This is a genomic window from Ruminococcus flavefaciens, from assembly GCF_900119075.1.
Lineage (GTDB): Bacteria > Bacillota > Clostridia > Oscillospirales > Ruminococcaceae > Ruminococcus > Ruminococcus flavefaciens_Q.
The window spans coordinates 57,672-288,357 of sequence record NZ_FPIP01000002.1 but is presented as its reverse complement, the minus strand read 5'-3'; the positions used below and the strand labels follow the sequence as shown (position 1 = coordinate 288,357).

The 230,686-nt window shown below is 43.0% G+C and carries 203 protein-coding genes and 1 tRNA gene (2 of these 204 only partly in view); 78 read left to right on the top strand and 126 right to left on the bottom strand.

The window, feature by feature from the left end; translation table 11 throughout:
• The 4 genes in view from BT105_RS04130 to BT105_RS04115 are tightly spaced (at most 30 nt apart) and all read right to left on the bottom strand, a layout consistent with a single transcriptional unit that may run on beyond the window.
• Positions 1-513 carry the 5' portion of a YqiA/YcfP family alpha/beta fold hydrolase gene (locus BT105_RS04130; RefSeq protein ID WP_072299560.1) on the bottom strand. It extends 27 nt beyond the left edge of the window, so only the first 513 of its 540 coding nucleotides appear in the window; it begins with the start codon at positions 511-513; its stop codon lies off the left edge, out of view.
• A 22-nt stretch (positions 514-535) separates the two neighbouring features.
• Positions 536-1,000, bottom strand: a complete 465-nt coding sequence (locus BT105_RS04125) for a hypothetical protein (protein ID WP_072299559.1) — start codon at positions 998-1,000, stop codon at positions 536-538.
• Positions 1,001-1,002: 2 nt separating this feature from the next.
• The gene (locus BT105_RS04120) at positions 1,003-1,338 is read right to left on the bottom strand and encodes a hypothetical protein (RefSeq protein WP_072299558.1); all 336 of its coding nucleotides are present in this window, start codon (positions 1,336-1,338) and stop codon (positions 1,003-1,005) included.
• Between the two features lie 30 nt (positions 1,339-1,368).
• Positions 1,369-3,399, bottom strand: coding sequence for an AAA family ATPase (locus BT105_RS04115; protein WP_177243923.1), 2,031 nt, complete (start codon positions 3,397-3,399; stop codon positions 1,369-1,371).
• A gap of 154 nt (positions 3,400-3,553) precedes the next feature.
• Between BT105_RS04115 and BT105_RS04110 the strand changes: the two genes are divergently transcribed.
• The 7 genes from BT105_RS04110 (at position 3,554) to BT105_RS04080 (ending at position 10,220) form a co-directional block, all read left to right on the top strand.
• Complete coding sequence (locus BT105_RS04110) at positions 3,554-5,188, top strand: N-6 DNA methylase (RefSeq protein ID WP_072299556.1); 1,635 nt, start codon at positions 3,554-3,556, stop codon at positions 5,186-5,188.
• Positions 5,189-5,299: 111 nt separating this feature from the next.
• Positions 5,300-5,836: a hypothetical protein gene (locus BT105_RS04105; RefSeq protein ID WP_072299555.1), complete on the top strand. Its 537-nt coding sequence runs from the start codon at positions 5,300-5,302 to the stop codon at positions 5,834-5,836.
• 237 nt (positions 5,837-6,073) lie between these two features.
• Positions 6,074-7,114 (top strand): helix-turn-helix transcriptional regulator, encoded by a 1,041-nt coding sequence (locus BT105_RS04100; RefSeq protein ID WP_072299554.1) that lies wholly within the window; start codon positions 6,074-6,076, stop codon positions 7,112-7,114.
• Positions 7,115-7,496: 382 nt separating this feature from the next.
• Positions 7,497-8,006: a hypothetical protein gene (locus BT105_RS04095; RefSeq protein ID WP_072299553.1), complete on the top strand. Its 510-nt coding sequence runs from the start codon at positions 7,497-7,499 to the stop codon at positions 8,004-8,006.
• A gap of 257 nt (positions 8,007-8,263) precedes the next feature.
• On the top strand, positions 8,264-9,055 hold the full coding sequence (locus tag BT105_RS04090) for a hypothetical protein (protein ID WP_072299552.1): 792 nt from the start codon (positions 8,264-8,266) through the stop codon (positions 9,053-9,055).
• Between the two features lie 86 nt (positions 9,056-9,141).
• A complete protein-coding gene (locus tag BT105_RS04085; protein WP_072299551.1) occupies positions 9,142-9,666 on the top strand; it encodes a DnaA ATPase domain-containing protein in 525 nt (174 codons plus the stop codon).
• A gap of 74 nt (positions 9,667-9,740) precedes the next feature.
• On the top strand, positions 9,741-10,220 hold the full coding sequence (locus BT105_RS04080; RefSeq protein WP_072299550.1) for a hypothetical protein: 480 nt from the start codon (positions 9,741-9,743) through the stop codon (positions 10,218-10,220).
• A gap of 34 nt (positions 10,221-10,254) precedes the next feature.
• On the opposite strand, the gene BT105_RS04075 is transcribed toward BT105_RS04080, so the two are convergent.
• From BT105_RS04075 to BT105_RS04055, 5 genes are all read right to left on the bottom strand, one after another.
• Positions 10,255-13,518: a UvrD-helicase domain-containing protein gene (locus BT105_RS04075; protein WP_072299549.1), complete on the bottom strand. Its 3,264-nt coding sequence runs from the start codon at positions 13,516-13,518 to the stop codon at positions 10,255-10,257.
• A complete protein-coding gene (locus BT105_RS04070) occupies positions 13,518-16,025 on the bottom strand; it encodes a PD-(D/E)XK nuclease family protein (RefSeq protein WP_072299548.1) in 2,508 nt (835 codons plus the stop codon). Before BT105_RS04070 ends, BT105_RS04075 begins: the two co-directional genes overlap by 1 nt.
• A gap of 214 nt (positions 16,026-16,239) precedes the next feature.
• Positions 16,240-17,979, bottom strand: coding sequence for a DUF262 domain-containing protein (locus tag BT105_RS04065; RefSeq protein WP_072299547.1), 1,740 nt, complete (start codon positions 17,977-17,979; stop codon positions 16,240-16,242).
• 88 nt (positions 17,980-18,067) lie between these two features.
• Entirely contained in the window at positions 18,068-19,747 is a 1,680-nt protein-coding gene (locus tag BT105_RS04060; protein ID WP_072299546.1) for a restriction endonuclease, read from the bottom strand.
• Between the two features lie 310 nt (positions 19,748-20,057).
• Positions 20,058-21,368, bottom strand: a complete 1,311-nt coding sequence (locus BT105_RS04055) for an MATE family Na+-driven efflux transporter (RefSeq protein ID WP_072299545.1) — start codon at positions 21,366-21,368, stop codon at positions 20,058-20,060.
• Between the two features lie 347 nt (positions 21,369-21,715).
• Between BT105_RS04055 and BT105_RS04050 the strand changes: the two genes are divergently transcribed.
• On the top strand, positions 21,716-22,714 hold the full coding sequence (locus BT105_RS04050; RefSeq protein WP_072299544.1) for a serine hydrolase domain-containing protein: 999 nt from the start codon (positions 21,716-21,718) through the stop codon (positions 22,712-22,714).
• A gap of 51 nt (positions 22,715-22,765) precedes the next feature.
• Here the strand turns inward: BT105_RS04050 and BT105_RS04045 are convergent, their stop codons facing one another.
• The 4 genes from BT105_RS04045 to BT105_RS04030 all read right to left on the bottom strand — a co-directional run bounded on the left by BT105_RS04045 (position 22,766) and on the right by BT105_RS04030 (position 26,524).
• Positions 22,766-23,974, bottom strand: a complete 1,209-nt coding sequence (locus tag BT105_RS04045; RefSeq protein ID WP_072299543.1) for a Fic family protein — start codon at positions 23,972-23,974, stop codon at positions 22,766-22,768.
• Positions 23,975-24,414: 440 nt separating this feature from the next.
• Positions 24,415-25,008, bottom strand: coding sequence for a relaxase/mobilization nuclease domain-containing protein (locus BT105_RS04040; RefSeq protein ID WP_081367783.1), 594 nt, complete (start codon positions 25,006-25,008; stop codon positions 24,415-24,417).
• Positions 24,978-25,262, bottom strand: a complete 285-nt coding sequence (locus BT105_RS14775; protein WP_072299541.1) for a hypothetical protein — start codon at positions 25,260-25,262, stop codon at positions 24,978-24,980. The genes BT105_RS04040 and BT105_RS14775 overlap by 31 nt, the downstream gene beginning before the upstream one ends.
• Positions 25,263-25,597: 335 nt before the next feature.
• Positions 25,598-26,524 (bottom strand): DUF1848 domain-containing protein, encoded by a 927-nt coding sequence (locus BT105_RS04030; RefSeq protein ID WP_072299540.1) that lies wholly within the window; start codon positions 26,522-26,524, stop codon positions 25,598-25,600.
• Positions 26,525-26,792: 268 nt separating this feature from the next.
• Here BT105_RS04030 and BT105_RS04025 point away from each other — a divergent pair, with 268 nt between their 5' ends.
• The 5 genes from BT105_RS04025 to BT105_RS04010 all read left to right on the top strand — a co-directional run bounded on the left by BT105_RS04025 (position 26,793) and on the right by BT105_RS04010 (position 30,609).
• A complete protein-coding gene (locus tag BT105_RS04025; RefSeq protein WP_347496831.1) occupies positions 26,793-27,143 on the top strand; it encodes a DUF960 domain-containing protein in 351 nt (116 codons plus the stop codon).
• 55 nt (positions 27,144-27,198) lie between these two features.
• Complete coding sequence (locus BT105_RS04020; RefSeq protein WP_072299538.1) at positions 27,199-28,308, top strand: amidoligase family protein; 1,110 nt, start codon at positions 27,199-27,201, stop codon at positions 28,306-28,308.
• The gene (locus BT105_RS14940; protein ID WP_177243922.1) at positions 28,308-28,451 is read left to right on the top strand and encodes a hypothetical protein; all 144 of its coding nucleotides are present in this window, start codon (positions 28,308-28,310) and stop codon (positions 28,449-28,451) included. Before BT105_RS04020 ends, BT105_RS14940 begins: the two co-directional genes overlap by 1 nt.
• 2 nt (positions 28,452-28,453) lie before the next feature.
• Positions 28,454-29,434, top strand: coding sequence for a class II glutamine amidotransferase (locus BT105_RS04015; protein ID WP_072299537.1), 981 nt, complete (start codon positions 28,454-28,456; stop codon positions 29,432-29,434).
• Between the two features lie 152 nt (positions 29,435-29,586).
• Positions 29,587-30,609, top strand: coding sequence for a site-specific integrase (locus BT105_RS04010; RefSeq protein WP_242940081.1), 1,023 nt, complete (start codon positions 29,587-29,589; stop codon positions 30,607-30,609).
• A gap of 171 nt (positions 30,610-30,780) precedes the next feature.
• On the opposite strand, the gene BT105_RS04005 is transcribed toward BT105_RS04010, so the two are convergent.
• Together BT105_RS04005 and BT105_RS04000 are read right to left on the bottom strand one after the other, a co-directional pair.
• Positions 30,781-31,332 carry a hypothetical protein gene (locus BT105_RS04005; protein WP_072299535.1) on the bottom strand — a complete coding sequence of 184 codons (552 nt, stop codon included), beginning with the start codon at positions 31,330-31,332 and terminating at the stop codon, positions 30,781-30,783.
• Positions 31,333-31,651: 319 nt separating this feature from the next.
• Positions 31,652-33,142 carry a hypothetical protein gene (locus tag BT105_RS04000; RefSeq protein ID WP_072299534.1) on the bottom strand — a complete coding sequence of 497 codons (1,491 nt, stop codon included), beginning with the start codon at positions 33,140-33,142 and terminating at the stop codon, positions 31,652-31,654.
• A gap of 253 nt (positions 33,143-33,395) precedes the next feature.
• Here BT105_RS04000 and BT105_RS03995 point away from each other — a divergent pair, with 253 nt between their 5' ends.
• The 5 genes from BT105_RS03995 (at position 33,396) to BT105_RS03975 (ending at position 37,877) form a co-directional block, all read left to right on the top strand.
• Positions 33,396-33,611, top strand: coding sequence for a helix-turn-helix domain-containing protein (locus BT105_RS03995; RefSeq protein ID WP_072299533.1), 216 nt, complete (start codon positions 33,396-33,398; stop codon positions 33,609-33,611).
• The gene (locus tag BT105_RS03990) at positions 33,604-34,803 is read left to right on the top strand and encodes a tyrosine-type recombinase/integrase (protein WP_072299532.1); all 1,200 of its coding nucleotides are present in this window, start codon (positions 33,604-33,606) and stop codon (positions 34,801-34,803) included. The genes BT105_RS03995 and BT105_RS03990 overlap by 8 nt, the downstream gene beginning before the upstream one ends.
• Before the next feature lie 46 nt (positions 34,804-34,849).
• Positions 34,850-36,223 carry a DNA primase family protein gene (locus BT105_RS03985; protein ID WP_072299531.1) on the top strand — a complete coding sequence of 458 codons (1,374 nt, stop codon included), beginning with the start codon at positions 34,850-34,852 and terminating at the stop codon, positions 36,221-36,223.
• A 161-nt stretch (positions 36,224-36,384) separates the two neighbouring features.
• Positions 36,385-36,705: a hypothetical protein gene (locus tag BT105_RS03980; protein ID WP_143186545.1), complete on the top strand. Its 321-nt coding sequence runs from the start codon at positions 36,385-36,387 to the stop codon at positions 36,703-36,705.
• Entirely contained in the window at positions 36,705-37,877 is a 1,173-nt protein-coding gene (locus tag BT105_RS03975; protein WP_072299529.1) for a relaxase/mobilization nuclease domain-containing protein, read from the top strand. Before BT105_RS03980 ends, BT105_RS03975 begins: the two co-directional genes overlap by 1 nt.
• A gap of 188 nt (positions 37,878-38,065) precedes the next feature.
• Here the strand turns inward: BT105_RS03975 and BT105_RS03970 are convergent, their stop codons facing one another.
• From BT105_RS03970 to BT105_RS03870, 18 genes are all read right to left on the bottom strand, one after another.
• On the bottom strand, positions 38,066-38,509 hold the full coding sequence (locus BT105_RS03970; protein WP_072299528.1) for a C-GCAxxG-C-C family protein: 444 nt from the start codon (positions 38,507-38,509) through the stop codon (positions 38,066-38,068).
• A 238-nt stretch (positions 38,510-38,747) separates the two neighbouring features.
• Positions 38,748-39,161, bottom strand: a complete 414-nt coding sequence (locus tag BT105_RS03965) for an EamA family transporter (protein WP_028515241.1) — start codon at positions 39,159-39,161, stop codon at positions 38,748-38,750.
• A gap of 190 nt (positions 39,162-39,351) precedes the next feature.
• Positions 39,352-39,774 carry a hypothetical protein gene (locus BT105_RS03960; protein WP_072299527.1) on the bottom strand — a complete coding sequence of 141 codons (423 nt, stop codon included), beginning with the start codon at positions 39,772-39,774 and terminating at the stop codon, positions 39,352-39,354.
• A 628-nt stretch (positions 39,775-40,402) separates the two neighbouring features.
• Positions 40,403-44,485 (bottom strand): dockerin type I domain-containing protein, encoded by a 4,083-nt coding sequence (locus BT105_RS14770; RefSeq protein ID WP_177243921.1) that lies wholly within the window; start codon positions 44,483-44,485, stop codon positions 40,403-40,405.
• 389 nt (positions 44,486-44,874) lie between these two features.
• Positions 44,875-48,006: a type I restriction endonuclease subunit R gene (locus tag BT105_RS03935; RefSeq protein WP_072299526.1), complete on the bottom strand. Its 3,132-nt coding sequence runs from the start codon at positions 48,004-48,006 to the stop codon at positions 44,875-44,877.
• A gap of 15 nt (positions 48,007-48,021) precedes the next feature.
• Positions 48,022-48,993, bottom strand: coding sequence for a hypothetical protein (locus BT105_RS03930; RefSeq protein WP_072299525.1), 972 nt, complete (start codon positions 48,991-48,993; stop codon positions 48,022-48,024).
• Positions 48,994-49,008: 15 nt separating this feature from the next.
• Positions 49,009-49,830 carry a hypothetical protein gene (locus BT105_RS03925; RefSeq protein WP_072299524.1) on the bottom strand — a complete coding sequence of 274 codons (822 nt, stop codon included), beginning with the start codon at positions 49,828-49,830 and terminating at the stop codon, positions 49,009-49,011.
• Between the two features lie 38 nt (positions 49,831-49,868).
• Positions 49,869-50,186: a hypothetical protein gene (locus BT105_RS03920; RefSeq protein ID WP_072299523.1), complete on the bottom strand. Its 318-nt coding sequence runs from the start codon at positions 50,184-50,186 to the stop codon at positions 49,869-49,871.
• A gap of 44 nt (positions 50,187-50,230) precedes the next feature.
• The gene (locus tag BT105_RS03915; protein WP_072299522.1) at positions 50,231-50,848 is read right to left on the bottom strand and encodes a LapA family protein; all 618 of its coding nucleotides are present in this window, start codon (positions 50,846-50,848) and stop codon (positions 50,231-50,233) included.
• A 1-nt stretch (position 50,849) separates the two neighbouring features.
• On the bottom strand, positions 50,850-52,076 hold the full coding sequence (locus BT105_RS03910; RefSeq protein ID WP_072299521.1) for a restriction endonuclease subunit S: 1,227 nt from the start codon (positions 52,074-52,076) through the stop codon (positions 50,850-50,852).
• A complete protein-coding gene (locus BT105_RS03905; RefSeq protein WP_072299520.1) occupies positions 52,073-54,007 on the bottom strand; it encodes a type I restriction-modification system subunit M in 1,935 nt (644 codons plus the stop codon). Before BT105_RS03905 ends, BT105_RS03910 begins: the two co-directional genes overlap by 4 nt.
• Before the next feature lie 454 nt (positions 54,008-54,461).
• Entirely contained in the window at positions 54,462-55,223 is a 762-nt protein-coding gene (locus BT105_RS03900) for a hypothetical protein (RefSeq protein ID WP_072299519.1), read from the bottom strand.
• A 548-nt stretch (positions 55,224-55,771) separates the two neighbouring features.
• Positions 55,772-55,969, bottom strand: a complete 198-nt coding sequence (locus BT105_RS03895; protein WP_009987393.1) for a helix-turn-helix domain-containing protein — start codon at positions 55,967-55,969, stop codon at positions 55,772-55,774.
• An 80-nt stretch (positions 55,970-56,049) separates the two neighbouring features.
• Positions 56,050-56,262: a helix-turn-helix domain-containing protein gene (locus tag BT105_RS03890; RefSeq protein WP_072299518.1), complete on the bottom strand. Its 213-nt coding sequence runs from the start codon at positions 56,260-56,262 to the stop codon at positions 56,050-56,052.
• A gap of 153 nt (positions 56,263-56,415) precedes the next feature.
• Positions 56,416-57,327, bottom strand: a complete 912-nt coding sequence (locus BT105_RS03885; RefSeq protein ID WP_072299517.1) for a tyrosine-type recombinase/integrase — start codon at positions 57,325-57,327, stop codon at positions 56,416-56,418.
• Complete coding sequence (locus BT105_RS03880) at positions 57,320-57,535, bottom strand: helix-turn-helix domain-containing protein (protein WP_072299516.1); 216 nt, start codon at positions 57,533-57,535, stop codon at positions 57,320-57,322. Before BT105_RS03880 ends, BT105_RS03885 begins: the two co-directional genes overlap by 8 nt.
• Before the next feature lie 392 nt (positions 57,536-57,927).
• Positions 57,928-60,537 (bottom strand): DEAD/DEAH box helicase family protein, encoded by a 2,610-nt coding sequence (locus tag BT105_RS03875; protein ID WP_072299515.1) that lies wholly within the window; start codon positions 60,535-60,537, stop codon positions 57,928-57,930.
• 280 nt (positions 60,538-60,817) lie between these two features.
• The gene (locus BT105_RS03870) at positions 60,818-61,009 is read right to left on the bottom strand and encodes a helix-turn-helix domain-containing protein (RefSeq protein ID WP_072299514.1); all 192 of its coding nucleotides are present in this window, start codon (positions 61,007-61,009) and stop codon (positions 60,818-60,820) included.
• A 203-nt stretch (positions 61,010-61,212) separates the two neighbouring features.
• Between BT105_RS03870 and BT105_RS03865 the strand changes: the two genes are divergently transcribed.
• The 3 genes from BT105_RS03865 (at position 61,213) to BT105_RS03855 (ending at position 63,619) form a co-directional block, all read left to right on the top strand.
• Complete coding sequence (locus tag BT105_RS03865; RefSeq protein ID WP_072299513.1) at positions 61,213-61,497, top strand: DUF960 domain-containing protein; 285 nt, start codon at positions 61,213-61,215, stop codon at positions 61,495-61,497.
• A 63-nt stretch (positions 61,498-61,560) separates the two neighbouring features.
• A complete protein-coding gene (locus BT105_RS03860; RefSeq protein ID WP_072299512.1) occupies positions 61,561-62,661 on the top strand; it encodes an amidoligase family protein in 1,101 nt (366 codons plus the stop codon).
• 1 nt (position 62,662) lies between these two features.
• Positions 62,663-63,619 (top strand): class II glutamine amidotransferase, encoded by a 957-nt coding sequence (locus BT105_RS03855; RefSeq protein WP_072299511.1) that lies wholly within the window; start codon positions 62,663-62,665, stop codon positions 63,617-63,619.
• 43 nt (positions 63,620-63,662) lie between these two features.
• On the opposite strand, the gene BT105_RS03850 is transcribed toward BT105_RS03855, so the two are convergent.
• Positions 63,663-64,682, bottom strand: a complete 1,020-nt coding sequence (locus BT105_RS03850) for a hypothetical protein (protein WP_072299510.1) — start codon at positions 64,680-64,682, stop codon at positions 63,663-63,665.
• 193 nt (positions 64,683-64,875) lie between these two features.
• On the opposite strand from BT105_RS03850, the gene BT105_RS03845 reads away from it, so the two are divergent.
• The 5 genes from BT105_RS03845 to BT105_RS03825 are packed head-to-tail and all read left to right on the top strand — an operon-like array spanning position 64,876 to position 69,838.
• Entirely contained in the window at positions 64,876-66,291 is a 1,416-nt protein-coding gene (locus BT105_RS03845) for a DNA primase family protein (RefSeq protein ID WP_072299509.1), read from the top strand.
• Positions 66,288-66,641, top strand: coding sequence for a plasmid mobilization protein (locus tag BT105_RS03840; RefSeq protein ID WP_072299508.1), 354 nt, complete (start codon positions 66,288-66,290; stop codon positions 66,639-66,641). Before BT105_RS03845 ends, BT105_RS03840 begins: the two co-directional genes overlap by 4 nt.
• On the top strand, positions 66,638-68,041 hold the full coding sequence (locus BT105_RS03835) for a relaxase/mobilization nuclease domain-containing protein (RefSeq protein WP_072299507.1): 1,404 nt from the start codon (positions 66,638-66,640) through the stop codon (positions 68,039-68,041). The genes BT105_RS03840 and BT105_RS03835 overlap by 4 nt, the downstream gene beginning before the upstream one ends.
• A gap of 51 nt (positions 68,042-68,092) precedes the next feature.
• The gene (locus BT105_RS03830; RefSeq protein WP_072299506.1) at positions 68,093-68,317 is read left to right on the top strand and encodes an excisionase family DNA-binding protein; all 225 of its coding nucleotides are present in this window, start codon (positions 68,093-68,095) and stop codon (positions 68,315-68,317) included.
• Between the two features lie 57 nt (positions 68,318-68,374).
• A complete protein-coding gene (locus tag BT105_RS03825) occupies positions 68,375-69,838 on the top strand; it encodes a tyrosine-type recombinase/integrase (protein ID WP_072299505.1) in 1,464 nt (487 codons plus the stop codon).
• Positions 69,839-70,663: 825 nt separating this feature from the next.
• On the opposite strand, the gene galE is transcribed toward BT105_RS03825, so the two are convergent.
• The 21 genes from galE to BT105_RS03720 form a co-directional block, all read right to left on the bottom strand.
• The gene (gene galE / locus BT105_RS03820) at positions 70,664-71,686 is read right to left on the bottom strand and encodes a UDP-glucose 4-epimerase GalE (RefSeq protein ID WP_072299504.1); all 1,023 of its coding nucleotides are present in this window, start codon (positions 71,684-71,686) and stop codon (positions 70,664-70,666) included.
• Between the two features lie 13 nt (positions 71,687-71,699).
• Positions 71,700-72,914, bottom strand: a complete 1,215-nt coding sequence (locus BT105_RS03815; protein ID WP_072299503.1) for a UTP--glucose-1-phosphate uridylyltransferase — start codon at positions 72,912-72,914, stop codon at positions 71,700-71,702.
• Between the two features lie 191 nt (positions 72,915-73,105).
• Positions 73,106-74,227 carry a phosphonopyruvate decarboxylase gene (aepY, locus tag BT105_RS03810; protein ID WP_072299502.1) on the bottom strand — a complete coding sequence of 374 codons (1,122 nt, stop codon included), beginning with the start codon at positions 74,225-74,227 and terminating at the stop codon, positions 73,106-73,108.
• 10 nt (positions 74,228-74,237) lie between these two features.
• Positions 74,238-74,948, bottom strand: coding sequence for a phosphocholine cytidylyltransferase family protein (locus BT105_RS03805; protein ID WP_072299501.1), 711 nt, complete (start codon positions 74,946-74,948; stop codon positions 74,238-74,240).
• A 10-nt stretch (positions 74,949-74,958) separates the two neighbouring features.
• Positions 74,959-76,254: a phosphoenolpyruvate mutase gene (gene aepX / locus BT105_RS03800; RefSeq protein ID WP_072299500.1), complete on the bottom strand. Its 1,296-nt coding sequence runs from the start codon at positions 76,252-76,254 to the stop codon at positions 74,959-74,961.
• A gap of 12 nt (positions 76,255-76,266) precedes the next feature.
• Positions 76,267-77,400 (bottom strand): 2-aminoethylphosphonate aminotransferase, encoded by a 1,134-nt coding sequence (locus tag BT105_RS03795; protein WP_072299499.1) that lies wholly within the window; start codon positions 77,398-77,400, stop codon positions 76,267-76,269.
• Between the two features lie 105 nt (positions 77,401-77,505).
• Complete coding sequence (locus tag BT105_RS03790) at positions 77,506-78,960, bottom strand: oligosaccharide flippase family protein (protein WP_072299498.1); 1,455 nt, start codon at positions 78,958-78,960, stop codon at positions 77,506-77,508.
• Positions 78,960-80,186 carry a CDP-glycerol glycerophosphotransferase family protein gene (locus tag BT105_RS03785; protein WP_072299497.1) on the bottom strand — a complete coding sequence of 409 codons (1,227 nt, stop codon included), beginning with the start codon at positions 80,184-80,186 and terminating at the stop codon, positions 78,960-78,962. Before BT105_RS03785 ends, BT105_RS03790 begins: the two co-directional genes overlap by 1 nt.
• 29 nt (positions 80,187-80,215) lie before the next feature.
• Positions 80,216-81,331: an EpsG family protein gene (locus tag BT105_RS03780; RefSeq protein WP_072299496.1), complete on the bottom strand. Its 1,116-nt coding sequence runs from the start codon at positions 81,329-81,331 to the stop codon at positions 80,216-80,218.
• 83 nt (positions 81,332-81,414) lie between these two features.
• Positions 81,415-82,407, bottom strand: coding sequence for a glycosyltransferase family 2 protein (locus tag BT105_RS03775; RefSeq protein WP_072299495.1), 993 nt, complete (start codon positions 82,405-82,407; stop codon positions 81,415-81,417).
• Between the two features lie 47 nt (positions 82,408-82,454).
• Complete coding sequence (locus BT105_RS03770; protein WP_072299494.1) at positions 82,455-82,976, bottom strand: serine acetyltransferase; 522 nt, start codon at positions 82,974-82,976, stop codon at positions 82,455-82,457.
• Positions 82,977-83,036: 60 nt separating this feature from the next.
• Positions 83,037-83,735, bottom strand: coding sequence for an L-ribulose-5-phosphate 4-epimerase (locus BT105_RS03765; RefSeq protein WP_072299493.1), 699 nt, complete (start codon positions 83,733-83,735; stop codon positions 83,037-83,039).
• A 17-nt stretch (positions 83,736-83,752) separates the two neighbouring features.
• Positions 83,753-84,802, bottom strand: a complete 1,050-nt coding sequence (locus tag BT105_RS03760; RefSeq protein WP_072299492.1) for an NAD-dependent epimerase/dehydratase family protein — start codon at positions 84,800-84,802, stop codon at positions 83,753-83,755.
• Between the two features lie 5 nt (positions 84,803-84,807).
• A complete protein-coding gene (locus BT105_RS03755; RefSeq protein ID WP_072299491.1) occupies positions 84,808-85,524 on the bottom strand; it encodes an IspD/TarI family cytidylyltransferase in 717 nt (238 codons plus the stop codon).
• 15 nt (positions 85,525-85,539) lie between these two features.
• Positions 85,540-86,319, bottom strand: coding sequence for a LicD family protein (locus BT105_RS03750; protein ID WP_072299490.1), 780 nt, complete (start codon positions 86,317-86,319; stop codon positions 85,540-85,542).
• Positions 86,320-86,343: 24 nt separating this feature from the next.
• Positions 86,344-87,117: an SDR family NAD(P)-dependent oxidoreductase gene (locus tag BT105_RS03745; protein ID WP_072299489.1), complete on the bottom strand. Its 774-nt coding sequence runs from the start codon at positions 87,115-87,117 to the stop codon at positions 86,344-86,346.
• On the bottom strand, positions 87,117-88,415 hold the full coding sequence (locus BT105_RS03740) for an ATP-grasp domain-containing protein (RefSeq protein ID WP_072299488.1): 1,299 nt from the start codon (positions 88,413-88,415) through the stop codon (positions 87,117-87,119). Before BT105_RS03740 ends, BT105_RS03745 begins: the two co-directional genes overlap by 1 nt.
• Positions 88,416-88,435: 20 nt before the next feature.
• Positions 88,436-89,206: an MBL fold metallo-hydrolase gene (locus BT105_RS03735; RefSeq protein ID WP_072299487.1), complete on the bottom strand. Its 771-nt coding sequence runs from the start codon at positions 89,204-89,206 to the stop codon at positions 88,436-88,438.
• Positions 89,207-89,215: 9 nt separating this feature from the next.
• Entirely contained in the window at positions 89,216-90,433 is a 1,218-nt protein-coding gene (locus BT105_RS03730) for a glycosyltransferase family 2 protein (RefSeq protein ID WP_072299486.1), read from the bottom strand.
• A gap of 3 nt (positions 90,434-90,436) precedes the next feature.
• Entirely contained in the window at positions 90,437-91,048 is a 612-nt protein-coding gene (locus tag BT105_RS03725) for a sugar transferase (RefSeq protein ID WP_278289526.1), read from the bottom strand.
• Between the two features lie 23 nt (positions 91,049-91,071).
• On the bottom strand, positions 91,072-92,358 hold the full coding sequence (locus BT105_RS03720) for a DegT/DnrJ/EryC1/StrS family aminotransferase (protein WP_072299484.1): 1,287 nt from the start codon (positions 92,356-92,358) through the stop codon (positions 91,072-91,074).
• 787 nt (positions 92,359-93,145) lie between these two features.
• Here BT105_RS03720 and rfbA point away from each other — a divergent pair.
• Both rfbA and rfbB read left to right on the top strand, forming a co-directional pair.
• Positions 93,146-94,033: a glucose-1-phosphate thymidylyltransferase RfbA gene (gene rfbA / locus BT105_RS03715; protein WP_072299483.1), complete on the top strand. Its 888-nt coding sequence runs from the start codon at positions 93,146-93,148 to the stop codon at positions 94,031-94,033.
• 12 nt (positions 94,034-94,045) lie between these two features.
• Positions 94,046-95,074, top strand: a complete 1,029-nt coding sequence (gene rfbB / locus BT105_RS03710) for a dTDP-glucose 4,6-dehydratase (RefSeq protein ID WP_072299482.1) — start codon at positions 94,046-94,048, stop codon at positions 95,072-95,074.
• Positions 95,075-95,170: 96 nt separating this feature from the next.
• Here rfbB and BT105_RS03705 read toward each other — a convergent pair whose 3' ends face one another.
• The 7 genes from BT105_RS03705 to BT105_RS03675 form a co-directional block, all read right to left on the bottom strand.
• Positions 95,171-101,224: a S8 family serine peptidase gene (locus BT105_RS03705; RefSeq protein WP_072299481.1), complete on the bottom strand. Its 6,054-nt coding sequence runs from the start codon at positions 101,222-101,224 to the stop codon at positions 95,171-95,173.
• Positions 101,225-101,453: 229 nt separating this feature from the next.
• Positions 101,454-102,629 (bottom strand): tyrosine-type recombinase/integrase, encoded by a 1,176-nt coding sequence (locus BT105_RS03700; RefSeq protein WP_072299480.1) that lies wholly within the window; start codon positions 102,627-102,629, stop codon positions 101,454-101,456.
• Positions 102,629-103,618 carry a class II glutamine amidotransferase gene (locus BT105_RS03695; protein ID WP_072299479.1) on the bottom strand — a complete coding sequence of 330 codons (990 nt, stop codon included), beginning with the start codon at positions 103,616-103,618 and terminating at the stop codon, positions 102,629-102,631. The genes BT105_RS03700 and BT105_RS03695 overlap by 1 nt, the downstream gene beginning before the upstream one ends.
• Positions 103,619-103,634: 16 nt before the next feature.
• Positions 103,635-103,826: a hypothetical protein gene (locus BT105_RS03690; RefSeq protein WP_072299478.1), complete on the bottom strand. Its 192-nt coding sequence runs from the start codon at positions 103,824-103,826 to the stop codon at positions 103,635-103,637.
• Entirely contained in the window at positions 103,827-104,939 is a 1,113-nt protein-coding gene (locus tag BT105_RS03685; protein ID WP_072299477.1) for an amidoligase family protein, read from the bottom strand. It abuts the gene before it with no gap.
• Positions 104,940-104,987: 48 nt separating this feature from the next.
• Positions 104,988-105,272: a DUF960 domain-containing protein gene (locus tag BT105_RS03680; RefSeq protein WP_072299476.1), complete on the bottom strand. Its 285-nt coding sequence runs from the start codon at positions 105,270-105,272 to the stop codon at positions 104,988-104,990.
• Between the two features lie 378 nt (positions 105,273-105,650).
• Complete coding sequence (locus tag BT105_RS03675) at positions 105,651-107,264, bottom strand: AAA family ATPase (RefSeq protein WP_072299475.1); 1,614 nt, start codon at positions 107,262-107,264, stop codon at positions 105,651-105,653.
• A gap of 320 nt (positions 107,265-107,584) precedes the next feature.
• Between BT105_RS03675 and BT105_RS03670 the strand changes: the two genes are divergently transcribed.
• From BT105_RS03670 to BT105_RS03645, 6 genes are all read left to right on the top strand, one after another.
• On the top strand, positions 107,585-108,097 hold the full coding sequence (locus tag BT105_RS03670) for a hypothetical protein (protein WP_072299474.1): 513 nt from the start codon (positions 107,585-107,587) through the stop codon (positions 108,095-108,097).
• Between the two features lie 224 nt (positions 108,098-108,321).
• Positions 108,322-108,609, top strand: coding sequence for a DEAD/DEAH box helicase family protein (locus BT105_RS03665; RefSeq protein ID WP_072299473.1), 288 nt, complete (start codon positions 108,322-108,324; stop codon positions 108,607-108,609).
• Complete coding sequence (locus BT105_RS03660; RefSeq protein ID WP_072299472.1) at positions 108,591-109,139, top strand: relaxase/mobilization nuclease domain-containing protein; 549 nt, start codon at positions 108,591-108,593, stop codon at positions 109,137-109,139. Before BT105_RS03665 ends, BT105_RS03660 begins: the two co-directional genes overlap by 19 nt.
• A gap of 123 nt (positions 109,140-109,262) precedes the next feature.
• Complete coding sequence (locus tag BT105_RS03655; protein ID WP_072299471.1) at positions 109,263-109,484, top strand: helix-turn-helix domain-containing protein; 222 nt, start codon at positions 109,263-109,265, stop codon at positions 109,482-109,484.
• Positions 109,477-110,697: a tyrosine-type recombinase/integrase gene (locus BT105_RS03650; RefSeq protein ID WP_072299470.1), complete on the top strand. Its 1,221-nt coding sequence runs from the start codon at positions 109,477-109,479 to the stop codon at positions 110,695-110,697. The genes BT105_RS03655 and BT105_RS03650 overlap by 8 nt, the downstream gene beginning before the upstream one ends.
• 185 nt (positions 110,698-110,882) lie before the next feature.
• Positions 110,883-114,125, top strand: a complete 3,243-nt coding sequence (locus BT105_RS03645; RefSeq protein WP_072299469.1) for an ATP-binding protein — start codon at positions 110,883-110,885, stop codon at positions 114,123-114,125.
• Between the two features lie 181 nt (positions 114,126-114,306).
• Here the strand turns inward: BT105_RS03645 and BT105_RS03640 are convergent, their stop codons facing one another.
• From BT105_RS03640 to BT105_RS03630, 3 genes are read right to left on the bottom strand one after another with little or no spacing between them, the layout of a single operon-like run.
• Positions 114,307-114,771, bottom strand: a complete 465-nt coding sequence (locus BT105_RS03640) for a hypothetical protein (RefSeq protein ID WP_072299468.1) — start codon at positions 114,769-114,771, stop codon at positions 114,307-114,309.
• A gap of 44 nt (positions 114,772-114,815) precedes the next feature.
• Positions 114,816-116,036, bottom strand: a complete 1,221-nt coding sequence (locus BT105_RS03635) for a YqiA/YcfP family alpha/beta fold hydrolase (RefSeq protein ID WP_072299467.1) — start codon at positions 116,034-116,036, stop codon at positions 114,816-114,818.
• Positions 116,037-116,048: 12 nt separating this feature from the next.
• A complete protein-coding gene (locus BT105_RS03630; protein WP_072299466.1) occupies positions 116,049-116,813 on the bottom strand; it encodes an AlkZ-related protein in 765 nt (254 codons plus the stop codon).
• A 104-nt stretch (positions 116,814-116,917) separates the two neighbouring features.
• Here BT105_RS03630 and BT105_RS03625 point away from each other — a divergent pair, with 104 nt between their 5' ends.
• The 4 genes from BT105_RS03625 (at position 116,918) to BT105_RS03610 (ending at position 119,744) form a co-directional block, all read left to right on the top strand.
• A complete protein-coding gene (locus tag BT105_RS03625; protein ID WP_072299465.1) occupies positions 116,918-118,057 on the top strand; it encodes a glycerate kinase family protein in 1,140 nt (379 codons plus the stop codon).
• Positions 118,058-118,067: 10 nt separating this feature from the next.
• Complete coding sequence (locus BT105_RS03620) at positions 118,068-118,637, top strand: carbonic anhydrase (protein WP_072299464.1); 570 nt, start codon at positions 118,068-118,070, stop codon at positions 118,635-118,637.
• Positions 118,638-118,755: 118 nt separating this feature from the next.
• On the top strand, positions 118,756-119,529 hold the full coding sequence (locus BT105_RS03615; protein WP_072299463.1) for a class I SAM-dependent methyltransferase: 774 nt from the start codon (positions 118,756-118,758) through the stop codon (positions 119,527-119,529).
• Between the two features lie 20 nt (positions 119,530-119,549).
• Positions 119,550-119,744, top strand: coding sequence for a hypothetical protein (locus BT105_RS03610; protein ID WP_072299462.1), 195 nt, complete (start codon positions 119,550-119,552; stop codon positions 119,742-119,744).
• Positions 119,745-119,850: 106 nt separating this feature from the next.
• Here BT105_RS03610 and BT105_RS03605 read toward each other — a convergent pair whose 3' ends face one another.
• The 6 genes from BT105_RS03605 to BT105_RS03580 form a co-directional block, all read right to left on the bottom strand.
• Positions 119,851-120,543, bottom strand: coding sequence for a dockerin type I repeat-containing protein (locus BT105_RS03605; protein ID WP_072299461.1), 693 nt, complete (start codon positions 120,541-120,543; stop codon positions 119,851-119,853).
• Positions 120,544-120,564: 21 nt separating this feature from the next.
• A complete protein-coding gene (locus tag BT105_RS03600) occupies positions 120,565-122,904 on the bottom strand; it encodes an ABC transporter permease (protein WP_072299460.1) in 2,340 nt (779 codons plus the stop codon).
• Complete coding sequence (locus tag BT105_RS03595; RefSeq protein ID WP_072299459.1) at positions 122,898-123,662, bottom strand: ABC transporter ATP-binding protein; 765 nt, start codon at positions 123,660-123,662, stop codon at positions 122,898-122,900. The genes BT105_RS03600 and BT105_RS03595 overlap by 7 nt, the downstream gene beginning before the upstream one ends.
• 99 nt (positions 123,663-123,761) lie before the next feature.
• Positions 123,762-124,943, bottom strand: coding sequence for a HAMP domain-containing sensor histidine kinase (locus tag BT105_RS03590; RefSeq protein WP_242940079.1), 1,182 nt, complete (start codon positions 124,941-124,943; stop codon positions 123,762-123,764).
• Between the two features lie 92 nt (positions 124,944-125,035).
• On the bottom strand, positions 125,036-125,737 hold the full coding sequence (locus BT105_RS03585) for a response regulator transcription factor (RefSeq protein WP_028515447.1): 702 nt from the start codon (positions 125,735-125,737) through the stop codon (positions 125,036-125,038).
• Between the two features lie 277 nt (positions 125,738-126,014).
• The gene (locus tag BT105_RS03580) at positions 126,015-126,233 is read right to left on the bottom strand and encodes a hypothetical protein (protein WP_072299457.1); all 219 of its coding nucleotides are present in this window, start codon (positions 126,231-126,233) and stop codon (positions 126,015-126,017) included.
• A 307-nt stretch (positions 126,234-126,540) separates the two neighbouring features.
• On the opposite strand from BT105_RS03580, the gene BT105_RS03575 reads away from it, so the two are divergent.
• From BT105_RS03575 to BT105_RS03550, 6 genes are all read left to right on the top strand, one after another.
• Positions 126,541-127,269, top strand: coding sequence for a histidine phosphatase family protein (locus tag BT105_RS03575; protein WP_072299456.1), 729 nt, complete (start codon positions 126,541-126,543; stop codon positions 127,267-127,269).
• A 270-nt stretch (positions 127,270-127,539) separates the two neighbouring features.
• Positions 127,540-128,085 carry an RNA polymerase sigma factor gene (locus BT105_RS03570; protein ID WP_177243920.1) on the top strand — a complete coding sequence of 182 codons (546 nt, stop codon included), beginning with the start codon at positions 127,540-127,542 and terminating at the stop codon, positions 128,083-128,085.
• A 2-nt stretch (positions 128,086-128,087) separates the two neighbouring features.
• On the top strand, positions 128,088-129,209 hold the full coding sequence (locus tag BT105_RS03565; protein ID WP_072299454.1) for a hypothetical protein: 1,122 nt from the start codon (positions 128,088-128,090) through the stop codon (positions 129,207-129,209).
• A gap of 250 nt (positions 129,210-129,459) precedes the next feature.
• Positions 129,460-129,855, top strand: coding sequence for an IS66 family insertion sequence element accessory protein TnpA (tnpA, locus tag BT105_RS03560; RefSeq protein ID WP_072299453.1), 396 nt, complete (start codon positions 129,460-129,462; stop codon positions 129,853-129,855).
• Complete coding sequence (gene tnpB, locus BT105_RS03555) at positions 129,849-129,947, top strand: IS66 family insertion sequence element accessory protein TnpB (protein WP_072299452.1); 99 nt, start codon at positions 129,849-129,851, stop codon at positions 129,945-129,947. The genes tnpA and tnpB overlap by 7 nt, the downstream gene beginning before the upstream one ends.
• A complete protein-coding gene (locus BT105_RS03550) occupies positions 129,947-130,126 on the top strand; it encodes a transposase domain-containing protein (RefSeq protein ID WP_177243919.1) in 180 nt (59 codons plus the stop codon). Before tnpB ends, BT105_RS03550 begins: the two co-directional genes overlap by 1 nt.
• A 127-nt stretch (positions 130,127-130,253) precedes the next feature.
• On the opposite strand, the gene BT105_RS03545 is transcribed toward BT105_RS03550, so the two are convergent.
• Complete coding sequence (locus BT105_RS03545; RefSeq protein ID WP_072299451.1) at positions 130,254-131,513, bottom strand: ABC transporter substrate-binding protein; 1,260 nt, start codon at positions 131,511-131,513, stop codon at positions 130,254-130,256.
• Positions 131,514-131,531: 18 nt separating this feature from the next.
• Positions 131,532-133,004 carry a cache domain-containing protein gene (locus tag BT105_RS03540; protein WP_072299450.1) on the bottom strand — a complete coding sequence of 491 codons (1,473 nt, stop codon included), beginning with the start codon at positions 133,002-133,004 and terminating at the stop codon, positions 131,532-131,534.
• 415 nt (positions 133,005-133,419) lie between these two features.
• On the opposite strand from BT105_RS03540, the gene BT105_RS03535 reads away from it, so the two are divergent.
• Positions 133,420-133,761, top strand: coding sequence for a hypothetical protein (locus BT105_RS03535; protein WP_072299449.1), 342 nt, complete (start codon positions 133,420-133,422; stop codon positions 133,759-133,761).
• 62 nt (positions 133,762-133,823) lie between these two features.
• Entirely contained in the window at positions 133,824-134,084 is a 261-nt protein-coding gene (locus tag BT105_RS14760; RefSeq protein WP_143186539.1) for a hypothetical protein, read from the top strand.
• A 461-nt stretch (positions 134,085-134,545) separates the two neighbouring features.
• Here BT105_RS14760 and BT105_RS03530 read toward each other — a convergent pair whose 3' ends face one another.
• From BT105_RS03530 to BT105_RS03490, 9 genes are all read right to left on the bottom strand, one after another.
• Complete coding sequence (locus BT105_RS03530; RefSeq protein ID WP_072299448.1) at positions 134,546-134,965, bottom strand: hypothetical protein; 420 nt, start codon at positions 134,963-134,965, stop codon at positions 134,546-134,548.
• A 124-nt stretch (positions 134,966-135,089) separates the two neighbouring features.
• A complete protein-coding gene (locus BT105_RS03525; protein ID WP_072299447.1) occupies positions 135,090-135,317 on the bottom strand; it encodes a hypothetical protein in 228 nt (75 codons plus the stop codon).
• A 252-nt stretch (positions 135,318-135,569) separates the two neighbouring features.
• Positions 135,570-136,922: an MATE family efflux transporter gene (locus BT105_RS03520; protein ID WP_072299446.1), complete on the bottom strand. Its 1,353-nt coding sequence runs from the start codon at positions 136,920-136,922 to the stop codon at positions 135,570-135,572.
• A 38-nt stretch (positions 136,923-136,960) separates the two neighbouring features.
• Entirely contained in the window at positions 136,961-137,770 is an 810-nt protein-coding gene (locus BT105_RS03515) for an ADP-ribosylglycohydrolase family protein (RefSeq protein WP_072299445.1), read from the bottom strand.
• A gap of 59 nt (positions 137,771-137,829) precedes the next feature.
• On the bottom strand, positions 137,830-138,417 hold the full coding sequence (locus BT105_RS03510; protein ID WP_072299444.1) for a hypothetical protein: 588 nt from the start codon (positions 138,415-138,417) through the stop codon (positions 137,830-137,832).
• A 26-nt stretch (positions 138,418-138,443) separates the two neighbouring features.
• Complete coding sequence (locus BT105_RS03505) at positions 138,444-139,343, bottom strand: hypothetical protein (RefSeq protein WP_072299443.1); 900 nt, start codon at positions 139,341-139,343, stop codon at positions 138,444-138,446.
• A complete protein-coding gene (locus BT105_RS03500) occupies positions 139,336-139,644 on the bottom strand; it encodes a hypothetical protein (RefSeq protein ID WP_072299442.1) in 309 nt (102 codons plus the stop codon). Before BT105_RS03500 ends, BT105_RS03505 begins: the two co-directional genes overlap by 8 nt.
• Positions 139,645-139,669: 25 nt before the next feature.
• On the bottom strand, positions 139,670-140,224 hold the full coding sequence (locus BT105_RS03495; protein ID WP_072299441.1) for an RNA 2'-phosphotransferase: 555 nt from the start codon (positions 140,222-140,224) through the stop codon (positions 139,670-139,672).
• A gap of 99 nt (positions 140,225-140,323) precedes the next feature.
• Positions 140,324-141,094: a DUF4253 domain-containing protein gene (locus tag BT105_RS03490; RefSeq protein ID WP_072299440.1), complete on the bottom strand. Its 771-nt coding sequence runs from the start codon at positions 141,092-141,094 to the stop codon at positions 140,324-140,326.
• 153 nt (positions 141,095-141,247) lie between these two features.
• Between BT105_RS03490 and BT105_RS03485 the strand changes: the two genes are divergently transcribed.
• A complete protein-coding gene (locus tag BT105_RS03485; RefSeq protein WP_072299439.1) occupies positions 141,248-142,417 on the top strand; it encodes a glycosyl hydrolase family 18 protein in 1,170 nt (389 codons plus the stop codon).
• 200 nt (positions 142,418-142,617) lie between these two features.
• Positions 142,618-145,200 carry a dockerin type I repeat-containing protein gene (locus BT105_RS03480; RefSeq protein WP_143186538.1) on the top strand — a complete coding sequence of 861 codons (2,583 nt, stop codon included), beginning with the start codon at positions 142,618-142,620 and terminating at the stop codon, positions 145,198-145,200.
• Between the two features lie 394 nt (positions 145,201-145,594).
• On the opposite strand, the gene BT105_RS14935 is transcribed toward BT105_RS03480, so the two are convergent.
• The 20 genes from BT105_RS14935 to BT105_RS03385 form a co-directional block, all read right to left on the bottom strand.
• Entirely contained in the window at positions 145,595-145,735 is a 141-nt protein-coding gene (locus tag BT105_RS14935) for a hypothetical protein (protein ID WP_177243918.1), read from the bottom strand.
• Positions 145,736-145,780: 45 nt separating this feature from the next.
• Positions 145,781-146,539, bottom strand: coding sequence for a hypothetical protein (locus BT105_RS03475; protein ID WP_072299437.1), 759 nt, complete (start codon positions 146,537-146,539; stop codon positions 145,781-145,783).
• A gap of 57 nt (positions 146,540-146,596) precedes the next feature.
• Positions 146,597-146,806: a hypothetical protein gene (locus tag BT105_RS15165; protein ID WP_072299436.1), complete on the bottom strand. Its 210-nt coding sequence runs from the start codon at positions 146,804-146,806 to the stop codon at positions 146,597-146,599.
• A 69-nt stretch (positions 146,807-146,875) separates the two neighbouring features.
• Positions 146,876-147,229: a hypothetical protein gene (locus BT105_RS03465; RefSeq protein ID WP_072299435.1), complete on the bottom strand. Its 354-nt coding sequence runs from the start codon at positions 147,227-147,229 to the stop codon at positions 146,876-146,878.
• A 129-nt stretch (positions 147,230-147,358) separates the two neighbouring features.
• Positions 147,359-147,958 (bottom strand): hypothetical protein, encoded by a 600-nt coding sequence (locus BT105_RS03460; RefSeq protein ID WP_143186537.1) that lies wholly within the window; start codon positions 147,956-147,958, stop codon positions 147,359-147,361.
• Entirely contained in the window at positions 147,930-149,258 is a 1,329-nt protein-coding gene (locus tag BT105_RS03455; RefSeq protein ID WP_072299433.1) for an AAA family ATPase, read from the bottom strand. Before BT105_RS03455 ends, BT105_RS03460 begins: the two co-directional genes overlap by 29 nt.
• A 350-nt stretch (positions 149,259-149,608) precedes the next feature.
• A tRNA-Met gene (locus tag BT105_RS03450) sits at positions 149,609-149,685 on the bottom strand.
• A gap of 97 nt (positions 149,686-149,782) precedes the next feature.
• Entirely contained in the window at positions 149,783-150,283 is a 501-nt protein-coding gene (locus BT105_RS03445; protein WP_072299432.1) for a GNAT family N-acetyltransferase, read from the bottom strand.
• Between the two features lie 9 nt (positions 150,284-150,292).
• Entirely contained in the window at positions 150,293-150,727 is a 435-nt protein-coding gene (locus tag BT105_RS03440) for a GNAT family N-acetyltransferase (RefSeq protein ID WP_072299431.1), read from the bottom strand.
• 12 nt (positions 150,728-150,739) lie between these two features.
• Positions 150,740-151,186, bottom strand: a complete 447-nt coding sequence (locus tag BT105_RS03435; RefSeq protein WP_072299430.1) for a GNAT family N-acetyltransferase — start codon at positions 151,184-151,186, stop codon at positions 150,740-150,742.
• Positions 151,186-151,521 carry a cupin domain-containing protein gene (locus tag BT105_RS03430; RefSeq protein ID WP_028516254.1) on the bottom strand — a complete coding sequence of 112 codons (336 nt, stop codon included), beginning with the start codon at positions 151,519-151,521 and terminating at the stop codon, positions 151,186-151,188. Before BT105_RS03430 ends, BT105_RS03435 begins: the two co-directional genes overlap by 1 nt.
• Before the next feature lie 41 nt (positions 151,522-151,562).
• Positions 151,563-152,657 (bottom strand): radical SAM family heme chaperone HemW, encoded by a 1,095-nt coding sequence (gene hemW, locus BT105_RS03425; RefSeq protein WP_072299429.1) that lies wholly within the window; start codon positions 152,655-152,657, stop codon positions 151,563-151,565.
• Positions 152,654-152,992, bottom strand: coding sequence for a hypothetical protein (locus BT105_RS03420; protein WP_072299428.1), 339 nt, complete (start codon positions 152,990-152,992; stop codon positions 152,654-152,656). Before BT105_RS03420 ends, hemW begins: the two co-directional genes overlap by 4 nt.
• A 1-nt stretch (position 152,993) precedes the next feature.
• Entirely contained in the window at positions 152,994-153,416 is a 423-nt protein-coding gene (locus tag BT105_RS03415; RefSeq protein WP_072299427.1) for a hypothetical protein, read from the bottom strand.
• A 16-nt stretch (positions 153,417-153,432) separates the two neighbouring features.
• Positions 153,433-155,235 (bottom strand): translation elongation factor 4, encoded by a 1,803-nt coding sequence (gene lepA / locus BT105_RS03410; RefSeq protein WP_072299426.1) that lies wholly within the window; start codon positions 155,233-155,235, stop codon positions 153,433-153,435.
• A gap of 212 nt (positions 155,236-155,447) precedes the next feature.
• Complete coding sequence (locus BT105_RS03405; RefSeq protein ID WP_072299425.1) at positions 155,448-157,370, bottom strand: cellulase family glycosylhydrolase; 1,923 nt, start codon at positions 157,368-157,370, stop codon at positions 155,448-155,450.
• A gap of 155 nt (positions 157,371-157,525) precedes the next feature.
• Positions 157,526-158,008 (bottom strand): SecY-interacting protein Syd, encoded by a 483-nt coding sequence (locus BT105_RS03400; RefSeq protein WP_143186536.1) that lies wholly within the window; start codon positions 158,006-158,008, stop codon positions 157,526-157,528.
• Positions 158,009-158,142: 134 nt separating this feature from the next.
• A complete protein-coding gene (locus BT105_RS03395; protein ID WP_072299423.1) occupies positions 158,143-158,802 on the bottom strand; it encodes a sigma-70 family RNA polymerase sigma factor in 660 nt (219 codons plus the stop codon).
• Complete coding sequence (spoIIAB, locus tag BT105_RS03390; RefSeq protein WP_072299422.1) at positions 158,792-159,229, bottom strand: anti-sigma F factor; 438 nt, start codon at positions 159,227-159,229, stop codon at positions 158,792-158,794. The genes BT105_RS03395 and spoIIAB overlap by 11 nt, the downstream gene beginning before the upstream one ends.
• 12 nt (positions 159,230-159,241) lie before the next feature.
• A complete protein-coding gene (locus BT105_RS03385) occupies positions 159,242-159,547 on the bottom strand; it encodes an STAS domain-containing protein (RefSeq protein WP_072299421.1) in 306 nt (101 codons plus the stop codon).
• A gap of 248 nt (positions 159,548-159,795) precedes the next feature.
• Between BT105_RS03385 and hpt the strand changes: the two genes are divergently transcribed.
• The 4 genes from hpt to BT105_RS03365 all read left to right on the top strand — a co-directional run bounded on the left by hpt (position 159,796) and on the right by BT105_RS03365 (position 163,484).
• Complete coding sequence (hpt, locus tag BT105_RS03380; RefSeq protein ID WP_028516243.1) at positions 159,796-160,344, top strand: hypoxanthine phosphoribosyltransferase; 549 nt, start codon at positions 159,796-159,798, stop codon at positions 160,342-160,344.
• Positions 160,345-160,354: 10 nt separating this feature from the next.
• A complete protein-coding gene (locus BT105_RS03375) occupies positions 160,355-161,716 on the top strand; it encodes an NCS2 family permease (protein WP_072299420.1) in 1,362 nt (453 codons plus the stop codon).
• A gap of 46 nt (positions 161,717-161,762) precedes the next feature.
• On the top strand, positions 161,763-162,536 hold the full coding sequence (locus tag BT105_RS03370) for an EFR1 family ferrodoxin (RefSeq protein ID WP_072299419.1): 774 nt from the start codon (positions 161,763-161,765) through the stop codon (positions 162,534-162,536).
• A gap of 366 nt (positions 162,537-162,902) precedes the next feature.
• Positions 162,903-163,484 (top strand): flavin reductase family protein, encoded by a 582-nt coding sequence (locus BT105_RS03365; protein WP_072299418.1) that lies wholly within the window; start codon positions 162,903-162,905, stop codon positions 163,482-163,484.
• Positions 163,485-163,791: 307 nt separating this feature from the next.
• Here the strand turns inward: BT105_RS03365 and BT105_RS03360 are convergent, their stop codons facing one another.
• Entirely contained in the window at positions 163,792-164,133 is a 342-nt protein-coding gene (locus BT105_RS03360; protein WP_072299417.1) for a hypothetical protein, read from the bottom strand.
• A gap of 187 nt (positions 164,134-164,320) precedes the next feature.
• Between BT105_RS03360 and BT105_RS03355 the strand changes: the two genes are divergently transcribed.
• The 3 genes from BT105_RS03355 (at position 164,321) to BT105_RS03345 (ending at position 168,946) form a co-directional block, all read left to right on the top strand.
• A complete protein-coding gene (locus BT105_RS03355) occupies positions 164,321-166,891 on the top strand; it encodes a transglycosylase domain-containing protein (protein ID WP_072299416.1) in 2,571 nt (856 codons plus the stop codon).
• A gap of 14 nt (positions 166,892-166,905) precedes the next feature.
• Positions 166,906-168,021 carry a THUMP domain-containing class I SAM-dependent RNA methyltransferase gene (locus BT105_RS03350; protein WP_242940078.1) on the top strand — a complete coding sequence of 372 codons (1,116 nt, stop codon included), beginning with the start codon at positions 166,906-166,908 and terminating at the stop codon, positions 168,019-168,021.
• Between the two features lie 253 nt (positions 168,022-168,274).
• Entirely contained in the window at positions 168,275-168,946 is a 672-nt protein-coding gene (locus tag BT105_RS03345) for a ComF family protein (protein WP_072299415.1), read from the top strand.
• Between the two features lie 442 nt (positions 168,947-169,388).
• On the opposite strand, the gene BT105_RS03340 is transcribed toward BT105_RS03345, so the two are convergent.
• From BT105_RS03340 to BT105_RS03320, 5 genes are all read right to left on the bottom strand, one after another.
• A complete protein-coding gene (locus tag BT105_RS03340) occupies positions 169,389-170,909 on the bottom strand; it encodes a carbohydrate-binding domain-containing protein (RefSeq protein WP_072299414.1) in 1,521 nt (506 codons plus the stop codon).
• Between the two features lie 231 nt (positions 170,910-171,140).
• Positions 171,141-172,958 carry an asparagine synthase (glutamine-hydrolyzing) gene (gene asnB, locus BT105_RS03335; RefSeq protein ID WP_072299413.1) on the bottom strand — a complete coding sequence of 606 codons (1,818 nt, stop codon included), beginning with the start codon at positions 172,956-172,958 and terminating at the stop codon, positions 171,141-171,143.
• 203 nt (positions 172,959-173,161) lie between these two features.
• A complete protein-coding gene (pflA, locus tag BT105_RS03330; RefSeq protein WP_072299412.1) occupies positions 173,162-173,905 on the bottom strand; it encodes a pyruvate formate-lyase-activating protein in 744 nt (247 codons plus the stop codon).
• Positions 173,902-175,227, bottom strand: coding sequence for a CCA tRNA nucleotidyltransferase (locus BT105_RS03325; protein ID WP_072299411.1), 1,326 nt, complete (start codon positions 175,225-175,227; stop codon positions 173,902-173,904). The genes pflA and BT105_RS03325 overlap by 4 nt, the downstream gene beginning before the upstream one ends.
• A gap of 360 nt (positions 175,228-175,587) precedes the next feature.
• Positions 175,588-176,874 carry a galactokinase gene (locus tag BT105_RS03320; protein ID WP_072299410.1) on the bottom strand — a complete coding sequence of 429 codons (1,287 nt, stop codon included), beginning with the start codon at positions 176,872-176,874 and terminating at the stop codon, positions 175,588-175,590.
• A 228-nt stretch (positions 176,875-177,102) separates the two neighbouring features.
• On the opposite strand from BT105_RS03320, the gene BT105_RS03315 reads away from it, so the two are divergent.
• Positions 177,103-178,122, top strand: a complete 1,020-nt coding sequence (locus tag BT105_RS03315; RefSeq protein WP_072299409.1) for a glycoside hydrolase family 130 protein — start codon at positions 177,103-177,105, stop codon at positions 178,120-178,122.
• Between the two features lie 48 nt (positions 178,123-178,170).
• Here BT105_RS03315 and BT105_RS03310 read toward each other — a convergent pair whose 3' ends face one another.
• Positions 178,171-179,160: a hypothetical protein gene (locus tag BT105_RS03310; RefSeq protein WP_072299408.1), complete on the bottom strand. Its 990-nt coding sequence runs from the start codon at positions 179,158-179,160 to the stop codon at positions 178,171-178,173.
• A gap of 365 nt (positions 179,161-179,525) precedes the next feature.
• Here BT105_RS03310 and BT105_RS03305 point away from each other — a divergent pair, with 365 nt between their 5' ends.
• From BT105_RS03305 to BT105_RS03250, 12 genes are all read left to right on the top strand, one after another.
• Entirely contained in the window at positions 179,526-180,599 is a 1,074-nt protein-coding gene (locus BT105_RS03305) for a D-alanine--D-alanine ligase family protein (RefSeq protein ID WP_072299407.1), read from the top strand.
• Positions 180,600-180,631: 32 nt separating this feature from the next.
• Complete coding sequence (locus BT105_RS03300; protein ID WP_028516228.1) at positions 180,632-181,054, top strand: YwiB family protein; 423 nt, start codon at positions 180,632-180,634, stop codon at positions 181,052-181,054.
• A 23-nt stretch (positions 181,055-181,077) separates the two neighbouring features.
• On the top strand, positions 181,078-182,847 hold the full coding sequence (gene argS / locus BT105_RS03295; protein WP_072299406.1) for an arginine--tRNA ligase: 1,770 nt from the start codon (positions 181,078-181,080) through the stop codon (positions 182,845-182,847).
• A 228-nt stretch (positions 182,848-183,075) separates the two neighbouring features.
• Positions 183,076-184,161 carry a helix-turn-helix domain-containing protein gene (locus BT105_RS03290; RefSeq protein ID WP_019680782.1) on the top strand — a complete coding sequence of 362 codons (1,086 nt, stop codon included), beginning with the start codon at positions 183,076-183,078 and terminating at the stop codon, positions 184,159-184,161.
• A gap of 68 nt (positions 184,162-184,229) precedes the next feature.
• The gene (ftsE, locus tag BT105_RS03285; RefSeq protein WP_072299405.1) at positions 184,230-185,228 is read left to right on the top strand and encodes a cell division ATP-binding protein FtsE; all 999 of its coding nucleotides are present in this window, start codon (positions 184,230-184,232) and stop codon (positions 185,226-185,228) included.
• On the top strand, positions 185,225-186,136 hold the full coding sequence (gene ftsX / locus BT105_RS03280; RefSeq protein ID WP_072299404.1) for a permease-like cell division protein FtsX: 912 nt from the start codon (positions 185,225-185,227) through the stop codon (positions 186,134-186,136). The genes ftsE and ftsX overlap by 4 nt, the downstream gene beginning before the upstream one ends.
• Positions 186,137-186,226: 90 nt before the next feature.
• Complete coding sequence (locus tag BT105_RS03275; RefSeq protein WP_177243917.1) at positions 186,227-187,618, top strand: murein hydrolase activator EnvC family protein; 1,392 nt, start codon at positions 186,227-186,229, stop codon at positions 187,616-187,618.
• Positions 187,619-187,686: 68 nt separating this feature from the next.
• A complete protein-coding gene (locus BT105_RS03270; RefSeq protein WP_072299402.1) occupies positions 187,687-188,859 on the top strand; it encodes a S41 family peptidase in 1,173 nt (390 codons plus the stop codon).
• 214 nt (positions 188,860-189,073) lie between these two features.
• A complete protein-coding gene (gene greA, locus BT105_RS03265; protein WP_072299401.1) occupies positions 189,074-189,544 on the top strand; it encodes a transcription elongation factor GreA in 471 nt (156 codons plus the stop codon).
• Positions 189,545-189,561: 17 nt separating this feature from the next.
• The gene (gene lysS / locus BT105_RS03260; RefSeq protein WP_028516221.1) at positions 189,562-191,142 is read left to right on the top strand and encodes a lysine--tRNA ligase; all 1,581 of its coding nucleotides are present in this window, start codon (positions 189,562-189,564) and stop codon (positions 191,140-191,142) included.
• A gap of 11 nt (positions 191,143-191,153) precedes the next feature.
• Positions 191,154-191,411: a zinc ribbon-containing protein gene (locus BT105_RS03255; protein WP_072299400.1), complete on the top strand. Its 258-nt coding sequence runs from the start codon at positions 191,154-191,156 to the stop codon at positions 191,409-191,411.
• A 45-nt stretch (positions 191,412-191,456) separates the two neighbouring features.
• Positions 191,457-192,380: a hypothetical protein gene (locus BT105_RS03250; RefSeq protein ID WP_072299399.1), complete on the top strand. Its 924-nt coding sequence runs from the start codon at positions 191,457-191,459 to the stop codon at positions 192,378-192,380.
• 183 nt (positions 192,381-192,563) lie between these two features.
• On the opposite strand, the gene rplA is transcribed toward BT105_RS03250, so the two are convergent.
• From rplA to rpmG, 5 genes are all read right to left on the bottom strand, one after another.
• On the bottom strand, positions 192,564-193,259 hold the full coding sequence (gene rplA, locus BT105_RS03245; protein WP_072299398.1) for a 50S ribosomal protein L1: 696 nt from the start codon (positions 193,257-193,259) through the stop codon (positions 192,564-192,566).
• Between the two features lie 123 nt (positions 193,260-193,382).
• Entirely contained in the window at positions 193,383-193,808 is a 426-nt protein-coding gene (gene rplK / locus BT105_RS03240) for a 50S ribosomal protein L11 (RefSeq protein WP_028516219.1), read from the bottom strand.
• A 93-nt stretch (positions 193,809-193,901) separates the two neighbouring features.
• The gene (nusG, locus tag BT105_RS03235) at positions 193,902-194,429 is read right to left on the bottom strand and encodes a transcription termination/antitermination protein NusG (protein WP_024861793.1); all 528 of its coding nucleotides are present in this window, start codon (positions 194,427-194,429) and stop codon (positions 193,902-193,904) included.
• 26 nt (positions 194,430-194,455) lie between these two features.
• Positions 194,456-194,704 carry a preprotein translocase subunit SecE gene (secE, locus tag BT105_RS03230; RefSeq protein WP_072299397.1) on the bottom strand — a complete coding sequence of 83 codons (249 nt, stop codon included), beginning with the start codon at positions 194,702-194,704 and terminating at the stop codon, positions 194,456-194,458.
• Positions 194,705-194,721: 17 nt separating this feature from the next.
• Positions 194,722-194,871 carry a 50S ribosomal protein L33 gene (gene rpmG, locus BT105_RS03225; protein ID WP_009984160.1) on the bottom strand — a complete coding sequence of 50 codons (150 nt, stop codon included), beginning with the start codon at positions 194,869-194,871 and terminating at the stop codon, positions 194,722-194,724.
• 314 nt (positions 194,872-195,185) lie between these two features.
• Between rpmG and BT105_RS03220 the strand changes: the two genes are divergently transcribed.
• Entirely contained in the window at positions 195,186-195,929 is a 744-nt protein-coding gene (locus tag BT105_RS03220) for a glycosyltransferase family 2 protein (RefSeq protein WP_072299396.1), read from the top strand.
• Here the strand turns inward: BT105_RS03220 and BT105_RS03215 are convergent, their stop codons facing one another.
• The 7 genes from BT105_RS03215 to BT105_RS03185 all read right to left on the bottom strand — a co-directional run bounded on the left by BT105_RS03215 (position 195,930) and on the right by BT105_RS03185 (position 204,606).
• Positions 195,930-197,582, bottom strand: a complete 1,653-nt coding sequence (locus BT105_RS03215) for a peptide ABC transporter substrate-binding protein (protein WP_242940077.1) — start codon at positions 197,580-197,582, stop codon at positions 195,930-195,932.
• Positions 197,583-197,874: 292 nt separating this feature from the next.
• A complete protein-coding gene (locus BT105_RS03210; RefSeq protein WP_072299394.1) occupies positions 197,875-198,933 on the bottom strand; it encodes a M15 family metallopeptidase in 1,059 nt (352 codons plus the stop codon).
• Positions 198,934-199,169: 236 nt separating this feature from the next.
• Positions 199,170-199,958 carry a helix-turn-helix domain-containing protein gene (locus tag BT105_RS03205; protein WP_072299393.1) on the bottom strand — a complete coding sequence of 263 codons (789 nt, stop codon included), beginning with the start codon at positions 199,956-199,958 and terminating at the stop codon, positions 199,170-199,172.
• A gap of 72 nt (positions 199,959-200,030) precedes the next feature.
• Positions 200,031-201,398, bottom strand: a complete 1,368-nt coding sequence (gene scfB / locus BT105_RS03200) for a thioether cross-link-forming SCIFF peptide maturase (RefSeq protein ID WP_072299392.1) — start codon at positions 201,396-201,398, stop codon at positions 200,031-200,033.
• Between the two features lie 70 nt (positions 201,399-201,468).
• A complete protein-coding gene (gene scfA, locus BT105_RS03195) occupies positions 201,469-201,606 on the bottom strand; it encodes a six-cysteine ranthipeptide SCIFF (RefSeq protein WP_009985845.1) in 138 nt (45 codons plus the stop codon).
• Between the two features lie 115 nt (positions 201,607-201,721).
• Positions 201,722-202,666 (bottom strand): dockerin type I domain-containing protein, encoded by a 945-nt coding sequence (locus tag BT105_RS03190; RefSeq protein ID WP_072299391.1) that lies wholly within the window; start codon positions 202,664-202,666, stop codon positions 201,722-201,724.
• A gap of 14 nt (positions 202,667-202,680) precedes the next feature.
• Positions 202,681-204,606: an ABC-F family ATP-binding cassette domain-containing protein gene (locus BT105_RS03185; protein WP_072299390.1), complete on the bottom strand. Its 1,926-nt coding sequence runs from the start codon at positions 204,604-204,606 to the stop codon at positions 202,681-202,683.
• Between the two features lie 804 nt (positions 204,607-205,410).
• On the opposite strand from BT105_RS03185, the gene BT105_RS03180 reads away from it, so the two are divergent.
• From BT105_RS03180 to BT105_RS03165, 3 genes are all read left to right on the top strand, one after another.
• Positions 205,411-207,648 (top strand): substrate-binding domain-containing protein, encoded by a 2,238-nt coding sequence (locus tag BT105_RS03180; protein ID WP_072299389.1) that lies wholly within the window; start codon positions 205,411-205,413, stop codon positions 207,646-207,648.
• Positions 207,638-207,997, top strand: coding sequence for a TerY-C metal binding domain-containing protein (locus tag BT105_RS03175; protein WP_037325233.1), 360 nt, complete (start codon positions 207,638-207,640; stop codon positions 207,995-207,997). Before BT105_RS03180 ends, BT105_RS03175 begins: the two co-directional genes overlap by 11 nt.
• 250 nt (positions 207,998-208,247) lie before the next feature.
• Positions 208,248-209,354, top strand: a complete 1,107-nt coding sequence (locus BT105_RS03165; protein WP_072299387.1) for a cation diffusion facilitator family transporter — start codon at positions 208,248-208,250, stop codon at positions 209,352-209,354.
• Between the two features lie 166 nt (positions 209,355-209,520).
• Here the strand turns inward: BT105_RS03165 and BT105_RS03160 are convergent, their stop codons facing one another.
• The 4 genes from BT105_RS03160 to BT105_RS03145 all read right to left on the bottom strand — a co-directional run bounded on the left by BT105_RS03160 (position 209,521) and on the right by BT105_RS03145 (position 219,403).
• Complete coding sequence (locus BT105_RS03160; RefSeq protein WP_072299386.1) at positions 209,521-211,911, bottom strand: endonuclease MutS2; 2,391 nt, start codon at positions 211,909-211,911, stop codon at positions 209,521-209,523.
• Between the two features lie 10 nt (positions 211,912-211,921).
• Entirely contained in the window at positions 211,922-212,773 is an 852-nt protein-coding gene (locus BT105_RS03155) for an Mbeg1-like protein (protein ID WP_278289560.1), read from the bottom strand.
• A gap of 657 nt (positions 212,774-213,430) precedes the next feature.
• Positions 213,431-216,538 (bottom strand): glycoside hydrolase family 9 protein, encoded by a 3,108-nt coding sequence (locus BT105_RS03150; RefSeq protein WP_072299384.1) that lies wholly within the window; start codon positions 216,536-216,538, stop codon positions 213,431-213,433.
• Between the two features lie 324 nt (positions 216,539-216,862).
• Complete coding sequence (locus BT105_RS03145) at positions 216,863-219,403, bottom strand: glycoside hydrolase family 9 protein (RefSeq protein ID WP_072299383.1); 2,541 nt, start codon at positions 219,401-219,403, stop codon at positions 216,863-216,865.
• A gap of 446 nt (positions 219,404-219,849) precedes the next feature.
• On the opposite strand from BT105_RS03145, the gene BT105_RS03140 reads away from it, so the two are divergent.
• The 6 genes from BT105_RS03140 (at position 219,850) to BT105_RS03115 (ending at position 227,672) form a co-directional block, all read left to right on the top strand.
• Positions 219,850-220,560 carry a ClpP family protease gene (locus BT105_RS03140; protein ID WP_072299382.1) on the top strand — a complete coding sequence of 237 codons (711 nt, stop codon included), beginning with the start codon at positions 219,850-219,852 and terminating at the stop codon, positions 220,558-220,560.
• A gap of 90 nt (positions 220,561-220,650) precedes the next feature.
• Positions 220,651-223,263: an FtsK/SpoIIIE family DNA translocase gene (locus BT105_RS03135; protein WP_072299381.1), complete on the top strand. Its 2,613-nt coding sequence runs from the start codon at positions 220,651-220,653 to the stop codon at positions 223,261-223,263.
• Positions 223,264-223,304: 41 nt separating this feature from the next.
• Complete coding sequence (locus BT105_RS03130) at positions 223,305-224,357, top strand: dockerin type I domain-containing protein (RefSeq protein WP_072299380.1); 1,053 nt, start codon at positions 223,305-223,307, stop codon at positions 224,355-224,357.
• 34 nt (positions 224,358-224,391) lie between these two features.
• Positions 224,392-225,054, top strand: coding sequence for a (d)CMP kinase (gene cmk, locus BT105_RS03125; protein ID WP_072299379.1), 663 nt, complete (start codon positions 224,392-224,394; stop codon positions 225,052-225,054).
• 10 nt (positions 225,055-225,064) lie between these two features.
• A complete protein-coding gene (locus BT105_RS03120) occupies positions 225,065-225,703 on the top strand; it encodes a lysophospholipid acyltransferase family protein (protein ID WP_072299378.1) in 639 nt (212 codons plus the stop codon).
• On the top strand, positions 225,696-227,672 hold the full coding sequence (locus BT105_RS03115) for a bifunctional 4-hydroxy-3-methylbut-2-enyl diphosphate reductase/30S ribosomal protein S1 (RefSeq protein WP_072299377.1): 1,977 nt from the start codon (positions 225,696-225,698) through the stop codon (positions 227,670-227,672). The genes BT105_RS03120 and BT105_RS03115 overlap by 8 nt, the downstream gene beginning before the upstream one ends.
• Before the next feature lie 294 nt (positions 227,673-227,966).
• Here the strand turns inward: BT105_RS03115 and BT105_RS03110 are convergent, their stop codons facing one another.
• Positions 227,967-230,686, bottom strand: partial view of a pectinesterase family protein gene (locus tag BT105_RS03110; RefSeq protein ID WP_072299376.1) — the 3' portion only. Its footprint extends 715 nt past the window's final position; only the last 2,720 of its 3,435 coding nucleotides appear in the window; its start codon lies beyond the right edge, outside the window — the gene reads right to left on this strand; it ends in the stop codon at positions 227,967-227,969.

Genomic DNA, 230,686 nt, shown 5'->3' with positions numbered 1-230,686 from the left:
CAGAAGTTTCAGTATCTCAGACAGTTCCTCTTTCAGATTTTTGATATTGCTGTGCGTTCCTTCTACCTGTCTGATATTCGGAGTTATAGCTTTGCACTTTTCAAAGTTTCCAGGGATAATAGTATCATTATCACTTATCAGGATATACGCCTTACTGTAAAAGCTGATATCTGAATTCTTCCTGTATTCTTCAAGAATGTCCATGCTCAGTTCGGAATCGACAATAACTCCCGTTTTAGCTGGAAAGAAACAGGGATTTGTAAGAATACACGGAATACAAAAGCTGATCGCAAGAGGAAGTGCATAAAATCCGCCAAGGCTCTGACCGATAACAATATCAATATTCTCATTTCTAATTATTACTGCAAGCTTATTAAACAACTTCTCCGGATGTTCATTCATAAAGTCCAAGCTTGGTGACACTATGTCTTCTTCTGGCATCAGCTCACAAAGTGCAGCATAAGTCCTATTATCAGCTTTCCCAATAAATCCGTGTAGATTAAGTATTTTCATTATTATCCTCCAAGCTTTTATCTTAAGAATTTCTATTCAATTCTTTCCATACTTTTTTAAGTATGGCATATACATACTCGTTATAGTCATCCTCGTCTGTCGTAGGGATATCAAGTACCTCACGTGCAAAAACTCCGACTGCTCTGGAACGTGAAACTCCTGCAAAGCAGTGTATAAGAAGTGTGTCTACGTCCTCAGCATGAGCTTTTATAAACTTAACAATTGCGATTGCCTGAGGAAAAGAGATCAGGCGCAGACCATGTTCAGGTTCTTCGATATCATCGAAGTAAAGGGTCAGTACATCCTTACAGTATTTATTTTTCTTTAGTTCAAAACCGAAACCGCCGCCATAAGTATCCTGTATAGAGATAACTGCATAAGTATCAGTCTTTTCAGGATATTCGGTTACGCCCGGTTCACAGAAATGCCTCATTACATAACGAAGAGCGTTTTTTGCAGAAGTGACCAATATTCTTGGCTTTTTCATGTTTATCCCTCCTTGTCTAAATAACAATGATAATGCTCGCTGTGATCGTATTTTATAATCGGCGTATTATCAATCTCAAATGCTTTACATATCTCGGGAACATATTCGCCGCCAATATGTGGGCTCATGTATATAACAGCTTTTCCTTTTGCAGTTATCTCCACACGACCTCTCGGATAGTAGTCAAATCCAACTTTACTTCCGCAGAGGCGTAAGTGTTCCCATAGCTTCTTATGATTATAGGTATTACCAGATTTAGAGATACCTTCGGTAATGCTGCCGTCGAACGAATAGCAGCTCAGTTTACCGTCTATCAGCCAGAATACTCCTCTTTTCATCTTTTCCTCTCTTATATAAGCTTTCTCTTTTTAAAAGCCAATTCTATTAGTATTTTTCAGCTCACCAAGTTCAGGCATTACAAAATCATCAGCTATAAGAGTAGTCAGTTCATAATCGCTTATCATATTAGATGATTTAAGCGACAAACGTTCTGCAAGGCTCATAATAGCTTGCTCCACAAGATTTCTTACAAATCTTCCATTACCAAAATCCTCACATTTAATTGCTTTAGCGAGTATGTTTTTCACCTTTTCCTCAGCCTCTTCAGATAATCTCATGCTTTTCTCCTCTACCATCAGACAAAGTATCTTATAGAGTTCATCTTCATTGTAATCCGGAAAATCGACATGAAATGCTATTCGGCTTCTCAATCCCGGATTCTTCTTCATGAATTCTTCCATCTTATCAGGATATCCGGCAAAAACAACTATTGTTTCTTCTCTTCGGTTCTCCATTTCCTGAACAATGGTATTTATAGCTTCATCACCGTAGAGACCATCCCTGTCATCAACAAGAGAATATGCCTCATCAATAAACAGGATAGAACCTTTTGCTCTGCGAAAAGCTTCTTTTACCTTAGGCGCCGTCTGACCTACATACATTGCTACAAGATCAGCTCGCCCTACTTCAACGATTTTTCCGTTCTCAATAAGGCCGTTATCCTTAAAAATCTTTGCTGCCAGACGTGCAACAGTTGTTTTGGCAGTACCTGGATTTCCTGTAAATATCATGCTCCTTGCAGGCATATTCATGTACAAACCTCTTTCTTTATACATATCGAGGAGCTTAAAGAAAGCTACCGTTTTATATATTACTTTCTTCACACCTTCAAGACCGATCATTTTATTGAGGTCTTCGGAGGCACGTCCTTCAACGCTTGGCTCTCTTTTTTCTGTTTTACTGATATTGAAGTACGCAGGATAAACTTTGGATCTAAGATATTCCGAATAGTAGTCATTGAAGATCTGATCGATATCACTGGCGTAATACTTATCCGATCCTGAATTCAATCGATTAAGAAGCTCGCTTTTATCGGGTATTTCACGTTCATCCGCAAGTTTACAAACGTACTCACGGCTCTTTTCTCTGGACATCAGGGATTCTTCGAAGGTAATAAGGGAGAGCTTATCGTTAAGCGCCGCTGCTACTTTATTAGCTGCAGTAGTGTCATGTCTGCCTATACGGAATATTGTCAGAACTTTATTCTTATATTTTATAGCGTTTTGAAAAACGAATTCAGTCAGTTCATCATTAGAATTAGCAAAAGAAGAGTTGTTTTTTATCTGACCAACAGAAAATATCATAGTTCCCCCGTACATATTTTCATACATATACTCAACTTCTCCTATATGATACCTATTCACTATATTAATTGTCATCACTCGTTGAGACTCCAGTCTTCTGGAATTAAACAAGCAGCCAATCAAAACATCAGCTACATTTTCAAATGACTGATCATTAGAATCCTGAATTATATAATGTACAGGATGGCCGATAAATTTCTCTGTATGGCATTGCTCTATGCGATCCGCCTCTTTGATTAATTCTGATATATTTCTTCTCTCTGCTACCCCTCTTAATTCAGCGATTGAAATAGGTGCTACAATACGCTCTTCGCAACAACTTAAAGAAAAAGACTCAAGCTGCATATATTCTCCGATATCATCATGATTATATACTTCAGTCCTGGATCTTGAATAAACGATCTTCTTAACTTTATCAGCGGATATCTCGTTATGTTCTGACATTTCACCATCAATTTCAAGAGATTTCCAGAAGCGCTCCCCTTCTGAAATTATCTCATCATCGTAACCGTTACCGCTCAAAACGAATTTACATGTATCTTTATTCAAAGAATTGATATACACACTGAATCCGTTTTGTTCATTGCAATAATCAATGCACTTGGCAGAAACGTCATCACACACCTTTTTGCCTTCTTTAGAACATACATCAATTATACTTTTCAACTTGATACTGAATTCAAAATATCTCATATGATCCCCTCTTTTCTCTCTTTTTGAATGTTTGGTTATACTTATCCTTGTTTTCGTTTCCATCTTGATTATATCAGCACAATATGCTTTTGTCAAGCTATATTTCATATATTTTCTCTATTTAACTATCAAATTTGATATTGACAAGCCAGAAATAACCTGATATAATATATGTAAGGATATATCTTATCAAGAATACGACAGGAGGATCTAACTCATGCCTGCAGAAGAAACAAAAACGCCAGATATCACTAACCCGAATAGAACGAAGTATAATATCTTATCTGCTATCGGTGATGCTCCCTGGATATTAATATATCCAATTGCATACATTATAGCCAAAACAGGCGGACAGACAACCGATGACTTTAATTCCTTTATTGAGGAATATAACATAGAGATGCAGCTTTACCATATTCTCTCCCAGGTCAGAGATAAATGGGATATCGTAAATGAGCTTTCAAAGACCTGCTCCGCTGAAGCGTGCAAGTTCTTGTTGTTATATGATGATTCTCTATCCCAGACAGAACGTTTTGAAGAGACACCATCAGGTGTCAATCTTCTTGCTGCTAAGCTCATGAATATATCATCCGGTAAAAAAGTCGCTGATCTCTGTACAGGTACGCTTTCATTTATACGGCAATGTATTTCTTTGGGGCTAAACTGTAATTATCTTGGAAGCGAAATAGATTCCAAAGCCCTCAGCATTGCTATGCTGCGAGCTGATATACTTGGCAATGTAACCATTACTTCGGAAGACTCATTAAAAATCAGCGGGAAATATGACTATGTATTCTGTCACAGCCCTTTTGGTTTAAAATGGAGGTATTATTACCCTGATTGCAGACATTCAGCATCAGCAGACTGGCTTTTTGCTAAGAAGTGCGTTGAGCTTCTGGATAACGGCGGCAAGGCAGTTTGTATAATGACCAATGGCAGTACAAGGAATAACTGTGATAAACAAATGCGTGAGCGATTCATAAAACTAGGATATATTGAAACTATTATCGCTCTACCTGAAAAGATATACAGTAACACCGCTATTTCAAGCACTCTCATGGTATTCAGCAAAGAGAATAAATCGGTTAATTTCATAGATGCTTCTGATAATTTCTTACGTACTCGCCGCACAAATATACTATCAGACGAGAATATTCTACAGATTCTGAGTGTTGTCGGAAAGAATACTCCTATAAGCTATGTTGCTCGGAATGAAGAAATTGCAGACAACGATTATGAACTATATCCAAAGAATTATACAGAAAAACAGCCTGATATACCAAATGCTGTTTTATTCTCAGATCTTATAACCCGTATCACAAGAGGGGCCCAGATAAAAGCAAACGAACTTGATACTCTCGTTTGCGAAAGTGAAACCGACACAAGACTTCTTATGCTTTCTGATATGAGCAAAGGTATCATTTCTGATAAGCTCCCATATCTCAGCAAAATTGAAAAACGATATGAAAAATACTGTGCTAATGACGGCGATATCATTCTTTCCAAAAATGGCTATCCTGTCAAAACAGCAGTTACTAATATCTCAGGCAATGAAAAGATACTTGTCAACGGAAATCTATATATAATAGAGATAGATAAATCAAGAATCGAACCATATTACCTGAAAGCTTACTTCGACAGCGAAAAGGGACAAGCTCAGCTAAAAAGTATTTGCGTAGGCGTTACTTTACCTAACATTCCTATTGAAGCGCTGAAAAAACTGCAAATACCGATGTGTCCTTTATCAGAGCAAAAGATAATAGCAGACAAATACCTTAAAAAGCAACAGGAAGTTATTGATCTTCAAAAGAAGCTTGACACAATAGAACAGGAACTAAAAGAATTCTTCTGATATTTATTATTCATCAATAGCACTATGTACTCGGAATCTTCGATATTAAGATCTGATTCTGCTTATTATAAAAGCAATAACGTAGATAAGTCTAAAGGACGGAGTTGTAGAATGGATTCTGAAATTGATTATATCGACATAAGACTTGTTACAGGCGAAAGGGTCCTGAAGCCCAGGAACTACGTAGTTGGCTTCTGTCATTTTCCGGGGCATAAAGGAGGCATCACCAGAAAGATCCTCCAGGAACATGATTGCCTGAACAAGAACTGTTCTTTTCTCGAGAAATATACGGATAATCAATACTGGGATGAACTAAAAAGAATCCAATTGAAAAAAAGCAGACGCAAAAATAAAATTCAAACAATTAAGGCAGAAAAAGCAGCAATAAAAAGGCAATTTGATGCAATAACTTCGATTTATTACGAAATTGCATTATGTATCATTGAAGAATTAGGATACGACATAAAAATACTGGATATAAAGAAAGTGCCCCAAATGAGAAAATATGCTCTGATCTATATCTCCAGTAACCCATATAACGACTGGTATAGATATATGGAGCTTGTACATGCATTTGTCAGCAAAACAGGACTATATTTAGAATTGAAACATGCAAAAAACATAGACGGCTCATATGCAACGTTTTAACAATAAATATCATTTTTTAGAGGAGGCTTTGCCTCCTCTTTTTATTAACAATTTTGCATAGAATTCTATAGCTTTATATGATATAATCTATATAAGAATTATTATATATGCTTCTCTATAATAAATGATAGCACATATTATGTTCAAAAAAACGAACATGATTAATGATATATTATAATTGAAGCAAAAACAAAATACAGCCAATTGACAACTCAACTACTCTTTCGAGGTGCAAATATGTATGAACTACAGCCGAAAAAGCTTATGATAATCAATATACTTGATATACTGAAAAAGTATACAGATGAAAATCACAGGCTGTCACAAAAGGATATTATTGATATACTAAAAAAGGAATACCATATGTCCGCAGACAGAAAATCAGTTAGAAGCAACCTTATGAATCTTGTTGACTTCGGTTACCATATCAATTACAGCGATAGCATAAGAAAAGCAAAAGACGGCGAGGACAAAATTGTTCTCACCGACTGGTACTTAACTCACGACTTCACTGACTCAGAGCTCAGGCTCCTCATCGACGGACTGTTATTTTCTGACCATATTCCTTATAGCCAGCGCATGGAGCTTATAAAGAAGCTTGAAGGACTCTCTTCAGTATATTTCAAAAGCAAGGTAAAACATATCTGTTGTGCTCCTAATAGCTGTATATCCAACGCTCAACTTTTCTATACAATTGACATTCTTGATGAAGCGATTGAGAAAAAAAGGAAGGTTGAATTTGAATATTGTAACTATGACATTGATAAAGAACTCCACCCTCGAAAAAATAATGACGGAACTGTCCGTAAATACATAGTAAATCCATATCAGATGGTAACAATGAGTGGAAGATATTATCTAATATGCAATTATGACAAGTATGACGATATCTCTAATTATCGTGTCGATCGCATAAAGAATATTCGTATACTCAATACATCAATAAAACCGGTTGAAAAAACCAACGGCAAGAAATTTGGTCTAAATCTTCCAGAACACATGTCAGAGCATGTTTATATGTTCAGCGGAGATATAATTCAGGTAAAGTTCAGAGCAAACAGCTATATTCTTAATGATATTATAGATTACTTCGGCACATCTGCCGATTTTTCAGATGTAACTGAAAAAGATTTCATAGTGCGAGTGCGTATCAGCGAAGAAGATATGTTCAGATGGGCTGTACAATTTTCAGATCATGCTGTTGTTCTCGAGCCAGTAACATTAAAGGAACGAATTATTGATGCACTGAAAAGCGCACTAAATAATTATAGTAAATAATTTTTCAAATCTGTAAACACTATGAGGAAAAATTTCCACATCACTCATAGCATAATATAATCATAAAAGGAAACCACGTATTCATTGATCTGTTTTTAGTCAGACAGGAGGTAAGAATATGTATCAGTACACTTGCGATGCGAAATACTGTGCGACTTGTGCCTGCTGGTCAGGAAGAAGAAATGTCTGTGACCGTTGGGGTTCAAGGTTAGAGGTCACAAGCCCTATGGATACAGGGAAATGTCAGAATCAGAATTCAGGATATCGTGGACAGATAAAACAGGCGAACGGAGGATGCTCTGCATTTGTAAAATGTGGAGCGCTGAAATAACCGCCTTCAGTTAATAAGATAAATAATGCTTTTTTCAAGGAGGAAATGCTTATGTTAATTACATCTGCAAAAGCAGCGAAGATGCTGCGTCAGCTTAACGACGAACTGCGTACATTACAGGTTCGCGAGGGGAAAACAAAGACCTTTGTGGCAGCGCTTCAGGAGGACATCGAATCTGTTCGTCCAAAGTATAACTTCAAGGAAATGCGTGACGCTCAGGCTGAGGTTGAGAGAAAGATACGCAAACTCAAGCACGCATTAAATTTGTTCAACACAACAACTATTGTTCCGGATTTTGATATGACCATCGACGAGATGCTCGTATTTCTTCCGCAGCTCAACAAACAGTGTTCTTTACTTAGCGGAATGAGGGACGCTATGCCCAAAGTCCGCGTAAGTTCAGGCTATTCCGGTAACAGTGCAATCCTCGATTACGAATATACCAATTACGATATAGAGGAAGCAAATAAGCTTTATATCGAACTGTCCGATATGCTTGCCAAGGCTCAGACAGCCCTCGATCTCATTAACAGTACCGTGGAATTCGAGATAGACATCTAAAGCGTTTTCCGTTTATAGTTCTCACACTTGCCTTTTGAATATGAACTGTTAATGTTCATGTTCAGCGTTATGGTTTATAGTTATTATTATCAGTTATTGGTTTAGGTCAGTGTTCAATGTTTCTGACTTTAATTGATGAATGATAACAGGTGCGGGAACTGTAATAAAAACTTTTCTGTCAGCGGAAGTTCGGTTTCAGGCTGGCAGATTATTTAAACATTATAAAAATAAATAAAATTAATTTAGGAGGTATTATTATGGATAAGAAATTACGAGACGAATTACTTGAAATGTTTCCATGGGTTGACCATACAAGAGACATTAACAGTTTTGATGATATTTATCAAACCGTGAAAGCATCTCCAGGACCTTATGGAGATATGGCACCACGAAATCTTGCAGGGAGTGGGCTCCCAGAGGTTGCTGGCAAGAAAGAAGAAATGTTTCAAAGAATAACAAACAGTCTAATGGAGTGTCTGAACAAGTATTGCACAGATCAGAATACATTTGATGCCTGGCACAAAGAAACCTGTCTATGGTTGACAGATGCGCTTGAATGTTTGTGTAAAAAAGGTATTATCGTCAAGCCAGGAAAGGCACAGAAATTGATTAATATGTCTTTAAAGCATATTTTCTGTTTTGATAGTGCAGAAGAAGCCGCACTTAACGGCACATTTCAATTTTGTCATGTTCCGGTAGACAAGTATCTGCTTTCATGGTATTATAGAGAGGTCAAAGGAATGGGAACATTGCCTGATGACAAACTTAAATGGGGCCACTTTGAATACGAAGAGTATTATCGTATACAGTTAGAAATACGAAACTATCTTGCGGACAAGAAGCGTAATTTAGATTACATAGATGGCAAAGGAAATCCGCTTACTCCTTTTGAGAGTGAATTCTATGTCTGGAATGAGGAAAAGCTGATACGAACTGCGGATGCTTTTATTAATGAATTGAATTGGAATAATTCAACCAAATGGATGAAATGCGGTACATTAAGAAATCAATTTAAAACAATTTTTGCGAAAATCGAAAAGAAGCAATAATACCGCTTTTATAATTTTGAACTCGTAAGTGTATGGAATCGTTGCTGTGTTGGTCACAGCGTATAGATTATTAAGGAGGGCGAATAATGCTAGATAATAAGAAGGGTAGCAGATTCACGTTCGACAATTTTGGGATTACCAAATATAATAGCAGCGCCTTTGAGAAAGCAAAGCAGTTTGCGAAAAATGCCGATTCAAAGCCATTGTCATTATTCGGCGGAACTTCAACAGGCAAAACGCATCTGCTCTATGCTGTTAAAAATTCGATTGAGCAGAATTCCCCTCAGTTTCATGTTATCTACACAACAACAGCTGACATTGTATCGTCTCTTACAAATACTATCATCAGCGGCGGTACATCAGAACAGTTCCGTGAGAAGTATTTGCAAGCTGATGTTCTTCTTGTGGACGATATACATGGACTTGCAGGAAAAGAGAAAACACAGGACGAGCTTATACTTCTTTTCAATGCGTTCTACGAATCAGGCAAACGTTTCATGATGACTTCCTCTCAGAAGGAAATACATGATGGGCTTAACGATCGTTTGATAAGTCGTGCTTTCTGGGGAGATTTTGCAGAAATAACAACTGCGTATATCAATGTCGGGTAACGCAACAACCTGATTTGAATTAAAATAGAGATAACCAATCGAGGCCTTTGTAAAGGAAAATATGGAGGGATTCAATGAACGTAACTGTATATTCAAGAGAGGCAATCGAGCGTATAATAGCAGAAGGTTCATTCCCTGATAATACAGCAGTTATAAGCTTTTGTGATCCGGTACTTAAGCATATTGACAAAAGCTATTCACGTGTCGATTACAGCAGCGCTTGCAATGATATATTCTATTGCGAGGTCGATGATCTTGACCTTGATTATCTGCCGGAAAAGGGATATACATATGATAGCTTCTTTCCCGAAGCAGTAGAGCTTGCAAAGTATATCAACAAAGCATATTGTGACGGCAAGGATATAATTTGTCAGTGCGAATACGGACAGAGCCGCAGTGCAGGCTGTGCGGCGGCTATACTGGAGCATTTTTATCACACGGGCATATCCGTATTTGCCAACTACGATTACTATCCCAATCAGGTTGTGTACCACAAAATTTATGACGCTCTTGAAGAATTAAAGCAACTTCGCAAACAAACTCTTATAAGATAAAGTGAAACCCTCGGCAATGCCGAGGGTTTTTTCGTTATATGTCAATATGATAGATAAAAGCATCGGCGCTCTCTCCTGTCATAGCAAAGAAAGCTTCTTTGTAAGCGTTGAGCTGATCTGAATACTTGTAGTCAAGCCCTTCAGCTTCGGCGTTGGTCTTGTAGTCCACTATGCGCCATATGCCGTTCTTTTTGTAAAGGAGGTCGATAACACCGTTCCATACAGTGTATGTTCCGTCCTTTTCTTCGACTTTATAGCAAAAAGGTACTTCGCAGTATACTTCATCGGCTGTTCTAAGCTCAGACAGTATATCAGTACACATACCGTTATTCTGCTCATAGCCGCCTTCAGTGATGTGAGCATATACGTTTTTCAGCATATCCCTGTACTCGTCAACAGCACTGTATCGTCCGATTATCTCAGCTGAAAGTTTATCAGCGTCAGGCAGCTTCCTTGCCGAAACCAAGCACTCCATAAGCTTATGGACCATGGTACCAAGCAAAGCAGCATTGGTTCTGATCTCTTTTTTGCGTATGTCCGTATCGGAGTTGTCCTCATAGTCGTCCTCAGACTCAATGACAGATCTGAGCTTTATCTGGCTCGGGCGCATGATAGAATAAGTCGGCTTCGGTGAATTGGATTGCACGAATACAGAACTTTCTTCCGCTTCCTTATATAGTCCGTCTGCGTTTTTGACAGGCTTCGGTGCTGGCTCATCCGTCTCTTTAGCAGGCAGATTAGCAAAGAAATCGCCGTCCGCCATATGAATAAAAGGCTCCCACGGATTGTTTTTGGCATGATCTCCGCTGCCTGTATATGCGTCTGCAATGATAAGAGCATTTCTCGCTCTTGTTGCTGCAACATACAGAAGTCTCAGCTTCTCTGCCTCATACGAAAGGACTTCATCCTCAAATGCCACCTGCTGTTTAGTGGTTACAGCCTTCTTCTGCCTGTTCACGGACAGAGAGAATATATAGCACTTCGTACCGTCAGCAGTATGCTCTGTCCTCATTTCGGGAGCATGAGCCGTTACTCTCGGATCAGCCAGTATTACGATAGGTGCTTCAAGTCCCTTGACCTTATGCAGATTAGCGATATGAACTCTGTTATCATTTCTTTGCAGGCTTATGCAGCGCTCCTGAGTAGATTCGTCAAGAAGCTTTCTGAGAAATACCGCTCCGTCAAGAACACTTATGACCTCGCCCTGTTCTTCCGCTGATCTGAGAAGCTCCAGTGCATAATAAAGGTACTCAAGATATGCCGTTCCTGTTTTTTCAAGAACTTTCAGCTCATCAAATACAGTTGTAAACACGGTTACCGCAGACATTGTTCTCGCTTTTACAGCAAGTCTGTTAAGTTTTTCAAGTGCATATTTTACATCAGGAAATTCGCTTACTGCCTCGTTATAAACAGCATTTATCTCAGGATATACGCCTCTGTTCCTCAAAGTTATAAGTTCGCTGTCTGTTACGCCGAATACCTTGCTTGTGAGAGCACCGTAGACCGCTGTTCTGTCATATGGTGATGACACGGCTTCGATTATCGGAATAAGAGCGCACAGCGCAGGACAGTCTCCGAAGTTTATCTTTCCCTCGACCATGACAGGGATATCATAGCTTTCAAACTCTCTTAAAAATTTGAGGATATGCTCCTTGCTGTTGACTATGACCATGAAATCATTGTAACGGACTCTGCGGGGCTCGGTGTCGTTCTTGCTTTTCATCAGTATGTTCGGATCATTGACAAGTCGGCGTATTATCTGGGTGACTTTTTTCTGATCGTCTGCTATGGAATTGCGTTCTATCGTAACTCTGTATGTCCAGATACCGCCGAACACTGACTTATCATCACTGCCTTCAATAGGTATCAGGCTGAATCTGCTCTGATGAGGAGTATCCTCAGGAAGAAGCTTTGTAAATGCAGTGTTGAACCATTCTTTCAGCTGTACAGTTGAACGGAAGTTCCTTGTAAGCTGCACCACTTCTCCTACGCCGTTCTCAAACAGTCTGCGCACTTCCTTAAATGCCGCCACATCTGCTGAACGGAAACGGTATATTGACTGCTTGGGATCGCCCACTATAAAGAGCGAACCCTTACGCGGTACACACTCGCGCCAGTTCGGAACAGGATTCTCAGCTGTGAGATAGAAGAATATCTCAGCCTGCATAGGATCGGTGTCCTGGAATTCGTCAATAAGGAAATAGCTGTGGCGGTCATATATATGACGTATCAGCTTTCCATCGCCTTCTGCATCACTTTTAAGCATATCACGCAGATACAGCTTGTAATCAAAGAAATTCAGTTCTCCATTTCTGCGAAGCCTCTCGGCTATAGCCCTTGCCGCAGAAACAAGGAAATCAACAGTGACCGAATACTGAAATTCACCAAGCTCCCTATATAGATCAGAAGCTTTGATCTCAAATGTATAATACGCTATCTTTCCGCGTGACGTATACGGTGCAAAGAGTGATGTATCCAGTATACCTATGCTTTCAGGCTCAGCATACAGACGGAACTGGTCAAGCTTGCCCAGAGTATAGTAAATACCGCCGACATTTCCGTTCCATGTTCTTTTCAGTGCGCTGTATTCCTGTTCCAGAAGTTCGTTTTTCTCAAGACATTCCTTAGTCTGTCCCCACAGATCCTTGCGCTGCATAAGGCTGTCAATTACCTGCATGAGCCTTTGCTTTTCTTCGCTTAAATACTCATCGATATCGGCAATATCATCATGTTCGTAAATGAAATATGCATCTCTTGCGTTTATTATCCTTGAGATGAATTCCGTAAACACAAGTTTCGGATGATCCTGCACAGCGCTGAACTGTTCATACTTCTCAAAAAGCTCTTCGCCGTATTCATGGTGCAGAATAGCAGTATACTCTCTCTTGAATATCTCTGCCATCTCTGCATCGTCCCTTACCTCGGAATCAGACGGTATCCTGCCCTCGGAAGGGTGCTCATGGAGTATCAGATGAGAGAATGAATCGATAGTACCCATAAAGCACAGGTCGATGTTGCGAAGTGCTTCATCGCAGCGTTTTCTCTCTGTATTATCAAGCTCCTCGTTGTTGCTCTCAATTATGAGCTGATTCTGAAAGCGCTCATAGAACTCTCTTGCAGCTGCTTTAGTAAAGGTAATAGCGGATATTTTGCTGACATCAATACCAGCCTTGACCATTTCTGTCATTCTCTGCACAAGCTGAGTGGTCTTTCCTGATCCTGCTCCGGCTTCAACAAAGAAGTTTTCATATATATCCGTTGATATACGTTCTCTTGCCAGCTTATCATTATCTGTCATTATTCTCCGTCCCCCTTTCTGCAAATATTACTGTATCCGCAAAATCTACAATTGTCACTTATATGAGGCGGGAACTCCGCATTGGAAACGCCTTTGGCAAAATTCTCTGTAATACCTACAAGCGCTTCCTTAATGAACTCCGTATATGCACATGGAATGCTCTTGTTATACCGCAGATAACGGTATTCTCCGCCGCTCACCTTTATATCCTCACTCTCCTCAAGCATAGCTGCATAGAGAAGTATCTGCAGACATGATGCTATGTCATCCTGTCTGTGGTTTACTCTCCTGCCCGTCTTGTAATCAACAATAACTATATTTTCGTCGGGAGTTTTTTCAAGTCTGTCAAGACGTCCCTTGAGCTTTATACTGCCTATTTTCACAGGCTTTATGGTGTGTTCGGAATAGATGACTTCATTTCCTGCGCTGCTTTCAAATCCGTTCTCCACCATGCGCATGAAATCCTCACGGACACGTTTCACATCGGGAGGGTTTATGGGCGGACGGGCTGTAAGCAAAGCATTGAATCGACGGACAGCTTCTGCTTTAACCTTTTCCTTTGACATGGAATATCTGAAAGCGTCATCCATAAGTCCGTGGACCAGATTACCCATATCCAGTGGCTTTATCACTACAAAAACATCATCGGTATCGGGTTCTTCCATGTTGAGGATATAGCTGAAATAATACTTTCTCGGACAGCTGAGATATGTCTCTATAGCGCTGGGTGAGAAAGCATTTTCAGTGGGAATGCTTACAGAAGCTTCTTCCTTCGGTTCATATGACGCTTTTATCATACTGCCACTGTTATATGCTCTGCCCACAAGCCGTGAAGCTGAATAGCTGTTCTCGAAAAAGCCTGTATGAGCGATACTGTTTTTGAGGTCGTCCAGCGTGGAGTCTTCGCCGTTTTTCTCTCTGAATATCTCAAAAAGCTGAGACGATGCATTCGCTTCCTTAAGCTCCGCAGTATCGTATCCAGAATAGGATAAGTGTACTCTGTTTCCAAGTGAAGAAGCAGTTCTCAAAAGGTCAGAGAGCGCCTGCTTCTTGTCGGCTATACACTTCTCTGATGTGGGAGCATTCTCATCAAACATCAGGTAGTCACCATCGGGAACAAGGTAATTCTCGCGTGGCATACCCGGAAAATTATCAGCCGAAAGTCCTGTAACAAAAAGCTCCTCTCGCAAACTGCACATAGCCTGCTTAATGCCTGTTATATGCAGCGCTCCCTCACGGCTGTTCTCACAGCACACGTTTATTGTCAGAAGCTGGTCAATTATCTCAATAACGTTGCCGCCTGAAAGTGCAGTATATGCATCCATCTCCTCGCATACGGCATTAACAGCGGAACGGTCAAGTCTTCCTGCAAAATCGTCACGTATAACAGCATAATTCTTCACTATATATGAGCAGCCGTGCTCAAACTCCGCAAACATGAGCCTTATCATTTCGACATAGTCAGTATTCTCCGGATATTCATTGGCATAATCGGTTAGCTTATCCTCATTTTTCTCACGGTCGCAGGATAGCCTCATAGTGCCTGCAATATCCACTATATCACGAAGTGTTTTCTCGTTTTCAACAGAGAGCTCTCCGATAAGCTTCTGACGGTCAAAGCTTTCGCTGAATATTATGCCGTACAGCGAATCCTTGCCGTTGTAGCCGGTGGTCTCCCACGTCAGGAAATTACGCATAAGCTCAGCAGATGTGGAATTGCTGACAGGAAGTCCACAGCCGAATGTCACAGGGATATTGTACTGACTTGCTATATCGTAGAAAAGCTGAGAATACTTCATAGTATCGGCAGCTGCAACGATGCAGTTATCCAGCGGCAGATTTTCGGAATATATAGTCTCGATTATATGCTCCGCTTCATTTGAATCACCGTACGCCTCGGTAATATCACTGTAATCAACAGGCTGTTTCTCAACACCGCTGAGCTCACACAGCGTTATTTCCTTATAGCTTCCGCCTGAAAGCTTACCAATAAGAACTGCTTCAAGAGGAGCAAGCTGGTATTCCCGCAATATGCAGAATTCTGCATCTAAGGTATCAGAAAGCTCAACTGCTTTTCTTATGAGCTGTATACTGTCAATGAATCCTTTGCTCTCAAGCTCAGTGATATATCTGTCATAGACTTGTCCCAACGCAGCGCTGTTAATGGCAAATTCGCCCTGTGAAAGCTTCTCATGCAGTATGCTGCTTTCATCTGACATTATAAGCTTTCTCAGAGAATCAAGCGCAGCGGCGATATTCTGCGCATCTGCAAATGTAGCAGCAGAAAAGAACTCTATTTCATTTAGGAAACTGAATATGAGAGCTGGCTCGTCAACAGTTCTTATATACTGTCGGGTTACCGTCTCACCGCTTCGCATAAGAGCAGTTTCAGCAAGCTCCGCACTGCTCATTATCTTCAGGCACAACGTGTTTATACCGTGTAGTGCAAGACTTCTAAGAAGCTCAGTACCGTTCGCCGTTGGTGCAAGTATTATCTTTTCGCGCATTTTATCGCCTCATTTCGTTAATCTTTATTTGAATTATATCATATATATACGTCAATTTCTATGTTAAAATGTAAATTATAACAGGCTTCTAAAAATAGTAATGTTCATATTTATTGCCATACCATAAAAATGGAGCGGAATCCCGCTCCATTCTCTTTATTCTAGTAACTTTATATAATTCAAATTGTGCCTCAGCTTTCCTCATAATTATAAGCTAAATCAAATTTTGTATTTCCTGAATTAATATTTCCATTCTATCCTCAATAAATTTTTTGAAATCAACTATATTAAGGCTAGTTTCAGGTTTTAAGTATAGTTCTTGATTTGATATAGCCTGTTCCTTTGCCCATTGAGCAAGTGGCTTATCTTGCTTTGATGTATTTGAAAACTGATTAAGATTTTGAAGATTAAGAACACTATTCCAGTTTTGAGGATCAGAAGCAAAATCAAAATCCTCTTTAGGTATTATTGAACGTAATTCTTCAGTATTTTCGAAAATCGACTTTGGATGCATATGATCCTGGTGTATTTCACTACTATAATCCAAATGCGGGTATAAAAGACGTAATAGGTAAAATGCATCATTTGAACCTTTTTGTGAACGAAGCATTCCTTTAATATATTCGGTATCAATAGAGTAATTTCTAACAGGATCATCTTTAAACTCATTCATTATTTCCTGAGCTGGAAATGGCTTTTTAAGGTTTGCTTTTATGACTTTTCGCATTGTAACTAAGACTGTGTCTGGCTGACCTCCAAACATGGACTTCATAAACGAAAGTATCAGCCATTTCGCAATTGCCTTTTGATCTTCACTATTGTATGTTGGTTTATAGACTGATTCTTCTAACGAATTATAGTAGACGTAGTAAATAACAGGAATAGCTGCACGAGTTGCACGAAAACTTCGATTATCAAAACCAAGTCTTTTAAATAGTTTGAATGAGGATATTATACATTTTTTTATTCGTTCCCAGTTTTCTTCAAACAACTTTACATTTTCTTGAGTAAAGTTCTTCACTTGAAATTTGATATTGTCAACAAAAAGTACAAGGCATGTTTTAAGAACAAAATCTTTATCAATGTTAATATTACTTGCATCACTAACTTGATCTATTACTTCTTTAATTTCCTTCCTTGCATCATACTTATTCCAATTTGCCGTAGCAATTGACATAAGTAGATCTGAGAACGAAAGAGGTGTTCCACCACTATTAGTTCGAATAAAAATATCAAGTACTATATCACTATCTTGCTCTTCTTGCAAATAATAATTTATGAGTTTTTCTTGATAAATTTTGCCCCAAAAGGTTATTAGTGTATTATAAGCGAAACTATTATTCTGCAAATTGTTTTCAGAAATATACGTTGTAACTTTAGGAAGTGTATCCAGTTCCATTATTTTATGAACTTCAAACCAGAAATCATGATTTTCAGACTCTTTTATTTTATCAACTTCTGTTTGAGTCATAAAATGAAAATCAAATTGCTTTTGGTTATCATATTTCTGACTAACAGGTTTAGAAAGATTTAAATAAAGCTTCCTTGTTGGTAAACACTCTTCATCATTTTTCCACCATAATCGCGGTTGCTTATAAGCATATGTTCCACGAAGTCCAATATATAAACTGGTAAGTCTTTGCTGTCCATCAATTACTGCCTCAAAATCTGGTACTCCTGTCGTATCTATATCTGGATTATCTTCCGCATATTTTTGTCTATATGCAAGTAGAAATTGATAAAACTTATAACCACTTTTTATTTTTGCATCTGAGATTCTCCAGAACATAAATGAATTAATCGGATATCCACGCATTATACTGTCAAATAGAACTTCAATTTGTTCGCTTGACCAAGTAAACTTCCTTTGAATTGCTGGTAATAAATAACGCCTTGAATGGATATTATCTACAGCCTCTTTTATAGAAATAGGTTGTTTAAATTCACTAGCCATATTAACGTTCCTCCTTATAGACAACACAATTATACAATATCATTTCTTCACAATTTGTGCACTTCATATTCAGTATCAGGGCTTAATATTATCTGACATCCTGATTCTCTTTAAGAACTTTTTTAGCTTCGTTAATATCAATTCTGACGTTATACCCGTGTTTTTCCATAAGGTATAATAAATTTGCACCGTTCATAAGAGTCAATGGCTTATCTTTTGCAAATTCATAAGCATCATTACCGTAATGAGCAGTTGTGACTAATATTCCTTTGATAGCACCTTCATTTACAACAGTACCATATAAATCTCTTACAGCAGCTACTCCAACAACATTTGTATATCTCTTGGCTTGAATAACGATCTTTCCGCCTCTTATCGGATCAGGATCAAATGCAACTGCATCGACACCGCCATCTCGGCTTGCCTGAGTTATTTTGACTTCTCCGCCCGTAGCATTGAACTCCTTTTCAAACAATTCACGGATCAGATTTTCAAAATCCTGCCATGGCATCGTCGCAATATTATCGCCTTCATCAAGATGATCAGCCACTTCATAGGAATCAATAAAGCGTTTATCTTCCTTATTCATTTCCACAATTGGAGCAACCGGAGTAAGATTAACAAGTGTTGCTGCAGAGACACCTTTCGAGCTCTTGAACCATGCTTTTGGATCTATTGTTTCAAGATTCAGCTTACAAAAATCTTCTTTCTTAGATGAAACCGAAAGTATGCATGGTTCGATTGCGTTTCCGGTTGATTTATCAATTGTCCTAACTCGACCATTTAACACAACTGATTCAATACTAAGGTCACAAATTGAAAGATTGAAGCAGTAATTCAAGGTTTGCATAACGATCTGGTACACAACACTGTCATATTTCTTTTTCATATAAGCTTCAGGATAAAAAGATTCCTTGATTTCCTGCTTTGACTTTACATACGTAACCGCTTTTTTATTGGGAATATCCTCCTGAACAGGTAGGAACATTTCAACTATCAACTGATGTTCATCCGGGAAATACTGAACATCTACATCCTTATCATAATCAAACGGATACTTTATATCATTTAGGATCAACGAAAACAAGCCTTCAATAGCTTGATTATCGCCGTTTTTAACCGTTTCCTCGAATTCGTCAATTGATCTGTTATTCTCATCCTGATTATCATAGAAAGCCTTTTTGTCACTTTCCCATTTGTTAACCGCGCTTTCGTAATTACCTCTAAGATTATTATTTGATATATCTATATGTCTGACTTCTTCCTCCCACTTCATATGATCCTTAATAAATACATTATTATTCTCCTGATTGAACGCATCAAGCTTGCTCTTGGCTAGTTTTGCAAGCAACGGCGGTTTAGGATTATATATCAAATCAGAACGAAGAGGTTCTCTGGGATACTGCCCATATATAGGCTGCTTAGGCTTGGAAGCAGTAAACTTTGAATGATCCTTTAGTGAATCAAAATCAAAATAAACATTGTTTAATGAATCAACAAGTATCCTATCCAACTTTGTTTGAATATCATTTGCTTCATTAGTCATTTCTTCAGCGTATTTTATCCCATATTCGTCAACTTGGATTTTTTGCTGACGTATCTCTTGCTTTTTAATTTGTTCTTGTTTTCTTTTCCATTGGTCATCCCACTGTGCTCTTAATGCATTCGCCTTCTGCTCTACTTCCCATCGAGTATTTCCTTTAACTACTCTATATTTGTTTAATCCACTATGAGAGACTTCTATTTGGTATAAACTATTATATGCCATAATTAACCTCCAATTTCAGAATATAATTGATAACTATAATTGTCTTCTTAATTCCTTGCACCTAAATACAAGCTTTGTGAACGAACAGTTTGTACGGCGTATTCTATAAAATAATTATACCATCTGCTCTGTTTTATGTCAATAATCACAAAGCAAAACAGTGCCATCTCAAAAAAATTTATATTTTGTTAACAATATCTTGCCTGTTTATTCATTTATTAAAGCATCTCTTGATAAGAAGATGTTTATATCAAGTCAATATATGTAAAAAAGTGCCGCCTCAATATGAGGCGGCACAGTTAATTTCAGATCATGTTTTGATAATCTCTTTTTTAAGAAAATGGCGATACGCAAGATAAGATACCACCGTATCAAAGGCATTTCCGAAGCCGAACATCAGGGCAATGCCAATGAGCGTAGGCTTCCAAACTCCGCATAGATAAAGAATAAAGAAAGCTCCATAGTAAACGCTGTTGGTCACTACAGACTCAAAAAGCATATAGTTGGTCTTTCCCCTGCCATAGAATGTTGCGTCGAATACATTCTGAAAAGCGTACAAAACATAGAATACAAACAACACCATTACAAGCTTAAATAGCTTATCAACATCGCTGTATCCGAGAATATGCTGCATAAACGGCTTATACAGGGGAATTGTTATCACCCATATCAGACAGGTTATAGTGGTTATCGTAAAATAACCGAGGGTATTATTCTTTACAGCATTTTTGTCCTTGGCAGTTTCCTGCTTTATAAGCTCTCCAAGCTGAGTTATAGGCAGCAGCATCCATCCCCAGATAAAGTTATTTGCTACCCAGTATGTACCTTGTTCTCCTACCATATTTACCATACGCGAGACCATGAGCATATACGCGATATTCCTGACAAATGATTCAAGTCCTGAGATACCGCCTATTCTGAAGAAATCCTTCATCCACGCAAATGACAGCTTTTCCTTTTCAAATATATGATATCCGCATCTGCTAATGAGTACAGCAGCTATGATGAATAATATGAGGTTTGAGATTATGTTTGAAATACCTATGCCGTTAACGCCGCAATTCAGCGATACAGGCAGTGTTGAGACAAGTAATGTATCAAGGAGCAGGCTGAGTATCAGCTTTGCCACAGTTATTGCATATACGAGCTTATCCTTGCCTATGGTGAGAAGAGCTACGCTGATGAAGCTATACAGTATGCCAAAGATATTTGCAACACACTCTATCCTGATATAGCTTGCGGACTCCGATAATATATCAGGTGATACTGCCATGAATCTCAGCAACGGATGAACAAATATCATCACAAGCACGGAGCAAACCGTATATATTCCAAGCGATACAAGCAGTCCGCTTCGTATCCTGTTGGAGTACTCCTTTTTATCCGAAACAGCCTGTCCCATGAAAAAGTACAGCGGCAGAACTATAGCTTCATTTATGACCTCATACAGCAGGTTTACCCATGAAAGCTGTCCTGCTATTGAGTAAGACCAGTCTCCCGGTAACTGTCCGAGGAAAAAGGTTCGCAGCGTTGTGTACAATGTTGGGCAAAGTCCCATGACTAATAGCGCCAGAAACAATCTTCCGTTTATATTCTTAAGTGATCTCTTTATTCTGTCCATTATTCAGTCCCCTTATGCAAAACTTTTTCTTCATTATATCATGAGAATATGTATTTTTCAATCACTTATTTGCTCACAGTTGTTCAGATTAGAATTACTTCTCATGTCAATTACTGCATTGATTTAGAATCTATTCGCGTAATAATCCGTGAATATTATAAAGATATCAGCAGATATCTACATGAATAATTCTCGTACAAGAATTTATCCTCCATATGATGATTCATGTATTAGGTTCATACTTCTTTAGAAAAAAGTATTGACAATTAAAAATGATATTGCTACAATAAAGATACTGTATGAAACTTCGATTGAATATACAGACTCTATCAATACGGAGGTATATTATGACCAAAGACGAACTTCATAGATATATTGAGGAAAGCAAGGGCAATGAGAGCAACATCTGCCAGATTTGCGCTTACAAAGACGGGCAGATGGTATACAGTGACACATGGCATGATTACAAGAAAGATGACTGTGTACACATAATGTCCGCAACAAAAAGCGTTATGTCGCTGCTTATAGGTATTACCATAGATAAGGGACAGATAGGCAGTGTTGACGATAAAGTTCTTGACTATTTTCCTGATTATAAAGTCAAACGCGGCGAAAAGACCATATACGATGTAACTATCAAGCACCTGCTGACAATGAGAGCACCATATAAAGGCAAGGGTGATCCCTGGTCAAAGGTGTGTTCAAGCGATAACTGGACATACACTTCTCTTGATTTTCTTGGCGGAAAGAAAGGAATCACCGACGAATTCAACTATAAAACCGTGTGCCTGCATATCCTCTCGGGAATACTGTACAAGGCAACAAATACGAAAACTGTGGATTATGCAAACAAATATCTTTTCGAGCCGCTTGGTATCAAGCCGTACTCTGTCTACATTGCAAAAACAGCAGAGGAACACAAGCAGTTTACTATAGAGAAAACTCCTAAAGGAAACGTCTGGTTCTGCGATCCCGAGGACTTGGGGACTCCCGGATACGGACTTTGTATGTCGGCTGATGATATGGCTAAGATAGGGCAGCTTTGTCTAAACATGGGCGTTTACAACGGAAAGCGTATCATTTCTTCAAGTTGGATAGAAGAAATGACTCGTCCAAGGGTCATTGAAAATCAGAACTGGCAGGGTATGGAATACGGCTATCTGTGGTGGATATTGGATCGTAAGAAGAATATTTACGCAGCTCTCGGAAATAGCGGCAACGTCATCTTCATTGACCCTGAAAAGAATATCGTTATAGCTGTAGCATCCTATTTCAAGCCCACTGTAATGGACAGAGCTGATTTCATAAGGAAATACATCGAACCGTTTGTGTGTGAGTTAATTTAAGACCAAAACTGTACAAACGAAATGCCGCCATTAATGGCGGCAAATTCATTATTATACATCAAAAAGTTTATCTGTTTCATCAAGGTCAAGAAGATAATACTTCCTGCCTTTCTGACGATTTTCGATGAGTAGGTTATCAGGTATCATCCTAAGCCTGCTCCGTAAGGTATTCTCCGACAGTTTCAGCTGAGAAAGGAGTTCTTCACGGGAGATACCAATATTTGAGAATAATGCTGCTTGTATCAGGAGTTCGTACAAATGAGCAATATCATTCTTTTCAGTATTTGGTAAGCTACCGATACGCTGACAGTAGTATTCCCATTTATGCTTCTTCTCTTCCAAAGTTTCCAACAGCTGTTGCAGCGATATTTCCACTATATTCAGAAACATTTCCACAAACGGCGTAAGTTCAGCTTTGTTATGAACATCGTTACACACATCAAAAGCCTTATAGTATTTGGAGATGTTTTCTTTTACAGTATAAGAAAGTCGGTATCCTATCAGGGGATTGAGCTGACACGATAACAGGTAACTGCTGATGAATCGGCTCGTTCTGCCGTTACCGTCGTAGAATGGGTGAATATATCCGAACAGATAGTGGAATACAGCTATCCTGATGAAGATGTCGATATCATCATTATTCAACACAGCGAGGCTCTGGTTCATGGTGTCGATTATCTTACTCTCTGGCGATAATCCTTTGTGGATAACCTTCTGAGTTGCCGACTGTACTTCAACGCCCGATTTACGGAATATTTCACCATCAGGCAGATTTTCGGGATCAGTTGCCTTTATTTCTTCATAGAAGATATCATCATAAACCTTGCGTATATCCTGACAAGTCTTAAATGACATAGTCTGGTTATCTTCCAGTGCAGCATACTTAGCGACCAGTCCAACGAATCTATTGCGTTTATCTCGCGTTGACAGATCCTGTAATATCTCTCCGATCTCTTTTCTGGTACTGTGCACACCTTCGATGTTGTTGGTAAGTAAGATCTCATCTATCAGGCATTTGGAAGTGAACTGAGATATTGCAAGCTGAGGAAGTGTATTAGTCACAGCATCAACAGCCTTGTCCATACGCTCAATCGATATTATCTGTTTGTATATCTCAGGAGTCTGACAAATAAACGCAGAATCATTCCCGATAGTTACATTCAGGTGTATTGTCGTATCCGAGTTAAATCTGCTATTGTACTCCTCTTGGTATCCTTTAGCTCCCATGTGGAATAGAGCTTTGAGTGTTTTCCTTGACATATATCTCATCTCCTTATGACATTTGCACTTGTTATTATCTGAAGCTCAAAATCAAATATGCATTGAGTAAGTACATGTTAGTGTTTTGAGTGAAAACGCAAATATTGATGATTTTGCGTTTCTTAAATTGATTATACCACGCTCAAACGCAAATGTCAACTGGAAATGAATTATACATGAGTAAAAACTGATATCACCAGTCGTTTAGTGAATCATGAGTTAGTAACTTACGAGTATGTTATTACTATAGCCGTTTATCTTATTAGAATCCTTCTACACCATAGCAGCAAGTTTGAATTATCATACAGTACAAAATCTGGTTGAAATATATCAGAACAGCTCTCCCGGCACAAAGGCCGGAAGTTAAGTATTCAATTCAAGCTGTTCTGTTTATTGGTTGAAAATTGTGTGCGTTCAAATTGGATTAAGCAATCCTAAGTTCAGTCGTTTGTGTTTTTATGCGGATAGAAGATTCTTGTAAAATCTTTCTTTTCCTCAGTATTGTTGCCACCGCCCTGAATAGTGTTCAGTTCGGGAGATTTATTCTTCCTTTCGATGACGAGTTTAACTGGCTTCTGCGTGATATCAGCCATTCTCTGAGCCAAAGGGTAAGTGACTTTGTTTGTTGGATGAAGCATCTTTCCTGTTTCCAGGTTTGTTGTACCCACAAAGTCGTGTACGTGATAATCTGACTTCATATGTTCCTTTTTGTGAACTCCCATAAGCATCATGTATTCGTCTTTGAGAGGATCTATTACCTGATCAGCTATTTCCATAGCAGTTTCAGCATTAGGTGCTGTTTCTTTCAAGAATGACATCATGAATTGAATAAATTCATTCTTGCCTTGATTTCCATTAAATTTTGCTACATCATCAAACTGCGTCTTTGCTGTAGCGGGATCGGTAACATCAACTCCGTATCCCATCAACCCTACACAGTCTTCGTTTGATGGGTATTTTGTCGCATTCTTAGAATACTCGTCACCGCCATCTGCGTGCCAGATTACTTTGAGGATGTCATAATCTTTGCCCATAATTTTCTTTCCTCCTCCTGAGCTTTTTGAAACAGATCCTCTCTTCCAGCTCTATAGCCTTCGTAGCTGAGGTTGATGATAGTTTGTGCCTTTGCGAGAAATAACGGATAATTTGTGTCAACACTACCTTTGTTCTTTAATCTGCGAATTGCTTCTTTGGAAAATGTAGTATTCTTCTCCTTAGCAACTTTCTCGATATCCGAGATCGTATCATTCGGAATTCTCAGAGTCTTAGGGCTTGTACCTGTTTCCATGAGTTATAACCTCCTGTTAATTTGAATTTAGAATGTTGACACCTGTATCGTATGTTCCGGATTATTCGAATCAAACAACTCAACAGAACATTTACACTATCACCTGTATCATGAATATGATTATTGGAATGATGTTGTATCTGTCATGATATTTGATCTATATACGCGCGTGTGTCTTTCAAGTATTACTTGTTTATTACTAGATATTAATATACTAGATAATACTAGTATAATACTAATACAGGTATAAAGTACATTTGTCATACATTCTTACTACATAGTACAAATTCAGACAAAAAATATCCTCCCGAACAATCGAGAGGATAGAATCATATTCAGAACAATGACAACTGTCCGTTTATCCAACTGACCTGCTCCGCCTGGTGAATAACTTCTCCTTCACGAAGTGTTCCAACCAGAAACGAAGATGAAGGATCATGCAGTTGAATATTGCGTCTTACGTTTTCTCTGTTATAGTTGGCATAACAGTACTTGCATAGATGACCGCAGGTATCATAAGCTCCAATATCTGTACCAAGAACGCAGCTGCACTCCGCACGCTGCGACTTCTTTTTTGGAATATCAAGGTAACTTCCTATAGCTGCCTCAAATGTTTCTTTGGTCATGCAGCCGTTACAGTCTACACCATACTGCTCGAGGTCATTTCCCTCAGCACAGGCTTTTATCGTTATTCCGTAAAGCTGTCCGATCTCAGCAAACGCTTTTCCGATAGCGATACGCTCCTGTGGAGTCACCGTTCTTGCCTGTGGAAAGTTCCGTTTTACCTTTTCATACAGATCAATAAAGCTGATAACACAAACTTGTGTGCATCCTGAAAGCGTATTACACATTTTCTTGAAGTCTGATATATGTCGTTCCATAGTGTAGGTACTGTCAACGAATATAGGATCATACCTCCAGCCAATACAGTTGACGCCGACAGAACTAGAAAGCGTTATAAAGTCCTGCATTACCTGCTCCTTAGACGGAACGTTAGGTTCAATGTCCTTTCCGTAGGGAGTTATCGTCACGAACCAGTACTGATGGAAGCGTTTAAGCTCATTCAAGTGCTTCAGCATCGGAGCAGGATTCTTGGTGCAGAACGCAAGGCAGTCAACTACCTCTGGATCAAGTTCATATCGCGTTATCCAATCTGGACGGTATGGGTTACGCACAAGAACGTAGCCTTCGCGTATCCTGTTCATGAACCATTCTGAGTAAAATGCGGGGATATCTGTCCGCATACCTGTGTTTATTATCATTTTTCTTCCTTTTCCCTCACAGTAGTGATATTCAAACATCACTGCTGCTATGTATATATGCTGCTTAGCCGCCCGTAATGGGCGGTATAGGCAGGTTAGATATGCTCTTTTCAGTCTTTCTTTTATTATAATGAGAAACAGAAAGCAAAGTCAAGAGAAAATACCGATTATTTTGATTTTTCATATGTATATCATTATTATGTAATAATAATTGTTATTACATTTTTTGCCTATTCAAAGCCAAATTCCTATTATTTCTCTTTTCTATATGTATATTGTTAAAGTGACAGAAGCTTTTGTCACCAACAAAAATGCGAAAGGAGGAACTGATACCGTGTTTGATAACAACCGATACCTGACCTGTGGCGTTGATAGCACGATTCCGTTGGAGTTACAGCTGTTTCTTTGGGGCTGTGTTGACCGTATGCCTGCTCCGAAGGACTATTTACAAGTCTTTGAGCTTAGTCCGTCAGGTTCAATGCAATCTATAACACACAGCTCAGAGGAGCCTGAATATCGTAAGGTGTATATTATACCGTCAGATGCACCTATTACTGAAAAGCTGTATATCATTGATGACGGTGATCACAGTACCATGCTGCTTGCAAGTGAATATTAAAGACTAATGCCAGCCCCTTAGGGGGCTGGTTATTCTATTTACGGAGGTTTTATCAATGGAAGAAAACAAAGAAAATGTGCTATATTGCTCCCACTGTGGAGCAATCATAAGTGAAGACGAAGACTATGAAACTGTCGACGGCGATATAGTATGTATAGACTGTGTTGAACAGCATACCACGACATGTGATCGCTGCGGTGCTATAATTTGGACCAGCGAAAGCTATGGCGATGATTATACCACTCTCTGCAGCCACTGCTATCACAATCACTATACCCGCTGTTCATGCTGTGACACTCTGCTCCACGAGGACGATTCATACCACCTCGACGGTTACGATTATTGCAGTGACTGCTACCACGATGAAGTTGACAAAAGCCGCTCTATCCATGACTATGGCTACAAACCTGAACCCATATTTTACGGTGACAGCCAGCGCTACTTCGGCGTAGAACTGGAGATCGACGGAGCAGGTAAAGACAGTGATAACGCGGACGAGATACTTGCTATAGCTAATAAGGATGAAGAACATATCTACATTAAGGGGGATGGTTCTCTTGATGACGGCATGGAGATCGTTACGCATCCAATGAGTCTTGAATATCATAAGAACTACTGCTGGGATGATATCATGAAAAAGGCTATATACCTAGGATACAGAAGTCATCAGACAAGCACCTGCGGTTTACACATTCATGTCAATAGAAACTGTTTTGGTGAAGACAGAGATACTCAGGACGATGTTATTGGCAGGATCCTCTACTTTGTGGAGCATCATTGGAACGAGATGCTGAAATTCTCTCGTCGTTCAGAGTATGCAATGAACCGGTGGGCAGCTCGTTATGGCTTTGAGAAGACCGGACGTGAGATACTGGACAAGGCTAAGAAAGGTAACAACGGCAGATATGCAGCAGTCAATCTGATGAACTGGGCAACGATAGAGTTCCGCCTGTTCAGAGGAACGCTCAAGTATAACACTTTTATCGCAGCGTTGGAGCTGGTTGATGCTATATGTGATCTTGCTATTAGTCTCACTGACGAGGGGATGTCGAAGATGTCATGGTCTGAGTTCGTAGATACAATAACTGAACCTGAGCTGATTCAGTACCTGAAGGAACGTAGATTGTATATCAACGAGAATATCAACACTGAGGAGGACTTATAATGGGACTTTTAGCAGATATATTTGGTATTGAACCTGACACGGAGCAGGACATAAAAGATGTTCTTAAGACGGTTGGAACGATTGCAACAATCCTGCTTGCAGGTGGGGTTATTGGATTCGACGAGGATAAGGAGGATGAATAATTATGTGTGCATTGTTCGGTTGGTTAGATTATAAAGGTATAGTGCCATATAAGGTGTTGAAGAAATTAACACAGGCACTGGCTAATGCTGCAGAAGAACGAGGTACAGATGCAGCAGGTATCAGCTATGTTCATGATGGGAAAGTCACTATATTCAAAAGGCCCAAGCCTGCTCATAAGATCCATTTCAACGCGCCTAATGACACAAATGCAATCATGGGACATACAAGGTTAGCTACCCAGGGTGATAAGAAGCAGAACTACAATAATCATCCTTTTGCTGGTCACGCTGATATAGAGTTCGCCTTCGCACATAACGGCGTACTCTGGAACGACAGAGATCTCCGCAAAGATGGATTAATACCGAATACATATATAGACACGGACAGCTATATCGGCGTACAGTTGATAGAAAAGCAAGGAAAGCTCGACTTCGACAGTCTGAAGTATATGTCAGAAACTGTTGAGGGTAATTTCACATTTACGGTGCTTGATCAGTATAATAGTCTATATATCGTCAAGGGAAGCAATCCAATGTACCTGCTCCATTTCGAGACAATAGGTCTTTACGTATACGCTTCAACGGAAACTATTATGAGGAAAGCTTTGAAACAATTGGGTTTGCACAAGTTCGAGAGCAAGCGTATTGACACAGAAGAGGGAGATATTCTACGCATTGATAAGAACGGAAAAATCACACGTTCTCACTTCGAACCAAGAATATACCGTTCCAAGTACATGAGCTGGTACGATCTCGATGATTCTCCTTATTACAATATGCATGAGGAAATTCTTCTCGCATATTGTGGCTGTTATGGTGTTGATTCAGCTGATGTAGAACTGCTTCTGGAGTACGGCTATACCTGCGATGAAATCGAGGATATGCTCACAGACCAAAGCCTGCTCCGCGAAGCACTTCGAGATGTAAAGTATATGTGCGGCGAAGGTATATATGAAGACTGTTACGGGAGCGTATGCCTATGAATAAAAAAGCAAACAATGAAGGGAGTATTTATAAAGATAAAAATGGGCTTTGGCGTGGAGCTGTTACACTTTATTGCGAAAATGGTGTTCCGAAACGTAAATACGTATCCGGCAAAACAAAACATGAGGTCACTGAAAAAGTCAATAAATTGTTGAACGAAGTAAAGTACGGAAACTACACTGAGCCCTCCAAAATCACGCTTTATGAATGGATGAATATCTGGCTTGATATGTATTGCCGCGGCGTATTAAAACAGACAACTGTGATCAACTACGAAACATACATAGAAAAACATATAAAGCCTACAATAGGCAACATTAAACTATGCGATCTGAATCCTATGATAGTACAGCGTTTTTATCAGGAAAAGTTCAGGAACGGTAAGCTTATAGGCAAAGGCGGTCTCAGTCCGAAAACGATGCATAATCTTCATACGATGATCCACACGTCTCTTGACAAGGCGTACAAAATGCAATATATTAACCGCAATATCGCTGATTTCGTAACTCCTCCAAAACTTGTCAAGCACGAACGCAAGTACTTCACAGTTGAAGAACAGACCGAGCTTCAAAAGTATCTGCCGAATGAGCGGATAGGAATGGCGGTATTACTTGATCTCTATACCGGTCTGCGTATGGGAGAGTTACTTGGACTTCCATGGAAAAATGTTCACTTTGATCTCAATGGAACAAGTTATATCAAAATTACCCAGGCTCTCTCACGTATCAGGAATCCAGACAAGAATAGTCCTCAAAAGACGCTCCTTATATTCGGCACTCCAAAGACGAGCTATTCCGTCAGGACGATACCTCTGCTGCCTGAGATTGCTCAGAAGCTTTACGCTCACCGTCTGGAGCAGGAACGCTGGTTATCTGAGAACGGATATCCAGATATCGGACTTGTATTTGTATCCCAAAATGGACAGCCCATTGATCCGAGGAATTTCCAGAAAACTTTTAAGTGTATGCTTAAAAGGCACAATATCCGTATCATAAACTTTCACGGAATCAGGCACACATTTGCTACTCGCAGTCTTGAAAGCGGTATGGATATAAAGACACTCAGCAGATTACTCGGTCATAGTTCTATTCAGATAAGCCTCGATCTGTACGCTCATGTCACAGATCAGCTTCAGTTAGAGCATATTTCTAATCTTGAAATGTTCCTGAAATAATATGAATTGCAGTTCGCCCAATACTCGGGCGAGCTGTTTTTTTTCTATTATATATGAGACTTTTTGCGGACACTTGGACACTCCCCAGAATATAGCTATTTAGGAGCTGTAAAAAAGCACCTATCTATTTAGACAAGTGCTTAGTGTTTATTAAGTTTTCGTGCAATATGATTATGATCTAGGACGGCAGTAATGATAATCGAGCATAAACTCAAACTCATACCCCTGCGGATTACTTTTGAATTCTTCTTTTTTCTGGAGATTGCCGATATAATCCTCTGCAATTCCACACTCCTGATTACGATGATCAACATAATCAAGTGATGACAGAAGATCTCGCAGTTTTTCTACACGAGCAATATTGGTTACTTCATAGGCGTCACGCCAACTCCAGTCTCTTTCCTCAGTTAGTTCTGAATCAAGTACATAGCATCTGCTATATATATAGGAACAAACTTCGCGCATAGCAATTCTCGGCACAATGGTATAGAGATTTCCTTCCATACCTTCTTCAAGCGGATACTGCTTTTCCATATATTTACCGCATATTCTGAAAATAGCCGGCGGAAGATCCATGAATATGCTGCTGTTCCACCAGCAGACTTCTACAAATCCACTGTAAAAAGAGGGATTTTCTGACGCAGAGATCACTTTCGGACCGGATATGATATCACCAGTTCGCTTTTCCTTGATACGTACACTGATATCAAAATCGAAGCTCAATTTCAGCACCTCCCGTGCTTCATTTATACCGGAATTATAGCACAACAGGATGAAAAAGTCAAACAGAAGAAGTACTCGCTTAGTCTATCTAATCATTTTATTCGCAAATGCTCCAACTTCACGTACGATCTGTTTTTCTTTATATAGAAAGCTTTTTGTGGACACTTGGACACGCCGCAGAATACAGCCATTTCAGAGGTGTATCAAGTCACTTTGTACCGTTTTGTATGCTCTCTTTGTCAGAATCGAACGATAAAGATCACTCGCTAAAAAGCATTTTTCTTTAGATAGCGGAAGATCGTGGACACCTTAATTACAATTAATCATCTTCTTTTGATGATAGGAAACCATTATATTCACTTATTGCTTCTTTCAAATGTGAATATGGACTAAGTCCTTTACCAATGTTTTCTTCAATTGAAGAATTGAAATAATTCACATTCAATATCTCAACTTTTTTCTTGAACGAATCAATTGTCATCTTATTACATTTATAGAATTCTAAGAAATGCTTATTTGCTTCATCTAAATTCTTATTTTCAACGTAATCACTTAACATATTCAAATGTTTGGAAAACGTCTTTTCATCTATACTATTCTTATATTCTTGATTACTCGACGCGCAATACAATACATGGCTAAACTCATCTACCCATAAAGATACAAGATATCGGAATAGTATTAGTTCATTATCTTTTCCGAGATTTGAAATGTCAAGAAATTTACGGAATCTTTTTAGACCTAATTTGAAATAGCTTTTAAGATACCTATCATCGTTAAACAGTTTTCTATAGTTTATCTGGAGCAGTCTTCCAAGGATTTCTTCAATATGTTTCAATCGATTTGTCTCTTGCTTTTCTGTGCGTATATATTCTTTCTTTACGTATTCAGACACCTGCATAGAGAGTTTATAGTAAATATACTCTTTTTCATATTTCTTTTCGTCGTCTTCGAGGGGGTCGATTGTTTCGTTATATTTGAATTCAACACAACAGAATCTTGGAACGAACATTTCTTTACGTTGAAAATCAAGGATATTAATTGGGTAATACTCGATGTTTGGAGTATATATTATCGGTTTTGAATTCTTTGAATCAATACTATATACATTATAAGATATATCGGAACGAGAGTAAACAAATTCTTTGTCAACCGGTCTCAGTTTCAAAGATGTAGCTATACTTTCTGAAGAGTAATACAATATGTATTCATACCCATTATCAATCAGCATGACACTGTCGGCGCCATCATACGAAAGCAACTCTGCATCTGATAATTTTGCGTCTCTATATATTAGCTCATAGATATCTTTGGTATCAACTTCATCACGGATTTTGTTTAATGCATCTTTGAAATTTTGATTAATAGTTTTTTCAAATTCTTTTTTCTTCATATCGTATTCATCAAAAAGAACATCCAGCAGTTGTTTTAGATATCTATATATTAGCTTGGAAAAAAGCTTTTGTTCAGCACTGCTATGAAAAACATAATTAAGCATTATGCTTTTCTTTCTAAAATACTCAATAGCATTATTTATTGCAATTCTTCTATCAAACTTCTGATTTGCCTTTTGAATTCCATGGTATTCGAATTCACATTGATCATATGTAAACGTGTATTCAAATAAATCGTTAAAATATTTTTGATAAAGTTCCGTAAATGTACATTTACCAATTTCTTTTCCACGTCCACGGATTACAATAACCTTCTTATCATCAATTCTCCTTGTGCTGTTGACTTTGATGTCAAAAACAGCATTAACAATTCCATATAGATAGTCATGTCTGATATCTGTTTGTTTAGTACTCATAATGTCCCCCCCCCTTACTATATACCATTATATTACATTTTTTCATTTGAAGCAATAGCACATTAAACATTTCGAGTCAATACATAATCCAGCACTTGAATTCGTCTAAATACAAGGACTATCAAGCATAATCCGAAAATTTTTCGGAAATTAGACTACGGTTTAAATGTGTGCTATTTTAAAAAAACAAGTATATCCGGCCGGACATGCTTTTCATATAACTTGAAAATCAAATAAAGGAGGAGGCTAGAATATGACCTCACAAATAGTGTGCCTTTCGGCAGCTGAAGTTGCAGTCGAAACAGGTCTCAGTATCTCAACCGTCAGGAAACTGACTAGGCAGGGAATCATCCCTCATATTACTGTTGGGCGGCGCATTTTGTACCCCGTAACTGCTTTGCACAATTGGATGCTCGAGCAAACTTTTGGATCCACTGCTCCTGATAAGGACGGTGGGGGTGATGGCTAAAGCAGCAAACGGAGAAGGAACCAAGTACAAACTTGCCAACAACAAATGGTGCGCAGCAATCTATGTTCCTTTACCTAACGGCACTAAACATCGTAAGTATGAGAAATTTCGCACCCGTAAGGAAGCCGACGAGTGGCTCTCTCAGATAAAAACAGAAATCAGCGCCGGAAAACCGGTGCTGTGCTCTGACCAAACCTTTGGGGAGTATCTCGAGCAGTGGTTTACAAATTTTGGCTCTGTTGCTATCCGTGACAGCACAAAAATGAACTATGTAGGCTACTTAAGGCACGTACAGCGTCACAAGGTCAAGGATGTCAAGCTCAAGTACTTGACGACAGACGACTTGCAGGAATTCATAATATTTCTAAAAAATTTTGGACACCTGGACACACCAGAACAGTCGCTCAGTGCTAAAACAATTCGCAATGTGTTAAATATGATACATAAAGCGCTGAAACATGCAGTAGGACGTCAACTCATCTACCATAATCCAGCAGACTACGTGGAATTGCCTCATGTAATTACGCCTGATATCAGGGTACTTACAGAAAACGAAATCGGCAAATTCACTGCCGCAATGCAAGGAGATTCGCTCCAAATAGCGCTGATACTGATGCTGTTTTGTGGCTTGAGACTGGGCGAAGCCTGTGCTCTCACGCACGATGACGTGTGTTGTACTGGAGGGATATACTACCTCAGTGTAGAGAAGTCCCTTAACAGGGTAACGAACTTTGAAGCCAAGCAAGGCGAACCTAAGACCATACTTCGAATTCAAACTACAAAAACATCAAAGAGCACAAGAAAGATACCGCTGTTACCAGAAGTCGCTGAAAAAGTGCTTGCACATATTCAGTGGCAGAAGGAGCAGGCGGAGAAGTCTTACGGTATGTACGAGGAGAATCCATGGCTTGTAGCCAATGAGCTCGGTCATTACCTTGATCCCGGCACCGTAAGGAAGAAGCTAAAAACAGTTGCTGAAAATATCGGCATTACGGACTTTCATCCACATTGTCTGCGTCATACTTACGCTTCACAGGCAGTCAAGGCAGGTGTTCCGCTCCCCTATCTGAGCGATATACTGGGGCATGAAAGCACTGCGTTTACCGCAAAAGTATATGTCAGCCTCGATCTCGAAGGTAGAGCAAAGGCTCAAACTGCTATGTCTGAGCTTGTAAAAAAATCTTTAAAATAATAATCTATAGTCGGGGGCATTACGCCCCCGCAGAAAGGAGTATTATATGGCAGCTATTACCATAATACTTGTTGCAGCCTTTGCAGGTATTACGCTTATCCGCATAACCGAAAAGGACAAGGCAACTCAAATTACTCGTGACATAAGTCACCTTGGAATCCTCAAATTTGACGGTGAGACCGCATATATTGACGTCAAGACTCACTGGCAAAAAATCTCGCGCGTTGATCTGCTGAAGGTTATTCGTAATCTTATCGATCCCGATGACCGGTACGAGGTTGGAAGCAAAGTTATAGCAGAGGTGGCAAAGCGCCTCGCAGAAAACGTTGATCTTCAAATCAGCATTGAAGCGGCAAAAAAGGCACAGGAATTTCTGATCAACTTCAAAAATGGGGTTCTCAACATTCTAACTGGAGAGTTCACCACAGACCGTAGCAAATTTTTTTTCGACTACGTACTCACCGTCAAATACATAGCGCAGTGTACCGATAAAGACTGCCCGAACTTTATACGTTTCATCAAGACCTCAGCTGGACTCGAGAATCTGAAGTGTATTCTTATCTCCATCGGTTATGCGATATCATCATTGCTCCATGTTAAAAAAGCAATCTTTCTCTTCGGCGAAACTGACGGAGGAAAATCCACCCTCTTGTTTTTCATCAGCAGTGCAGTGGCACCCGAGCTTGTTTCCAACATCAATTTTCAGCAATTGTCGAATGGTTATTTCGTGATACAGCTTCTTGGTAAAAAATTAAATATTTCCTATGACAACAGCTCAAAAGCCATGGATAACGAACAGATGTTCAAGTCAATTGTAGCCTGTGAGCGCATCAGTGCAAGAGCACTCCGCGAGAATCCCGTACAGTTCACGCCTACTGCAAAATTGTTTTTTGCTTCCAATAAACCATACACATATAAGAACCCAGATCTGGCATTATACCGCCGTATGGTATTCATCCCATTCGAGTATAGTGTTCCGCCTGAAAAACAGGATAAGGATCTTCTGCAGAAGCTTGAGCAGGAACGCGACGTCGTATTTTCCTTGGCAGCAAGAACTCTGAAGGAGTTTGTGGAGTCAGGATACGACTTCAAAATGTCTCCCAAGGCCATAGCTTACCTCGAAAGCCGTATCGCCGCTCTCCACTCCGTTGATGGCTTCCTGGATGACCGTACAGTTGTTGACGAAGCTGGCTCCGTTTCAACAGCTGCGCTTTACGATGCATATAAGTTGTGGTGCGTTGAAAACGCTCTCGATCCTGTCGATAAAGCTGAGTTTAAGGAGAGTGTGCTGGCGTATAACCCCAATATTGACTATAAAAAGGTTGGCCCTCGTACCAAGAGGCTTTGGGGATTCAAGGGCCTGAGACTCAAGACCCCTGAGGAGCTTAGTACCCCTGAAGAGAAAGATGAGGTTGAGTAAATGAATTATAAAATTACAGGCTATAAAGCTCGAGATGATTGGATTTATGTGTAAGGATGTAATACGTATATACGAAGATAGCAAGATTCCGAGTCGTAACTACGAACTCGGAACATAAAATTTATATTTCAAGAGAGGTATTAATCATGAAAAATTATACAATGTTAAATGTTAAACTTTACGAGGATGACGGTAAGAAATTAACTCGCCTTTACGAAGCTGCTGGTACAGATAAAAGCACATTTGTTAGAACTCGCATTTTCTCGGACGATGATATCATCATTCTTGATAAGGCAAACTATATTCCCCGCTCACTTATCGAAATCGGCAACCAGCTTAAGGCTGCTATGTGTGATGGCAAGCTTTCGGATGAGCTGATAAATAAAACATACACAAAGCTCTGTGATATTGAGCATGCTTTTATCACCATTAGTAAAGAGCTTACAGATTTCAAGACTCAGCAGGAAGTAGGTGACGAGTAATGTCGATTGTAAAGGACGTTAACGTCAACGGCAGGACCTTCACTGACTCCAGAAGTCTTCATTTATACCTGACTGATGATCTGAAGACAGACGGCGGCAAAAATATTGCCGCCCTCGGCTTCATAACAGAAAATTTCATTGATGAATTTCAGGCAGTTAAGGTTGCGCATCAGAAAACGGGCGGCAGACAGTTTCGTCAAATAACGATCGCTCCTTCCCCCGCCGGAACAAAGTTAACCCCTGAAAAATACCTCGATATGGGTATTGAAATCGGTGAGTTCTACTACGATCTGGGCTTCCAGGTTTTTATAGTATTTCATAATGATACCGATACTCCACATCTGCACCTGATGATCAATAGTGTAAATTTCATTACCGGCAAGATGTTTTCCCAGAGCAAGAGCGAGCTTAATCGCTTCAAACTACACTGCAACCATGTATTCGATAAATACGGACTCGACCCGATCGGAAAGCCCGTAGAGATGATGATGGATAACGTAATACACGATCTGAGCGAAGGGTTTGACTGCCTTGAACTCTTCGACGAGATAATGGCTGATAAGGCCATCTCACTGTCGGATCTGTACAAGGAGCCGGTGACTGAGCACCAGCCGCTCTATACTCCGGAATACACGAGGGGGGGAAGCATTATTTGTGAGCCAACTAAGACTCGTAATTACTTCAATCCGGATTCACCTACCCCCTGGTGCAAACTCATTCTGTATCCCGATAATTCTTGGGGAGTTCCAAATAATACATTCGATGAGTTCACTAATCATCTTATACGCTTTATGAGCCTGGAAGATCAGCAGAAAGTAAGAGCTCTCTTTCCACAGCGTAAATACTATAGGCGCAAGGAAATAAGCGGAAAACAGTTCACTGAGAACCCAGATTTCTTCCTGAACAATCACTGTGAGATTAATGTTTTGGTTGAATCAGAGGCAGAACTTGAAAATGTGATTGCTATTTTTAACAAACTCAGATATATTGCAGAAGCCGAGAAAGCTTATGGTACTAAGCTAGGCCTTGCATCGATGGCACAGTTAAATCAGTTAGGCGTTTCAGCAAACGTTACAGCTGATAACAGTACAACATTGAATGTTACGATCAGAGGAAAGGATGGTAGCGAGCAGACCATAAACGAGTTTATTGATATTCCTAACAAAAACTAGTTTTAAGATCAAGCACCCCAAGTGGGGTGCTTATTCTATATCCTAAGATGAACTCTTTAAGCGTGCATTTCTTATAGCTATCTGTTTTAATAACCTCAAGTCTTATTGCTGTTAACCGAGGTTAAGGAAGAGGCAAAGTAACAAGAAGATCCTTCCCCATTATGAGGAAGGATCATTTTTTTCGAATTTCACACTTTTTCCTGCATCATCTGCTCTGAGATGCGGACGGCGCTTTCTATCATCTTCGGGCAGACCAACGCGAATAGCCCCTCCTCGCGCGCCTTCTGCCGCTCTTCGTCACTTGCGAGATTGCGTTTCAGCAGATCGCGGCAGAGGTATGAGCCGTTCTGCTTTGCAAATTCATCGAGAAAGCGTCTTGCATATCCGTCCGCAATCTGCTGTTTTTCAAGATCACCGACCTCGGACATACCGAATTTCATGCCGAGTGCCATCAGCGCACCGGTGCATGCGCCGCAGACCTCGCCCTTCCGCATGCCGCCACCGAAGCAGGAGCCGAATTTCAGCGCCGTTTCCTCCGTGATGCCGAGCGCATCCGCGAAGGAGGCAAGCACCGCCTGCGAGCAGTGACACTTCTGTGCAAAATAATTCTTGGCAATCTCCGTACGTTCCATTTTTTACCTCCAATTTTCTGCATTGTATTTTATCTTCTAATTGATAATTTCTTACATTGCATAGTTTAATAATTCCGATTTATAATATTAACCTGCTTACTATCCATATTAAACACTGCACTTTCACTAAAAGTCAAGAATACATATATGAACGAAGAAGTCCCATTGCGGGGACTTTCTGTATCATTTTTCATAAATTTTGAATCTATCACGGAACTAAGCTAAATCAGAATTTGTATCACAGAACCATCAGCAATGTTCCGGCTCCAATCAGGATACACCCTATCACTGACTTAAAAGTAAATTCTTCATGCAGAAAAACAAACGCCAGTATCAGCGTAATGACAACGGACAACTTATCAATCGGGACGACTTTTGAAGCGTCTCCCATCTGCAAGGCCTTGTAATAGCAAAGCCATGAGGCACCAGTAGCAAGGCCGGACAGAATCAGGAAAACCCAACATTTCTGGCTAATGTCTTTTATTCCGGCTTGCTGATGAGTAATAAATACCATTCCCCATGCCATGATAACAACAACCATCGTACGGATCGCAGTAGCCAGATTCGATCCGACACCTTCAATTCCTATCTTTGCCAATATTGATGTCAGTGCGGCAAAGATTGCCGAACCAAGCGCTAATAAAAACCACATAGTGATACTCCTTCAAATTCCGACTTATCATAGTAACCTACTTACTATCCATATTATACACCGCAATATAGCCCAAAGTCAAGAATGCATATATGAACGAAGAAGTCCCCTCGCGGGGACTTTCTGTATCATTTTTCATTAGTTTGGGTTTTATCATGGTGCTCAGCAAAATCAGAATTTACAAGCGTAATCATTTATCAAAAATATTTAGAATTGCCAAAAAAACGAATAATCCTGTAAGTAAGACTAAAACAATATTATCTTTTATAGCCCCTTTCAGTTCAAGGTCTTGCTTCTTCATAGCTAACAGAACTTTTATGACCCAAAAAGACATGATCACAGGTATTACAAGAAAAGGCGGAAGAAATTCCATACTTAGAATGAACAAAACCAATAATACCAACAAATAAACGATAGTATTAGTTTGCATCATACTTTCTCGTAGTTCCGACTTTCCTCTCTTTATATGGGCTTGAGCCATTATTTCTGCTATTTTATCTTCGGTATTCTGATGGTTCCCGTGTTGTGAGATAGGCTCAGGTTGGGAATCTTCTCCTGGCATAAGCGGTTCGAGAATAGGCAATTCATCGGTATTATTTAATTTATCACTCATATCAATTTCCTTAATCATATTTTTTATCTAAATTCCGATTTGGTTTATGTTAGTTACAATTATAGCATAGCTAGGAGGAAAGGTCAATCGTACTGACTATACCGTCAAACATTAGCATTGTTAACCTCGGTTAACAAAATCCGCAATATTCTTCAAAAACTCTAAAAAACACTCAGTGATTCTCAGCGATATTTCGAGGGAAAATAAACGCGTTGCTGCACGGTTGCTGCAATTGGATAAAAAAGGGCATAAAAATAAGCACTTCCGAATGCTCGAAAGTGCCGATATTACGTTGGTTGCGGCGGCTGGATTTGAACCAACGACCTTCGGGTTATGAGTGTTATATAGAAGGAGTTATACAGTATCGCACTCTTTCACAGTCATCGATAAATAGCCTTTTATGATTGGGTAACTAGTTCAGGGGATGCAATATAAAGCACATCATATACCTTCAATAACGAAAATATAACGAAAATCTTTTTTAAACCTTTTTCAGTCAAAAAAAATCAAAACTGGATATAAATAAGAATAATTACACATAAAAAGAATCATACTGTAATCCCCTCCAGTGTTTCTAATGCACTGAAGGGGATTATTTGAATTACATTATTGTAGTTTGACTTGTTACCTAATTTGCTTCCTTTTTCGCAAGGAATGCTTCCAATGACGTTATATCTTCTTTTGTTGTTGAGACATAAGCATAATATGAAAGAATACATGAAGCATCTACTGCATTTATCATTCCATCACAATCTACATCTGCTGCCTTTTTTTGATTATTATCAAATCCACCATCTTTATTTGTTGATATCATCGCGTAATACGATAGAACTGAAGAGGCGTCAACAGCATTTATCTGTCCATCGTTATTAACATCACCAAGTTTGTAATTTGCTGGTTTAACAGGCTGTGTAGTTGTCGTAGTATTATTGGACGATGTTGTTTCGTTAGTACTTGTAAAAGAATAAGTTGTGCTTGTCGTTACAGTTGTTGTGTTTGTACTATCAGAAGTACTTGTTGTAACTGTAAGCGGTTTGACCTCAACTTTTAATTGAACTACATTAGATTCAGAGTCAATTACAGATATAATGGCAGAGCCGATGCCTATAGCTGTAATTATTCCTTTTGATGATACGACTACTACAGATTGATTATTTGACTTGAATGTTACGTCTTTTCGGTTTACATTTATTGTATACTGATCTCCGTCGATAAGAGTTAAACTTGTTTTATCAATTTTTAATGGTGGAATTGTAGTAGTTGTAATAGTAGTCGTGGCAGTAGTTGTATTCGTCGTATTCGATGTTGTCATATTAGTGGTAGAGGTAGTAGTTGTTGTGCTAGTAGTGGTTGTTGTAGTTGTAGTAGTAGTTGTAGTAGTACTTGTAGTAATAGTTGTTTGTATGATTTCAATAAAAGCATCATTACTCTTGTCTAGCTTCATTTTGCTTGATATCTTGGGATTGGGATTGTTCTCATTATATATACCCTTAGTAAATAAATATGCCTGTGCGAGCTTGCCTTCTTCATTTATCAGATTATTCATAAACAAGTCGCCTTCTTCATATCGAATGTCTATTGGATAAATGTCGCCAACCTTAACATCTTTAGGTAGTTTAAGAACAAAAGAGAATAATGTTTGGCTGTTCTTTTCTTGTTTTCTCAAATCCCCAGTTGCACAAACAAATAATTCCTTCATTCCGTTTTTTATACTTTCTGAATGCTCACTTTTCCAAAAGCAATCCTTAGTAACATCACCTTCATAGACAAAAGAATCATTATATGGGTTAGTTTCTATTTCAAGCCTTGAATCATAATATATATGGAAACCAAATGAGCCATAAGAATCAACTAAATCGCTATTTATAAAGTCTACGTCACAGCGTATTCTGTCTCCATTCACATAATTCTGTATATCATCTAACGTAATCCTTTTATAATCAGATATCCCATAATCAAACATAACACATACTTCAGGTTTAATTTTGGATTTACTAATTTCACCATCAGAATAACCGCCATTTTCAGTATATACAATGTTTGTCATATCTTTATATGTATCAGCAATGTATTCATCCAGTGTTCTTTTATCGTTTTTAGACTGCACCATCTGTTTCCATACATAATAATTTCTAATAATTGATGCATCTATCGCATTGATTATACCATCTTTATTAACGTCAGCCGCCAACTTTTGTATTTCGGTTAATTCAGGCTCACACCCTATAGCTGATTTAGCATAGTCAAGCATTATCAAATTACAATCGCTACCATCAATAAGACCTTCATTACTAACATCACCAAGTTGGTATATATATATCTTAACAACTGCATAAACAAATATTCCATGTTTCTTATCAATAATTGTATTTCCATATTCATCAATTAGATTATCTCCATAGTATTCCAATGCAATATCATATGAGAAATCTTTATTCTTTGTTCCATTAGAATAATAATCATAAGTTTTCTTTGGTGAATCTTTATCAGAAAAACCGACCTTATCGGTTATATCATAATCCTTAATTTGCCCATCTTTATATTTGACATGAACAACAACATTTTTTATTGTGCTTTTGTCAAACGAGGTATCACTACTACTGTAGATTTTCTCAATGTAATCAACGTCAGCATCTACCGATTTTATTGTGTTTGTTATGTTTTTATTTATTGTTGTAGTGTTAATGTTAGATTTGGTTGTAGTAGCAGTTGTTGTTGTAATATCCGTTTCATATTTAGATTTGGAAACTTTGACAGATGCATTTAGACACCTTCCATCAGAGAGCAGAGCATATACTGTTGCATTTCCTTCTGAAATACATTCAACAAGTCCTGTTTTATCAACTTTTGCTACTTGGGCATCAGAAGATACCCATGTTATCGGAGAAGCATAATCTTTAACTGAAAGTAGAGTTGCATCATTTTCTGTTAAGACGATTTCACTTTCAGAAAGGCAAGGATTTGAAGACTGTTCAGGTTCGTAAACATTTACAAAACAATTTATTCTATCGTTTCCTGTTTTTACAGAAATAATTTCAGTTCCAATATTTAACGCTCTAATATAACCCGTATCTTGAAAATCAATATATCTATTGGTCAAATAATTTGTATCATCTTTTCTAATTGAAACCTCTTTTTTTGTTTCTGTAGAATACATCTTCAAATAACACGTTTTTCCCTTTGGAATATTGATCTCATTATCACTAAAATAATTGTCATATCCAACAGTAACTGAGCATGCTGCTCTTGAATCAGAACAAATAGCATAAATCATAGCGGTTCCTTTTCCAACAGCTTTAACATATCCATTTTCATCAACAGTAGCAACTGATGTATCATTTGAAATCCATTCAGGCTTTCCGGTATAAGTTGTATCTAATAATATTTTTTCTATTTTTCCTATTTCATTAAATGAAAGACACGTTCTATCAAATTTTGATATCGTTCTTCCAACTTCAAACGCCAATTTAGGATAATCATCCTCAACGTAAAAGAACCCGTCTCCGAGAGCAGTTGCAAATTTTTGACTTTTCATATATGTTTCACTCTCAGATACACTACCAGAAGAAGAAGAAGGTTTACCAGTGCCCTCTAAATAATATGTGTTAGTACAAGAATATCCATCAACTATCGCATAAGCATTAGAATCCGTATCAGCATAAACTTTTCCTATGTTATAAGCGTTATGTACTCTTCCGCCAATTCCATATCCCATTCTAAATGTCCCTCTTATTAAACCAGTATTATAACAATCAGTTACATAACACCCAATGCATATTCCTCCTGCAACACCGCCTGATATATTACTCTCGTTTTTACATTGCCAAATTGTACTATCTCCATAACCGCAAATACCAGATGTATAATGATAATACATTTTATTAGAATCTGTCCGATAAAAGTTTTTTATATTTCCGCTGTTAAGACAAGAAGTTATTTTAGTTTTTAATCCATAACCACAAATTCCACCTACACAACAAAGAATTGTAGTATATTTATCATCTATATTGCTTTTTACATCAATAGCAATATTATTATGACAATGAGTTATGTTACTATAGTAATCATAACCAGCTAAACCTCCGACATACATCGGTCGGGTAATATCATCGGCATAAGCGGAAATTGTCCCTTGAACAGAACAGTTTTTAATCGACGAATTCGATGATTTATCTACCATGCCGCCAATAATAATACCATCTTCATAATCCTCTTCAGCATGTATATAACTTATAAATACATCATCCAAATTTAGTTCAGATATATATCCTTCTTGTATTTTTTGAAATAGCCCACCAAAAGTACTGTAAAAGCCTGAAATACAATGATTATTACCTAAAAAAGATCCTTTGAAGTTTTTTATTTGCGGACATTCCTTAGGATTCATTTCTTTCCACTTATCACGTATAAACACATCATTCATGTTAATATCATTGTCAAGGATAAATGTTCTTCCATATGTATCTTGTCCCTCATTTACAAGTTCAGCCAATCCTGCAAGCTGTTCGGGGGTCGATATATGAAATTCTGTATTCTCTGCATCAAACCAACTTATATCAGCTGTACCATCCCAGATATGTATCTCTTCTGCATTATCTGCTGCTTCAACAGAAGCTATAGTATTTTTATTAGCAAATGAACTCGGTAATACCGAGAACATTATACCGACTGATAACGCAATCGACACTATTTTTTTTAATACACTTTTCAAAATAATCATTCCCTTCAAGTTATCTTATCTAACCGAAATCTTGAGCTTAAATATCATATATGACATATATTATTAGCCGGTACAACGATATACTTAATGTATATTTGCACTTTAAAAATACAGAATTATATAGGATAATCTACTCAAAGGCACCAGTTTACTTCACTATTATAGTACGTTTTATAAGCTTAGTCAATAGATTTTGTGAATATTTAACAATTTATTTATACTATTTGTCATTGGTAGAATTATTAGATTTATCATTTATTTTAATATATTGATTTACAATCCTTCCAAAATAACGAGGACGGCTCATCAAGCCGTCCTCGTTTAACATTTTTTCTTCAACTAAAATTAATATGCGTACACCCACAATTCCTCAAAACCATTTATGCAATATTATATCTTGTATAGAGATACTCATAGATTTTCTGCCTGTAAACAGATATACTCACTTCATCATAGCTTTCAGGAAGTTCTGCCCACAATGTATCTCTTATAAGATTATCAACCGCTGCCTTTGTCTCCTGTTTATCCGTCCAATGGTCAAGCTCAGCAATTTTAGCTTTGACTTTATTTAGAAGATTAACAGCTACTTCCTTTATCTTCTTGATATCATTAGGCGATAGGTTCTCTTTGAACAGCATATCATACATCGACAATTCTTCATCACTGTTGAAGCCTTCACGGACATATCGTTTTTCCTCTTTATCAAGGCTGCTGGCAAGATCCATAAGTTCCATAAAGGTTTTTTCTATCTTTGTACGATCCTGTTCGCTGTTATAATCGGTTATGATCTGTTGGTAACGATCATAATAGTTTATACGGTTGGGATTGCCGAAAACCATTTGATTAAGCTTTAGCAGTATTACTTCTTCAAGGTCTTTCATGACAAGATTTTTATGCTTTGCCTTTGCAAACTCTCTGCTGAGAAGCTCGAAGTTTATCTTACTTATATCGAACTGGCGATTATTCTCTGTGATATTAGGATTAGCGTTTACAGTTACATACTGATTTATGATATTATTGATTTCAATCATAAGGTCAGTAGTATCTGTATGCTTACGCTTTTTCTGTATCTCAGAGTATATAGCTGCAATGGCTTCACATTCTTTTCGTGTAGCTCCGGTTATATCAGATCTGTCTGTATATTTGATTAGACGTCCTATTTCAGAAGCGTATGTAGTAAATGTCTTCCTGTCTTCGATACTTCCACATACAATATCTGCAGCATCTCTCAGAAACTGCATCTTTTTGAATCCAGAAGCATCAATGATATTCTGTATGCTGAAACCCCGGTTTTTGAAGTATTGCTTGACCTTTTCAATTGTTTCAAGAATTCGCTCTATAAGCTTATCCTTATCTATTGTAGGATCATCGCCGCCTTTGCCCTTATTAGCCGTATAGTCTGCAAGAGCTTTTCTCAAAGCCTTTACAATACCAATATAGTCGATGATAAGACCATTGCTTTTACCTGCATTAACACGATTGGCACGGGCGATAGTCTGCATAAGGGTATGAGCTTTTAACGGCTTATCCAGATAAAGGCATGAAAGACACTTAACATCAAAACCAGTCAGCCACATTGCACATACGAAAACAACTCTTAGCGGATTTTCGGAATCCTTGAACTCCTTATCAAGTTCTCGCTTTTCCATTTTGGTGCGGTGTGTTTTGATATCCAGCTTCCATTTATCAAAGGTCTGAATTTCATTCTGTTCCTGACTGATTACAACAGCCATTTCTGTTTCACGCATCCATTTGATTTTACGTTCAAGCTCCTGAGCTTCCTGTTGAGTTGCGTCTTTCAGCCGTTTTGTCAGCAGCTCTATCTCTTTGTCCCAGTATTCCTGTACGTAGTCATACATACGAACACATGTCACTTTATTAAGGCAAACAAACATAGCCTTTCCGCTTGTCCATAGGTCAGAATAATGCCTTACAAAGTCTTTGGCAATGGAGCGTAGTCTTGGCTCGGCGGTCAGCAGATGTATCTCCTTGGCAAATTCAGCTTCAAGTTTATCCTGTTGATCGGGATCAATGTCTGCATTCTCGATAGCATCAAGTATCTTATCTGTAATGTCGGGATTGCGGAGGTCTTCGATCTTCTCTCCTCTGTTTTCATAGTACAGCGGAACTGTTGCACCGTCCTCAACAGCACGCTTGAAGTCATAGATAGAGATATATCCACCAAATGTTCTGGCGGTGATATTATCGCTTGAAAGAAGCGGTGTTCCTGTGAAGCCAATCCTTGAAGCAGTGGGGAGCAGTTTCATCATATTATCTGCATAAACTCCGTACTGACTACGGTGTGCTTCATCAGACATTATGATAATGTCATGGTCAGGATAAATAGGCTCAACATCGGGCTTATTGAACTTCTGTATAAGAGTGAATACAAAGCTCGGATTCTTCTCCAGTTTCTTTACAAGGTCTTCACCGCTTGAAGCAATAAACTGTGAAGCCTTAGTCTTGCCAAGCAGTCCACAGTTTTCAAAGGTATCGCTTATCTGCCTGTTGAGATCGTCACGGTCGGTAAGTATAACAATTGTGGGAGAACCCTCAAACTTTCGGCGTATCTTCTGTGAGAGGAACAGCATGGAATAGCTCTTTCCACTGCCCTGTGTATGCCAGAAAACACCGAGTTTGCCGTCATTCAACTTTCTGTCAGCGTAAGCCTTTACGGCTTCGTTTACTCCGAGATACTGATGATTTCTTGCAAGAATCTTTGCAGTATGTCCACCAGAATGATCGAAGAGAATGAAATTTTCGAGAAGGTCAATAAAGTTCTCTTTCTTGCAGATACCTCTCAGCATTGTTTCAAGCTCAACGCTACCCTGATCGTCCTCAGCAAGTCGTTTCCATTCGTGGAAAAACTCATACTTGCTTTCGAGAGTTCCAACCTTCGCCTGCATACCGTTTGAGAGCATAAGGAAAGCGTTATAGTAGAACAGCTGAGGTATAGTTGACAGGTAGTCTGTATAGTTATCATAGTAGGCATTCTGAACGTCAACATCTGTGCGTTTCAGTTCCACAAACAGAAGCGGAATGCCGTTTACAAAACCGACTATATCCGTTCTGCGGCGGTAGAGATCACCGTGTATTTTCAGTTCCTTGACAGCTAGAAAATGGTTCTTGCATGGCTCATTGAAGTTGATGACCTTTGCTTTTTTTGTCTCGGTTTTGCCGTCGGGACGTTTCACCGTTACAGGTATTCCGTCACGGATATAGTTGTACTTCTCCTCATTGATCTGGATCAGTGAAGCAGTTGACATATGCTCGGTCATGCGCTTTTCGGCTTCGGTGATTTGAGTATCGGTTATCCAGGGGTTAAGGTCTTTCAGAGCATTACGAAAATACCGCACAAGCAGTATCTCTTTATATGAAGTTCTGCCGAGTGTGCCGTCTGTGCCGAGTTTTTCTTCGTTATAGGCAAAAACAACGTCCCAGCCAAGCTCATCTCTGAGAAGATCTCCTGCAGCGCCCTGGACAAGTATGTTTTCGGAATAATCGTAGCTCATAGTAAACCTCCCTTTTTAATAAATGGTATTCAGGTATTTTACAGTATTTAGCAAGCGGCGCATATAATCAAGATGTATTACTGGCAAAATATCATTAACTTTTGTTTCTTTTTTAAAAAAACGCTTCCTGTTTTTGACACAATCTAATCTTCCTTGTGTATAGTCGGGAAAAAGCATATATCGTTCAATAATTTCTTTGTTTTTATCTATATCAATGTATACACTTGCGAACAATTCCCAAGCTCCATTATGAACCGCTTCATTTCGTAAGGATTCGATTAGTTTTATGGTTTCACTTTCCTCAAATATGGTATCAGAAACGGGTATTTTTTTTAGTTTTTTTCTGTCTCCCCATAGTTTTTCAGAACTTACAAGTTTTTTTAATTTGTTTAGTTCATTTTTAGAAACAGGATTTTCAAGTTCATATATAAATTTACAAATCAAATCTAAAATCGAATACGCTTTTGTAAAATATGTTTCAAGAATAAATGCTAATTGTCTACTTTCGTAGGAAATGATTCGTGCTGGCGGAAAATCAACATTCTCAGATAATAGAGCAATCTTAGATATGTTAAAATAATAATTCTTAAAACAAAAATCCATATATTCCACTAAGTTTTGAATAGAACTAATCAAATATTGGCAGTCAGAAACATATATGTGCGTATTCAAGTCCGGAATATATTTCTCTACTTTCTCCTTAAGTTCTAAATATTCGTCTTTCCCTATAATAACACTTGTTTCTTGTCCACCACTCATAATACCAATTGGTATGTTTGCTTCCTCTTTATAATATGAATCTATATCTGAAAAGTAAATATCTCTTATCTTGTCATATAATAAGACAATTTCGTTTTGAAGATTTATATATACTTCATCATTTGGATAGAATGTATATTCATCAAATGCTTGTATATAAAACTCCAAATCATTATTGTTGATAAGAAAGCTATCCTCTTTTGCAGTACCATTTTTCAAGTATACCATCAGAACTATTCCCTCTTATCCTTTATTATCTTCAATGATATTTTTCAGTTGCTTAACCTTAGCATTACGATCAGCCTGATCTAAAGTCATAAAAGCATACAGGCACATATCATATATCTTGTCGTACCATTCCTCAAGTTCTTCTTCAGGCATTTCAGCAACTGCTTTCTTATATTTGGGTGAAGAAACTTCAATATTGTTATGACGAATGTTCAGATTATTAACAAGATAGAATATATCATCTTCAAGTGACTTATTAAGCCCTTTAAGTTCAGTCCTCTTTGATTCCAACCGATCTGCGAGCAGCTTTAGTGTTGCCTGTTTTCGAGCAAGATCGCCCTTCATAGAATGATGATTATACTCGACAACCTTATACGACAGATTTGCTGGAAGCATTTCAGATACAACAATGGCAGGTTGTGATTTTGGAACAAAGATTGTCAAATTATCTTGACTTGTTTCCATATATCCAATCAGCTCTATTACCTTTCTGATTTGAATTAAAAAATCTCCACCTTTATACCAATTATTATCATATATATTGACGCTATTATATTTTGCAATATTAAATAAATATTCACAATAGCTTACAAGATGATTAATTTCAACATTGTCTGCTCTACTAAAAAAATTGAAACCATAGTATTCATCAAAATCTGAAAGGGTTAAACAAGTTCCTTTGAAGGGAAGTTTATTAAAGTTATATTCACATACGTTTCGAAATGAATGGCTATGATTACTTTTCTTTGAATTAAACATAGTATACAAACGTTGATATTCTTTTGTAATATCAACCTTAGCGTCTTTCAATACCTGCGCAAAGTTTCTTCTTTCCAAATCTCACACCTTCATTTCTTATTTCATAGACTTGCTATTCACTGCATACTCTCTTCCAATAATTTCTTAACAACTTCCTCGCCGAACTTTTTCACTGCGTGCTGATACATTCCTTGCTGATACTCAGTGAGTTTTCCGTACAGAACTTCATTTGAGATGTTTTCCCACGGTGTTGGTGTTGTTTCGTATCTACTTTTTTCTACGCCCCTTATTTCTGAATTAGCAACATTCAGCGATTCTCTCAGAGCATCTATCATTCCTTCTCTATTTGGGGTGCGTTTTTGCGTTTCAAGTTTTATGTATGCTTTTAGAAAGTCAATTTGCTCTTTCATTTCTTTAGGATCATTTATGTCCATATTAAACCTCCATTTCTCCGCTCATCAGCTTAAGAAAATTGTAATTATTTTTTCGGAAGATTATTTTCTTCTTTTATCTTATTAATTGTATCATAAATCTTGTCATAGTCATCTTTGCTTTTCATTCTTGTCCAGTCAGATTCAAGCATCATAACAGTTTTATTATCAGTGTATGGCTTAATCATTTTTATATCCAAATCAAATGAACTATTTAAAAAAATAGGCTTATAGACATTCATATAAAGCATAAAAACAAATACTATAAGAACAATAAGCGGACCAATATCTATTCGTTTTTCTTTCTTGTATTCTTTTGAAAGATTATCTTCTTTTTTCTTATTAGCATTATTATCTGTTTTTAAAACTTCTATTTCTTTTTCGAGTTTCCTTATCTCTCTATATTGCATAATTGGTCTAATTGCTATTGCTAATGCCCAACCCACTAAAAACGAAACAAACATAGTCAAAATTGTGTTTATGCTGAACTTAGCAGCATTTGTATATACATAATTTGATAGCGTTTCTATAACGTTTCTTCCTATTCTAGGAACAGTATTTATGATATGCTCAACAAAAAACCACAGTAATGATGTGAACAAGCCAATTAATATTTCTATTTTATACTTTTGCCAAATGTTATCTTTGGGTGCTTCTTTCTTCACGTTAAACCTCCACTTCTCCGCTCATCAGCTTAGGCAGCAGACGGTCACGGGCTTCTGTTGCATTTTTAATTATGCTTACAAGAGAAGTAATTTTATTATGAATAGGCAGTATAGCAGATTCAAAATCAATTATAAGTTTTTCTGTAGGACAAATTATCCCATAACTTTCTATAACACGTTTCGGTAATTCAAGCTGATTCGTTGATCCCTGTCCTAACGTCATCAATAATGGTTGTAAATACTTGAGTGTCAAGAAAAGAAATTGAGAGTGATCTGGTTTTTTCGCTCTTACCAATGTAACATGAGAATCAAAAGTTGTATCAGGATAATCACCAAACACTTGACCTACTCTGCCAAGTGTTCCCGAACCTGTTGAGCATATTACTATATCACTATCTTTCAAGTTCATATCAGCAGGATACTCTTTTTCCTGTTGGCGTGATTCTTTAATATCCATGATTGTCTGCCTGATACATTTTTGATTTATGACAGTATATTTGCCTTTATCATTATACTTTGGGGAAATACCTCTTCTTAATACAGAAGACATATCAAGTATTGTCTTTTTCTCCCACCCCTCCGGCACACCGTCAACAACCTTAACGTTCTCATATCCGGGGAAGTGCAGATCGACGAACCACTCTTTATAGAGCCTTTGTGCCGCTTCTTCAAGGAGCTTTATCTGCTTCTGGTTGTTTTCGATAAGGTCGTCGTAGGCGGAGAGGATTGAGGCTATGCGGCGTTGGATTTCAATGTTTGGAAGTTTACAATTATATTCTTTGATTGATGATATTGCTATTCGCATTTGGTTAGCAGCACCACGACCTCGCATTTGAATGAAATGCTGAAATTCATAATATTTTGATAAATATCCGAGATAACCTTGATCAAGCACATCAGAATCTTTTGTTCTCATACATACAGCATTTTGATTAAGATAATATCCCTCAACCATACTGTTTACCACACACGACCTTCCTGCCGCTGAATCCTTTAAATTCGGATGTGAACCAACAGTTGCAATTATAACATCGCCTAATTCAAGTTTGTTTTTCGCATATTTTTCTGCTGCTGAATACGGTAAATAATCAATATCTGACAATGCAAAGCCTGAAGGCTTGCAATTTGTTACTTTTAAAACAGGTAATCCTGTGAGTACATATTCTTTATCGCTCCACGCACCGCCGTTTAAAAAATCGCATATTTCTCCAAGTTTTACTGTTGTCATATCCCCAACTCCTCCATATTCTTCGATATGGTATCCATAAGGGAGTTGGACTCACCCTGCAAAGCAAGCAGTTCCTTGTGTATCTCAGCCATACGCTCTGCAAAATCAACGCCGTCGTCCTCAACAGGAGCAACGCCCACATAAGCACCGGGAGTCAGCGACCAGCCTTTTTCCTTTATATCGCTGATCGTTGCCGCCTTGCAAAGCCCCTCTATGTCCTTGTATTCGCCCTCACCGAACTTTTCATACAGCCAGAGATAGTCCTGTATAAGGCGGAGTATATCCTGTATAACAGCCTCGAAGTCGTTGTAGCTTTCCTCAATGGCTTTTTTCTTTTTGGGAGTATCCTCTATAGCTATTTCCTTGGTACGCTTTGCAGAAACAAGGGTTCTTTCCTTAAGCTCGGAAATAATCTCATTGCTGTATTCGGCAGTAAGTTCCTTTGTAATTTTCGGCATTGCGCCCTCGACATGATGATAAAGTGCCTGTCCGACACAAGCAACAAAACCTTCAGCTTCAGATGACTCATTTATATTATTTAACGCAGAAGTAATGCAACGGCGATATTCATTTATCAGTGATGTATACTTGTCAGTTTCACCGCGATGCAGCCATACAATAGCGTTGAGATTTTTGAGCTGCCATTCGCTCCACTCATTAAGAGTGCGATCAACTACGGTATAATAATTTCTTGCGTCAATGAACAGGACCTTGTCCCTGATACTTTCACTTTTCGCCTTGTCAAAGAACCATAGCGAACACGGCAGAGACTTGGTATAGAAAAAGTTATTGCCGACCGAGATCATAACATCAACGTCACCTGTTTTTACCAGCTGTTCACGGATATCCTTGTCCCTGCTCTGACTGTCCGTAGCCGAAGAAGCCATAACAAAACCGGCTCTGCCCTTATCGTTGAGATAGGAGTAGAAGTAGGATATCCACAGGTAGTTTCCGTTGCCGACTTCCTTGTTCTTATTCACGCCGGGCATACCAAAAGGCAGACGACCTGCATTCTCGCAGGATTCAGCCTTGACCTTGTCCACATTAAAAGGAGGATTCGCCATAACATAATCGCACTTGCCGTTGAGGTTGTGTGCATCATGGTAGAAAGTATTGGCTTCATCGCCTGACTTGATAACACCTGTTAGACCGTGTACAGCCATATTCATAAGACAGAGCTGAGCGTTGTACTCAACCTTTTCCTGTCCATAGAACGTCATGGCACTGTTAGCGTGCATACCTGCGGCATTTACGAAGTCACCGCTCTGAATGAACATACCGCCGCTTCCGCAGGCAGGATCAAGCAGCGTTCCACTTTTCGGCTCTATGATATTGACTATCATCTTAACGAGGGACTTAGGGGTAAAGAATACTCCGTCGTCCTGAGCGATGTTCTTTGCAAATTTATTCAGGAAATACTCATAGATACGTCCAACGATATCTCCGTCTATATCATCGAGAGCACTGTTATTGAAGATACGGAGAAGCTCTGAGAGCAGCTCGTCCGAGAATATAGTGTAATCCTTGGGCAGTACACCTGTGAGCTGTTCGCTCTGCTCCTCCACAAGCTGCATAGCATTGTTTACTACTTCACCGAGACTGTTCATGGTATGACCAGCACGGTTCTTGAGTTCAGCCGCAGCTATATTCTCAGGCAGATTGACGAGGTACTTGTATTGAGCCTCTTCGGGAAGGTAGAGTGCACTCTTGGCAGCGAAATCACTTGCTTCAACAGGCATAACACGTCCGCCACGCTTGGGACGGTCTTTCAGTATCTCAGCTTCAACCATTTTGAAGCGGCTGTAAGCGTATCTGAGGAAGATAAGTCCAAGTACGGGCATACAGTACTGATTTGATGTAAGTTTTGAGCCTGCACGAAGTAGATCAGCCGATTCCCACAGCTCTGCTTCAAGTTTTCTTATATTGATCATAGCGTTCTCCTAAAAATGCTTATATTTATTAAAATTATACCATATTTCGCACAATTAATCAATAGCTCTTAAAGAATTCATACAATCCATAGCATACATAGTGTATGCCATGGTTGTATTTAAGAGGAAAACCACTCCGCCTTCATAGATTACTTTTCTCTTTTCCTTTCTATGTACGCATTCAATGATCTTTGCATACCGGAGAGACTAAGAAAATAAATTACACATTGATATCTCATTCTAATATATCCTTTAGCTGTATGTAGCATTAGACCTATCTATCTTAAGCCTTTAAGGAGAGTTCCTGAAGAAACTTGTCAAGTGCATATCTGGCATAAAAACTCGTTTATTAATCTGCATAACGTGGAAATGGCTTATTGAATAACGAGACAAAGTGATTCCCTGTAGCAACCGCCACAGGGAATCTTTCACTTTACAAGTTACCGGGACGATATCAAAAGCCGTATCTCCATTTTATCTGTTCACGAATGTACCGCATATTCTTAGCATGAATGTACTCCATTTCAGGATCGATAGGCATATAGTCTACCGTTGCAAAGACATCATTCTGCGATTCAGGAAAACCGCAAGCAAACTTTTGCTCAATCTGAGCGGATTCTGCTTCTGAGAGCTCATAGCTTGGTTTAAGTCCAAGTATCAAAGCTATGACATCAACGGAAAGCCCTGCATTCAAGGCGTTGAATACAAATGTGTTTCTCAATGAATCGTATCCAAGCTGTCTGACATGAGCTGCGTTGATCACCTGACTATACTTTCTTGAAAGTATATACCACTCCATAAGATCTCCATTCTCTTCAACAAGTATGTACGGAGTATTACGTATAGTGTGAAGCGCACACCACTGTACAAGCTCACGTCCTGTCTTTATAGGAAGTAAAAGCTTACGATAACAGCCAGTTCTTACACAATTAGGTGAGCCACATAGTGGTAAAGGATTATCATATCTCACCTCGCTTATACAGAGCTCACAGTATTCATCATCGCTGTCAGCATAATAATGAAGTGAATCCCAATGCAGACCTTTGATCTCGTCGATACTAAGCCCTGCATAAAGAGCTAGCCTTATGAAAACTCCGATGTCATACTTGTAGCTAGTAGCTACAAGAGTAGACGTTTCTTCAGGTGTGAACCATCCAGCATGTATGCTTGATCCCACCAATCGCTTCATAGTTGCAAATAGTTTTTTCTTTTCCATAACTGAAACCTCCTGTTACTATATAATTGACGGGTAAAACCTTGTTAGCCAGTAAGGGTTTATTTGAACTTGTTACTTATAGCTATACTTAAAGCAATAATTAGAACGTATCTTTCATTGCCGCAAGCGACATTTGTATATCCATACACAGATGCATTCGCATCTGTAATAATAGTGGAGGGACTGACTCCCTCCACACCTCCTGCTTTAGGGGCTTGCCCCTCACATTTCGCTCTGACTTCGTCATCGCCAAATGTACACCCCAATCTCTTCTCGTTTCTCAAGTGTAAATACCTATGTAATATTCCACTAACAACTACTCTTCCTGAATAGCAGGGCACTTACTATCAGTCACGGAGCTCTTCTATCAACGCCCCTCCCTTACGCCGTATATATTGCTGCTGCATAATACTGGAATGTCGGGGATGATCGAGTGCAGCCATTATAACTGCACTCGTACCTTTTCTTTTCTAACTGTCAAGCTTTTCAGATAATATATCCCAGATACCCAAATCTATATGATTCGACGATTGGTTATAACTATATACTTATCGAGCTGATTTCTCACTTATGTATCTGCGGATAGAGTCAGCTGTTATCTTGTAGCGGCTGCCTATTTTGATGGCTTCAAGCTCCTTTCTGTATATAAGACCATATACTGTTTTGGTACTTACATTAAGGTAATATGCAGCCTCCCAGACCGTTAAGACATCCTTCTTAGTAACAAAGATGATGGGGTCTGTCATGGTAAACACCTCCTTTCACCGTTCATTTCAATGTCCAATCGACATAGGGATATGTATCCCCAAGCAGATCATAAGCAACACTATTCACTCTCGTTCGCCCTGTTTGTGTTATTCTCAACCCATTCGATATAGCTTTCTCTTGCAACTATCATACGCTTTCCGACGATAGTTACAGGGATATCTCCACTCTTAAGCAGCTTGTAGCTGCTGCCGAGTGATATCCCAAGATGTTTACTGATGTCACGTGCCGAAAGCATTTCCGGCAGTTCATCATATGACATAGCTTGTTTCATATTGAAACCTCCTGTTACTTTAAGTATAGGGAAGCTTCTGCATCCTTGTCAGGGATCACAGAAGCTTCCATTATGTAAATAGGGGAAATGATATGAATGATTTTCATACAAAACCGGATGCAGCCATTGCAATCACATCCGGTTCATATGTTTTCATGGATTAATCGTAGCCATAGCAATATACTCTCCTTTATTCAGAGTGATCTCATATGGAGAAGTTGGCTCAGGGAGTACGATTTGTCTGCTCTTCTCACAGATCCACTTGGCTATGAAGTTCAGTCCTTTCTGAATGTCGTTTATCTCACATGAGAGATCTTCAAAGTCAACAACAGAAAGATGAAAGCTGCCATTCTCCGGTGTAACTATTACCGGATACGATTTGCCGGTTCTAAGCTCAGGAATGGTAAAGCTTGTCATCTGTGGGATCTGCTGTATAGCTTCTCCTGAAACAAAATACCGGCTGGGCTGTACGCCTATGATCTGAGCTACAGTATTGCTGTCTACGCCTGCCTTTAGTGAGTTGTATACAAATGTATTCCTCAGCGCATCGAATGGCAGCTGTCGGACATTTGCCCTGAGCAGAATAGTGTAATATTCTCTCAGGAATGTCTCCATGGCGACAGGATGTCCCATGTTATCAGTAATGACAAACTGAAAGGTGTCAAACACATTTCCGTTCTTGATTATGTCAGTATATTGAGCATTTCTCAACTGACAAAGCTCGTATACAACATTCATGGGCAGCGTTATTAATCGGAAACAGCTTGGCTTTTCCACGCTACCGTTGTCAAAGGACATAGGAAGACTTGTTATTGTCTTGTTTATGATGAGTGTGTTATTGGGACCTAAGTCATCCCAACGAAGGGCAAGAAGCTCTCCAAGTCTTATTCCAATTGAAAGAGCAAGTCTTATCAGAACTCCATACCTGAAGCTATAGCTCACCCGATATACAGCATCAACTTCCTGATCCGAAAAATGATCGAAGTTTGCAGTGCCTATGATTTCTTTGGCAGCCTGTATTACCTGTGTTTCCTGTGTTTCCTGTGTTTCTTGTTTCTTAGCCATTGTTCTTTCCTCCTGTAGTATTATTCTTAAGCCATTCGGTAAAATGCTCACGTGTTACCACTCTGCGTTTACCGATACGTGTTACGGGGAAATCATCCTGTTTGAGCAACTTGTAACAAGTGCACAGGGATACCCCTAAGTGTTCGCTCATGTCCTTAGCTGAAAGCAGCTGAGGCATTTCTGCTGTTGGTTTGTTGTTCTGTTTCATTTTAGAATCCTCCTGTTAGTTTATTTGGAATCCTCCGTATCCTTAACAAAGATCACAGAGTCTTCCATTATATAATAGTTGTATTGTTTTCATTGAAATCAATTGTTTTTTGATTCCTGTCTGTAATGACAGCCTGTACGGCTGTTCGTCATGTGTTTTGGCTTATGTCATGTCAGCAACCTCCTTCTGTGAATGCGGAATCCTCTGTAACTTTGGTAACTGTTATAGAAGCTCCCATTATATAATAGTTGTATTGTTCTCATTGAAATCAACTGTTTTTTGATTCTGAGCCGTTACGCTGTCCCCTGTACGCCCTATACTTATACTCACACCATGAACTGAATCGCTCCTCGCCAAGGCAGGCAGGCCTAAGAGCACCTGTAAAGATACTCTCAGTCACCGAAAGTTCGCATTTTCAGCCTGCATTGCTTTAACGGCAGATTTGAGAACAGATGTACATTGCAGTCATGAGATACCAGTCTCGCCCTGCCTACAGCCTGTTCCGCCTCACTTTCTATAAGGTACAGCTGTATCTCCCGCAGTAGAGGATCCTTGAACGTCATGAATGAGAAGTTGAACCCGTTACGCTCTATACGTCTTACAGCGAGAGTATCATCTGTATTGAGATCACCCATTATCATCGCCCACAGCTTATACACATACTCAGGACGGTGGAATGTGCCTATTACTGTAAGATCGCAGCCTGCTAGTCCGTTAATACCTTGAGCTGCACCGAAGTACATCTCTCCAAATTTAGCAAAGTCCTTGAATGTGATGATATTGCTCTTGTTTTCGTACTTCTTGCGCAGTTCTGTTATGATATCACGATTCTCAGTCAAGCAGCTCTTGCTGTATGAGCGGTCATGATGAAGATACAGCTTCCCCTTGTATTTCAATTCACCAAGATCCTTGAAGGAATAAAGCTGATTGCCTAACAGCTTTCTGTACAGCATTTCGTTTACGGTTGCTGAGACAATAGTGCAATTGCAGATGGGGATCGGCTGAGTTTCCACAAAGTATACCTCATCATCATCGTCCTTGTGATAAAAACAGCGTGCTCTCAATGCAGGGAAGATGGCTGAATAATTATCACGGCTTATCCTGCGGCATATCAAAAGTCTTTCTTCATCATCAAGATATTCTTCATCTATCGCTTCAATGACTTCATAGCCGCTTACATTGGTAATACGCTTTAATTTAGCAATCGAGACAACAGAGAAAGTATCTTCCTCTTTGTTTTCGTCCAGCACATCCATTATGTCAGATATATTCACCTGCCTGATCTGTATCATAGACGGTAATATGTCCTCGTCTATAATTACATTCCTGCATCTGAGATAGTCAGGCTTCATCTTGAGTAATCTGGCATGGGTGGTTATTATAAGCTGACCCTTATACTCCCTCAGTCGATCCATTTTGTCAAGGTAAGCATGAGCGATCTCCTCTTCACACTCCCTGAGAACGTAGTTGATGTTCCTGTCATTGCCTACAGCGTACATATGACGTATAAGCCTAACAGTTTCCGTGTCTTTAAGTTCTTGAAGCAAGTCTTCTATAATCGGTGTAGTGATATAACTGATTTCCCTTTTCTCAGCTTCAGCAGCAACAGCGTACATGAGCTTTTTGTTAGGGACAGCAACTATGGTCTGACGCTCAGATTCCTTGATCACGCTGAGATACGCATATGTCTTTCCTGCTCCTGTGGGAGCTTTTATTATCTTCGTTCCGGGAAGTCTCATTGACTCTTTTATCCCTTCATGAAGCTCACGGCGCATCTCGTCTATATCCTTATATACAGGCTCATTATCAAGCTCAATAATCTTTCCGGATGACATCTTCAGCGTATACACCATATTGGACTCATGGTCGCACTCCTGAGCGTAAGGGCAGTAGTCGTCACATCTCTGAGCTTTGTAGTCATTTCGACAGGCGAACTCGATCTGAACTTCCTTTCGGTCTATATCATCATACTGACTGCTGTACTTGCAGAATGTATCAGTGATAAGTGATTTACCACCTTTGATGTGTATCAGGTTCAGGGCCAGTCCGAACCACTCCTCGTGGGGAAGTCTTCTTCCATTCCTGAACTCATTCAGTAATCGGCAATATGTATCGCCTGATATATCAACCTGAGACGGCTTGTCTCTGTGTTTCTTCTCCGTATCTCTGTACTCTCTTGTGATGTCCTCACAGCTCTCTGAGAATAGCAAACTAACACTTTCTGACGATTTTTGGGTGCGAACCATATTATTATATATGGTGATCATCCTGAAATCGTAACTTTCAGTCATTTCTTCAGCAGGGCTCTCCGACTCCTCCGCAGGAGGAGGGAGGAGAGAGGCACCGGAAGATAAAGATACGGAGTTGGGAATGAACGCAAAAGTGTTGTTCCGAAGAACAACATGTGACTTCTTGGCTATACGCTTAAGTATGTGCATCTTATTCTTGGGATCATTCTTTTGAAGATACGCAAGAGTGCTGATAAGAAGATCATGGATACTGAAAGAGACATCGCTGCAGATGACATTCTTCCCCGGATAATAGAGCTTACTGAAATCCTTGGAGGATTTATCCACCTCAGGGAACACAGTACACAGACAGTACTGCACAAGCACAGCAAGATCCTTATCGTTGACCTCCTGACAACACAGAAAGACGAGCCTGAATTTAGACCAGTTCACAGAACTGGAAGTCTCATAGTATATCGCTATGGGAAGCTTGTAATATTCGGCTCTGGCTTTTGCAGTATAGATATCAATACCGCCATCGAAATCGAGAGCGAAGAACTGAATTGCTTCCATTTCATCCTGGCTTTTATGGTCCCCCTTGAAGGTAGCAGGACAGAAGACCCGCATATTATATATAGCATCAGCCAGTTCAGCAACACTGAGTTCACGGCTATATTTAGGTATAAGCTTAGTTATCTTCTTGGTAGAAGCATTCATGACTGATTTGTCCTTCCCTTTGAAGCTCTTTGGATAGACAGAGACTTTGTACTTCATTACAACAACTCCTTCATGATTATTTTGTTTACAAGATGTTGTAATGAAATTAAAAAGAGCGCAGAGGTCATCCCCCTGCGCTGCAAGCACTATGCGAAAGCCGTTCAAGGCATAGTACAGCTGCAGGAGATATAAACTCAGGTATATCCCCCACAGCGCCCACAGAAGCTTCTTAATTGAAGCTTTCCGCCCCTGTGAGCCCGTACTATCAATATGTTTAAGAATCAGTAGAAAAAAGAGTCTGAAAGAGAACGTCTGCTTTCTGTACAGGGTACATAGGCTATTTGACGTTATGTGTCTGTGCCTGAATATATTTGTATACGGATGATCGTGGGATCTTCCACTTGTTGCCGATCCTGAAGGCTTCTATTTCCTTGTCCTCCAGCAGCTGATAGGCGGTGTTTTTGCCTATCTTCAGAATCTTCATGACTTCCTCAATGGTTATAAGCTCCTCCTGTGTTACGGCCTCCATTGTTTCACCTCCTGTTCTTTTGGTAGCTTGCTACTTATTATATTGTTGTAATTCTGGTTGTGGTTCATATCGCTAATGTTCTCATTCTGAGCTATATATCATTGATATGCCTCTATGTCAGGTACTGATTATACGATAATGGCTGACCACATAGAGACCGCTACGGCGGATCATAGGAGCATAGCAAACGGAAGGAGGAAACGATGTTTACAAATGAACGTTATCTGACCTGTGGAGTTGACAGCACGATACCGCTGGAACTTCAGCTGTTCATGTGGGAATGCATGGAAAGGATGCAGGGTGCGAAGGACTACCTTCAGGTCTTTGAGCTTACGGCATCAGGCCCGATGCAGAGCATATCTCACTCGTCAGAAGAACCCGAATACCACATGGAATATCTGATACCGTCAGATACTCCGATAACAGCCAAAGTCTACATCATAGACGATGGCGATCACTCAACAATGCTGCTTGCAGAAGAATACTGATACAAAGAAGCCCTCCCGATTCAGTTCGGGAAGGTATTTTTATGCCCTGAGGAGGATAATACAATGGAAGAGAATAAAATCTACTGCTCTCACTGCGGAGCACTTATCGAAGATGGCAAGGACTACGAGGAAGTCAACGGTGAGATCGTCTGCACCGACTGCTACGAAAGCCATACGACCACCTGTGACCGCTGCGGCTCTGTCATTTGGAGCGATGACAGCTACGGTGACGAATACACTACACTCTGCTCCAACTGCTATCACAACCACTATACTCGCTGCAGCTGCTGTGATGCTCTGCTCCATGAGGACGATGCCTATCACCTTGATGGCTACGATTACTGCAGCGACTGCTACCATGACGAAGTTGACAAGAACAGAAGCATACACGACTACGGCTACAAGCCTGAGCCTATCTTCTATGGCGATTCTCACCGCTATTTCGGTGTAGAGCTTGAAATTGACGGAGCAGGCAAAGACTCGGACAACGCTGACGAGCTTCTTGCTATCGCCAACAGAAACGAGGAGCATATCTACATCAAGGGTGACGGCTCACTTGACGACGGAATGGAACTGGTAACGCATCCCATGTCTCTTGCTTTCCACAAGCAGTATCAGTGGGCGGAGATCATGAAGAAGGCTATATCTCTGGGATATCGCTCACATCAGACAAGTACATGTGGGCTTCACGTCCATGTGAACCGTGACTGTCTCGGCGATAACCGTGAGGAGCAGGATGAAACTATCAGCAGGATACTGTACTTTGTGGAGAATCACTGGAATGAACTGCTGAAATTCTCACGCCGCTCCGAGTACGCCATGAACAGATGGGCAGCTCGCTACGGCTTTGAGAAGACAGGCAGGGAGATACTTGATAAGGCTAAGAAAGGCAACAACGGCCGATATGCCGCTGTAAATCTTATGAACTACGCAACGATCGAGTTCAGAATGTTCAGGGGAACGCTGAAATACAACACTTTCATCGCTGTTCTTGAGCTTGTCAACGCTATTATCGATGCTGCAATCAACAACACAGACGATACCCTGTCCAAGCTGTCATGGCTGGACTTTGTAGGCGATATCAGGGAGCCTGAGCTGATACAGTACCTGAAAGAACGTAAACTTTACGTCAACGACGATATCAACGAAGAGGAGGAAATGTGATATGTGTGCATTATTCGGATGGCTCGATTATAGAGGAATTGTCCCATACAAGGTTCTCAGAAAGCTCACTCAGGCTCTGGCAAACGCAGCTGAGGAGAGAGGTACCGACGCTGCCGGTATCAGTTATATCAACAGCGGAAGAGTAACGATATTCAAACGACCGAAGGCAGCGCACAAGCTGCACTTCAACGCTCCCGACGGTACAAAGGCTGTTATGGGACATACAAGATTGGCTACACAGGGCGATAAGAAGCAGAATTACAACAATCACCCGTTTGCCGGTCACGCTGACAAGGAGTTCGCTTTTGCACATAACGGTGTCCTCTGGAATGACAAGGAGCTCCGCCGTGACAAGGTTATCCCCGATACATATATCGATACTGACAGCTATATCGGCGTTCAGCTTATCGAGAAGCAGGGAAAACTTGACTTCGACAGCTTGCAGTACATGGCAGAAACGGTCGAGGGAAACTTCACTTTTACCGTGCTCGACCAGACCAACAGCTTATACATTATAAAAGGGAGCAATCCGATGTGCCTGCTCCACTTCGAGACAATAGGCCTTTTTGTATACGCTTCAACGGAGTCGATCATGAAGAAGGCTCTGAAGCAGCTGGGCCTGCATAAGTTCGAGAGCAAGCGCATCGATACGGACGAGGGCGATATCCTGTGCATCGACAGGAATGGCAGGATATCGAGGTCGCAGTTTCAGCCTAAGATATATCGCTCGAAGTATCTGAGTTGGTACGACGACGAGCCTTATTATAACGTGCATGAAGAACTGCTGCTTGCCTATTGTGGCTGTTACGGAGTTGATACCGCTGATGTTGAGCTGCTGTTGGAGTTCGGCTATACCTGTGACGAGATCGAGGATATGCTCGCAGACCACAGCCTACTTCACGAAACGCTCTGTGCTGTCAAGGGTGAAGAGGAATACAGCCTGCTTGAAGCATTCTGAGCAGAGACAAAGATAACCACGGTATGAGCACCGTGGTTATTTTTTAAAAATGCGTCTTTCTATGTTTATCTTCTTCTACAAGCTGAGATAATGCTTTTAAATTATCTACAAGATATGCCCTATATTCAATGTAATATGCAAACTCTAATCTCTTTTGTTCTTGAATATCTGAAGGATCCTCTTTAAAAAACAGTTCGTAGCATTTTCTTAACAAATCTAATATTTCTTCCTTCATTGTATCCTTTAAATTAATCAAAGATAATACAGTACTTCTGTAAAAATATATAGGTTCATATAGACTTCGTCTTGCTAATTCCTTAGTATTATTATCCGAATTGTATGCAGATAATACGATTTCCATTTTTTGCATATACTTTGTGGCATTATCTATATATATCTTTTTATCATTACCTGAGAGTAATCTTCTCTTTTTTCTTGCGAAGTCATCTGTTATCTCAATATCATCAAATGCACTGGGTTCATAATTAGCCAATCTTAATGAATCATCATATTTTTTTTGATCTAACAAAGAATCCATACTTTTAATGTCAAATAAGTCCTTTATCATAGGGGAAAAGACTTCCCTTATCTTTTCATAATCCAATGTATTGTCTTTTTTATACTCATCACCATCAAGATTATAATAAATAATTTGAAGAATTAAACAATAGCACTGGTAAAGCAGTTCTCCTTTATGATCCATCTCATCATCTGATAAAGTATTGTATAATTGGGGATTATCATCATCAGATATTCCAAAAATATCATTTATAGAATGAATGGCTTTATTAAACACATCTATTCTTATAAACGGAGGCTTATCATCCAGATAAGCAGCATTTCTATTTTTAAAAGTATATGAGAACAGCTTTTTGAACCACTTTATATCTTTTTTTACAGCAATAGAACCTGCTGTACGACTAATAAATTCTCCTTCATAAGTAACTGTTAGTCCAACTGTGGTTGTATCAAATATACCCTTTATGATCTGTTTAATAAATATTTCTTGAATATCATTAAACTTTTCTTTACCTTTTTTTCCTTTATTACGTTGTTTTTCCATAAAAAACCTTTCCCACAAAATCCCACTTTTGCGATTATAGTTATTTTATTTTGACGATGCTATAATACTTATAGATCAGGGGAGCAAAGATCAACTGATCAAGCAACTTGACAATTGAATACATACGTAAAAGCATATTATACTATTCTACATTTATAGTATAGCATAATGTATTACAGAAAGGAAGAGTTTTATGAATATTCTTAAACTCATAGCCTTACTTCTCAAAAAACATGGGGAAATACAGATTATGGATCATAAAAAGTCCATATCGGAAATTGTGAAACGGCTGATCATAATGAAATTCCTGCGTAGTTGCGGAGGATCATTTTATCTTGCCGTTGAGCATCTGCTTACCCCCATAACGGAACGAGAAGCAATAGCTATTATCCGAGCTCTACTTACCGAAGCGGACAGAATCAACATTAGTTCAAATGAGATTAAAGAAGCTTTGGAACGAGCAAGGGATGCACCCGAACTACAGATTGACATTGACGATATTCATTCAAAAAATAAATTTAAACTTTTAGCCTTTAATGGAGAATTCGATGCTCTGACTGGTAAGTTTAGGACTCCTGCTAAAGACAGCCTATACCTTTATAAGTTGAACTTCAACTACAAGGAAGGAGCAAAACTTGAAGAAGCGCCATCGTTTAGAAACTTCGCTGAAACAAGTCTTGGAAATGAAAATCTGGATTGTGCGCTTGAATGGATGGCGTACATTTGCACTTCATTAACAGAAGCACGTAAAGCAGCTTTTTTCATTGGTCCTGAACAATGTGGTAAATCATTGCTTCTTGATGTAATTGAAGATGCACTAGGTCCTGACAACACTTCTGCTGTTCCATTCTCAAAACTTGGTACTGAACAGTCGAGAATCAAGTATCAGGGAAAAATTGCAAACCTTTCAAGAGAAACATCAGCAGAACCGATGCGAAACGATGACGCTTTCAAAAGCATAATCGCAGGCGATAAGATAACCGGAAGACGACTCTATGAGAACTCAGTGGAATTCGTCTGCTTCGCTAAGTTCACTACTGCATCAAATCATTTTCCTGTTTTCAAGCACATGGATTCGGCTACTCTTGACAGAATCATACCAATTTACTTTAAAGACAGAGTAATCGATGAAGTGCAGACTGACTTTCACCTGAAGGAGAAATTGCTCAAGGAAAAGGACATTATCTTCTCCGTTGCTCTTGATAAACTTCCCAGACTGATCAGCTCAGGCTACCAATTCAGTTTGTCGGATAGGTCAAAAGAAGTACTGGCTCAGAAACGCATAGAACTTCTCAATGTAAAGGAATTCCTTAAGGACAACTTTGAGATCGCACCGGACGGTGTCATTTCTTCAGTTGAGTTATATCGTTTCTATCAGGAATGGTGCGATGCAAATGGTATATCTTCTGAAGGGAGAAACACTTTCTACAGTAAAGTTACTGACTACAGTAGCTCTATTAAGAGAGGAAAAAATAATATTGGAGGGCGTCTACTTAATAGCTTTAAGGGATTAAAACTCTGGTGTAACAACAGCGAAAAAAAGTATGTACATTCGTACCAAGATTCGCAAACGTCTACACAACCACAGAAAGGAGGTAAAGCAAAATGAGCGAAAGCAAAGCTAAAACTATCAATGTTCGTGTCAGCGAAAGTGAGAAATCGATCATCGAAGAAAAAGCTAATTCTGTTAGTTTAGGCACTAGCGAATTTCTCAGGACAGCCGCTCTTTCCGATGATAAAATAATACTTCTTCAGGAAGGTGCGACCATAGCTAAGAAGTTGTGCGAGCTTGTATGTACCTTTGAAAAAGCCGAGGAATCGGGGAATATTGAAGGTATATACGCAACAACCATACTCTCAAAAATCGAAGAGCTCATAGCCTTTTTCAATAAACTATCGGAGAAACTAACCGACATTAGTGAAAACGATGTAAGTGATGATGAGGAGGTAACAACATGAGTATTCTAAAATTTGTTAACGGTAAAAACAATGATAGAGATTTTCTCCATAAAAAAAGGAATTATCTTACTGATCCCGTAAAAACAAATGGCGGAACTCTTGTTGGATATTATGGCTGCTTTGCCAACCACGATCTTGCCGACTGGATGACCGTTAAAAAGCAATACCACAAAAGCGGAGGCCGTCAGGGGGAGCATAGTGTGCTTTCTGTCACTTGTGGAAAGAAAGCGGTTGATCCCTGTGAGCTAATGAATGTTGCAAAGGAAGTAGTTCAGGAAATATATAGCGGACATCAATGTATATACGTTGTGCATACAGACAGTAAGCATACTCATATACACATACTTGCTAATTCCGTATCTTACGTAAACGGCCTAAGATTTCACATCGGCAATAACCAACGTGCCGGTTTCCGCTTGAAGGTGAATAAAATTCTCGAGCATTATGGTTATGACCAGATTCACTCGCGAGCTGACGAAATAGTGGATAATACTCCGTATGATCTCACTAATGGCTTCGACTGCCTGGAAATCAACAATGACGAGCCATATGTCGACACCTTTAAGAATATTCTGGCTAATCCGGAAGACAAATACTTTGATGAAGAAGACAGCATTTCTTTGTCAAATATCGAAATATTATTAGAGGATACTGATGAAATATCGACGTCTTCTAATGTATATACAAATTTTTCAAAGGAGGGCTATTTTATGCCTAATTTTAATTCACTTCTTGGCGTTACGCCAAACACAATCACTAATCCTGCTGTTTCTCAGCAGACAACACCTTACCAGTACGCCGGACAGACATTTACAGGTAAAATCCCTGATAATACTGCAGCATCCAGTAAAAACCCTAATATGGCCGCTGTTTCACAGCAGGCAGCAACTCAGTCTTTTGCTTCTAAGCCTGTAAACACTAACTACGGCAGCAATTCTGCTTCAGCACTGACTGACAATCAAATGCTTCCTGCATCTGCTACATTTAACTCAAACGTTCCCGAAGCTGCTTTACCTCAGGAAGGTTGTCAGCTGTATCCTCAGGTAAACTCAAACGGACTCCCCGAGCTCAATTTCAACTTATCGTCCCCCATAAAAATGAAGCTTCTATTTGGAACTCCTGCCGATGAAGTCAAAAAACTTATTCGTGCAGCAACTCCATATAACAAGGACATAGATCCATACGGAGCAGGAATGACCATTATGAAATCATTACAGGATAATGGAGTATTCTGTAATATAGGAATCAATATGTTTCCTTCGATAGATATCGACTTTACTTCCGGTATATATCCGGGCTATAGCAACAACTGTATTTATCAGCCGGATGTAGAGTGCGATCCAAATCACCCATGTGCTCCCTGCAACCAGGGACAGTCCTGTGAACGTTGTCGTAAATGACAACGTTCTAACGAAGGATTATATATTATTACACTGAAAGGAGGAATCACCATGAAAAAAATGAACAGCATAAATGCAACTTTCAAGCTTTGTAAGGAGCAAAAAATCGGGATAAGCATGAGATTACTCAGACAGCTTGTTAAAGAAGGAACTATTCCGTCAATAAAAACCGGACGATCTTATCTGATCAACTGGGATGGACTTATGAAATATCTCGATACTCATACACAGTCTGCTGAAAAGGCGGAATCAGGCATAAGAAAAATCAGTGCTTAATAATTAAACAGGGGGCATTCGTAGGAATGCCCCCTGTTTCATAGAAAGGAGAATATTATGCCCAAACCTAAAAAACACATATCCAAGGACGGAAAGATCTCATATAATATTCGAGTCTACGATGGGTATGATAGTAACGGAAAACAGATTGTACGTTCAATGACCTGGAAACCGCCTGCAAATTTGACTCAAAAGCAGGCAGATCGTGAAGCAGAACGTCAAGCCATTAAATTTGAAGAATCAGTCAAAAACGGAAACTGTTTCGACAACAATACCCGTTTTAAAGAATATGCAGAAACATGGCTTGAAAATAACAAACCGCCAATACTTGCTCCAAAAACATATGAGCGGTACAAGGCTCTGCTGATAAACATCATTGCTGCAATCGGTGAAATAAAACTTATAAAGCTTCAATCACACCATTTACAACAGTTTTATAACAATCTGAGAGAAAACGGAATTAAGAAGATTGGAGCATATGCCTGTTCAAATAAGCTAAGAACAGTTATTTCAGAGAAACGACTTACAATAAAATCTGTTGCTCAAAAATCTGGTCTTTCTGCTTCAACTGTCTCAGCTGCCTGCAGAGCAGAGCATATAAGAATTGAATCTGCTGAAAAAATAGCAGATGCACTAGGAAGTAAAACAGAAAAGCTCTTCGATATACATGATGATACTACAGGCTTATCATCAAAAACTATACTTCATCATCATCGACTTATAAGTTCAATACTTACTCAGGCTACAAGAGACAGACTTGTACCATATAACGTTGCAGATCATAACTACATGAAAGCGCCTAAACTCGATCATTCGGAAGCTGTCTTTCTGGACGATGAACAGGCAAGACACGTTCTGGAACTGCTTGACGAAGAACCTATTAAATGGAAAACTGCTATGTATCTGCTTATATTCAGCGGTATTCGCCGCGGTGAGCTTATGGGGCTAGAATGGAAAGATATCGATTATGATAACCGTGTTATCCATATAAGAAGGACAAGCCAGTATGTTCAGCATATGGGCATAATTACCAAGTCGCCAAAAAATGAAACATCTTATCGAACTATAAAGCTCTCAGAGATAGTTTTTGATCTTCTCCGTGAGTATCATGCATACTGGAATAAGCTGCGAAACGAAATGCTTGATCGATGGGAACATTTTATCACCATAACGCTGGCAGACGGAAGTACACAGACTGTTATAAATGACAGACTCTTCATAAAAGAAGATACAACTCCTATGAATCCAGACAGTTTAACCGACTGGACAAGTAACTTTGTCAAGAAAAACAAGCTTCCTCACTTTACGCCACACTCGCTCAGACACACCCACGCTACTCTTCTTATTGCTGAGGGAGTTTCTATCCCAACTGTTTCACGACGCCTTGGACATTCCGATATAACTACAACGAGTAAGATTTATGTTCATGCGATACAGTCGGCTGACGAAATCGCTTCTGATGTTATCGACGGAAAACTTAATCCGGTTCGAAACGACAAAAACAAGAAAGATGCAAAATAAACAATGCTCCTTCTCCAGTGTGGGGAAGGAGCATATTTTTTCTCTTAAAAACTTTTCTTCAAAAAACTGGAAAAACCGGATGAGAGAACAGAACTATGTTTAACCTCCGCTAACTTCAACCGATAAATGTTACATGGTTTATCACTGTTTTTCATAGCTTTTCATCATCATAACGAAAATATAACGAAAACGGAGACATATTCAAGCTGAAGCAAGCTTTCTTTTTTGTCAGCAACATAGTCCATGATTCCAAAGGTAGTGCTCTCGCAAAAGGCTATTCTAAGCCATAAATCAAAAGGACTATGTTCAACAACATAGTCCTTGTTTTTGGTTGCGGCGGCTGGATTTGAACCAACGACCTTCGGGTTATGAGAAGCGATTGGGGTATATCGCCCCATGCCACATAGTACCGTATACCGCGTAAAACAGGCAATTCTCATTTTGACTCACGGAGAATAAAATACAGTTTTTTCACCGCGTAGCTGTACGGTAGCTGTACTTTTTGTCCGTTTTTTCCTGTTTTTTCATGGCTGTCATTTTACTATCTGTGATTTAGTAAAATAATGACATTTCATGTTTTTCAGGCATACTTCGTAATCGTCAAATTCCATTTATCCAATAAAAGCTATAATAAAAATGACTAAGGAAGTCTAACTGAAGTTTGATTGAAATGAATTGAATTCAAAGGTAGTTATCAAAAATGCGACGCACTTTATTTGACGTTTAAGCTGCTTCCGTTTCTATTTACACTTATTAATAGTATACCATATTGACTATAAAAATGCAAGTAAAACGTAAAGCTCGGGGCATAGCCCGAGCTTTGAATTACTTATTGTATCCGTTAGGATTATTCTTCTGCCAGTTCCATGAGTCACGGCACATATCTTCCAGAGACTTCTCAGTCTTCCAGCCGAAGACTTTCAGTGCCTTGTCTGCATTTGCATAGCACTCGGCAAGATCGCCTGCACGTCTTGGTCCATATACATGGTTTACCTTGATATTGTTTACCTTTTCAAAGGTATCAACGATCTCAGTTACGCTGTATGGAGTACCTGTACCGAGGTTGAATATCTCGCAGCACTTGTCGTTCTTAAGGATATAGTCGATAGCCTTAACGTGTCCCTTTGCAAGGTCAACAACATGAATATAGTCACGAGTGCAGGTACCGTCAGCTGTTGGGTAGTCGTTGCCGAAGATGGTAAGGCACTCACGCTTGCCAACTGCAACCTGTGATACATAAGGCATGAGATTATTAGGGATTCCCTGTGGATCCTCGCCTATCATACCGGATTCATGAGCTCCGATAGGATTGAAGTAACGGAGAAGTATAACAGAGAGTTTCTCGTCAGCCTTTGCAGCGTCCTCGAATATCTGCTCCATCATAGATTTGGTCCAACCGTAGGGGTTGGTACAAGCTCCGCGAGGCATTGTCTCAAAATATGGAACAGGGTTGGCTTCACCGTATACAGTTGCAGATGAACTGAATATGATGTTATTAACGTCAAAGTCCTTCATTGTCTCAAGAAGCGCAAGTGTAGTATCAATGTTGTTGCGATAGTACATGATAGGCTTCTGAACAGACTCGCCTACTGCTTTAAGTCCTGCAAAGTGGATAACAGCGTCGATCTTATTTTCCTTGAAGACCTCTGCAAGCTTTGCGTTATCCTTGATGTCGAGCTCATAAAGCTTAACGGATTTGCCTGTTATCTTCTCAACTCTCTTAATTGCTTCTGGGCAGCTGTTTGAGTAGTTGTCAGCAACTACAACGTCATAGCCTGCATTTAAAAGCTCAACTGCTGTGTGGGAGCCTATGTAACCTGCTCCGCCTGCTAAAAAAACTGTTGCCATTTTTTACCTCCACTTATAATTCAATTCCGTTTAATCGAAGTAACTCTCTTGCCGTATCAACCGAATCCACACCTGTCTTATTCTTTACAGGCGCAAACTCCTTATTTCTATCGACCTCATATGCGAGGCAATCATCCTGAAGCTTAACCATATCAAGCACAAGTGTTTCAAACTTATATGCATTTGGCTCATCAGGTGTTATGATCTCACCTTTTTCATTCATATGCTTTATCTTCTTAAATGCACGATGAAGAGGCAACTTTACTGAAAGCGTATTATTCAGCTTATCTACACGGAAAAGATAATTCAATGTTACTCCATAATTGTAAGATAAAGTCCCATCTGCTTCACGACTATGAAGCATTTCATCGGTCATCTCATAATATTCAACGATCGATGGTCTTCCTTCTTCAAGGCAAAGAACTCCGACTTTTTCTTCAGGAGCAGCCTTAGCTACGACCTTCGCTCCAGACACTTTTCCAGAATTGATTACTGCACCAATAAAACATGGATCTGCTATACGCTGAAGAACATTATCAACTGCGAATACGTTAAGCCATTCTATCTTAGCTTCCTGAACAACTTTCAGCATACCTGTCTTCGCCATAGAAGCATACCATCCACCATTGCCATTAGGAGCAGTCAATATATTTCCGCTTTCAGATAACATAAGCTTTCCATTCGTATCAACTGTTGGAAGCTGTTCCTGAACAAAAAACCACACATTTTCATTACTATAACCGAAATAATTATGTTTTTCAAAAAATTCCCTTGTTTCTTTATTATTATCAACACTTGTCATTATAAACAGAGGAACCCATGCACCAGCCTTTTTCGTAACTTCAAGAAGATTATTGATAAGGCATTCAAAAATGAACAATTCGTGCTCAACGCCGATATTGAACATTCCCTTCGGATGATCAAAGCCAAGTCGACTTCCTTGGCCTCCTGCAAGCAGCACAGCACCAACTTTACCTTCCTTTATAGCTTTCACTCCTAATTCTGTAAACTTTTCACTTTCGTTACTTATCTCATTTAGAGTTGTCGCAAACAATGGGGCAAATTTACCGCGTACTTCATTGGTTTCACCAGCACTTAATACTGAAAAATCAAGGTTTTCTATCTGCTTGACCATAGCAAGCTGATCTTCGCCGGATAGCGTGTTCATATATGCTGATATATGCTCCTGATGGAGCATATTCAGTATTTCTGTTGTTTTGTGTTTCATATCATTCCTCTTACTTAAAAGCTGTCCCTAAGGACAGCTTTATTAAAAAATCAAGTTCACATTTGAATTACTTAGTATACAGAGTTTCTCTTTTTCCTATCGCACCAATATTAATATATATGTCAATTCTTAGAAATTCCATAATCATAGGGTAATACTTCCTTATTCTTGAAATCTCTATAATACAAACATTATATTGTCTTAAGATAATCCATAAAATTCTGCTTATTCTCAAGAGCAGTTGTAGTCGGTCTGCCAAGATCATCACGAGCTCCTATAGAGCACTTGACCTCAATAAACGAAAGTTCATTTCTTGATTTAGCAGCTTCAAGCTCCTTGTCAAGGTCTGCAAAATTATCCACACATACAGCATTAGGATATCCGCAAGCCTTTGCAATAGCTACAAGGTCTATCTTAGCAGCAACTGTAGGCATACCGCCAACAGTCTCATGAGCACCATTATTAATAACAACATGTACTACATTCTTAGGTGCATTTGCTCCGAGAACTGCCATACTTCCCATATGCATAAGAACTGCGCCGTCACCGTCAACACACCAGATACGCTGATTTGGCTTGTTGATCGCAACTCCTAGTGCTATAGATGAGGTATGTCCCATAGAGCCAACAGTAAGGAAGTCGTACTTATGACTCTGACCGTTTGCAACACGAGTCTCAAAAAGCTCACGGCTTGGCTTACCTGTTGTAGATACTATTGGATCCTCGCCTGTAGCCTTTACGATGTGCTGGATTATCTCCTCGCGTATCATCTTGTTATCGTTCTTATACTCAACCTCAGGAGCATTTGTAAGAGCTCCCTTACGGACAACGAAAGCTACCTGCTTACCATTTGCAAGAAGATTACGGAAATCAGCCATAACAGCTCCCAGTTCTTCTTCAGTAGTGTCTTTGCTTATGATAAATGACTTTATATCCATATCATCAAGAAGCTTTACTGTAACCTCTCCCTGATAGATATGCTGAGGCTCATCGTGAACACCTGGCTCTCCTCTCCATCCAACAATGAATATCATAGGAATAGCGTAAACCTTATCATTGAGCAGTGAAGCTACCGGATTGATGATATTTCCCTCACCGGAATTCTGCATATATACTACAGGTACCTTGCCGGTTGCAAGATGATAACCTGCTGCAAGAGCAGTACAATTGCCTTCGTTTGCAGCGATTATATGATGCTTCTGATCAATACCGTATGTATCCATAAGGTAATTACAAAGAGCCTTGAGCTGACTGTCAGGAACACCTGTGTAGAAGTCAGCGCCTATGATCTTTACTAAGCTTTCAACCTTCATTGCTTACTCCTTAATTGTATTTTTCATAATCAGGGTCAAATTCTGCCAATTCATCAACAGAGTCTATTTCAACTATCTGTTCAGCTGTAACAGGATTGATAACAAGTTTGAGTTTATCCAGCTGCTGATCTACTATCTCGTCCCAATACAGCTGCTCATGTCCTTCATGCTTGTATGCTTCAAGAACAGCATTTGCAATTATCTCAGCGTCCTTCTGCTTGAAGTATGATACGCCTACCATATTATAGGTATCAGTACCGCATTTTCCAACTCTTATTATGAAGCCATTGTCATCAAGATCGAATACCCAATCATCTGAATAGCCCTTTACCATTTTTCCATAGTAGCATGAGTTTTCAAGTTTTGCTTCAAATATAGAAGGATCAGACACAAACAAATCAGCTTCGCATATAAAGCAATTTGCTGTTTTCATCTCTTCTGCAACAGCGTGTATTGATGAGATATTATTCTTTTCGTTATATTCCTTATTCTCGACAACAGTAACGTTGGAATACTTCTGAGCAAAAGCACGTATCTGTTCACCGAGATAACCTACAACAACATAAATATGCTCTACTCCGCGCTTTTCAAGTCCACTTATGACTGTATCTATCATCGAACGTCCATATGCCTTTACAAGTGGCTTAGGGACTTTTTCTGTAAGAGGTCTCATTCTCGAACCAAGTCCTGCCGCCATAAGTATTGCTATCTCTTTTGCCATTTTTATCACCTTATAACTCGTCTATGAGTGTAATAATATTCTTGATTGACATAAGCCTGTCATCAACTTCTTTAGCTCTATGATAACGAAGGATATCCTCAGCTGTCTTCTGCATTGCAGGGAATGCGCTTCTTGTAAGCTGATTTGCATAAATAACGATATTTACGCCGTGAGCAGCAAGCTCGTCCTCAGTGATAGTGTTGAATGAAGAAGGAACAACGACGATAGGCGTTTTCTTGTCCTTTTCACGGAATTTATCACAGAATTCAACAATCTCAGCAGGATCTTTCTTTCTGCTGTGAATCATAATACCGTCTGCACCTGCCTCAACAAAAGCAAAAGCTCTCGCAAGTGCGTCTTCCATACCCTGTTCAAGGATAAGACTTTCAATACGTGCAATGATCATGAAGTCATCAGAAAGCTGTGCAGCCTTACCTGCTGCAATCTTTGCGCTCATTTCCTCGATAGTAGCCTGTGTCTGCTTAACCTCTGTACCGAAGAGAGAATTCTTCTTGAGTCCCTTTTTGTCTTCGATAATAACAGCACTTACGCCCATTCTTTCAAGCGAACGCACTGTGTATACGAAATGCTCTGTAAGTCCACCTGTATCGCCGTCAAAAATGATAGGCTTTGTAGTAACTTCCATGATATCGTCGATAGTACGGAAACGTGAAGTCATGTCAACAAGCTCTATATCAGGCTTACCCTTTGCGGTTGAATCACAGAGAGATGATACCCACATAGCATCAAACTGATATAACTGTCCCTCATGCTCAACAACAGTCTTTTCAGCAATAAGACCTGTAAGACCGCTATGAGCCTCTATTGTCTTTACTACATGGCCCATTTCTATAAGCTGACGAAGGCGCTTTCTTCTGTACTCAGGCATAGCAAGCTTTTCTTTGAGCTGAGCATCTATTTTCTTGACCTTTGGATTGTAAGTATAAGGAACATCTATTACTTCGCCGCCATACTCAGCAAGCTTCTTAACAACATTATTTCTTATAGATGATTCCGGTCCTTCTTTCCAGTTATCACCATGAATTACATAATCAGGCTTTAATGAAGCAATAACATCATTGTACATTGAATCATTCTGTACAATTACCTCATCTACCCCATCTATTTCCTTATAAAGCTTAACACGTTCCTCAAGAGTTGTAGTTGGAAACTTATTAAAACGGATAAGTTCCTTGTCACAAAGAGCACCTACAACTACTCTTCCATATTTCTTGGCATTCTCTATGATATTGAGATGTCCTTCATGGATAACATCGGTACAAAAGCAAGTATAAACTGTCTTCATTTTATATTCTCCTTAGTCATTGTACTTAACAGGAATTGCAATATTATTCTTTTCAAGTGCTTCGCGGAACACTTTGAAGAAATCTACGATATCAGCTTCATCAATAGCACCAAGTGCACAAAGACGGAATGTATTAGTCGTAGAAATCTTGCCCGGATAAATCGTAAATCCACGCTCATAGCAGTAATCATGAACAGCTTCAAAACTCCAGTTAGGATCATCAGGATAAATAGCTGATGATACAAGGCCTGTTCGCCACTCAGGCTTTATAACCTGACGGAAACCGAGATCATCCAATCCTTTATTAATAGCATTGAATACACGAGTATGTCTTGCCCACTTAGCCTCTTCACCCTCAGCCCAGTATTCCTTAAGAGCCTGGATTGTCGAGTAAATAGTCTGAACAGGCGGTGTAAAATGCATTTCTCCTGTACGCTCAAAGAAATCATACTGTAACCAAAGATTGCAGTAATAAGAACGTTTAGGATAGTCCTTAGACTTCTCAATTATAGCTCTGTTTCCAACTACGAACGAAAGACCTGTAAATGCCATAAGTCCTTTCTGTGCAGAAGCCATACAGAAGTCTATATTATCCTTTTCAATATCAATAGGACGCATAGCGTAAGTAGAGGTTGTATCAACAGTAAAAACAGCCCCGTATTTGTGAGCAAGAGCACCTATTTCACGAATAGGATTAAGAATACCCGTACCTGTCTCATTGTGTGTTGTGTGAACAAGACCTATATCAGGATTATTCTTGAGAGTTTCCTCAACTACTGCAAGATCAGGACGCTGATCAACAGGGAACTTGAGGTCAATATGCGGAAGTCCATAGAACTGGCACACCTCAACGGCTCTTGTACTATATGCACCGTTGTCAACAACTAATACCTTCTTTCCTTCCGGAAGTAAGGAGTTGATACAAACATCAATATTAATTGTACCGCTTCCACAGAAAAGCACTGACGTGTACTTATCTAAATCACCATGAACTATCTTAACAAGATCTTCACGTAATCCCTTCATGAGACCACCAAAGTCTTTCTCCCTTGGACAGATGTCTGGTACTACCTGAGCATACTTTACAGTATCAGTAGTTGTTGACGGGCCCGGATTAAGCAGAATATTTCTTTTAATTGCTTTCATTTTTCTTCTCCTCTATTATTTATTTTATACACTTAACAATTTTTCTCATTTCATATATTCTAACATTGCCCCCTTATATAAAACTAATAAACATATTTATTCTGTTTAACTGTTTTCTTTTTTCTTAATAACCATTTTTAATAAAGCATTTTTATTTTTTAAACCAATATAAACCAGAATAATTGTCAATATAACCAACACAATATATCTTATAATATAATGACATTCATATAACAACATTGAAATTACACCACCTAATATAAGAAAACAAACCAGAAGTGCTAATTTCTTTATATTATAAATATCTTCACCTATTATTTTTCTACTAGCTATATAATGTGCTACAGCTATAAATAAATAACCGATGAACGTCGTGTAAGCTGCAACTTTATATCCCAACAATGGTATTATGGTAAAATTTAATACAATATTTATAACAGCACCAATTAAAGTTATTGGGAAAATCAATTTGTTTTTCTCATAAACAAATTCAACATTAGAAAAAACAAAATAAAATGAAGAAAAGAAGATTCCAACAATAAGTACCGGAATGATATCTAATGAACTCAAATATTCATCTCCGCCAAGTAACCATAATCCTTCAGGTGCTAACAGCATCATAAATATAGAAAAAACTACAGATAAAAGCACAATAATATTCGTCGAGCTTTTTAACACATCATATTCTTTATTCTTTATAGCTTTCATTGAAATAGGATTATACGTACTATTTAAAGCACTAAACACAATTAGGGCTAAACTTGCAAATGAGTAAGAAACTGTATATAAACCTGCGTCTGAATTACTAGATAATTTCTGTATCATAATTCTATCAGAAGAAGCTAATAATATTGAAGATAGGTAATGTGGAATAAGAGGAAGATTAAATAATAAGCCTCTTTTCCAATATTGAAATATTGCCTCTTTCTCAGTTTTTCTAATGATAATAAATAATAATATTAGAGCAACACATACATTTGGAATAACTAATCCAAGTAATCTTCCTAAAATGCGCTCGCTCTTCATTAAATATGTCAACAGTACACTAAGAAAACTTTTTGTTGCAAATAATCCAACTATTATAATCGCATATATTTTATAAGAATACTCAAATCTCTTAGGCACAGCCCAAAATTGTATTATTGCATCTGATGTAACCGCTATTGCCATTATTAAAAAATATACTTTTTTAATTCCTAAAAGATTTGAAAAAAATGTACCAAATAAAAAGAACACGCTCCAAAAAATAAAAGCAATTAATATGCTCAAAGAACAGAGAGATGCAACTATACTATTTTTTTTATCTTTCTGCTTAGTTAGATACACCTCAAGTACGCCACCAAATAAATTAAAGGTCGCTAAAACTGCAAAAACCGATCTCCAAGAAGTATATACACCAAAAGTACCTACCTCATCTACAGTTAGTATTCTATTAATTATTGGCTGTGTTATAACTGCAATTCCTTTATCTATTACTGTAACTAACATGAACCATAACCCAGCTTTTACAACCAGATTCATATTTTTGTATAAATCTATTGCTTTTCTAACTTTTTGCATCAAATTACATTAGCTCCTTTTAAATAATCACAAATACGAGCACATGAGTTTCCATCCTTATATTTAAAGAATAAATTCTTTACGCGTTCTTTTTCCTTATACTCATAATTTTCTTTCAAACAACGATTAATACAATCAGCAAGAGCCGCTTCGTTTTCTACTATTTCTCCACCACATATTTCTTCAATAGGTTCAACACACATTCCACGTGTTTCAAAGTATTCCTCTTTATCATATAAATTGTAGATTACTGGTTTATCTATTAAAAGAAAATCTAGTCCTATAGATGAATAATCCGTAATTAACAAATCAGCAATTGTCATAATGTCATATATCGTATAATCATACGACGGTTCAAAAAAAATCACTCTTTGATTATTATTCAATACGACTTCCATATTTTGCCATGAATGCATTTTCGCAATAACTATAGCATCATTTTTCTCTAAAACATCAATAATATGCTTATTTGAATCATATCCCCATACATTTCTTTTTTTATTTGAATTCTTTTCGTAATCCCTAAAAGTTGGAGCATATATCACTATTTTTGAATAATGACTTGCTGTTTTCTTATAAATCCAATCTTCTATCATTTGTTTTTTATCACTAATTTGAAATAAATAATCATTCCTTGCCAATCCTAAAGGCATAAAACAATTATAAGGTATATTAAATGCAGCAGATTTAGTAACTGTATCAAAAACAGACGAACTACATACCAACTTCCAATTTTGGGGTAAATAATCATACGCGAAAGAATTTGATGTATAGTCACTTTTAAATGAAACAAAATATCCTAAACATACTAAATTTTGAGACTTTAAAGCATATTTCTTATTTTGTTCCAAAGAAGAACAAATCCAAGTTTTTGATTTCATTTTTTTAATGGAATATTTAACCAATTCTATTTTTTTCTTAAATCCAGGGAATTCACTATAATGCAATAAAAGTCTGACATTACTTATATTTTTTTTATCCAAGTATTCTTGCAATATTTTCATACGTTCAGCATCATAAATAACAAGGAAAAAAACACTTTCATCCATTGTTCTTGATTTTATACAATAATCAAGAAATGTAAGAACCGAATCTCCTGAATAGTTAATCAAATCTTGCTTTTCATACTTTCCATTGTGATGTGGTTCAGCAAAAACATATTTGGAATTTGTAATAATCATCCAATTTATTATTTTTGCAGCAAAATATTTAATCTTTTGAAACATAAAGAATTCTCCTAAACATTAGCATTCTTTCAACACCACACAAAATGGTATGGATGATGAGCTGAGCCGTTAATTTTAAATAAATAACCATATAGAACATATCCAACAATAAACATTATTAAGGATACTAATAAAGGTTTTGAAGAAAACCTAAAATGCTTCTTATCTTCTTTAAATATAATTCCAAAATATACAAACACAAACAGAATAAAATAATATCCTATTCTTCCCATAAAATCATAAAAATAACCTATGGAAGCCAACAAACATCCAACAAGATAATATAATCTGGAATTACGAAGAACGTATTCCCTACCTTGTTCATAATTATGAATGTATTTTCCATAGCGGCTTAATGGATATTTATACTGACGATATAAAATGATAGATAGGAAAAAGGCAAATAAAAGCATCGGTATTCTCATACCTACATTAGATTCCTTAACGTCAAAATAATGATCATATTGTTTTGTATATTCAGCAACATTCAATGTCAAAAACCCTATTCCAGATATAGATATAATTACAACTAAAAAATACCTCTGTATCTTTTTTAAATCTTTCCATGAAAATAGTTCCATGACTAAATACAATCCACCTATAATTGCACTTTTATGGAAAAATAACGTTGCAATAATCACTGAAATAATAAAAAACAAATATTTACGTTTTGTTATAAATCTTGTCCCCCAAAAAACAATTGCAATGGCACAAAACTGCCTCATTATATTTAATGATTCAAAATAATAAAACGAATAAAAAGAAAAAACAGATATACAAAAATCTGATTTATCACGTAATTCCCAAAATCTAAATAGGGTAAAACCATATATTATCAACGAAAAAAACAGTAATAAAAAAGAATAATGGTTACATATATGCATAAGTATTCTGCATAATAAGCTAAATCCTGGGTCTTTGTTAAAGGTTAGTCCATTATAACTAATATTAAATATCTTGACATATTCTGCTGTATCTCTTCCAACATTGATATTCCTAAATCCAGCTACAAAGCACATAACAAATAAAAGAATGCCTAAACATATTTTACTGTTAGATTTCTTAACAAGTAATGATAATACAAAAACAAAGATTGTTATAACGCTGTAAAAAAAAGAACTTGCCAAAGTAATCTGAGAAGCCATCAAACTCTCCTAACTATAAGTAATAATTTATTTTCTAACTAAACAAATTACATATAGAATGTTGTGTTAAAAAGGATTTTTTATTACATTTTATGTATTTGCTTTAAAGCATTAATTATTTTTCTCTGCGCCAAAAATATTTCTGGTCTACTACATAAAAACAACATATATATTTTCTTTTGTTTGCTTATTCTTTTTTCTCTTAGAACACTTTTATAATTATTCCTAAACATCCTTCTATACTTCATAAAAATTTTTTTATAGCTTTTCCATGACATTTTTTGAAGTGTAAGAAGCTGAACAACTCCAAAATAATACATCATAACCTTCAAAATACTCATATTGGGATAATTACTATCAATAAAGCAACCAAATTCCTTACATATTTCAAATATTCTGTAATGCTTCTGAGATAACTTTGATATCAATATACTTCCTTCATGCTGCACATAATGATAGTTACTTCCATAATTTCCAATTGCAATTTTAGAAGATTCATTAATAATATTATACATACATGCACAATCTTCAAAATAACCATCTGGAAATGGATATTTTAAAAGAACGGATTTCGGATAAAGTTTTCCATATGCCGCCCAGCCTACTTTTGTTTGACTATATACATAAAATAATGCTTCATTTTTATTTGTAACAAACGCCTCAAATGGTGGAACTTTAGTTTTTCCACTACCATCTTCATTTTCTCTTGATGTTCTTGTAATAACAAAATCCGCATCAAATTTCTCTTTTAACTTTACCATATCTTCAATATATGTTTTTTCAACATAATCATCAGAATCTACAAAAGCTATATATTCACCTCTTGCGTATAAAACACCATAGTTTCTTGCACTACTTAATCCACCATTACTTTTGTGAAGGCATTTTACAACCTCATATTTTTCAGCATATTCTTCACATAATTTTGGACAAGAATCTGGTGACCCGTCATCTATTAATAGTATCTCTATTTCGTTATATGTTTGATTTAATAAACTTTTAACACATTTATCCAGATATCTTTCAACTTTATATACTGGAACAATAATACTTATAAGCATAGCAAATCCTCTCATTAAACCTTTTTTTCCTAATTAATTATTATTAATCATAAAAAATATTTTCACTTAATTTTTTTCAACGGATTACCAGCATATGTGCCTGGTTCATTAATATCTTTTATAACCAATGACATAGCTCCTATAATAACATTATCATCTATTTTAATATTGCCAATTATAATACTCCCTGAACACAATTGCACATTATTTCCAATCGAAGGCCAATCATCACCTGGCTTTTTTCCTCCAATGCAACAATTCTGAAAGACCATAAAGTTTTCTCCAACTTTGCAGTTCCCTATTACTATCCCTGTTGGATGAGTAATATGAAAACCTCTAGAAATCTGAGCAGTTGGAAAAATTATACAACCATACCTCCTAGATATTTTCAAATACAATAATTTTGAAATAAACCGATAAACTCCACCTTTTTGATAATAATACCACATTTTTCTAGACAACAATATACAATTCGTATTTGGTTGAAAATACTTAATTCTTATTTTTTGCAATATAGAAAGTTTACCATGAAAAAAACGATATAATTCATAATTTAATATTTCTTTATATTCTTTATGTGTCATGAACCATACTTCTCCCTCAACAATTAAAAGCTATACATATTATAAAAATAATTCTTATAATTATTCGTTTTGCCCATAATAAGCATTTGGTCCATGCTTTCTCATATAGTGCTTATCAAGTATATACTGCTGCATTGAGGCATTGGGATTTATGAGAAGTGTCTTAATATCCATCTCTGCAACCTTTTCCATTACTACAGCATGATATACAGATGCATTTGCATCCTTGCCCCATGAGAAGGGACCATGATTTTTTACAACTATTCCGGGAACAGCAAGCGGCTTTATGCCGCGCTGTTTAATTGTCTCAACGATGACCTTACCTGTATTAAGCTCGTAATCTTCCTCGACTTCGTCTTTGGTAAGCTCGCGAGTACATGGAATAACTCCATAGAAATAATCAGCATGAGTTGTACCAAGGGCTGGAATATCAACTCCAGCCTGTGCATATGCAACTGCATTAACAGAATGAGTATGAGTTATTCCACCAATATCAGAAAACTGACGATACAACTCAAGATGTGTTTTAGTATCTGATGACGGCTTCCATTTGCCATCTACAGTTTCACCCGTAACGAGATCAACAATAACCATATCATCAGGACACATACCTGCATAGTCAACACCCGATGGCTTGATTACCACAAGACCTTTTTCGCGGTCAATTCCGCTGACATTTCCCCATGTATATATTACAACTCCTCTGGCTACAAGTTCCAGATTTGCTGCACAAACTTCTTCTTTTAATCTCTCTAACATAATATCCCCTCTGTTAATTAAAGTTCACGCATGATATTCAAGGTATGACGAATACCTTCTTCAACCGTAAACTGACCTTTCCAACCAAGTCCTTCAAGTTTTTTACTGCTGAGGACCTGCTTAGCGATCGGTGTCATTTCCGCTTTTGCCACTTCATCAGGATCAGCAAATATTACCTTTGTCCCTGTCTGAGCAGCAACTTCCTTTGCAAAACCTGCTATCGTTGTTCTTGAATTGGAATTAGCGATATTATAGGCATTTCCGCTTTCTCCGCTTGTAAGAACAGAAAGTATAGCTGAAGCGGAATCTGCAAGATAAGTATAAGAGCGCATCTGATTACCGGCGCTGTTAAGGACTATATCCTCTCCTGCAAGACCTTTATTGACAAACTGAGCGTTTGCACGATTATCAGCCTTCGTAACAGTCGGTCCATAAGTATGACTTGGTCGAACTATAACAGTATCAATGCCAAACTGCTTTGTATAAGAAACACAAAGTGTCTCAGCCGTTCTCTTGCCATTTGGATAGCATGAACGCGCTGATGTAGGATCAACATAACCTGCATATGATTCTTCAAATGATTCAAGACTAAGGTCTCCCTGTCCGTACACCTCACCTGATGAGATATAGAGCATACGCTTTGTACCATGATCCTTTCCGTAGTCAAGCAGATACTTAGTACCGAGGATATTGCTCATTACAGTTCCAACAGGATCACTATTAAATGCTGCTGGAAACGCAGGGCTTGCTGCATGAATAATATAATCAACAGAAAAATCAAAGTCTGGCAGTTCATTTACGTTGTGCTCAACAAAATGAAGTTTATCTGTGTTGATTCCTTCATATCTTGCTGCAAGTCTTTCAGCACTGAGATCCATTGCATAAACTGTAATGTTGGCATTCATATGCTTATTTGCATAAAGAAGCATATCAGCCATAAATGAACCAATAAGGCCCGAACCGCCCGCAATAAGAACAGAAGAATTATACAGCTTTTCAAGTCCTACTGTAGCTTTAACAGCTATTTCAATATCCTTTTTGTAGTTTTCGCTTTTATAAAAACTCATAATTATTAGTCCTTTAACCAGTCTGATCTTTTTGCCTTAAGAAGCGCCTTGAATATATCAATGTCTTCTACTGTTGTAAGCTTGATGTTCTTTTCAGAACCTGCTGAAAAATGGACCTGCTCGCCCATTTCTATCATAAGTGTACATGATGCAACTGAGTTAGTAATTCCTGCTTCAAGAGCTCTTCTGTGAAGATCACATATCTTACCGATAGTAAAGCCCTGAGGAGTCTGTGTTCTCTTGAGGTTGTCTCTTGGATAGCTTCCTGTTGATTCCTCACCGTTTTCTGTCTGCATCATAGCTTCAGCACAAGGAATTACAGTAATTGCATTTCCATACTTTCTTGTTTTAGCTATACAATCAGAGATGATCTCTGCTGATACCATAGGACGGATAGCATCATGGATAAGAACAATATCGTCCTTATCAAAATGCTTTTCAAGCTCATAAACGCCGTTACGGATAGAATCCTGTCCGTTTTTACCTCCGGGAACAACATACTTGAGCTTTGTAATGTTGAACTGCTTTGCATAAGCCCAAAGCACCTGATCCCATCCCTCGATACATACAACAGCAATTGCATCTATCTCTGGATGATTCTGGAATGCCTCCAGTGTGTAAACGATTACAGGACGCTCATGTACAGTTAAAAACTGCTTCGGAATATCCTGATGCATTCTGTTACCGGAACCTCCGGCGATTAAAAGTCCAATATTAGCCATTTCAATATCTCCCTATTATTTTATTAACTCCACGACAGCCTCTGCTGCTATTGCTGTTTTTTTAGGCGGTGTCATATAATCGCCATATCTTTTCGTTAAATAAGCATGTGGATTTGTTGGTCCATAAAAATAACGACCTTCAAATAACAATTCCTTAGGTTTATCAAACCACTCTTTTTTATAGGTAATTGCACTAAAGAGTTTTATATCTAATCCATAATAATCAGCTATTTCATAACTTTTCCCATTATATCTAAGCTTTCTCTCTATTCTTTTGATGTCTCGTTCTCTATTTTTTTCATTAAATACCAAAAGGATTATTTTAGAAATAATTGACGCAATTTTACCGTGATTCTTAGGTCCACCTCCAACAAGCATTTTATAAAGATGAGATCTAAATATATTAACCAGTAAACCGAACTTGGAGGGAGGACAATTATAAAACGGATAAATATCCATACATACGTAATCGTCTTCAATTATTTTACCATTTTTTCTAACAATACTCCTATTATCCTTATCTACCAATCTCATATTTATACATTTAAACTTTGAATCAGTATGACGGTTAGAAACAAAATAGCGCTTTCCAAATTCATCCTGATATTTTGATAGTTTTAATGCATCTTCAATTGGCATAAGAACATCAACATCATGATCCCATGGAATAAATCCTTTATGTCTCATTGCGCCAATGCAAGAACCATATGCCAAATAATATCTTAAATTATGTTTGCGGCATACTTCATCAAACTTAATTAATAAATCAAGCTGTATTTTTTGAACTTCATTCATCACTTCTCACCTTTAAATACAATATCAACTAATATACTCACCCGCAGTAATTCTAAACGTACTACCGGTCATCATCGAACTTGCATCTGAAAGCATATAAATTATACCTTCGATATAATCAGTTCTCTCACACATTCTTCCCATCGGAAGATATGCACCTGCACGAGCTCTAAGTTCTGCTTCACTCTCTCCCTGAGAATTTCTTAATGTTACTTCACCCTCAGTAGGAGTCCAACCAAGTGTGAGGTAATTGCAACGTATCTGCTCAGTTGCATAATTATGAGCAATGTGCTCCATAAGAGTTCTCAAAACGCCCTTGCTGCATGCATAAGCTGCTCTGTCCTTTTCACCGCTCCATGCATGAGCAGAACCTGTAAGAACAATGGAACCGCCGCCATTCATACGCATATATTTTATTGCCTGCTGACAACAGAAAAAAGCAGCACGGAAATTGATATTCATAACATCATCAAATGTTTTCTGATCACAAGTATCAAGCGGAGAAACAGGTGTTATACCGGCATAATTAAAGAATCCATCAATTTTTCCAAACGCTTTATAGCCTTCATCAAAAAGATTCTTACAATCCTCAACACTATTAAGGTCTGTCTGAACAAAGATACCATCAGAACCGAATGTACGTATATTTCTAATTGCTTCTCTTGCAGCCATTTCATCACGACCACCAATAACCACCTTTGCGCCTTCACGTCCACAAACTTCAGCCATTGTTCTTCCGACACCTTTGGTACCGCCAGAAATAACAATTACCTTATTTTTTAATCTCTGTAATTCCATTACTTTAACTCCAGTGCCTCTTCAGCATTAAAGCCCTTAAGAAGCATATTATTACCATTCTCATCGTATACTCGAACTTTTTCTTCATAGTAATTAAGCTTATCAGCAAGCTCCTGCTTAGAATCGCAAACAAGGTAAAGTCTTGTGAGAACCTGCTTCTCATTGCCGATCCACTCCGGAACTACTGTATCGCCCTCGTGAAGTCTCTGGATATTCGCAACTACGCAGCTGTCCTTTTCAAGGTCGCTGTCGCTAAGTCCCTCGATCTTAGCTATCTTGCCCTGCTTAAGCAAGAACCACTTTGTAGCAGCCCACTTGCCGCGGAGCCTTGTATCGTCGTCCTTAGTAAGATCAATATCACCTTCTGAACCTGTAAGAGCAAAACGTATAAGCATTTCTCTCTGATCAAAGCCATGAATTGCTTTCATAAGAAGATGAGGAGCTTCGCCCTGAAGACGGAAACCTGTATCATATACATAAAACTCTCCGTTCTCATAGAAGCCCGAGAGCATAAGTATACCGTTCTGAATTCCTATTTCCTTGAACATACGCAGAGCGTTGTCATGCATACGACTAAAGTATTCATTGAGGTGCTTTGAAGGATATGTTCCGCCAAGACATACTCTGCTGAGGCCTGGCTGTTCATCTGTAGTATAACGATCATAGATACAAGACGCACTGCAAACGCCATCTTTGAATGTGTAATACATTCCCATATCTTCGCACTGCATATATTTCTCAACGATGAAACGCTTTTTGTAAGAAGCATCAAGTGCCTTCTTAACGCCTTCTCTGAGTTCTTCTTCATTAAAAGCAACTGTCATGCCGACACCGCCGCCGTTATCAACAGGCTTTATCATAACAGGATACTGGATCCTATCCAGATCTTCACGTTTCATTTCTGCATCAAGATAATACTCAGGAATACCATGAACGCCATAGTGTTCGCAAGTAGACTTGAATACATCCTTAAATGCAAAAACATCAACTATTTTCTGTGTTGCATAGCAAGGAAGATCAAGTGCTTCACAAACCTTGCAGTACATAGGTACGAGAATGTCAGCTACTCCGACAAGAACACCATCTACCTTCTCTTCGGTAGCGATCTTGATTACAGCACCTGCATCAAGGCCTTCAAAATCATATGCTTTCCATGCATAAGCCTTAGCAGGATCAGTATGTCTTGCAGAAGCAACAATTGTCTTTATCCCCCAACTGTTTGCTATTTCAACAAGCGGGATTGTCTCCGGATTTCCACCAAGTATAAGCAGTTTCTTACCTTCAAACTCTCTTTCCATTTTTACTTCTCCTTATATACTTATAATATTATTCCTTCGCCAAGGCTCATCAAGAGCACCTTATCGTCAGGGTATTCTTTTTTCATTATTTCAAGGAATCTTCCCGGATTACCACCATGGGTAGCAAACATACCAAAATGACATGGTATTGTGAGTTTACTCCCGAGCGCATGAGCAAATCCTGCAAATTCCTCTTCATTCATATTGCCAAATGCGCCGTTTATCGGTCCTATCACTACATCAAGCTGACCAATTTTTTTGATATCATTAACTCTATCCATTCTAAGGCAGGTATCACCTGCCATGTAGATCTTTTTGCCGTCTACAGCAATAACGGCTCCAACAGCATCAGGAGCCCCCTTGCCATGATCACATTCAACAAAATCAATATGAAAATCACCGCAATCCACGCTGTCTCCAGGCTTTACATATGATGTGTTCTCGCCCGTCATCATAAGGCGCTTCACTTCTGTTTCGCAGTTTACAGAAGCAAAAAGCTTAGTATGATGATTACTCATCATCTGCGGTATTGCGTCCATATCAAAATGATCGAAATGCGGATGTGTAGCTACAAGGCAATCAAATCTCAATTCAAAAGGATCAAGTATCTTTGGAATTAGTCTCTTGAAGCCCATATGTCCTTCAACACGCTCAACGCATTCTGAAAGACAAAGGTCAAAACCCATAAGCTGTCCGTTTCGGCTTTTTATTACATAACCTGCCTGTCCGATAAAAAACAGATGTGTCTCTCCTGCTTTTGCTGACAGGATTCTTATTGCTGTATCATTCATAGTTATACCTTACTTACAATTCAGATATCGTCCAAGCAGTTCCTCTCTGATAGCTTCGTCGCAGCTCACTATCAATATCTTTTCCTTACTCAGACCATAATCAAGAAGTCTATTGCTTATATTCTTTGCAAGTATTCTGTCGACTGTTGCAATAAGAACATAATCGTATTCAAGCTTTGTAATGCTTTCGACAGAATCAACGTCCATGCAACAGCGTCTGTACTCCCAATAATCATCATCTACCCAGCCAACAACATCGCATCTTGAATTTTCAAGGAAACGATTCATAAGCTGCTGTCCGAAAGTGCCTGCGCTATATATAACAAGCTTCTTTCCGTCAATTTTTGAACCATATGGAGTAAACTCAGACTCTGTCTCTGTCCCGTCAAGTATTCCTCCTGAACGGATAATACAGATACTTAGTACATAATCTGTTATCTGCTTTATAATATCATACTCATTATTATGCTTTTCAGCAAAATCAATCAAGTAATCATACAGATACTTAAGCTTTTTAGCCTCATTAGCAAAGGATTCGCTCTTTTTAAGCATTGAATCCTCACGCTGACGATAATGATATGCGCAATTATCTGTAATACACACTTTTTTCGCAGCTAACAATGCAGGATACGTTACCGCACCATCTTCTCCGATTGAGATTCTGTCATCAACATTGAGCTGTGCTTCCATTAATACTTCTCTCTTGAAAAGCTTATTCCACACATATGTTGTAACTCCCGGACGATAAAACTCACCGTTGGAGATCATATTTCTATATAATTCTTCCAGCTTTGCTCCCTCATATATTCCTGATGGCAAGCTGTTTGTAAAATGAACGCTCCGTTCAAAAAGGTCACGGCTCTGTCCAGCACAGGCAATATCAGCATCACTTGTAACGATTGAAGTATACAGTGCTTCATAAAAACCTGCTCCGACCCAATCATCACCATCTACATAGCCGACATATTCACCGCTTGAAGCAAGTAATCCAGCTTTGCGTGCTGAAACAAGTCCGCCATTCTCTTTATGAATGACTTTAATTCGATTATCCTTTTTGGCATAAAGGTCACATATTTCAGGACATCTGTCAGGAGAACCGTCGTCAACAAGTATTATTTCCAGATTTTTATATGTCTGATTTATCAGACTTTCAATACATATTCCTATGTACTTATCTATCTTATATATCGGAACTATAACGCTAATAAGTGAATTTCCTGTCTGCAACTGTTACACCTCGCTTACAGTAGCTCTTTTCTCATTTACATAATCAATAAAATCGCACATTGTCGCCTGTCCTTCCGCTGAGATACCATCTCTTTTTAGGACAGCCTTAACTGTATCAATAATTATTCTGACATCGCCAATAAATGTGATATGCTTAACATATTTGAGATCATATTCAAATCTTTCATCCCATGTAGAAGCATTTCTGCCATGAGCCTGAGCATAACCAGTTAATCCCGGTCTTACATCATGACGATGATGCTGCGCCTTGGAATAGTATGGAAGATACTTCACAAGCAGCGGTCTCGGACCAATAATAGACATATCGCCTTTAAGAATATTGAACAATTCAGGTATTTCATCAAGGCTTGTACTTCTAAGCCACTTTCCATAAGAAGTGAGTCTCTTCTCATCCGACAGAAGATTTCCTTTCTTGTCCTTCTTGTTGTTCATGGTTCTGAACTTTACAAGCTTGAATATCTTTTCATTCTTACCCGGACGATCCTGTGTAAAGAACGGATTACCGCCCATTGCAACTGCTCCGACAATAGTCAGAACCAGAAGTATCGGTGAAAGAACGATTATTGCTCCGAGTGAAAGAGTAAAATCAAGCATACGCTTAAAATACTTTGCATACATTATTCAAAACAACTCCTGATAAGTTCGATTATGATATCCTGCTGCTCGGGTGTCATCTTATTATCGCTTGGGAGGCAAAGACCTCTCTCGAAGATGTCTGCACCAACGTCAAGCACAGCACCGCGGTCAATATACGCATTGGACTGTCCTCTGCCGTTACCCTTTGCAGTAACGAAGCCGTTCATACGGTAGATAGGCTGCATATGCATAGGCTTCCATATCGGACGTCCCTCTGCATTAAACTTTGCAAGAGTCTCAAGGATCTCTGTAGGACATGTCTTGCCCTGTTCGGAAATATACATAGGCTGGTTTTCACCGCGAACCTGCTTGCACATTGCTTCCTTATCTATGAGCATACAGCTGAGCCAATAGTTAGGCACACTGTCAATTATATCGAATGGGTTCATAGTAACAGGAAGTCCCTTGAAGCCCTCTTTATAGCGCTCGTATATAGCCTTTTTCTGAGCAATATGCTCGTCAAGGTAGTTCATCTGTCCGCGAACGACACCAGCGATAATATTTGACATACGATAGTTGTAACCGATCTCCTCATGCTGATACCATGGAGCAGCCTCACGGCTCTGAGTTGACCATTTGCGAACCTTATCAGCATCGTCAATACTGTTTGTGAGGAACATACCGCCTGACGAACCTGTGATTATCTTGTTTCCGTTGAAGCTTATAGCGCTATAATCACCGAAACCGCCTGTTTCTTTACCCTTATATGTAGCACCGAAGGACTCGGCAGCATCTTCAACTATAAGTGCACCGTGTCTGTCGCATATTCTTCTGATAGCGTCGATTTTTCCGGGAACACCGTAAAGATGTGCAACAACTACAAGCTTAACATCGGGATATATCTCAAATGCCTTTTCAAGAGCATCGGGACACATATTCCATGTATCTGCCTCTGTATCAATAAAAACGGCTTCACCGTCCTCATAAGCAACAGGGTTTACGGTAGCGTCGAATGTCATATCCGAACAGAATACCTTATGTCCCTGAAGTGTTCCGCAATTAGGCTTAGGCTGACCATAAAGTCTTTCGCCTGCAAGCTTTATTGCGAGATGAAGTGAAGCTGTTCCGCAGGAAAGAGCTACAGCATACTTTACTCCGGCATACTCTGCAACGAGCTTCTCTACCTCGTTGATGTTCTCTCCTGCTGTTGTTATCCAGTTTTTCTCAAATGCGTCGTTTACCCATTTCTGCTCGTCACCGTGCATGGTAGGCGATGAAAGCCATACTTTCTTTTCAAAGGGTTTTATGTTGCTTTTGTTTACAAACATCTGATGTTTCTACTCCTATCCACCCAGCGTTATTGATCCGATCCGTAATCCCGGAATCCACTCTGTCGTTTCCGACACAGGCAAAATCAATAAGCCTATATTTATCATTTGCCTACCCCTCCGTGGGGCAATAGTTTCTTACTTGCATTTAGCTCCGCCATGATTATGCACCGCACTTATGATACCAAGCGATACATAATAATATAGTATGGCAAAGGCTGTACGTTTCAATTATACCCTTTGGCAAAAAAAAAAGCAAGCGTAAAAATTAGGGAATTCTAAACTCACAAATATTTTTGTCATATTAAACAAAAATATTTCATAGCCCACTGTTAAAATGGCATAAAAAAATATACTCAAAGTCAAAACACGGACATTATTTAATATTTGTATATCATTATATGTCGTTCATTATATCTTAACTTCTTGCCGATTCTTCCGACTTTGCAAACATATATTTCTATTTTTAACGGATTTTGCTAAATTAAAATTCTGATAATGATATAATATATAATTATATAACTCTGCGTAAAGTGTTATGTAAATGCATATTTTACTTTCTGAATTCATTATTATGAATACTCGGCATAACTGCTAAAATACATCGGATAAACACCTTTATATGCTGATAAATCCATGAAATCAGCTTTATACCATTGATTTTTGGCATATAATGATGTATAATGTAAAAAGTGATTTTTTATTAATTACAATTGCTATTTAATTAAATAAGATAAAGACGTTTTTTATTTTGCTTACATAAAAACATTGTTAAGGAGTAAATTCAATGAAAGGAATAATTCTCGCCGGAGGCTCCGGCACAAGGCTTTATCCGCTGACGCTGGTAACGAGCAAACAGCTCCTGCCTGTATATGATAAGCCAATGATCTTTTATCCTATGTCAACGCTTATGCTTGCAGGTATCAAGGATATCCTTATTATCTCAACACCGACTGATCTTCCGAACTTCGAGAGACTTCTCGGTGACGGTTCGCAGTACGGTATCAATTTAAGCTATAAGGAACAGCCGACTCCTGACGGACTGGCTCAGGCGTTTATTATCGGTGAAGAGTTCATAGGCGATGACGCCTGCGCAATGGTTCTGGGAGACAACATCTTCTACGGCAACGGCTTCGGAACACTTCTCCGTGCTGCAAAGGCAAACGCTGAAGATAACCATCGTGCAACTGTATTTGGCTACTACGTTTCAGACCCCGAGCGCTTTGGCGTTGTTGAGTTCGATGATAACGGTCAGGCTATATCCATTGAAGAAAAGCCTGCTGAGCCTAAGAGCAATTATGCTGTTACAGGTCTTTATGTCTACCCTGCTGGAGTCAGCGCAAAAGCTAAGCAGGTCAAGCCTTCTGCTCGCGGAGAGCTTGAAATAACCACTCTCAATGATATGTATCTCGGAGAAAAAAGTCTCGATGTTCAGCTTCTCGGACGAGGATTTGCATGGCTCGACACAGGTACTATGGACAGTCTCACAGAAGCGACAAGCTTTGTTCAGATAGTTCAGAAACGTCAGGGAATCGTTATCTCAGCTCCCGAGGAAATAGCTTTCGTCAATGGCTGGGTAAATAACACAGAGCTTATGAAGTCTGCTGAAAAATACGGCAAATCACCTTACGGCGCTCATTTAAAAAAGCTTGCTGAGGGCAAAATCAAATATTAAGGAGTTAATATAATGACAGTTTTTGTAACCGGTGGAGCCGGATTTATCGGCTCAAATTTCGTATTCCATATGCTTGATACATATCCTGACTACAGAATCGTATGTCTGGACAAGCTTACATATGCAGGCAATCTCTCAACGCTTGAGCCTGTAATGAAGAACCCTAACTTTCGTTTCGTAAAGATTGATATCTGCGACAGAGAAGCTATCTACAAGCTCTTCGAGGAAGAAAAGCCCGATATAGTTGTAAACTTTGCAGCTGAGTCACACGTTGACCGCTCAATCGAGAATCCCGAGATATTCCTTCAGACAAATATACTCGGTACACAAGTTCTTATGGACGCTTGCCGCAAGTACGGTATCCAGAGATATCATCAGGTATCTACAGACGAGGTTTACGGAGACCTCCCTCTCGACAGACCTGACCTCTTCTTCACAGAGACTACACCTATCCATACAAGCAGCCCATACAGCTCATCAAAAGCTGGTGCTGACCTTCTTGTTATGGCATATAACAGAACTTATGGTCTTCCTGTGACTATTTCAAGATGTTCAAACAACTACGGACCTTATCACTTCCCGGAGAAGCTTATTCCTCTTATGATAGCAAATGCTCTTGCAGACAAGCCTCTCCCGGTTTACGGTGAAGGACTTAATGTTCGTGATTGGCTCTATGTTGAGGATCACTGCCGCGCTATCGACCTTATTATCCATAAGGGCAAGGTAGGCGAGGTTTACAACGTTGGCGGTCACAACGAAATGAAGAACATTGATATCGTTAAGCTCATCTGTAAGGAGCTTGGAAAGCCTGAGAGCCTTATCACACACGTTGAGGACAGAAAGGGACACGATATGCGCTACGCTATCGATCCTACAAAGATACACAACGAGCTTGGCTGGCTGCCTGAGACAAAGTTCGAGGACGGTATCAAGAAGACTATCAAGTGGTACCTTGAGAACCGTGAGTGGTGGGAGACTATCATCAGCGGCGAGTACCAGAATTACTATGAGAAGATGTACGGCAACCGTGCAGAGGTGTGATAGAAACCTTCTAATACACTTTATATAGTCATTCAACAATCAAACATATAAACAATCCCGAGCCATATGGCTCGGGATTTGTTCGTTATATTACTTTTATTTTGCATTAATGCTGTTTTTCAAGTATTCCTCCAACAATACGATCGTTTCCTTTGCAGTAGAAGTATACGCGTAGTATGAAAGGATACAAGAAGCGTCAACTGCATTTATCTTGCCGTCATAATTTACATCTGCCGCAAGCTTCTGCGCTTCGTTGAAGTCTCCGTTCTGATTTGTGGAGATCATTGCATAATAGGTCAGGACCTCCGAAGCGTCGACCGCATTTATCTTGCCGTCGTTATTGACATCTCCAAGCATATAGGCATTTTCCTTATGTCTGACAGTTATCTTGAGCCGTATCACATTATTATTCTTATCAATGATGAAGATAATGACCTCGCCCTCTCCTACAGGAGTAACGACACCGTCAGCAGAAACTACCGCAACATCGGTGTTGTTTGATACAAATGTGACTCCCTCATTCTGTGCAAGCGGTATTTTATACGGTTCGGCATCGCTTATTGTAATTGAGGTGTCTCCTGTTATCAAAGGCGGATTTGTTATGGTAGATGTGGTTGTTCCCTTAGTTCCTGTACTTGTGGTAGTTGAAGAAGCAGGTTTTGACGTTGAAGATGTACTGCTTACCGAAGTTGTCATTGAACTGCTTGATGTTGATGAAGTAGTTCTCGTTGCTGTTGTAGTTGACGTTATTGAAGAGCTTGTGGTAGTAGGCGAAATGCGTGTCGTAGTAGTCGTCGATGTAGTAGTTGTTGTTGTAAGCTTGGTAGTAGTAGTTTCTGGCACAACTGCTATTCTGAACGGCTTTTCTGCACTTCCGAAATACGCTGTATTCTTGCCACAGGAAGCTTCAACGTAATATTGCAGCGTTCCTTGTCGGCTTTCATATCCCGGAATATAAGCACTATATGTCGAACCATTTTCCTTTGTCATATTCGCCCTGCTCCATTCGGTATCTTCTGTATATTTATAGAACAGAACCGCGCTTATATCGCCGTTTCCTGTTATGTCTGATTCTGCCTTGATGCTCTCATTCACCTTAGCCTTGGATATAATTACATTCAATATCTTTGGCAGCTCGGCAGTAGCAGTAGTTGTTGTTGTAGTTGTAGTAGTAGTTGTTGTTGTTGTTCTGTACGAAGTTGTAGTCGTTGTCTGAGTTACGATACTTGAAGCTGTCACCTTAACAGTATATGGCTCCGTTCTGCTGCCGTATTTTTCAATATTTATACCGTCAGAAGCTTCTATATAGTATTCCAGAGTGCCTTCTCTTACCTTAGAAGCAGGAAGTACAGCCTTATACGACGAGTCCTTAGAACTGCTTGACATTCCCAAGCTATTCCAAGTTTTGTTATCAGAATACTTGTAATAAAGCGTGATATTTCTTATATTTGTATCAGTTTCAGCTGATATTATCATTTCAGAATTGGCTTTTGTACCGTATACATAAACATTTTTTATGATTTGTTTATCATTCACAGGCGGCGAATAAACTGTTGTTGACGTAACAGGCGAAATCCAGTTAGTCGATGTCGTTGTCATTGTATTCGGATCGTAAACTGCTGTCGTAGTTACTGTAGCTGTATTTATTGTTGTAGATGTAGTCTCCGTATATGGCTTGATATCAATAACACAGGGCTCCTCCTTGCTGCCGACATTTGCCTTGTTGATACCGTCTGTAGCTTCGATATAATACTGGAGCTGACCTTTTCTCACCTCATATGAGGAGAAATTCTTCTTGTAGATAGAACCCGAGGGATTCCTCATAGCTTCGCTGTTCCACTCCTGTTCATCGCTGTACTTATAGAACAGGGTTACACTGTCGACCTTGACATTATCGGTAACATTTGCACTGATAGTAATTGTCTTATCTGGCTCGGAGTCCGTTACAGGAGTATGAACTATCTGCGGTTTATCCTTGTCCAGTGGAATACACTCAACAGTATTCGAGGGCTTGGACTCATTGAAATCCGTATCAACTGCTCTGTAGTAGTAATAGTACTTCTGCCCCGTGACAACATCTTTATCGGTGTACTGCAAATCCTCGTTGGACAGGAGGGACTTGTTTATCTTGGTGAAATACTGGTTATCGGTTGAACGATAAATATTGTATCCCGCGAGAGTCTCCATTTCGTCCTGCGACCATGTAAGTTGATTTGCGCCTGACGCGCCGCTGCCCTTTAGGGTGATAGACTGTATAGTTGCAGGCTTTACCACGTTGAATCCGAAGCGTCCGCCGTCGTTTCCTGTGACGAGCCAGCGGTCATCAGCAGCTACAGCGCCCTCGGAGCGAATATATAATACATTAGATAAATTGGGGGGTGGAATTTGATTATAGTCTTTTCCTTCGCTGATTATATCATTATACCAATCACTTTCAAAATATGCATTTTCTAAATCTTCAAGTTTACATTTTCCCACCCATTCCTTAGCGGATATCCAATCTCCACCAACAATGTACTCCATATAGCTGATATTAGTAGGTGCATAAACATTTCTTGGATCCCATTGAATTCCTAACGTTACATCAGGCTGAATGTCTGTTGCCATATCACGGTTAAACTTTACATGAACTAATAATGTTTGTCCAGGGTATGCATTTTCAATACGCTCGCCTTTCTCGTCAGTTATAAACGCTTCCGTCATGAATGGATAAATATCTTCAATTTCGGGTGAATCAAGCGTCAAGAAAGAATCATAAATATCTGGAAATTCTTCAATAGCGTCGTCTGGTATGCCTATTAATTTAGGATCTTCTGTTCCATAATAATTATTTCTTGCTCTGTCGCACATTAATTCATAATTAACTTTACGCAAGTTATTATTCAAATCATTATAATTATTCAAAATCGCATTATAGTTTAAATTGTCAGGCCTAATTTCAAACGAATGATATATCTCTCCAACATAAACATTATGATTGTGATTTGCTGCATATAAACCACCAATTGAATTAAATAAACAATTTTCTGCTATTGTAACCCCACATGAAGAATAATATTCACTATTGTACATTTTGCTATTTTTTATTATTGTATTGGTCATTTTCGAAACATTAACATAACAATCTTCAATAATGCAATGATCACATGAATCTAAACCTAAATTAAGAAACACAAAATTTGTATAGCTTATTTCATCTTTCATATCCGTATCAAATGTTCGTTTTACACATAATCCAGGTTGTGGATGGTTATTACCTTTAAACATCATAATAGGTTTTTTTTCTGTACCATTACAAATCAGTGCTCCTAATTCTGTATCAAGATAGGGCCTTGAATCGCTTTCACCTCCGAATTGTATCTGCGTTCCAGGTTTTATGGTCATAATAACATCTTCCATAAGTGTTACTTCACCGTCAATAATCCATAAATAAGATTTATCAAGAGTAATATCCTTTTTTATTTTACCTCTCAGATACTTGATTCGCTGAACGATAAATGAATACTCCGTATCTGTCATATAGGTCTCAGTATCCTCAGTTTCAAAGCCATTTTTGGCGGTAACGGTAATTTTGAACGTCATTTTGCCGTCGTTAGGAGCGTCGTCCTTGACCTTGATACGAACAGGCGTGGAAATGCTCTTGACCTTGCCGTCACTGTAGGTCAGACCGTTATCTGCTCCGCTGAACGTAGCTATATCACCGAAATCAATATTGTTATCCAGAACCTCAACATACGGATTTGTCTTGCCGTCGGCGCCGACAGCTTCTATCTTAACATTCACGTCAGAAGCCGCGCCCCAGCCATTCCACAGGGATATGCCAAGTCCCACGGTCTCCCCGGGCTGAACAATACCATCGCCGTTGTTGCTGTCGAAAATATCCGCTGTTTCCAGCATTTCCACAGCGTCAATGCGCAGATCGGGGTGAGGCTTAACTGTAAGGCTGTCCATGATATTAAGACGTGGATACTCGACCTTTTTATCGTATACCGCAACTGCCGTGGGAGTTCCTACAGCCGCAACACTCTGAGCTGCCGACTTTATATTCAGCACAGGATCAAACATACCAAGGCTGTAGCCTAAGTATTCCTTGCCATTCTCGTCGTAGAACTTAAGGCTGCTTGGATCTATGGTGTAAGCGCCGTCCTTGCCCTCATACAGCGAAATAGTAAAGCTGCCGCTGGTCTCGTTGCTTGCGCTGTATGCAGCTACCTTGCCGTTTTCGGGGTTGAACTCATAGATGATATCGCCGCTTGTGGAGTCCAGAAGCTTTATCTCCTTGAACTCGCCCGAATAAGCTTTGCCGTTGTATTTGAGCTGACCTGTTACAGCCTTGAACGGATAATTTGAGTTATATGTGAACTTGTAATTCTTATAATCGCCGTCCTCTGTTATGTCGATTGACGGGACATCAAATGTCACATACTCCTTTCTTATGGTAGCCGAATCCATAATAGCACTTAAATTGTCCTTGGAATCGCAAAGCCTGAGAACGCTTACAGCGTCAAACATATCGGCTGAGCCGTCGCAGTTCACATCGCCCATGCTGCCGCCAAGATCGTTCAGACCGACTATACCTTTAAGGATAGCTGTGAAGTCGCTCTTGTCAATGCCGCCGCTGCCGTCAGCGTCAGCGTTTACCAACGGATCGTCGGAGATAACTGTAGTTGTGGAGACAGTAGTCACCGGGTTAGCAACAGTAGTCGTCGCTGATTCAGTTACCACGGGAGTTGTTACTACCGCAGGCTCGGCAGTTGCCTTGCTTGAAGAAGCGTTGATAAGCTGTCCCATTATGTAGCGGGCGTCATATTTGTTTTTGTTCGGGTACTCGCTTCTGATTATAGCGGCAGCTGCCGAAACGCACGAAGCCGACAGCGATGTACCGCTCCAGACCGCATATCTGTTATCGGGAAGAGTACTGTAGATCTCAGTACCCGGAGCTGCCATTTCGTATTCGCATCCCTTGCCAGAGATATAGTCCCAGTTTGAGAAGCTTGCAAGTTTATCATTGTTATCCGAAGCCATTACTCCGATAACGCAGTTATATCCCGCAGGATAAACGTCCTTGCAGTTCTTGTAACCGTTTGCAGCAGCTTCGCTTGTAGGCAGACCGTCATTACCTGCCGAAGCCACAAGAACAGCATCTTTTGCTGCGTCCTTAAGTGCAGTTTCAACGAGAGTGGATTTCTCCTCGCCGCCGAATGACATATTTATTACATCTGCGCCGTTATCAGCGGCGTATTTTATTGCCCTTGCGATATCATTGCTGGCGAAGTTTCCGTCGGCACTGCCTGCTTTTATACACATTATCTTTGCTCCGTAAGCAAGACCTATACCTCCGCCGTTTCCTGCGGTCATAGCTATAGCACCTGCAACATGAGTACCGTGACCGTGGTCGTCCATAGGATCACCGCTGTATGATATAGCATTTATTCCGTGGATATCATCGATATATCCATTGCCGTCATCGTCCACGCCGTTGCCGGGAGTTTCATTTGGATTGGTCCAGATGTTGTCGGCAAGGTCCTTGTGGTTATAATCCACACCTGTATCAATTACAGCAACAACTACGCCTTTACCTGGCACACTGCTGTTCTTCAGACTTTTCCATACATTCTCAGTATCAAGAAGCGAAAAATGAGAAGCGCGCTTGAACTCCTCCTCTGATACCTCTACAGCCTCGCCAATCGCGGACTTCTTCCACACAAAGACAGGCTCTGCCGAAGCAATGCTCTCGTCACCGCAGAGCTCGTCCACAAGACTCCAGATATCATCAGAGGCAGTTTCAGCTTCGTAAAAGACCTCGTTCTCACCCGATTCGTATATCATGGTGATATTGTGAAGCTCATATTTGCCGCAGATATCACTGCTATCATCAAGATATCCGTCCTTATTGCCGATCACCGAGAAAAGAACCTTGTTTGCTTCTATATCGGCATTTTCTCTGTATTTCTTCTCCGCCTCCTCAGCTTCCAGCTCTGCCAGCGGATCGTATGCGTGTTCAGTGCCGACATACTCGCTGCCGCTGATGTCGGCCGACTCTGCTGCTGTTTCAGCAAAAACAGGCTGTGAAACTGTCAGGCAGTTTACAGGTATATTGAAGGATAAAGCCGCCGATATAATACATGATAATACTTTATGTTTTTTCATAAGAACACCCTTTCCGCTTAAAGCCAATAATATGCTTTATACAATTATAACATTTTATTTTCTGCATTTTGTGAATATTTTATTATTATTGCTCTATATATAATAAAAATGGTTATTTGGCACAAAAAAAGTGCTTCTCATAGAGCACTTTGACAATTGAAACTTTTCCATTTACATAACAAAATCAAGGATAAAGCCGCACTTTTCAGTGCGGCTTACATTATCCTCATCATAAAAACTCGTTCATTCCTGCCATTTCCTCGGCTTTGAGTTCATCGGTGACATGAGCGTAGGTATCAAGCGTAAAACCTACACTGCTGTGGCCTAATATCTTAGAAAGAGTTTTAGGCGACATTCCCGACTCCAGAGCTCTTGTGGCAAAAGTATGCCTTAGTCCGTGTACGTTTATTTCCCGTATGCCATTACGTTTCAGCAACAGCTTATAATCTCTTTGGAAGTCCCTCGGATCAAGCACCATACCATTAGTCGCAGTAAACACATAATCATTATATGGGAAGCCCTTTTCTTTCCTTATGCGCTCCTGCTCCGCCTTGTATTCCGCTAAACGCCTTGCAATATTCGGCAGAAGCGGTATGGTACGCATAGAGTGAGTGGTTTTAGGTCTGTTCACTACAAGAACCGTTTTTGTAGGTATACTCGGATCTGTATTCTTGACTCGGTTGATAGTCTCAACTATGCGTATATAGCTCTCCCCTTTCAAGTCAAGGTGCACATACTTCCATTTCAAGCCAAGAAGCTCACCTTGTCTGACACCCGTATACAGCGCTATAAGTATAGGCATTTCAAGCCTGTCACCCTTTATAGCTTCCTGTAGCTGTTTCTGCTCCTCAACAGTAAAGAAGCGCATTTCCTTTTTTGGGTACTTTGGCAGAACTGCATATGTCGTAGGATTTTTCAGCATCATATCCATGTTTACCGCCTGATCCAGCGCCTTATGGAGCATATTATGCATATTGCGCAGTGACTTGGGATTCATGCCGCCTTTACCGTCAAGGCGCCCGTTCTTAGCTTTTTCGTTATAGTACTGCTGAAATTTCGCAGTAGTCAGCTCGCTAAGCCTGTATCTTCCAATGGAATCCTTGATGTGCTTATGGATATACAGCTCATAGTTGACATATGTGGTCATGCGGAGTTCAGGCTTGCAATATATCTCCAGCCATTCGCAAAGCCACTCATAAAGAGTGACCTTGCATGGCTCAACATAAGTATTGCTTTTTATCTGGCTCATCAGTTCGGCGACTTTGTCAGCTACCTCCTTTCTCGTCTGCCCGTAGAAGTATTTTCGCCTTACCTTGCCGTCAGCCGACGGCAGATTCACCTGTCCGCGCCACCGTCCCTTTTTGTCCTTATAGATACTGCCATCTCCGTTCCCGTTTTTGCTCATCAGAAGACACCTCCGCAGCAATAACTGCTATATAGTTCTTCACCCTCTACAAATTTTACTTCTCTAACCGTTTCCTGAAATGCTGCTGTATCCAGTAGAAGCTCTTCGACTTCGTCTGCACTGTACCCATAATCCAGAAGCAATATAACATCATTCTCGTCAGCGCCGAAACAATGTGCCATCTCGATAAGCGTCTCTTCATAAGTTGTATAATAGTCCTCATAGTCTCCGTACCACCACTTGCTCCGTGAAAAATAGCTGTAGCTCGGAGCAGGCGTGAACTGCGAACGAGTAATATCACCATACCTGTCAATTTTTAAGATATCACCATCATCAACCTCAACTTTTTCTGCGTCAAACTTATTAAAACCAAGGCGGCGTAATGCCGCCTTCATAATGGATTCTGTCGAAGCATAAACATATAGCCCCAGTGACTTAATATGAAGCAGGCATAAAGGATTATTGCCTTTGACAAAGTAAAGTGAATTGTCCTCATCCAACAAACTAAAAGTAAAGCTGCCGTGCACAGCTTCTGCCATGTATCTCAAAGAATCAAAGTCGAGCTTGTCCTTTGACTCGATAAGCTGCACAGCTATGAATGAGTCTGTCTCTATTTCTGTTATAGGGAGCTGCTTCTCCTTGCGCAGAGAACGGTCATTGGACAGGCAGCCGTTGTGTGCCAGACTCCAAGTTTTTTCGCTTGTTTTTCCGAGAAACGGGTGGTTGTTCTGGTTGTTCTTTTCGCTGCCTTGTGTACTGAGACGCGTATGCCCCATCACCACTCTTGTACCCTCTGGTGGACTAAGATGAAGCTTATGCGCCGCCTTGGGACGTTTGAAAATAATTACCTTTCCGTCCTTTATGTATGAGATGCCAGTGGCGTCCGTCCCACGCTCCTCCGCTGCATTAGCTAAGGATTGGGTAAGCTTTTTTAGTATTTTATGAGGTACTACGCCTTGGTAGTCCAACCAACCGTAAAGGCTACACATATATATTACCTCCTCTTCATTTCAGATACTTAAAAACATCCTCGGGACGTTCAAGTTTGTTAATATTCTTGATAACACGATTCACCTTGCTTGCAAGATGTGTGGCAGCAAGGATCGTTATGAGACGTAATATGACCTGTACATCGCTGTGGCCAAGTTCTGATAATGGAAGCTTAGGTAATTTCTGAATAATCTCCGGTTTCTTCATTTATAATTCCTCCTGATCTTCAACATCTTCATTGATATATAATTTTCTCTCCTTGAGATAGCCTATAAGCTCGGGAGCTTCTATAGCGTTAACAAACTCACTCCACGACAGCTTCTCAATTCCCTCCTCTGTATGCGTCATAGCAAGGGTGATTATCTCATCAACAAGTTCGAGGGCTGCGATGAATGTTGAGTATTTCAATGTTCCCCGGAACAGGCGGAATTCCACAGTGCTATAATTTTGTAAATTCACCGCCGCATATCGTCCGAGATTGCCTTTTTTCGCTTTTTCAAGGATATCCCTGCCGCTCTTTTCATACCCATATCGACTGGCCCAGCGGTTCATCGAATATTCGCTTCTGCGGCTGAATTTAAGAAGTTCGTTCCAATTTTTCTCAACAAAATACAGAATATGACTAATAACATGGTCTTGTTCCTCCTGCGTGTCTCCTAAACATGAGCGATTGATATGAACATGAAGTCCGCACGTACTCGTTTGGTGTGAGCGGTATCCCATGCTGATCGCCTTACTCATAATCTCCTGCCAGCAGAATTGCTTATGGTATTCTAATGACATTGGGTGCGTTACCAGCTCCATCCCTTCATCGAGACTGCCGTCGTGTTTGATGTACAAGTGCTCTTTGTCAGCATTAGCAATCTCAAGTATAGCTTCTGCATCTTCTGAGTATCCGCCAGCACCATCCACTTCCAGTTCAACTCCAAAGAATCGCTCAGAATCGCCATAGAATATCGGTTCGGGTTTATAGCCGTACTCGTGTATCGAACGATTTTTATCAGTTTCATCCCGATAACATTCTCCGCAGTAATCGTCTCCCTCAATTTGATAAGCGTCATCATTGTGCAAAAGCGCATCGCAGCAAACACAACGAGTGTAATGATTATGGTAGCATAATGCACACAAGGTTGTGTACTCATCGCCGTAGCTATCGTCTGTCCAGATAGCTGAGCCGCAGCGTTCACAGGTTGTAGTGTGCCGTTCGTAGCAATCCGAACAAACAGGAGCACCGCCAACTGTTTCGTAATCCTCATCGTCAGTTATAATACTACCGCAATGAGCGCAGTATATCGCATTTTCATTTGTGTTCTCGTCCATTTTTGACCTCCAAAATGTAAATAGCCAGCCTCACGGCTGGCATTAAATTCAATACTCCTCAGCTAATAACATTGTCGATTGGGTGCCGTCATCTATAACATAGATTTTTGCTATTACCGGACTATTCGACGGCATAATATAGTCCTTTTGGTATTCTGGCTCCTCGCTTCTATGGGTTATGCTCTGCATACTCCCTACCCGCTTCAAATCAAATATCTGTAAATGATCTCTTGGCTCGGGGAGTCCATCGACGCATATCCATAGAAACAATTGCAGTTCCAGTGGTATAATGTGGTCAACTCCACAGGTGAGATATCGGTTGTTGTCGAACACGTTCAGCGCCTCCTTTCCAAATCTGATTACCATGAAAATGGTATCATCATAATAATATGTATGCGGAAAAGAGAAATTCTCGGAGCAGACTATATCCAGGCAATAATTCAGTTAATTTTTTGCAAGTGTCTGCTTTTAAAATACATAAAAAGCCCATATCGATTCACATAATTAATCGATATGGGCTAAATTATATGCGTTATAATTAATGTGTACTCAATAACTGACGTTAGGCGGTTATTGCCCTGAACTTTGTTCAGGAAGTGCAAATTCTTTTTAAAATATAGGATTTGCGCTGCATATTTCTTTATGTCAAACTCATTTTGCCCTTTCTGGCAAAACAAAGTGCCGCATTATGCGACACTTGTAATATTAATACTATTCCATTTCAACTTTCTCAATTTTGCATATATGCTTTCTGTTTCCGGCAGGAGCGTCTTTGTCGTAGGTGATACCAACAAGAATTATTTCCCTGCCAAGCCCCTTGAATGAGTCGGGATAGTGCCTGTTTTTTATCTGCTGGATAGCAGTTTCGGCATCCTTGTTCCATTTTAACTCGATAACAAGTATGGGATAACCCGAATCGTATTTAGGCAGGTAAGCAACGTCTGCATAGCCTGCTCCGGCAGGAAGCTCCTCCCACTGGACATAGTTGTCACAATAGGTATAGTAAGCAAGCTTGATAACACTGCGAAGGCTATCCTCTTTGTTGTAATGAATAGGAGAGGTCTCCTCCATGTGTATTTTCTCTATCTGCTCTGCGACAGCTTCTTCGTTGCCTTCGATAGTATCAAGAAAAAGCTGTTCGCTTGCTCTGAGGCGTTCAAGAGTTGCGGTATGCTTTACTTCCTTGACAGCCTTCTGGAATTCAAGCTTTATTTCTTCATTCGGAATACGAACTGTTTTATTTAACGAATCATACGCAAGATAGCCGAGATGTATCATAAGCGTGAGCACATCGTCTTTTCCACGGAATGTTGTCAGGTCATTGGCAAATCCTGTTACGCTGACCTTTACATCTATCCCTGCTATAAGCTCGGCGATAGTTTTAGTCAGTCCGTTATAGTCATGGCTGATGTATTCCATAAGTCCTTCAGCAGCCGATGTTTCCGTCCAGTAGGAATCAAAATCACCATATTCAGCAGCTTTCATAACCGAGTTGGGATTGTATACTGAGCCTGCTCCTTTGAACGAATATCCGTCATACCATTGCTTCATCAGCACAAAATCAACATTTTTCTTTTTACAAAGCTCACGCACTTCATCTTCGGTAAATCCGACATATCCGCCAAAATCACGGGGATTCACCATTGTGAACTCCTCAAAATCAGATATTGCAGACTGAGAGCCGTCTTTCTTTATTGGAAGAATACCTGTCATATAGGCAGCAGCTACAACTTTGGGCGTGAAAGCTATGTTTTTGAACCATTCACGCAGTAGGTCGAGATATTGTTTCTGGGTTGCAGGTTCGTCTTTTGCTTCTCTTATTACTGCATCCCATTCATCTATTATAAATACAAACTTTCGTTCCGGTTCATCTTTAGTTTCCTCAACGCATCGCAGAATACACTCTGTCAGGGACATATCAGGCCTGAGGTGTGAATGAGTTTCGACCAGTTCCTTTTGAAGTGCTTCTGTTATCATATTAGGTACATCAGAAAGCGGATGCTGAGTTCTTCTTGCAACAGAGATAAAGCTTGTTACATCAAAGCAAATGACGTTATATTGATTCAGATGCTCTGTATATGACGCACACTTGGCAATTTTCTTATCATCAAAGAGAGCGTGGGAATCACATGAGCAGTCATAATAAGCTGACAGAGTTTGTGCAGCGAATGATTTTCCAAAGCGCCGAGGTCTGCTTATGCAAACAAGATTATTATTAGTACCGATCCTTGCATTCATCAAGTCGATAAGCTTGGTCTTATCAACATATTCGGAATTATTTATCCTCTGAAATGCACTATTTCCAGGGTTTACATATATGCCCATATGTCATTGCTCCTTTCTTTAGTATCCATTGTACTCATTATATCATTAATTATCAGAAATATCAAGACTGTTTATACAAATCTTTTATATAATGTGCCTTAAAGTCCCAAAGTCTGTTTGGCTATATAAAAAGACCATTCTTTCCTATTATAAAAGGGCAGTAATTTACCAATAAAAACTCAGGCGCCCGCAGGCGCCTTTTTCAATCTGTATTGTTTTGTATGTCATATCCCAATTATTTTGCTAATAAATATATATATTATTATTTTGAAATACGAGTTCATCATAAATTTCTATCAAAAGTGAGAAAGGAGACAAATATGAGAAAAACAAAATCTGCTCCTAAAGGAAAAATAACAAGTAAATTTGAGGTATGGCCCTACGATCCGGATGAATGCATTTGGCATAATGACCCTAAATGCGTCGGCAGCGTCACAGTAGACATCAAAGCACGCACCATTACTTTCAAACACATATCTGGAAAGGCACCTATCCTCTACATTGTTCTGCTGGTCATGGAGGCTAACAAGCATTGGCGTCGGTTTGTTGAAAAAGACATAGAAGACGCATACTTCAGCAGCTATTCGTTGCTTACGAGGGCAAACGATGTTGCCTCAACTGAAATATTCCTTGCCCACAATTGTGAGAATGATCTGCCGGTTATAGAAAAACGTTTAGTCCATGTAGAGGGAATCGACAAGGAGGTTAGAGAGTGCGTTTTCAACTCTATGGAATACTATTTACTTGTGGGCGAAGTTGACTTTTGCCTATACAGTTGGAAGGATCGGCTGCAGGAGCTTCGATCCGACTATGACTTTAAGTATATACGGTAATTCAGCTTGGACTCATCGCTTACTCCTATGTTGATAAATAAAGCTAGAAACTTTATAATATTTTATGTTTTTGAATCCACCTATTTAGTAAAATGTATTACAAGTTGTCTTATACGAAGTATCCTGTAATTATTATATCTAAATATCATGATATATTTAATATAATAATAATTATTTGTAAGCATAACTGTGTAATACATTTAAATTAAAAAGGAGGTATTTTCATGAAAGAAAATCCAAACAAACAGAAGTACACAAGAGTGCCGCTTCCTATAAGAGTTCCACAGGAGCTCAAGGACGAGCTGGCAGAGGCTGCAAAGGCAAAGGGCATCAGCCGTACAGCCGAAGCAGAACAGCGCTTGAAAAACAAGCCTGTAATGTTGACGCCTGAGCTCCTGGTGAATCTCCAGGATAAGGCAAACGTCAGATACCAAGAGCTGATGAATGATCAGCCCGATGAAGCTGACAGAATACTTAAGGAGGTATATCAGTTATGGAAATCCTTGTCGTAACAACACACTCGGAAGGAGGAAAGGATTATCTTGATAATCTTTTCAAATATTTGGGAGACGACCGTATGATCCTTGGCAAGCCATACGGCGTATGCTCAAAAGATCCAGCGGCCATCGCTGATATGTTCTGGCTTGTTGCCAAGTTCTTCGGAAACGCTGACAAGAACCTTGTCATTCATTACATCATCTCATTTTCAAGAGATACGGCTCCAGACGAGTGGACTGCTTTTCGTATAGTGAATGAAGTGCTTCAGCCGCTTATCGAGGAGCATATGGCTTTCCTCGTCGTCCACAGAGAAACGCGCGGCGACTCCGATTATCACGTTCATATCGCGGTGAGCACAACGAATTTCAAGGACGGCACTTTGCTTCGTCCCGACAATAAGCTGAATTTCCTGATAGCTCAGCGTATTGCAGATGTCACTGGTGAGAAGTGCGCTTTCGATCCGGATTACAACTTCAACGAGGATGAGAACAAGAATGAGGAGAAAAGATTTTACAGGGAGTTTTCGCCTCAACACGAATTCTAACAAGCACACTGCTAAGCAGTGATTATTAACAAAAAGGACTTGAATTACGTTCAAACTTATGGTATCATATACCTAAAGATTGAACGATTCAGGTCCTTTTTCTGTATGAAAGGACAAAATAAAATGAAAAATACACTGACCAATAAACTACTCATAACGCCTACGGAAGCCTGCCAGCTCCTGGGCGTAGGCAGAACAACGATGTACAGTTGGATAAAAAATAAAACCATTCCTGTTGTACGCTTTCCCCATTGCAGAAACGTCTACATATCGGTTGAAGCTCTGCGCGAGATGATACGTGAGAACACTATAATTTCTGACAATGGAGGCGGTTGTAATGAGTAAGGGTGGAAACGGCACAGGCACCGTATACAAGCCGAAATATCCCTCCAAGAACCTGCCATTCCGAGCCGAGGTATGGATCACAGACTTATCTCGTCCAAGCGGAAAGCGCAGGATAAGCAAGAACTTCAAAAAGAAGTCGCAGGCAGAGGATTGGCGTGATGAAACGGTGAGAAAATATGGAAACCACAACAATTCAGGAATCTGCGACAACGATATAACGCTTGCAGAGTGGCTTATTTACTGGCTTAAAACTTTCTGTCTGAATATCAAGGAAAGTACACGCACAGGCTATGCATGCTATATAAATCAGCACATTGCTCAGAATAAAATCGGCAGAATAAGGCTAAAGAACCTTAACGTGTGCAATCTCCAAGCTTTCATTGGATATCTTCTGACCGACGGGAACATTCGTGACGGTGGCGGCATGAGTCCAAAGACGGTTCGTTCACTGATACTTATGGTTCGGAAAAGCCTGAGAACTGCTATTGGTGCGGGCATCATAGACAAGAATGCTGCTGATTATGTTGTTCTTCCCAAGCTTGAACAGAAGCCGGTGGAGTATCTCAACGTCGATCAGATAAAGGCTCTCATCGAAACTAGCCGTGGTGAACGCTGGGAGATATTCTTCCCGCTTGCCTTCATGACAGGCTGCCGCATAGGTGAGCTTGCAGCTCTCCGCAGAAGCTCTCTCAGAACAGAAAACGGCATTACATACCTTGCAATTGAGGGATCGTTGAACAGAATCACTAACCGCGATCTTAGCTCCGACAAGAAAACGGTTCTGCGTGTAGGACCGACAAAGAACTCGAAGTCGCGACAAATACCTTTGTCAGACGAACTCGTAAAGCTCCTGCATGATCACTTCCGCCGTCAGGACATGGATGCTGTCAGAGCCTGCGGAGCATATGAAAGAGATCCATTTGTTTTCTCAAACGAGCTCGGTGGATTTGTCGATCCTCAGACGATACGAGTATGGTCGCAAGCAATTGCTCAAAAAGCAGGAATCGAAAGTTTCCATCCTCACCTGCTCCGCAAGAGCTTCGCAACTATCGGAGCAGCCAATATGGACCTGAAACAGTTGTCTGCCATACTGGGCCATAGTTCTTTAAATGTTAGCGCCTGCTATTATATCGGCAGCGATCTAGCGACTAAAAGTACTGCTCTTGCTGGCATGAATGCCGTCTGCAATGAACTTATCAACAATGCAGGATAATACAGTGAGGGGCTTTATGCCCCTCACAAATAAAAAAAACATTTTAAATATTTATTTTACCTTTTTATCAGGTACTAAAATATTTATAATTTCAATTTTTATTATAATAAATATTTTATTTTGTTCTTAAATATTATTTGGTATCTATATTTTATGTTATTTTATATTCTTAAAGGAGTGATTATATGAATAATCAGCAGCCGCCTGCTAATACAGGTTCGCCCGCTACCTCTGTCAATCCTGTCCTCGATGACATAATGTACGACCATATATTAGAGCTTCCTGTGTACAAATCCTCTATAAAAAGAGATTGGTTCACCGAAGGAAAAGACGGTTTATGGTATTATATGCGAACAGATATTCATGGAATCAGCAGACCTACGATTTTATTTCCAATGGACATACAAGAAGTCACTATTGTCGATTCCGACAAGTTCGGGCGCTTCAATTTTATGATAGTTAATTATTTTAGCGGTAGTTCTTCTCCTCTTTCAACAGTAATTCCATTTACGCAGTTTATGAAGAAGAAGCTTCAAGAATACTTTTTTCTTCCTGCTGGTTTCAGAATATCAAACACCAAAGATAATGTGGTAAATGAATTTCTTTTTTTCCTTATTTTGAATTGTGGGCAGCAACACACTATTTTCACATACCCATTTCAAGGTTGGAATATAAATATAACTGGATCAGTCGAATTCGAATGTCAAGACAGATATCCAGAGGTTTTCAAGCAGTATCTTCCGCCGAGCATATCACAAAGATCATTTTCTGTTCCTTTCGGATACCGTGAGCGTTTACTTCCCCAAATCAACAATATTCTTCCTGCCTCATGGGAGTTCAAACTTCTAGTCGCGCTGCGCATATCCAGCTTAACACTGCGTTTTTGCTATATGAATCAGCTTAGGCCTAATCAACTTTTCGTTCTCGAAACAACCAAAGGCGCAAACACCACTCTTATTTCTGCTTTACTAAAAACAAATAACAGTAGTGACATCGACATCCTGAATTTAAATATGGCTCATGATAAACTGCTAAAAAGAATCACCGATATTTCCGACGGAATTGCTCTGATTTACGATTTTGAATCAGACGAACAATATAAGAATCTTTCCTCATCGCTTTCAGAGCTTTCCAATCATTTAATCAAATCATCTTACGAACTTCCCACCTCAAAGCAGATAATTACTGTGTTATCCTCATTTTCTCAATACGGCATTGCTCCTGAAAGATACTATACACTCAATTATGACAAGCTTAGCCCTAATTATGATTATAGCCAAGTGGTCTCACTAATTAAGGAACTCGACGCCTCTATCATTTCTTTTTTTAACTTAAAAAATATTGATGATGCGCTAAAAAGCTACAAAGATTTTCTGATTATTCAAAAAAACAAACCTCATGACCCTATCCCAAGTGAAGTACAGGATACCTTCTACATGGTAAATACAGCCATGGAGTTATTCAATTATATTCTTTTCAAAGAATCTGGAACCGATCTTTCTCAGCCATATGTTACTTTTTTCACAGAAGAAGATAAGAACAACATAAACAGTTTTCTTACAAAAATAGACAGAAGCGGACAGTATACCGTAAAGAGAATAATTGACAGCTTTACCGATCAGCTTAACAATGCTCTTACAAATCATTTCAAATGCATGCCGCTTTCAGGATTTATAAAATATGATATAACAGATGAAATCGTCCTTACTGATTCTGACTATGTCTATATTGCGCCTACCGCTTTAGATACATTTATAATTCCAAACATGGATATCGCTATCAAACACCGCCCCCTTGTAAAAACACTCCATAGGACGGGAATACTGTCAGGTGGATATCATTACTGCTGCAGGATTCAGTATTTAGACGCCTCTTCACAGCCACGCCAGCTGTATCGCTATAAGATTTCCAGAGACATTCTTTCTAAAAATAGCCAGATCGCAATAAACAAAGCTGAAGGTGATGAATTCTTCCACCAGCTGTCTTCAGTAAAATCAAATAACTTCATTCCATTTGTAAAAAATGAAACAGCAGATGCATGGGCAGGCCGAATAATCGAAACAGGCGCCAAAGCCAATAACCATATGCTTATAACAGGAGAATCAGCCTCTGGAAAATCTTATTTTATGATAAGAACAGCAGCCTATCTTGCTGAAGCAGGTGAGCGAGTCGTCATACTGGATTCCAGCGGTTCAAACACACTCTCTGAACTTGAGGGAGCATTGTCCGAAGAGTTTGTAAAGAACAATATTGAGATATTCAATCTAGAAAAACAAGGGTTTCCGATAGATCCGCTCTCTATTGCAGAATTAAGCAGAAAAGACAGCAAAGCCAACCATATATTCAGTATACTGCGCTCAGCTGTTTATGACGCCACAGATGCGCAAAATGCAAAGCTAAAAACACTTATCTTTGAAAACATCGTTTCTCTTGAAAAAAACGGAAAGGTTTCCCCAGAAGATATCCTTAATCTCCTAAAAAACGATGGTTCAACAATTACTGCCCTTCGAGATAAACTACTCCCATTGCTTGTATCTCTCAGCGGACATATAAATTATGAGAAGACATGGGGTGATTACCTTAATACGCCCCAAAAAATACTTGTTTTTTCAGTAGATACAGTCATTGAAAAACAAGGCAAAAAGCTGTTTGATATATTATTAGCCTCCCTGTATCTCTATCATACCAAACACAAATATTCAAGCCTCTGGCTGTGCATTGATGAAATATTTGATCAGAACCTCAAAGAAGATGGCATAATCAACATGATCTTTACTCAGGGAAGAAAAAGCAAGATAAATATTATTGGTGCAACACAGGGATTTGAGTTATCTCACTCGGATGAATGGTCTACACTCAATAACGCCAAAACAAAGGTCTTCTTCAAGCCACTTTCCACTTCTATCCCAGATGTTATGAAAGAACTCAATATGAATGAGTCAAAACGTCATATTTTTGCTCAGATGCAGCAGCAGGAGTGTATCATAAGCTCCGAGCTGTACAGCAAGAAAACCAAATCTAATCAACCTGCTATTGTACATGGTAAAGTGCCTGAGAAATATACGCCTTTCAAGGAAATACTTCCGCCTCCGCTCAATTACGGAGCAGGTCCGGCAGCTCCTGCTGAAGAAAAGAAAAAAGATTCAATTGATTCTGTACAGCCGGCTACGAATCCCACTTCTCCCATCTCTGAAAACGACATTAAATTTGGACAAAATACGAGGATTGGAAATATACCGGTTTCCCAGACATATAAGCCATTGTACGAACAAGGAAAAAATAACCGTACATCATTTACAGTACCAAGTTGGAATCCTTCCCTCGCTAAGCAGCCATATAAAAAACTGATGTATTTTAAGCAAAACAAAACACACAACACCAATTCTTGGATCAAGCCCTATACAAAAGATGATAACAATAAGAAATAAGCCTGCTTAGTTTTCCACACTGTACGCATGACAAAAGGCAGCCATATCTGGCTGCCTTAGAGTCTTATATTCAGCTATTCTCAGGATATCAAATATTATAGTTCCTCCCGAACCATCATCAATGCATATCCAAGCAGATTCTGTCCATTCCATTTAGTCCTGTCAAATCTGTCAGGATGATTCAGCTTGAATACAGACCTAATAAGCCTGTAATCTCCCTTTCGATGTCTATGGCTTCCTGCTCGCTTTTAGTATTCTTTGGAATAACGACCATGATCTTTTCTGTGTCCCATTCAAGGTTATTATCTCTCAGGAACGCCTTAGCTTTGCCCTTGAACTTCTCGCTCTTGGTAAAACAAATATCTGTACGATAGTACTCCGTTACCTTAGTCTTTCCTGCTACAAGAGCATAGGAATTATCGCCTTCTTTATAGAATTTGATGTATGCAAAATATGTGAGCCCACTGTCTATCAAAGCATTTGTGAACTCCCTACGCTTGCTCCAGCGCTTAGCACCCATTTCAAACTGTGTATCGAACATTTGTGCTTTATAACCGCAGTGTTCAAGAATAAACTTAACATCTTCCACTGACAGCCTGCGTTCTTTTCTTGTATTTGTTATCAGATAATAAAAATGATTTTTCATATCATCAATGCTGCTCCTGCTTGTATATTTTTCGTCATATTGTCTTAGTCATAAAGTTGTGCAAGCTTCAAAGGCGTATCGGCTGTCATTTTCTTTATTTCGTCCTCCACATCAAGGTGCATGAGATAGACGTGAACGCCGCTTTCCGCAAGGCTTATATACTCCGCAAGCATATCTTTCAGATACATATGAACTGCACTTTTATAATACGCCGCCTCTGTATACAGGAACGAGTCCCTTTTCAGCAGCGACTTGAATGGCTCAAGGGTAGCCGTATCACCTGTGTAGACTACATTATTCCCGCGGATATTCAGATGATATCCGAAGCACCTGCCCTCCAGCGGCTTAACGTGAGCAGTAGGCACTGCTGCAATGAACCACTTCTTATTGAGCTCATCAGCAGTAATAATATCGAACCACTCCTGCTCGCAGCCCTCTATCCTCATAAGGAGCAGGAGCAGGTCCTCCTTAACTTCTTCCGAAGGTGCAACAATAGTGACTTTCTTTTTCATATAGCTGGCAAACCAGACGTATTGCAGCATAGTACCCACTCCCCCGCTATGGTCGCCGTGAGTATGAGTAATGAGGATATAGATATTATCGTACTGCTCCCAGTTCATCTTCTTGACCTTCTGATAGGAAGTTGCAGGGCAGTCAATGAGAACAAGCTCGTTATCCTGTGCAAAGAATGCAGAATTATGCTCGTCTGCAAATGCCGAGCCTCTGCCTAAAAACAGGAGCAGGCTGTCGTTCTGTATCTCAGTGAGCAGCCCGGAAATATGCTCCCCCACATTTTCAATAGTGCTGTGGCTGCCGTGAACTCTTACTACCAGCTCCGACAGCTTTTTGCAGTTTGAGAAGTTATCGGGAAGAATGGTATCAGCGTCACTGCAAAGTGTATAAGCCCGCTCGTTACTATCATGGGCAGACATAGCACGGTACTGCTCCAGAAACTCCGCAGGAATGCCCGAAGTCGATATAAGCTCCAGTTCATGTGGATAATAGCATGGATTTGTAAGTATGCAGGGACGCTTGAACTTTCTGCTCAGCTTGTCCGCATACCAGCCGCCCAAACTCTGCCCCACAAAGATAAAATCATCGGTATCAGCTATATCCGAAAAACTTTTCATCAGTTCCTCGGGAGCAGTGTTTATATAATCTATCTTCGGCGAAATGATATCCTCCGAAGGAAACATCTCACAAAGCGCCTTGTAATTCTTGTTATCGGCTTCGCCCATGAAGCCGTGTAAATTCAGTATCTTCATATTATCATTCCCTTATTTCGGCTCTTTCCCGATAAGCCTTATTATCTCAGCTTCATCAGCGTCGGGATAAAGCTCTTTAACTCTGTTTATTATGCGCTCCCATGAATCATGCGGAGCTTCACTGTATGCGGAAGTGACCGCGTCATAGCCCCATACAGCCTCTGGCGGCAACAATACCGATACAGCCATACCGTACTCTGCACCTTTCTTGTTCCTGCGCCTATGAAAATCAGCAGTAACAAGATAAGTCTTCATCATCAGGTCTGTTGTGATACCCGGGAAGTTCTTCTCTCCGCCCTTTCCGAAGCCTGCAATCTGTTTCAGCTCCGTTGAAAGTATCTGCTTGTCGGTCCACACGATATCCCCGTCGCCGTCAGTATCGGTAAGAACGTCCATTATCAGCTTCTCACGGCGGTTGACCTTGCTGTCCTCCCATGCGGAGTCAAAGTCGTAGCCGTCACGCCTGTAATTGGCAAAATATGGCAGCCATTCAAGGCTGATGAAGCCTGCTTTCTTGTCAAAGAACTTCCCGTAGGCAACCTCATGACCTGCGGCAATTATCTCACGCCATTCCCATGGATCCTGCTCCCTGTCACCAGTCCACCAGTAATCAGAAGCAACGTGCTCCTCTACTGAAAAGCCCTTGACTCCATTGCCGAACAAAGGCAGAAATCCCACTTCATTTATCCAGTTCACAAGCTCTTTAGGACTGCGTATCCTGTATGGATCGTCCCACGCAAGCCCGTGCATTATCCATTCACCGTTTTCTACTGACATAATCTGCTCCTATGTTTTTTCTTAATTATAGCACACCGATACTCTATTTACAACACATTTGAAAAATGTTATAATATAATCAACAAAAACATCGGAGGAGCAAAATGAAAGCAGTTATCGCAATGGATTCATTCAAAGGCAGCATTTCCTCAATCGAAGCAGGAAATGCTGTATCAGAGGGAATACGCCGCGTTTTTCCCGACGCTGATACCATAATAAAACCTGTTGCCGACGGCGGCGAAGGAACTGTTGAAGCTCTCGTAAGCGGAATGAACGGACAATTATGCGAAGCTGAGGTCTCTAATCCCTTGGGCAAGCCTATCACCGCAAAATACGGCGTTCTCCCAGACAATACCGCAGTTATCGAAATGGCTGCCGCTTCGGGGCTTACTCTGATCCCACAATTTGTGGACGCTCCGATGCACACCACCACTTACGGTACAGGCGAGCTCATACTCGACGCCATAAAGCGCGGCTGCCGTAACTTCATAATCGGCATAGGCGGAAGCGCCACCAACGACGGCGGCATCGGTTGTTTGCAGGCTCTCGGTTTCGGTATGCTTGACGATAAAGGTCAGCAGGTAGGATACGGTGCAAAAGGACTTATGCAGCTCGTCCGCATAACCGACGACAATGTTATACCCGAACTAAAGGAATGTCGTTTTCATGTTGCCTGCGACGTTACCAATCCGCTATGCGGTGAAAACGGGTGCAGCGTCGTATTCGGTCCGCAGAAATTTGTCTGTGGGACATCAATAGTGATTATGGACATCGCTATGAAAAACTACGCAGAACTCACCAAAAACTATAACCCTGCGGCTTCTCCCGATACCGCAGGTGCAGGTGCGGCAGGCGGACTTGGCTTTGCGCTGATGTATTATCTCGGCGCTGAATTTGAATCAGGTATCGACCTGATGATACGCGAAACAAAGCTTGAAGCCGCAATAAAAGACGCAGATATAGTCGTCACAGGCGAGGGCTGTCTCGACAGTCAGACCGCTATGGGAAAAGCTCCCGTGGGAATCGCAAGGATAGCCAAGAAATACGGAAAGCCTGTTATTGCATTCAGCGGAGCAGTTAAAAGCGGAGCGGAGCTTTGCAACCAAAACGGTATAGACGCATACTTCCCTGTATTAAGGGCGGTATCGACACTTGAACAGGCTATGGACAGGACTAATGCTTACCGTAATCTTGCCGATACAGCAGAACAGGTATTCAGAACCATAAAACTATTTTCAAAGTGAGGTAACAGCTATGGAGTCATACAGAATAACAGCCGAAGAAGCAAAGAAACGTCTTATCATCGGCAATCAGAAATATATGGAGTCCCATGAACTAACAAGCGATGTTTCGCCTGATACACTCCTGAAGTTCAGCAACAGCGGTCAGAAACCCTATGCAATTATCATTGCCTGCTCGGATTCGAGGGTAGTTCCCGAGCTTATATTCTCGGCAGGCATAGGCGACCTCTTCGTTATCAGAGTTGCAGGCAATGTTATCGACTCACATCAGCTTGGCAGCATAGAATACGCCGCAGAGCACCTCGGTACGGGACTTATCGTGGTTCTCGGTCATGACCACTGCGGAGCAGTTGACGCCGCTATGAACCACGAGCCTGACGGCTATATCAAGTATATCACCGACGAGATAGTCAAGGCTATCGGTGATGAAAAGGACGAAGTAAAAGCCTGCTGTCTTAATGTAAAGCACAGCTGCGATATTATCGAGCACAGCCTGCAAATACAGAAGGACGAAGAGGAATACGGACTAAAGGTCCTCGGAGCTATATATCACCTTGAAAGCGGCGAAGTGGAGTTCCTGTGATACAGCAGCTCATTGAAAAAAACAAGTGATAATTATATAAAGAACAAGGTCACTGATATCCGCTTATATTCTGATGAAAATGAAAAACTGAAATTGATTTCAAAAAGGGGGAGCCATTATGGATACAGATATGAACCGTATATCCGATCTGGATATTTACCTGACACGAATGCAGCGCTCGATACTTGATAAAATGTTCTTCATTGACAAGGTTTTCGAGCCCTTTAAATATATCCTTGATTTCGGCTGTGCCAACGGAGAGCTTATCAAGGCTATGAAACCGATGTTTCCCGATTATGAGTATTCAGGCTACGATATCAGCCGCGAGATGATAGAAGCCGCACGACAGAACGTCCCTGACGCGAAGTTCTATGACAACTGGGACAAGATAGATATCCCGTTTGATGAAAGCCTTATCAATATCTCAAGCACTATTCACGAGGTCTATTCCTACGGCACAGAAAAGGATATAGACCTGTTCTGGGACAGAGTTTTCGGCAGCGGTTTCAGGTATGTGACCATACGCGACATGATGTTCTCCCAGGCTGAAAATATTCCTGTAAGAAAAGAACAGCTTGAAGCTATAAGGAACAGTACATATGCAGAATGGCTGGAGAGCTTTGAAAGTGTCTGGGGAAAAATCAAGGAGCAGCGCCAGCTCGTTCATTTTCTGCTGAAGTACAAGTATACCCAGAACTGGGACAGAGAGGTCCACGAGAACTACTTCCCTGTTTTCACAGAGGAGCTTATGAAAAGGATACCCGATTCATACAGGCTTGTATACAAGGACGTGTTCACACTTCCCTATACCTCATGGCAGATACGAAAAGATTTCGGTTTTGAGCTCACCGAGCATACTCACATAAAGCTCATACTTGAACGGATAAAATGATTTTTTCAGGGAGAATGGATATGAATTTTTTATGCAAATGCTGCAAGTCACGCGTGACTGAGGACAAACGTCCGGAATATATAGAGTCCGCAGGAATCAATAAAAGAGGATATCACATGGAATGGGCTGTTTTCGACAAAGAAGGATTTGAACGATTTACTACGTATCTCAGTTCTATAGTCCCAGACCATATACCAAAGCTCTACAGAAAATGAATGGCAGTCCGTAATGGACTGCCTTACTTCTTATATTCGGTAATTCTTCAATTATATAACCACGAACGCCCTTAGTTACATTCTCAACTTATTGAATTTCTCAGAATTACTGTTTCAGATATTCACGCTTCATAATACAAAGGTCAAAAATATCAAGGACATCATCATTACAGAAATCCCCCGCCTTCCAGTCTGCAAGTTCAGTATCAGGAGCGGCAATAAGCCATTTCTGAAGCAGGACGATGTCAGCGATACTGAACTCTCCGTCGCAGTTTATGTCACCTGCTTTTCTGACAGATGCTGCATCTATCTCTTCAAAGGCAAATCCGTGCTTTTCTGCATAAGTCTGAGCTGTTGAATCGCTGAAACCGTATATACAACCATTGAACCTTACATTACTGATGACTCCACTATCTTTCGGATCAGCATTATCCGGTGTTTCACATATGATACAATCAGGATTCAGAATTGTTATTTTTTCAAGACCATAGTTCGAATAATCAAAAAATCCAACTTTTGTGATTCCTTTGTCTATTATTACTTCTCTTATTCTGCACTGACTGTATATCCTCGGTTCATATTCTCTCCAGGGCCAGTCTATTATTTCTCCGCTTCCGCCGAATTTCAGTATTCCCTCATCATCCAGTTCCCATCTCAGGCCATCACCGAATTCACCGGAATCAAAGTACGCTGCTTTTGCAATAAGTGAATGTTGGATGCATACCTCACTGTTTAAAGCGATTCCGCTACCGAGAATACACACCGCTGATAATGATGCAGTTATTTTTCTTATATCCATAATACTTCCCCCTGTAATATATTATTCCTGTATAAGTTTATAAGCCGAAAGTTTTTTCATCCTGCCCGACATAATAAAGCTGAATGCAAATACAAGCAGCATTACCGAGATCGCTGTTATCGGTATCAGAAACGGCTGAAGCAGAAGATTTGCATTTCTTATACCGTATCCGCCAAGTATGAGCGTAAATAGCGGATTAAGCAGTATGTATCCCGCTACAGAGCCTGTAATGGCAGCTATGATCGTTGTCGGCATAAGTGACAGCGAAAGCTGGTAACGAAGCTGGGTACTGGTAAAGCCGACCGCCTTTTTAATGCCGAATTCACGCTCTTTCCTGATGAACACTGCCTTCAGCAAAAGGCGTATCACCAACAGTACAGTCGCAACGCTAAGTATTATCATTATCAGGACAATAAAGCCCACTGCATATACCGGAACATTCTCCGAGCTTCGCTGCTCACGGTAATAATTCTTCGTCTCGGTGATAGCATCGTCATCAAGACTGTCTATCCTGCCGAGTACTTCTTCCACTCTCTTATCTGTCGCATCAGTTACCCTCACGCGAATACGATTGTATCTTGTATCGACTCCAAGTGCCTGAGCAGCTTTATCAGTCATATATAGTCTCGTATTCATTACTGACTGCTGCAAGCCGGTGATAAGGTAGCGCCTGCTGTTCTCACCATATCCAACTGTTATTTCATCGCCTACTCCTACGCCAAGACTCTCGGCGACCGAGCTTCCTATCACGACCTCGTTATCCTCACGCATTATCTCTCCCTCATAGACACCGCAATAAACGCAGTCAGGATCTGTAACATAAATGAGCGTAACGTCATCGTCTCCGACAGTCGCCTCCACAGAGAATAGTCCGTATGCCTCAGATACTCCGTCAACCTTGCTCAGAACGTCTATGACACGGCAAGCTGATTCATAAGAATCGTCTTTAAGGTATACATAAGCATCCGGAGCGTCACCCTGTATCATACGCTGAAAATTTGTGATATCGACCCTTGTATTGTAGAAGAGAAGTCCTGAGAACTGAGTGACAAATGCGACCGCCGTTATCATAAAAAAGATGACGATATTCTGCCCCATATTCTGCATAGAGCTCTTCAATGCGAGCAGGAAATTCAGCTTTCCCCTTGTCTCACTGAGCGGAAAATGATTCTTCTTGAAGCTATTTGACCTTAACCCGAAGCGTAGAGCAGTTACGGGTTGAAGCTTCTTAATCTTCATCGTAGAGAACATAGCAACTGCCGCTGTCATAAGCAGTACTCCTGCAAGCATCCCGAGCGATATGCCGGGGTAAAAGCGCTCCTTCCAGATTATACCACACAACTCCCTGATGAACATCTTTTCCATAGCGGGATAAATGGCATATGACAGGATCATGCCTGCCAATGAGCCGACTGCTCCAAGAATCACAAATTCGGCAGTCAGTGCCGCACGTATCTGACGCACAGTGTGTCCGACAGACCGCAGAGCTCCGATGTTGATTATATCGCGGCTGATGTTGTTGTTAATGGTGAACACTATCATTATGAAACATATTGCCATGATTATCACTGCAAAAGCTGCAATAAATCCCGCAAGAATATTCACGACAACGGTGTATCCGCTTCTTGAGAGTTCAATACCGTGACCATTCGCGTATGTGCTTCCGTCTCCGCGAAGCTGCAATAACGCAGCTTCCATTTCGTCCTCTATATCTGCACCGTCTTCCGCAAATGCAAATACCAAATGCATTTTACCACTGTCTGATTTTCCCGCAGCCTCCTGAAGCTCCCTGAAAGATGTCTCATCGAGAAGAGCAGATTCGTAGTAATACGAATTTCCCATTATGAGATGCTGGTATATGCCTGCGATATAATACTCGAACTTGCCGTAAGGTGTGTCGAGGCTCATTTTATCTCCAATACAGAGATCATTTGCCGCCGCAATGTAGGTGTTGATATATATTCTTTTTTCACCTATGTTGTCATTGCGCTTATCAAATACAAAGGTCTCATAGCCTACGTTATCACCGAGCCGCTGAACGAACCAACCACTTTGCGCTCTTTCCTTCGAGCATCTGCTCGTTGTGAATTTGAATACAGGTATATTTACCATATCCTCTGTAGCATAGCACTTCACACCGTTACACTCTGCAAGTGCTGTATCAATACTGCCGTTGTCCGCAGTCGTCCATATTATATAGTCAGCAGGGTGTTGCTCATCGGCATATTCGTCAAACAGACGTGGATACATAGACGCTAGCATTCCAGTATGCAGCAAGAATGTGGAGATAAAGATTATCATCAGGAACACCGCCATGATAGTCCTGTCCTTGCGGAAACCGGCTTTTATAAGCTTTACCATCCCATTCCCTCCAGAAACTTCCTTATCCTCTCATGACGTTCCTCATCGCCGCTGACATATTTACTGAGCTCACATTCCCCGACTATACCGCCATCCTGCAAATAGATTATGCGATTGCCGCGTCTTGCCGATTTGATATCATGTGTGACCATTACAACTGACTGTCCGGCATTATTGATATTTGTCAGAACATCAAGCACAGACTTTACACCGGCACTGTTAAGAGCACCGGTAGGCTCGTCCGCAAATACTATATCAGGATCGTTGATAAGCGCCCGTACAACTGCAGCTCTCTGTGCTTCACCACCGGATATCTGAGCCGGAAATTTCCTGGTAAGCTCTTCGCTTAACCCCATTTTTTCAAACAGCTCCATAGCTTTTTTCTTCAGTTCCTTCTGCTTCTGACCGATAAGCATACCAGTACTTATCACATTATCCATAACACTCATGCTATCAACAAGGTGAATCTGCTGAAATACGAAGCCGCAGTGCTTTCTGCGAAAAACAGCCAGTTTGTCATCATTCATATCAGTGATATGCTCACCGCAGTAATCCACACTGCCGAGAGAGGGCTTATCCATACCCGAAAGCATATAGAGCAGAGTTGATTTTCCTGCTCCCGATGAGCCCATTATAACAGTAAAATCACCTTCATATATCTCAAGATCGAGATTTTTTATAACGTGCTGCTGCTTTCCGCCAACTGAAAAGCTTTTTGAAAGCTTTTCGGTCTTGACAATAACTTTCTTGTTATTCATAGCAGTCCTCCAATAAATAAGATCATACAGTCCTTTTCTGTATGATCTTATTATATCATATTGCATTTTTTAAATCTTTGTCGATTCTTTAATTATTCTTTAAATGAGCCTGAAACTCAGTGAAACGGTAAAGCCTTCGCCGTTATTGCGGCAAGTCAGTTCTCCGCCCATCTGTCCTATCAGATAATGTGAAATATATAGTCCGATCCCCGAACCTTCCTTTCCTGCAGCATTTGTTCCACGGCAGAACTTTTCCATTATGATATCAAGTTCTTCATCAGGAACTCCTCCGCCCTTGTCAGATACCTCAATAACGAAGAAGCCGTCATCGAAAAAGCTTGTAACTCTTATCTCAGTATCTGCATACTTGTATGAATTTGAGAATATATTGCCGAATACCTGTTCAAGTCTAAGCTTATCGGCATATACCATGCAGTCTTTTATATCCGCCTCTGTCACCCTTTTTAAAGCATCGCACTCTTTTATGATGTTTTCTATCTCACGCGAAGACATTTCCTGTGGATTAACTTCAAGCTGTTCAAGTTCTTCAAGAGTGGCGTGAAACATATTAAGCACAAGCTTGTCTATACGGTCAGCCTTGCTGTTTATCGATTTAAGTGTTTCTTTTGTCTCTTCATCCTGAGTGACAAGTTCAAGATAATCAACCATTGCCTTTATAGATGAAACAGGCGTCTTGATATCATGTGAAAGCTCAGCTATAAGCTCCTTGCGGCTTTTAACAGCAGCTTCCTCCCGCTTCCGTGAAGCTTTGAGTTCCTCACGCATTATATCAAAGCTCTCAGTGAATGCACCAAATATGTTTCCCCTATCCATTTCAAGAGGAGTTTCAAGATCTCCGCCCGCAACACGCACTGCAAAATTCTTCAGCTTTCTGAAAGGGTCAACTACACGTTTTCTGAGGATAATAAAGTATACCACAGATATCATTATCATCAGTGCAGCCATACTTCCTATCATTATTGCATTTCTTACATCGCTGCTGTGTTTCTGTTCAGCATATGGATTGTGAACTATCAGTTTCCCTGCTGTTTCACCGTTTACCCCGATATCTCGTATAATGTCATAATGCCCTGTGGCAGAAGAGACAGTCGTTGACATGTCCTCCTTAGTATAACAGAGAAGACGACCTTCATTGTCAATAACTGCATAATCAAAAGCTTCTCCGCTCTCAACAAAGTCGTTGTCCAATGAGGAGATCTCATCCCATTTCTCACCTGTATCGATAATAAGCCTATTTATCTCCGTTGTATACTGCGGCATGACCTGCTTTGAGCCGGAATGAAGTATGTAAGTACATATGAAACAACTAATCAGAGAGAACAAAACGACATATAATACAATAAACCGCCTTTTCAATTGTTATCCTCCAGCATGAAACCAACACCCCATATAGTTTTTATAACTGTCGGAGTGCCTGCATCATCTTCTATTTTTTCGCGCAGATGACGTATATGTACGTTCAGCGTAACATCGCTGACATATTCGGTTTCCCATACTTTCACGAAAAACTCATCCTTGGGAATAACACGGTTCTTGTTTTTCAGAAGATACATGAGGAGCTTGTATTCCTTCGCTTTGAGTGCTGTACTTTGACCGTCCCTAATTATTGCAGCCTTTTTCATATCAAAGAATGCATTGCCGAGAGGAATGATGCCGTCACTGTTATCCTTGTCATTTGTATTCTTTGTTTCTTCATACCTTTTAAGCACTGCCTTGACCTTTGCAAGCAACACCCCAAGAGAATAGGGCTTGCATATATAATCGTCACCGCCTATACTCAACGCGAGAAGCATATCGTCTTCTGCAGCCCTTGCACTTATGAAGAAGATGGGCACATCAATACCGGTACGTATCTCCCTGCAAAGTTCAAACCCCGAATCATCACCGAGGTTTATATCAAGAAGAATCAGCGAACAAGTATTATTTTTTAGGAAATTACGAGCATCCTGAGCAGTCAGAGCATACTGTGTTTCTATACCTGACATATTGAAGTATTTAGCCGTATATTCAGCCAACTCCTGCTCGTCGTCAATAACAAGGACGCTTGTATGCATTTTACCACCGCTTTCTCTCTGATTTGTCTCATTATAACATAAATCCGTGTTTATTTCAAGGCGGAAATCTATTGCTAAATTAACCGCTTTATATTACTATTTACCTATTTAACGGAACAAAGCTTGGAATGGCTATGAAGGGAACAAAACAGATAATCCCGTTTTACTGTTTATAGACAGAAATCAGGGTATACCTGAATACTGGATAAGACACGTTATTAATCAAAATCGAACATCAAACTGAAAAGGCAGCCATAGGCTGCCTCCGGTTTTATATTCAGTTATTATCAGAAGCCTTATCCTTTTTCTGCTTATCTGCAATCAGCACATAAACGCATGACATAAGTCCAAGAGTGAACCAGTCAGATGAAGTTATGCTGCAATATGCAGCTGTAGGGCTGACAAGCTCTGTTATATATGCTATTACAAATGCAATAAGGCACATAAAGTATACTGTCTTAAAAATTGTAAAAACGATCTTCTCTGACTTTTTCATGGTAAATACTTCCTTTCGGTGTTCATTTTCGGGTTGTTCCCGTTTCCATGATCTTATTATACACCGTAATATGATATCTGTCATTCGTTTATAATTACAGGACATTACAATTTTGAAATGTTTCTGCTTTCTGAAGTGTATCTCAACCCAAACTACTTATTGAAACATACGGTATCGGGCATGCAAATGACTTTTTATACAGATATTGCCATTATTGCTGAAATATGATAAAATAACAGTATTCGGATATTATTTGCCGGGATCTTATATGGCAGGACGTTGTGCCGTTTATTGAAGGGAGATAATTATGAAATTACTGATTATCAGACATGGTGATCCGGACTACACCATCGACTCACTTACCGAAAAAGGACATAGAGAAGCTGAACTGCTTTCAGAGCGTATAGCTCCCATGGACATTGCTGCATATTATGTTTCTCCTCTCGGCAGAGCTCAGGCTACCGCCGGATATACACTGAAAAAATGCGGACGCTCAGCAGAAACTCTGGACTGGCTCCGCGAATTTGACCGCAATCTCATTATCGGACCTGACGGTCAGCGCCGCATTGCATGGGATATGCTGCCTCAGAACTGGACAGCTGTTCCTGAATATTATGACAAGGACAAATGGGTTGATGTTCCTGTTATGGCAGAAGCAGATATGCAAAACGGAATTGCCTATGTACAAAACGGTCTTGATTCTCTTCTTGCCAGACACGGATATGAACGTAACGGCAATTACTATAGTGCCGTTCGTCCAAATGAAGATACTATCGCACTGTTCTGCCATTTCGGAGTTGAGTGCGTAATGCTTGGACATCTTCTCGGTATCTCCCCTATGCTGCTCTGGCACGGCTTCATGGCAGCTCCTACCTCGGTAACAACTGTATGCACAGAAGAACGCCGTGAGGGAATAGCATACTTCCGCGTTACTGCCTTCGGTGATATTTCTCACCTGAATAATTACGGCGAACCGCCTGCCTTTGCAGGACGCTTCTGCGAAACATTCAGCAACTCTGAACAACGTCATGATTGATATATGAACAACTGAAAGGAATGTTCATAAGAATACTAAACTCACAGACATAGCCGGATTTATAAAATGGCAGCCAATATGGCTGCCGTTAGCATTATAATTCCATAATAAAGATCTGACTATGATTTCAGATCCAAACGAAATCTTATTATTTTTTTGAAAAATTTCCGAAAAAAATGTCCACTTAGCGTTTTATAGAGCGATTGTAATAAACGAAGCTGCTTAAAAGAGGTGAAAAGGAATATGACAGATAGTCAGCTTAAAGAACTTATGAAAAAAACAAAAGATGTATGGCAGCGTGCGCTGTATGACGAATACTGCGCTTATATCTATACCATAGCTGCAAACAAACTCAGAAACTGCGGAACTATCGAAGATATCGAAGAATGCGTTGCAGATATATTTATTGCCATATTCAGTTCACTGCAATCAGAAAAAGCTTACAGCGGAGACCTTAAATGCCTCGTAGCCACTATCGCAAAAAGGAGTTCTATTGATCTTTTCAGGAGACTTTCATTGAAAAACAAGAGAACAATACCAATTGACGAGCTTGAAGCTAAACTTACACCGTTCCATGATGAACTTGAGCACGCTTCAGATCGCAAGGAACTCAAAGGAATACTACTTGACTGTGTAAATGAGCTGGGAGATCCTGATTCATCTATCATAATCAACCATTATTACTATGGCAGATCATCAGTAGAGATCGCTTCAGATCTGAAAATGACTACAAGCTCTGTACAAAAGAGGATCCAGCGTGCAAGAAAAAAATTAAAAAGCCTGCTGTTCAAAGCAGGTGTTGATACGGAGTGGTGAGAGTGAGGATAGAAGAATTGTTCAAATATGATATACATGAGCGCCCAGAAAACGGCGCTGATAATATTCCTGCTTTTTCAGATGAAATGAAAGAAAGGATATATTCCCGTATACAGCGCAAACAAGCTTTTCAGCAGTACGAAAGCTCATATAATGAAAGAATTTTTGGTGCAGAAAAATACAGTAAACCTTTATTCAGAAAAGGTTTAGATATTGCTGCTTCAGTTTTCGAAAAAACGGGTAAGACTATAGCTTGCATACCTAAAGAGACTGCCAAGATATTCAGAAATGTAACAAATAATACGGAAGGCTGTTTTGAAGAAGTTCAGGTAGACAGCGTTGAGATATACCATATCTCCATGTGGAAAAGGATATGTTCTGCTGCTTTGGCAATGGTTATAGCTGCAGGAACCGTTATAGGAGGAAAATGTTATTATTCTCAGCTTAAAGGCATCAGAATTACCGCAAACAGCGAAATGTCTTGTACAAAATCAAGCTACGTTGAAAATTTATTAACACATGAAACAGTTACTGATGATTATGAAGGAGAAATACTCGGAATCAAGAACTGGCATATCGAAAAAGTAATTGCTAATTCATATATTACGATTAATTATTTTATAAACGACGTTACAGGTGATGTATTTGCTTTTTCTGAAAGTAAACAAGATGAGCCTCCCGCTTATCTTTCAGATCTTGATAATGACGGAAATCCGGAATTGATCTGTAATAATGTATATGGAATAGTCGGTGGAAACAATAACAATCATGCACTTATATTCAGGATAAGAAACGGAGAAATAGAAGCTGGCGATTTTGTAAATTGTTACAAGGATTTTGCCGATAAGCATGATCTGAATATTTCTTTAAAAACAGATTTTTCAGATGAATATGATCCTGAAAGGAACAAGATCGTATTTACAAGCAAATATACAAATACGGAACTCGAATTGGAAATAGATAATTTTAAATTCCAACCTGTGAATTCTTATCCGGTACTTGTTAATTATTATTTAGGACCTTTGCTTGGCATTGATTGCTGGCATTTCAAAAAAGAGAATATAAATCTTGAAATGGAGAATACATGCCTGATAGATCAAAAGACGGGAGTAAAATTCGTTTGATTTATGGGGTATAAAGGTAAGGCCGAGATTTATTCTGTAAATCTTGACAATGACCAGGCCCGTGAATTGATTTGTAATTGTCAGTACGGAGATACTCAGGACGTTTTATATGATCATGTAAAGATATACAGGCAAAATAACGGAGTATTGGAGTGCGGTGGTAAGCGCCAACCATTCCCAGCACTTTCGTAGCAGTAGATAAAAATGCTATAATAGTTCCAGAGGGAAATATCCGAAAGGAGCTATGAATATGCCAACAGCAAAAGAAGTTCAGAGAGAACTGTGTCGCAGAGAATGGGCAGAGCGGATCGCAGAATGCGAAAGCAGTAATATGTCGGTCAGGGAATGGTGTGCAGCTAATGGGGTGAATGTAAACACATACTATGGACGTGTCGCTTCGCTGAAAAAGGATACAGCTAAAACTAAAAATACGTCTACGCAGGATATTGTTCCACTGAGCGCAGTAAAAGAAAAGCCTGATGTGCCAAGTGTAGCCAAATCTGAAACTGCTGCAGTTCCAATACGTAAAACTGTTCATGAAAAAGAGAGAGTTATTCTCCGCAAGGAAGATATCGAGATCGTACTTCCACCTGATATATCTGAGAATATGATTCTTTTACTGCTCAGAGGTCTGAAAGAATGCTGAAAAATTTGTCCGCTGATAACATATACATCGTATGCGGTCATACGGATATGCGGAAATCTATCGACGGACTGGCAGCAATAGTGCAGCAGTAATGAGTATCATAGAAACAGCTAAGAGAAATACCCTCGATGTCTACGGTTATCTGCTATATCTTCTGACAATTCTGCCAGAACCGGGCAATGATCCTACAGAAACACAGCTCGAAGCTGTCATGCCTTGGAGTATGACGTTGCCTGCATATTGCAGGCAGATGTATAGTGAGATACATTAAAAAAATATGTCATTCAAAAATATAATCTTTTATTGTAAAACAATTAAATTACTTAAAACAGTGATATTTGGCGCTTTCGAAAAGGCACTTCCGATTACTCGGAAGTGCCTTTAAACAGCGATCAATGTCAGAAGTACTCCTTCTTCGCCTTTTCAATGAATGAAGAAGCGGTACTGTCAAGATCTGACTTTTCATAGATATAATCCGTTGCAGCTGCAAAGAAATCGTCTATCAGCTTGCCGTTTTCCAGAACAGGTGACAGCTGCGGAAGGGTATGCTCTGCCATTTTCTCCGAAGCCTCAAACTGTATGCCCTGAAGCATTCCCTGCTCATTGAGGACTTCCCTTGCAGAGGCGCTTAATGGGATACCCTTTTCTATTCCCTGAAGCTCAGCCATTTCTCTGCTGTTGAGCAGAAAATCAAGGAGCATTCCTGCTTCGGCAGGGCGGTCAGTGTTCTTGCTGACAGCGTACATGGTGGCAGGCTTTGCATACCAGCCCTCGCCTGTATTGTTTCCGCTGATCGTGGTCTGGTCTGCAACTACTATCTCTCTTTCTTTGCTGACAGCTTCGCCGAAATAGCTTTCAGCGTCGCTTACCCATGCAACAGAACCTGCGTAATTTTCGTTATCCAGCTTTATACGCTCATAATGCTCAACAAGGGGCATTACCTTACTGTCCACAAGCTTTTTGTAGAAATCCATCATTACTGCAAAATCTTTTTCAGTAAAGTTAAGACTTCCGTTCTGATCAAGGATACTTTTGCCCTGTGCCTGTTCTGCATATGATATGAGATACAGCCACATTGACTTGCTTGAAGCGCTGAGCGGATAGATATTTGCAGATCTCATTGCATCAGCCGCTCTGAACAGGTCGTCCCATGTTTTGGGAACATCGGCACCGTATCTGTCGTATATGGTCTTATTTATGTAGACCATCTCGGAATTCATGGCTATGGGAAGGGCATTGAGAACGCCGTTTCTCGTGCCGTAGCTCAGCTGTTCTTCAGTGAAATTCGAGAGATCGATATACTTTGAAAGAGCATTCAGATCATAATATCCCATACCATCAGCTGAATAATCCGTGAGCCAGCCGTAGTTTATCTGCATAACATCGGCTTCTGTATCCGACGCCATCCAAATCTTATTTCTTTTTTCATAGCCTGACCATTCGGAATAGCTGCACTTGACTCTTATTTCGGGGTGCAGCTCCTCGAACAATTCCACAGCTTTAAGGGTATATCTGTTTCTTGCGTCATTTCCCCACCATGAAAACTCTATTTCAACCTGTGTTTTCTGACTCGACATAGTAGTCTTTTCAGAGCAGCCTGCGGAGAATATCATTGCAGCACAAAGCATAAGTGCTGTTGTTCTTCTGAATATCTTCATAAACATTGCCCTCCGTTCTCACATCACACTTGATACATTGTGACCGTTTTTTACGGAAGCACAAAGTGCAGCATATGCTTTATAGTAGGTCTCGCGGAAATCACCTTTGCCAAAAGCAGCGGCGGAATCCGCAGTAAGCTCAAGGAGTCCCATAGTACTTGTGTATTCCGACTCTCTGAACTTGTTGCAGACATCTTTTGCTCTGCTCTCGGAATCAGAACGGAAGGTCTCTTCGTCTTTTTCATTGTTTTTCAGCAGTACAGAGAATGAGTTCTCGCCGATCCTTCCGATACATTCAGCGTCGCTGAATACCTCTTTCAATATGGTTATCATTTTACCCTTCTGCTTTTCGGGGAACGTCGGATAGAATTTTTCGATTATGTCATCAAAGTTATTAATGGCAACGAGCACAACTCCATAGCAATGATTAGGATTTTTCTTCATAAGGTTATCAGCCTTGTCGCGGAAAAATCTTCTTCCCAATATATTCTCGAATCCATCCTCGCTTATCTCATCTGACAGACCAGAGGTAACTGTACCAATAGGATCCGCCATACGTCTTACGAAAAGCGCACCTGCACAGACTGCTATCAGCGCTACCAGACCTGCAAAGAGATAGATATATTTTCTTATATCTATTGCTTCCCTGAGAATGACCTTTGTAGGTATGGAGCATACTATATACCAGTCGTCGTTTATGGTATTTAAGGTAGAAAGGTTCTCACGTCCGTTTATGACTACCATGTCCTTGTTCCTGATATCATCAAGGAGCTTGTCAGGGATAACTGAACCGCTGCTGTCGCCCTTTACAGATGAGTATATCATTCTGTAATTTCTGTCCGTCAGACGTATCTCCATATCACTGAGATTCTCGGGATTCTCAAAGACGGAATCAAGCTCAGCGGTGTAAAACGAGATAAGAAAGATAATATTGTCGTTCATCTGTTTTACATAGTAGATACGCTCATAGTCGTCGTTATAGCCGGTGAACCAGCCGTCGTGAGTACGGCGTCGGGTGATCATTGTGGAAAGCTCAGAGTAAAGCTTGTCGCCGAAAAGCTTTATAGTACCGTTTGAAACCTTTCCTATCGTTTTGTTGTTTGCATAAACGATGCCATAGTCAACGAAATTCTCCATAAGACAAAGACTGCTGAGATCTGATGCAATCTGCTTTTCTATATTTATGGATTCGTATTCATCGTTTTCAGGTGCGGAAGCATCGTAGCTGTAGGCATTATCCACCGAATAAGCCAGAGTTCCGATAGTTTCCATTCTGCTGAGGTATGCTTCAAGATTCAGCTTGAGCTGAACATTGAGCGTTGAAGTCATTGAGCTGACCTTTTCCTTTGTCAGCTCATCGTATTTTGTGACAATAAAGGCTGTAATGCCAATGATCGCCGCAATAACGATAGCAGCGTAGCCTATTATCATAAGTACGCTCATTTTTTTGATCTTCTCAAGACCAATAGTCTGGATTTGATCCCTTGTCATTTTTTTCCTCCTGTTTTTTAATATCCCTTTTTGTCTGTAACGCTCCAAAGCACAAAGGACGTCCGAAAAATCGGCGCATGATCCGGAATCCATTATGTAAGCAGATTTATTTTACCATATATTTTTTACTTTGTCCATACATTTATATAAATAAATTTTTTTTGCACATTATGTTACCTTTTTATCGGGTATTTACTGCAAATCCTTGACATGGATAACTGTCTGGGGTGCGGGCGTGGTGTCCCAACCGGATTCCCGTTAGTCCAATCACTGCTTTCATTATAACTTAGGTTTCGAGTGCGTGTAAACCATGCCTGGCTTGTCATGGATTTATACGACTGTAATTATTATAGTACAGTAACTCACTGCAATTCATTGTGATGAACCGAATACGGGATTTGAGCCGAGGTTGATCTTGGCTCATTTTTTTTGCCCACTGGTCTGGTTGGCGGTTACGTGCGGTGAGTTCATTGATGATTTTGAAGAGTATGAAAAAGCATACAACATCAAACTTACAGGCATTGAAGATTTTACATCAAAATATGTTCCCGAGAAGAACAAGATAATCCTTAAAAAGCAAGGCGACGATACTAAATATGACCTTGATTTGAAATATTTCCATTTTAAACAGATCGACTTAAATAATGCAAAAAAACATCCCCTGTCTTTTGCGACAGATAAAATATCAGATTTTTTATATGGTGCACCAATATATATAATACATTTTAAGGAAGAGATGATACTGAATAATATCTAACTCTTATAAGATGAATAAACTTGTTTTGAACCATTAAAAATATTGAAAAGAATGTAATAAAAATGAATAATATAATGAAGAAAGTTTCAGCATTTGCAATTGCACTTACTCTGCTTGGAACTGAAACACCTATTTCAAAACCTGTCAACACATTAAATGCACATGCTGCAAGCGCAGCAAGTGGAACGTGTATGCATTTTATTGCACGACATTCATGGTCAGATCCTATTTATACACAGCTTACACACTATGTAGATTATTGCCCTGTTTGTGGTATGGTTTTTGGAGGTGGTAAAAAAGTAGGTCCACCACCACCATTTTAATAAATCAACATAAAAAATTCTCGCATTTCATTGGGAAATATCAAATGGATATGAAATCAAGTTTGGCGTCGGAGATAAAATTTCATAGTTATACAGCTTGTAACTATGCTGTATAATGAAACGAAATTTGAAAAGCGTCCTTGTAATTTGCCAAGCAATGCCTTGGATAAATTCAGTGACAAAGACGATATAAGCAACTAGGCTATTATGCCGATGAAATGGGCAGTAACTAACGATATCATTTCCGGAAAAGCAACCAATAGCGGAACGAAACTGGATCCTCTTGGCAATACAACCCGCGCAGAATGCGCCCAGATAATCAAAAACTTTGTAAAAAAATTCGGCAAGTAAAACACTCTGAATAATATCATTAATGGCGGCCATATGGCCGCCATTTCTAATAAAAACTCAATCCTTCAAAATGATGATAATCCCTTATAAGCAAGAAGCAAATCCTGCATTTATGCAAGGCTTGTATAATACTTTTTATATGCCTTTGGCACTTCTACAATAACGTATTCATCATGGTCAGAAACCTTTACAGGGTTAGTTAACCATGCGCTGAATTTATCAGCTGCTGAATATATTGTCTCTTTACCAACTTCTTTTTTATTCTTTCTATTGCACTTGTTGAATGAAATGTCATCGATCTTATTGATCAATTCGTTTTTTGACTTATTGATCCTGACTTCAACTGTTGATGCACGACTTGAAAGATATAATGACATAGGAAAGACGTATATGCAAATAGCTGCTAATAAAGCAATCACCATCTGCCATTTGAAATAAGTCTTGTCTATTGCTAATAAAACAAAGCCAATAGCAAAAATAATAACACCTATGATCATAAATACGGATAAATATCTTTTAAAAGTTTTCATAAATTTCACCTGCTATAATAATATCTGGTCGTATAAATCCATGACAAGCCAGCCATGGTTTACACCCACTTGTTACTTAGTATAAATTGGTTGTTCATTGTATATTGCTCTAATGATTTTAGCTTCACTTTCTGTGCTTAAACCACTCAATTGCGCAGTTCACGCATACTAATAATCCAATAAGAAAAATCACGCAGCCAACAGTTGTTTGACCAATCAGGGATATGATAAATGATATTAAGCAGAAAAGGCATCCTATAATAGATACTGCTAAATATTTTTTTGAGTTTTCAAACTTGTTAGGCGTTTTTGTCTCGTAATTACCTTCGAACATTTTTCTAAGCTTATTCATTATTTTTCCTCCGTTTAATATTCAAAATGTTTGTATTAATTAATGGGTTTATAAGACTATGCTAATATTGTACCACAGGAGCTGATTTGTAAGCTTTCCGCTTCTGTGATTATAGTATATCACATGGCAAGGCTGTTGTCCATTTTTTAACATTACCGTATATTACAATTTTGAAATGTTTGTTCAATAGCAAAATATAAAGATTATTTCCTTATTATCATATCATGTCAAGAAGTATGGTATAATCAGCTTTTATAACTTAACTGTATTACGTCTTATAACCTGTAAAAGCAATGAAAGTGATACTGCCATCATTACCGCCTCTGTTATCGGCTGTGCCCACAGCATACCATTAAAGCCAAAGCAATGATTCAGTAACAAAAGCAGAGGGATATACAGTATAAGCTGACGTATAAGCGTTATACCAAATGCATACTGGGGTTTACCCATTGCCTGAAATGACATACGGCACATAGATACTGTTCCTACAAATGGCAGGATAAACATCAAACAGCGTAAAACGTGGGAACCGATATTGATAACTTCCGCCGAATCAGTGAAAATATCTATCAGCTGCGGAGCAAATATACAATAAAGCAGCATAAGAACGGTCTCAGTACCTGTTACTGTTAAAACTCCAGCTTTCAGTACCTTACGCATTCTGTCTGTATTACCTGCGCCGTAATTATAGCCCATAATAGGCTGTGTTCCTGATGCAAAGCCCTGATAGACATAATTGCCCAAAGACAATACCTTCTGGGCTATGCCCATAGCAGTTACTGTCAATTCGCTGTAATTAACTGCAAGGTTATTATTTACCGTATATGCAGCTGAGGTAAGAAGTGTCTCTAATGACGCTGGGATTCCTACCCAGTATATCTCAGAAAGTATCTCTTTGGTCGGCAATATCATATTAACTGATGGACGAAGCAGAGTTTTTCTGCGCACATAATACAAAACCGAAACTCCGAAACCTGCTGCATTACTGAGGATAGTTGCGACAGCAGCTCCCCGTATCTGCATATTCAGCGTAAAAATAAACAAAGGATCAAGAATGATATTCATAATTGTTCCGACTATCATTCCTGTCATGGAATAGCGTACAGAGCCTTCACTTCTCAGCAAAGCGCCTGTTGTATAGCTTCCCATAGTGAAAAAGCTTCCTGTCAGTATTACCTGAACATATTGCTTTGTAAATATAAAAGTATTGTCCTTGGCTCCGAGAAGACGGACTAAAGCAGGAAGAAATCCGAGTCCGATCCCCATAACTATAATACTATTTATAAATGTGAGAGTAAAGGCAACGGTCAGTGTATGTGCCGCCTTATCCTTTTCATTTGCACCGAGACATCGGGCTATGTATGATGAAGCTCCTGTACCTATAATATTAGATATGGCAACAGTAACCATCATAACAGGATATGCAAGATTAACAGCTGCCAGCTGATAATCATTGCCAGTGAGCCCGATAAAGTATGTATCTACAAGATTGTATAGCACCATAATAAACATACCGAATATCAGCGGTATGCTCATTTTAATAACTGCTTTGGCAGGGACTTCCTGACTAAGTGTATATATTCTTCTGTCTTCTTTGTTTTCCATTATCTTAAACTGTCCTTTTATATAGCTTAAAAATCATATCAGGTATTTTTATATTTGAGATTAAATTCACGAGCAGTTTCCTTGAGAGAGATGTCGATACGGCTGTCGCAGAAACGTCTTATTTCTTCGGGAATATTCTTATAATAAGCTTCGGCAATACCTCCTGCGATACAAGCCATAGTATCAGCGTCACCTCCGAGGGATACGGCATTTCTCACGGCGCTTTCGTAGTCAGTGGAATCGAGGAAACAAATAATTGATGGCGGCACTGAGTATTCGCAGCTGCTGTCAAAGCTATACTCAGGACGTATCTGCTCAACAGTATAATTTAGATCGTAGCGAAATTTTTCAGCGATGAATTTGCGGATAAGTTCCTTCGATTCACCATGACGGGCAAGAAATACTGCACAGGCTACAGCCTGTGCACCTCTGATCCCCTCACGGTGAGCGTGAGTATAATAGCAGCTTGCTTTAGCTTGCAGCATGACCTGTTCTATATCATCATAAGCGTAACCAATAGGAACTGCTTTCATTGCACCTCCGTTAGCAAAGCTGTGCTGCCTTCTGAGGCTTTTCTCCTTTGCCCAACGTGCAAACATGCTTCCATATCCGGCGTGGGGATAACGAGAATAATACTGCTTGTACTGAGCCGCATATTCAAAAGCTCTTTTACGTATCCCGAACTTACCAATATTTTCGCCGTTATTGAGTATAGCCCTGCACACAGCTGCAGTCATAACACTGTCGTCAGTAAAATGGCTTTCACGTTTAAAAGGAAAGTCATAAGCCTTCGTGCATGCATTTTCGTATTCCGAGCCGATAACATCACCATAGAACGCCCCAAACATAATTCACCCACTTTCATTATTTTCGCATTTTATATCGACCATATAATTTGACTTAATCCTTATTTTCTTTCTTCGATTAACATGATATTTGATAATTCATTTTTTGTATCGTCAAATAAAAGACTTAAAATAATATTGTCTTTTTTATATTCAAGGTAAGATTCCGTTTGGATACTCGTTTCGCCAAAGCTTGATGCAAAGTCTTCAATTGACGTTTTGTAATCTAAACCATTGATCTTGATATAATCATTTTTGGGCGATTTGGCATCAACTAAAACTACTTTCTTCTCTGAATTATTATCAGTTTTATCTCCTTCTATGGCTATAGTACAAATGTAGTCTTTACTGTTATACATATCATAGAGCGTATAATCTTCATCAGAATAATAAACACCGTTTTCAAGCTTATAATCGTTGCCGAGCTCGCCAAATTTAAAAGGGAAAACAAAAGTATTTCCACAAATACTTATATTTGTGATATCAGACTTTTCGTTTTCAACTTTATTTGTGTCTGTAGTATTTTGCTGTACATGGATACTGTCGCTTGTAGAAACATCTTTTTTCGATGTTTTATCACGCCCGCATCCACTTACTGCATTGAATGAGCAGAACAGCAGTAAAAGAAAAGGTAACAGTTTGTTTTTCATTTTTCCTCCTATATCATGTCAAATATTCAGAACAGATCCAGCATGCTGTCGAGATAGATCTCTTCGCGGACATTAAGCTGATATTCCGGCTTTGTGAGATAATAAAGCAGAAATTCGAGATTGACAGCACTTCCGAGCCCTCTGCCTTCTATTTTGAAATTAGAAAAACCGTGGGGCAGATATGTGTTGATGATATCATCCGTACTGATAAATCCGGGATTTTTCATTGCCTTTGAAAAACGGTATCCGTCCTTGGCATCAGGTGCGGTACAGATATGCTCGGGACAGTTCTCTCCGAGATTTTTCATGCTTACATTTTCGTAGCACGCTTTTCTGTCTTTACAGTAAAACGAGCAGCATTCATTGCACAGAAATTCGACTTTATTTTTCTGAACCTGCGTGAGTGTATCAAGTTTATCGTACAGCTTATTCAGCCTGAAATCAGGAATAACATATTTAAAATCACTCCTCTCCGTTTCCTTAAAAAACTGATCAAAATCAGTCTGAACCTTTGTAGTCGAGGAAACGAAATAAAGGCCGGGATAATTATTTTTAATATGTTCAAGCAGAAGATCCGAGTGGATTATCACACCATTCTGTACACCTTTGCTTCTGGTGAAAAGCTCACACAGGGCATTGCATTTCTTGTCGGTGAGATGTTCCGATTTTAATAGCGAATTGCTGAAAGTGAGCCTTGAAGAAATACCGTATTCATTCATAAGTGCGAGTACATCTTCAGCTTCACATTCGCCGAATCCGACACGTCCGCCGCCCCAGATACAGTCTGCTGGAGCACCATAGACAGATGCTATTTCACACCAGTCATAGAAGTATTCACGGTGCTCTCGGTACAGCGGCAGAAATACACTATACAGGTCATAGAACTCAAACAGACCAGGAAGATGAAAATAAGCTTTATCAGTCATTGTTTTTCTTCACGCACTTATTCATTGTTTCATTAGCTTCTTCATCCCAGACCGTTCTCTCGGGGCCGAGAGTGCCATACATTGTGTTCTCAAAAGAGTATACACTCTTGCCTGTTTTGATAAGTCTCTCGTTGTCGACATCATCGCTGAATGTACCGAGACGGGCGTAAATATCCTGAGTAATCTCATAGTCATACTGCTCACGCCCCTCACGGCTGGTGTACATTATTTCCGCAAAGTATCGTTTCGTATCATTATCATAGTAAGCTGTCCAGTTATTGCCTTGTTTTTTGTTTTTCATGTTTTCTCCCCCTAAACGTAAACTATTATTTGGTATAAACCCTGTCACAAATATACTTCACAGGCACTTCCTCGGTACACCAGACCTCGTTCTCGGTAACTCCGAACCTATATCCGGCCTTGTTCATCTCCGATGCTGCTATTTTTAGCACAACAGGAGTCTTATGCCAGCGCTCAGCCGACTGCCATGATTTGCTTATATCAGCCTGCATATGTACAGCATGTCGCTGCATCTTCTTTATAGCTCCGCTTTCTACAATGGCTTCAAGAGCCTTTGTAGTCGTTCCGTGGTACAGAAAATCAGGTGGTTCGCAGTATTCAAGCTCGGGCTCAACCCAGGGAACCGAGTGTCCCTGACAGCACTTGATCTTTTCGTGTTTTTCATCATATCTGTAGCGCCCCTTGTTGTCCTCGGCTACTATCTGTTCAAGCAGTTCACGATCCAGATTATAATTGCTGTGGCCGTTAACGCCGTTTATGAGCTGTTCTACTGATACCCAGCCGTGCTCATCCATATCAAGCTCCGCTTTCGCAGGCTGATGGCGAAGGAGCAAACACAGATATTTCGACAATTCGTTCATTTTTCACCTCATTACTTATTATATCCTATGAATGAACAGCAGCCCTTTACGGGCTGCCTTAGTTCTTATATTCAGTTATAATTGCAGCTTTGAAATGTATCAGTCCCACCAGAAATACCAGACGTTTGAATCCTTAAGTGTACTGGCAAGTGCTTTTATCGTACCTGCTCCCTGATCCACAGTATCATTGCAGAAAGCGTAATGTTCTTCAGCTGCTTTCAAGGCTTCATCTATACTTTTTATCGGAGCAGAAAGAAACATCTGTAGTTCATCGCTTGAAATAACAGCAGGCACAGCTTTATATTTCTCATGCCAATACTTGCAGACTGCCATCATGTCTTCGGTATCAGGGCATTCATTCCAACCACCGAAAGGTATCCACGCGAAGACTTCCCATGGCTTATTCGCAGGGATTCTGGCAAGAATAAGCTTTTCATTATTATCAGTGCTCAGAAAGTTTAAAGCAGGCGTTACGCCGTCGGTGTATTCGCCATATATATCATCATCACCAAAGTCTTCCTCAAACATTTCCGTATTCTCATCAAAGCGCTGTTTTAAGAAGGACTCTCCATGAGATATATCGGCGCTAAGCATCTTGCTCCTGTAACTCTCGGCTCCGCCATTGTCTTTGTAATTGCACTGTATCATCTCAAGAAGATGACCATTAAGCACAAGTATTACCGGTATATATCCTTCTCTTTGCCCCTTTTCCGATTCATCTTTATATAGCTTCATTATACTATCGCTGTTCAGAAAGCCGCTTATATTTTTACATTCACAGCCAGTAAGTTCCGCTATCTGTTTTGCATTATCATTCGGCTGCACCAGTGGCTGCTCTTTGTTCCCTAAAAGCTTTGAAAATAGTCCCATATCCGTACTCCTTGTTTTTTACCATTATACCACATACTCCTTATTTTTTCAAGATATTGGATATTGCCATATATACTAAAATATGATAAAATAAAATTATCTAAACATAAGGAGAAGTCCCCATGGCCAAATATGCCAAAAAGGAGGTTCTGTATGAAGACACACAGGATAATCGCCGTAACTGCCGCAGCAGTTCTTTTGATTCCTACATATTCATCGGCAGCAGAAAGTGAAGCAAAGCATAGGATAGTCGGTTACCTTCCCGATTGGAACTATCGTCCGTTCAGTGAGCTGGACCTCAGTGAGCTGACACATATCAACATCGCCTTCTGCAATCCCGATGAAAATGGCAAGCTGCACTGTAATATTCCCGAAAGCAAATTAAAAAGCATTATCTCTGATGCACACAGCAATGATGTGAAAGTATTTGCTGCACTGGGCGGCGGCGATGGCTGTGACGGTTATCTTCAACACCTTGACACAGCTGATAAGAGAACAGCATTCAATGCGAATATTATGAATTACTGTGAAAGCTACGACTTTGACGGTATCGATCTTGATATCGAGCTGGGTTCTGATCATCAAATATGGAATTTCTACGGAGACTGGTGTATGGAGCTACGTGCTCTCTGTGACGAAAGAAATATGGAGATGTCCACAGCTACAGCTCAGTGGGTAGCTGAAAAAGTCACTCCCGAAACCTTTGCACTGTTCGACTTCGTAAATATTATGGCATATGACAATGACGAGGACAGATACTCCCATGCATCGTATGAATACTCTGGCAAGTGCCTCGATTACTTCTCAGCAAAAAAGAAAATTCCTAAAGAGAAGCTGGTTCTCGGTGTACCGTTTTACGGCAGAGGCTATACATCTGACGGTGAGCTTGACTGGAACTCATATATGTCATTTGCGGATATAGTGAGCAAAGACGGCGAGTATTATAATGCCGACAACTACAACGATATCGCATACAACGGAGCTGCTACGATAGCTAAGAAAGCAGAGCTGGCGAAAGGCTATGGCGGTATCATGATTTGGGAGCTCACACAGGACGCAAAGGGCGAAAAGTCGCTTTTGAAGGTCATCAGTGATACTCTCAGAGGTGAAACTTTCATTGCAGGTGATGTAAACGCTGACGGCAGCTTCAACGTCTCCGATCTTGTGCTTATGCAGAAGTGGCTGCTTGCTGTTTCCGATGTTGAACTGGAAAACTGGAAAGCCGGAGATCTCTGCGAGGACGACAGACTTGATGTATTCGATCTATGCGCAATGAGAAAACGTCTTATAGCAGGTCGATCAATTACAAAGGAAATACTATGAATGGAAAGTATATGTTCAGCGGGTTTATTTTCACTGAACAGCTTTTGCTGCGGCGTGGGGCTGCTCCTGTTTTTCTGCGGGGAGCGGAAGTTTTCCATCTTGCAGCATAATTAACAGGATATTTACAATTTCAGCCGCACATCGTCAATTTTCAGACGTTATAATATGTGTAAAGGAAAATACACGCAAGGAGGTTAGATATGAGTATTTTTAAACGTTTATTATCATTTGCGGCTTCGGCGGCGGTGATGCTTTCTGCAGGAGCCTCTTCAGTGACGACGGCTGCGGTCGGTGTGAGTCCTGATGTCAGTGTGTCGTTTCCCGAAAAGCTTGCTGCTATCAATGCTCCTGATTGGGTACCGAAGAACTATCTGGATGCATTTGAGTTCATCAACAAGCATGGTGCCACCTTTGTGCAGGGCGAGTATGTCTGCGTTATACAGCAGCGTTCAAAGGCGCCTAATGCTTATTATGCCATGGATTGTACATTGTCCGACAAGTCATCCGTAAATGTACAATATGCCTTTTCAGGAGAAATAAACTTCAGTCCCGATGACGCTCCCGACAAGAGCGACACGGAGGCATATGAGGAATATTATAAAAGACTGAAGGCAGCAGGAATATCCGAGGATACAGAAGAGCTGGACAATTACTTCAGAATCGAGGTATATAGACCTGTTCTTTCATATATAGATGTGACGCTGGAGGAGGGCTGGTATGACGGAGAAACTCCTGTGGTCACTTCCTCGAACACCTATAAATTCGGTTATCAGACCACTATTTTCAACCAAAGACAGCGGGATATCTTTGAATTCATGCCTGACAGCATTGAAGAGTATAATGACTTCATAACGGAACACGGAAATGTCTGCGTCTTCAACAATTATCTGATCTATTGCGGCGATGTATTGAGCTCGGCAGGAGAGGAACTGAAAATGGAGCAAAAAGGCGATGCTCAGGTGAAGGAGGTCATAAGCTATACTGTCAGTGAAAAGCTGGCTGATATGAGCAATGCTCCAGACGGTGCTCCCGTAATGACAGTAAAGATGTACGAGCCTGTTTCACGTGGCGAGTGCGATGTTGATTTCAGCCATGTCCGCTTTGATAATACGGTAAATAAAGTGATAAGCAGCAACTTTACTATTGAAAATGACGAGGCTCAGAGTTTGGACTTCAAGATCGTCAAGAACAGCAGCGATCTTCCGGAATGGGTTCCTACGGATTATGCTCAGACCGTGAAGTTTGAAAATGAGCACGGCGCGTCATATGTTGCAGACGGCTATGTATGCTGTATACGCAGGTCTGACAGAAACGGCAAGGGACTTTCAAAGAGGATATATATGGATCTGCTGGACGGAGAAGAATACAATCCGTATGAATGTCAGGTGTACTCAAAGGTCTTTACGTTCCCGGAGCCCGAGGACACCTCCTCGGAGGCATATGAAAAATACCTCTCGGAACTGAAACAGCTTGGTATTACGGAAAAGGAGCTGGAATACGTCAATAAGGAGATACGCTACAGCGTCAATGTATTCAAGCCGAAGCCGTCTTCAAAGCTGTCCGTGTACTTCGATGACTACCGCGGTAATATTGGAAGCAGCTCTAGAGAAAACTTAAACCTCAGCTTCAGTATAGACAAGGACGGCGTTATAACCGAGACCGATCTCTACAGCTGGGTGCCGGATACTATCGCCGAGACAAGGGAATACATAAAAAAGAACGGCAATATCTCCGTCCATGATGAGTACCTGGTATTTTGCTCAGTCAGCAATGCTTTCAGCATTGATCTTTCACAGGATGGCATACCCGAGCTGAAAAAGAGCTTCGATTACCATCTTGAGAATGCGCAGCTGGTTGATATCCTCGGCGCTCCCTATGCAAGAGTGCTGCTTTATAAGGGAGACAGGCCGGGTACCTTGACTGCAGATTTCGGCTACAGTGGTGGAAAGAGCGAGTATGAGCCCAAGGACTCAGAGGTATCTGTCAGGTTCGATAACGATCTTATCCCGAGCATAATCAGCAGGGAGGAGTGCGATCCGCTTATCCTTGGAGACTGCAATTATGACGGTGTCTTCGGAATTTCCGATGTGGTTGTCCTTCAAAAATGGATCCTGGGCAGCGGCGAGCTCAGAAAGCCTGAGAATGCAGATATGAACGAAGACGGAGTTCTCGACATATTCGATCTGCTCAGCATGAAGAAGCAGGTTGTAAAGGGTGAGGGCGGCTCCTACGGACTTGTTGCGGATCCCAAGCCCATGCTGCTTGTTGTTTCTCAGAATTTTGCCTGGGGAAGACAGCAGGCTATGACTTTATATGATGAGAACGGAGCCGCATACAGGATGTCCTATGACAGTTCCAAAAACGGAACGGATAAGAATACATATGACGAGCTGTTCAGGATAGGTTACGACGAGAACTGGTACGAAAGACTGACAGCCATGATGACGAGTGAAAATGCTTCCGGAAAGAATCTGCCCGACCAGCTTGTAGGCAGAACGAGAAAGCTTTCCCGTGAGCTGGACAAGCATCTTAATGATCAGCCCGGTCAAATGATAGGACAGATGTTTGACGCGGGACAGTCCACACTGTACCTTATCGGCAGCGACAGCGACGGAAAGCCTGCTTTTCTCGAGATATTCACCTCAGGAGATGTACTTGGCTGGATAGACTGCGAGGAGATACAGGAGTACCTCAAGCTTTCCAGCTACACTCCCGCAGGTCCTGACGTCTGGTCTATAAAGACTCTCGAAAAAGGCGTATCAAGGTACGATCTGACTTACTGATATAAAAACAGAACCGCAGACGAAAAAATGCTTCGTCTGCGGTTATTATTTGAAAATATTTACTGTGCCTGCGCCTGATCATTTGAGAGAAGCTTTCTTCTCATAACGGTCGAAGCACTTTCTATACGATAGATTATACGGACGGCAGCGGTACGATAAGTTTCATGGCCGCTGATAATAAAGCTTACTGGTATGATTCACAGGAAAATGCTTCCGGCGGAGTTCCTTTTACGTTCTATAATGAATAAAAGACAAATCGGCAGAAAAAACGTTAAACTAGCTCGTTAAACATTGTCTTCTTTTAAAACGTGGCAGCTGACGAGGTACTTTATATACATAAAGCAACATATAAAACTAAAAGGCAGCCAAACGCTGCCTTAGTTCTTATATTCAATTATCCTATTGCAATCCCCATTAATCCGGCAGTTATTCTCTTTAAATTCGATGCCTCTTCTGGAATTATTCTTGCATTGCAGGGCAGTGATTCATGTTCATGTTTATAATCCTCTTTTACAAAACCTATGAATTCAAACATTTTGTATACTCCATTTCTAATGTCTAATTAAACGTTTAATCAAGATCAAAGGTTTTGAATCTTCCCCATTTCATATACAGGAATACAAACCAAGTAATCATCGTTGCTTGTATGAAGAACTGTATATTTGTATGGAATCAAATAATGATCCGAAAAAAAACTCCCTACAAAAGGTATCAGTGAGATCAGCCTTCCTTTCTTTTTCACACCATCCTTCGCATAAGCAGACGGCTTTTTATTCTGAATCCAATGCTTAATCCTTGCATTGTTTTCGGCATCTATCCACGGTTCCATCAGCGAATAAGATATTTTTGCAGTTCCAGTCACATCTACAAAGTACAATGCTTCGGTGTCTGCATAGACAAGTTGCAGGCTGTTATCAAAGAGAAGATTCTTTTTTTGATTAAAATCATCTGAAACAATTTTCGGAAATAACATTTCAATTTCAATTGCATCATCAGGTACGTCCATTTCACCGCCAGCCAGCATTGACATTTCCTCAAATTTTCTTTTCAGCGATGGTCTGCTTACCCATATCACCCCCATCACCAATATCAACGGATATCCGAAAATAGTCAACAGACCAAACATCAGCACAAGATTCGAGTTCATTCCGGCTATGTCTCCGCCAATCCAGATTACTGCCATAATGATGACAAATAGCAGCGCTGCTCTTTTTATATTTTTCTCGAATCTATCTATTTTGTCATTGTACTGATATATGGACTCCAAAAGTGTTTTATTCGGGGCTTTTACAATGATATTTCCGGAGTTCTCACGATCCTGAAACAAATTTTTCAACATTTATCTGATTCCTTTCCATGCATTTGGTTGCTCTGACCGGATGTCGCTTTATTGCGGTCAGTCATTTTCTAAATCAAGCATTGCCTCTAACGCTTTTATCCCCTCCGGCGCAGACAAAACGCTGTAAATAATCCTGTGCGCCCTTATGATTGTCGATTCTTGCACAGGCGAAGAAAGCCATGCTGAGCGCTTGGACTTGAATTTTTTATTATATAGATATACAAAGGCATCCTGCACAACTATCACCGGATGCCTTTTATAATACATAGAATTATTTTTGCTTTTCCTCTGCCTACTTGACGGGGAGCACATCATATTTCAATTGGCCCTATCAATTTATTTCTCTCTTGTAAGATAAATATCATCAAGAGTACATCTACCCATACATAGCTCAAGCATATCTATCTCACGATATGTTGACAGATTGTTCTCACGGAGAATATCCGCTATATTCTGCCTGTCCTTGGGAATTATACGATCGCTTACCCAAAGTGAGGACAATTCTGAGTCAAGCTTCATTCTGCCGTTGGTCATAAATCTGTGTATCATTGCAGGCGGCTTGTCCTTTCTCATTTCATCGGACGGACAGCGAAACTTTATACGGAATTTTGATGTTTTATCGCTGTAATAAAGCGTTCCCCAGATATAATCCTTGCCTTTTCTGGTGCTTTTTATCGTATATTCTCTCACAGTATGATACCTCCGTTCAGCAGTTTTTCATATCTGTAATCAATTGCAGCTTTTATTATTTGCTGATGTTCCTTTGAGATGACGTCGCCAAGGCCATTGAAATTATGTTTAATTATGTAATTCTCAAAATCAAATGTTCTCACTGTGTCCTGTTTTAACAACGATACTATCAATATCGAAATTGATTTTATACCTAATACAAGCCTGCCTAAGTTCACCTTCTTTTGCATATTTGACATTATGTGTTGCAGAACGTTTTTTGCCATTATCTTTTCTCATATTGCTTCCAGGTTTAGGCGAAACCGCTCTGAGTCTTATCATTTTGCCTTTTAATGCTTCTATTTCGCTATTATTACACACTTTCAGAAAAGGCTTGCAGTTTTTTCTATAATCAGGTTCAAAAAGCAGCTTGACAGTTGAAGTAAGCTGTTCAAGAGCATGAGGAACGTCTTCGCCTTTCAATTCTACAGCATATACTATTTTATCATCATCATTTAGACATTCAACTATATGATCACATTTAAAAAAATCTTTATCAGCTTTGTCTTTCTCAGGTATTATGCCCTTATCAAGCTTATAATCAATAACTTGTATACTTTTAGTATTACGCAATTCTATTCTTGCAGCATTTTCCTTTAATGCCACTATACTGCGTTTATCATTGGATTCAACGTAATCACCGTCTGTAAACAACATCAGCTTATTCCTCGCTTTCAAAAAGCCTGCCATACAGTTCGAACAAGCTGTCAAGATTATCATTAATAAGCTGAGATGCTCCGTCAATCAAGGTGTTATCGATCAGCTCTCCGTCCATATCCTCAAGACATAGTTCAATTCCGCCATTCTGTACATAATAAGCCTCAAGCGAATCAAGACAGATAGCCTCTGGAATGATGTTATATACTTCATCTTTTATACAAGAATTATTTGCAAGATACGCTGCAAATTTCAGATTATTCAGTGTACCCAAAACATACGGACTATGAGTAGTAGTTACTATCTGACATCCGTTATTGGCAGCAATAGCGATCAATTCCATTATGACCTTCTGCGCATCAGGATAAAGATGTGATTCAGGCTCCTCAATAATAATAAATGCTTTGGTTTTACTGGAGACGATATAGTACAGCAGATTCACTATCCACAGAATTTCCTGCTGACCGGAAGATGTATAGTTTATCTTTACATACTTTTCATTATCTTCTTTAAGATAAAGACGTTCTTCTCCGTTTATGATCCTATATTCGCCCTTAAGTATCTCCTTCGTCTTTTGATTCATCAGTTTAAGTACTTTTTTAAACTCAGCATTTTTCTTGCCAAACATATTGTCCGAAGCAATAAAATCCATTCCTGATGAAAACATATCCTTGAGCTTTGAAATTATTTCTATAAACTTACGCGTACAATAATCCATAAGTTTTTTCTGATGATCATCCATGGATATCATGAAATAATTAAGCTGTGAAGTCAATAGAGACATAAGGCATCTGCCGGCAGGAACAAAATATGGAGTATAATGATCATCAATCAAATCTTCAAACTCGTCATAAAACTTCTTAATATCATCAGAAGTCAACGGCATTTTTATTTGATTTAGGAAAGTAAAAATAGGACTTCCAAAAGTGACCTCAAGGTAATTATATATCTTTTTCCCTGTATTATCAAATTTTCTGTTTTTTACACCCAATTCGATATATACATCTTCAGAATAATCGTATCTTACTTTCATTGATTTTTCCATATTCTGAGATGTGCCAAAAAGCTCCATAAACCTTGTACGCAGATTAGTTCTGAAATATCCAGAAAAATTTGTGTAATACGCATTTTTAAACAACTCATCGCCTGATATAGAATACTTTCTAAGAGATTCCATAAGCACTTCTTTGACAGCTTTGAAGAAGTATATACTCTTTACGACAGTACTTTTTCCTGAAGCCTGTCTTCCTGTAATAACCATGAAATTAGTATCCGATATATTAAGCTTACATTTCTTAATAGGACCGAAATTTTGTATAAGAATACTTGCCATGTAAATCACCTCAACTATATTTATATCCTAATTATATCATCAATAATAATATACGTCAATAATCAAATATCATACAATCTTATTAAAAGCTCAAGATTTGTTAACCAAGGTTAACAAATCACAAAATATTACCATATGTACAGAGCGGCATTCCACGATATTTCGAGAGAAATTTTCGGCGTAGCTGTACACTGGCTGTATTTTTGCTTTTTGAAGCATATAATCAAAAAATATAACAGTTTGCAAGATGATGCAAAATCGATCCCACAAACAGCTCTCGACAGCCAATACAAGCCTATATTCAGGCAAAAGTAAAAGGCACTATATTTTGCAATATAGTGCCAAATTTCTGGTTGCGGCGGCTGGATTTGAACCAACGACCTTCGGGTTATGAGCCCGACGAGCTACCTAGCTGCTCCACACCGCGATAAATAGCGTCACATCATCTGCGACTATATTATTATATCACAGTGAAACAAAAAAGTCAACCGCGAACGAGATATTTTTTTGATTTAACAATATGTTCATATATCCATTGCCATTTCGATACACTTCCAGTTCTCACCGAGAACCTCGAACAACTCGCCGTCGCCTGCACACTCCGAAAAGCCAACCGACCTATAACACTTAAGCGCCGCAGGATTATTCTCAAAAACTCCCAGTGAGAGGCGTTTGGCGTGAAGCTCATCTGCCGCGAACTTCTTGGCAAGCTCCAGCATTTCCCTGCCCAGACCTTCTCCTCTTTTGGAACTGTCAACGATGACGAAGCCAAACCGAACTTCCGTTTTTTCGTCATCAGTATAGCGAAGTATCAGATGTCCCACCACATTTTCGACCTCATCGACAGCAGTCAGCGGAAAGAAGCTTCCCGACTGCGAGCAAATCTCATGATGAGCGGAGATCTTCTCGGGAGCCGACGGGTAATCTCCGAAACGGTCGGCACTCCACATTCTGAACTCCCGCTCGTCTTTTATCCAGCTTAGGATAGCCGCACCGTCAGCGGCTTCAAAACGTCTTAAAATCATAGTAAAACCTCACAGCCACTGGATAAATGCAGTTTTATCGCTGCTGTTATACCCTGCCTTCTCATAAAATTCCAGAACTCCCCTGTCCTTTGAGCCTGTCAGCAGCATCATCTTATAGCAATTCTCTTTCCGTGCCAGCTCACGAGCGTAGTCAAGGCAAGCTGTGGCAAGCCCCTTTCTTCGGTATTTCGCGGAGGTCACCACGTTCTCAATGAACGCATAGGGGCGCTGACTGCGTGTAAGATTAGGGATAATGACGCAAACGCATGAAGCCGCGATCACTCCGTCCTCATCGGCAACGATGATATGGTGGTCATTGTCGGAGATTATCCGCTCCCAGACAGCCATGACGTGCTCGTCTTTTTCGGGGAAAGGGTTATCGTGAAGCTCCATATAGAGCCTCAGAAGTCCGTCGAAATCATCTCTTGTAATTTCTCTTATCATATTCCTCACCTCTCACAGTTCCATGGACATAAAAACGTCCGCCTTCTGATTATCGTTATATCGCTCGGTAGGAACAAAGCCTAACTTTTCATAAAGTCTCAGGGCATTTTCATAGGTTGAAACAGTATCAAGAACCATTTTCCCGAAGCCCCTTTCCCTTGCGAAGTTCACAGCAGTTTCCGCCAGTCTGCGTCCAAATCCCTGCCCGTGGTACTTCTTATAAATGTACATACCCTTGAGCTCGCAGACATCATCGCTGAGCCTTTTCACAGCCACAGTGCCGATGATTTCATCATTGTCCAGCAGGCACCAGAAGCCTATGAAATTCCGCTCTATATCTCCAAAAGCGGCGTGTCTGCCCTCGGGCTCGAATACCTTTCCCGACTCTGGGAACACCTCCCTCAGAAACCGAACCACTGCTCCCTGCATATGGGGACTGAACGGCTTTATCACAGGCATTATTTCACCCTCCTGCCGCCGAAAGCGTGGATAGTTCTTGTGCCTGCCTTGCAGCTGCCGCCCTGCACCGTACCCTTGGGGATAAACAGCTCGTCCCCTGCGTGAAGAACCGTAGCTTCGCCGTTTATGGTGACAGTGTACTCCCCCTCCACGCAAATCATGTACTCGTCGTAATCGTGAACGTGCTCCTTTGAGACTCTGTCCGCAAGGTAAGTCCAGAAAGCCATCTGGCTGCCGTCAGCAGCGGTATAGTAGTAGCCCTCGATATCGGGAGTATTCTGCTGGTCGGCAGGTATTTTATTTGCAGCTCTTTTCATAAAATCGGGAAATTCCATAGTATTCTCCTATCGTAGTTCAGCTATTATTCAGTTATTTTTCAAAACACAAGATACTCTATCACAGAATTTGACATGAGAAAGCCCTTTGGCGTGAGCCAAATACGCTCCCCGTCGGTCTCGGCATAGCCTTCCTTTAAAAGGGGCGGCAGCTTTTTCAGCAGCTCCGCCCTGTGCTCGGGGACGTCATCAAGGATAAGTCCCTCTTTCAGCCTCAAACGGAGCATTGCGAACTCCTCAAAGCCGCAGGGCGATTCATCGGTAACTGTCACCTGCTGAACGTCGGCGGCTATAAATGCCGATAGGTCGCGCTCCACTGCGAAGCGCTTTCCCTCATAGCAGGAATGCGCCGCAGGACCTATGCCCAGATAGTCCAGACACTTCCAGTATCGGGTATTATGCCTGCTCTCGAAGCCCTCTTTCGCAAAATTGGACACCTCATACTGCATAAAGCCCTGCTTTTCGAGAAGCTCCACCATGGCAAGGTAAAGCTCCGCGGTACTGTCCTCATCGGGGAGTCTGTCCCGAATCTCCGCGCAGTCAAAGGGCGTACCGTTCTCGGCTTTCAGGATATACGCGGAGATATGCTGTATGGGCAAAGCCGCCAGCCTGTCGATTGAAAAGCGCATATCCTCAGGCTTCTGGTCGGGCAGGGCTATCATCAGGTCGCAGGAGATATTGTCAAAGCCTGCTCTTGCCGCTTCAAGGACAGCCTGCTCCGCTCTCTCGGCAGTATGCATACGCCCCAGTATTTTCAGCTCCCTGTCTATCATTGACTGAACGCCTATGGACAGGCGGTTAATGCCGATTTTGCGGAGCTCCGCAAGCTTCTCGGCGCTGAGTGTGCATGGATTGGCTTCAAGGGTTATTTCCGCCGATTCTTCAAGGGCAAAGCAGCTTCTTATCTCAGAGATAATGCTGCTTATCTGCTCCGCCGTCAGCAGGGACGGAGTACCGCCGCCAAAGTATACCGTGTCCACAGTCCGCGCTTTATCGCCGTAATGGCGTATATTACGCAGAACAGCCGCGGTATAGTCCACGGCTGCCGATTTTGACCAGTTCACGGAATAGAAATCGCAGTAAGCGCATTTCCTGCCGCAGAACGGTACATGAATATAGATACCCAGCCTGCTCATTGGGTATAATCGACACGGATAGATGGCGTCATCTTGAAGAAAAACGCATTTGCTATCCTCGGTACTACGAGCATGGACAGTATAAGTCCGATTACCATAGGAGCTTCATGTGTGAACATCCACTCGTTATCTGCGCCGTGGATATAGATGTAAATTACCGCCGCAAAAGCTATCAGGCAGAATATCGCGCTGAATGTGGTAGCGCTCTTGCCGTTCACGCAGAGCTTTCCGCATTTCATACAGGGCTTTCCCTTTGACTTCATAGTTCCTGCCATAGCCTTGCTAAGGGGATTGAAGCTCTTTGCGCCGCAGTGCGGACAATTGTATATACTCATATTATTCATTTCCTTTCTCGTTCTCTATCTCTATGGGTTCAAGCACCTTTGCAAGCCTTGCCTCGGGCACTTCGCCTGCAAGCTTTGGAGTAAGCCCCAGACGCTTCTTTTTTCCTGCCTTTCTGCGGTGTCTGAAAATGCTGAGGAAGTCCTCGGGGTGGAGAACTATCAGCGTCAGCAGCATAACAGCCAGAGCCGCAAGTATTATTCGCATTTCGTCGTCGCCTGCTGCAAGTGCAAAGATAAGTATCACTATGGCAGACACGCAGAAGCTTGTCCGCGACTTCTCACGAAGCCTTATCCTCACAGCGCGGATAACTCGTCCTGCGCCTGTATTTTTCGGCACAACGTACTCAGCCGCAACTGCGATGATACTCACAAAGCATATCGCGGCAAGCACTCCGAAAATGATATAGTTTATCATAATAAGCCTCCCGTTCTCAGCTGTCAAGCTTCAGAACGCTCATGAATGCCTCCTGCGGAACCTCTACGGTACCCAGCTGGCGCATACGCTTCTTACCTTCCTTCTGCTTTTCGAGCAGCTTCTTCTTACGCGAGATATCGCCGCCGTAGCACTTTGCAAGAACGTCCTTGCGCATTGCCTTAACGGTCTCACGGGCGATTATCTTGCCGCCGATAGCTGCCTGAATAGGCACCTCAAACATCTGACGGGGAATGTTTTCCTTGAGCTTTTCAGCTATCTTACGGGCTCTTGCGTAAGCCTTGTCCGTATGGATAATGAAGCTGAGAGCGTCCACCACATCGCCGTTGAGGAGTATATCAAGCTTTACAAGCTTGCTTGGAACATAGCCCATCATCTCATAATCGAATGAAGCATAGCCCTTGGTGCGTGATTTCAGCACGTCAAAGAAGTCGTACACTATCTCGTTAAGGGGCAGCTCATAGTGGAGCTCAACACGGGTATCGTCAAGGTACTTCATGTCCTTGAAAATTCCTCGTCTGTCCTGACAGAGCTCCATGATATTTCCAACGAACTCCGAGGGCGAAAGAACGCTTGCCTTTACCATAGGCTCCTCTGCTGTCTGAATGAGAGCAGGATCGGGGTAGTTGGTAGGATTGTCGATATACTGCACCTCTCCGCTGGTAAGGGTTACCTTGTATATAACAGAGGGAGCAGTTGTGATGAGGTCAAGATTGTATTCACGTTCAAGGCGCTCCTGAATTATCTCCATATGGAGAAGTCCCAGGAATCCGCAGCGGAATCCAAATCCCAGAGCAATAGAAGTCTCGGGCTCGAAAGACAGCGAAGCGTCGTTGAGCTGTAGCTTTTCCAGAGCGTCGCGGAGGTCGCCGTACTTAGCACCGTCAGCAGGATAAATACCAGAGAATACCATAGGATTTACCTTGCGGTAACCGGGGAGCGGCTCGTCACAGGGGCATTCGTCGTTGGTAACGGTGTCGCCCACCTGTGTATCGCCAATGCTCTTGATAGAAGCGGCAATGTAGCCGACCTCGCCTGCTTCAAGACTGCCATTGTTCACAAGGTTTGAAGCGTCCATGAAGCCTGCCTCAACCACATTGAAAACAGCTCCCGTAGCCATAAGGCGGATATTGTCTCCCACCTTGACCTTGCCCTCCTTTATGCGGACATAGATGATAACGCCCTTGTAGGAGTCGTAGTAGCTGTCGAAGATAAGCGCTTTCAGCGGCTTCTCGGTATCGCCCTTTGGAGCAGGGATATCGGTAACTATCCTTTCGAGGACTTCCTCGATATTTGTACCCATTTTCGCAGAGATCCGCGGAGCGTCCATAGCAGGAATACCGATGACGTTCTCGACTTCGCTGCAAACTCTCTCGGGATCGGCAGAGGGCAGGTCTATCTTGTTGACAACGGGAACGACTTCAAGGTCGTGCTCGATAGCCAGATAGGTGTTAGCCAGAGTCTGAGCCTCGATACCCTGCGAAGCGTCAACAACGAGGATAGCTCCCTCGCAGGCAGCAAGAGAACGTGAGACCTCATAGTTGAAGTCAACGTGACCTGGGGTGTCGATGAGGTTGAAGATATAGTCCTCGCCGTCTTTGGCGGTATATTTCAAACGTACCGCACGAGCCTTAATGGTGATACCGCGCTCACGCTCGATGTCCATGTTGTCGAGGAGCTGATCCTCCATATCGCGGATAGCCACGGTCTCGGTCTTTTCGAGGATACGGTCGGCAAGTGTTGACTTGCCGTGGTCTATATGCGCAATGATACAGAAATTTCTGATCTTATCGTTAGCCAATGTTTTACCTCTTTTCAAACATATTTACTCAGTATAATTATATCAGAAAGTCCTTTGTTTGTAAAGAGTTTTTGCACAGTAATTAGTAATTAGTGATTAGTGATTAGAAATAAGAACTAAGAACTAAGAGCTAAGAACTAAAAACTAAGAGCTAAGAATTTTCCCAACATAAAAAATCGGCACGGTAAAAACCGTGCCGAAATATCCTTTAATTATGCCTTAGCAGGACCGAGACTTGTGCGCTTTCCGAGTAGGAAGAGCTGTATCTCAAGAGCGTCCTCAGTAGTAACGCTGCCGTTTCTCTTGACAACAGAACCACTGTAGAGTCCGTCAGATGTTATATGATTCTTGTCAGAACCTTTGAGACCGTATTTGTTCGGGTTTGCAAGGCTCTGCATTATAAGAACTACGTCAGACATATCAACGCTGCCGTCATTATTGGCGTCGCCCCATACTGTATTGTCCTTAGTACCGGGGACAAGTGGGTAAGTTGTTGTGACTGTAGTCGTTGTCTCCTGCTTCGGAGCTGTAGTTGTTGCAGTAGTTGTTGTAGTGGTATCCTTCTTCGGAGCAGTAGTGGTCGCAGTAGTAGTTGTAGTTGTAACGTCCTTTGTGGTCGTTGTAGTAGTTGTTACCTTAGTAGTTGTAGCTGTTGTAGTTCTTGGTGTAGGATTGGTATTACCCGAATAGTAATCGCTGAGTGAGATACCGTTGCCGCCCTGTCCCAGTGGGATAGAGTGGTCAAGACCGATGAACTTGCCGCCGTCTGTCTGCCAGAGTGAAGGCTTTACGAATTCGTACTTTTCCTCGTCCCACTTGCCGAAGTCGTCGTATACAAGTCCGCCTGTATCGCCTGAGTTCTCGTTGAAGCACCAGAATGTGTGGTTGATGTGCTTGTCTATCATGTAGTCGCGGAGCTCCTGCATCCAGTGCTTGTTCTCGCCTGTAGGATCGTGCTCCTTGTCGATAAAGCCGCCCCACTCGCCTATGAGGAGAGGATACTTCTGCTCCTCAACGAGGTAAGCCCATGTATCGTACCAGTAGTCGTCAAGAAGCGACTGACGGTCGAATGTCTTGGAAGCGTCGTCCATGTAGAACCACTTCTGTGACCATACCAGCGGACCGTAATCGTGAGGTGAGTAAACTATCTGCTTGTTGAACTCGCCGATATCAACGGGGTGATCCTTTACGCCGCGGAGGTTTCCGCCCCACCATGCGCCGAATATCTTTGAAGGCTCGTCATAGTGAGCATAGTCAACGGCAGGGGTTGTCCAGTCTGCACCATTTGCAAAGTCAGGGTAGCACTCGATACCCTCTATCATAATGAGCAGATTCGGGTTGTGCTTGAGGCAAGCCTTAGCGCCCTTTTCTGCGGCATATTTCCAGTTGTTAGCGTCCTTTGAATCGTCCCACTTGGCAAATGAGCCCTCCTCGGGCTTGCCGTGAGGCTCGTTCTTGAGGTCGATAGCGATGATAGTATCATCGTCCTTGTAATACTCTGTGAACCACTCGAGAGCTTCCAGCCAGTCGTCCTCTGAGAAGTTGTCGTCGTACCAGAGGGGCTTCTGATGTCCCATTGAAGCTGAGGTAGCGCTGTGTATGTCGATCATGATCTTCATACCGTTTTCCTTGCACCACTCAACAGCCTTGTTCCAGATGTCGAAGCTGTACATAAGTGTGTACTGACCTTCGCCGTCAACTCCGCCCTCTACGGTGAGTTCGGGGTTCTCGTAAGGATTGACCATCATGTTGACTTCGCCGACGCCGCTGCCCTTATCGGAGCCCTTGTTCTTCCACTGAAGGATTATCTGTGTGGACATAGGCACACGGAGAAGATTGAAGCCGTGGTCTGCGATCTGGTTGAGCATACTGTGCATATTCTTCGACCATACACCGTCAAATACCTGACGTCCTGCATTGTAGCCGAACCAGTTTACGCCTGTGAGCCATACCTCATTGCCGTCCTTGTCAACGATCTGTGCTTTATCGTTTACATGGAGCCAGTCATCGCCGCTTGTATCAGCAGCCAGCGCTGTGTTGCTGTTCTTTTCGGGCAGCGACTGCGAAGCAGGCACGAGCACTACTGCCGCCGCAGAAACAGCAGCAAGCAGCTTTTTGAAAAATGAAGTTGCCATAGTGTTTTTCCCTCTCTTTTCTGCAAAAATATTGGTAAGTCCATTATAAACCTTTTCACATGAAATGTCAACGATATTTGCGTGTTTCCGCAATAATTGCAGCATTTTATCATATTTTCACGATGCAATGAAAAAGTTTGAATCAAAAGAGAGTATCACAGCTCCATTTTTATCAACAGCTCTTCTATGGAATCTGCAAGGTGCACCGACTTTCTGTCAACAGGCTGAACTGCCAGCACCTTGTCGGTTTCGTTATCCGCCATTACCAGCCATCCGTCGTCGCCGTCTATGGAGCAGCCGCCTATTTTCAGCCAATTGTGCTCATTAAGGTAATTCGTGTCCTCGAAATTGAAGTTTACCGCAAGCAGCTCCGATATATCGGTATCGGGAACAAGCATATCAAGAGTCACCCCTATAGTGCCGATCTCGCTGTCAAAATGCCCGTCAAGGGGCAGAAACCAGTATACCGACAGATATTCCCTTATCTGTTCGGATACACGGAATCCCAGTATGCTTTCGGCTTTGGCAAAGTCCACAGGCTTATCCTGCAAAACGGGTGTCCATTCTGCATAGCTCTCATTATCAAGAGTATCGTTCAGATACAGTCCGGTATGGCTAAGTTTTTCGATATACGGCATTTTTCTGAGAAAAAATGACAGCGTTTGCGGCTTTTTCAAAGTAGGTATCGAATGCTTCTTTCATTGACATGGCGTTTCCTCCGTTTACTGATTTTTTATTATTATATCAGCACACAGCGCCAAAGTCAATTCCCCTATTTCAGCAGCTCCTCACGCATATAGTTCAGGAGCTTCTTTTCGCGGCGCGATACCTGCACCTGCGTCATACCCAGAGCCTTTGCGGTCTTTGACTGGGTGAGCCCCTTGAAATAGCGCAGCTCCAGCAATGCGCGGTCATTGGCTTCAAGCTGAGCCATTATCTGCCGCAGAGCCAGCAGGTCGGTTATGCTCTCGTCGGGAGACTCCGTAGGTATGTCGGTCTGTCCCTCGTCATCGTCCCCCGATGTAAGTGAAAGCAGGGGCTGACTAACGCAAAGCGCCTCGGATACGTCAGCTTCGCTCTCTCCCGAAAGCTTTGACAGCTCCGCTATGGTCGGCTCTCTCATCTCGCGCTGACGGAAGTCCTCGCAGAGCCTTTGGAGCTGCATGGAAAGCTCCTTCAAGCTCCTGCTGACGCGGATAGCTCCCCCGTCACGGAAAAGCCGCTTTATCTCGCCCAGTATGACAGGTACGGCATAGGTGGAGAACTTCACTCCCCTGCCGCAGTCAAAGGCTTTCACGGCTTTGAGAAGCCCGATACAGCCTGCGGAGTACAGGTCGTCGTACTCTATTCCGCGCCCTCGGAAACGGTTTGCGCAGAGGTGGACAAGCCCCAGATTCTCCTCGGCGACAGGCTGCTTTACCTCAGTCCCCATGAGCAGAGAGCCTCTTTCTCATGGTAACGGTAGTGCCCTTGTCGGGAGTGCTTTTTACTTTCAGCTTGTCCATAAAGGACTGCATGACGGAAAAGCCCAGTCCCGAGCGCTCCTCCTCGGGAGCTGTGGTGAACAGAGGCTCCATAGCCTGCTCCACGTTTTCTATGCCGCAGCCCTTGTCCTTGACGCGTATGTATATGACTCTGTCGGGCAGAAGCCGCACAGTCAGCTCGATATTGCCCTTTTTGTGCCTGTAGCCGTGAACTACCGCGTTTGTCACCGCCTCAGATACGGCAGTGCGTATGTCGGAGAGCTCCTCCACCGTGGGATCTGCCTGTATCAGAAATGAGGACACCACTGCTCTCGCCGCCCCCTCGTTCACCGAAAGGGACGGCATTATGAATTTTATCTCGTTGAGTATTTCCATTTTTCTTCTCCTTTATCTTATTTTGACTATGCGCTCTATGCCTGCAAGCCGCAGTACGCGCCTGATATAGGGCTGAGGATTCAGCACCTCCAGCCTGCCGCCGCACTCCTTCATGAGCTTGCTCCTGCCCATAATGAGCCCGATACCCGAGCTGTCCATGAACGTTATGCCCCCGAGGTCTATAGCCAGCTCACGGGGCTGAGCCGTCACTATGAAGCGGTCTATCTCGGTGCGGAGCTCCTTTGCGTTGTGGTGGTCAATTTCACCGCTGAGCCTTGCGATTGCCGCTCCGTTGTCGTTTTTTATGTCTATTTTCATTGCTTTGCCTCCTTTTCACTGCCACTGACAGCCTTTTTATGGAATATTATACCACCGAGGTGAGTAATATTATGTCGAAACTCCATATCCGCATAAAATTTCCTCATTTCAGATACGTCCGCAAAGGAAACACAGTAATTCTCAATTTCCAATCAATACCTGTTATATTTTTGAAAAAACATTGAAATATTCATATTTTAATGTTATAATTATTATGTAATATCATATCAGTTTAGGAGGAGTTTATTATGAGATTCGACAGCACAGAAAACTGGAAAAGCAAAATAAAGCGCGTTATCATCTCCGAGGAGCAGATACGCGAGGAAATAAAAAAAGCAGGAGCTCTGATAGACTCCATTTACGACGGCTCGCCTATACTGCTGGTCAGCATACTCAAGGGCTCTTTCATATTCATGGCTGATATCTGCCGCGCAGTAACAGTCCCATGTGAGATAGCATTCATGGCGGCAAAAAGCTACTTTGAGGGCACGGTCTCCACGGGACACGTTGAGATAACTATGGACCTGAAGCACGATATCAGCAAGTATCACGTAGTCATAATCGAGGATATCATCGACACGGGACGTACTCTCAACGAGATAATCAAGATACTCAACGTCCGCAATCCTCTTTCACTGAAAGTCATAACTCTCCTTGACAAGCCCGACCGCCGCGTGGTAGACCTTAAAGCGGACTACTCGCTGTTCACTATCCCCGACTACTTCGTTATCGGCTACGGACTGGACTACGGTGAATTCTACCGCAATCTGCCGTATATAGCAGAATTTGCGGAATGAGGTGAGGCTTATGCTGGAAAAGCTGTTCAAACTTAAGGAAAACGGCACCAATGTCAAAACAGAGGTCGCCGCAGGTATAACCACGTTCATGACCATGGCTTATATCCTTGCAGTAAACCCGAATATCCTCTCCGACGCAGGCATGGACAGCACCGCTGTTCTCCTTGCCACCTGTATCGCTTCATTCGTGGGAACGCTTTGTATGGCGTTCATGGCGAATCTTCCCTTTGCTCTGTCAGCAGGCATGGGACTAAACGCATATATGGCATACACTGTCTGCGGAAACCTCGGCTATCCTTGGCAGGTAGCTCTTCTTGCGGTATTCATCGAGGGTATCATCTTCATAATACTCTCCCTCACCAAGGTGAGAGAGGCTATCTTCGACGCCATACCGCTTTCGCTGAAACGGGCGATATCCGTGGGAATCGGTCTGTTCATAGCGTTCATAGGACTCCAGAATGCAGGACTTGCCGTTGCATCGTCAACTCTTGTAAAGCTGACGGATTTCCGCGAGAACTTCCACACCGCAGGCATATGCGCTCTCCTTGCACTGGTCGGACTGCTCATCATGTCCGTGCTTTACATCAAAAAGGTCAGGGGCTCGATACTCCTCGGCATATTCGGCACATGGCTACTCGGTATCCTGTGCGAGGTCACAGGCATTTACGTACCAGACGCAGAGGCAGGTGCATTCTCCCTTATCCCCTCATTCCACATGACGGACTTCTCAAAGCTGGGCGAGACCTTCGGACAGTGCTTCAACGTTGATTTCGGCGCTGTGGGAGTATTCAACTTCATCGTTGTTATATTCGCATTCCTTTTCGTTGACCTCTTCGACACTCTCGGTACACTCATAGGCGTGAGCACAAAGGCAGGGCTCCTCGACAAGGAGGGCAAGCTCCCTTCCATAAGACCTGCTCTCATGGCAGACGCCGTTGCTACTACCGCAGGAGCTGTTCTCGGCACATCGACCACCACCACTTTCGTCGAGTCCTCGGCAGGTATCGCGGCAGGCGGAAAAACAGGTCTGACAGCACTGACTACAGGTATCCTGTTCCTGCTCTCAATGTTTTTAGCGCCTGTATTCATCTCTATACCTGCGTTTGCAACTGCACCTGCACTGATACTGGTAGGATTCCTGATGTTCAGCACCATTTCCGAGATAAATACGGAAGAAAAGAACTACACCACTGCTATCCCGGCTTATCTGTGCATTATTGCAATGCCGATGTTCTACAGCATATCCGAGGGTATCTCGATAGGCGTTATATCTTACGTGCTTATTAACCTTATCTGCGGAAAGCGTAAGGAGATCAAGCCTTTGATGTATATTCTTGCAGTACTTTTCGTACTTAAATATATTTTCTTATGATTTAGGCGCTCTGCGCCGCAGCAAATACTTTTTTAGGAGGAGTTTTATGATCCTTTACTATTCAGCAACAGGCAATACGAAGTTCATTGCTACAGAACTGGCAAAAAAACTTGACGACCAGTGCACAGACCTTCTCGGCAGGATAAGAAAAAGCGACTTTTCCGAGCTTCACTCCGACAAGCCATATATCGTCTGTGCGCCTGTATATATGAGCGAAATGCCGCGCTTTATCAGCGAATATATCAAAAACACCAGCTTCACGGGAAACAGGGCGGTATACTTCATCGCCGACAACGCAGGCTATGCAGGTATCACCTCATGGCAGGCAAAGAAGCTGTTCAAAAAGAAGAATATGGAGTTTATGGGCTGTGCAGAGCCTGTAATGCCCAACAATTACTACATCAGCCACTATAAGCCCTCAACAGACGAGGAGATAAAGGAGCGCCTGTTCAAGGCTTTCGACAAGATAGACGAGATAGCAAACAGCATTCAGAACTGCGAAAAGCTCAAGACAAGACACGTTTTGCTCATTGAAAAGCTGATAACATTCCCTGTAAACTCCTACACATATAAAAAAATATCCACAAAGGATTTCAAAGCCTCCGACAAGTGTATCGGCTGCGGAAAATGCGAGGAGGTCTGTCCTCTCAACAACATTACGCTCAAGGAGGATAAGCCCGCATGGGGCGCAAACTGCTCTCACTGCATGGGCTGTATCGGAAACTGTCCTACAGGCGCTATCGAATACGGCGACGTAACACGCGAAAAAGGCAAATACAACTTCGAGGAATACAGACATTTCCTCAATGAGATAAGATAAAAACTATCAGGTCTGCGCTCCATTGTACTTACAGAAATTACACATATTCATCGGGGAAAACCTTTCTGAGGAAAGGTTCCCTCTGACGGAGGCGCGCCCCTCTGTCCTTCGGACATCTCCCCGCACTGCGGGGAGTCACCCCGAACCCCTTTCCAAAGACTTTTAGCTGATTTTTTCTATAATAGAGCCCCTTTTCAGCACTTTTAGAAAGGCAAGCAGCTTCAGAGGCTCTATTATAGAAAAAAATGAAATAACGGTCCTGAAAGGAATACAGAAAGAATCTTCAAAGAGTTTATCTCAATAATATGCGCAAACTCTGCAAATACAATGAAAACTCAGCCCCGAAGCCATGAATAAGGAGGAAATATGGCAAAACAATTCTGGAAAGGCAGCACTCTTCTTGCACCCGTACCTGCCGCGCTGGTCACCTGCGGCACTATGGAGCAGCCTAACGTGCTCACTATCGGCTGGACAGGCATAGTCTGCACCCGTCCGCCTATGACATACATATCCGTGCGCCCCGAAAGGCACTCCCACGATATCATCAAGACTTCGGGGGAGTTCGTCATAAACCTCACCACCTCGGCAATGTGCCGCGAGACCGACTTCTGCGGCGTAAAGAGCGGCAAAAATACGGACAAGCTCAGCGCCTGCGGATTCCATACCGTACCTGCGCAGAAGGTAGCTCCGCCCCTTATCGACGAGTGTCCCCTGAGCCTTGAATGCAAGGTCGTTGACGAGAAGCTTCTCGGCTCTCACACCATGTTCCTTGCGGAGATAATCGGCATTGACGTTGACGAGAAGTACATCGACAGCAAAGGCAAGCTCAATCTCCAGCAGTGCGGACTTATGGCTTTTGCCCACGGAGAATACTTCGCTCTCGGAAGAAAACTGGGCGACTTCGGCTTCTCCGTGCGCAAAAAGAAAAAGCACAAGCCTAAATCGTGATACTTATATGGAGCTTTTTACGCCTGTTATTGAGAGAATCTTTTTGAAAAAGGCTTTCCTGACTTCTTTCATGACCGTTATTTCATTTTTTCTATAATAGAGCCCAAAAAGCAAACTTGCCCCCTATATTACTATAGAGGGGCTCTATTATAGAAAAAATCAGCTAAAAGTCTTTGGAAAGGGGTTCGGGGTGACTCCCCGCAGTGCGGGGAGATGTCCGAAGGACAGAGGGGCGCGCCTCCGTCAGAGGGAACCTTTCCTCAGAAAGGTTCCCCCCGATAAACACGCATAAACTTCTATATAGGGCTCACGATGAGATATCCTCGATGAATTGACGGAGCGCACTTTCCGACGTAAAATACATTCCCTCGGATATCATTGCCCTGTCGTAATCAGACAGCAGCGCAGTGTCGATGTCTATGAACAGAAAGGGCTCGTCCTCGCCGCAACGGAATACAGCCGCACGTCCGCCGCTTTCCCTTACCGTGAAAAGCGGCGCTTCTTCGTGCTCTGTGGCGGCTGCCGCAAGCCGAGTTTCCACCTTTTTCCTGCGGACAGCCTGACCGAGGGTGCAGACCGTGAGAAAGCCTGATACGGTAACTGCCGCCACAAGCGTGAAATATATTTTTTTTGCGTTTTTAAGCGTCATTTTATCACTCCCTTGCCGAAATATCCGTAAATATTATCGCCCGATTTTTCTATATTATACAAAACGCCGATTTTTTCGGAAAAGACTTAACATTCTATCCTCAAAGTGCTATAATATATAATGTATATTTATACGTAAAAATAAATTTGAAAGGAGTCTGCCGCCTCTGTGCGGTCATTCTGACAAAATGAACGATAAAAAAAGAAAGGCTTCCTCGCAGCTCGTCCCTGCCGACGATGAGCTCCGCAAAAAGCAGCCGCCAAAAAAGAAAAAGAAAAAACACAGCAAGGGCTTCATCATCTTCAAAAAGCTGATGACCGTCATCGCTACCACACTTCTTTCACTGCTTCTGGTAATTATCATAACAGGTACTATCGTAAGTACCGCGCTGACCGTTTACGTCCTCAACTTTATGGACGACGCCACCAGCGTTACGCTCCAGCAGCTTGAATCGGGAAGCGATACCTATTTCTACTCCAACCACATCAACGAAAACGGCGAGACCGAGCTCAAGGTGCTCCACCGAGTACAGAACGACTTCCAGCGTATCCCCGTCAGCATTGACAGGATACCCCAGCATGTCCGCAACTGCTTCGTTTATACCGAGGACGAGCGTTTCTACGTTCACGACGGCGTTGACTACAAGCGTACATTCTCCGCCTTCCTCAATATGTTCCTGCACTTCTATGATACCGAGCAGGGTGGTTCGACTATCACTCAGCAGCTCATCAAGAACCTGTCAGGCGACGACAGACATACCCCACAGCGTAAGATACGCGAGATATTCGCGGCTATGCAGCTGGAAAAGACCTACTCAAAGGACGAGATACTCGAAGAGTACCTCAACTATATCGGCTTCGGCGGAGCTTACAACGGCATTCAGCTCGCTTCGCTGAAATACTTCGGCAAAGACGTTGACGACCTCACTATCCCTGAGGCGGCTGTTCTCGCAGCTATCCCGAAGAGCCCTGAGGAATACGGTCCTTTCGTTATCTACCACAAGGACGACAATCCCAAGGAGCCTGTAGTAGTTGACGGACGTGCCAACAACAAGCCCCGTCAGGAATACGTTCTCTACAAGCTCTATGAAAACGGCGCTATCACATACGACGAGTATCAGGAATACCTGAAAACTCCGCTCATATACACTGATTCTCCCGAGTACCTTGCGGCTCACCCCGAACTCACTGCCGAGGAGGAGATCGAAAAGCAGAAGTCCAACAGCTGGATACTGGACGCCGCTTACTTTGAAGCTATGGACATCATCAAGGAGAAATACAACCTTGTTGACAAGTGGCAGGCTCTTGAAAAGATAAACAAGGGCGGCTACAGAATTTATACAACCTACGACGAAAAGATGCAGGAGTACGTTGAAAACAGACTTCTTGACATCAACAATATGGTACCTGAGTACTCCGTAAAGAAATGGGCTGATATCGACGGCGACGGAACTGCCGAAGAATATCTGCCGCATATCGCATTCGTTGCTATGAACTACGACGGCGAGCTCCTCTGTGCTGTCGGTGACATCGGACCTAAGGTGGGCTCACTCGGTACAAACTACGCTGTACGTAAGGAAGACGGACGTCAGATAGGTTCTACCGTAAAGCCTATCACATCTTACGGATACGGTATCGAAACAGGTCAGATACACTGGGGCACCACTGTATACGATTCAAAGCTCCCTACAGATGTCATCACAGGTGATGACGGTCAGCCGTGGCCTAACAACTACATGGGCTCGGGCGGACATGGTCAGCCTTTAAAGATTTATCAGGCACTTCAGCAGTCATACAACACCGTTCCCGCACAGCTCCTTTATAAATTCGGACTTGAAGAGGTATTCAAGTTCTCCACTGAAAAGCTGGGACTTGAATTCTGTGCATACGATAAGAACTACTCTCCTATGACGCTGGGAAGCCTTGAAGAGGGTATCACCCTCGAAAACCTTGTAAATGCCTATATCCCATACGGCAATCAGGGTATCTACAACGAGGCTCACATCATCACAAGGATAGAGGACAGCAGTCAGCAGATAATCTATGAGAACAACGGCAACCCGAGACAGGCTGTTTCCGACGAGACTGCATGGGTAATGAACAGACTTCTCAAAAACGTTATAGACAACGGTACAGGTACTGCCGCTAAGCTCTACAACAAGGAAGTATGCGGCAAGACAGGTACTACTCAGGACTGGTACGACGAAGTATTCGTCGGTCTTACTCCTGACTTCGTCAGCGGTATGACAATGGGTTATAAGTACAAGAACCCTGCCCTCGACCTGCAGGGCATTGTATCCGCTCAGATATGGCGAAACATCATCGGCGATTACATTACTACAGAATACGCAAATACTTCTCCTTACTTCGAGAAGGTAAGCTCCGTAATCGAAGCACCTATGTGTACTTCTACAGGCGGTATCGCAGGTCCTAACTGCGGCAGAGGCGTTACAGGCTACTGGAAATCTCAGGTCACCGAGGATTACTCTCCTCCTTACTGTAACGGTGCTCACGGTGGCACACAGTCCACTACACAGGCAACAACACAGGCTTCGGGTAACTCAGGCGCAGCAGCAGGCGGAAACGCAGGCGGTGCAGGCGGCGGCGATGTCAGCGGAGGCGCTGGCGGCGGTGACGTCAGCGGAGGCGCAGGCGGCGGCGACGTAAGCGGAGGCGCTGGCGGCGGTGATGTAAGCGGCGGCGGTGACGCAGGCGGCGGCGATGCAGGAGTTGCAGCAGCAGGCGTTGTTGAAAACTAATAACAGGTGATATTTTGAGCAATAATATAAGATTATGCTGTCCATGCCATTTCGGTCTGGAAAGCGTGCTGAAATACGAAATACAAAAAATAGGCGGCACTGACCTGAAGGTCAGCGACGGCAAGATAAGCTTCACGGGCGACGAGAATATCCTCGCCCGTGCTAATCTTTGTCTGTCTACCGCTGAAAGAGTTCTCATCGAGCTCATCGAGTTCAAGGCTACAACCTTTGAGGAGCTCTTTCAGGGCGTAAAGGCTGTCGAGCTGGAACGCTATATCGGTCCCGAGGACGCATTCCCCGTAAAGGGCTATTCGCTGAACTCGGCGCTGCACAGCGTTCCCGACTGTCAGTCTATTGTAAAAAAGGCGGCGGTAGAACGCCTAAAATCCAAGTATAACATAAACTGGTTCGACGAGACAGGTCCGACAGTGCAGATAAAATTCAGTATCCTCAAGGACGTTGTTTCAGTTTATCTCGATACCAGCGGCGTGGGACTCCACAAGCGCGGCTACAGGCGCAATTCCAATGCGGCTCCTATCAAGGAGACTCTTGCGGCAGGTATAGTTGACCTTGCAAGAGTTCGTCCCGATACCATTGTATGCGATCCGTTCTGCGGAAGCGGTACGCTTCTCATTGAGGCAGCGCTGAAAGCGCTGAAAATCGCTCCCGGTATCAACAGGCGCTTTGCGGCTGAAAAATGGACCACCTTTGACTCGCGTATCTGGCAGGAGGAGCGCAAAAGGGCTATCGAAAACGTTGACAGAAGCGCTGAATTCCACGGAATAGGCGCGGATATAGACGACGCGGCAGTTGCGCTGACTCTCGATAACGCTCACAAGGCAGGGATAAAGTCCAGACTTACTATAGAACAGGCGGATATCACAAAGTTCGTTCAGCCCGAAAATTCCATCGTTATCTGCAATCCTCCCTACGGCGAGAGACTTCTTGAGCTGAGAGAGGCTGAGGATATCTACCGCAAAATGGGCAGGGTTCTCGGAAAGGGCGGCAGCAAACAGAGCTACATCATCTCCCCTCATGAGGAGTTCGAGAAGTTCTTCGGCTCGGAAGCCCATAAGCGCAGAAAGCTCTACAACGGCATGATAAAATGCCAGCTTTATATGTATTTTTAAACACTCAAACTTCATGTAACTAATAACGGGATTCCAAAGGGACTGTGTTCCTTTGGCAGAGTCCAGAGACAGCGTCTCTGGTGGGGTGTGGGGCAAAGCCCCGCAGTTACAAAGCGCTCCGCAAAGGGTGAATTGAAAAACAGTCCGGTGGACTGTTTTTCAAGAGGGAACGCCCTGCAAGTGAGGGCGTTCCCTTTTGAAAATATAAAAACAAAAGCTCCGTTGATACGGAGCTTTAAATTTAGGTGATGATATGAGATTTTTATGGAAACGGCGACTTTTGCACCTGTTCTTTCCTACTCGCTGTCCCGTATGCGGCACACTTATCGGCGCTATGGAGCGCTTCTGCGCGGAATGTACGGCGAAGCTCAGCGTTTACAGCGGCAGCTTCAATATCGAGGGCGCTGAAAGCTTCACTGCCGCATTCGACTACGACGAAAACGTGAAGCCTGCCATAATCCTGCTGAAAAACGGCACTGACGGCAATGCCGCCTATGCTCTCGGAGAAGCCCTCGCCGAACGTCTCAAAGCAGAGGGTATCGACAAGAAAACAGATGTGGTGATACCTGCTCCCATGCATAAGCGTGATATACGCAGGCGCGGCTTCAATCAGTCGGTGCTCATAGCCCGCGAGGTGGGGAGAGTTCTCGGACTGCCCGTTGATACAAAGTCAGTGGTGAAGTCCCGTCATACGCACTCGCAAAAGGAACTCAGCCGCGTCAGCAGAGCCGTTAATCTGAAAAGCGCGTTCACGGCTTCTGCGGATATCAAGGGGAAGAACGTTCTGCTCATTGACGATATCTGCACAACAGGCAGTACGCTCCGCGAGATAACCTCGGCTCTGAAAAAGGCAGGAGCGGCAAAGGTGTACTGCGCCTGCTGCTGTAAAACACGCTCGCGGAAGTACGAATCGGAAACAAATTAGCATGAACTTGCCGAGCCCACGAACGGGTTTCCAAAGGGACTGTGTTCCTTTGGCGGAGTCCAGAGGCAGCGCCTCTGGCAGGGTTCGGGGCAGCGCCCCGAAAGAACGAAGGCGCCTCGCAAGGGGTGAATCAAAAAAAAGTCCAGTGGACTGTTTTTTGAGAGGGTGACTCCCTGCTGTGCAGGGAGATGTCAGCTTTGCTGACAGAGGGTGCCGAGCCCGATTAGGGACGCCTTGCAAGAGAAGGCGTCCCCTTTATCCGCGTAAAAGACAACGGGCGGCGAAACGCCGCCCCTACACATAAAAACTTCACAATAAAGGGAAATGCGCCGCAGTATTGGGAATACTGTGGCGCTTTTTGAGAAAAGGATCAGAATGATCCGGAAGCCGGCTTATGGCAATACTTTTGCCGTAAGACGGCATTTTCTCGCATTGCCCCTTATTATGTGTTCGTCTCCGAAGGAGGAACATTTACATTATCTGCTGCTCCTGCAGGATTTACGTTATTGAATACGTTGATTCCATTGCTTACAGCAAATAGAGATTCTTCTGAATTGGTGTGTGTTATCAACTTGTTTACATTTGTATTTGTGAAATTGGTTGTTCCTGCTGTAATGCTGTGGGTGCTGATAAGTACATACTTGTACTTCTTCTGGAAATCCGTACCGCCCTTATCGGTGTTCATATCCTCAGCCATAACCGTCCACTCGAGGTTATTGGCTTTCTTCCATGTGCCGTCCTTTTCGTTTGTTGGATCGGCAATGCAGTTAAGAAGGATCACAGGCTGGGTTTCAGCCTTTATGAGCTTCTCATCTACCTGATTATCAGTAGATGTAGCAATAACACTTCCGTTTGTGATATTTATACCTGTTTCGGCTGTAAGTCCGCGGTCGCCGCAAGCGTTTACTCCGCAGCCGTCGCCATTGATATCAATGGTAGTTGCAGCCTGTACAGCGTCGTTACCAGCCTTAATAACAGTAGAACCGCCCTCGAATACTACAGCGTCCTTTGTAGACTTGATGCCGTCGCCTGTAGCGTCAATATTGAGCCAGCCCTTCTTTATAGTAACAGACTTCTTAGCCTTGAGGGCGTCAGTCTTGTTCTCAGAATTTTTAGTTGTGATATTTATCTTACCGCCGTTTATCTTGATGTCATTATTGCAGGAAATTGCGTCCTGAACATTAGCGGTAATATTGAGGATACCGTCCTTCTGCTCAGTGCCCTTGATAGTGATATCGTCCTTGGCTTCGATAAGAGCTGCCTTTGCGAAGTCGCCTGCGTAAGCGGTCTCGCCGTCGGTGATAGTATTCTCAGTGCCATCAACAATATTTATCGAGGTATTCTCAGCATTTGTAACGAGAATAGCAGGAGCGCTCTTGCCTGTGATATTTACGCCGTTAAGGAATATCTTTACAGTCTCAGTATCGGTCTTTTCGTCAGGGATATTGACGTTTATCTGACCGTCGTCAAGAGTACCGTCGATGTAGAACTCGCCCGAATGAGTGATAGTTACCTTTGTTCCCTCAACTGTGGCATTCTCGCCCTCAACAGTGATAGTGGTATTCTTGAGGTGTATCTTTGTTGCTTCAACGACAGGAGGCTGCTCGTCGGTCTTGCCGCTGCTGAGCTCTCCCTTGCCGAGAAGATAAAGCTGTATCGCAAGTGCGTCGTCTGTGGAAACACCGTCTGCCTTGCCGTTGCAGTCCGCATTTTTCCAGCCCTGTTCGGTGATAGCGTGCTCGTCGGTTCCGCCCAGACCGAACTTGTTTGGATTTGCCATTGCCTGCATGATAAGGACAACGTCGGACATATCAACGCTGCCGTCACAGTTTGAGTCGCCTACCACTGCCTTTGCCGATGTATCAGCAGCCTCGGCAGCATAGCCCAAAGCAGGCATTGCCGCAGCTGCAAGACAAGCAGCCGAGAGCCCTGCCAAGAGCTTTTTCAAGCCATTTTTTCTCATAATGATTCTTACTCCCTTTATTTTAATATCGCCTTATTTTTCATAACCAACCCAAACCGATTTATCTTATGGGCTTATTATATCGGCAGCACCTTAAAATAACCTTAAAATATCCTTAATGTATGATTAAGATTACCATTTTTACCTAATAAGGCTATTACAATTATATCAAATGTTATAATATATGTCAACGTTTAAGAATATCTTTGTAAAATAAACAAACAGCGTTTTTTATCTCAGCTTAATGTCAAAGTGGTTAAGCCAGTAGTTAAGCTGTATGAAAAAGGCTATAGTCTGCGGTAAATTCATGAGCTGACCGTACCACTGAACCTGCTCCTCATGGCGCAGCAGCTTTTCCAGCTCCTCGCGCTTTACAAGCTGAGTAAGTTTTTCGCCGCTCTCGTCAAGTATTTTACGGAGCTTCGCGGTCACGCCCTCTAAAAACGCAGGATTGTGAGTTTTCGGGTAGGGGCTCTTCTTCCGCCACAGCACCTTTTCGGGGAGCCATTCCTTCATAGCCTCGCGGAGAAGTCCCTTTTCCCTGCCCATATAGTCCTTGTACTCCCACGGCACGTTGTATAGATACTCAGCTATCCGATAATCGCAGAACGGCACACGGACCTCCAGACCGCTGTACATGGACATTCTGTCCTTGCGGTCGAGCAGAGTCTGCATGAACCACTTGAAGTTGAGCTCCGTCATCTCACGCATACGGGCTTCGAGTGGACTGTCAGTGTCCAGCTTTTCAGCGCTGTCGGCTGTATTTCTGTATGCGGAGTAAACATAGTCCTCGGCGTCTATCCTTGCGGCGTAATCATCGCAGAGAAAACGCTTGCGGTAGGCTGTGCTCTGAGCCCACGGAAAGCCGTCTGTCATGCGGATATCCTTATCCCTGTACCACGGATATCCGCCGAATATCTCATCGGCGCACTCTCCCGACAGAGCCACCGTGCCGTATTTTTTTATCTCACGGCAGAAAAGCAGCAGCGAAGCGTCCACGTCCGCCATACCGGGAAGTCCCCTTGCTTCAGTCGCTTCGTCAAGAGCGGCAATAAGCTCGGGAGTATCCACCACCGTCCAGTGGTGGTCTGTCCCCAGATACTCAGCCATGCAGGTGATATACTCGGGATCGCTGTCGGGCTGAAAATGGCTCTTCTGGAAATATTTGTCGTTGTCGCGGTAGTCCACGGAAAAGGTGCTGAGCTGTCTCCCCTGTTTTTTCAGCTCCGCCGCCGCAACAGATGATATCAGGCTTGAATCCAGTCCTCCCGACAGGAACGTGCAAACAGGCACGTCGGAGACCAGCTGCCGCCTTATGGAATCCAGTACCAGCTCGCGGACGTGCTCGGCGGTCTGCTCGAAGCTCTCGTGGAGCTCATATGCTCTCAGCCGCCAGTATTCTTGAAGCTTCAGCCCCTCTGCCGTGTAATATCCGCAGTATGCAGGACGTATCTCCTCAACGCCGCGGATAACTCCGCAGCCCATAGTCCGCCCCGGCGCCATGAGCAGCAGCTCCGCCGCACCACGCTCGTCTATCTCATGGGGCACATCGGGGTGCTCAAGGAGCGCTGGGAGCTCCGAAGCGAAGATGAGCTTACTGCCCGTATCATAGTAAAACAGTGGCTTCACGCCTATCCTGTCACGGGCAAGGAAGACACGGTGCTCCTGCTCGTCGTATACCGCAAAGGCAAATATGCCGTTGAAGCGCTCCACGCAGGCGCTGCCCCATTTTATGTAGCTTTTCAGCACCACCTCTGTGTCGGAATGGGTATCGAAGTCAAAATCCTCGCTGAGCTCGCCGCGGAGCTCCGCTGTGTTGTAGAGCTCCCCGTTGTATACGATAGTATACCTGCCAAAGCTCATGGGCTGACGTCCGCCGTCGATGTCTATGACCGCCAGACGAGTGTGGATAAGGGCAGCCTCACGGCTCATGAACATACCGCGCTGGTCGGGACCGCGCCGCAGCAGAGCTCGCTGCATATTCTCGTATATCTTCATGTCCTCCCGCATATCCTCCACAAAGCTGATAGCTCCTGCAATTCCGCACATAAGTATCTCCACCGCTTTACAGCATACGGCACGCCGGTTTAGTGATTAGTTTTTAGTGATTAGTGCTTAGAAGGAACACTGTCCTTAACATCTTTTAACGGGCGGATAATATCCGCCCCTACTAATCACTAAGCACTATTCACTAATCACTTAAATAATATGCAAAAGACCTCTGATGTGTGTCAGAGGTCTGTGTGTATTATTCAGTTTTGCTTGTGAAGTCCGAATTTTATGCCGTCGATTATGGTATTCCGTGCCTTTATGGCTTCTTCCTTTGTCAGCGGCGGAGTATCACCCAGCGGATATTCTATACCGAGCTCCGCGTATTTCGGCTTCGCCATATCGTGATAGGGCAGAACGTCCAGCGCTTTCAGATTCGTCAGCGTGGAGAGGTACTCGCCGAGAGTGAACAGCTCCTCGTACTTGTCAGTGATATTCGGAACTACCACATGGCGTATCCAGACGGGTATGCCAAGGTCGCGGATATGCTCCGCAAAGGCAAGTATATTGCGGTTTCCTATGCCCGTCAGTTCCCTGTGACAGTCGTTGTCGATGTGCTTTATGTCAAGCATTACAAGGTCGGTGTATTTCAGCACCTCGTCTATTTTCTCATGAGAATCGGGATTATAGACTCCTGCCGACGTGTCAAGGCAGGTATGGACGCCCTTTTCCTTGGCAAGTCGGAAAAGCTCCGCCAGAAACTCGGGCTGTGCAAGAGGCTCGCCACCTGTTGCCGTGATACCGCCTGATTTGAGGAACTCCTTGTAGGAATCGTACTCCCTCATAAGGTCCTCGGCAGTACGCTCCGTACCGCCAGAAAAGTCCCATGTATCGGGGTTGTGGCAGTATTTGCACCTCATGGGGCAGCCCTGAAAAAACACCACGAACCTTATACCAGGACCGTCAACCGTGCCGAAGCTCTCCGTTGAATGTATGCGTCCTTTCATTTTCTGCACCTCTGTTCTGCAAATTTGATAAGCTCCGTCTTATCATTTGGGAGCTCCTCCTCCATGACGAGCTCCAGCATTTCACGCTGTATCTCGCCTATTTCCGCGCCTATAAGTCCAAGCGCCGCAAGCTCCGAGCCATTGACCGCCAGTCCGCGAATGCTCCTGCATTCGTCATTTGAGATTATCTCACGTCCGATGTCTGCCAGCTTGTCAAAAAAGACGTTTTCTTCCAGTACGAACTCGTTTTTTGCGGAATTATCGCACTTTTTCATCTCCATAAGCTCAAAGAACAGCTCGTCGCCTATTTTGCACATCATCTTCTTGACGTCTGTCTTATTGCGGAGCTTCTTGCTGTGATTAGCGATAAGTGCCGAAGTATAGGCGATAGTCTTGTTGTCGTAGTGGAGCCGCTTCATTATCTCCGAGGTCATTTCAGCGCCAACGCGGTCATGCTGCTTGAAGTGTCCCCTGCCCGTTTCGTCCAGCTTCATGCAGGCAGGCTTGCCGATATCGTGATAAAGCAGAGCTCTGCGGAGCTTCATATTCTCGGCAGGAGCTGTCGCCAGTGCGCGGACAGTGTGCTCCCAGACGTCGTACCTGTGGTAGGGTGAGCGCTGGTCGAGGCCTATACTTGGCTGAAATTCGGGGATAACTGCTGTGATGACGTCGCTGTATCCCAGAAGCACCTCAACGGCATTTTTGCCGCAGATGAGCTTGTCCAGCTCGTCACGGATACGCTCGGAGGAGATATTCCGCAAATCTGTCCTCATGCTGTGGACAGCCTCGGCAGTAGCCCCGTCTATCATAAAGCCAAGCTGCGACGAAAAGCGCACAGCCCTGAGAATCCGCAGGGCGTCCTCGGAGAAGCGTTCCTGCGGCACGCCCACACAGCGGATAATGCCCGATTCCATGTCGGCTCTGCCGCCGAAGGGATCAACGATACCGCCGTGCCTGTCCATAGCCACAGCATTTACCGAAAAATCGCGCCGCGCAAGGTCGTCGGCTATATCAGCGGTGAACCGCACCTCGTCGGGACGGCGGTGGTCGGTGTACTCCCCGTCAATGCGGTATGTGGTTATCTCAAAGGACTCGCCGCCGCAGAGGACTGTCACCGTGCCGTGCTTAATGCCCGTAGGAATGACCTTATATCCGCTGAAAACCGCTAACATCTGCTCGGGGATGGCGTTTGTTGTAATGTCGATGTCATTGCACTCTCTGCCCATTATTCCGTCGCGGACGCAGCCGCCCACCATATATGCTTCAAAGCCGTGATTTTCCAGCTCTGTCAGTATCTTTTCCGTATTAGCACCTATTGTCAAGGCAGCCTCTCCTTTCGTAAATCAAAATTTAGCGTAATTACTTGTGGAATCCATGAATGGGATTCCAAAGGGACTGTGTTCCTTTGGTCAGGTCAAGGGCAGACAGCCCTTGTGGGGTGACTCCCCACAGTGTGGGGAGATGTCGCAAAGCGACAGAGGGGCTGGGGCGGTTAGCCTGGGGCAAAGCCCCACAGTTACGAAGGCGCTCCGCAAGGGGTGAATCAAAAAACAGTCCAGTGGACTGTTTTTTGAGAGGGGACGCCCTGCAAGTGAGGGCGTCCCTTAACGGGACGATGTGGTCATCGCCCCCTACAGCACCCATTTTCGGGACGCCGAGACGGCGTCCCCTACAAATGTAAATTATGATTTTAGCTCATATCCTCCTACAGGGCGCACAGTCAGCACATAACAGCTGCCCTCGCCGAATACGCGCTCCATTTCCGCGGCGTAGTCCGCCGCAAGATACGTCGGCACAAATGCCTGTATCGTTCCTGCGAAGCCGCCGCCGTGAACTCTCACAGCGCCGCTTTCGCCCAAAAATCGCTTGCTCAGCATTATTGCCAGCGGTATCTGCTGACACTGCGGATCCTTGTTTGAATAGAGATTTTGCAGCAGCTCCGCCGAGGAAGTCCCCGACTGGTTCACCAGCTCAAAGAATCGCTCTGTATCGCCCTCTGCAAGAGCCTGCGCCTCTTCAACAGCTCGCCTGTTCTCGGCAAAGAAATGAGCGGCACGAAGCAGCTCCCTGTCGGTGCATTTCTCGCGGAGCTTCGGCAGCTTCTCATAAAACTCCTCCTCGTCGGCTTCGCGGAGATATCCGCAGCCCATAGCCTCCGCAACGTGCTTCATTTCCGCAGAAACAGCGCTGTACTCGTCGGAAAGGTCGGCGTGACTGCCCTTTGTATCGGTAATGCACACCGAGTATCCTGCCTTTTCAAAGTCGAAGTCCACATTGGTTATCTGCGGCTTGTCGGGCTCGGCAAAATCAATGGCAACGAAGCCCCCTGCGGCGCAGACAGTCTGGTCCATGAGACCGCTTGCCTTGCCGAAGTACACGTTTTCAGCGTACTGGCTTATTTTAGCCAGCTCCGCAGGCTCGGTCCGTCCGCCGTTGTACTGCTCATTTATAATAGCAGCGATAAGCACCTCGAATGCCGCCGATGAGGAAAGGCCGCTGCCGCTGAGAACGTCCGATGTCATATAGGCGTCAAAGCCGCCTATCTCCACGCCCATATCCGTGAATTTTTTCGCTATTCCGCGGATAAGCGCCGCAGAAGTTCCCTTTTCCTCCACTTTCACGTCAAGGTCGTCCAGCGAGACCACATTCTGAGGGTAGCCCTCGGAGGTCACGCGGATAACGCCCTCGTCGTGAAAAGCCACGATTGCGATTATATCAAGGCTTACAGCCGCCGCAAGCACACAGCCGTGCTGGTGGTCGGTGTGGTTTCCGCCCACCTCGGTACGTCCCGAAGCCGAGTAAACGTGTATCTCACCGCACTCTGGACATAGCCGCGAGAAGCCCTCAGCCGCACTGAGATAACGGGCTCTTGCCCGTAATACAGCCTTTTCACTGTTTCCGTAGAGCATACGGAGCTGCTCGTCAAAGGCTCCGTTTGATATTCCGTTTATAAGGTCATAAAAATTCATACCCACAGCTCCTTTTAAGTTATTATTTAAGGCGATACTGTTTTTCTTAATTATACACCTATCCAACGTAACATTCTATATTTTTCTGTAAATTTTAAGCCGTAAAATTACAGCCTCGATAATAGTGCATTTTCACGAAATTTACTTAAATTTTACTAATCTATTGACTTAACAAGATTATCACGCTATAATTTAATTAATCCATACTAAGGATTAAAGGAGTTTGTTATGGCGGATATTAAAATTATTGGAGCAGACCTGCCGTCTATACCGTGGCAGGACAAGCCGAAAGACTGCACATCTCCACTCTGGAGATACACCGCGAACCCCATTATCGGCAGAAATCCACTGCCCGAGGTGGCAAGGATATTCAACAGCGCAGTAACGCCCTACAACGGCGGATATATAGGCGTATTCCGCGGAGAGCAGCGCAACGGTATCCCTCACATCTATCTCGGCAGGAGCAAGGACGCTCTGCACTGGGAGTTCGACTCGGAAAAGATACCCTTCACCGATAAAAACGGCGAGCCATTCATGCCGCCCTATGCCTACGATCCAAGGCTTGTAAAGGTGGAGGACACCTACTATATCATGTGGTGTCAGGACGCATACGGACCTACTATAGGCATTGCCAGAACCCTCGATTTCAAGCGCTTTGAGCGCATTGAGAACCCATATCTCCCATATAACCGAAACGCCGTGCTTTTCCCTCGAAAGATAAACGGCAATTACGTTATGCTGTCGCGTCCCTGTGACAACGGTCACACCGCTTTCGGTGACATCTTCCTCTCAGAGAGCCCCGATATGGAGTTCTGGGGACGTCACCGCCATGTCATGGGGCGCTCCGACAACTGGTGGGAAAGTCTGAAAATAGGCGGCGGAGCTGCTCCTATCGAGACCGATAAGGGCTGGCTGCTGTTCTATCACGGAGTTGTCAACACCTGCAACGGCTATGTTTACAGCATTGGCGGAGCTATCCTCGATATCAATGAACCCTCACGGGTGCTTCACCGCTGTGAGAACTATCTCCTCGCTCCCGAAACGGAGTATGAGGAACGGGGCTTCGTGCCAAATGTATGCTTCCCATGCGCTGCCCTTACCGACGCAGCTTCAGGACGTATCGCCCTTTATTACGGCTGCGCTGACAGCTATGTGGGAGTCGCATTCACTACCGTGACCGAGGTATACGACTATATCCTCGCCCACGATAAGCTCCAGCCTGAGGACAACTCCCTCGGCATAAGATAATGTACTTTTCGAGCCTTCGGACAATGCGTCCGAAGGCTCTTTGATTTATCAGTAATAGCTGTTCTGGATTTTTCTGTCCTTGTGTATCCATATGGGCAGCAGAATAGCCGTCAGGATAACTGCAAAGATTATGGTATAAAGGATAACTCCCTTTATGTAGTTGAAGCGCAGAGCAAATGTCATGGCACTGCCGTCATAGGTCTCAACGTGCTTTGAGGTAAAACTCGCAAAACCATAGCTTGTTTTGTCAACACTCTGGGCACTCTTTGAAAAATCAGCTTCCTTCATAAGCTTCATGGCTGTCTTATCAGTCTTCAGCTTACCGTCGTACACATCTTTCATCTTCTTGCACAATGATGTGGAAGAATTTCTCATCTGTTCGTTCAATTCGATCATATCATAAACGTAAATGCTGTCGTCTTTGATTATCTCGCCCTCACACGGAAACTCAAAGCTCTGTATGGCATTTTTATCCGGATCGAGTAAGGTCATTTTCTTAGGTCTGACAATATAGTCCTCGTCGACTGAATACTCGTCCAGCCTTATAGAGTCGTACTGCTTTTTCTCAAGAGCGCTGTACAGCTCCTTTGCATTGCTCTGAGCGCAAAGCTCCTTAACGTCAATAATTCCCACAGGGAACTTTATATAATCCGTTTTAGAGCCTCTGTCCTCATAAGCGATATTGAATATTCCCGATGACACCTGAGTTGTGCCGTCCTTATCAAAGAACACCACAGACTGCTCCATAGTGAAGTTGAGGAACAGGAAATTATATCCGAACTTTGTGTGATTATAAAGCCTGCCGTCACTGAGGATAGTGCGGACCGCAAGTCCAGAAAGCCCGTTGGCCTTTCCGTCGTTTTCCTCTCTAAATGTCGGGTGAAGGATCATTTCAGTTCTTTTCGAGTAGCCGCTCATTGAATTGATCAGATTCTCTGCTCCAACGCGCTTGACAATAAATGCTCCTACCGCATTGATAAGTAATTCCAGCACCAGCATAATGGACAGCCACAGTAAAGCTCTTTTGATTATTTTCATGTTAAATCCTCCGATCTATGATATCCCTAATATCATAAAATGATTATATATTATTTTTACATTAAAGTCAAGCCGACCAGTAAACGTCAAAAAATGATCTTTTTTACGGAACAAGCTCTTTTTGCTTCGTCATTTTTACTAAGGGGTTCTCCGTCAATTTGATGAAAAAGCTATAATTTCATTGTGATTGTGCACAAAACCGAGTGTTAAAAATTGTCCGCAATGTACTATCCTTGCGAATTTCACTGTGTTATTCTTCATTTCCGCAAAAAATACTTGCAGTTTTTTGTGAAATATGATAAAATATAGTGATACTTGAAAATGACAACAGAAATTTCAGGGTACTATATATAAAGGAGACGCATATGGCAAAGATAAAAGCGGCTGTGATCTTCGGCGGCACTGCTCGGGAACACGCCCTTTCACTGGCTTCTGCCGCAGAGGTCATAAAGAATATACCAAGAGACACCTATGAGGTTATCTCAATAGGAATTAACCGTAAGGGACGCTGGCTGTTCTTCCCCGGCTCACCCGAGGAGATAGCTGACGGAACATGGGAGCAGAATACAGACTGCACTTCGGCTTTCATTTCCCCCGATCCGATACACAGAGGCATAATCACCATTGAAAACGGTAAGACCTCAGTCAAGAAAATAGACGTTGTACTGCCGATACTCATGGGTAAGCGCGGCGGCGACGGTACGATACAGGGACTTCTCGACCTTTCGGGTATCCCCTATGTGGGCAGCGGAGTGCTCGCCTGCGCTTCGTGCATGGATAAGTCCCATACACACATGGTCATGGACGACTACGATATCAAAACTCCCGAATGGGAGCTCATAACTCAGCGCGAACTGAACGACCTCGACAAGAGATGTGCCGAGATAGCTGAGAAATTCGGCTGCAATTTAGTTGTAAAGCCTGCAAACAGCGGCAGCAATCAGGGCATAAGCTTCGTAAACAGCCCCGAGGAATTCATCAAGGCTGTAAAGGTGGCTTTCTCCAACGACAACAAGGTCATAGTTGAGAAATACGTCAAGGCAAGAAAACTTGAAGCGGCAGTTTACGGCTATGATACGCCTGTCTGCTCGCCTATCGGAGAGATAATCGCCGATGACAAGCTGTACGATCCGAGCAACTTCAATGTAAGCTCGGGAGACGACCTCACTATCCCTGCGGATATAACTCCCGAAATAAGAAACAAGGCTAAGGAGATAGCTGTTACTGCGTTCAAGGCTCTGGGCTGCAAGGGCTTCGCAAGAGTTGACCTCTTCCTCACCGAGGACGGAGAGCTCCTGCTGAACAAGATAGGCACTATGCCGGGACTCAGACAGAACAGCGTTTTCTCAAAGCTCATGGAGCAGCTGGGCTACGAGCATGAGGATCTCATAGATATGCTGCTGGAACAGGCTATCGAAAACGCCGACAGGACATACTGAGCCTGAGATAAAAGATATTTAAGGAGATAACATTGAAAAATAACGTTTTGATCTCTCTTACGAGCATACAGTGGCAGGAGAACGAGAAAAGCGAGACCGAGCTGCTCACCAAGGCAAGTCTCACCCGTGAAAACGGCTGGGATATAATCTCCTATGAGGACACCTCGGCTACAGGCTTCGAGGGCTCTGTCACTACGATAAAGGTGGACAACTGCAAGAACGCCTCCATTACCCGTGAGGGCACGGCAAATTCCGTACTCTCTCTGGAGATAGGACGAAAGCACTTCTGTCAGTACGGCACTCCCTACGGCAACTTGCAGATAGGCGTCTACACCCACGCTATAGAGAATACTCTTGCCGAAAACGGCAGGCTGTATATGAAGTATACACTTGACCTCAATTCCTCGTATCTTTCAGATAACGAGATAATAATGACAGTACAGGCTCAGAACTGAGCCCGAAAGAAAGGATAGATAAAATGTCAGACCTTATCAATTCCGCCTCCCTGCGTCTCCGTGAGATAATCATGGACGCTCTCGGAGTTCTGGTATCCGAGGAAACTATCCCGGCAGTTCCGCTGCCGAGCTTCAACATCGAGATACCTGCGGATAAGTCACACGGCGATTTCGCAGCAAATACCGCTATGGTATGCGCAAAGGCTCTTAAAATGCCTCCGAGAAAGATAGCAGAGCTCATCTGTGAGAAACTCAGCCTTGAGGGCACTATCTTCGAGAAGGCAGAGGTTGCAGGACCGGGATTCCTCAATTTCTTCCTTGGAAGAAGCTGGTTCTCGGACGTAGTGCGCAACGTTCTTGAAGAGGGCGGCGACTACGGCAAGACCGAGCTTGGCAAGGGCAAGAAAGTCCTCGTTGAGTTCGTTTCCGCAAACCCCACAGGTCCTATGCATATCGGTAATGCAAGAGGCGGCGCTATCGGAGACTGTCTCGCAAGCGTGCTCCAGTGGGCAGGCTATCACGCAGAGCGTGAGTTCTACGTAAATGACGCAGGCAATCAGATAGAAAAGTTCGGAAAGTCCTTGGAGCTCAGATACTTACAGCTCTGCTCGCCAAAGGGACAGGAGCTCATGGCTCAGTACAAGGACGACGCCGACAAGCTCTGCTCCGTTATCTATGAGGGCAGCGGCGAAGGCGGAGAGTTCCAGATGCCCGAGGACGTTTACCTCGGCACCGATATCATCGAACACGCCAAGAACTTCTACGATATAAACGGCAAGGCTATGGAAAGCGTTTCCGAGACAGAGCGCCGCAAGGCTCTCGTTGACTATGCGCTTCCTATTAATATAGCAGGTCTGGAACGTGACCTCAAAAAGTACCGTATCGTTTACGACAACTGGTTCAGAGAGAGCACAGTTCACGAAAAGAACGAGACAAAGCTGGTAGTTGACAAGCTCATGGAGGCAGGAAAGGCTTACGAGCAGGACGGCGCTATATGGTTCAAGGCTACGGAATACGGCATGGACAAGGACTTCGTGCTCAAGAGAAGCAACGGTCTTTACACATACATCGTTCCCGATATCGCTTACCACTACAACAAGCTGGTAACAAGAGGCTTCGATAAGGCTATCAACGTTCTCGGTGCAGACCACCACGGTTATGTTCCGAGGCTCAAAGCCGCTCTCAACGCTCTCGGCGTTGACGAGACAAAGCTCGATGTAGTTCTTATGCAGATGGTAAGACTTGTCCGCAACGGCGAGACAGTAAAGCTCTCAAAGAGAAGCGGCAAGGCTATCACACTGGTAACTCTCCTTGACGAGATACCGATAGATGCTGCGAGATTCTTCTTCAATCTCCGCGAGGCAAATTCACAGTTTGAGTTCGACCTCGGTCTGGCAATCGAAAAGACCTCACAGAACCCCGTATACTACGTTCAGTATGCACACGCAAGAATTTGCAGTATGCTCCGCAATCTGGCAGACGAGGGTATCAACGTGCCTGCATCAGCAGACTTTGACCTTCTCTCCGATCCCCGCGAGATAGAGCTTATCCGTCATCTTGCTTCACTTCCGAAGGAGATAGACCTTGCGGCTAAGACCTACGATCCCGCAAAAATCACCAAGTACACTATCGACCTTGCAACTCTGTTCCACCGCTTCTATGACGCCTGCAGCGTAAAGAACGCCGAGACAGAACAGCTCAGGGACGCACGTATCCTCCTCAGCGTTGCAGTACGTCAGGTACTGAGAAACACACTGGAGATACTCAATATCGACCGTCCCGAGAAGATGTAAAAATTACAAGTCGGTTACAAAGAATTTACCATCATTGGTAAATGTTAACAAAATTCAACATATTGTCAAGTCATGTTTGTGAGCCTTCAGACGAGAGTTAACAGTTTGTTAACAAATTCAGACCAAAAATGTGTTACAATTTGTAATATGTTGAGGAGTCGAACGCTCCCCGACTCTCCTTGAAGGTCCGCTCAAAATAAGATCTTATTAAGAGAAAGGATGTAAATCATGTCCAACAGATTATTTCAGGGTTTAGTTCATCAGATGCGCGATTCTATCGACGCTACCATCGGTGTTGTTGACGAGACAGCTACGATCATTGCCTGCAGCGACCTTACTCGCGTAGGAACAACTAATGAGTTCGTATCTCTGGACCTCAGCGATTCACACGATATCTTTATCCGCGACGGCTTCACATATAAGCCATTCGGTTCAAGAGTAAAGCCCGACTACGCTGTTTTCGTTGAAGGCGTAGACGACGCTGCTGCTAAATATGCAAGCATTCTTGCTATCGCACTTTCAAATATCAAGCAGTACTATGACGAGAAGTATGACAGAAACAACTTCATCAAGAACGTTATCCTCGACAATGTTCTCCCCGGAGATATTGTCATCAAGGCAAGAGAGCTCCACTTCAATGCCGAGATCAGCCGTGCTGTATTCCTTATCAGAATAATCTCAGCTAACGATATCTCCGCATATGATGTTATACAGAACCTCTTCCCTGACAAGAACAAGGACTTCGTCTTCAATATCACTGAGACTGATATCGTCCTCGTCAAGGAGCTCAAGAGCGCTGTTGACTCAAAGGATCTCGAAAAGCTTGCTCGCTCTATCGCTGATACACTCAGCAGTGAGTTCTATACAAGAGTAAACGTTGGTATCGGTACAGCCGTTGTCGGCGTCAAGGACCTTGCACGTTCATTCAAGGAAGCTCAGATGGCTCTTGAGGTCGGTAAGGTATTCGATACAGACAAGGTAATCGTAAGCTACGATAACCTCGGTATCGCTCGTCTTATCTACCACCTCCCAACAACTCTCTGCGAGACCTTCCTCCACGAGGTATTCAAGGTTGGCAGCATTGAGTCTCTTGACCATGAAACACTCTTTACTATCCAGAAGTTCTTTGAGAACAACCTGAACGTTTCAGAAACATCAAGAAAGCTCTTCGTTCACAGAAATACTCTTGTTTACAGACTCGAAAAGATCAAGAAGCTCACAGGTCTTGACCTCCGCGAGTTCGATCACGCTATCATATTCAAGATCGCTCTCATGGTAAAGAAGTACCTGTCCGCTAATCCTGTCAAGTTCTGATAGCACTTACAGCTGACGAACTTCGGGCGGTCCTGCCGCCCCTTACAGATTAAGGTAGGTGTAACCCATTGGTAGAACTTAAAAACGTATCCGTGACCTACTCCAGCGGCGTTGACGCTTTGAACAACGTCAGTCTGAAGATAAACGACGGCGACTTCGCTTTCGTTGTAGGTTCATCAGGTGCGGGAAAAAGTACTATGATAAAACTGCTTTTGAAGGAGATAGACGCTACAAGCGGTGTTGTTACCGTTAACGGCTATAACCTCAATAAGCTCAAAAAACGCAAGATACCTGAATTCCGCCGTACTCTCGGCTTTGTATTTCAGGACTTCCGCTTGATACCGTCAATGACAGTTTACGAGAACATAGCATTCGTTCTCAGAGTTATCGACGCTCCTATCAAGTACATACGCAAGAGAGTCCCCTACGTTATCAGTCTTGTAGGACTCCACGCCAAGACAAATTCTTACCCCGACGAGCTGTCGGGCGGCGAAAAGCAGCGTGTGGCTATCGCCCGTGCGCTGGTAAACGATCCGCAGCTCATAATCGCCGACGAGCCTACGGGTAATATCGATCCCGAGCTCTCCTACGAAATAGTAGAGCTGCTCAAGGGCATAAACGATCAGGGTACGACAATACTCATGGTAACCCATGAGCACGACTTGGTTCGTCACTTCGGCGGACGTATCATCAACATCACCGAGGGTGAGATCGTCTTTGACGAGGTCATCACAGGTACGGGAGACGAGCTTATCCCGGATATGGACAGCGAGATAACTCCCGAGGCTATGGCTGCCGCTATCAGCGAAGCCGAGGCTGCCGAGGATACGGAAGCCGCAGAAATGGTCAATACCGAGGAGGCTATCGACCTCCCTATCGAGAATATGACCGCTGATGATATAATATCGGCTATAGGCGGTATACCCGACGCTCCCGAAAAGGAGCTCATGAAGCCCGTAAAGGAGAATATCGACGTCGATATAACTCCCAAGCCGAAATCAGACGAGCCGACTCCGCAGGAAATGCTCGCCGCACTCACAGAAAAAACTGAAGGGGGTGCGGAATGAAACTAAGCGGTATCAGATACCTCGCCGATCAGGGCGTGGAAAATATCTGGAAGAATAAAATGATGGCATTCGCTACCTTCTGCGTTCTGCTCATTTCTCTTCTCCTTGTCGGAATAGCAGGTCTGTTCTATATAAACCTCAATTCAATGATAAAAGGTCTGGGAAGCCAGAACGAGGTAGTTGTCCTCATGAACGTCGGCACTACCGAGGAGCAGAATTCTGCCGCCGAGGAAGCTATAAAGGCTCTCCCCAATATCGACAAGGTGGAATTCGTGTCCAAGGAGGACGCTCTCGCAAGACAGAAGGCAAGCCTTCCGAATGCCGAGAAGATATTCAACGATTATATCGGTGATGACGCAAGCTTTATGCCTGACGGCTTCAGCGTGACTGTCAAGAACACCGATAAGATAACCGAGACTACCGAAAAGATAGGCGCTCTCGCTAATATCCAGAGCGCATCTGCTTCACCGCAGGTAGCCGAGTTCCTTAGAGAGCTCAGAAAGGTAGTATCTCTCATTGCAGGCGCTATTATCGCAGCTCTTGCAGTTGTTTCGATGATAATCATTTCCAATACCACAAAGGCAAGCGTTTTTGCCCGCCGTGAGGAAATACAGATAATGAAGTATGTCGGCGCTACAAACGCCTTTATCAGACTCCCCTTCTTCGTTGAGGGCATGGTAACGGGCTTCTTCGCAGGCGCAGGCGCTTACTTCATAACATGGGCTATTTACAGCTCGGCTTACAACATGATAAAGGAACAGGGTATGCTGATGAATACATTCGGCGTGAGCAGCCTTATCCCATTCGATAAGATACAGCTCATCGTTATCCTTGCTTACCTCGTCGCAGGCGCTCTCATAGGCGCTCTCGGAAGTGTAGTAAGCACAAGAAAACATATTGATGTATGATATGCTCAAAGTGAACCCGACAATATGAATTTTACTATGAAAGGAGTGTGCTCTCGGACAGCAAGCAACTGTCCGTTACGCAGCTTAATTATGGAAAAGCTACATATGTTCAAGAAGGTAATATCCTTTGTGACAAGCTCAGCAATCGCCGCAGCATTTATCACATTCGTCCCCGTAAATGAGGGAAAAAGATCAAACAACGCATACGCTAAGACTATTGCAGAAATGCAGGAAGAGATCAAGTCTAATAAGGAAACGATCAGCGAGCTCCAGAATCAGCTTGACGCCCTTGCAGGCAACAAGGCTGAGGAGCAGCAGTACCAGTCGGTACTCAACGAGCAGATAAGTGTTATCAGCGCTAATATCGACCTTCTCAACAAGGAACTTGACAATATCAACGCAGACATCGACACTGCCCAGAACAATATCGCCGACCTCGACCAGTCTATCATTGACCAGCAGAACGAGATCGACGCTAATGTCGAGCTCTTCAAGCAGCGCCTCTGCGCTATGTACGTTACAGGAAACGACAACCTCGCTACAGTCGTAGTCGGCACATCAAGCTTCTATGATATGATGTCGAGAGTTGAAATGGTAAATCGTATCGCTTCCTATGACGAGGAGCTCATAAACGATATCCTCAGCGATATCGACCAGATGGAACAGTCAAAGAAAGACCTTGAGACCGAAAAGCTTGCTCTTGAGATGAAGCTTGATGAGCAGCAGAAGCGTAAGGAAGAAAAGGACGCTGAAATTGCTGTTCTCAATGAGAAATATCAGCAGACTCAGAACGAGATAGACCGTCTCTCTCAGGAAGAAGCTATGACAGCTGAAAAGAAGCGTGAGCTCGAAGCTATGAACGCTGAGTTCGACGCTGAGATCCAGGCTGAGATCGCTCGTCAGGCTGCTGCTGCACAAGCTGCATATGAGGCTGAGCAGGCAAGACTTGCCGCTGAAAGAGCTGCTGCTGCACAGGCTGCGGCTCCACAGGGCGGTTATCAGAGCGCTTATACTGCTGTTGATTATCAGCAGCCCGCATATATCCCTGCACCTTCTGCTTCGGGATTTGCATGGCCTGCACCGGGATTCTGCTATATCTCCAGCTACTACGGTCCGAGATGGGGCTCATTCCACGGCGGTATAGACGTAGGTGACGCAGGTATCCACGGCGGTGCAGCCTGCGCTTCAAAGTCAGGTACTGTCATCACTGTATGCAACTCATGCACTCACGACTACGCTAAGAACGGAAGCTGCGGCTGCGGCGGCGGCTACGGAAACTATGTCGTTATCTCTCACGACGGTACATATTCTACAGTTTACGGACACCTTGCTTCTGCTTGTGTTTCTGTAGGTCAGTATGTAAATCAGGGAGATGTTATCGGCTACATCGGCTCTACAGGCTGGTCAACAGGCGCTCACCTCCACTTTGAGGTACGTGTGAACGGAAACCGTGTTGATCCTCTGGGCTACGTTAGTCCGTAAAATATAACAACGATAATTCAGGGCAGTTCAAGCAACTGCCCGAATTTTTGTCAGAAAGCGATGATAATATGAATAAGAAAATCAGTCTCGGTCTGGCGCTGAGCCTTATCGCTATCGCTTCTGCGGTAACGTTTATACTGACTTCCTTTTTCTCGCTGCAAAGCTTCAACACCAAGGTAGTTGACGTAAACGAAAAGGCAAAGAAGTACAATTCGCTGCAAAGTCTGGATTCCTACGTCCGCGAGAACTTCCTCGGCGATATCGACGAGAACAAGCTCAGCGACGGTATCCTAAAGGGCTATATCTCGGGACTTGACGACGAGTACTCGAAATTCCTCTCCGAAGAGGAATACCTCGAGGAAAAAAGTGAGGACGAGGGACAGCTCATCGGTCTCGGTCTTATCCTTGACGAGGACGAAAGCGGCTATATCCGTATCGCAGGTATCAACAGCGAATCACCTGTTGAGGAGGCAGGTCTCCGCGAGGGCGATATAATCACCATTATCGACGGTATCGACGTTCTTGAGGCAGGCTTTGACGAGTCCGTTGAGGCTATGCGAGGCGTCGAGGGCTCGGAGATAAAGCTCACTGTCCGCAGAGGCGGCATAGACAGGGATTATACCTTTACACGCCGCTCTATGGAGGTAACTACCGTCAGCGGAAAAATGCTTGACGAAACTATCGGTTATATCGAGATAAACAACTTCAAGAAGAACACTCCTCAGCAGTTTGTGGACACCCTCGAAAGACTCACCTCAAACGGCGCTAAGGCGCTTATATTCGACGTCCGCGACAACAGCGGCGGCATGGTGGATATGCTTTCGGACTGTCTCGATCCTCTGCTCCCCGAGGGAGTTATCGCTACTGCGGAATATAAGGACGGTCACAGCGAGACGCTTATATACTCCGACGATACAAAGCTCGATGTGCCAATGGCGGTCATCGTCAATAAGAACACTGCCAGCGCGGCGGAGCTCTTTGCGGCTTCCCTCCGTGATTTCGGCGGAGCTAAGCTTGTAGGCGAAAAGACCTACGGCAAGGGCGTTATGCAGAAGACCACCGAGTTCAACAACAACGGCGCTGTAGTTCTTACCGTAGCTAAATACAGGACTGCGGTATCCGAATGCTACGACGGCGTGGGACTTGTCCCCGATGTGGCTGCCGAAAAAGGCGACACCGAGGGCTTCGATATGCAGCTTCAGGCGGCTGTCGATACTATAAGTCAGGAAATTATGCAGTAATTAGTTTTGTAGGGGCGGATATTATCCGCCCTTTTGATTTACTGCCCCTACAGACTTAGTTCTTAGCTCTTAGTTCTTAGCTCTTAATTCTTAGCTCTTAATTCTAATCCTGTTCTTAGCTCTTAATTCTAATCCACACTTGACTTTTTCAGCGTAATATAGTATAATATTATGTAATGCTATTTATTTATCAAATATAAAGGAGTGCATTGATATGGCTACAAAGAAGATGTCCAGAGAAAGCTACGACAAGCTCGTCGCTGAACTCGATGACCTTAAGATCAATAAACGTAAGGAAGTCGCTGAAAGACTTAAAGTTGCACGTTCCTACGGAGACCTCTCCGAGAACGCTGAGTACGATGAGGCTAAAAACGAACAGGCTATCCTCGAAGCTCACATTCAGGAACTCCAGTATACTATCGACAACGCTGAGATCGTTGACGACGAGAGTATCTCCGTTGACGAGATCGGTATGAGCTCCAAGATAACCATTAAGCGCCTTGATACAGGCAAGATAGAGACCTTCACTATCGTTGGTACTAACCACGCTAATGTACGCGAGGGACTTATCTCAGACGAGTCTCCTATCGGCAAGGCTGCTATGAAAAAGAGAGTCGGCGATATCTTCATCGTTGAAGCTCCCGCAGGCGAGCTGAAGTTCGAGGTCGTAGAGATCTCCAAGTAATCGAAAGGACGCATAAAATGAGCGAAAATCAGGTAAATTCACCTGTTCAGGCTGAGGAAGAGCCTGCTCAGGATATAAACGTATTAAAGAAGGACAGACTCGACAAGCTGGCTGACCTCCGCGAGCTGGGACACGATCCCTTCGTCATCACAAAGTTCGACGTAACAGGTCACGCTGCCGACTACAAGAAGGAGTACGAAGCAAAGGAAGCTGAGATACTTGCTGCCTGCGGCGACGACGAGGAGAAGAAAACTGCCGAGCTTGAAAAGCTCAACGAGAATATTATCCGTATCGCAGGAAGAATTATGAGCTGGAGAGATATGGGTAAGGCTAACTTCATCGACGTCCGCGACAAGTCCGACCGTATACAGGTATACGTTCGTTCAAACGACGTTGGCGCAGACCTCTTCAAGGAGTTCAAGAAGAAGTGGGATATCGGCGATATCATCGGCGTTGAGGGATATGTTTTCAGGACTCGCAAGGGCGAGATCTCTATCCACGCCAAGAATATCACCCTCCTTACAAAGTCCCTCCTTCCTCTCCCCGAAAAGTGGCACGGACTCAAGGACACCGATACAAGATACCGTCAGCGCTACCTCGACCTCGTTATCAATCCCGAGGTAAAGGACACTTTCATCAAGCGCTCAAAGATAATCTCATCTATCCGCCGCTACCTTGACGATCAGGGCTTCATGGAAGTCGAGACTCCTATGCTGGTATCCAATGCAGGCGGAGCAGCTGCAAGACCTTTCGAGACACACTACAATGCTCTCGACGAGGACGTTAAGCTCCGTATAAGCCTTGAGCTCTACCTCAAGAGACTTATCGTCGGCGGTCTTGAAAGAGTTTACGAGATAGGCAGAGTTTTCCGTAACGAGGGCGTTGACACCCGTCATAACCCAGAGTTCACACTTATGGAGCTCTATCAGGCATATACCGACTACTACGGTATGATGGACCTTACAGAGAATATGTACCGTCACGTTGCTCAGGAGGTATGCGGAACTACCTGCGTTCCTTACGGCGAGCACATGATAGACCTTGGCAAGCCTTTCGAGCGTCTCACTATGATAGACGCAGTCAAGAAGTATTCGGGCGTTGACTTCAACGAGATAAAGACTCTCGAGGAAGCACGCAAGATAGCTGATGAAAAGGGCGTAGAGTATGAGACTCGCCACAAGCGCGGCGATATCCTCAACCTCTTCTTCGAGACCTTCGTTGAGGAGCACCTCATTCAGCCTACATTCATCATGGATCACCCGATAGAGATATCTCCTCTTACCAAGAAGAAGCCCGACGCTCCCGACTATGTTGAGCGTTTCGAGCTGTTCATCACAGGCCGTGAGATGTGCAACGCTTACTCTGAGCTCAACGATCCTATCGACCAGCGCGAGCGCTTCAAGGCTCAGGAAGAAGCTCTTAGTCAGGGCGACGAAGAAGCTAACCGCACAGACGAGGACTTCCTCAATGCTCTTGAAATTGGTATGCCTCCAACGGGCGGTATCGGCTACGGTATCGACCGTCTGGTAATGCTTCTCACAAACAGCGCTTCTATCAGAGACGTACTTCTCTTCCCCACACTTAAAAGCCTTAACTAAGGAGCTTACGTATGAAAAAGAGATCACCTACTAAAACAGCATGGCTGTCAGTTCTTATAATGTTTATCGGATTAGCTATCGGATTTTGTTCCCTTTTCTTTCTGGATAACAAGCCAATGGCAATGCTGGTAATTATTATTGCTATAGCTGTTTTTGTGGCAGGTATTATCGTAAATTTAGCTTTAGTACGCTGTCCGCACTGCGGTTATCACCCCGGAAAAATTTGCGGTCCGAAGTGTCCCCACTGCGGAAAGGATTTAGAAGAATAAACCATACGGGCGGCAATTGCCGCCCGTTATCGTAAGGAATATACCATGAAAGATAAAGAAAAAAATACCGAAAGTGTTTCCAAACAAAACGACAAAGTCGAGATAAACAAGAGCTTTTTCAAGGTGAACAAGGAGCTCCGCCAAAAACAAGAGGAAGAACAGGCTAAAAAAGAGCAGCAGATCGCCGAGCAGTACGCTCAGCGCGAAAAGGAAAAGCAGGAAGCCTATGAGAAGAAGCTCCACGATGAAAAAATAGAGCTCATGCGCTTAAAGCAAGGTATCGTCGAGGAAAGCGAGACTATCCATGAGGAAAAGGAAGAGGAAATAAAGCTGTCTTTCGGCAAAAAAATAGCAAACTTCTTCTACCACAACAAATGGTGGCTGGGACTGGGAATTTTCTTCATTGTTCTGGGTTCATACCTTGTATACGATATACTTTCCAAGCCAAATCCCGATATGGTGATCTTAATGCTCTGCGACAATAACGCTGTGGGAACCTCCACATTCCTTGAGGAGTACTTCGAGGAATATGCAGAGGACTCCAACGGCAACGGTAAGGTGCTGGTCAACGTGTACTATATCCCATACTCCAAAGACGAGTATCAGGACTACATCAACGGTGTATCCACCAAGATAACCACCTTTCTGAACAACGCTGACGGTGTAATGGTAATCGGCAATAAACTGACTGTGGACGACCTGCTTCCTCCTGAGGAAAGCTTCGTTGACCTCAGCAGCCTCTATCCCGACGATCCTCATGTGGATAAATACTTCTACTACATCAAGGATACAAAATTTGCCGAGCACATCGGCGTTTCTCCCGACGCTATCACAGATGATATGTTCTTTGCGCTCCGTAAGCCCAAGGACGTTATGAACGACAGCAAGGAGAAAATGCAGGAGACCTATGATAAAGACTTCCCCACATTTGACAGAGTAGTAAAGGCGCTTTCCAGCGAAGAGGAATAATAGAACTTAGAGCTTAGAGCTAAGAACTAAGAATTAAGGGATGCCATGGCATCCCTTTTGTTTTATGTGTAGGGGCGGCGTTTCGCCGACCATACATGACGTTTACGCAGACGGTCAATGGTCGTCCCTGCAAAACACAAAAGGCTTCACATAAAGTGAAGCCTTAAATATTTGTATTATCTATCAAACACCGTACTTAGCTGTAGCAACCGGAACACCGGGGCCCATTGTTGAAGTAACTGTGCAGCTCTTGAGGTAAGTACCCTTAGCAGCAACAGGCTTTGCCTTAACAACAGCCTCCATAAGTGTGTTGAAGTTCTCTTCGAGCTTAGCAGCACCGAATGAAGCCTTACCGATCGGGCAGTGAATGATATTTGTCTTGTCGAGACGATACTCGATCTTACCAGCCTTAGCCTCTGTAACAGCCTTTGCAACGTCAGGTGTTACTGTACCAGCCTTTGGGTTTGGCATAAGACCACGAGGTCCGAGAACCTTACCGAGACGTCCAACGAGTCCCATCATATCAGGTGATGCGATAACTACGTCGAAGTCCATCCAGTTTTCCTTCATGATCTTGTCAACGAGGTCCTGACCGCCAACGAACTCTGCGCCAGCGCCCTGAGCAGCCTCGTACTTGTCTTCCTTACAGAATACGCATACTCTAACTGTCTTACCAGTACCGTTAGGAAGTACAACAGCACCTCTAACCTGCTGGTCAGCGTGTCTTGAGTCAACGCCGAGACGGATGTGAGCCTCTATAGTCTCATCGAACTTAGCCTTTGCGTTCTTGCAAACGAGGTCGAGAGCCTCTGTGGAATCATACTGCTTAGCATAATCAACAGCCTTAGCGCTGTCAACATATTTTTTGCCGTGTTTCATTATATTTCCTCCTATTTAAGTGGTAATACCGAGAAGCTTATAGCTTACCCGATTAGCGGAATTTTCCTCCCACCAATAGAACTCTGAACGGGGATATCCCCACTTCATCATTCATTAAATTGATTAGTCAACAACTACAACACCCATTGAGCGAGCTGTACCAGCGATCATGCTCATAGCTGCCTCGATAGAACCAGCGTTGAGATCCTGCATCTTTGTCTCAGCGATCTTCTTGATCTGCTCCTTAGTGATGTTTGCGACCTTAGTCTTGTTAGGTACTCCCGAACCGCTGTTGATGTTGCAAGCCTTCTTGATGAGGACTGCTGCGGGTGGAGTCTTAGTGATGAACGAGAATGAACGGTCTGCGTAAACAGTGATTACAACAGGGATTATCATACCGATGTCGTTCTTTGTTCTCTCGTTGAATTCCTTTGTGAATGCCATGATATTAACACCGTGCTGACCGAGTGCCGGACCAACAGGTGGTGCAGGAGTAGCCTTTCCTGCTGCGATCTGAAGCTTAATGTAGCCAACTACTTTCTGTGCCATGTATTCGCACCTCCATAAATGTGGTAAATGGCGAGGCAAGAATTATTTTACCTCTCCCACTGAATCCATACTGCGGATTCTTTTTGACCTGAATTAGTCCTCCACCTTAACTACCTGATTGATAGGCAGAGTTGTGGGGGTTTCACGACCAAACATTGAGACAAGAAGGTCTACAGTGCGGTCGTCGATATTGATGTTCTGAACAACGCCGATAAATCCGTCCATAGCAGTACCCGAGATACGCACGCTGTCGCCCACCTTGAAGTTGACGGTAACGGTTGCGACTTCGAGACCGAAGAGCTTCTGAACTTCCTCCTCTGAAAGGGGTGTAGGCTCTGAAGCAGGACCTACGAAGCCTGTACAGCCTCTGGTATTTCTAACGACGTACCATGAATCGTCGTTCATGATCATCTTGACGAGAACGTAGCCCGGATAGGTCTTACGCTCTACTTCTTTGGTTTTGCCGTCTGTGATCTCAGTAGCTTTTTCGGTAGGAACTCTTACCTCTTGGATAAGTTCATGAAGCTTGCGGTTTTCTACGACCTTTTCAATATTCTGGGCAACCTTGTTCTCATAGCCCGAATATGTGTGTATAACGTACCACTTAGCTGCTTCTGACATAATATTCCTCCTGATTCCCTTAGAAATTAGCCTGCGTTATAGATGAGACGCAGTAAACCGAGAAAGCCCTGGTCGATAAGTCCAACGAGGATAGCTGAACCAACAATAACGCCTAGAACGACTGAAGTATTGTTGATAACTGTCTTCTTGGTCGGCCAAACCACTTTTTTGAATTCGACTTTGAGGTCCTTGAACCACTTGCGGATCTTTCCGCCTTCTTTTTTCTTCTCGGACTTCTTTTCTGACTTCTTCTCTGAAGTTGTATTCTTAGCCATAAAAATACTCCTTCCGATTACTTTGTTTCCTTGTGAAGAGTATGCTTTCTGCAGAATTTGCAATGCTTCATCATTTCAATTCTGTCCGGGTCATTCTTCTTGTTTTTCTTGGAAACATAGTTGCGCTGCTTGCACTCTGTACAAGCTAAAGTAACCTTTACTCTCATATCGGCACCTCCTGAATTAGTACTTCCTTTGTTACCAAAGGTAGGTTGTTTGCCTCCCTCGCACGGGGACAAAAAAATAAACCCCCAACGAGGTACTAACATTATAACATATATATTCCCGAAAGTCAAGCTTTTTTTCAAGTTTTTAGTGATTAGTGCATAGTGATTAGTGCAGCGGCACACATTGTGCTCCCGATGAATCATAATGCATAAAATCCGCTCCTTTTTGCCAGCCTTTAGCCGTTCTCACGGTGTTGACACACCTTGCCCTATATATTATAATGAATATAACAAATGTCAAAGGAGCTGATAATATGTCCGATAATATCAAGGTCTCGGTGATAGTCCCTGCACACAACGAAGAAAAATACGTGGAAAGGTGCATAGACTCGGTAAATCGAGCAGCAACCCGTGTTAAATGCGGAGTTGAGATAATCGTGGTGTGTAACAGGTGTACAGATCGTACCGCTGAGCTTGCACTTGCAAGGGGAGCTCGGGTAGTCACCGACGAAAGCCGATGTATAGCCACAGTCCGCAACACAGGCATTAAAGCCGCCCGAGGCAAGGTCATAATGACTATCGACTGCGACAACCGCATGACCGAGGACACTATCCGCGAGGTACTCGGTATGCTTAACAGCGGCAGGTATATCGGCGGCGGAGCGCCTCTGCGCTTCGAGCGTTACTCCTTCCCCTTATGGCTCAACGATATGATGTGCAGGGCAGGCTTTAAGCTAACGGGGCTGTACTGCGGCATATTCTGGGCGGAGAAGTCCACCTTTGAAGCTATCGGCGGATTTGCCGACAAAAAGGCAGGCGAGGATATCGCAACTGCCAAGAATATGCGAGCCTACGGCAAAAAGCTGGGCAAACGCTACGGCTGTCTCCGCAGGAACCACCTTATCAACTCCACACGCAAATACGACGATATGGGAGACTGGCTTTATTTCAAACTCATCTTCAAGAACGCAGTAGCAATGATAAAGGCGGCTCTCGGCGACCGCACCGACTATGACAAGCTCATGGACGAGCTCTTTTACGATTACAACGGCAAATAATCAGCTGTAATTCTTGGCGATTCTGTAGTCCACAGAGCCCGTGAAGGGATCGTATATGATGTCCTCGTTGTCCTTGTTGGCAACGATGTAGGAATTCTTGTAAAACAGCGGTATGAAGCTGTACTGCTCAAGGAGAGCCTTTTCTGCGGCGGCATAGCTGTCCACAAGCTGATTCACCGATGGGCACTGCATTATGCTCTCGAAGATGTTCAGGTCGCCCTTTGCGCTTCTAAGGCACTCGTTCTCATCAAACTCGCCAAACACAGCAAGTCCGCTGTTGAAATCGGCTTTCAGCGGATACAGAGCGATACTGTAATCGCCGTTGGCGATACGCTCGTTGAACTCCTTTGAGGTCAGGTCTTCGATGCCGATATAGATACCAAGGCTTTCCTGACAGCCCTGTGACAGCAAATGGAGATATCTCGAATCAACAGTGCTGGAGTCAACTATTATCTTTACACTTTCCACGGAGCTGATCTTCAGCTCCTCTTTTGCTTTTGCAAGGCACTGCACAGCCTTTTCCTTGTCAAGCATATCGAACTGCTTATCGGAAGCAAGATCGCGGTAGCTTCTGCCGAGGATATTCACAGCAGGCGGAATGATACCGTAGGCTATCTGCAGGTCGCTGTCAAGCTGACCTCTCAGAGCCTCCCTGTCCGCTGAAAAAGCAACTGCCTTGCAGAGCTCCTTGTTCGAGTAGAGCTTGTCCTTGGGATTGAAGATAAGTCCGAGGGTAGTTGCTTTCTGTCCGACAATGCTGTACTTTCTGGGATTGTAGCCGCCAACTTTCATAGCGGTGAAGCACTCGGTCTCCTCTTCCTTGAAGCACTGACGGACCTCAGCTTCGCTGTCCTGTATGGAGAAGCTGACAAAGCTGGGGAGCACCTCGTAGTCGTCACGCTCATTGGCGGTATTCTTGCGCATATATAGGATATTGTTGTTTCCGTAGGGATCGTAGAACCACTGGCGGACGTAAAAAGGTCCGTTGGACATTACCGACCTGTCATCGAGACCGTATCTGCCCTTGGTGGAAATGAAAAACTGCTCATTGCAGGGAAAAGCCGCAGGAGTTGTCAGAAGTCCGAGGAACTCCGCACATGGATATTCAAGCGTTATCTGCAATGTAAAGTCGTCAAGCGCCTCAGCACCTACAGCTTCGGTAGAATAGCCGCCCTCCATTACACGCTGACTGTTCTTTATGCAGGTGAAATCACGGGCATATGGAGAATGCATTTTCGGATCAAGAAGTCTTCTGAACGCAAAGACGTAATCATTGGCAGTTACGGGGAAATACTCGTCGTCGCCTATGGAATCGTCCTCATTTGTATCGAAAAACCAGTAGTTATCGTCTCTCAGGTTGAATGTATAGACACAGCCGTCCTCTGAAACTGTGTAGTCCTTGGCGTTGCAGCAGACGATACTGCCGCTCCTGTCCTTCATAACGAGACCGCTGTACAGATTCTTTATGACCGTGGCAGACGAGGGATCGCCTGCAAACTGTGGATCGAGGCTCCGTGGATTGCCTGCCAGCGCCGCTCCGTACATATGACCTGCGCCGCTGCCGCGTTTATCGTCATCGCCGCCGCAGCCTGTTATTCCGCCTGCTATCATAGCCGCACAGGCAGTAATTGCAATTATCTTTCTCTTTTTCACATTGTTCTCCAATCTTTCTCAGAAATGCATATGAATGGGATTCCAAAGGGACTGTGTTCCTTTGGCGGAGTCCAGAGGCAGCGCCTCTGGTGGGGCGTGGGGCAAAGCCCCGCAGTTACAAAGCGCTCCGCAAAGGGTGAATTGAAAAACAGTCCGGTGGACTGTTTTTCAAGAGGGAACGCCCTGCAAGTGAGGGCGTTCCCTGAAAGTCACATATTATCTAATGGAACGCCGAGAACGGCGTTCCCTACTCAAACCAAAATAGTCCCCCATAGAGGGGGACATTTTTGCTTTAATTCATGCTGACTGTTACAATAAATCCGTCAGCGTTATTTCCCGATACGGTATAGGTCTTGTTCGACGGAACAGGCACCTCTGTATCTCCTGTCGGATTTGCGGGAGCATAATATATCTGATAAAGCTTCTTATCGACTGTCACCTCAAGCGGTTCGTCCTTAGTATGCTCCTTCAGCTTGTTGATATACTCCTCAAGGCAAAGAGAATTCTGCTTCATATACATAGCGTGAGGAGCTCCCACGTATCTGTATGTATAATCTCTTGCACGCTCGCGGGTGTAATTTTCCTTACCCTCGGGGAAACGTACTACAAATCCGTATTCTGCGGCGTGCTCGTCGATATAGCTGTAAACGCCTGTAGGCGAATAGTAGCCCGAGCTTGAACCGTCAGACGGTGCGATTATAATGTCGAGCGACCTTCCCGTGTGGTAATCGGAATGTCCGCCCTGGAACTGTGAATTGCCGTTGTAGTACTTATCGTTCTGCTCCTCGGCAGTACGGTAACCGCCGATGACGTAGATATCGGAATTCTTGCTCTCAGCGTAAAACGCATTCATAAGAGCTGTAAACTGTTCGAGAGTCTCTTTATCGAGAGAAATAACTCTGTCGCTTACGTGGAAGGCAGTGCCGTCGATAACATCGTAAAGAACGGCTAAGTCGATATCTCCCTCAACGAACTTGTATTCGTGGTCGGCATTTACAAGAAGAAGATTTCCTGTATTTACATCGGCTGCCTTATGTATCTCGGTAGTATACTGAGATTCTGACGGTTTCTGACCGTCTGCTGTACCTGAAAGTATAGCATTTGTCTCAGTGCTTGATTCAAGCTTGTCTATAATTGACGATTGCTGGGTATTGTCTGCGGTTGTTGTCGTTGCCTTTGTATCGGAGTTTTTGTTCTTTTCCTTGCCCGAGCAGCTCTTAACGCATGAAGTAAGTATAACGATAAGTACTATCAGAACAAGAATAACCGCAACAAGTCTGTCATATCTTACTTTATATCTCTTTGACACCTTATCTCTTTTGCGGTTTCTTCGCTTATCTCCGTTAGTCATAAAACGAAATCGCTCCTTAAAGAATATTCGGTTTTATCGGCAGTGCCCGAGGCTCTGCCTGTCCTATATTTATGTGCACAAAGCAGTGCGAAAAATGTCGTAATCAACTTCTATTGAGTATTATATCACAAATTTTTGTACTTGTAAAGTGTTTTTTTTATTTTTTGCACTAATAATTTATAGATTATTGTAACATAGTGCACGAAGCGGTCTGAAATGTCCACAAAAAGCTGTGGTCAATCCGAGTTTTTCACTCTTCTTCTGTACTCTGAAGGGGTACAGCCCTTATGCTGCTTGAACTGCCGCATGAAATAGGACTCGCTGTCGTATCCGCAGGTCTCGGATATGGCAGTTACCGAAAGGTCGGTGTTTTTCAGAAGCTCCGACGCATGGATAAGACGGCTCTCTATGATGTCCTGTCTGAACGTTACGCCGAATGCCTCGAAATACAGGCGGTGGAAGTAGGTCCTGCTTATCTGCATATCCTCGCACATTTCCTCCACTGACCAGCTTGCAGTTGGATCGTCGTACACAGCCTGACGGATCTTTTTCAGCTCGGCATACCGCGGTATATTCTCCTTTGGATCAATATTGGCGCTGTCTGTGATATCGCTCATGGTGATGAATATGATACGCATGGAGAGCTCCATGAACTCGCTGAAATGCTTTCCGCGGTGCATGGACTGCGTCCTCATCGAGCGCAGAGTGCTGACGATAACGAAATCGTCCTTGAGCTCCACAGGGATATCCTGAGTGATATTCATAGAACTGATATACTGCCTGTCGGCGGCTGAGGTCTTGAAGCTCACAAGGTCATAGCGGAGCGGCTTGCCGTTTACGGAGCGGAAGCTCTGCTTGTAGCCGCTGGTAAGCAGGGCAACAGAGGACTTTGCAGTCTTCTTCTGCACTCCCCCGTCCATGTAGGAGACAGGCGTCCTGAAAAACAGCAGCACGGGATCGGCACCCATTTCACCGCCTAAAGCGGTGTCGCGCCTGCAATTGAGCAATATGCGGTTTATCTTCAAGTGCCTCACCCCTCTGCATTTTTATCAATACAAATCAAAGGGAACATCGCTGCCGATATCCCCTTTCTTATGTCATTCTGCGCTTTCAGCCATACGTACAGCCTTCATCATGATAGCGCATTCAAGGCGCTTCTTTTCCAGCTGGCATGATATCTTATGAGCAGTTCTGATATCGCCCATATACTGGTAATTATTGGCGTTGCAGCCGCCGCTGCAATAGAACTTTGCCCAGCACTCGCGGCAGTCGGGCTTTGAGTAAACGTGAGCCTTTGCGAAGTCCGCTTTCATCTCCTGATTAAAAGTGCCCTCGTCTATGTTGCCCATTTTGTACTCGTCGATACCTACGAACTGGTGACATGGGAAGATATCACCGTCGGGAGTGATAGCAACATAGTCGTTTCCGCAGCCGCAGCCTCTCAGACGCTTGATAGCGCATGGTCCCTGATCGAGGTCAAGCATGAAGTGGAAGAAGTTGAACTTCTTGCCCTGCTTCTCGTTTTCGAGAAGTCTCTGAGCCAGCTTTTCGTACTCGGCGAAAACTGTGGGGAGGTCTTTCTCTGTGAGGGCATAGATATCGTCGTCGCCCACAACAGGCTCAACGGATATCTGGTCGAAGCCTGCCTCGTTGAGAGCAAAAACGTCGTTGGAGAAGTCGAGGTTCTTGTTGGTGAATGTGCCTCTTACATAGTATTCCTTATCGCCTCTGCCTGCTACAAGCTTCTGGTACTTGGGGAGTATCATATCGTAGCAGCCCTGTCCGTTGGGGAGAACGCGGAAGTAGTCGTTTACCTCCTTGCGTCCGTCGATAGAGAGAACAACGTTGGACATTTCGCGGTTGATGAAGTCTATCTTCTCGTCGTCGAGGAGAAGTCCGTTTGTGGTGATAGTAAAGCGGAACTTCTTGTTGTACTCCTTTTCACGGCTTCTTGCGTACTCGACTACCTGCTTTACAACATTGAAGTTCATAAGAGGCTCGCCGCCGAAGAAGTCAAGCTCCAGATTCGGTCTGTCGCCTGAATTTTCAAGAAGAAAATCTATAGCGTGCTTGCCTGTCTCAAAGGACATGAGCTTTCTGCCCTTGCCGAAGTCGCCTGTGGAAGCGAAGCAGTACTTGCAGCGAAGCTGACAGTCATGTGCGATATTCAGGCACATAGCCTTAACGGGAGAAGCTACGGAGTACTGAGCGTACTTCTCGTAATCGTCCTCGGAGAAGAGTATCTTGTCGTTGTAGAGCTCCACTATCTCCTCATAGCACTCGCGGATATCATCGGGAGCATAGGATTTTGAGAGCTTATCCACAACTCCCTGCGGACATTCAGCCTCGAAAGGTGGCTCAACGTTGTCCAGCAGGTCGTATGTGAGCTCGTCCACCAGATGAACGCCGCCGCTGTTGACATCGAGGACTATATTAAGTCCGTTAAGCTTATATTTATGTATCATCTTCAATACCTCTATTCAAAAAATATGAGGCAGCATTTGCATACTGCCCCGACTTATCTTAGCCTTTAGCTTATCTCTCGCACTTCTGATTTGCAACTGTGCAAGAAGTCTTGCAAGCAGACTGACATGAAGCCTGACACTTGCCGCAGCCGCCCTTCTTAGCGGATTCCTTGAGATTAGCCTTATTGATAGTCTTGATGTGTTTCATTTTTGTGACCTCCATAGGTTTTAACGGTATTCACCGCAGAATACTTTATAATATTATACCATACATTGAAGTACAATGCAATAGTAATTTCAAATAATTTATTCTTTTACCGATATCACTCTTCAGGTCCGAAGATACTGTCGTAGACAAAGTTGTAGATATCGATATAGGTATTGGCTGTATAGTGGAGGCCGTCTGTTGTGCCGTAGCCGTTCCACACAAGATATGTATATGAATCAAGGAAGGTTATCCTGCTGTCCAGCCCGTCGCGGAGAGCATTGTTGAAAGCTTCTATCCTGCCGTTGAGGTAGGAATATCCGCCGTCGCAGGGATTTACCGCCATTACGATGACCTTGTTGTTGTCAAGGAACTCATCGGGCAGACCATTGTAAAGTCTGAGATAAGCGCTGCTGTCAAGGTCGTTTACTCCGAGGTTGATAATTACCGTCTTATCGCGAATCTGGCATATCTGGTCATAGTTGTTCCTAAAGAGACCGATACCAGCACCGACCTTAGCGATGTTGTCAATAGCGACGCTGCGCGAAAGTCCCACTGTACGTGAATCTCCCACCCAGAACCACTCTTCGTACTCGCTGTCGATACGCGGAAGGACGTACTCGAAGCTGTCCGCTTCTACTGCCTGCTGGATCTCTGTAGGCTGAGGCTGTGCCGCCGCCTGCTCTTCAGCTTTCTGTTCTTCCTCTGTGTTTCTCTGCTTGATGCCGTTTTTTTCAAGGAAGTCGGTAAAAATAGCTCCTTCATCGCTCACTGATACCCAAGCATAATAAGAAAGTATCATTGAAGCGTCAATGGCGTCCAGCTTGCCGTCGCCGTTGAAGTCGCCTGCCGATTCCTCATACGAATAAAGAGGACTTTCATGTCCCGAAGAAACTGCCGCATATGCATCAAGAACGCTTGAAGCGTCCCTTGAGTCCACCGTACCGTCGCCGTTCACGTCGCCGATCATAAAAAGACCTGCTTCTCCGTGGGCGGGCAGAGCCGCTGCATTGACAGCGAGCACCGCAGCCGCGGCAAGGCTCATAAGCGTCTTCTTTTTCATAGATTTACTCCTTTTCACTGGTCAAGCTCAATCAGAAGCTCGAAATCAGCATCGATCCTCTGTTTAAGCTCTTCGATCTCGGCACACTTACGATTCATAAGCTCGTAATCTGTATAGACCTCCTCCTTGCCGATCTCCTCGGTAAGCGAGTCTATCTGCGCCTGCAGATCGTCGATTTCCTTTTCAAGGCGTCTCATTTCGTTTTTTCTCGCAGCGTCAGCGCTTCTCTGCTGCTTGCTGCGATAGTTTTTAGCAGATTTTTCTTTAGCTGCCTCCGCAGCCTTCTGCTGTTTTTCGGCTTCGAGAGCCCGTCTCTCCGCCGCCTGCTCCTCACGGAGCACATCGAGATACTTATTGAAGCCATAATTATGAAGCCGATAGCCTCCGTCGGTAAGCTCGATAAGTCTGTCAGCGATCTTGCTTAAAAGGTAGCGGTCATGGCTGACAAATATGACCGTACCCGTATATTCAGCCAACGCCTCCTCGATAGCCTCTTTTGAACTGAGGTCGAGATGGTTGGTAGGCTCGTCGAGAATAAGAACATTGCCGTGCTCCTGCATCATTATAGCGAAGCAGAGCTTGGCGCGTTCGCCGCCGCTGATGACACCTGTCTCCTTGAACACGTTCTCGCCGATAAGGCGTACCTGTGCAAGCAGGCTGCGCACCTCCAGATCTGACATGAGAGGATAGCGGCTGTGGAGCTCCTCCATTACCGTGAGCTCTTTATTAAGGTTTGTACTTTCCTGCTCGAAGTAGGAGATTTTAATATTGCTGTTCCAGCGTACAACGCCTTTATGTGGGAGCTGCTCCTGTATTATGCGGAGCAGAGTTGATTTTCCGATACCATTGTCTCCGATGATACCCACCTTTTCGCCCCTGCGGACTTCAAAATCCAGAGTATCAACGAGAGTTTTTCGTGCAGCGCCCTCTCCTACGGAGATATCCACGCCCTTGACCTTGAGCACGTCTATAGGCGGCTCAACGGCGTATGTGAAGCGTATCTTCGCGTGTTTTGTGTCGTGGACGGGACGTTCCACACGTTCTATCTTTTCAAGCTGTTTTCTGCGGCTCTGAGCCATTTTCGTAGTCGAAGCACGAACGAGGTTCTTTGCCACATATTCCTCCATATGAGCTATCTGCTTCTGCTGTATCTCATATTCCTTTTCGCGCCGCGCGTCGTTTTCCTCGCGCTGGCGGACAAAGGCGGTATAATTTCCTCTGTAGCGTGTGAGGACTCCCCTCTCTATCTCGCAGATAGAGGTGCAGAGCCTGTCGAGGAAGTAGCGGTCATGGGAAACTATCAGCACCGCGCCCTTGTAGGAGCGGAGATAGTCCTCAAGCCACATTATCGTCTTGAAATCAAGGTGGTTGGTAGGCTCGTCAAGAATGAGCAGATTGGGCTCTTCAAGAAGGAGCCTTGCAATGCAGAGACGAGTTTTTTCGCCGCCGCTGAAGCCCGACACGGTACGCTCCAGCTCCTCGCCCGAGAAGCCCATACCGTTCAGCACCATGCGTATCTTCACATCGGTGTTGTAGCCGTCGTTGGCCTCAACCCATGAGGAGAGCTGCTGGTACTCGTCCGCAGCGGAATTATCGCCCATTTCTATTTCAAGCTCTATCTCGCGGAGTCTGTCGATAGCACGATGTATCGGAGCAAATACGCTTCTCATCTCGTCGATGACGGTATTCTCGGTATTGAGACCGCCCATCTGTTCGAGATAGCCCACCGTGGTCTTTGCCGCCATTGATATGACGCCGTCCTTTTCGGTGAAGCGGTCAGGCTCAACGGAGCCTGTGAGAATTTTCAGAAGCGTGGACTTGCCGCAGCCGTTGTTGCCCACAAGGCCTATCCTGTCGCTCTCGTCAATGGAGAGTGAAACATTTTTCAGCACCTGATTCCCGTTATAGAACTTGTTTACATTCGTTAAGCTTGCAAGCATTGTGAATTTCCTTTTTTCAGCTGATATGCACAAGCAAGTTTTCACATTATTGTGCATACTGCAAATATAAATGCAGCCAAAGCATTGTCAGTCAACAAAATACCCAGCATACATATACCAACATAATACCATTTTTACACTGAAATGTCAATGGTCACGGTCAATAAAACGCCGCCGCGATTTCAAGCGCTTTTATGCATATTTCATTAAAATCGCCTATTTTTCGGACGTTCACGGATAAAATAGAAAAATCTCCCGAGGGGGTGGGAGATTTTTCTGAGGATTAAAAGATATAAAGGATTGAGGGTATTAAGCTTGTCCTGTGTTCAGCTTCTAAAGCTGATGTTCCGTGCGAAGTGCCTAATCTCCGAAACGGAAATAATAACCCCTGAAAGGCATAATCGGTAATTCGTTTACACCTTCTTCATATATTATACATTATCTGAGCATAAATACAATGAAAAATACTATCCTTTTCAGAAGATTATTTGTAATTCTCATGACAAATATATAAAATCATCTTGCATTTGGCACCAAACTATGATACAATAGTACATATAGAGCCGTTAGCTATTTGTAGGGGACGCCGCCCTCGGCGTCCCGATGTATGGCGGATATTATCCGTCCATTAAGGGACGCCTTCTCTTGCAAGGCCCCCTAATCGGGTTCGTCCCCTCTGTCCTACGGACATCTCCCCATCTTATGGGGAGTCACTCCGCCAAAGGAACACAGTCACTTTGGAATCCCGTTCATAGGCTCAGCAAACAATAACGGCTAAAGGCTAAACGCGAAAGGAGAGATACTATGAGCCGCAGGATACTTATAGGTGTGGTCATCGCCGACTGCCATATAGACTTTCAGAGCGAGATACTGCGCGGCATAATCACGCAGGCTTTCAAGAGCAACTGCGATATCGCAGTAATTGCGCCCCTCCATGACTTCTCCGTCCGCTCCGTCCACAAGGACGCCGAGCGCTCCGTCCTCGACCTTATACTCTCCGACAGCATCGACGGTATCATCTACGACAGGAACACCTTCCACGACGAGGACATCTGCCACCATATCGACAACCTCTGCAAGCGCTCGGAAAAGCCCGTCATGCTCCTTGATTACAACGACCACAAGAGCTTCGAGACCACCTCCGTGGACGACCGCGAAGCCTTTGAGACCATAACCGACCACCTTATCAACGTTCACGGCTACAAAAAAATATACTGCCTGACAGGTCCGAAGAATACATTCAGCGGCGAGGAGCGCCTTGCAGGCTATAAGTGCTCCATGAAGAAGCACAATATTAATATAGGTAAGGACTGGACGGAATACGGCGACTTCTGGACAGAAGCTCCCAAGCGCTATGCAAAGCGTATTTTCAGCGGCGAGCTGGAGCGTCCCGAGGCTATAGTCTGCGGAAACGACGTTATGGCTATAACCCTCACCAAGCTTTTCACAGACGCAGGAATCAGAGTTCCCGAGGATATAGCCATTACAGGCTACGACGCTTCTATCGAGGGCTACCAGTCCTCACCATCTATCACCAGCTACAGCCGTCCTAATTTCCAGCTTGGCGCGGAGGCTCTCAGACGTCTTTACCGCATTATCACAGGAAAAATATGCAGCAAAGTCCCCAATGAAAACGGCGAGCTCCGTCTGGGCGAGAGCTGCGGCTGTACCGAGAATCCCGGACTTCGCCACAGCATACAGCGTAATATAAGCATAAACAGCCGCTTTGAGACGCAGCTTCTCTACGGCGATATGCTCTTTGATATAACAAATGCGGATAATATCCACACTTTTGCCGACAGGCTGGATAATTACACCTACTTCCTGCATAAAATGAGAAGAGTGAGGATATGTCTCACCAAGAGCTACGTGGACGCCACCGTGGATAAAAACGCCGAGGAACTAAGTTTCCGCACAGGCGACCAGATGAAGGTAGTTCTTGCGAAGTCCGCTATCTGGCGTGAGTCCGAGTCCAACGGCTTTTTCAGCTCGTCGGATATACTCCCCGATTACAGCGAGGAGCGCAGCTACCCCTCCGCATTCTTCATCTCTCCCCTGCACTACAACAATAACTTCTTCGGCTACTGCGCAGTTTCCTTCGGCAAGGAGCCCCGTTCGTTCAGCTCACTGTACCTGAAATGGATAAACTACGTAAACGTCGCCCTTGAACAGGTTCGCATAAAGGCTATAATGAACCGCACTATCCTCAACACCAGCAAGGCTCTGCTCTACGACCACCTGACAGGACTTCTCAACAGAAGCGGAATCGAGCAGGAGTTTGAAACCAAGCTGTCGGCGGCTTCGGGCAACCGCTTCATCGAGTGCATGACCTTTGAGCTGGGCGGACTGAAAAAAGCCTACTACCAGAGCGGCGAGGAAAAATCCAACAGCATTATGGCGGCATTCGCCAAGAAGCTCCGCTCCTGCATACACGGGCGCGAGATATGCGGCGCATGGGCTTCGCAGACTCTATGCGTTATAAGTCCCGAAAGCAACAGGGTTTCCACAATATACGAACAGCTCTGCGGCAAGATACGTGAAACTCAGTTCAGCAGTGAGGAAAACTGCAATATTGACTTCACAGTGGGAGTTTGCAGCCTTGAGCTTGACAGCTCCTCAGACCTGTCCGAAGCCATGTATAAGGCAACCGTGAACCGCGTGTACACCTACACCATTTCCGAGCCCACATCAAATCCCCAGTTCGAGAAGCTCTGCCTGCTCCGCAACAGGATAATGAAGAACCCCGAGCTGCCATGGAAGATAAGCGAAATAGCGGAAAGTCTCTACCTCAGCAAGAGCTACCTGCAAAAGATATACAAGTCCTACTTCGGCAGGAGCATTATCGAGGAAATGATACAGTTCCGCATAGACAACGCAAAAACTCTGCTGGCTCAGACGGATATGACCGTTACGGAGATATCCCGTGAGTGCGGCTATTCATCGTATAACTACTTCGTCCGCCAGTTCAGGATGTGCGAGGGCTGCTCGCCGTCAGAATACCGCGACGAACAGAAAAGAAAGGCTGTTGAACATGAAAACTGATACTAAAGCTGAAGTTATCCTCATGAAATGCCCCGAAACTCAGAAGATATACGGAGTAAGAGTGGAGGAATGGCAGGGGGACTGGTTCAGGACATGGGCTTTTCCCGTTGACGTAAAAAAAGCCTCACACGAAGGCTTCGACAAGAATAAGATAAGAGGTAACCTCTACCCTGCCGACGAGTACAACGGCTGTCCCTACTGCAAGTCTGTCTGCTTCGTGCAGTGTACACGCTGCGGAAAGCTCAGCTGCTGGAACAACGAGGAGCGTATCTCCTGCGCATGGTGCGGACTCACAGGCGATGTTTCCAGAATTGAGGACGAGGTCGACGTAAAGGGCGGAGATTATTGATATAATGATAATTATCTAAAGGGACGCCTTCTCTTGCAAGGCGTCCCTCTCCCGAAAACAATTCACTGGATTGTTTTCGGGATTCACCCTTGCGAGGCGCCTGTCGAAATCGGGGCGCTGCCCCAAACCCTGCAAGGGCTGTCAGCCCTTGACCTGACCAAAGGAACACAGTCCCTTTGGAATCCCCTTATTAGTATCATCATATTTTTGCAAGACGTCAAACTCATTTTTATCAAGGAGGCTATCCTCAATGAACAGAGATAAGGTCATTGTCAGAACCAGCCTTATCGGTATTCTGGCAAATGTGTTCCTTGCGTCATTCAAGGCTGTAGTAGGCATACTCAGCTCCTCTATCGCTATCATACTGGACGCCGTAAATAATCTCAGCGACGTAATGTCCTCGGTGATAACCATTATCGGCACTAAGCTTGCACAAAAACGTCCCGACAAAAAACACCCCTATGGCTACGGCAGGATAGAAAATCTCAGCACCTCGCTGATAGCCGTCATAGTTCTATACGCAGGCGTTACCTCCCTTGTGGAGTCCATAAAGAAGATAATCCACCCGCCTGTGCCCGATTATTCCGCCGCCGCTATAATCATAGTTGCTTCGGCAGTTGTGGTAAAGATACTCCTCGGACTTTACGTCCGCAGAAAGGGCGAGAGCGTAAACTCCGACTCGCTTATCGCTTCGGGCAAGGACGCCCTGCTGGATTCGGTCATCTCGGCGGCGACTCTCCTTGCGGCTATGATATACCTTATATTTGATATCAGAACAGAAGCATGGCTGGGCGCGGTCATATCCCTTGTCATTATCAAATCAGGTCTGGAGATTCTGGGCGACAGTCTCTCCAGCATCATCGGAAAGCGTATCAGCAGCGAGCTCTCCAAGGAGATAAAAAATACCGTCACCTCATTCCCCGAGGTTCAGGGCGCATACGACCTGATTCTCCACAGCTACGGTCCCGACCTGCTTATAGGCTCGGTGCATATAGAAGTTCCCGACACTCTGTCAGTTGCGGAGCTCGACAAGCTGGAGCACCGCATTACGGAAAAGACCTTTGTGGAGCACAATGTTATTCTTGCAGGTATAAGCGTCTATGCCGTAAATACTCAGAACGACCACGCTTCGCAGGTATACAGCGATATCCGCAGGAACGTCATGTCCCACGAATATGTCTTGCAGATTCACGGCTTCTATCTTGACGAAAAGCGCATGACGATACACTTCGATATCATCATAGACTTTGCCGCTCCCGACAGCGAGGAGCTCTATGAGCATATCCTCACCGAAACTCAGCAGGCTTACCCCGATTACAGCGTAAGTATCACGCTTGATACCGACGTCAGCGACTAAAAAAGCCGCCACGGTGTAAAGTTGAGAGTTTAGAGTTAAGAGTTGAAAGTTGTGGTGTCGCCTTTGGCGACTTATTTGAATAAAATGAGCAAAGCGAATACATTAACTCTCAACTCTCAATTCTCAACTCTCAACTTAAAAAAAGTCCAGCAAAGCTGGACTTTTTTTATTTCACTTCTGCAATTGTAACGCCGTCCTCGCCCTCGCCGAACAGTCCGAGCCTGTACGACTTTATGGACGGGTGGTGCTTCAGACGATTCTGGACTGCCTGTCTGAGAAGTCCCGTTCCCTTGCCGTGGATAATAGTCACGGTGGAGATATTGGACATTACCGCCTGATCTATGAATGCGTCAAGCTGAACCAGTCCGTCGTCGCAGGTACAGCCGCGGATATCAAGCTCCATTTTGCCCCTGCGCTCAGCCTTTACGCCTATCTTGTTCATCTTTCGTGCAGGACGTATGGACTTGTTGCCCACAGTGACCTTTTCGGGCTCTTCAAGGCGCAGTCGGGATATGTTCATCTTGGTCTTCATAACGCCCATTTGCACGAATACGAAGTCGCTGCCGTCGGGTTCGCCCGAGATTATACCCTTGCGCTGCAAGTCAACAACGTACACCGTATCGCCGCGGCGGAGCTTTCTCGGCAGCACGTAGCCCTCGTTGGGATCACGCTTCTCCACGGGATTTGCCGTATCGTACATCTTGTTGAAGCTCTGCTTCGTTTTGGACTTCATGCCCGAAACGTTGCTGCTGAAATCCTTTTTATCCTTTTCCTTGCGCAGTCTGTCAAGCTCGTCAAGAAGCTCGTTGGACTCCGCCTTTGTCTGCTCGATAATGGTCATTGCACGAAGTCTCGCCTTTTCAAGCTCCTCAGCCTTTGTTTTTTCCAGCTGTTCGCGCTCCTTACGGATAGTCTCCTCGTGCTCAGCCGTTTCGGCTCTCAGGCGGGATATCTCCTCTTTCTGGCGTTCAAGCTCCATACGGCTGGCTTCAAGCTTGCCGATAACCTCTTCAAGACGGGTATTGGCTTCGCTTACCCTTGACTTAGCGTCAGCGATTATATCCGACGGCATACCCAAGCTCTCGGATATAGCGAAAGCGTTGGACTTACCCGGAGAGCCCACGATAAGCTTATATGTCGGTCTCAGCGTCTCTATATCGAACTCGCAGGAGGCGTTTTCCACGCCCTCGCTGTCTATTGCAAATACTTTCAGCTCCTGATAATGAGTAGTCACCATTACCTTTGCGCCGCTCTCCATAAGACGGCGGATAATGGATATGGCAAGTGCCGCGCCCTCCACGGGATCAGTACCCGAACCAAGCTCGTCAAGAAGCACCAACGACTGCTCGTCGGCAGTTTTCAGTATCTCGATGACCTTGTTTGTATGAGACGAGAATGTGGAGAGGTTCTGCTCAATGCTCTGGCTGTCGCCTATATCCGCAAGGATATGGTCGTAAACGGAGATCTTGCTGCCGTCTGCAACAGGGATAAGAAGTCCGCACATTGTCATAGCCGCCAGAAGTCCCGCAGTTTTCAGAGATACGGTCTTACCGCCTGTATTCGGACCTGTGATTATCAGCGCCTGATAGTCCTCGCCAAGACTTATCTCCACGGGAACAGCCTTGTTCCTGTCGATAAGGGGATGTCGAGCCTTTTTCAGGTGCATAGTGCCGTCGTCTGTTATCTCTGGCAGTGAGCAGTTCAGCTTTGCCGCTAAATTTGACTTTGCAAAGTAGAGGTTCAGCTCAGTGCAGACCTTGTAATTCTCGGCAAGTATATCCGCATAGTCGCCGCAGTCGCGGCAGAGCTGACGGATAATGCGTTCTATCTCCTCCTGCTCCTTGGCTTCAAGGAGACGGATATCGTTATTGGCTTCGACGATAGCCATAGGCTCGATGAATATGGTCTGTCCCGTAGCCGAGGTATCATGTATAAGACCGCTGACCTGTCCGCGGTACTCCGATTTTACGGGGAGAACGAAACGTCCGTCACGGATAGTGACATTCGCCTCCTGCAAGTACTGCTGAGTGGTCTTGTTCTTTATCATCTTATCGAGAGTTTCGCGGAGCTGCATACCTGCGCGGTTTATTTTACGGCGTATTGCAGCCAGCTCGGGACTTGCGGCGTCGGCTATCTCGTTCTCCGAGATTATGGAGCGCTCCAGCTTTTCAAGCAGCCAGTCGTTGGGCTGTAGTCTTGAAAACAGGTAGCTAAGCTCCGTTTCCATGTTCTCGCAGTGAGCGTACCAGTCCGCAAGAGCCTTTATCTGGCGAAGCATTGCTCCTATATCCATAAGGTCGCGGAGGGATATGACAGCTCCCTGCTTTGCCCTTGCCGCAACCGAGCTTATATCCTTGAAATTGCTGAAAGGCGGAGTGCCGAACTGCACCGACAGTGAAAGCGCCTGCGATGTTTTGAGACATTCATAGCGAACCCTCTCTAAATCGTTGTCAGGGCGGACTGCTAAAGCCATGCGGCGTGTTTCTTCATTTGAAGTCAGCTCCGCCAGCATTTCCAATATTTTGTCCAGTTCCAGTGTTTGTAAGTATTTATCCATGTTTTATCCTTTACTTAAAAAATGCGCCTGTTCCGTTCTGAGCTATTTTCTTGAAGGCAGTTTTCATTACCGCCTGCTGCTCGGGGCGAAGATTTGATATCGCCTTGATTATGGACGGATAGGACTTTAGCTTTGCTATCTCCTTCAGCGTCTCCTTATCGGGGGCGCGGAGTATCTCGAACAGAGCGTCGGAGAATATCTGTCTCTCGGTATCGCTGAGGTCCTCAAGCATACCCGAAATTGCTCTGTTTATGACGTCTCCCGACTTTTTCAGTCTGTCGGCAAGGAGGAAACGGTTGCGTTTGAGCTCCCAGTTATAGGCATAATGCTGCTTGATACCGATAGCGGAGTTTTTAACGATAGTCGGATCAGAGCCGCTGCCCAGCAGCATTCCCACGATAGAAGCCTCGGGGATAAAGCTCCTTATTCTCGGCAGCATTTCCTTGTATGTCTCGGAATTGAGTATCTCATCACGGAAGCCCGGTCCGTCAAAGGAATATATATTAGTTATGCGCTTACGTATGCTCTCATCGCAGAAAAGAGAGCTGTATATAGCGGAATTTCCGCCTTTTGAGTGTCCGCCAACTCTTATGGGACATTCGCTGCCCTCAAAGGCGTGATTGAGGTAGCTGATAGCCCTCTCCTGTCCCGAGGTCATCTGCATATAGCTTATGGTGAAGTCCTCTTTCCAGCCGATTACCGAGCCGTCAGTGCCGCGGAACGCCGTAAAGCCGCTGCCGTCTCCGAGCCTGTAGGTCAGAGCTGCGAACTGCATATCCTCGGCATGCTGTTTCTCGCTGACATAGCCTCTCAGCATAGTACCGCGGAAACGTCTTGACTCCGCAAGCTTTCTGAAAAGCAGATTATCCTGCTCGAAGGTAAGTATGGTCGATTTCGGATCAATGAGGTCAGGTCGGTACCTGCGGTAAGCGTCGGGGATAGAGATCTCCTCATCGAAGCTGTCTGAAACTGCGCCGTCAAGGTTAACGTAGCACAGCTGAGAAAGAATAAGACCGTCTATTTCATTGAATGGATCAGCAGAAAAAGGAACATCGCCGCGCCAGTCAAGATAATCAAGAATATTTGCCAGAATACCGCCCCCTGTAAGAAGTTTAGCTAAGCTGATCTATCGGTGAAAACCTTTCTGAAGAAAGGTTCCCTCTGACGGAGGCGCGCCCCTCTGTCCTTCGGACATCTCCCCGCACTGCGGGGAGTCACCCCGAACCCCTTTCCAAAGACTTTTAGCTGATTTTTTCTATGACAGAACCCCTTTTGATTACTAAAAACGACAAGTTATTATGGGGTTCTGTCATAGAAAAAATGAAATAACGGTCCTTGAAACAGGTACGAAATGACCTTATTCAAAAGGTCCACTCAATAAATCAATTTGCTATACAACGATTAACCGTATGCACTATTGACTATTATATCACTTATTTATTAACTTTTCAAGTGGAGGGCGCATAAACAAAAAAGAAGCGGCGAATATCGCCGCTTCTTGATTATTCAAGTAATTTGATTACTTAGTAGGATCGAGTGAAGAAACCTTCTTGAGGAGGTACTCCTGGATGCGGAGTGCGTCACCAGCAGTTACACCGTCACCATGCTCAGCAACGTCTGCATTAGCAAGACCCTTAGCTGTGATGTGCTTTGTATCAGAGCCGTTAAGGCCATACTTGTTCGGGTTAGCAAGGTTCTGCATGATAAGTACAACGTCTGACATATCAACGTCCTTATCGCAGTTAGCATCGCCCCAAACATCAGCCTGAACATCGTCAGGGTTCTTTACAGTTGTAGTTGTTGTGGTCTTGTCGTCAGGAGCCTTGGTTGTAGTTGTTGTAGTTGTCTGATCTGGATTTGGCTTACCGTCGATGTATGTATACTTCTCGTCCTTATCCTGGAGGAACTCAACGATCCAAGCAAGAGGAGCATTCCAGTTGATTGTAACCTCGTTGGTTGACCAAGCTTCGATTGAGTCAACGAAACATCTCTGTGATGGGTTTGTAGCCTCACCGGGAACGAATCCGAGTGCACGAACGTATGGATCCTGGAGACCAGCGTTAGGACCGCCTGAGAGAACTCCGTCAGGAGCCATAGGCAGAGTCTTGTCGAGCTCGTGTGACCAGTATCTGTGGTGAGGATTTCTCTCCTTGTATGTACCGTAACCTGTTACATATGAGAATGAAAGCGGGTTACAGCCGAGGAGGTAATCCATACCTGTAACAACACCGTTCAGGTACTTCTCTTCGCCTGTTACATCGTAAGCGTAGGAAATAGCCATGAGGTTGTTGATAACCATTGAGTTTGAACCCCACTCATAGCCCTTGATGATGATATCCTTGGAGAGGTTGTTCTCATCAGTGTATCCGGGACCGTCATACTTGTATGGGATACCGTAGCCCTGTGACTCCTCTTCTGCGATATATGCATCAGCAGTCTTCTTGAGTGAAGTGATCAGTGAATCCTTCTGATCAGCTGTGAGGTACTGGTTGTTAAGGAGAAGTGAGATAGAACCAGCGGAAGCTGTATTACCCCAGTTAAGAACTGAGAATGTACCTGTCTGGTTCTCACCGCCAGTGATTCTCTCAGGGATCTTGAAAGCGTTATCATACTTGGAAAGAGCTGTGAGGTATGTATCAGCGTCGCCGTCCTCGAGAGCCTTACAAGATGTGAAGATCTCGCAAGCTGCCCAGTACATATCGTCTCTTACCTCGTTATCACCGTAAGGACCACCGCCCTTAGCCTGGTTGAACGGAGCATAGAGTGAAGTCTTGTTTGTCTCTTCTGTTTTAGAAGCTTCATACCAGTTCTTGTCAGCTGCTGCATAAGCGTCCTTAGCTTCCTGGAGATAGAACTCAGCCTTTGATGCGTCATAAGGCTTGATAAGTCTTGCAACCTGAGCTGCACAAGCAGCGTAGTTCAGTGTAGCTGCAAGCGTTGGAGGCTTAACGATACGCTCTGTGTTCCAGCCCTTTGAACCGTCCTCGAGCTTCTCGCCTGAGTAGTCCCAAGGCTTTGTAGCAAGACCTGTCCACTTGTGGTCGTGGAGCTTGTGGTAAACCATGCCTGCGCACTTGCTGCCCCATGTAGGCTCGGACTTGTCAACCTTCATAGCTGTCATGAACTCGAGCTCATAGAGACACTCGTCGATGATATCAGGAATCTTCTTTGAATCGCCGCTCTCAGGGATATTTACTGTGCCTGAACCGTCAGCGAACTTTTCCTTAGTCTTCTCATTGTACAGAGATCTCTCATACATATTAAGGAGAGTCCATACAGAGATACCGCCGTTAACAACGTATTTACCGTGGTCACCAGCATCGTACCAGCCCTTGTTAGCTGTGATCTTGGATGAAGCATATGTAGATGTAGCCTCTTCGTTCTTGAGGTACTCATTGTGCCACTCTGTCTGAACATAAGCTGTATCAGTCTTATGACCACCTTCGTGAGCAAGAGTCTTTGTATCACCTGAAGTGATGTACTTTTCTTCAATATCGAGACCTGAACGGTTCTGATAGAAGTAGTTCAGAGCGTTCTTGAGCATATCGTGTGACTTGTCTGTGTAGATGTCGTCGCCGATATTGAACTCAAATGATCTCCAGTCCTCGCCCTTGATGCGGAGGTAATATCTGCCTGGCTTGTTAGCCTTTGAGAAGTCGATCTTAGCAACTGAGTCTGCTGAATCAGCATCCTTAGTAACTGCGCCTGTCTCGCCTGTCTCAACAACGTCGCCTGACTTAGCGTCAACGAGCTCCCATGTATATGTACCTGAGAGGTTGATCTTTGTAGCGCCGTGAAGGATATCACCCTGGTTATCGCCGAGAACAGCGATCTTAGCGAGATTTGTGAAATAACCAACCTGGTTTACAGAAATGAAGTTTACAGTCTTGCCGTCCTTCTTAAGATTCTTATCGAAGTTAGCACTGTAGTCACGGGTTGTAGCGCCATAGCCCTCGTTAGGATCAGCGTTGCAGCAGCCCTCACCGTGCTCCTTGTCACCACAAGTTACACAGTCGATAACAAGATCATCAAACCAGATCTCGTCGTTTTTCTGAGCATTACCCTGATACTTAGTACCCTTTGCATAGTGGAAGCACCACTCGCAAGCCTCGAGGTCCTTAGTAGGCTTGAATGTACCCTCGAATGTCTGCCAGTCAGTTGTGAGCTTTACAGCAGCCTGTGGCCACTGACCGCCCATATCAGGTCCCATGTGCATATCCTTGGAACCGCCGTCGAGCTCGAAATACTCTTCTGTACCAGCGATATTACCGATCTTTGAGCAGATCTCCATACCGTCTCTGCTGCCCTTGAGCTTACAGCTTACCTTGTACTCGTGGCCAGCCTTGAAGTTGAGGTTTCTGTGTCTTACCTGAAGGTCCCACTTCTCGTGGTCAGCGCCCTCTGGAACGAGAACCTTTACATGGAATGAACCGTCCTCAAGGTTGAAGTCCTGCTTAGCAGGTGATGACTCACAAGTGTGCCATGGAAGTGCCTTGTGTGTGAATTCGCTCTCACCAACGACCAGACCAGCTGATGCATTCATAGGAGCAACCATAGTAGCTGCTGAAGGAATGATCATAGCCATGGACATTACGCTGGCAATAAGCTTCTTTGCATTCTTGTGCATTTGAATACCCTCCCTGAAAATTTGAATATAACTTATAACGCAGTGTCAGTGCAAACGCTGCGGTATATGCTTGTATTATGGGCTAAACAGAGCCTCCTGAGCGGAGCTTGCACCGACCTCTGTTTACCAATCATATTATATTATATCGTGAAAAAAAAGTAAATAGTTTTCTGGAATTTCGTTCATTTCCCTAATGGGATTGTGAAAATTTTGTGTACAATGCCAAAAAGGTAAAAGAAATAAGAGGGCTGCAAAACCCTCTTATTTCCTGAATGTGAATTAATTCATTATTTTTCTTATAAAGCCTTTTCCGCGCCCAAAAGCTTACTTTTTGTAGCTCTCGGGGAGCACCTGAATGGTATGGAGAAGGTACTTCTGGATAGTCAGAGCGTCAGCTGAAGTGATGCCCGAGCCGTTCTCGAAAACGTCGCCGTTGATAGTACCCTGCTCTGTGATGTGGTGGTCGTCAGTACCGCTTGTGCCGTACTTATTCGGATTAGCCAGAGCCTGCATGATGATAACAGCGTCTGCAAGGTCAACGCCCTTGTCGCAGTTAGCGTCGCCCCAGTCAGGCTTTGTGTTATCGCCCTCATAGTCAGGTCCGCCCTTTGTAGTTGTCACGGTAGTCTTGTCAGGATCCTTCTTAGTTGTTGTAGCAGTTGTTGTGCTGCTTGTTGAACTGCTTGTTGTAGTTGTAACTGAGGTTGTTGTGGTTGTTGTGCCTGTTGCTGGTGTACTACTCCCATTGCCCTTTGTGCATGGCTTAGCTACGAACTTAGTGCCGTCAGGCTCCTCGCCCCATGCGATAACGCCGTCAACGTACATAGGCATATGCTCGTTGAGAGAATCAGCCTTCTTGAGGTCTGTAGCCTTTGCAAGACCGCCGAGGTATGACCAGTCGTTTGAAGTATCCCATGCTCCTGCTGTGGACTTGCCGTCTACTGCGTCAGGAATAGAGATCCTGAACTGTACCTCGTCTCTGTGCTCGCTCTGACCTGTAGGCTGGATAGCTCTGCCGTCGTCGAACTTTATGCTTGCATAGTATGTATTTCCTGTAGGATCGCCCTCATACTTGTGAGGACCTGTAACTGTAGCGTGTCCCTGACCGCTCTCGTACTGCTGTGACTTGCCCTCTACCTTGATATCATCAACAGAGAGACCTGCGTCGATGACCTCAGATACATCGAAGAAGTATCTGTACTCAACGTCCTTGGCAACTCTTGCAGGCCATGCTGTGTGGTTCATAGCCCAAGCCTTTATCTCGGTGTATGTAGTACCTGCTGTTCCATTTACTACAGCAGCTACCTCCCACTCAGCCCACTTCGGCATTTCAGCAGGCGGGAAGTCTGCAAGAGGAGCTCCGCCGTAATCGTCTATCATAGCACAGAGACAAGCTGTATAGCCTGCGTTGTAGTCGATAGCTACCTCTGTGTACTGGTAATCTGCTACCTTGTAGTCGCCGTAGTTGCCCTTGCTGTCAGGACCGCCGATAAGTGCGCCGTAGAGAGTATGAGCATACTCAGTCTGCCAGCCCTCTGTGCCGCTCGACTTCTGACCGAGGTCATTCCAGTGGTCGTCGTGAACGCCCGAAGTTGTTCTGTGGTGGATAGCTGTAGGGCTTTTCTCACCCATACCGAGAACATAGCTGAGTCCCATTTCGTTATCGCCGAAGCAGTAGTTCATCTGTGAGTCGCCCCATTTGTCGAACTTGCTCTCATTTGCAGTGCCCTTGAATATTGTATCAGAGCCCAGCTTTGCAAGGAACGCAGTTGTTGTTGCGTGACGGAGACAGCCCCACTGGAACAGCCATGAAAGTCCCTTTGGAGTTATGGACTGGAGCTTCTTCTCGTCCTCGCCCATCCAGTATTTGAGATGGCGTGCGCAGTGGTCGATCCACTCCTGATCCTTTGTTATCTGAGCATAGAGGAATGCAGCGCCCTGTGAAGTATCGTCCCAGCAGAGGCCCCATGTATACTTCCTTGCAGTAGACTGCTCCTCAAGCGGGAAGTTGGGGATATAGTCCTTTTCGACCTTGTCAAGATAAGTCTTATCGCCTGTAGCCTTGTAGAGCCACAGAGCTGCGAACATACAGTCGTCGATCCATGATTCTGTTTTGTACATTCCGCTCATGCCGCCGATATCCTTGCAGGCTCTGATCTTGTCAGCTCCCTCAAAGAGATCCTTTGCGTGCTTGAGATACTGGGCAGCCTTGTCGGGATCGCTGTCCTTGAATATAATATAGCCCTCTGCAAGTGCTGCTGCCGAAAGACCTGCTACGGAAGCATTCTTGATAACGTCATAAGGACGCTCCCAGTCGCCGTTGTTAAGATGATGCTTGCGGAGGTATACCTCGGCGCTGCACCAGATGTTATGGTCGGTAGAGCCGCCTGTGAAGTCGCCGATAGTTCCTACTACGCTTCCGCCGCCCTTGTCGCAGCCCATAACGTAGTCAAGTCCCCACTGAAGGTTCTTACGGTAGAGGTCGTCAAGACCGGCCTTTTTAACAGCGTCCTCATACTCGATGTAGCCCCAGCCCAGCATAGAAGCCGAGTAAGCATTTGTAAGGCAGAACTTGAAGTGGTCGCCTGCGTCGAACCAGCCGCCGGGAACAACATCAGTCTCTTTGCCGTCCTCGTCCACCATGGAGTCTGCACGCCACGGTACCTGATTCCATTCGGGGAGCTTGCCTGACTGCTGTACTTCGTAGAAGAACATTGACTTCTGGAGAGCCTCAGCGTAGTTGTAGCTTGAAGCTGCCTTTGCTGTGGAAGCAGCGTCCTGCTGACCTGCTGTGGGAGCGTATGAGAGCATACCCATAGACATAGCGAGTGCAGAAGCTGCCGCCGTGATTTTTTTGATTATCATTTTTAATACCCCTCTCGTATTAAATATTTTCAGATGTGGCAGCGCACCACACCTATACACCTTAAATATACAATAAAACCGCAGATTTGTCAAGCCAAAAACAACATTTTTCACAAACGAGCTGTGCCAGCTCGACCGCTTGCCACGTTGCCGCTCGTAAACTCGCTCACATTCATCAGGATCGTTAGCCGAATATCGCTTACGCCGCAAAATGTATACGGCTGCATTATTTTCGGAAAGAGCTGAGCCAGCGCCCCCTGCATTCTTAACTCTCAATTCTCAGCTCTTAGTTCTTAGCTCTTAGTTCTCAGCTCTTAGTTCTTAGCTCTTAGTTCTTAGCTCTTAGTTCTTAGCTCTTAATTCGCTTGACTTTTAAAATGCAAAAGTATATAATAATAATGTATACGCTCACGAAGCCTGCGCAAAATAGCTTCGGAGGTGTATACATGACAGACGAAAATAAAAAGGTCGATTCTCCTGCGGAGGAGGCGCTTGAAGAAGCCGAGCTCGCCCGTGAAAACGGTCAGACGGTATCCAGAAATTCAAAGCACCTTATCCACTGCCTGTCCGTAGTCGGACAGATAGAAGGACATTACGTTCTGGCAGAGCAGAACAAGACCACCAAATACGAGCATATTATCCCTGCTCTTGTGGCTATCGAACAGGACAGGAGCGTTGAGGGACTGCTCATTATCCTCAACACCGTAGGCGGTGACGTGGAGGCAGGGCTTGCCATTGCGGAGCTTATCGCAGGCATGAAAACTCCCACCGTATCGCTGGTCGTGGGCGGCGGACACTCTATCGGAGTCCCCCTCGCCGTCAGTGCAAAGCGCTCATTCATCGTTCCTACGGCTTCAATGACTATCCACCCCGTCCGCATGAACGGCACTGTTCTCGGAGTGCCTCAGACTCTCTCCTATTTCGACAAGATGCAGGACAGGATAGTTCGCTTCGTCACGAAAAACAGCAGTATCACCGAGGAAAACTTCCGTACTCTGCTGATGAACACCGAGGAGCTCGTTCTCGATGTGGGAAGCGTGGTTGAGGGCGAAAAAGCCGTAGAGCTGGGACTTATCGACAGCCTTGGAAGTCTCGGTGACGCAATGGACTGTCTTTACGAGATGATAGAAACTACAGAAAAAAGATACGCGGACTGACCGCGCTGTGCCGATACGCGCTTTTTTGCGCATATTTTATGCTACAATATCGGCACGGATACATAATGTGAAAGAACAACGGAGGCAAATATGGCAGAAGCAAAGAAAAATACCAAGGGAGCACCGAAGAAAAAGTCAGAAGCTCCCAAAAGAGAGCCTGTCAAGGCAAATACAAAGACGACGGCTCCGCAGAACGAAAGCAATCAGCTGTGGTCGATACTCCTTTTCGCACTGGGAGTCCTCACCGCTCTCATGGTGCTCGTAAAGGGTACAAAGGGCTGGCTGGCACTGCATAATCTCCTGCTTGGAGTTTTCGGCATAGCGGCGTTCCTCATACCCGTTATACTCATATACACAGCGGTTAAACTTGGCACCGAGCAGACCAAAAAGGACCTCAGCGGCAGGAACGTCTGGTGTATCGCAATGATATTCCTTGCAAGCGCCGCATTCCAGATATTCGTGGTGGGACGTATCCCCGGCGGTACATGGGGCGGTCACTTCAAGATACTCTACGAGGAGGGCGCTAAGCTGAAAAGCGGCGGCGTGGCAAGTCTCCTTTTCGCAGGACCTCTGCTGAAATTCTTCGGCAAGCTTGGCGCAAGGCTCATATCACTGGTACTGTTCTTCGTGTTCGGTATGCTCCTTTCGGGACGCGGACTTGTGGACTTTCTCAAGCTCCTTGCAACTCCATTCGTATTCATCGGAAAATGCGTCAACGGCATACAGAATATGTTCATCGGCGGAGACTTCGTAGACGCATTTGAGGACGACGACAACGACGACGACCGCGAGAAGCGCAACTTCGACGCCGACCTCGAAGCTATAAACATCGCTAATTCCCGTAAGTCCTCACAGAAGCCCTCTGAGAAAAAAGCGCAGAACAAAAAAGCTGTGGAGGCTCTCCCCGACGGCTTCTTTGACTTGGATATACCGCTCCCCACAGACCACCTTATCGTTCACGACAGCGCTGCGCCCGAGGACGACGGAAGCTCCATAGATGTCGATATCGATCAGTCTCCCGCACCTTCACCTGCGGAAAAGCTTCCGCCGCTGAAAAAGGTAAAGGCTCCTGAGGCAGTGCCCGAGGAAGTTCCCGAAGAAAACGAGGAGACAGCAGTCACCGACGAGGGACTCGAACAGCTTATCAGCAAGGCGGCTGACAAGAAGCCCGTTAACGCTGACGAGGAGATCATCGAGGAGGAAGAGCCCGAGGAAGAAAAGCCCGTGTACATACTTCCCCCTATCGACATACTCACCCGTCCCGAGATACGCTCAAACCGTACCGAGGCTATGGAGGAAATGCGTGAAAAGGCTGAGGTCATCAAGAATACTCTGTCAAGCTTCGGCGTCGAGGTAAGGATAAAGGACATCTTCCGCGGACCGTCTATCACCCGTTACGAGATACAGCCGGGTCCCGGTATCAAGGTTTCAAAAATAAAGGGGCTTGAAGACGATATTGCTCTCAGCCTTGCGGCTCAGGGCGTCCGTATAGAAGCTCCCGTACCCGGAAAGGCGGCTGTAGGCATCGAGATACCGAACACCACCAAGGATACGGTAACTCTCCGAGAGATAATCGCTTCTCCCGAGTTCAGAGATTCAAAGAGCAAGCTGACATTTGCTGTCGGCAAGGATATCACAGGCAATATAATCCTTGGTGATATCGCAAAAATGCCCCATGTTATCATCGCAGGTACGACGGGTTCCGGTAAATCCGTCTGCACCCGTTCTATTATAATGAGTATCCTCTACAATGCAACTCCCGACGAGGTAAAGCTCATACTCATCGATCCTAAGATCGTTGAATTCAAGATATTCGAGAATATCCCACACCTGCTCATTCCTATCGTTACGGACTGTAAACGTGCCGCAGGTGCTCTCTGCTGGGCGGTAAACGAAATGATGCGCCGCTATAATATCTTCGCAGAGGCAGGTGCCAACGACTTAAAGTCCTACAACGAGCTTGCAGAGGTGGACGGCGACCTTGTGAGAATGCCTCAGATAGTCGTATTCATCGACGAGCTTGCTGATATGATGCTGGTTGCAGGCAAGGACGTGGAGGACTACATCTGCCGTCTTGCACAAATGGGACGTGCCGCAGGTATGCACCTTGTAGTTGCAACACAGCGTCCTACCACCGACGTTATCACAGGTCTTATCAAAGCCAATATCCCAAGCCGTATCGCTCTCTCGGTAAAATCCGTCACCGACTCCCGTACTATCATTGATATGGGCGGCGCGGACAAGCTCCTCGGAAACGGCGATATGCTGTATATGCCTATCGGCGCAGGCAAGCCTGTCCGTGTACAGGGCTGCTTCTCGCCAAATGACGATATCGCGGAAACAGTCCGCTATATCAAAGCACAGGCAGAGGTCAAATACGATCCTGATGTCGTAGTGACCGTTGACAATTATACTCCGCAGGCTCAGGGCAGCTCAGGCGGCTCTGACAGCGGTGCTTCGACGGGCGGCGGCAGTGACGAGGATATCGTTGAGGCTGCCATAAAGGTAGCTGTGGACGCAGGACAGCTGTCCACATCAATGCTCCAGAGAAAGCTGAAGCTGGGCTACGCAAGAGCAGCACGTATCATGGACGAGCTTGAAGAGCGCGGAGTCATCGGCGCCAGCGAGGGCGCTAAGCCCCGAAAGGTGCTCATGTCGAAAATGCAGTACGACGAGTGGAGACTGCGCAGAATGGACGAATAATTCAACTGTACAGGGATATAACGTAATTTTTGGAGGTTTTTATGAAGCTTAAAGGGATTATTTCCGCGGCAGCTGCCGCAGCTTTGATAGTCGGCGCAATGCCGTCCCCCATGGGAACAATGGCAGAAAACAAAGCTGCTGTAAGCGGCGATACTATTTATAATACAAACAGAGTAAGCGCTCCTGCTGTGACCACTACAGCAAAGAAAGCAGTCACTACTACGACTGCAAAGCCTGCTGTCACAACAACTACCGCAAAGGCGACCACAACTGCCAAGGCGACAACAACTACAACAGCCAAGGTCACTACAGCCGCACCGACGACTACAACGACTACCACTACATACAAGCCTGCTGTACAGGGACAGCCTGTTTTCCACCTTAGCAGCACAGAGGTCTGCCAGACCGAGGCAAGAACCAAAAAGCAGAAGATATATCTGTCCGTTGACGGTGCAAACGGTCTGTACTGCGATACTCTTATCTACGTTTACTACGACAGCCGCATGACCGCTGAGACAGCAGTTGCAGGCAAGGCTGTGGAAAAACTCACCACAGAGCAGGCTTTCGGCGATACCAAGGATTTTATGGTGCTTACCACCAGCGGAGGTTCCGACCTTGGCGCTGACGGCATTATGTGGGAGCTCACATTCACTCTCCCTGCGGACTGCAAGAAGGGCGATGTATTCGATGTAAAGATAGGAGACTCCAAATACGGCAAGATAAAGCCTTTGTTTACTAATTTTGCCTACGACAGCAAGGGCGAAGCTATGACAAAGCACATCTTCACCAACGGGCTTGCTACAGGGGGCATTACCGTTATTGCCGATCCGCCCTACAAGTTAGGCGACATAAATAACGATTTTTCTGTCAACGCTGTTGACGCTTCCATAGCGCTGACTGAGTACGCTTCCGTGTCCAGCGGCAAAAAGACCACATTCACTGACGACAGACAGACTCTTGCGGCTGACGTTGATTCAAACGGTTCAGTAAACGCTGTTGATGCGTCATATATCCTCTCCTATTATGCCTATACATCCACTTCCGCAGGAGCTGCGGAAAGCTTTGAGGCTTACATGGAAAAGGCTAAAAAATAACAGAGTATACTTATTATATAAAGGAGCTATCATAATGAAAACTGTAAATATCGCAATTGACGGACCTGCAGGTGCAGGCAAGAGCACTATCGCAAAAATGGTGTCAAAGGAGCTGGGCTACATTTATGTAGATACAGGCGCTCTCTACCGCACTATCGCCCTCTATATCACCGAGAACAACATCAAGGACGAGGATATCGAGGCTTCTCTGCCAAAGGCTGACGTTCAGCTCAGATTCATCGACGGCGCTCAGCGCGTTTTCCTCGGTGACAGGGACGTTTCAGACCTTATCAGAACTCCCGAGATATCAATGGCGGCTTCACGCACATCGGCTATCCCTGCGGTAAGAGCATACCTCTTCGAGACTCAGCAGAAAATAGCCCGTGAAAACAACGTACTCATGGACGGACGCGATATCGGCACGGTAGTTCTCCCCAACGCTGATGTGAAGATATTCCTAACAGCTTCTGCCGAGGAAAGAGCAAACCGCCGCTACAAGGAGCTTGCCGAGAAGCCCAACTGCCCCACATATCAGGAGATACTCGACGATATCATCAAGCGCGACTATCAGGATATGCACCGCGAGACAGCTCCGCTGAAACAGGCTGAGGACGCTGTGCTTGTGGACACAACAAAGCTGAATTTAGAGGAGTCCGCGGCAGCTATCGTGAAGATAATCACCGACAGAGTAAAATAAGGAGAAGCTTATGTATTACATAGCAAAGTTTCTGGTATGGCTCGCAATGCACATTGCATACAAGCTCCGCTTTGAGGGCAGGGAGAATATCCCCAAGGGTACTCCTGTTATCTATGCCTCAAATCACCGCTCAAATGCCGATCCGCCTATTCTCGGCGCAGGCGGCAGGGGCAAATACGCATTCATGGCTAAGGAGGAGCTCTTCCAAAACAAGCTCTTCGCGTGGCTCATAAGCTCCCTCGGAGCTTTTCCCGTGGCTCGCGGCAAGGGCGACACGGGAGTTATAGATACTGCCGTTGAACGCCTTGACAGCGGAAGAAGCCTTATGATATTCCCCGAGGGCACTCGCTCCAAGGACGGCAAGGTGGGCAGAGGTCACACAGGAGCGGCACTTATCGCTGCCCGTTCAGGCAAGCATATAATCCCCGTAGGCATAGTTTTCGAGGGAAAGCTCAAATTCCGCACACATATCACCGTAAAATACGGCACTCCCATTGATCCTGCGGAGTACTGCGAGATAAGCGATACTCCCAATCCGCGTCAGCTTGTAAAGCTCAAGAACCGCTATATGGCTGATATAAAGCTCATTGTTGAAGGCGAGCAGGAGGCTCCTGCCGAGGAGAAAAAGGAGGATACCGCTGATGAATAAGGTAACAGTTGCCAAGTCCGCAGGCTTCTGCTTCGGCGTTGACAGAGCCGTGAAAATGGTCTACGGCGAGCTGGAAAAGAACACAAATGTGGCTACTCTCGGCCCTATTATCCACAATCAGGACGTCGTAAACGATATGCAGGCCAAGGGCGCAAGGATAATCGACACGGTTGACGAGCTGAAGCCCGATGAGACTGTAGTTATCCGCTCCCACGGCGTAGGCAGGGAGATTTACGAGCAGATAAAGGCTAAGGGCAACCGTATGCTGGACGCAACCTGCCCTTTCGTGTCCCGTATCCACAAGATCGTGGCTGAAAAAACTGCCGAAGGATACTTTATCCTAATAGCAGGAGACCGCAACCACCCCGAGGTTCAGGGCATAGTTGGTCATTGTGACGAAAATTGCCTTGTTTTTAAGGACAACTTTGAGCTAAAAGCCTTTTTTGAAAAAAATTATAAAAATTTGCGAAAAAAGCTTGCAATTGTGGCGCAAACGACGTATAATATAGTAGTATGGGGTGAGTGTTTAAACGTGATCCCGAAGGACGATCCCGATATCGTCATATATGATACCATTTGCAACGCTACCGACACACGTCAGTCCGACGCTGCCGAGCTTGCCAAAAACTCTGACATAATGCTTGTAGTCGGCGGCAGACACAGTTCAAATACTGTCAAGCTTTATGAAGTCTGCAGCCGCTATTGTAAAACGTATCATATTGAGAATTCGGACGAGCTTCGGACTTTAAAGCTTCCAAATGCCGAGAAGATCGGCATCACTGCAGGCGCATCAACCCCCGCCTATATAATCAAGGAGGTACAAACCAAAATGGCAGAAAATGAAATTCTTGCAGCTAATCAGGATGAGGAGATCGATTTTGCTCAGGCACTCGACGAGTCATTCAAAAAAATACATACAGGAGAGAAAGTTAAAGGCACCGTTATCGCCGTAAACAATACAGAGGCTATCGTAGACCTCGGTACAAAGCACACCGGCTATGTTGCTCTTGATGACCTTACAGACGATCCTTCAAAGAAGCCTTCTGACATTGTCAGCGTAGGCGACGAGATCGATCTTGTTGTTATCAAGGTAAACGACGCAGAGGGTACAGTTGCTCTCTCCAAGAGAAAGGTGGACGAGCAGGCCGGCTACGAGAAGATCGTAAAGGCTCAGCAGGAAGGCACAGTTCTCGAGGGCGTTGTTCAGAGCGTTGTAAACAAGGGCGTTACACTTACAGTTCTTGGTGTCAGAGTATTTATCCCTGCTTCACTCACAGGTCTCCCAAGAGGCGCAGAGCTCGACCAGCTCCTCAAGAAGAAGGTAGAGTTCATCGTTATCGAGGTTTCCGAGGGCGGCAGAAAGAGAGCAGTTGGTTCTATCAAGGCTGTTCAGAACGCTAAGAAGGAAGAAGCTAAGGCTAAGTTCTGGGAGACAGCTGAGGTTGGCAAGACTTACACAGGTAAGGTCAAGTCACTCACAAGCTTCGGTGCATTCGTTGATCTCGGCGGCATCGACGGCATGGTTCATATCTCAGAGCTCTCATGGAAGAGAATCAAGCACCCAAGCGAAGTTGTTAACGTTGGCGATACTCTTGAGGTTTACATCAAGGATCTCGACAGAGAGGCTAACAGAATCTCTCTCGGCTTCAAGAAGGCTGAGGACAATCCTTGGGAGATCTTCATGTCCAAGTATAAGGTAGGCGACGTAGTTAAGGCTACTATCGTTTCTATCACAAGCTTTGGTGCATTTGCTCAGATCATCGACGGCGTTGACGGTCTTATCCACATCTCACAGATCGCTGACCAGAAGGTTGAGAATGTCAAGGACGTTCTTAACGTTGGCGACGAGGTTGATGTAAAGATCATCGACATCGACGAGGAGTCAAAGAGAATCAGCATTTCTATGCGTGCTCTCCTTGAGAATGCAGAGGACGAGGCTGAGGAAGCTCCTGCTGAGGACGCTGAATAATCAGTAAAATTTTAAGGGCTATGCAAATGCATAGCCCTTTTTGTGTAATATAAAGCATAATTTATTAAAGGGACGCCTTGCGAAGCGCCTTCGATTCTTGGGCTCTGCCCAAACCCGCAAGGGCTTTCCCCCTAATCGGGTCCGTCCCCTTTGTCGCTTTGCGGCATCTCCCCACACCGTGGGGAGTAACCCTTGACCCGACCAAAGGAACACAGTCCCTTTGGAATCCATTTCATGGGGAAGCCACTTTTCCGAGAAGCTAAAAGCCCGAGTTTTAAACTCGGGCTTTATTATTTAGTCTATCGGAAGTGTTGTTATAAGGTGGAGCAGATAGCGCTGTATCGCAAGGGCGTCATTGGAGGTGATTCCGTTTCTGCCCTCTACATCACCGTTTGCAGAGCCCTGCTCTGTGAGGTGGTGGTCGTCTGTTCCGTTGATTCCGTATTTATTCGGATTAGCCAGAGCCTGCATGATGAGAACTGCGTCTGACAGGTCAACTGTATTGTCGCAGTTTGCGTCGCCCGGAAGTCCCTGTGGTACAGGCTGTGTTGTAGTCGTAGTAGTTGTGGACTCAGTAGTGGTTGTTGTCGTTGTTGTAGTGGTGGTCGTCGTGGTAGTAGTTGTAGTTGTAACTACGGGAGTCTCCTTGACGAATGCAATGTAGTTCATGCAGGCACCGCTCATGCCGTTTGTACCAAGGGTAAGAGTTTCGCCTGCCTTGATCTCCTTAGCGTAAACGTCAAATGGTCTTATTGCCTCGGTGTCATTGACCTCAACTATTTCGCCGTTCTTATTGAAGCTTCCAAGCCATGACGGAACAGTTGTTACTCTCTCGTCCATGCAGACAAACACTGTGATGTCCTTTGCAGCTGTTATAACTGCAAGGTCTGAATCTGTGTTCTTTGAATTGCAGGCTGTGATGATATGCTCACCGCCGCTTATGCTGTTCGGAACAGAAGCGATAACGTGCTCGCGGTCGCCGAACGCCTTGTCGCCTACTGCAAATGTCTCAGCGATAGACCACTGTGCGCCGTAGCTTGCGTCCTTGACCTCAAATTTCGAGATAAGAGCGCTTTTTACAGGCTCGTCGATAACAACTGTGCCGCTGCCGTCTGTAACTGTACCTGCATTGTAGGTCTTGTTCTGCATTCTTCCTGCGTAAGCCATGACCTCGTTTTTAGCAGCATCTGCGGACTGTACCTTGTAGCCGCTGTAAATCTTCGATGAATCAGTGTCGAAGTTATCATAGCCCTGTCCGCCGCCCTTGAGGTTGTTGATATAAGCCTTGTCGTTTCTTGAATTAACTATCTGATAAGCAAGTCCGCTGCCCATATTGCAGCTGTCGAACTTGTCGCCGTAGGACTTGATAGTTCCCGAATATGCGTCATTTCCCATATTCTCAGCATCAAGAGGAAGATTTGTCTTTTCGTAGTAGTTAGCCTCAGAGAATACCTTTGAGTTGTAGGAAGCTCCGATACCGTACTGCTTGTTATTGTAGAAGTAGTTGTTGTAGCTGTGGATATGTGCGTTTCTCGCACGGGGATTACGTGACTCGGTATTGTTGAACCAGTTGTGGTGATAGGTTATCCAGTCCTGCTCATGATTGGTTCCGCCGCCTACAAGTGAGGTCTTGTGACCATCCTTGAACAGATTATATGAAACTGTTATATACTCACTCCACTTTATGTCCAGTGAACCGTCGCCGTCTGCCTTGTCGGCATCTACTATACCGTTGCCTGCATAAGCATTATAGCCCTTTTCTATGGTGCAGTTATGTACCCACATATGATTTGACTTGTTGTCGGCAGAGCCTGTCATGGATACGCCGTCATCAGGGTACTTGCCCAGCCACAGGTTGCGGACCTCGCAGCTCTTTGAGCGCTTCATCTCAAAGCCCCACTGATTGAGTGCTGCGTCATAGCCGATACCCTCGATAGTAACGTTTTCAGCGTTCTGGAGATACAGCATATTTGAGCCGTCGTTCTGCTGACCGTCGTTAGCCTTTGCACCCTTTGGCACATCAATGCTGCCAATAAGTCTGAATACAACGTTCTTAGGCTTTCCGCTGTAGAAGATGTTGTAAAGACCTGTCTGACCGCCGTAGGTAATGCTGTCCTTGTTTGAGTTGTTCACATAGATGACAGTAACCCCTGATTTCAGAGTACCGTCGTTATTGTAAGCGCCGACAGCCTCTGATGCGTTGAAGTGCGCATAGCCGCTGCGGTCAAAAGCCATAGTCTTTAACTTGCAGCTTGCAGAGCCGTTTGAACCCTGTACGTTCACAGTATACTCTGTATTGCCCTTAAGTCCTACTATATCAACTCTTGAGTTTCTGATAAGCTGTGAATCAACAGCTGTGAAGCTTGTGCTGCCTGAAGGTGCATAGCTAACCTTGATATTATTGCCAAGCTTTGAGCTGTCCCACTCAACGTAGGCTTCCTCGAACCAGCCGCCGCAGGTCTTGACAGCGCCCTCAATATTGCCTGATGAAGGCTGGTCGTTATTGCCTGAGCTGCCGGAATCGCCGTTGAGGAACGACGGTGTCCAGTTGTTCATGTAATTCTTGATATTGATATTTGCCGCATCGTTATCAGAAACGGTATGTCCCTTTCTCTGTGAAAGGTCAACACGCTGACCGTTGGAGAGCTTGGTGCCGTTCTCCTTGAAGCCGCTGACGCTCTCGGGCTGTACGCCGCTCATCGAAGTCCAACCTGCCGCTGTTATCATATTGCCGTTCTGGAGAGTAGTATTTACAAAGAGCACCTTTGCAGTCTGTCCCCACGGTCTGCCCAGATAACCTGCTGTTACTGTGAGACCGCTGTTTGCTGTTACCTTACAGTCCTTGAAGAGATATCCTGTGTAAGGACTTCCCTGTTCTCTTGCTGCTGTGATGTAACCGCCTACTGAACCGCTGCTGTAGCCCTTCCAGCGAAGCTCGCAGCTGTCGAAAACAGCGTTGCTTCCGCCGAAGATATAGTCTGTCTGTCCCTCGATAAGGCAGTTCTTGTAGTACT

What these genes read in the sequence shown, in the direction of transcription:
- BT105_RS03615 (WP_072299463.1), top strand. Translation starts at nt 118,756, where the DNA reads ATGGATACAGATATGAACCGTATATCCGATCTGGATATTTACCTGACA.
- BT105_RS03665 (WP_072299473.1), top strand. Translation starts at nt 108,322, where the DNA reads ATGAAAGAAAATCCAAACAAACAGAAGTACACAAGAGTGCCGCTTCCT.
- BT105_RS03500 (WP_072299442.1), bottom strand. Translation starts at nt 139,644, where the DNA reads ATGAAAAACAAAAAACAAGGCAATAACTGGACAGCTTACTATGATAAT.
- BT105_RS03175 (WP_037325233.1), top strand. Translation starts at nt 207,638, where the DNA reads ATGAAAACTGATACTAAAGCTGAAGTTATCCTCATGAAATGCCCCGAA.
- BT105_RS04015 (WP_072299537.1), top strand. Translation starts at nt 28,454, where the DNA reads ATGTGTGCATTGTTCGGTTGGTTAGATTATAAAGGTATAGTGCCATAT.
- pflA (WP_072299412.1), bottom strand. Translation starts at nt 173,905, where the DNA reads ATGAAAGGACGCATACATTCAACGGAGAGCTTCGGCACGGTTGACGGT.
- BT105_RS03760 (WP_072299492.1), bottom strand. Translation starts at nt 84,802, where the DNA reads ATGAGTTTTTATAAAAGCGAAAACTACAAAAAGGATATTGAAATAGCT.
- BT105_RS03360 (WP_072299417.1), bottom strand. Translation starts at nt 164,133, where the DNA reads ATGACGCTTAAAAACGCAAAAAAAATATATTTCACGCTTGTGGCGGCA.
- rfbA (WP_072299483.1), top strand. Translation starts at nt 93,146, where the DNA reads ATGAAAGGAATAATTCTCGCCGGAGGCTCCGGCACAAGGCTTTATCCG.
- BT105_RS04100 (WP_072299554.1), top strand. Translation starts at nt 6,074, where the DNA reads ATGTATGAACTACAGCCGAAAAAGCTTATGATAATCAATATACTTGAT.
- BT105_RS03805 (WP_072299501.1), bottom strand. Translation starts at nt 74,948, where the DNA reads ATGGCAAAAGAGATAGCAATACTTATGGCGGCAGGACTTGGTTCGAGA.
- BT105_RS04065 (WP_072299547.1), bottom strand. Translation starts at nt 17,979, where the DNA reads ATGGCTAGTGAATTTAAACAACCTATTTCTATAAAAGAGGCTGTAGAT.
- BT105_RS03385 (WP_072299421.1), bottom strand. Translation starts at nt 159,547, where the DNA reads ATGAAAATAGACATAAAAAACGACAACGGAGCGGCAATCGCAAGGCTC.
- BT105_RS04095 (WP_072299553.1), top strand. Translation starts at nt 7,497, where the DNA reads ATGTTAATTACATCTGCAAAAGCAGCGAAGATGCTGCGTCAGCTTAAC.
- BT105_RS03875 (WP_072299515.1), bottom strand. Translation starts at nt 60,537, where the DNA reads ATGAAGTACAAAGTCTCTGTCTATCCAAAGAGCTTCAAAGGGAAGGAC.
- BT105_RS03600 (WP_072299460.1), bottom strand. Translation starts at nt 122,904, where the DNA reads ATGGTAAAGCTTATAAAAGCCGGTTTCCGCAAGGACAGGACTATCATG.
- BT105_RS03270 (WP_072299402.1), top strand. Translation starts at nt 187,687, where the DNA reads ATGAATAAGAAAATCAGTCTCGGTCTGGCGCTGAGCCTTATCGCTATC.
- BT105_RS03880 (WP_072299516.1), bottom strand. Translation starts at nt 57,535, where the DNA reads ATGAAACAGAACAACAAACCAACAGCAGAAATGCCTCAGCTGCTTTCA.
- BT105_RS03780 (WP_072299496.1), bottom strand. Translation starts at nt 81,331, where the DNA reads ATGGCTTCTCAGATTACTTTGGCAAGTTCTTTTTTTTACAGCGTTATA.
- BT105_RS03815 (WP_072299503.1), bottom strand. Translation starts at nt 72,914, where the DNA reads ATGAAACACAAAACAACAGAAATACTGAATATGCTCCATCAGGAGCAT.
- tnpA (WP_072299453.1), top strand. Translation starts at nt 129,460, where the DNA reads ATGCCAACAGCAAAAGAAGTTCAGAGAGAACTGTGTCGCAGAGAATGG.
- BT105_RS04060 (WP_072299546.1), bottom strand. Translation starts at nt 19,747, where the DNA reads ATGGCATATAATAGTTTATACCAAATAGAAGTCTCTCATAGTGGATTA.
- BT105_RS03415 (WP_072299427.1), bottom strand. Translation starts at nt 153,416, where the DNA reads ATGATAAACTATATCATTTTCGGAGTGCTTGCCGCGATATGCTTTGTG.
- BT105_RS03670 (WP_072299474.1), top strand. Translation starts at nt 107,585, where the DNA reads ATGAGAAAAACAAAATCTGCTCCTAAAGGAAAAATAACAAGTAAATTT.
- BT105_RS03475 (WP_072299437.1), bottom strand. Translation starts at nt 146,539, where the DNA reads ATGTTGAAAAATTTGTTTCAGGATCGTGAGAACTCCGGAAATATCATT.
- BT105_RS03130 (WP_072299380.1), top strand. Translation starts at nt 223,305, where the DNA reads ATGAAGCTTAAAGGGATTATTTCCGCGGCAGCTGCCGCAGCTTTGATA.
- BT105_RS03140 (WP_072299382.1), top strand. Translation starts at nt 219,850, where the DNA reads ATGACAGACGAAAATAAAAAGGTCGATTCTCCTGCGGAGGAGGCGCTT.
- BT105_RS03505 (WP_072299443.1), bottom strand. Translation starts at nt 139,343, where the DNA reads ATGACTGATAAAGCTTATTTTCATCTTCCTGGTCTGTTTGAGTTCTAT.
- BT105_RS03635 (WP_072299467.1), bottom strand. Translation starts at nt 116,036, where the DNA reads ATGAAGATACTGAATTTACACGGCTTCATGGGCGAAGCCGATAACAAG.
- BT105_RS03320 (WP_072299410.1), bottom strand. Translation starts at nt 176,874, where the DNA reads ATGAATTTTTATGACCTTATAAACGGAATATCAAACGGAGCCTTTGAC.
- BT105_RS03575 (WP_072299456.1), top strand. Translation starts at nt 126,541, where the DNA reads ATGAAATTACTGATTATCAGACATGGTGATCCGGACTACACCATCGAC.
- BT105_RS03530 (WP_072299448.1), bottom strand. Translation starts at nt 134,965, where the DNA reads ATGAAAACTTTTAAAAGATATTTATCCGTATTTATGATCATAGGTGTT.
- ftsX (WP_072299404.1), top strand. Translation starts at nt 185,225, where the DNA reads ATGAAACTAAGCGGTATCAGATACCTCGCCGATCAGGGCGTGGAAAAT.
- BT105_RS03745 (WP_072299489.1), bottom strand. Translation starts at nt 87,117, where the DNA reads ATGGAATTACAGAGATTAAAAAATAAGGTAATTGTTATTTCTGGCGGT.
- BT105_RS03520 (WP_072299446.1), bottom strand. Translation starts at nt 136,922, where the DNA reads ATGGAAAACAAAGAAGACAGAAGAATATATACACTTAGTCAGGAAGTC.
- tnpB (WP_072299452.1), top strand. Translation starts at nt 129,849, where the DNA reads ATGCTGAAAAATTTGTCCGCTGATAACATATACATCGTATGCGGTCAT.
- BT105_RS04030 (WP_072299540.1), bottom strand. Translation starts at nt 26,524, where the DNA reads ATGATAATAAACACAGGTATGCGGACAGATATCCCCGCATTTTACTCA.
- BT105_RS03545 (WP_072299451.1), bottom strand. Translation starts at nt 131,513, where the DNA reads ATGAAGATATTCAGAAGAACAACAGCACTTATGCTTTGTGCTGCAATG.
- BT105_RS03825 (WP_072299505.1), top strand. Translation starts at nt 68,375, where the DNA reads ATGCCCAAACCTAAAAAACACATATCCAAGGACGGAAAGATCTCATAT.
- rplA (WP_072299398.1), bottom strand. Translation starts at nt 193,259, where the DNA reads ATGAAACACGGCAAAAAATATGTTGACAGCGCTAAGGCTGTTGATTAT.
- BT105_RS04025 (WP_347496831.1), top strand. Translation starts at nt 26,793, where the DNA reads ATGTATATTGTTAAAGTGACAGAAGCTTTTGTCACCAACAAAAATGCG.
- BT105_RS04110 (WP_072299556.1), top strand. Translation starts at nt 3,554, where the DNA reads ATGCCTGCAGAAGAAACAAAAACGCCAGATATCACTAACCCGAATAGA.
- BT105_RS03460 (WP_143186537.1), bottom strand. Translation starts at nt 147,958, where the DNA reads ATGGCAGGCTTTTTGAAAGCGAGGAATAAGCTGATGTTGTTTACAGAC.
- hemW (WP_072299429.1), bottom strand. Translation starts at nt 152,657, where the DNA reads ATGAGCAGGCTGGGTATCTATATTCATGTACCGTTCTGCGGCAGGAAA.
- BT105_RS03590 (WP_242940079.1), bottom strand. Translation starts at nt 124,943, where the DNA reads ATGCCGCAGTATACAACGGAGATAAATAGGCTTATTATCGATACAGGT.
- BT105_RS03685 (WP_072299477.1), bottom strand. Translation starts at nt 104,939, where the DNA reads ATGGACGAGAACACAAATGAAAATGCGATATACTGCGCTCATTGCGGT.
- BT105_RS14935 (WP_177243918.1), bottom strand. Translation starts at nt 145,735, where the DNA reads ATGTTTGAATTCATAGGTTTTGTAAAAGAGGATTATAAACATGAACAT.
- BT105_RS03620 (WP_072299464.1), top strand. Translation starts at nt 118,068, where the DNA reads ATGGAGTCATACAGAATAACAGCCGAAGAAGCAAAGAAACGTCTTATC.
- BT105_RS03650 (WP_072299470.1), top strand. Translation starts at nt 109,477, where the DNA reads ATGAGTAAGGGTGGAAACGGCACAGGCACCGTATACAAGCCGAAATAT.
- aepX (WP_072299500.1), bottom strand. Translation starts at nt 76,254, where the DNA reads ATGAAGACAGTTTATACTTGCTTTTGTACCGATGTTATCCATGAAGGA.
- BT105_RS03290 (WP_019680782.1), top strand. Translation starts at nt 183,076, where the DNA reads ATGTCCAACAGATTATTTCAGGGTTTAGTTCATCAGATGCGCGATTCT.
- BT105_RS03895 (WP_009987393.1), bottom strand. Translation starts at nt 55,969, where the DNA reads ATGACAGACCCCATCATCTTTGTTACTAAGAAGGATGTCTTAACGGTC.
- BT105_RS03890 (WP_072299518.1), bottom strand. Translation starts at nt 56,262, where the DNA reads ATGAAACAAGCTATGTCATATGATGAACTGCCGGAAATGCTTTCGGCA.
- BT105_RS03630 (WP_072299466.1), bottom strand. Translation starts at nt 116,813, where the DNA reads ATGTCAGTAGAAAACGGTGAATGGATAATGCACGGGCTTGCGTGGGAC.
- BT105_RS04050 (WP_072299544.1), top strand. Translation starts at nt 21,716, where the DNA reads ATGACCAAAGACGAACTTCATAGATATATTGAGGAAAGCAAGGGCAAT.
- BT105_RS03455 (WP_072299433.1), bottom strand. Translation starts at nt 149,258, where the DNA reads ATGGCAAGTATTCTTATACAAAATTTCGGTCCTATTAAGAAATGTAAG.
- BT105_RS03785 (WP_072299497.1), bottom strand. Translation starts at nt 80,186, where the DNA reads ATGTTTCAAAAGATTAAATATTTTGCTGCAAAAATAATAAATTGGATG.
- BT105_RS03675 (WP_072299475.1), bottom strand. Translation starts at nt 107,264, where the DNA reads ATGGGCATATATGTAAACCCTGGAAATAGTGCATTTCAGAGGATAAAT.
- BT105_RS03585 (WP_028515447.1), bottom strand. Translation starts at nt 125,737, where the DNA reads ATGCATACAAGCGTCCTTGTTATTGACGACGAGCAGGAGTTGGCTGAA.
- BT105_RS03255 (WP_072299400.1), top strand. Translation starts at nt 191,154, where the DNA reads ATGAAAAAGAGATCACCTACTAAAACAGCATGGCTGTCAGTTCTTATA.
- secE (WP_072299397.1), bottom strand. Translation starts at nt 194,704, where the DNA reads ATGGCTAAGAATACAACTTCAGAGAAGAAGTCAGAAAAGAAGTCCGAG.
- BT105_RS03305 (WP_072299407.1), top strand. Translation starts at nt 179,526, where the DNA reads ATGGCAAAGATAAAAGCGGCTGTGATCTTCGGCGGCACTGCTCGGGAA.
- rfbB (WP_072299482.1), top strand. Translation starts at nt 94,046, where the DNA reads ATGACAGTTTTTGTAACCGGTGGAGCCGGATTTATCGGCTCAAATTTC.
- BT105_RS03755 (WP_072299491.1), bottom strand. Translation starts at nt 85,524, where the DNA reads ATGGCTAATATTGGACTTTTAATCGCCGGAGGTTCCGGTAACAGAATG.
- BT105_RS03975 (WP_072299529.1), top strand. Translation starts at nt 36,705, where the DNA reads ATGTCGATTGTAAAGGACGTTAACGTCAACGGCAGGACCTTCACTGAC.
- cmk (WP_072299379.1), top strand. Translation starts at nt 224,392, where the DNA reads ATGAAAACTGTAAATATCGCAATTGACGGACCTGCAGGTGCAGGCAAG.
- BT105_RS03570 (WP_177243920.1), top strand. Translation starts at nt 127,540, where the DNA reads ATGAAAAAAACAAAAGATGTATGGCAGCGTGCGCTGTATGACGAATAC.
- BT105_RS03985 (WP_072299531.1), top strand. Translation starts at nt 34,850, where the DNA reads ATGGCAGCTATTACCATAATACTTGTTGCAGCCTTTGCAGGTATTACG.
- BT105_RS03990 (WP_072299532.1), top strand. Translation starts at nt 33,604, where the DNA reads ATGGCTAAAGCAGCAAACGGAGAAGGAACCAAGTACAAACTTGCCAAC.
- nusG (WP_024861793.1), bottom strand. Translation starts at nt 194,429, where the DNA reads ATGTCAGAAGCAGCTAAGTGGTACGTTATACACACATATTCGGGCTAT.
- BT105_RS03845 (WP_072299509.1), top strand. Translation starts at nt 64,876, where the DNA reads ATGAATATTCTTAAACTCATAGCCTTACTTCTCAAAAAACATGGGGAA.
- BT105_RS03165 (WP_072299387.1), top strand. Translation starts at nt 208,248, where the DNA reads ATGAACAGAGATAAGGTCATTGTCAGAACCAGCCTTATCGGTATTCTG.
- BT105_RS03595 (WP_072299459.1), bottom strand. Translation starts at nt 123,662, where the DNA reads ATGAATAACAAGAAAGTTATTGTCAAGACCGAAAAGCTTTCAAAAAGC.
- BT105_RS03625 (WP_072299465.1), top strand. Translation starts at nt 116,918, where the DNA reads ATGAAAGCAGTTATCGCAATGGATTCATTCAAAGGCAGCATTTCCTCA.
- scfB (WP_072299392.1), bottom strand. Translation starts at nt 201,398, where the DNA reads ATGATACATAAATATAAGCTTAACGGACTTAATATAGTCCTCGATGTC.
- BT105_RS03830 (WP_072299506.1), top strand. Translation starts at nt 68,093, where the DNA reads ATGAAAAAAATGAACAGCATAAATGCAACTTTCAAGCTTTGTAAGGAG.
- BT105_RS03935 (WP_072299526.1), bottom strand. Translation starts at nt 48,006, where the DNA reads ATGAGCTACGATTATTCCGAAAACATACTTGTCCAGGGCGCTGCAGGA.
- BT105_RS03435 (WP_072299430.1), bottom strand. Translation starts at nt 151,186, where the DNA reads ATGCCTGTGATAAAGCCGTTCAGTCCCCATATGCAGGGAGCAGTGGTT.
- rplK (WP_028516219.1), bottom strand. Translation starts at nt 193,808, where the DNA reads ATGGCACAGAAAGTAGTTGGCTACATTAAGCTTCAGATCGCAGCAGGA.
- BT105_RS04070 (WP_072299548.1), bottom strand. Translation starts at nt 16,025, where the DNA reads ATGCGCGAAAAGATAATACTTGCACCAACGGCGAACGGTACTGAGCTT.
- BT105_RS03525 (WP_072299447.1), bottom strand. Translation starts at nt 135,317, where the DNA reads ATGAATAAGCTTAGAAAAATGTTCGAAGGTAATTACGAGACAAAAACG.
- BT105_RS03735 (WP_072299487.1), bottom strand. Translation starts at nt 89,206, where the DNA reads ATGAATGATACAGCAATAAGAATCCTGTCAGCAAAAGCAGGAGAGACA.
- BT105_RS04075 (WP_072299549.1), bottom strand. Translation starts at nt 13,518, where the DNA reads ATGACAGATAATGATAAGCTGGCAAGAGAACGTATATCAACGGATATA.
- BT105_RS03190 (WP_072299391.1), bottom strand. Translation starts at nt 202,666, where the DNA reads ATGAAAAAGAAGACGCTTATGAGCCTTGCCGCGGCTGCGGTGCTCGCT.
- BT105_RS03930 (WP_072299525.1), bottom strand. Translation starts at nt 48,993, where the DNA reads ATGGTATACTTGAAAAATGGTACTGCAAAAGAGGATAGCTTTCTTATC.
- BT105_RS03495 (WP_072299441.1), bottom strand. Translation starts at nt 140,224, where the DNA reads ATGAACGAATTGTCGAAATATCTGTGTTTGCTCCTTCGCCATCAGCCT.
- BT105_RS03355 (WP_072299416.1), top strand. Translation starts at nt 164,321, where the DNA reads ATGAACGATAAAAAAAGAAAGGCTTCCTCGCAGCTCGTCCCTGCCGAC.
- BT105_RS03540 (WP_072299450.1), bottom strand. Translation starts at nt 133,004, where the DNA reads ATGACAAGGGATCAAATCCAGACTATTGGTCTTGAGAAGATCAAAAAA.
- BT105_RS03840 (WP_072299508.1), top strand. Translation starts at nt 66,288, where the DNA reads ATGAGCGAAAGCAAAGCTAAAACTATCAATGTTCGTGTCAGCGAAAGT.
- BT105_RS04120 (WP_072299558.1), bottom strand. Translation starts at nt 1,338, where the DNA reads ATGAAAAGAGGAGTATTCTGGCTGATAGACGGTAAACTGAGCTGCTAT.
- BT105_RS03440 (WP_072299431.1), bottom strand. Translation starts at nt 150,727, where the DNA reads ATGATAAGAGAAATTACAAGAGATGATTTCGACGGACTTCTGAGGCTC.
- BT105_RS04055 (WP_072299545.1), bottom strand. Translation starts at nt 21,368, where the DNA reads ATGGACAGAATAAAGAGATCACTTAAGAATATAAACGGAAGATTGTTT.
- lysS (WP_028516221.1), top strand. Translation starts at nt 189,562, where the DNA reads ATGAGCGAAAATCAGGTAAATTCACCTGTTCAGGCTGAGGAAGAGCCT.
- BT105_RS04105 (WP_072299555.1), top strand. Translation starts at nt 5,300, where the DNA reads ATGGATTCTGAAATTGATTATATCGACATAAGACTTGTTACAGGCGAA.
- BT105_RS03220 (WP_072299396.1), top strand. Translation starts at nt 195,186, where the DNA reads ATGTCCGATAATATCAAGGTCTCGGTGATAGTCCCTGCACACAACGAA.
- spoIIAB (WP_072299422.1), bottom strand. Translation starts at nt 159,229, where the DNA reads ATGGAAATACTCAACGAGATAAAATTCATAATGCCGTCCCTTTCGGTG.
- BT105_RS03850 (WP_072299510.1), bottom strand. Translation starts at nt 64,682, where the DNA reads ATGGAAAAACAACGTAATAAAGGAAAAAAAGGTAAAGAAAAGTTTAAT.
- greA (WP_072299401.1), top strand. Translation starts at nt 189,074, where the DNA reads ATGGCTACAAAGAAGATGTCCAGAGAAAGCTACGACAAGCTCGTCGCT.
- BT105_RS03370 (WP_072299419.1), top strand. Translation starts at nt 161,763, where the DNA reads ATGATCCTTTACTATTCAGCAACAGGCAATACGAAGTTCATTGCTACA.
- BT105_RS03720 (WP_072299484.1), bottom strand. Translation starts at nt 92,358, where the DNA reads ATGTTTGTAAACAAAAGCAACATAAAACCCTTTGAAAAGAAAGTATGG.
- BT105_RS04020 (WP_072299538.1), top strand. Translation starts at nt 27,199, where the DNA reads ATGGAAGAAAACAAAGAAAATGTGCTATATTGCTCCCACTGTGGAGCA.
- aepY (WP_072299502.1), bottom strand. Translation starts at nt 74,227, where the DNA reads ATGAAGGTTGAAAGCTTAGTAAAGATCATAGGCGCTGACTTCTACACA.
- BT105_RS03405 (WP_072299425.1), bottom strand. Translation starts at nt 157,370, where the DNA reads ATGGCAACTTCATTTTTCAAAAAGCTGCTTGCTGCTGTTTCTGCGGCG.
- BT105_RS03660 (WP_072299472.1), top strand. Translation starts at nt 108,591, where the DNA reads ATGGAAATCCTTGTCGTAACAACACACTCGGAAGGAGGAAAGGATTAT.
- BT105_RS03885 (WP_072299517.1), bottom strand. Translation starts at nt 57,327, where the DNA reads ATGGCTAAGAAACAAGAAACACAGGAAACACAGGAAACACAGGTAATA.
- BT105_RS15165 (WP_072299436.1), bottom strand. Translation starts at nt 146,806, where the DNA reads ATGTATTATAAAAGGCATCCGGTGATAGTTGTGCAGGATGCCTTTGTA.
- BT105_RS04040 (WP_081367783.1), bottom strand. Translation starts at nt 25,008, where the DNA reads ATGGGCAAAGATTATGACATCCTCAAAGTAATCTGGCACGCAGATGGC.
- BT105_RS03765 (WP_072299493.1), bottom strand. Translation starts at nt 83,735, where the DNA reads ATGTTAGAGAGATTAAAAGAAGAAGTTTGTGCAGCAAATCTGGAACTT.
- BT105_RS03375 (WP_072299420.1), top strand. Translation starts at nt 160,355, where the DNA reads ATGCTGGAAAAGCTGTTCAAACTTAAGGAAAACGGCACCAATGTCAAA.
- BT105_RS03160 (WP_072299386.1), bottom strand. Translation starts at nt 211,911, where the DNA reads ATGGATAAATACTTACAAACACTGGAACTGGACAAAATATTGGAAATG.
- BT105_RS03150 (WP_072299384.1), bottom strand. Translation starts at nt 216,538, where the DNA reads ATGCACAAGAATGCAAAGAAGCTTATTGCCAGCGTAATGTCCATGGCT.
- BT105_RS03995 (WP_072299533.1), top strand. Translation starts at nt 33,396, where the DNA reads ATGACCTCACAAATAGTGTGCCTTTCGGCAGCTGAAGTTGCAGTCGAA.
- rpmG (WP_009984160.1), bottom strand. Translation starts at nt 194,871, where the DNA reads ATGAGAGTAAAGGTTACTTTAGCTTGTACAGAGTGCAAGCAGCGCAAC.
- BT105_RS03645 (WP_072299469.1), top strand. Translation starts at nt 110,883, where the DNA reads ATGAATAATCAGCAGCCGCCTGCTAATACAGGTTCGCCCGCTACCTCT.
- BT105_RS03610 (WP_072299462.1), top strand. Translation starts at nt 119,550, where the DNA reads ATGAATTTTTTATGCAAATGCTGCAAGTCACGCGTGACTGAGGACAAA.
- BT105_RS03905 (WP_072299520.1), bottom strand. Translation starts at nt 54,007, where the DNA reads ATGATCAATATAAGAAAACTTGAAGCAGAGCTGTGGGAATCGGCTGAT.
- asnB (WP_072299413.1), bottom strand. Translation starts at nt 172,958, where the DNA reads ATGTGCGGAATTGCAGGAGCTATCAGCTTTGTGGAGGATATGCGGGAG.
- BT105_RS03740 (WP_072299488.1), bottom strand. Translation starts at nt 88,415, where the DNA reads ATGGAAAGAGAGTTTGAAGGTAAGAAACTGCTTATACTTGGTGGAAAT.
- BT105_RS03795 (WP_072299499.1), bottom strand. Translation starts at nt 77,400, where the DNA reads ATGAAAGCAATTAAAAGAAATATTCTGCTTAATCCGGGCCCGTCAACA.
- BT105_RS03580 (WP_072299457.1), bottom strand. Translation starts at nt 126,233, where the DNA reads ATGAAAAAGTCAGAGAAGATCGTTTTTACAATTTTTAAGACAGTATAC.
- BT105_RS03430 (WP_028516254.1), bottom strand. Translation starts at nt 151,521, where the DNA reads ATGGAATTTCCCGATTTTATGAAAAGAGCTGCAAATAAAATACCTGCC.
- BT105_RS03365 (WP_072299418.1), top strand. Translation starts at nt 162,903, where the DNA reads ATGGCAAAACAATTCTGGAAAGGCAGCACTCTTCTTGCACCCGTACCT.
- BT105_RS03750 (WP_072299490.1), bottom strand. Translation starts at nt 86,319, where the DNA reads ATGAATGAAGTTCAAAAAATACAGCTTGATTTATTAATTAAGTTTGAT.
- BT105_RS03145 (WP_072299383.1), bottom strand. Translation starts at nt 219,403, where the DNA reads ATGATAATCAAAAAAATCACGGCGGCAGCTTCTGCACTCGCTATGTCT.
- BT105_RS03835 (WP_072299507.1), top strand. Translation starts at nt 66,638, where the DNA reads ATGAGTATTCTAAAATTTGTTAACGGTAAAAACAATGATAGAGATTTT.
- BT105_RS03395 (WP_072299423.1), bottom strand. Translation starts at nt 158,802, where the DNA reads ATGGGGACTGAGGTAAAGCAGCCTGTCGCCGAGGAGAATCTGGGGCTT.
- BT105_RS03135 (WP_072299381.1), top strand. Translation starts at nt 220,651, where the DNA reads ATGGCAGAAGCAAAGAAAAATACCAAGGGAGCACCGAAGAAAAAGTCA.
- BT105_RS03980 (WP_143186545.1), top strand. Translation starts at nt 36,385, where the DNA reads ATGTTAAATGTTAAACTTTACGAGGATGACGGTAAGAAATTAACTCGC.
- BT105_RS03310 (WP_072299408.1), bottom strand. Translation starts at nt 179,160, where the DNA reads ATGAAAATAATCAAAAGAGCTTTACTGTGGCTGTCCATTATGCTGGTG.
- BT105_RS03640 (WP_072299468.1), bottom strand. Translation starts at nt 114,771, where the DNA reads ATGAAAAATCATTTTTATTATCTGATAACAAATACAAGAAAAGAACGC.
- argS (WP_072299406.1), top strand. Translation starts at nt 181,078, where the DNA reads ATGTCAGACCTTATCAATTCCGCCTCCCTGCGTCTCCGTGAGATAATC.
- BT105_RS14940 (WP_177243922.1), top strand. Translation starts at nt 28,308, where the DNA reads ATGGGACTTTTAGCAGATATATTTGGTATTGAACCTGACACGGAGCAG.
- BT105_RS03185 (WP_072299390.1), bottom strand. Translation starts at nt 204,606, where the DNA reads ATGCTTGCAAGCTTAACGAATGTAAACAAGTTCTATAACGGGAATCAG.
- BT105_RS03960 (WP_072299527.1), bottom strand. Translation starts at nt 39,774, where the DNA reads ATGAGTGATAAATTAAATAATACCGATGAATTGCCTATTCTCGAACCG.
- BT105_RS03700 (WP_072299480.1), bottom strand. Translation starts at nt 102,629, where the DNA reads ATGAGCAAAAACGGGAACGGAGATGGCAGTATCTATAAGGACAAAAAG.
- BT105_RS04090 (WP_072299552.1), top strand. Translation starts at nt 8,264, where the DNA reads ATGGATAAGAAATTACGAGACGAATTACTTGAAATGTTTCCATGGGTT.
- BT105_RS04080 (WP_072299550.1), top strand. Translation starts at nt 9,741, where the DNA reads ATGAACGTAACTGTATATTCAAGAGAGGCAATCGAGCGTATAATAGCA.
- BT105_RS03180 (WP_072299389.1), top strand. Translation starts at nt 205,411, where the DNA reads ATGAGCCGCAGGATACTTATAGGTGTGGTCATCGCCGACTGCCATATA.
- BT105_RS03445 (WP_072299432.1), bottom strand. Translation starts at nt 150,283, where the DNA reads ATGATTTTAAGACGTTTTGAAGCCGCTGACGGTGCGGCTATCCTAAGC.
- BT105_RS03870 (WP_072299514.1), bottom strand. Translation starts at nt 61,009, where the DNA reads ATGGAGGCCGTAACACAGGAGGAGCTTATAACCATTGAGGAAGTCATG.
- BT105_RS03115 (WP_072299377.1), top strand. Translation starts at nt 225,696, where the DNA reads ATGAATAAGGTAACAGTTGCCAAGTCCGCAGGCTTCTGCTTCGGCGTT.
- BT105_RS03490 (WP_072299440.1), bottom strand. Translation starts at nt 141,094, where the DNA reads ATGGGACTATTTTCAAAGCTTTTAGGGAACAAAGAGCAGCCACTGGTG.
- BT105_RS03705 (WP_072299481.1), bottom strand. Translation starts at nt 101,224, where the DNA reads ATGAAAAAACATAAAGTATTATCATGTATTATATCGGCGGCTTTATCC.
- BT105_RS03910 (WP_072299521.1), bottom strand. Translation starts at nt 52,076, where the DNA reads ATGACAACAGTAAAACTTGGAGAAATATGCGATTTTTTAAACGGCGGT.
- BT105_RS03340 (WP_072299414.1), bottom strand. Translation starts at nt 170,909, where the DNA reads ATGAGAAAAAATGGCTTGAAAAAGCTCTTGGCAGGGCTCTCGGCTGCT.
- BT105_RS03775 (WP_072299495.1), bottom strand. Translation starts at nt 82,407, where the DNA reads ATGAGAGGATTTGCTATGCTTATAAGTATTATTGTTCCAGTATATAAA.
- BT105_RS03275 (WP_177243917.1), top strand. Translation starts at nt 186,227, where the DNA reads ATGGAAAAGCTACATATGTTCAAGAAGGTAATATCCTTTGTGACAAGC.
- hpt (WP_028516243.1), top strand. Translation starts at nt 159,796, where the DNA reads ATGAGATTCGACAGCACAGAAAACTGGAAAAGCAAAATAAAGCGCGTT.
- BT105_RS04085 (WP_072299551.1), top strand. Translation starts at nt 9,142, where the DNA reads ATGCTAGATAATAAGAAGGGTAGCAGATTCACGTTCGACAATTTTGGG.
- BT105_RS03605 (WP_072299461.1), bottom strand. Translation starts at nt 120,543, where the DNA reads ATGGATATAAGAAAAATAACTGCATCATTATCAGCGGTGTGTATTCTC.
- BT105_RS03920 (WP_072299523.1), bottom strand. Translation starts at nt 50,186, where the DNA reads ATGGACATAAATGATCCTAAAGAAATGAAAGAGCAAATTGACTTTCTA.
- BT105_RS03120 (WP_072299378.1), top strand. Translation starts at nt 225,065, where the DNA reads ATGTATTACATAGCAAAGTTTCTGGTATGGCTCGCAATGCACATTGCA.
- BT105_RS03485 (WP_072299439.1), top strand. Translation starts at nt 141,248, where the DNA reads ATGAAGACACACAGGATAATCGCCGTAACTGCCGCAGCAGTTCTTTTG.
- BT105_RS03690 (WP_072299478.1), bottom strand. Translation starts at nt 103,826, where the DNA reads ATGAAGAAACCGGAGATTATTCAGAAATTACCTAAGCTTCCATTATCA.
- BT105_RS04000 (WP_072299534.1), bottom strand. Translation starts at nt 33,142, where the DNA reads ATGAGTACTAAACAAACAGATATCAGACATGACTATCTATATGGAATT.
- BT105_RS03420 (WP_072299428.1), bottom strand. Translation starts at nt 152,992, where the DNA reads ATGAGTATATACAATTGTCCGCACTGCGGCGCAAAGAGCTTCAATCCC.
- BT105_RS03345 (WP_072299415.1), top strand. Translation starts at nt 168,275, where the DNA reads ATGAGATTTTTATGGAAACGGCGACTTTTGCACCTGTTCTTTCCTACT.
- BT105_RS03315 (WP_072299409.1), top strand. Translation starts at nt 177,103, where the DNA reads ATGGCGGATATTAAAATTATTGGAGCAGACCTGCCGTCTATACCGTGG.
- BT105_RS03250 (WP_072299399.1), top strand. Translation starts at nt 191,457, where the DNA reads ATGAAAGATAAAGAAAAAAATACCGAAAGTGTTTCCAAACAAAACGAC.
- BT105_RS03865 (WP_072299513.1), top strand. Translation starts at nt 61,213, where the DNA reads ATGTTTACAAATGAACGTTATCTGACCTGTGGAGTTGACAGCACGATA.
- BT105_RS04125 (WP_072299559.1), bottom strand. Translation starts at nt 1,000, where the DNA reads ATGAAAAAGCCAAGAATATTGGTCACTTCTGCAAAAAACGCTCTTCGT.
- BT105_RS04045 (WP_072299543.1), bottom strand. Translation starts at nt 23,974, where the DNA reads ATGTCAAGGAAAACACTCAAAGCTCTATTCCACATGGGAGCTAAAGGA.
- BT105_RS03210 (WP_072299394.1), bottom strand. Translation starts at nt 198,933, where the DNA reads ATGACTAACGGAGATAAGCGAAGAAACCGCAAAAGAGATAAGGTGTCA.
- BT105_RS04115 (WP_177243923.1), bottom strand. Translation starts at nt 3,399, where the DNA reads ATGGAAACGAAAACAAGGATAAGTATAACCAAACATTCAAAAAGAGAG.
- BT105_RS14775 (WP_072299541.1), bottom strand. Translation starts at nt 25,262, where the DNA reads ATGGAAACAGGTACAAGCCCTAAGACTCTGAGAATTCCGAATGATACG.
- BT105_RS03860 (WP_072299512.1), top strand. Translation starts at nt 61,561, where the DNA reads ATGGAAGAGAATAAAATCTACTGCTCTCACTGCGGAGCACTTATCGAA.
- galE (WP_072299504.1), bottom strand. Translation starts at nt 71,686, where the DNA reads ATGGCAACAGTTTTTTTAGCAGGCGGAGCAGGTTACATAGGCTCCCAC.
- BT105_RS03900 (WP_072299519.1), bottom strand. Translation starts at nt 55,223, where the DNA reads ATGGAAAAGAAAAAACTATTTGCAACTATGAAGCGATTGGTGGGATCA.
- BT105_RS03770 (WP_072299494.1), bottom strand. Translation starts at nt 82,976, where the DNA reads ATGACACATAAAGAATATAAAGAAATATTAAATTATGAATTATATCGT.
- BT105_RS03695 (WP_072299479.1), bottom strand. Translation starts at nt 103,618, where the DNA reads ATGTGTAGCCTTTACGGTTGGTTGGACTACCAAGGCGTAGTACCTCAT.
- BT105_RS03550 (WP_177243919.1), top strand. Translation starts at nt 129,947, where the DNA reads ATGAGTATCATAGAAACAGCTAAGAGAAATACCCTCGATGTCTACGGT.
- scfA (WP_009985845.1), bottom strand. Translation starts at nt 201,606, where the DNA reads ATGAAACACATCAAGACTATCAATAAGGCTAATCTCAAGGAATCCGCT.
- BT105_RS03855 (WP_072299511.1), top strand. Translation starts at nt 62,663, where the DNA reads ATGTGTGCATTATTCGGATGGCTCGATTATAGAGGAATTGTCCCATAC.
- BT105_RS03725 (WP_278289526.1), bottom strand. Translation starts at nt 91,048, where the DNA reads ATGCTTGATTTTACTCTTTCACTCGGAGCAATAATCGTTCTTTCACCG.
- BT105_RS03790 (WP_072299498.1), bottom strand. Translation starts at nt 78,960, where the DNA reads ATGCAAAAAGTTAGAAAAGCAATAGATTTATACAAAAATATGAATCTG.
- BT105_RS14760 (WP_143186539.1), top strand. Translation starts at nt 133,824, where the DNA reads ATGAATAATATAATGAAGAAAGTTTCAGCATTTGCAATTGCACTTACT.
- BT105_RS03400 (WP_143186536.1), bottom strand. Translation starts at nt 158,008, where the DNA reads ATGCCGTATATCGAAAAACTTAGCCATACCGGACTGTATCTGAACGAT.
- BT105_RS03965 (WP_028515241.1), bottom strand. Translation starts at nt 39,161, where the DNA reads ATGTGGTTTTTATTAGCGCTTGGTTCGGCAATCTTTGCCGCACTGACA.
- BT105_RS03970 (WP_072299528.1), bottom strand. Translation starts at nt 38,509, where the DNA reads ATGGAACGTACGGAGATTGCCAAGAATTATTTTGCACAGAAGTGTCAC.
- BT105_RS03510 (WP_072299444.1), bottom strand. Translation starts at nt 138,417, where the DNA reads ATGAAAAACAAACTGTTACCTTTTCTTTTACTGCTGTTCTGCTCATTC.
- BT105_RS03655 (WP_072299471.1), top strand. Translation starts at nt 109,263, where the DNA reads ATGAAAAATACACTGACCAATAAACTACTCATAACGCCTACGGAAGCC.
- BT105_RS03480 (WP_143186538.1), top strand. Translation starts at nt 142,618, where the DNA reads ATGAGTATTTTTAAACGTTTATTATCATTTGCGGCTTCGGCGGCGGTG.
- BT105_RS03515 (WP_072299445.1), bottom strand. Translation starts at nt 137,770, where the DNA reads ATGTTTGGGGCGTTCTATGGTGATGTTATCGGCTCGGAATACGAAAAT.